Consider the following 230,686-nt stretch of genomic DNA (forward strand, 5'->3'; position numbering starts at 1 on the left):
ACTAAAGGTGTTTATTATGAAACAATTATTAAGTATGACTACTCTGGGATTACCTCATATGCCAACTTCATGATAATCTCTTTATGCTCAGGGTATGTAGCCAAGAGCTCATCTTGTGTAAACATTTCAAAATCTCTGAATTCAAATCCAGGTGAAACCATGCATCCAACGAGGGAGAAGGTATCTTCGTCCATCACAGAGGAACCAAAAATTGAGTTTTTAGGAACGAGAACTTGAGGAACTTCGCCTTGCTCCAAATTAATTCCTAATTTGTGCGCGTTATATTCGCCGTTCTCATCAATGACATGAATCGTAAGCGGACTTCCTGCATGATAGTACCAAAGCTCATCTGACTTTAAACGATGAAAGTGAGAGATGTCATTCGAACCTAAGAGAAAGTAGATACTTGTATAAAGCTTTCTGGTACCTTCGAATTCTACACTCAGTTCCTGATCTGAGGTCTGCTCCTGAGATTCGAAAGTTCTTTTATAATATCCGCCCTCTGGATGTGGTTCGAGACCTAGCTTGGATACATAATATTGCGCGTCTTGTCCTTGCATAGCTGTATACCTCCTATATGATCTGTACTATCTTTCCATTTTACCAAACAAACAGTCCTACAACCATTGCTGTTAAACTGGATACCAGCAGACCGCTCGCTAACAGTAACCAAGTATATTTTGAAATGAAATTCGCTCTTTTATCTCCAAATAGAGCCTGCATACTCCCAAGAATAATACCGATGGTTGTAAAGTTACAGAAAGATACAAGGAACGTAGAGATAACGGCTTCTGTATGTGGAGTTAAGCCTGACATGATCTCACTTAGACTTGTCATGGCAACAAATTCATTCAAAACGATTTTCTCACCCATTAACTGACCGACCGTGAAAATCTGTGAGAAGTCTACACCCATTAAAAAGCTGATTGGTGAGAAGATGACACCAAAGATATTTTGAAGCGTGAGCTGATCATTAAACAATCCTAAAATCGTGTTAATTGCGGTAATCAGAGAGACAAAACCAATCAGCATAACTGCGATAATTAATGCGAGTTTACCACCAGTCATCATACTTTTTGAGATCATATCGAAGAAGTTACCCTTTTCCTCTTTGGACGGAGTGTAAACAATATCCTCTTCTTCCGTAACACGATACGGATTAATGATAGAGGTGATAATAAGTGCTCCAATTGCATTCAAAGGAATGGCTGTCAGTACATATTTAGCGTCTAGGAGCTGTAAATAGGAACTTAGCATCGGTGCACTAACACAGGACATACTTATCATCGAAACGGTTAATAGGCGTTTGTCGCTCATTTTATTGAGCTGAGTACGTGTTACGGCCAAAGCCTCATTATTCCCAAGAAACATAACTTGTATCGAATAGAAACTTTCGAAACGTGGTGTTTTTGCTATTTTGGAGAATGCCCAACCGACCGCATTGATCAGAGCTGGCAAAATACCAAAATGGGTTAGGATATCAAAGAATACAACAACAAAGATAATCGGCATAAGTACATTCATAAAGAACGTATAAGCAGAACCATCAAGAGGAGCAAAATCCCCAAACACAAAATTCACACCTGACATGGAACTATCAATTAACCATAAGAAAAAGTCGGAGATCCAGGTTATCACTTGTCCGCCAATGTCAGTCGATAACATAAACCAGGTTGTGGCTAATTGCAGAATGAACAAGATGACGATGGGTTTTAAAGTGATTTCCCTTTTATTGAATGACAAAAGATAGCTTAGCCCTAATAAGACAATGATTCCAACGAGGTTTATCAAAAAATACATTTTGGTTTTGCTCCTTCTGATTATCTAGGATGAGTAACATTAAAATACTTTTCTCAAAAAATAAAAGGGAAGAATACATACCTGATATTAGCTACATTTGTCTAATAAAACAAAGAAACCCAAAAACTACTATCCTCTTCCGTGAGTAGATAATAGTTCCTGGGTTTCTGCACAAAGTCAGACTCTTAACACATATACGTAAGAGAATGAAACACCAATACATATCACTGCTCATAGTCGAAACCTTTATGGGGCTCGGTAGAAACTTGCAGGCCATATCCCTGCGATTATATGAGAGAAAAATTATTAATTTTTTAATGTTTGGGTTGAATTATAGCAAAATATTAAAAATTAATAAATAAGTTTAATTAATTATAGTGATATTTTGCATTGCATCCCCTTACATTTCTTCATTGCTTTCTCTTAGATTCTCTGTTAAAGTTTAGATAGTTAATATTTAGACATCTAATTATTAAGTGTAAAGATATTTTTTCAGTTATGGGAGGCTTTTAAAATGGGAAAATTAGATAATAAAGTAGCGATTATCACGGGTGGTGCTTCTGGTATTGGAGAGTCCATGGTGGATCTTTTCGTACAAGAAGGTGCAATCGTCATTGCTGCAGATATCAATGAGGCAGCGCTGGAAAAAGCAAGCCAAAAAGAAAATGTATATGGATTGAAATTAAATGTTGCTTCTGATGAAAGTTGGAAAGAACTAGCTAAAGAAGTAAATGAACGCTTTGGCAAAATTGATATCCTTGTTAATAATGCGGGGATCTCTTCTGAGAAACCTTTCTCCGAAATCAACGAAGAAGACTGGCAAAAAATGCTTTCCATTAATGGCTTTGGACCATTCGCAGGTATGAAACATGTAACTCCTTACATGGCTGCTCAAAAGAAAGGTTCAATTATTAACATTTCTTCTTACACGGCACTCATCGGTCAAGGATTTAACCATTATTCCGCATCCAAAGGTTCAGTACGGGCTCTATCTAAAGCAGCAGCTACGACTTTCGGACGTCAAGGAATTCGCGTAAACGCGCTGTTCCCAGGAATCATTGAAACACCAATGACGAAAAACTTGAGTACTTCAAAAGATTTGCTCGATCGTTTGGTACAAGCAACTCCGTTGCAACGTTTAGGACAACCTAGCGACATTGCACAAGCGGCTCTGTTCTTGGCTTCTGATGATTCCTCCTACATTACAGGATCTGAAATCGTTATTGACGGTGGATTCTCTGCTCAATAATATAGTAACCAGTGTGACAGCTCTTAAATTCTTATTTAAGAGCTGTCATGATATATCCGAGGAGGCTTTTATGGAAAGACAACCCTTTTTTGAACTTATTCATAATATGGATAAGGTTACGAATCAACTGATTATCCAATGGAATAAAACATTTAACGAAGACCTCGGTATTTCACAGATTATTGTGCTCGGGCATTTGAAAATGAATGGAAAAAGTCGGCCATCTGATATTGCAAAAACATTAGGACTTACACCTCCTACACTAAGTTATTTATCGGATAAACTAGTAAAGAGAAAGTTCGCCACCAGATTGACACACGAGGGCGATCGTCGAGTGATTTATTTGGATATTACAGACGAAGGTGTAGATGTCTTGAATAGAGCAACACAAGCCGGTGAGAAACTGCGCATGAATCTATTCGAAAAGTTAACAGAACAAGAACGGGATCAATTAATGAGTCTATATCGAAAGCTAAATAGCGAAGAGTAATGCTATAACCTCAATTTTCCCTCAGTAATAAATTGTAACCTCTTGTAATTCCTTGTATTTCACTTTCCCCTGAAAAATATTTCAGAGAACAATAAAATGACAACGCTTCCCTTTAGTATCCTTCTACTAACATATTTATGAGTTTCTTTAATGCATAGGAATGGTAGGCGTCTTTTTTTGTGATTACTCCAAGATTCCAGTAAAGCGTTGGATTTTCTAATCGTACGATCTTGATATTATCGTTACTTTGTTTATCATAAATCGATTTAGGAAGCAGGGTGATGCCTAGCTGAGAAGATACAAGTTCAATAATTAAGTCCCACTGTGAACTTCGGTATGAGACTTTAGGAGTGAATCCTTCCTTTTGACAGGCCTGAATAATGTAATCGTGTAAAGTAAAGTCTTTTTTGAATAAAATGAATTTCTCTTCAGCTAACTCATTCAAAGAAATGGATGTTCTATGAGATAGTTTGTGATCCTTATGGAGAAATACATAGAATTCATCTTGAATAAACGGATAGATATGAAATTTCTCTTCATTCGCCGGCAATACAATAATCCCCACATCAATCTGCGCATCTTCGATAAGTCGCTCTATAAGCTTTGCTCCATGTTCAAATAACTCTAGAGAAACATTTGGGTAACGCTTCGTAAAAATCTTTGCAATTTCCGGAAAAAATAAGGTGCCAATCAGCGGCGGTACCCCGATCTTGATATCACCGACAGCAATATTTCTAAGATCGTCTAGAAGGACATTTAACTCAGATAATGCAGAAAACGCCTTCTGACTTTGCTGGTATACAATTTGTCCTGCATCTGTCAGATATAAGTGTCTAGTCGAACGGTCAAAAAGTCCCACACCGAGTTCTTTTTCAAGTTTTTTGACCGCTTTACTTAAAGAAGGCTGGGTTAAGTATGAGTGCTCGGCGGCACTCGTAAAGCTTTTATATTTAGCAACTTCCATAAATGATTTTAGATCTCTTAATTCCATGTTGTAGTAACTCCTATTTATTCGATATTGGAATACTTTTTATTCAATTTATTCATTTTACAAATGATAGTTCTGGATGTAAACTTACTTTAAGTTACCTGGTTACATTTAATAAGATGGTTACAGTATAGTACATAACACATAAAATCGGGTAACAAATAAAGGTTTATATTCCAATTGAAAAAAAGGTGAATTCAAATGTTAAGTATTGTTGTTGGTTTAATCCTGTTGATGGCTTTAGCCTATCTAGGATGGTCCATTATTTGGGTAGCTCCCATAGCTGCCGGAGTCGTAGCATTAATGAGTGGGTTAGATGTATTAGATGCATATACAGGAACCTATATGGGTGGATTGGTTGGATTCGTACAAAGTTGGTTCCCGATTTTCCTATTGGGGGCAATCTTCGGGAAGTTGATGGAGGAAACAGGGGCTGCTAAAGCGGTTGCTCAAAAAGTAACCCAATTAATTGGGAAAAAGAGAGCCATTCTTGGTGTACTCATCGCTTCCGCTTTATTAACCTATGGTGGAGTTAGCTTGTTCGTCGTTGTTTTTGCAGTCTACCCGATTGCTCTTGAACTGTTCCGTGAAGCGAATGTGACGAGAAGGTTACTTGTTCCGACTTTTGCTCTTGGAGCTTTTACCTTCACAATGACATCCATGCCGGGAACACCACAAATTCAAAACTTGATCCCTATGGATTATTTTCATACGACGCCTACCGCAGGGCCGATCATTGGTATAGTCACTACATTAATCATGGCCGGTGGCGGATATTCCTGGCTGGCATTCCGAGAAAAAAAACTTTCCGCTAAGGGTGAAGGGTTCACTGAACCTAGTGTAGCTGTATCAAACGAGAAGAAAGAAAATGAAAAGACGCCAAATTGGCTGTTATCGTTGGTTCCTCTTTTTGTAGTTGTTATACTACTGAACGTTGTTAAATTGGAGCCTGTATATGCTTTAATACTGGGTGTCCTAAGCATCATGCTTATTAATATAAAGGATTATAAAAAGTTTGTGTTCTCCATTAATGAGGGCGCAAAAGGCTCTGTAATGGCTATTTTAAACACAAGTGCAGCTGTTGGTTTTGGAGCAGTTATTGCAATCGTACCTGCATTTGACAGCATTACGAATTGGCTCCTTAATGTTTCAGACAATCCATTGATTGCTCAATCTCTCGCTGTTCAAATTATGTCTATTATCACAGGTTCTGCTTCTGGCGGGATGGGCATTGCACTAGGTACAATGGGCGATACGTTTTATAATCTTTCGCAAATAACAGGTATTAGCCCGGATGTATTCCATAGAATGGCTGCCGTTGCTTCAGGGGCGTCCATACTACCTAATAACGGGGCTCTACTAACACTTGTTGCGGTTACAGGCTTGTCTCATAAAGAAACATACAAAGACGTATTTATGGTAGCTGTATTAATACCTACTATTGCAGTCATCGTCGGAATTATCCTTGGCGGAATGGGAATTGTTTAACATTTTCCTACCGCTGATCAATATATTGTTGATTGTTAGTCGCTAATTGGATTTATGGAAAATGCTCATTTAAGAAGGACACCAAAAATACTATTAAAATTACATGGAGGTTTTTTATTATGGTTAAGAATAAAGTTGCTATTATTACAGGTTCTGCTCGAGGAATTGGATTTGAAATCGGGAAATACTTTGCTGCAGATGGAGCGAAAGTTGTACTCTCAGACATTAATAACGAGGTGCTGCAAGAATCAGCTGAGTCCTTAAGACAACTAGGCTATGAAGTAATCGGCATCAAAGCAGATGTAACGAATGAAGAAGAACTTCAAAATCTAATCACTGAAACAAAAAACACGTATGGTCGTGTGGATATCGTGATTAACAATGCTGGTCTACAGCATGTAGCACCGATCGAGGAATTCCCAACAGCGAAGTTTGAATTGATGCAAAAAATCATGCTCACCGCTCCATTTATTTTGACGAAAAACGTCTTCCCTATTATGAAAGAACAAGGTTTTGGACGTATTATCAACATCGCTTCGATTAATGGTCTCATTGGATTTGCAGGTAAAGCAGCTTATAACAGTGCCAAGCACGGGGTTATTGGTTTGACAAAAGTGGCAGCATTGGAAGGTGCTGAGCATGGTATTACCGTCAACGCAATTGCACCAGGATATGTCGATACTCCACTTGTTCGTGGACAGATGGCTGATCTAGCTAAAACGCGTAATGTACCTCTTGAGGATGTACTAGCAGAAGTGCTCCTTCCTCTAGTTCCGCAAAAACGTCTACTGGATGTTAGTGAAATTGCAGATTATGCTTTGTTCTTGGCAAGTGATAAGGCGAAGAGTGTTACAGGTCAAGCAGTAGTTATTGATGGTGGTTATACTGTTCAATAATAAAGGGTAAAAATAGAAGATAGACCATAGATTATAAGGGGAACCTTTCTGTCAATTGAAAGCTATTGATAGAAGGTTCCCTTTTGTTTTTTTACCATATTGTTACGGTTTCGGTAGGATGATAAGGGATATATGTCCTTTCGAATTCTTTGGTGAATTGGCAAATAGGAAGAAGTGTATGAAAGCGAGGGGATTGGAACATGGCAGGAACTGAAAATTTTGAAGCTCCCGTACCAGTTCATTGGAGCTTTAAAGCCGGTGGGTAAAGAACAGTAGATTATTTGAGTGGTAAGCAAAGAATGGATGGAAAGGGTATACTACAAAACAAGAAGTGTTCTAAAGGCCAAAAGAGGGAGATGAAAATCATGAATAAAAAAGAAACCTCAGATGCAGGCTGGAATTATGACAACAGTTACTCTCGTCTGCCACAAGTTTTCTATACCCAGCAAGATCCTGAACCAGTACGTTCACCACATGTGGTTGTATTTAATGAGGAATTAGCAAAGTCACTTGGACTAAGTGGACAAGTGCTGAATAGTGACCAAGGTGCAAAAATACTCGCAGGTAATGAAATCCCAGAGGGAGCTTACCCGCTCGCCCAAGCTTATGCAGGTCATCAGTTTGGGTATTTCAATATGCTTGGTGATGGACGAGCTGTGCTCATCGGTGAACAGGTTACGCCATCGGGGGAGAGGTTTGATATCCAGCTGAAGGGCTCAGGCAGAACGCCTTATTCAAGGCAGGGAGACGGGCGCGCATCGCTTGGACCTATGCTGCGTGAGTATATCATTAGCGAAGCGATGCATGGTCTTGGAATCCCAACAACCCGTAGTCTTGCCGTAGTGAAGACAGGCGAGCTGATTATTCGTGAAACCTATCTTCCGGGTGCTATTCTGACCAGAGTAGCAGTAAGCCATCTGCGTGTAGGAACATTTCAGTATGCTGCCCATTGGGGGACAAAAGAAGATGTAAAAGCCTTGGCCGACTACACGTTACAAAGACATTTCCCAGATGCCGCTGATGCAGAGAACCCGTATCTCCGTCTGCTTCAGGAAGTAATTCAACGACAGGCCCTTCTTATAAGTAAATGGCAGTTAGTTGGCTTTATTCATGGAGTGATGAATACCGATAATATGACAATCAGCGGAGAGACCATTGATTATGGCCCTTGTGCATTCTTGGATGATTATGACCCGGCAACGGTATTTAGTTCCATTGATCGAGAAGGACGGTATGCATATGGGAATCAACCAAGTATCGCGGGGTGGAATCTTGCAAGATTAGCAGAAACTTTAATCCCTCTGCTTCATGAGGACACGGAGCAGGCGGTGAGTTTAGCGCAGGATGTAATCGCTGAGTTTCCTAAGTTATATCGTCGTCACTGGCTGGCAGGAATGAGAGCAAAACTAGGGATGTATACGGAAGAGCAGGAGGATGAAACTCTGATCGAAGATCTGCTTACGATGATGTACAAGCAAGATGCCGATTACACCAACACATTCCGTTCCCTAACTTTGCAGCAGCCAGAAGATGTGGCAATGTACGGAAGTGACGAATTTAATTCTTGGTTTGAGCAGTGGCAGGCAAGACTAGGCAGACAGCCCGAAGAGAAGAGTGAAGCGTATGAGCTGATGCGCCGCAGTAACCCTGCCGTGATCCCTCGTAACCACCGGGTTGAAGCTGCTCTAGAGGCAGCAGTAAATCAGGCAGACTATAGCGTGATGGAGCAGCTGCTAGATGTTCTTAAAGAGCCTTATGCATATACAGCTGAACAAGCTGAATTTGCTGCACTTCCGCCAAAATCAGCCGTTCCTTACCGAACCTATTGCGGGACTTAACGATAAACAGGAAGACAGTACGATCATCATATAAAAATTAAGGAAGGACAGGATATGTGACCCGCATGTTATTTGGGAATGTATCCTGTTTTGCTGTAGAATTCGTGAGAGAAGGAAAAAAAGAGTATGATAAAGTAAGAAGAAAGATGCATGACACAAAGCAATAAATTACGGGTAGAGAGCAGGATAAAATGGAAATGATAGAGAACAAAAAACAACGTTACCGCTTTAGCGAAGCACCAATATGGGACTTGTCGCGAGCTTACTATGAAGAAAAGGGAATGAAGGCATGGAATAATGACCAAGTTCCTCAATATATAACGAGTAATCCAATGATCGCTACAGCTTATGCAGAAATGATATTTGGTTTTCTCCAAGATCGGGCCGGTCAAGGGCATAGCACAGAGCCGGTTACGATCGTTGAGCTGGGGGCAGGAGCAGGTCGCCTTGCTTACCATGTACTTCTTGAGTTGTATAAACTCAGGGATTATGCGGGAATATCGCTGCCGCCATTCCGCTATGTGATGACGGATCTTGCGATGAGTAATGTGCTTGCATGGAAGGAGCATCCGGCTCTGCTATCTTTTATTCAGGAGGGTGTACTTGATTTTGCAAAATTTGATGCCGTTCAGGACACGGAATTAGACCTAGTGATGGCAGGCATCACCATCAGTAAAGGAGATGTAAAACAACCGATATTGGTTGTGGCCAACTACTTCTTCTGCGGAATCCCTCAGGAATTACTTTATATTCAAGACGGAAAAATATATGAAGCTGATGTTTTTGTGGAATATCCTGAACATATGGATTCACTGAAACCGTCTGAAGTACTAGATCAAATATCTTTGCGTTATGAACATAGGAGAGCACCTGAGTATGAGCAGGAAGCTTACCCATATCGTGAAGTCATTGCCGTTTATCAAGAGGAATTAGAAGGATCGCATATCTTATTTCCTGCTGCGGGGCTCACTTGTTTAGAACGTTTGAATCAGTTGTCACAGGAAGGATTTGTATTAATTACGGCCGATAAAGGGGAGCATTTACTCGACTACTGGAGGTTCTCAGAACCGCCAGAACTCATTATGCACGGAAGTTTTTCACTAACGGCTAATTATCATGCACTTCAGCAAGTTTTTGAACAAAGAGGAGCCGAGGCATTATTCTCTCCACACCACTATCGTAATATAAATGTGGGCTGTATCCTCCAGCTGGATAATCCAAAGGGATATCCGAGTACAAGACTGGCTTATCGCCGATTTATTGAGCGGTTTGGTCCAGATGAATTTTATAGCATGAAAGAATGGGTCGATCAAAGAATAGACAGCATGGGATTGCAGCAAATTTTAAGTTTCTGGCGTCTCGGCGGATATGATGCAGAATTCTTCATTCAGAGCGCAAAACAGATCAGCAGTCTGCTGCCTGAGGCAAGAGATGAAGAACTGTTAGACATCAATAGAGGTATTGAGATCATGTGGTCATCGTACTATGTGATGGAACAGCGCTATGACTTAGCGCTGGATGCAGGATTAGTATTGTTTGAGATGGAGATGTATGAAGAGTCTAAACATTACTTAGAAATATCGATTCAATTAAGCGAAGATGAGGATGAGATCGTATCCACCGTCTTCTATTGTTTAGCCATTTGCTGCTTTGAGTTAGAAATGATTGAGGAAGCACTTCATTACCTGAGAAAACTGTTAGAACTTGAACCCGATCATGAAGAAGCTTTAGCCTTATTGCAAGGGTTTGAACAATAGATTTTTCAAAAGACAGGTCCTTTTTGGATCTGTCTTTTGCTATTTAAAAGGGTATATTTTACATCCGGCGAAATGTATATAAATAAAGAGGAAAGTTTAGGAGGATATATACATGGAAACGCTAGGCAAACTAGAATTACATCCCTTATCTGAGATCAAAAATTTGAAAATACACGGTAGAACGACAGGACGGCTCTCTCCACTCCCATTATTCTGGACAGGAAGTGCAGTTGAATTCAATGTAAAAGGTTCTGAGCTATGGGTGGAAGTAGAAGCAGATTACGATACATATGAGCCTTGGATCAGCATCTTGATTAACTCGGTTCCTGTAAGCAGGCAAATGATAACGGCGGGAAGAAGCTTTATTTGTGTGTTTAGAGGAATGAATAAAGATGTTATTAAAAATGTGCGCATAGTGAGAGACATGCAAGCAATGAGTGGAGATCCCGGTAATTCATTGCAGATTCACGCCGTGAAGTCGGACGGGGATTTTCTTCCTGTGGAAGAGAAACCGTACAAAATAGAATTTATTGGGGACAGTATTACATCTGGAGAAGGAGCTATTGGTGCGAAAACCGAAGAGGATTGGATCCCTATGTGGTGCAGTGCAATTCACAATTACAGCACGATGACCGCTAGTAGGTTACATGCGGATTACCGAATTCTCTCTCAAAGCGGTTGGGGCGTTCTTACAAGTTGGGATAACAATCCCCGTGCAAATATGCCCGATTATTATGAGAAAGTATGCGGTATTCTCACAGGAAAGAAAAATGAAGCTTTAGGGGCATTTGAGGAAAATGATTTTGAGTCATGGCAGCCGGATGTTGTGGTGGTGAATCTCGGGACGAACGATGGAGGAGCCTTTTACTCTCCAGAATGGAAGGATGAAGGAACAGGGGAAATCTATAAACAACGATTGCATGAGGATGGTTCTTATCACGAGAAAGATCTACAAACCTTTGAGGATGCAGTCGTGCGTTTTCTCATGAAGATTAGAAAACATAACAAACAGGCAAAGATCGTCTGGGCTTACGGGATGTTAGGAATACCCATGATGCCATCCATATACCGAGCGGTTGATGCATACAAGCAGAAAACAGGAGATAAGAGCGTTTCTGTATTCCAACTGCCAAATATGACAGAACAAACAACGGGTGCTCGAAGCCATCCAGGGGCAGCAGCCCATGAAAAAGCGGCTGAAGAGTTATCCGCTTATATTCGAGATCTTTTATAAAAGAGCCAGATTAAAAAGCATCCGCGCAGATGCTTTTTTTGATTGTAATAAATTGGATGTCCAAAATGGTACGCAAATTATAGTCAGCAGGTTCGGCTTTACTTATAATAGTAAATTAGCGTATTGTGCTAATTAAATCCAAAAACCTTACAACTGCTATCTTTTATAGTAAAAGTTAGAAAGAGAGGTACCGTTTGTTTCAGATTTTGCTGCTTAATTTCTTGTTTTTACTCTTTCCAGTCCTCTTATTTTTGATCTTTTTTGAGAATAGGCCTTTTTGTAACAGCCGAAACGTTTTTGTAGTTCTCTCGGCAGTAACCATGTGCCTTTGTATGATCATGCCGATTCGCTTAGAAGCCGGGTTTATTTTTGATTTACGTTATATTCCTTTTATTATTGTTGCTTTGTTTGGAGGGTACAGGAGTGTTTTCCCTTTATATATACTGCTGAATATTCTTCGTTTCTATGTGGGGGGAGAAGGTACAATCCATTCCTTTCTTCTCTCAACGGCGGTGCTGGTTCTGGTTCCGTTGTTCAGTAAGAGGTTTACGAGATTAGAATCAAAGGGCCGCATAATCGCTGCAACGTTCTTCTCTTTCATGACGATGGGATGTTATCTTATCTCTTTAGCTTGGGTTATTAAGGATTTAGATTACAAGTTCTGGATGCTTGTTGTAAATGCATTGGGGACACATATTGTGGTGATGCTAATCCTTATGATTCTTATCGAGAAAATAATAATGAACATTAAGGGGCGCGACCGAATCCTTTACTCGGAAAAATTAAATGTCGCCAGTGAGCTGGCGGCTAGCGTGTCTCATGAGATAAGAAATCCGCTTACGGTAACCAGTGGGTTCTTGCAATTATTAGCGAGATCTAAAACGATGACAGACCAAGAAAAAAGATATGTTAATCTATCTTTGCTGGAACTGAAACGGGCAGAGAAAATTGTAAGTGACCATCTTTCTTTTGCTAAACCTCAATCGGAAAATATGGTTTATTCCAATATGAAAGAAGAGGTAGATTACACTCACGAAATTATTATGCCGTATGCCTTGTTACATAAGGTGGATGTAAAGCTTACATTTAATAACACATTAAAGGCCTATTATGATCGAAATCAGATCACTCAGTGCCTTATTAATCTATATAAAAATGGGATTGAATCCATGACAGAAAAGGGCGGTGGAACACTTTCCATCGACATATCGGAAAAGAAGCAGAATATTATGGTCCGAATTGAGGACACAGGGATTGGAATGACCCAAGAAGAAATTACGGGCCTGTATAAGCCATATTATTCTACGAAAGAAGAAGGAACTGGCCTGGGTATGCTGATGGTTTACAGTACACTCAATAAAGTGAAGGGTAACATCGAGGTATATAGTGAAAAGGGGAAGGGAACTACATTTCTATTAACGATACCCGCATCAACATCTGAAACATTTGATATGGATAAGAAATAGAAAAAGACGAAAGGAACGCATACAGCGACGCGTTTCTCTCGTCTTTTTTATATGGCTAAGGCTCTATTTATTTCCTTTACGGACTTTCAACTGCTTGCCTTTTATGGTTGTATCCTTCATCATCTCAAGCACCAGCGGTCCTTTGCCATTCAGAATTTCCACATCGGTTACATGATCGTGAATGGTAATAATACCAATATCGTCTGCAGTGATTCCATCGAGTTTCGCAATGGTTCCTACAAAGTCTACAGCTCTGAACTTTTTCTTCTTGCCGCCATTGAAGTTGAGCTTCATGATCTGATCATTTAACAGCTCACGTTTATTCTTCTTAAGTTCTGTACGAACACGTAATTTCTGTTCGAATTCTTCTCTGCGAAGGTCAACGGCTTCTTCGGAAGGAGCTTTGATCTTAGGAATCTCAAACCCAATATAGGCTTCAATATCCGCTAATCGTCTTCCGTCTCTAGGAGTAACGAAGGTAATCGCTTTTCCTGTCTTGCCTGCACGCCCCGTACGTCCTGTACGATGCACATAACTTTCTTTTTCCAGGGGGATGTCGTAGTTAATAACATGCGTGATATTCGTGATATCAATCCCTCTAGCTGCTACATCAGTAGCAATCAGGTAACGGAATTGACCTCTTCTGAAAGCATTCATAACTTCAAAACGTTCTTCTTGTTCCATACCGCCGTGAATCCGGTCGCATGGATATTCGAGCTCTGCAAGTTCTCTGAACAAGGAATCGACATGCTCCTGAGTACGGCAGAAAATAATACAGCTGTCCGGATTCTCAACTACAAGTACATTTTCTAGAAGAGCAAGTTTGTCTCCCTCTTGTACCTGAATAAGGGTATGTTCGATCGTTGATGTAGTAATCCCAGTTGCTTTAATTTCAATTTCGGTAGGACTGTTCATATACTTACGAGATAACTTGGCTACATCTTCTGGGAAAGTAGCAGAGAATAACATCGTAACTCGATCCTTCGGCAATGCCTGAATGATGGACTGAACTTGTTCAATAAAGCCCATGTTCAGCATTTCATCGGCTTCATCAATGACGAGATAAGCAATTCGGTCTAGCGCAAGTGTACCTCGTTCAATATGATCGAGTACGCGTCCAGGCGTACCTACCACCATGTGAGTACGTTGCTTTAATTCGGCCTTTTGCATATGAAACGGATGTTTCCCATAAAGCGGGGTAGCTTTGATCCGTTTGAAGCGACCAATATTCGTGATATCTTCCGTTACCTGTAGGGCAAGTTCGCGAGTTGGTGTCAGAATGAGAGCCTGCGGCTTATTTTCGTTCCATTCTACTTGCTCGCAAAGGGGAATGCCGTATGATGCGGTTTTACCGCTGCCTGTTTGTGATTTGGCTACCAAATCTTTATTTTGAAGTACGACAGGAATTACTTCCGATTGAACCTCTGTTGGCGTTTCATAACCTAAGCTATGAAGTGCTCTTATAATCTCTTCACTTAAAGGGTAATCTGTAAATTGCTTCTGACTCATTCTCAACCTCTTCTGCACTATATTTCATTTCGCATACATCTAGAATTTCGTTTCTAATCTAACGTGTATTTATATAGTATACTCTATTGTTTGATTTCTCTCTAATTCATCGCCACATTTCCTCCTATACAAGAAACAGATCTAGAGTCATATAAACTTTTGATAGGTGTAGTCCTTACGAATTAAAGATACGGGGACGAAAAAGAAATTACTTGCCTATTTTCAATCAAATTTAATGTTAATTACCTATATGTAAATCATACGATCCGTTCCGATAATAAAAGAGAACAGCAAACCTATGGAAACATGGGGACGCAAAGCCATAGGGACTACGGTTAGGAAACTACTGTCAGCCAGCTGCCAAAGAGTGTATTTCGCTTTTTGATATAAGATTGTATATGAATACAGAATTAATTTCTTATACTTTTTTGGATGCGTACAAGTTGCTCTTTAAGGGTAGCTTTTTTTGTGCGAATTTTGTGGGTTGGAGAAGTACATATATCACATCAGGAGGAAGAGTATGAAGAAAATAATAGTAATCGCTACATCAGCGGCAATGCTTCTCAGTGTGTTAAGTGAAACCAGTTATGTTATGGCAAGTGAAATGAAAAATTCCAAACTAGCAAAAATTGTAGCACAAAATGAGGTTGGTTTGGTAAGCAAAGCAGCCGTAATTCCTTTTGATTTATATGGACAAGAGGTCTTACCTACGTACAACAGTGTTTATAAAATGGATAATGCAAATATTACATCGATCACAAGTAATGGCGGTAACTACCCTGGTTCTCAAATTAATAAAGCCATTGATGGAGATATGAGTACTCAATGGGAAACCGGAAAGCCGAACAGTACAACGTTTACGAATGAGGTTGTATTTCAGCTAGATGAAATGACTACGTTAAATCGGATCGTGTATGCAGCTAGACAGGATAGCGCGAAAGGTAAAGGATTTGCACAAGAGTTTGAGATTTATGGATCGACTACAAACGAAGGCAGCAATTTCACATTAGTAACTACAGGGGAATACATAGGTTCGACAGGAAATGTTGTAGAAATTAAATTGGCCCCAACTTCGTTTAAGAGAATCAAATTTGTATTCAAAAAAGCAAATCAAAATTGGGCAAGTGCGGCTGAATTTTCTTTTTACAAAGAAGATCAGGTCAGAGATATCATGCATAATATTTTCACCGATGGAACGATGAGTGGGGTTATACCAGAGTATAACCAAATAGACAAACTGATTGCGCTGGAACAAGAAGCAAAAGGGCATCCGTTGTATGCTACTTATAAAGATCAGCTGGACCTGGCTAAAAAGCTGGTTAGCGGTGAAGTGGATTTGCAAGGGACATTGATAAAAGCCGAACAGCGCGGAGATATGAGAAAGCATGCACAGCAAAACCTGCGTATGAATTTCGGAACGAACAATCAGCCTACAGGTTTTGTTGCTAAGCCAGGCAGTACAATTACTGTTTATGTAGACGCGCCAAGCGGTAAAGTTCCTTCTCTAACCTTTACACAACAAGAAGGTTCATGGAATAGATGGTCGAGCAGCATATCGCTTAAACCTGGAAAGAACGTAATTACGGTGCCAACCATTTCACAAGATAGCTATAATCATGGAGTTGTTAAAGGCGGTACTATTTATCTTCAAAACCCATATACACCTGAAGAGCAGGGAGAAGCTCCGGTACTTCGTTTCGAAGGTGTAAAAAAGATTCCGATGATGACTTTGGATACAAAACCGGAACAGTTTAAAGAAGAGTTGATCGCATATAAAAAGAAAATAGATGAGGATGTAGCAGCTCATTCTAATGTGGCTGAACGCGAAGTAGTCGATGTTGTGGAAATGGTCAGCGACCATGTGATTTTTACAGGGACAGCTTCTGAGGCTTATAACCAGTTTATTACTAAAGGCAAAAATCCAATGGATACAGTTACTGGCTATGACGTATGGATGAAACAGATTTTCAAACATTACGGGCTAGATGGAAGCAGTGAGACGAACGATCCAATACGGATGCGTGAAAATATCCGTCTGATGCAGCCGTATGGTGCGATGTACGCAGCAGGGGATCATACGGGAATTCAAAATGGTACCGTTGCAACGATGCTGGCTGATTTTAGTAAGGTTGCTCCAGGATGGGGACTTAACCATGAAATCGGACACCGTCTTGCGATTGGAGAACGGGAGTACGGGGAAGTTACGAACAATATGGTATCCATGTTGATGTCAGTTGAAGCTCACAATATGAACAACAGCAATGCAATTGATAATCGCATTCCGTTTGAAACCATTTACAAATATGTTATTGAAGAAAATAAAGTTGTGATGAATGAACAAGGACTTGCTGCACAGCTCGGCGCTTACTGGCAATTGGAGCTTGCTCATCCAGGATACTGGACCCAACTGTCCAAGATGTACCGGGAACGGAAGGTTTCTCTTATAAACGGAGATATTTCGAAACAACAGTATTATGTAGAATTTTCTTCTGAACTCCTGGGCTATGACTTAAGCAGTTATTTTGCTAGACATGGCTTCACGGTAACAGATGAGACTAGAGAAAAAACAGCGAAATATCCAGAACCTAAGAAACTTTGGTACTTAAATAATTCCGTTCTTTATTATGAAGGTATAGGAATTGAAGATAAAGAGGTATCCGGGTCAGTAGAGGTCAATATTGCTGGTAATGCTACAGCAAAGACGAATACATTACACATGCGCATAGATGAGAGATATCAGAATGATATTTTAGGTTATGAAATTTATAGAGATGATATCCTGGTTGGTTTCACAAGCACAAGTCAATTTGTTGATTCAAGTGTAGATACAAGCGTCAACCATACCTATCAGATTATTGTATATGATAAAAAATTGAACCCATTAAACCCGGTTGAGGTAAAAGCGTTCAAACCTTCACTCTCGGTAGAAGATCAAGTAACCTTGAAATTAAACCAAACTTTTGATCCTATGGATTATGTAATAGCAGCAAACTATCAAGGAAAAGAGATAACAAGTGAAGTCGTTGTTAAATCGAGCGATGTCGATGTTACGAATAAAGGAAGCTATAAAGTTGTGTACGAAGTTCAAAGCGAAGGAACGACTTTGACGAAAACAGCAAATGTCATCGTAACGAGTAACTTCGAGTATGCTTCTGATCTGACTGCTGCTTCGGCAAAAGTGGGCTTTGGTCCGTTTAAGAAGGATACCGCACCTGATGGTAGCCCAATAACTCTTCTTAGACAAGGGCTTGCAGCGACATACACAAAAGGGATTGGGATACATGCTAACTCTGAAGTGATATACGATATTGAAGGCAAAGGGTATGACTTTTTCGAAAGTTACATTGGTATTGATTACGCTACAGATAGAACTAGGGCTTCGGCTTCATTTGAAGTTTATGTAGATGGTGAGAAGAAATATTCTAGTGATGTCATCAAAGTGAACTCGGAACATGAATTCATAAAAGTGCCGGTTACAGGGGCGAAAAAAGTTACATTTGTGACAACCGATGCAGGTGATAACAATACACAGGATCATACCGTATGGGCTGATGCTAAATTCACGACAGCTTCCAGTGCACCTGAACTTTCAATACCTAAATCCGTATCTACCAAAGTAGGCCAAGAAATGGTGATTCGTGCAGATTATTCGGCTGTTGATGCAGAAGATGGCGATATAACTTCCGAGGTCATCGTTACGGGAGAAGATAAAGTTAATTTTAGTAGAGCGGGAGAATACCTCATTACATACACGGTAACAGATCGTGATGGCAATATGACCACGAAGACAAGAACGATAGCAGTTGTGGACATGGAAGATTATACGTATTTAACGGATGATGAATGGAGTTCCACGCAGAATAGTTATACGGCACCGCTGAAAGATATCTCGATTAGTGCGAAGACGTTAAGATTGACGGATGAGAACAATCGCGAAGTTTCCTACGTAAGAGGGATTGGTGCACACTCTAATTCTACTATTGTGTATGATCTAACGGACAAGAATTTCGATTATTTCACCTCTTTTGTCGGGGTGGATCGTCAGATGTACGGTTCTGTAGGTTCTGTCAGCTTCGAGGTGATTGTAGATGGAGAGAAGAAATTTGATAGCGGGCTGATGAATTCAAAAGATCCGCAAAAATTTGCCCAAGTTGATATCAACGGAGCAAAAGAACTTAAGTTAGTTGTTACCGATGGTGGGAATGGAAATGGGTCTGACCACGCTACGTGGGGAGATACGAAACTTTATTTTGCTAATGCTGGTCGTTTGTTTACGGTTGAGCTTGAAGAAGCAATTCAAGAAGCAAAAGCAATGGTTTTAGATGGATACACTTCGGAAAGTCTAGAGATAATCACATCCAGCGTAGCAAGAGCAGAAGAAGTTCTCGCTAATCCGGAGGTTACTCAAAATGAAGTTGAAGCAGCAGTAGCAGCTTTGAAGAGTGCAAAAGAAGGATTAACAAAAATAGATCTTACTCAAGTGATTCTTGTAAAAGACAGCTATTTAAGTGACACGATTAAGCAAACATTGGGTGTTACCGGGGAATTAACACTAGGAGATATGTATAATCTTACTTCATTAATCTGTGAGCCTGGGGGAAGAGACCGAGTTCGTTCTCTTGAAGGGTTAGAGTATGCCGTAAATCTAGAGACCCTTACGATCAGTGGAAATGAAGTCACAGATTTCTCACCACTTGGTGGGTTAACAAAGTTGAATAACTTCATTGCAGATCCTCAATATGTAGAGGTATCACAATTAAAAGGACCTATTGTCGAGGTAGACAACCTTGTTACAGGTACAGATGGCAATAAAGTGATACCTGACACAGCGGCGATTCGGAACAATAGAACGTTTAAAGAGACGGTGCTTGATATCAATGAATGGGCGGGAACCCCTGATAAATTCACCTTTGATCTAACGAATGAAGAGAAGGGTTACTATACGTTGGTAATGGGCTACAACGTTGAAGGCAGCCTGGTACAATTAATTTATATTATTGATCATCGTAATTAGGTGATTTAAAAACAAGAGCATCCTGCCGGATGCTCTTGTTTTTGCCGTATTTACGCAAGTGGTTTGATTTCGGCAGTTTGATCTAGTTCTAATGGCAAGAAGGCATATACTCCTTCTTTGCGAATCATACATTTTCGTACAGGAATAGATCGCTTGAATATAGGGCCGTCTATTACCGTGGTATGAAATTCTCCACCTTCCCCACACGGATCAATACCGCGGGCCTCCAGTTCTTTTATGTAGTCATGGGTTAAGGTTCTTCCTAAATCCTCTTCCCGCATGCCTAAAGATAAATTGACGGTGACTACAATCGTAGTAAAGCCAAGGTCAATAAATTCTTTTACTGCTTCCCGGTGATCCATTTCCCATAGTGGCATTCCAAGCCCTAAACCTGCGTTTTGCGACACCTTTTCATGCCAACAACCATGAGCGGGCACATCTAAATCTCCCGTGACTAGTACTTCTGCTCCTTGATTCTTCGCTTGTGTAAGGAGTCCCATAAATACAGCTTCGTACTCTTCCCAGCTTGCAGCAGCTGTAAATACCGGCAGTCCGATCGAGTCAGCTTGCGCTTGAATAAGCTCGGGAGGCATGCCGTGGGATCGAGATCTTTTTCCTTCCTCTTCTAACATGACAATCAGCCCAACTGCTCTACCTGTCTGCATCCCTTTATATAGAGCTAGAACGCTGTCTTTACCACCGCTAAATGAGGCAATAAAGGGGCGACCTGCTGCGCCGTTTTTCCAATCTTTCATTTGTTCCACCGTTCTTGTCCTCTCTTGGTTTCTATTCTATGTGCTTCATTCTATCACGTTACAGCAAGTGGCCTTGAGAATAACGTAATTGAAGATGAACTTACATAAAGTCATAGAAATATCGAATGAAGTGAAATAAGACCGGTGAGGTATAGGTTAAGCTATCAACCCTGCTTAGATAGCTTTTTCTTAAGCGCTTTATGCGATAGTAGGTGCTCGCCTAAATTTGTTTTTGGAAATACAAATTGACCGAAGTGTTTATCTTGGCGTGTACTAATTACGAAGAAATCAGTGGGATCGCAAACATCATAGGGGGGCTGGATTGACTGGTTACCCATTCTCTCCCATAACGTTTTTTCTCCTTATATTGAAAATATTGTAAATGTATAAATAGAGTGTTAAAATTAAATGAAGCAGTATGATTTAAGTAACCTAATTCAATTTAAAAGAGGCTATATATGAGTAACAACAATATTAAAGTAGGCGTCTCAAACAAAGAGGGACAATTAGGATTTTTATTTACTAAAGGCGGACTTCGTGAAGGCGCAGGTAGAAAAAGTATAGGAGTGACGAAGAAGGTATCGCTGACTTTAACTGAGGAAATGTGGGAGCAGTTTGAAAAACATTGTACAGACAATAAAATGTCTCGATCCGAAGCAATTCGCACAATGATGGAACAATATTTTTTATCAAAAAAATAATTTGGTTAGAGAGGTATAGGTGAAGAGTGTGCTCCTAGAAATAGGAAGAGATGAATTGTACCAGGCACTTCAACATGTCTTAAAAGCTGTATCTCATCATGCCATGCCGATACTCTCAGGTATACACCTTGATGCAACTAAAAAAGGTCTCATTTTTACAGCAAGCAATTTGAGTTTATCGATTGAGTATACTGTTTTTGCTGGAGAAGGGGAGCGTAAATGTTCAATACAACAAATAGGCAGTATTATCGTGCCAGCTAAATATTTCTATGAGATTATACGTAAATTAGATTCAGGAAAAGTTATTTTGCAAGCACGTGAAAAATCTACTCTTTTTATCTCTGCTAATAAAGCACATTTTCGTCTAAGTGGAGTGAACTTGTCAGAAGAATTTCCTTTGCTCCTGAATAATGAAAGTCCTAACAGAACCAGGTTCTTTATTAGTAATAAAACTCTCATATTGGCAATAAGACAGATGATGACTGCTACATCAGATGGTTTAACACGTCCCCTCTTAACGGGTGTATTATTTGAATATAACGACAAGATGCTTACATTTACAGCAACGGATAGCATAATACTCGCAACATCGACTGTAAATGTATTTGTGGAGACAAAGCAGAATGCTAGCCAGCGAGTGGTTATTCCTCACAAAAGTCTTAATGAACTGCTAAAAGTAATAAGAGCTACAGATGATGTAACGGAAATTGAAATTAATTCAAACAACATCAACTTTATAACTAGTCAAATAAGACTTCAATCTGTTTTGCTTCAGGGGGAGTACCCCTATATTCAAAATCTAATCCCCCAAATTTTAGAATCAGAGGTTATTCTCTGTACGGCACACCTTGTACAATCCTCTCAGCGAGCTTCTGTACTCGCAAGTGAGCATATGATTCATATATCAGTAAAGGATAAAAAAGTAGAGATCTATTCTAAAACATCCGAAATTGGAGATATGAAGGATGAATTATCAGTTCTTAAGAAAACAGGTAGTGATTTTCAGATATCTTTAAATAGTAAGCTTGTTAATGAGATTTTACGTAACTTGGAGACAGAGAAGATTAGGCTACAGTACTGTGGATATTTAAAACCAATGATCTTTCGACCTGTTGATTCACTCACAAATACTCTTTATCTCCTTCCCCCTATACGATCTTCCAATGTAAATAGTAACCCAATGGTACTGAATCATTCTATGTGAAATGTCCTGAATTACGTCCTTAACAAAATAAGCAGCCCTGAACCAAATCAGAGGCTGCCTTGTTATTACTAGAGTTGTTACTATAGTGTCTTATGGAAGTATATTTCCGGCTGCGCGATAGATTTCATACCATTCCTCACGAGTGATGCGAATATCGGCTGCTTTACAGCAATCTTTTAAACGATCCAGGTTCATGGTTCCAATGACAGGCTGCATTTGTGCAGGATGACGAAGTAACCAGGCAATTGCCATTGTCGTGTTACTTACGGAATATTTCTCTGCAATCTCGTCAATCGTTTGATTTAGTTCAGGGAATTTATCGCTTCCGAGGAACACTCCTTCGAAGAATCCATATTGAAATGGAGACCACGGCTGAATGGTGATATCGTGCAGTCTGCAATAATCAAGTATACTTCCGTCCCGATTGACTGCAGCTTCATTATTCATATTTACGTTTATGCCGCTTGAAATCATTGTTGTGTTTGTGATACTAAGCTGCAGTTGATTCGCAATTAAAGGCTGCTTCACATATTTCTTCAGCAGTTCAATTTGCATCGGATTTTGGTTGGACACACCAAAGTGACGAACTTTACCTGAGCTCTCTAGAAGATCAAAAGCTTCAGCTACCTCTTCTGGTTCAACCAGAGCATCTGGACGATGAAGCAGCAATGTATCTAAATAATCGGTTTTGAGACGTAACAAAATACGGTCAACTGAATCCAAAATATGCTCTTTGGAGAAATCAAACATGCCATTTCGAATGCCGCATTTGGATTGGAGGATGATCTTTTCTCGGATGTCATCATTCATATGAATGGCGTCTGCAAAGATTTCTTCGCATTCTCCACCCCCGTAAATATCTGCGTGATCAAAGAAGTTTGCTCCCTCTTCAAGAGCGGTTTGAACAAAATGTTCAGCACCTGCTTTATCCAGAGAGTTTATACGCATACAGCCTACTGCTATAACGGGTACTTCAAGTGAACTGCTTCCAAGTTTCATCGTTCTCATTCATGTTCCTCCTTTTTATGTAGACAATCTATGCTCTAGCTTGATTTTGACATACAATTGGTATCGTTTTCAAGACGGAATCTATTTTCATATTTCTTAATATCTGAAAGTTATGATATTATATAACGGACCAAGGACCGAAAGGTCTGTCTACGACAAACAAATATCTAATGAATTGAGGAATGAAGATGTCTGATTTGCCTAACTGTCCTAAATGTAATTCTGAATATACGTATGAAGATGGGACTTCGCTAGTATGTCCGGAGTGTTTTCATGAGTGGAACCCAGCTGATATGGAAAGCAATGAAGATACAAGAGTAATTAAAGACTCAAACGGTAACGTGCTAAACGATGGAGATACGGTAACCGTCATTAAAGATCTGAAAGTAAAAGGAAGCTCGTCTGTTATCAAGATCGGTACGAAAGTGAAAAATATCCGCTTGATCGACGGAGATCACGATATTGATTGTAAGATTGATGGATTTGGAGCGATGAAATTAAAGTCAGAGTTTGTTAAAAAGGTATAACAAGCATCGGAAAATAAATAAGAGTAACAAGAGAAAAGAGTCATTCCTTAAAGGAAGGGCTCTTTTACTATGTAGACACGCAAACCATTGAATAAAAAAAGAAATCCCTTGCCAAAACAAAAGTAAACCCTTATATATAGTTATTATAATAAAGTTATTTACTTACGAAATTAAATATATACTTGGAGGGATTAGGATGGAGATCGGCATTAGTACATTTGCAGAAACTTCTCCGGATGTACATACAGGTGAAGTCATCAGTCACGCGCAGCGTTTACGTGAAGTAGTTGAGGAGATTGTGCTTGCAGATGGGGTGGGTCTTGATGTATACGGAGTAGGAGAGCATCATCGAAAAGATTATGCGGCTTCAAGTCCTGCTATGGTACTCGCTGCAGCCGCGGCTCAAACGAACCGCATTCGCTTAACAAGTGCGGTAACGGTATTATCTTCGGCCGATCCGGTACGCGTATTTCAGGATTTTGCTACATTAGATGGAATTTCAAATGGCCGGGCTGAGATTATGGCCGGACGAGGTTCTTTTATTGAATCCTTTCCCTTGTTTGGATATGATCTGAACGATTATGATACGTTGTTTGATGAGAAACTCGATTTGCTATTAAAGTTACGTGAATCCGAAAAAGTAACCTGGAGCGGCACGCATCGTCCAGCGATTAACAATCTTGGCGTATATCCGCGTCCGGTCCAAGATCCGCTGCCCGTATGGATTGGGAGCGGCGGGAATCAGGAGTCCGTCATTCGTGCAGGACTACTCGGTTTGCCGCTTGTACTGGCGATCATCGGGGGCAGGCCTGCTCAGTTTGCGCCGCTGGTTCAGCTATATAAAAAAGCAGCTGCCCATGCTGGTCATGACGCTTCCAAGCTTCCGGTTGCCTCTCATTCTCATGGGTTTGTAGGGGATGATTTGCAGTCTGCAGTGGATACGTTCTTCCTGCCGACACAGCAGAGTATGAACGTGATCGGTAAGGAACGCGGATGGCCTGCTTATACTCGATCAAGTTATGATGCGGCTCGCAGTCTGGAAGGTGCACTTTATGTGGGCGACCCGCAAACGGTGGCTGAAAAAATCATTTATCTACGTAAAAATGTGGGCATTACCCGGTTTATGCTACATGTTCCCCTTGGTACCATGCCGCATACAGATGTGATGCGGGCGATTGAACTGCTGGGTACCCAGGTTGCCCCTATTGTCCATGAAGAAATTGCAAAATGGGAAGCCGCAGGCGGCATCTAAGCTTTTATAATACGGTTAAACCTCGATTTCTCTATAATGGAGAACTTCGAGGTTTTTGGAATTTGTCGATTTTTGTAATTTACTGCTGTTTTTATGGAAGTTTTTGCTATATAATAAGGCATTAGATTTAATACCCGGGCTGGTGAAGATGAGAGTATGAGTATGACAGAAGAGTTGCTAGTTCCCATTATAATGATTCTATTTGGAGGGACACTTAGTGTCTTTTTATGCATTTATGGAAGGCTAACATTCAAGAGTTCTCCAGGAGGCCGTTATTACATTATTTTATCTCTATTAGCCTCTATTTTTTCTTTTGCGTATATTTTTGAACTGGTGAGTACCTCTATAGATCGGATTATGTTCTGGATTAGAATTGAGTATATTCCTCTGGTACTGATTCCGGTATTTACTTTACTCATGTGCATTGATTATGTAGGAATTCAATTGAAACGACCTGTTTTTTATAGTCTTTTTCTTATCCCTGCCATTACCCTATTATTGCAAGCGACAAATGACTCTCACCATTTATATTACACCTCTATGAAGCTGCGCAGTGACAGTCCTTTTCCTATGGCTGAACTAGAGTACGGGTTATGGTTTGGTGTTCATTCCGCTTTTTTATATGGATGTATGATTGCAGGGGTTACGGTTTTACTTCGAGGGCTTCGCGGGGCGCATCGGCCTCAGTTTCGGATTCAAATCCTGGTCATGGTCTTTGGTCTACTTGTTCCGTTAATAGGTGGTTTCCTTTATTTGATGGAGCTGAGTCCATATGGAATCGACCTCGGACCCGTTTTTACAAGTATCTCGTTTATATTTCATGGCATTGCGCTTTTGCGATACCAAATGTTTGATGTCATCCCCATTGCAAGAGATATCGTATTTAGGAATATGGAAGATGGAATTGTGGTGCTTAACGATAAAGAGAGAGTTATTGATTACAACCAGGCAATGTTAGAAATCGTATCTACACTTCATAAAAAAACAATCGGAATGCAGATTAGTGAGGTATTTAGCGGTTATCCTGAACTGATTCCCATTATCGAAGCAGGAAGAGAGCAAGATCAGCAGTTTTTACATAATGGAGTAACTCGTTATTATCATATTCATTTTGCACCTATTCGGAATAAACAAAAAGAGAGAATCGGAACGATCGTATCCTTTGCAAATATAACGGAGCGAGTACTTATGGAAGTAAAGCTGAAAGAACTGGCTGATACCGACAGTTTGACAGGATTGTTCAATAAAAGGGCACTGATGCGGGAATCGGAAAACTACCTGAATATGCTCACTCAATCAGGAGGGTCCTTCTCCATGATTATGTTTGACGTTGATTATTTTAAACAAGTGAATGATAAGATTGGACACGAAGCAGGCGATATTGTTCTAACCCATGTAGCAGAAGCAATTAGATCCAATTTACAGCCAGTACATATGGCAGGCAGGTATGGAGGCGATGAATTCATATTATGTCTGCCCGAGACTTCACTGAACGAGGCTTATGAGGTGGCCGATTCGATAAGAGCTCATATTGCCGAGAAATTTATGCTTGTGAATGGCAAGGAGGTCCGAGTCACGTCCAGTTTTGGAGTAACTCATGTCTGTATTGAGGAGGGAGAATCCCTTCCTCTGATTACACTTATGAGACAGGCCGATGAGGCTCTCTATATGGCCAAGGAAAAAGGGCGGAATTGTGTCCACCCTTACAGCAAGGCTTCCTAATAAAGTGATTTACTACTCTTCCGGCACAATAACCTCAATATGCGAAGGCAAGATGCTGAGTTCGAGCGGAAGAGGGGGTCCATCCTCGCCATCGACGTTAGTATGAAGCTGCTCTGCGGAAGTTACATGAACCTGTTTAGCAGTAAAATAGACGACATCCTTATGTTCTTTCAGGCTTCCAAATAACAAAGATGTACCTACTGTAATCGTGTTAAATACGTTGATATCTTTAATGATAAAGCAGTGGAGGAGGCCGTCATCAACAGATGCTTCGGGAACCATTTTTTCAAAGCCGCCTACAGAGTTTGTGAGTGCAACTAGAAATAAAGGCGACTCGCCGATCCATGTCTCTCCATCATGCATAATGGTAAGAGGGTGTGCGGATGGTTTTATTAATTCTTTGAATCCTTCTTTTATATAGGCAAAAGCACCAAGCTTCGTCTTTTCCTCTGAAGTTACGGAAGATAATGATTCTGCTAAAGAACCTACCGCAATCACATTAGCAAACAAGCGGTCATTCATTTTCCCAATATCGACGGTTTTGACAATGGATGATGTCAGGGTATGAATGGCTTTTTCCGGATCAAGGGGAATGTTCAGAGCACGGGCAAAATCATTCACTGTACCGAGAGGGACAACGCCTAGTGTAGGTCGGTGATCTTGATCGATGAGCCCATTAATCGTCTCATGAAGGGTACCGTCACCGCCAATAGAGACCACAAGATCAAAATAATCCTTGCAGGCTTTTAGACAGAATTTGGTTGCGTCGAGTGGTTTGGCGGTCTCACTTACACTTACTTCATATCCTTTGTCACGCAAAATATCTTCCACTTGGCGGACATACTCCAGCGCCTCTTCTTTTCCGGAGGAAGGATTGATAATAATCATGGCTTGCTTCATAATCCATGGTCTCCTCTATTTTAAGTTTATTTGCAATTTAGTACCTTCTATCCATTACCCAGCAGATAAGCCCATTGAATAGTCAACTTTTGACTAGAGGTTTCAGCACAGCAGGTCCTGTGCTATGATAACAATATATTTTCAGGAAGAATCCAAGGAGTTTACTACCTATGAATAATGAAGTCCAACAATTTAAAGCTGAATTTTTTAAGGCGCTGGCTCATCCTATGCGTATCCGAATACTGGAGGTGCTCAGCGAAGGAGAAAAGACAGTCAACGAAATTCAAACCATTCTTGGATCGGAAGGCTCTGCCGTTTCTCAGCAACTTGCGGTACTCCGCTCTAAAAATGTGGTATCTAGCGTGAAAGAAGGAACTTCTGTTATTTACTCCCTTCGGGATCCTCTTATTAAAGAGTTGTTGTCTGTAGCCAAACAAATCTTTAATAAACAACTAGTCAGTGCGATTTCCATGCTCGAAGATATACGCAAAAATTAACAAGACGCGAAAACGATGGTGTTGTGATTTTTGACGTTGATTTTTTTAGCAGGGCGTCGTATTATACTTCATATATTCAAATAATCAAATATTTAAAGAAAAGAAGGTTATCGGATATGACAGGATGGGGCCGATTCAAAGGCTATAATATGGCTTCTTTGCGTAAGGATATCGTGTCAGGTACAATCGTTGGAATTATTGCCATTCCTTTAGGGATGGCTTTTGCTATTGCATCCGGTGTGAAACCGGAGTATGGGATTTATACGACGATTATTGCCGGGATTCTGATCTCCTTGTTTGGAGGGTCGAAATTTCAGATTGGCGGTCCTACGGGCGCCTTTATCCCGATTCTTTTTGCGATTGGGATGCAGTATGGGTATGAAAACCTGCTCATTGCAGGGATGATGGCGGGTGTCTTGCTGGTACTGATGGGAGTTTTTAAGCTTGGAGTACTCATTAAGTTTATTCCAAGACCGGTTACCATCGGGTTCACAGCAGGGATTGCTGTTATTATTTTTACAGGTCAGATTGGAAATTTCCTAGGTCTCACTGGGATGGAGCGTCATGAAGCTTTTATCGATAATATGAAAGAGATCGGCGCTCACATCTCTACAATAAATATATATAGTATCATCACAGCCGTCGTTTCGTTGGTGGCTATTTTAGTGCTGAAAAAATATGCTCCCAAAGTGCCTGGTTCCCTAGTGGGTCTGGTGCTAGCTACCGTGGTAGCAAGCCTGTTCTTTAAGGGAGAAGTGGCTACGATTGGTTCAGCCTATGGGGCTATTCCGAGTGAACTTCCTAAGTTCCAGTTTCCTCATATTACTTGGGAACGAGTAACCCAGCTCATACAGCCCGCCTTTGTGATTGCAATGCTCGGAGCCATTGAGTCCTTGCTATCCGCGGTCGTCGCCGATGGAATGACCGGAGATAAGCATGACAGTAATAGGGAGCTGATTGGTCAAGGGATTGCGAATATTGCAGCCCCGATGTTTGGAGGGATTGCCGCAACAGGTGCGATAGCAAGAACAGCTACCAATATTAAAAGCGGTGCCGTATCGCCAATATCAGGGATCATTCACGGGATTGTTGTATTCTTAATCCTATTACTGTTTGCACCCTACGCTTCGAATATACCATTAGCAGCCATGGCGCCTGTTTTGATGGTAGTTGCGTGGAATATGAGTGAGCGAAAAGAGTTTGCTCGTCTGTTCAAGACAAAAACGGGAGATTCCCTCGTGCTCGTCATTACCTTTTTGCTTACCGTGTTTGCTGATTTGACGCTTGCGGTTGAGGTAGGTCTTGTGCTCGCAGCCATTTTGTTTGTGAAACAAATGGGTGACACGCATAACGTTTCCAAGGTGCTGCCTGATCCGAAGACAGTCAAAGTAAAACCTCATATGGTGAGCGAACATCATGATTGTCCGCAAATTGGCATTTATACAATGGAAGGACCGTTATTTTTTGGTGCAGCCTATCGGTTTGATGACACCATTCCGATGTCTGCTGCAGAAGAGAAGAAGGTCATCTTGCTTCGGATGGGCAAAGTTCCTTTTATGGATACAACGGCCGAACTCATGTTAGAAACACTTGTCGAGAAAGTGCACTCTGCTGGAGGCAAGCTGCTTATCTCAGGTATTCAGCCACAGCCGTTATCCTTGTTACAGCGGACAGGTCTATACGAGAAGATCGGGGAATCTCACTTCTATGATCATACAGGAGATGCGATTAATGAAGCGTTAACCAGCATAAAGTATGGTACATGTTATGGCTGTCAGCATACCGCTTTCCGTGAGTGCAGTGTGCTTTGCAATAAGGAAATCAAACAAGAAGAGATGAAAGACTCCCTTTTCGATTTAGGAAAAATAAAGCATAGCCCAGCTGCTCATCTGAGCACATCGGCTGAATAAATAGTAAAGCCTGCTCTGACTCTTGTCAGTGCAGGCTTTTTGTGTTGTTGCTCCACTCTTATAAGGTGGCTATAGCGAAGTCCAATCTTTTGGCTCGTCGGTATATACCGAGATCATGATGAGCGCTGTTTCCTCACCGATATTCTTTACTTTGTGCGGAGTGCAGGCATTCCAGCTAAAAGAATCACCTTCGGTTAGCACTACTCCTTCTTCCCCTTGTTCAGCTAAGATTTTCCCCTTCATAACGAGATGAACTTCCTCGCCTTCATGAGCGTGCGGCTTCTCTCCGGTAGAAGAGCCGGGCGGCATTTCAACAATCACCATTCGGACGTGCTTGGTGGTGGCAAGATGAGATACTTTCAGCTCATCAGGCCCGCTTGAGGTCTGCTTCCGCTCTTCCTTGCGAATGATCTGCATTCGTTCTTCTTTTTTGAGAAGTAAATAGGCTAAAGGAACTTCCAGTGCGCCAGCAATATGTTCAAGTGTAGCGATAGAGGGAGAGGTCTTGTTCGTCTCTACCTGACTCATGAAACCTTGAGATAATCCTGTCATTTCACAAATTTGAGCAATGGTAATATTTTTTCGTTTACGTATAGAACGAATGGTAGAGCCAATATCCAACGGTTATTCATCCTTTCATCCCAACCTTATCATTCTTTATAGTTTATCACTTTGTGGGGAGGATCGCACAGTTTTGGGATCATTAAGCAGTCTAAAATATTAGCAATATAAATATAAAATATATATTAACCATATTTTTGTTGACAATATTATAAGCACCCCTGTATTTTATATATAAATAAAAGTTCTGTATTACTAATATTCAGGACGTATTTAGGGGGAAGCATGTTGAAAATGAATATAGTTACTACCATTATGAGGGTTGTGTTCGGTATTTTATTCCTTGCTCATGGGATGGACAAGTTTAATACGGGACTTGGTAATGTAGCCGGATGGTTTGACAGTATTAATATTCCTGGATTTTTGGCATATATCGTTGGGCCTGTAGAACTTATTGGAGGAATTCTGCTGATTCTCGGCTTGTTTACTCGTTATGTGTCCGCTATTTTGTTCGTTATTCTCCTTGGAGCAGTACTTACTGCTAAGCTCTCTGCGGGGCTGCTGAATGGATACGAACTCGATCTCTCGTTCATGCTCATTGCTCTCTATCTGGTAGTTGCAGAAACGACACGCTGGTCTCTTGATCATTTGATTTTCAAAAAAGCGAAAATAAACTAATTCCGTCACTGGCGGGACGATAAGCAATCACCACTGGTAACACAACCAGAGGGAGGTTGCTTTTTTGTTCTAATGAAAGAACGCGAAGTAATCTTTAACTTCCTAAAACCTTAATGAAATATCCTGAAAACGAACTGGTTATTACAATAATTTTCAGAAACAACTTTACATATGTAAAAAATTTCATTATACTTTAGAAAGTAGTTACCTAGAGTAACTAAATTTCGGAGGTTCAAAATGAACGACCATAGAACTTTTTTTCATAAATATTTTTTGCTTTATCGTCCGTTTGTAAGTGAACTCAATCGTATACTTGCTGACTATAAGCTTCATAACGCCCAGTGGTCTATCATGTATTACCTTGATATGTATCAGTCTAGTTTTTCGCTCGTGGAGCTATCCAAACATTTGTATGTGGAGAAACCTACGATTACAAGAACGGTAATGACTCTTCTAAGTCTTGGATATGTGGAGCAGATTCCGGTCAGTGACAAGCGGGAGAAAAGGATTCAGCTATCGCAGAAAGGCAAGGAAGTAGCGTCCGAAATCCGTCTTCTGCTTGATGAGTATGAGAAGAGCATTATGGAGGGTGTTTCGCCGGAGGAACAGAATCTGGTCATTCAGGTGATGGATCTTGTCCGAAACAAAATTATCGAAAAAAGGTGATTGAATTGGAAACTGCAGATACAAAAGAACGATTATGGACGAAAGACTTCCTGATCGTTTTTGGTGTGAACTTTTTATTGTTTTTATGTTTTTATTTGCTTGTCGTTATTATTCCTTCCTATGCTATCGATGAATTTCATGTAAATGATGGCATCGCAGCGTTAGGATCAAGTATTTTTGTGATCGGTGCTCTTATTGGTCGTATTGCAGCGGGAAGATTAATGGAGAATGTAGGCCGTAGACGTATGTTATTTACAGGACTTATTTTCTTTACAATCCTGAGCTTGTGTTACTTTTTTATCAGCAGCATAGCTACTTTGCTCCTTATCCGTTTCTTTCATGGTTTGGCTTTTGCTTTGGCTTCGACGGCCACTGGTACCATCTCTGCTAGCCTTATTCCACACAGCAGAAGAGGGGAAGGAACGGGCTACTATGGAGTAAGTATTATCGTTGCCTCTGCAATTGGACCCTTCCTCGGTGTACTGATCAGTAACAACAGCTCTGTCACGGGAAACTTTATTTTATGTGCTATACTCGCGGTGTTCTCACTGATTGCAGGCTTATTTTTGAACGTACCTACGTTTACTTTGACTGCAGAACAAAAGAATGAAATGAAAGGCTTTAAGATCTCTAATTTTTTCGAGCCAAAAGCAATACCGATTTCGATTACGATTCTATTCATGGGGCTTGCCTATTCTAGTATTCTTTCTTACCTAAAGCTGTACGCTGGACAGATCCATTTGACCGAAGTCGTCAGTTTCTTCTTCATTGTGTACGCCGTTGTCGTTATCCTGACAAGACCTTTCACGGGTAAATGGTTTGATAAACATGGCGTTAATTTTGTAATGTATCCGGCTATAATCTGTTTTATTATTGCACTCATCCTGTTAAGTCAGGTTCATTCAGGAATTATACTGTTGCTGTCTGCGGTATTTGTAGGCCTTGGATACGGCACAACGCAGGCCAGCGCACAGGCATATGCAGTGAAAAAATCTCCTGTACACCGTATGGGACTTGCTACCTCTACATTTTATATCTTCTTAGACCTCGGAATCGGTGTAGGTCCGTTCTTACTCGGCTTCCTGACTCCACTCATTGGATATAGAGGAATGTACATGGTGATGGCGGGACTTCTTGTCGTTTCTTTCTTTGTGTACTACATAATGGTAGGCAGAAAAGAGAAGGCCGAAGCTCAGGATCACACATTAAAAGTTCTAAATTAGTTTTATAAAAACACAAAAATCCGCAAGCTCTGATCATCATGAGCTTGCGGATTTTTTATGAAGCGTATTGATGCAAAAGAGAAAAGTAGCTTAAATACTTACTACAGTGACTCCTTAATTACTTTTTTATAATACAGTACCGACAGAATACCAAAGATAGAATAAAGAACGGTGTAAACCACCATAACCAGAATCATAGGCGTAAGCAGCTCTGTTCCGAAGAAGAACCATCCTGATTTTACGGCAAAATAGCTGTGACACAGTCCGACCACCAGCGGAATTCCAAAGTTAAATAACTGTTTAAACTGAATGCCGCGAAGCAGATTCCCTTGTGTGAACCCAAGTTTCCGTAAGATCGTATAGTTTGGTCGCTCTTCTTCGCTTTCATCCATCTGTTTAAAGTATAGGATACACCCGGAAGTGATCAGGAAAGTAAGTCCCAGGAACCCGACAATAAACATGATCAGTCCCATATTTTCGATCTGCGAAAGTCTCAAATCCAGCTGTGAGTAACTTGAGAAATCCAAACCTTGAGCATAGAAAATGTCATTTGCAGCGGTAACCTCAGATCGTTCTATGATATCAATCCCATAGTAGGCGGAATTATACTCTGTCTGAGTGTCTGCATCATACTGGTTTCGGAAATCTTCATAGACGGTATCATCTACAACAGCAACAGGCAATCCTCCACTGTAAAAGACTGTGAGAAGAGATTCCTCCTCCATTCCTGTCAGATGCAGCGATAAAGACTTATCCGTTCCAACCAGTGTAACCTCTCCTGTATCTTTCAGCGGCATGAATGAACTGAGCGTCCCAGAGTAACCTTTGAACCTCACTTCTCCTGGCTTAATATCTTCTATTTCTACTTGTTTCTCTGAGAGCACGGGGATAATAAAATTGTCTTTCATATCATCTGCTATAGTGCCTTCACTTTCTAGAATTTGAGAGATATCAAACTTAAGCATAATCGGTTCTCTATATGTTTCTTGATAGGCAATCTGCTCTTTATCCAGTTCTGCAACAAAAGTGTCCTTGACCTCCACACTAGAGAACGAGAAGTCGTTTGGAACATTTCCTTTGGCTACTGAGCCTGCTGAATAATAGGAGATGTAGCTAAGTGACAACAAACCAATGGCAAGTGCAGATACCGTGGTGATAATCGTCAGAAGGAGCGCGTTCGACTTCATCCGGAACATAATTGACGACAGAGAGAGAACTTCACCAATCGACAAGTAGCCTTTACGATTCTTACGAATCATATTGAAAATAAAGCTTACGGATCCTTTGTAAAACAAGTATGTTCCGATAATGACACTAGCCAAAATAAAAAGCATCGCCATCATAAGCGCATTCATCTCATCAGCAAAATTACCTCCGAAGAGCTGAGATGATACATAATAACCACCCAAAATAAGAAGAAGACCAAGCAGTCCCATCATCATTTCCCATATGGACATCTTCTGTACACGCTGCTGCGTAGAAGAGGAAACCCGGAATAGAGTGAGAATACTTTGACGCTTAATAAACAGATAGTTCATGATCATAATGAGCAGATAGATTACCGCAAAAACAATGATCGTTTGGAACAGTGCTTCAGTAGAAAAACGCAGTTTTGCGATTTCCTCTACTTGAAGGATTTTGAATAGAATCATCAGTACCAACCGCGAAACAGCAAAACCGGATGCAATGCCAATTAGCATGGAGCCAAAATATAGAATTAAATTTTCGGCACTGAGTATTTGAAATATCTTTCCTTTGGTAAGTCCGATGAGCTGAAATAATCCGATTTCTTTACTGCGCCGTTTAATAAAGATCGTATTGGCGTAGAGCAAGAATATAGCAACAATAGCAACGAGCAGAACAGACGCAGCACCGATGGCCGCGGCACCTTTTACGGAACCAGAAGCTTCATCAAGTGCCGGATCATACTGAAGCGTAACAAACGAGAAATATAGGGCAACGCTAAAAATAAGAGCAAAGACATATAAATAATAATTTTTAATGTTTTTCTTTAAGTTTCGGAAGATCAAGTAGGTAAGGTTCACTCTTGAACACCGCCCAGCACGCCTTGGGTCTTAATGATGTCATTAAAGAAGGATTGTCTTGATTCTTCCCCTTTATTAAGCTGAGTATAGATCAGACCGTCCTTGATAAAAACAACTCGGCTGCAGTAACTAGCTGCTACCGGATCGTGCGTTACCATAATAATCGTTGCTTGGTGTTTCTCATTCATGTCACTCAGTTTATTGAGCAGATCCGAAGCGGACTTGGAATCGAGAGCGCCCGTTGGTTCATCAGCAAAAATAATGCTCGGATCATGGATGAAGGCTCTTGCTGCAGAGGTACGCTGCTTTTGTCCACCTGAGATTTCACTTGGATATTTATCCTTCAGCTCATAGATTCCAAGCTCGGAAGCAATGTCCTGAAACTTCTCATTCGCTTCTTTTTTGGATACCTTCTTGATCGACAGCGGCAGCAGTACATTTTCACGAACTGTCAGTGTGTCGAGTAAGTTATACTCCTGAAAAATAAATCCGAGATGATGTTTACGGAACTCTGCCAGTTGTTTTTCCTTCATCGCGGTGAATTCTTTCCCCTCGATCTGGATCGTTCCTTGACTTACCCGATCAATAGAGGAAAGAACGTTTAAGAGGGTCGTTTTACCCGAACCCGAAGCCCCCATGATGCTCACGAATTCCCCTTTGTTTACTCGAAGATCAATGCCTTTAAGAACTTCCTGTTTGTTAAATTTATTGCCGTATGTTTTATGAATTTTACTCGCTTCAAGAATTATCAATTCACTCACTCCTTTGTTATGTACCTATCATAATAAAAGCGGAGCTGGCTTTCCTTCGATTCAGCGAACAATATAGAAAAGCATGTGACGATGTTGTCACATGCCCGTAATACGAACAAATTCATTTTTTCGCGGGAAGGTCAAAGTAAAAGTCGTACCTTCTCCAAGTACAGAAGAAACGTTCAACTGAATGTGCAGCGAATCGGCCACTTGTTTTGCCAGATATAAACCCATACCAGTCGAAGCACCGTCCTCGTGATGCGTAGTGGAAGTAAACCCTCGATCATAAATACGAGGCAGATCTTTGGGATCAATGCCTCTGCCTGCATCTTGAATCGTGAGTACAACATGATTATCCAGCCAATTACTCTCAATAAGAATATCGGAGGATGCACTGTATTTTACCGCGTTGGTAATCAGTTGTCTGAGGATAAAACCAAGCCATTTGGCATCAGTCAGCACCCTGGTTTCTGTTAGAGAAACATCAAACCCGATTCCTTTTTGAATACACCAGGATTTCAGGGCGCGAATTTCTTGATAAATTATCGGCTCCAGCTCAGAAACCTCGATATATAGATCATTTTGAATAAAAGGAATCCGTTTCTGGTGAAGCTGCTGGTCGAGTAGGTGATGAATTCGCAGCCACTCATACATCAGTTGTCTTTGCAGTGTCTCATCAGGCAATCGGTCAATCATTAGTTGCATCGCGGTCAGCGGTGTTTTCACTTCATGGATCCAGGAGAGCAGTTCATCTTTTTCTTGCTCAAGAAGCATATAGTTATGGGTTGTTTCCCTTTTGTAACGTTCCGTCTGTAAAGTGACAGCATCCAGAACAATCTGCTCAAAAGGGCTGTCCGCACTGCTTAGTTCAGCAAGATCATAGGTGTGATCCCAGTTCTTCATATGAGAATAGAATTTTGTCTCCTTCGTATACCGTAGTACGACAAAGCAGGTGCACAAGAGAGTAAGAAGAAGGACAATGTACAGCATCGACATAAATGGAATTGAATTATCAATATAGGAAATGAACAGAATGATCAGCTGTATAGATAGTAGAAGAAGAAGCCAGGTTCTGCGTTCCTTAAGAAACACCCAGATCATGCGCTGACCTCTTCCGTAGCCATATATCCTTGTCCCACTTTTGTTTCAATATAGGGATCAAGACCAATATTCTCGAGCTTCTTACGCAGCCGATTAACATTTACCGTCAAGGTATTATCGCTGACAAAGTGTTCATGATCCCATAAGTTTTGAATGAGTTTTTCTCTGCTGACAATCTGGTTTTTATGCTCGGTTAATATTTTTAGAATGAACATTTCATTTTTAGTGAGGTCTACCGATCCATGCTCATTGGAGATTGTATTTTTTACGTATTCGATGGTGGCTCCGCGCCAGGTCCGGAGTTCAATACGTTCGGTATTATAATTGTAAACCCGTCTAAGGGTAGCCTGTATTTTAGCGATCAGCACATCAAAGTGAAAAGGTTTCTGTACAAAGTCATCGGCACCGAGCTGCATAGACATAACCATATCCGTTGGGTGGTCCCTGGATGAGAGGAAAATGATGGGCACATTCGAGTGTGACCGGATAATCCGGCACCAGTGAAAACCATCAAATTTCGGAAGCTGGATATCAATGATGACAAGGTCTGGCTTGATTGCTGTGAACTCTTGAAATACCTGATCAAAATCCTGTACTCCATATACGTTATATGACCACTGAGCAAGTCGTTCCTTGATTTCATTAAAAAGGGTCGCATCATCTTCAATAAGCATAATTGTAAACAAAGAGTGTCACCGCGCTTTCTGACAAGTTAGATCTCCTATGGCAAGTGTAACCGAAAAAGCCTCTTTCTTAAAAGAGAGCAAAGTGATTGTGACGATATGTTAAGAAGAAGAGCAGCTGGGTCGTATGTTTAAGAAAACGAAAAATGAGGTTATATATAAAGAAGACAAGTCACTAGAAATTTATCTTTGAAAAGAGGGATTTCGATGGTAAAGCTAATGAAAAATACAGATCCGAACGAGAATGAAGAAGATAAGGCGATCCGAGATGATGAGCCCGATTCATTTGAAACGGAAGGCAAATAAGTAACTAAATAGAACAATCGCCTGCTCCCACAAGTTGATGGGCAGGCGATTTTTTGTTATTCCACAATAACACTTGCCTCCATACTAGGATGCGTGGCACAGTAATAGGGGAAGGTTCCCTTTTTCTGAAAAGTATACGAGTACTGCTTGCCGGGTTCGATATGACGAGAATCAAAAGTATCATCTATGGAAGTCACGGTATGAAACATGGGATCATTGTTAATCCAAGTGACGGTCGATCCTTGCTTCACTTTGAGTTCTGGAATGGAATAACGCATGTCGCTTATAACAACGGTAATGCCCTCTCTGATTTCTTCAGGAATCGTATCTGTATGCTGATGGTGGCTTGTACCTTGCGGTGTTTTTCCATCCTTAGTAACTTGGACCATCGTATGCATTCCGCCAGGGTAAATACCATTATTCGTATTGTCGAGAATGTTGTGGCTATGGAAAGGATATGAGCCATCTTGATCGAAAGTAATTAGCAGATCGTATCGCTCTCCGGGCCCAACGTTAACGGTGTCTTTGATGAGTGGCGAAGCCAGCGGTCTTCCATCGGAAGCAATGACTTCAAAATGAAATCCATGCAAGTGCATCGCATGAGCTTGATATCCCGTATTAATGAGACGTACGAGCACCTTGTCTCCGAGTTTTCCGTCAATCATGGTCGATGGATCTTTCTCTGTGTCAGGATAGGCTTTTCCATTGATAGTGAAATAGGTGGGGTGGAAGGTGGTTCGATCATATTTTTTACCTTCTTCCACTGCTTTGTGCCACACAGGGTCAATCTCGTTCAGCATAAAGGTATACTCTTTTGTGAAAACGGGTCCGCTTGTCCAAGCTGTGTTCGCCCCATCTTTTGCTTGAACAATGAAGGCACCTGTCATCCCCATTTGTAAGTGTTCTACCGTATCGACATGGCAGTGATAGAAATAAGTCCCCGCATGCTTAGCCTGAAATTGATAGGTGAAGCTTTCACCTACGAGCAGATCTTTTGAAGTATGAGGTACACCATCGTTCGCCTGATCCGTATCTAAACCATGAAAATGAATCGTATGACCTACCCTCTTTATTCCTTTCTTGGCAGTGCCGATATTAGTAAGAGTTACTTCTACTTGGTCGCCTTCGTTAACAGTCAAGGTAGGGGCAGGATAATTCGCCGATCCTTTCTCATTTTTCTCACTATAACCCCATACATACACGGAAGTTCCGTCCGGCAAGGCAAGAGTACCATCCGTTGCATAGAGTTGAAATTGTTTAACAGCAGGTAGATCATCCTTCTGCCCGGGATCTGCAGCAGCAGAAGATGGAATCGCCTCGGCTTGCTTATGTAATAAAGGGCTCACCACAGGAAGAAGCAACAAAGCTAATAGCAGGGAAGCAGAACATATATATAGAAATTTATTGAATATTTTTCTCATAATGTATTCCTTTCATCTAGATATGGGTAAAGGGTATGGGGATGTGTGTGAAACATAGCGGATCTACTTCTCGTCATTATTATTAAATTATGGCTTAAACCTAAGGATATTAGTCTCCTATATAGGAATTTGAATACGTATGTGAGTAGAAAGTACAGCTATAAAGGGGAGGATACGGGTAATGAAGAGGGTAATAACCATAGTGCTTATGTTTTTATTTGCGATGGGCTGGGGGGGACAAGGCTCGTATCTATATGCTGCGGAGCAAGGTCTAGTAAAAGACCCTTACTTGGACAATGGTCTCAAGATGATCCTAAATAAAGCACAAGATGAGGAACTCACGGTAAGTGATTTGGAAAAATTAACGGTGATTGACCTTCCTTCTGCTGGAATTCGAAGTCTTTCCGGACTGGAGCATGCAGCTCACCTTACCCATCTGCGGATTCCATATAACCAGGTAGAAGATTTGTCCCCGCTCCAAGAGATAACAACCCTGCGGGAAGTCGATGTGACGAATAACTATGTCAGTTCTATAGAACCACTTGAGAAAAATACAGAAATGGAACGACTTATTGTAAGCAATAATGCAATTACTTCACTAGGTGTGACCGGTAACTTTCCAAGGTTACATACTCTCTATGCTGGAGGAAATCAGATCACAAGTTTAGATGGTTTGTCAGGAGCAGCATCCTTACGTACGCTGGACATCAATTTTAACAAAATTGAAAGTGTAGAACCTTTAGTAAACATGACATCATTAAAGGAACTGCTGGCTTCCTCTAACCAAATTAAAAATATATCGGTTCTTACCCAACTTCCCAATCTACAAATTCTCGATCTTAATCAAAACCAGATAACAGATGCAACATACATAAATAAGTTACCTAAGTCCATAGTCAGTCTGAAGCTTGCATATAATCCATTGTCCCATATAAACCAGCTGCAAAATATAAGCCATCTTACGAATCTTGAGGTTCTAGACCTGTCAGGTCTAAAGCTCAGCAGTCTTAATCCTCTTCAAGATCTGCAGCAGCTCACGAATCTAAACGTTTCAGATAATCAGATAACAAGCCTAGATCCTCTGAAAGATTTGAAGTCACTAACCAATCTTGATGTTTCCAAGAATCTGATTTTTAATCTTGCGCCTTTGCAGGAATTGAACCATATTCAGAGCTTGGATCTAGCTAGTAATCTGGTGTGGGATCTGAAGCCGATCCAGAATCAACAGTTTACCTATGTTCGGCAAGAATCATCGGGAGAACCTCCTTATTACGGGCTTAATCTAAAAGATAACTATCTCGATCTAACCTATGGCTCGAATACATGGAGTTTGTTCACTGAACTTGGAGGGAACCCGGAAGATGTGACTCCGCAGGGGAAATACCAGCGTCTTCAGGAAGGTTCGAAAATAGCATATGTCGGAGATAAACCCTATTCACTCCGAGTGGCCCCTTTTATTGAAAAAGGACGTACTTATGTCCCCCTTCGTTTTATATCAGAACAGCTTGGAGCCGGTGTTACATGGGATCAAACGAAGAAACAGGTAACGATTCAGAAGAATGATACTTTCATCCAGTGGACTGCTGGTAATAGACAAGTGAAGGTAAATGACAAGATTGTACTCTATGATGCTCCGCTGATGCTAAAGGGTGGAGTAACCTGTATCCCCCTCCGTTTTGTATCCGAACAGCTCGGAATAAAAGTCGGCTATATAAATAGCTCCAAAACAACACTTATCTTTGCAGATAAATAAACTTCCCCCCCCCCCCCGTCTATGTACGGGGGTTCTTCTCTTTCTATACGTAGATTGATAAAAGATAACTAATAATTATTAATTTTTTAGAACAGGAAACAAGGTTTTCCCTCGGTGCATTCTCTTTTTATAGAAACTACAAAAATCATTTATTTTCATATGTATTCGTCATATTTATATATTCAGCCTAGGTTTGCCATTCAATGTTGTCCCAATCTGTCGAATGTCATGACATCGCCTATTCAAAAATAATCAAGGGTTTACATATATTACCTTTATCTGTAAGATAAGATCTGGATGTAAACTTCAATACCAAGATCGAGGAGGAGAATATGATTCGAATTCGTAAGCAGTTAAAATGGTTCGCGGCACCACTAGCTCTTTTGCTTGTTATCCTTACCGGATGTCAGGCCGTCGGTGGGCTGGATGTAAGCTCAGCTCTACTTGGAAGTAAAGATCGTATGTATCAATCCAGTGAGACAAAAGAAACGTTGCAGGTAAAGGTTACACCTTCAGCAAATGCATCGGAAGAAGATCTCGCCATCATTGAACTTATCAATTCGTTTTCTCTATATATTGACAGTGCAAAAGTAGAAGATAAGGAGAAAGCCTCCATCAAGGGAAAGGTCCGTTATCAGAAAGCGGAAATTCCCTTCCTCTTGAGTTTAGATGAAGAAGGAGTGGCACTACAAATAGAAGGTGCTAAGCAGCCGATTTATCTTTCCTATGCGCAAGATCCGTCTCTGCCGGATATGACCGAATACAATGAGCAGATGGAAGATGCCATATGGAATCTAGCCAGCTTTGTCGTCAAGCACCTTCCTAATCCGAATAAAATCTCGGTAGGTCAAGAAGAAGCAACCGTAAATGGAGAGAAATTGAATCTTACAAAACTTCATGCTGAGATTAGCGGAGCAGAAGTATTGAAGATGGTACGTCCTTTCCTCAGCAGTATTGCCCAGGATGAGAACGGCTTGAAGAAGCTGATTGGAGATATTTATGATGCGGCTAACGGGCTGTTCTCCTCTTACCAAGAGATAGAAGGAGCAGAAGGATTAGCAGAGGGAATCTTGCCTGCTACCAAAGAAGAAGCAATAACGGTTTATTATGGAATGATCAAGGGTCTTCTTGATGAGTATGTGAAGACGATCGATACAGAGATTGACAAAATGCTCAATGAAACTCCGGAAATGAAAACCGTCTTTAGTGACAAGAGTAGTCTTATAGTGAATTATTATTTCGATAAGGATCTAAATGCGCGGAAGAGCAATATGGAACTAACGGTAGCACTCCCTGTTGCTAAAGACATTCCCGTATCAGAGGTGAAAGTCATCAGTGATTCCGAATCATGGAACTTTGGCGGAAAAGTAACAGCTGATAAAGTTGACCTTTCGAAAGGATACCTTGATCCACTCTTTGGAGAGGTGACAACAGGTCAAATGCTTCGTAACTTTGAAGGAACGAAGCCGGTACATGATCTGCTTTTGCAATCAGGTATGACAACATCTTATCTTTACCTAGAGTCAAATGATCCAGTCTACGGAGCAGAAAATGTAAAAGGGACTGCATTTGTTCCTCTCCGTTCCTTTGCTGAACATTTTGATGCAGAAGTGAAGTGGTCAAAAGGCTCTAAACAACTTACTATAATTAATGATCTTACTCTTGAGCAATCGACATATACCTTAGGCTCGAAGAAAGCCACAATCAATGGGAAGGCAGTTACGTTGCCGCAAGCACCTTACACAGCTCAAGGAACAATTTATGTACCGCTGCGTTCGATTGCTGATGCACTGGGAGCTAGTGTAACTGTGGAAGAGGATGGTTATTCCGTTCATCGTAACTAGTCTTTAATTACACCGCAGGTATATCTAGGGAAAGGACTCCACTACGATTAGTGGGGTCCTTTTTCGATATTGCCGATATTTTTCCGGAGAATATCCATGTCCCTCCTATAATCAGTGCAATATAATGCGGAAAACAAGGTAAGTTTAATGCGGAAGGGGAGATATAGAGTGAAGAATATTTCAACAAAAAAGGTGACTTTAGCAGGAACTGATGAATGGTCTGTCACTTCAAGCATTAATGGACAGGAATATCGAGTACAAGTTTATCAACCGAGCGGAAAAGTACCCGCCTCCGGATTTCCCATCATCTATACACTTGATGGAAACAGCACCTTTGCGATGACTGCGGAGATGGTCCGTATTCAGTCATTAAGGCCGGAAAAGACCGGTGTAGTACCTGCTATTGTGGTTAGCATTGGGTACAATGCGGAAGCACCTTTTCCACCTAAACGCCACTATGATTTTACGATGCCTGCACTGGAGAAGGATTTACCAAAGGTTCCGTTTGGAAGGCCGCTTCCCGAGCAGGGAGGAGCGCTGGACTTTATGTCATTTGTAGAAGATCAACTAAAGCCGTTGGTGGAGAGCCGGTATCCGGTTGATTCGAGCAGACAGATGATTGTGGGACACTCGCTTAGCGGACTTTTTGTACTGCATATGCTTTTTGTTAGACCCCATTCTTTCCACACGTACATCGCAGGCAGTCCATCGATTCACTGGAATGAGATGTATTTACGTCAGCAGGAACAGAAGTGGCTGGAGGAAGTTAACGAGGGTAAGCATAAACTGAATGCGCGAGTGCTGATTGCAGTAGGGGAACTAGAGGGAAATCTGAAAGTACCGATGGTCAGAAACGCAGAGGAGCAGGCAGAGAGATTAAACCAACTGGAAGAGTTCGGAGTGCATGTAGCTTATCAAGCGTTTGAGGCGGAGAATCATATGTCTATTGTGCCTGTACTCATTAATAGAGCTTTGCGATTTAATGGGTGGGCACTAGTAGAATCGGACTAATCTGAAAAAGTGCGAATTAAATCACTGCTAAACAGAAAAGTATGGTAAACTCTGTTTATGATATTGATAATCATTATCATTAATAAGGCGGTGATTATTTTTCATGCTTGAGATAACGACCTCAAAATTAGGTAACAAACAAGGTCAGCAACTCCTGGATTCCTCTGTTGTTAAGCTGAAAGACGTTCTTAAGGTGAGCACAAGTAAAAAGTGGAATCCTTCTGATATGAATCATCAATCTTCTCATCTGCTGATGGTTGCAAAGGGACAGGGATGTTTAACATGGAGGGATTGTTCTCTTCCCGTTGACGGTACTTGTATCTACTCGTGTATGAATGAGGAGAAGCTGGTGATGGACTGTAAGGGTGGTGACGAAGTGAACCTTACTGTAATTGGCTATGATGTGTATCAACAAGATGATCGAAAGCAGCAGCTCCTTGTATCTGAGGTGCCACCTGTAGGGCACTTATTGGATCTAGCGCATCATGAAATCAACTGGTTTACCGATATATGTAATTCCATCTATGGTCACTGGCATAGCGGGGAAGGACTTGGGAGATATCGCGGTCAGCTTCTTTTTCAGGAGACCCTTTACTGGATAGCGAAAAGCAGCGATCAGGCCCGGGTAGACACGGATTCTGCATTACAGTTGACTAAAGATTACATTGATCGGCACTATAATGAAAGCTTAGCGCTGGATAAACTTTGCCGAATGGCAGGACTAAGTTTGAAATACTATAGCGAGCTGTTCAAAAAACATTATGGAGTTAGTGTAACTGAATACATAGCCACGGTCCGCATGGAGCACGCCAAACGATTCATGATGGACCCAGAACTGAAGCTGAGGGAGATTGCACATCTCGTCGGATATCCGGATGAGTTCTATTTTAGCCGAAAGTTTAAGAAGATGATGGGGGTTTCCCCTTCTGCTTATCGAGCGGGTTCTCATTAATTCAGCACTGACTATTAAGGTGATCGGTAATTATTACAGGTCCATCAGGAAAAAGTCCATGGATAACCCTCCTTTTCTCCAGTATTATTCAATAATGATAATCATTATCAATTATTGTTGGAACGGAAGGGGTTCATAGAAATGAAGAAAATAGCTTTCATGGGGATGCTAGTCCTCCTGCTTGTGATGCTTGCAGCGTGCGGAAATAGCGGCGGAGATAAAGAGGCTACGGGTACAGGCGAGCAGACACCGGCTACATCAACAAAAACGGAAACAAATGAGACAGCTAGCGATACTCGTAGCATTACATACTTGGGACAAGAATATACCATTCCGGTAAATGCAGAAAAAATCATCATCACAGGTGCAATGGAAGCAATGGAAGATGCGCTCGTACTTGATGTGCATCCAGCAGGTGCCATTACTGTAGGTGGTGAATTTCCGGAACGTTTCGCAGCAATTACAGATCAAGCGCAGTCCATTGGAGAAAAGGCGGAGCCTAACTTCGAGACCATTCTCTCTCTGCAGCCAGATGTGATTCTCGGTACGACGAAGTTCAAACCGGAAGTCGTAGAACAACTAAAGAAAATTGCTCCACTCATTCAAGTTTCACATATCGCTTCGGACTGGAAAGATAACTTGAATTTGATGGCGGAGCTCACTGGAAAGCAAGATCAAGCGAAACAAATCATTGATGAACACGAGGCTCAAGTAGGGACTGCAAAATCGCAATTGGGAGATACCTTGAACGATAAAGAAGTTGTCGCAGTTCGTATCCGCGGAGGAGAGATGTATATCTATCCGGCGAACGTATTTGTAAATCCAGTTTTATATGAAGATCTGGGACTTACACCGCCAGCTGAAGTTCTCGCAGCAAAAGCCCAGGAGATGATATCTGTCGAGCAGTTTGCAGAGATGAATCCAGACTATGTATTTATTCAGTTTGAAGAGCAGTCAAACAAAGACAATCCTGCCGCATTAGCGGATGTGCAGAACAATCCGATTATCCAAAAGACGACCGCTTTTAAAGATGACCATGTATTTATTAATGTCATTGATCCTCTCTCCGAGGGTGGACCGGCTTGGAGCAGAACGAATTTCCTAAAGGCTGCTGTAGAGCAACTGACGAAGTAGACCGCGGCGACCATAGAAACTTATGATACCTAAAGGAAAAATAAATCCGGCCCTTATTCTGGTGACGGCTCCTATTCTTGTGGCTCTCACCATTCTATTCTCCATTCATTATGGAGCAAAAAATATCGAACCTGTGGAAGTGTGGAATGCAATATTCCACTTTGACACAGACAGTATCGATCATCAGATCATTATGACCTCACGGCTCCCAAGAGTCGTGGGGGCTCTGCTTATTGGGGCATTTCTTGCAATCTCGGGTGCACTCATGCAGGGAATGACTCGCAATTATTTAGCATCTCCCTCTATTATGGGCGTCTCTGACGGTTCTGTTTTTGTCATTACCTTTTGTATGATCCTGCTGCCGGGTACATCGTCTTTAGGTTACATTGCTTTCTCATTACTTGGATCAGCGATCGGCGCAGGGATTGTTTTTTCACTTGCTTGGCTATTACCGAGAGGAATGACGCCGGTCCGTCTGGCTATTCTGGGGACAATCATCGGTACGTTTCTGAGTGGATTATCGGAAGCGGCAGCGACGTATTTTCAGGTGTCTCAAAATATAAGTTTCTGGTATAACGCAAGATTGCATCAAATGGATCCTGATCTTATAAAACTGATCATTCCTTTTGCTATCGTTGGACTTGCTCTTGCCATGAGCTTATCCAAATCTATAACGATCTTGTCTCTGGGAGATGAGATGGCTACTGGACTTGGGCAACGTACCAAATGGGTAAAAGCATTATCCATTCTCAGTGTTGTTATTTTAACGGGAATTTCAGTGGCACTTGCCGGAAAAATTGCATTTGTCGGGCTTTTGATTCCGCACATTACTCGTTTTTTTGTAGGTGTGGATTACAAATGGGTTATTCCTTGCTCAGGTATTCTTGGCGGGCTTTTTCTCGCTTGGTGTGATGTGCTGAGCCGATTCATTAATGCTCCTTTTGAGACGCCCATCGGTGTGATCACAGCACTGTTCGGGGTTCCTTTCTTCCTGTATCTGATCAAAACCAGAGGAGGAAAGGCAAATGTATAATACGAATCGAAGAAAAAAAGGAACGGTAGTCCTTGTTACGTCAGCTATCATTCTTCTGGCTTCTTATATCAGTATAACGAATGGTACGTTTGATATGACGGTGACCGATGTAGTAAAGACGCTCTTAGGAATGGATACTTCACGGGAACACCATCTCGTTATTTTTGATTTTCGCTTGCCGCGAATCATGATTGCGTTACTCCTCGGATTAGGTCTTGGTATTGCAGGTGCTGTCGTTCAGGGCATCGTACGTAATCCCCTTGCGGATCCTGGCATGCTTGGTATCAATGCGGGAGCAGGTACAGCAATTGTCCTTTTTATGTTTCTCTTTCAGGGAAGCATTACAGGGGCTAATTTTTTCTCCATTATGACAATGCCTTTATTTGGTCTCGTAGGCGGACTCGCTGCTGCTGCGCTTATTCTCATCTTTGCCCTAGAGCGCGGAAAGCTGGACTCCCAAAGGCTTATTCTAGTCGGTATCGCTGTGTCCTCAGGATTTGGGGCTATAACGCTCTTCGTATCCCTAAAGATGAATCCTAAGGATTTTGAGATGGCTACCGTGTGGCTTGCGGGAAGTATCTATAATGCCAACTGGCAATTTATTGTGGCTATGCTGCCTTGGCTTGTCATTTTTATCCCACTCATTTGGCGGAAGTCGCTTATCTTGGATGTGATGCAACTTGAGGAAGGGAGCGTGATGGGAGCAGGCGTATCGGTAAATCGGGAGCGTATTTTACTGCTGCTCTATAGCGTTGGGATTGTGAGCGCCTGTGTAGCGGTAGCGGGAAGTGTAGGTTTTGTGGGGCTTATTGCACCTCACATTGCGCGGAGGCTTGTCGGTCTTCATCATCGTCATATGATTCCCGTATCTGGGCTCGTAGGAATGGCGATGGTTGTTGTGGGTGATCTCATCGGGAAAACAATCTTTGCCCCAGCAGAGCTTCCCGTAGGCATCGTGATTTCTATCATTGGAGTTCCATACTTTGTATACTTGCTCTTTAAAACGAGGGTGTAGATGGGTTTACATTTCCTTATTATTCAAAGAGTTACTTAAAGCAGTTAAGGAGACTTTCGCATAGACGGAAGTCTCCTTTTGCTATTTTGTCCGTGTTATTCGTGATTAGACCTTGTTTAAACCTGAAAAGTTTGGGACAATAATAAACGGATTACGAAAGCAAACCTATTTTGTAAATGAGACAAGAAGGTATAAGTTTTGAATAGATTATATTTTAAAGTTTTGAAAAGAGGGCCGTTTTGTCATGAATAAACCATCCATTTATGGATTAACTCAGGAACATATGGGAGCGTGGCTGGAAGAGCGCGGCCATAAGAAATCTCGGGCATCCCACGTGTGGGAGTGGCTGTACCGGAGACGTGTGAAGGATTTTGCGGAGATGACCGAAGTGAACAAGAGCTGTGTTCAGCTGTTATCCGAGCATTTTGTAATAGAGACATTAACTGAGCATACAAGGCAGGAGTCTTCAGATGGAACGATCAAATTCCTATTTCGTCTGGAAGACGGTAATCTCATTGAGACTGTGCTGATGCGCCATAAGTTTGGACTCTCTGTCTGTGTAACAACGCAGGTAGGTTGTAATATCGGCTGTAGCTTCTGTGCAAGTGGACTGCTCAAGAAGAGCCGTGACCTTTCTGCAGGGGAAATTGTGGAGCAGATCATGAAAGTTCAGTTCCACCTTGATGAGGTTGGTAAAGGTGAGCGGGTGAGTCATATCGTGGTAATGGGTATTGGTGAACCGTTTGATAACTATGACAATGTATCTGACTTTATTCGTGTCGTGAAGGATCACAAGGGACTGGCGATTGGTGCAAGACATATTACGGTATCCACCAGCGGACTAGCGGGTAAAATTAAAGAGTTTGCGGATTCTGATCTGAACGTTAATCTCGCTGTCTCCCTGCATGCACCGAATAATGAACTGCGCACACGGATTATGAAGATCAATAAGGCTATTCCGATAGAGAAGCTTATGGAAGCTATTGAATACTACTGGGATACTACAAATCGGCGGATTACGATTGAATATATTCTCCTCCAAGGGGTGAATGATCAGCCGGAACATGCTCTTGAGCTTGCAGAACTGCTGAAAGATCGCCGGAATTTGGCTATCGTTAACTTGATCCCATACAATCCAGTAGATGAGCATAGCCAGTATCAGCGGAGCGAGAAAGACTCCATTACTGCTTTCTATGATGTACTGAAGAAACAGAACATTAGTGTTAGTGTGAGACTTGAACACGGTGCGGATATCGATGCAGCTTGCGGTCAGCTTCGCAGTAAGCAAATTCGGAAAGATCAAGATGGAAGTCTAGAGAAAGTATCATCCTAATCTTGATAAATAAAAAAACCTCTGATCCAAGATGAAGTAAAGTTCATCGTGGATCCAGAGGTTTTTTACATTCTATATTATTTAATTCCCTTCATGTAGGAAGAAATTTTTGGAGCGATGATAAACAGGATAATACCAAGGACGATCGACGTTCCACCAATCACTCCGAAATAAATCATCTCTGTTTCTTCGGAATACAGAGGTGCAATTAGAGCGTTGATTGCTTGAGCAGCTGCGTTGGTTAGGAACCACAAGCTCATCGTTTGAGCTGAGAACGCTGCAGGTGCAAGTTTTGTAGTTGCAGATAGACCAACCGGCGACAAGCAAAGCTCACCAAGCACGACAATGAAGTAACTCAGTACTAGCCACAGTGGGCTTACCAGGCTGTTTTCTCCTCCGAAGTAAGAAGGCAGAAGAATAACCAAGAAAGATAGACCTGCAAACAGCAGACCAAAGGCAAACTTTTTAGGAACAGACGGCTGGCGGCCGCCAAGTTTCACCCAGAGTCCAGCAAAAACAGGTGCAAGCAAGATAACGAATAACGGATTCAGAGACTGGAAGAAAGCCGGGGAAATACTAAACCCGAAGAATTCCAGTTGAGTTCTCGTATCTGCATAGCTAGCAAGAATCGTTGAACCTTGCTCTTGAATTGCCCAGAACATAACAGCCGCGATGAACAATGGAATGTAAGCAACTAGATTGGAGCGCTCCACATCAGTTGTTTTTGGACTGCGGTACATGACAATAAAGTAACTAACCGGAATCAGTATTCCGAGGAATGCGACAATATTTACAAATACCGGGAATGTAAGTAACCCCGTTTGAATTCCGAGAACCGCGATTAGGGCGATAACAACAATAGCTATAGCAAAAATCGTAAAGATCTTTTTCTTTTCATGTGGTGCAAGCGGGTTATTTACAATCGTACCAGCAAGTCCAAGATTTTTCTTCTTCGTAGCAACGAAAACAATCAAACCGATCAACATACCAATAGCTGCTAAGCTGAAGCCAAGATGGAAATCGTTTGATCCGTTATCCATTGCAACAGATCCTACTACAAGCGGTGCCAAGAATCCGCCAAGATTAATTCCCATGTAGAAAATACTGAAACCAGCATCACGGCGGTTATCTTCAGGGCTGTAAATATCCCCGACTACGCTGGATACGTTCGGTTTGAGTAAGCCTGTCCCAAGGACAATGAGAACCATGGAAGCAAAGAATAAAGAAACACTGCCGGGAATAGCAAGTGCGATGTGTCCGAGCATGATGAGAACGCCGCCGTAGAATACGGCTCTTGATGTTCCGAAGACACGGTCTGCTAACCAACCACCGATAATACCTGACATGTATACAAGGGAACCGTAGATCGACATGATCGATAGAGCCAACGACTTATCTAGACCAAGTCCGCCCTGGGATACTTCATAGTACATATAGTAAACAAGGATTGCCCGCATTCCGTAGTAAGAGAACCGTTCCCAGAACTCTGTAAAGAAGAGGGTGAATAGTCCTTTAGGGTGCCCAAAAAAACCTTTCTGGGGGACACTTTCTGCAATTTCTTTTTTCGTGATGTCTGCCATTACATAACCTCCCTGATTTGATAGATATAATAACCTTATATGTTTTGGACTGTCAAAAGATATGGGACATGTAAATTCAGGAACTCCACATTTCTTTTAACAACCTATATATAACTCACAAATTTACTCCTTTATTTATACCCAGCATGCCTCTCTTTTAACAAAAAATGATAAACGGATAAGGACACCACACTGACACGCTAATCGGGTAAAGTGTGTAGACACACGTAAATATGTGATGGGTAGAAAATAAAAAGGGTTAGATACGGGATAAATTATCATAGGCCTTATTTATAACTCAGTGAAAAATATCACACTCAATCATGATAGATCCGTGACAGATATAAAGGTTATTGAAATGGAATTGTATCATCTCTTGCGCAAGCTGAACAGACAAGATATGGAATCTAATAAATGACGAAAAAAAGCTGCCAAGCACAGGCTTGACAGCTTAATTCTAATAGCGTGAAGTCTATTTACATTTTCGATCTAGACAACAAATAAAGGAAGTACGGAGCCCCGATAATGGCCACCATAATTCCGGCATGAATTTCCGTAGCAGGAAACACTAACCGGCCAAGTGTGTCTGCCATGAGCAACAGCAGTGCACCGCCCAGTGCGGATGCGGGCAGTAACATTCGGTGCCCTGGACCAACAAGACGGCGTGCAAGATGGGGAGCAATCAGACCAACGAATCCAATTCCACCCGTAAAGGCAACGCAGGCAGCAGCTAATCCTACCGCAATCAGCAGTAAATACAGCCGCTCACGATTGAGGTTTACTCCAAGCGAGGAGGCTACATTCTCATTTAGTGATAAAGCGTCGAGCATTCGAGATTTCAAAAAGGCGAAGACGATAAGCAGCAATACCCACGGCAGGAGAGTAAGGACCTGTTTCCAGGTCGATCCCCAAATGCTCCCGGCAAGCCAGCTGGCTACCATGTCGTATTTATTCGGGTTAAGCCTGAGCATAAGCACGATCATTAGCCCATTCACAGCTGCAGTAACGGCGATTCCCGTCAGCACCATCCGATTGGGATTCAGCCCATCTCTCTTGCTATAAGAGAGTATATAAATAATAGCTGCGATCATGAGACCTCCAGCTAGTGCGAGAAAAGGCAATAGCAACGTAGGTGCTTTAGCAGCACTGCTGTAGAAGGACAGGTAGAGCACAACGATGAGCCCGGAGCCTGAAGTAATTCCTAGGATCCCGGGGTCCGCCAGTGCATTTCTCGATACCCCTTGCAGAATGCATCCGGATACAGCAAGTCCCGTACCTACAAGCATCGATATGACAATACGCGGCAGTCGAAACTCGAATAAAATAAGGCTTTGCCGAGAGGTACCTTTGCCAAGAAGTGTGTTTAGTACTTCAGCAGGTGCCAGCTTCGAAAAACCAGTGTTCATACTAATGAATAGGAAGACAACCATGAAGACAGCAAAAGTGATCATGACTGCCCATTGGCGTTTACGACGTTTTTGTGTACTCTCCTGCATTTGTTCAGCAAGTGATTTGTTCATTAGAGACCCCTCCCTGATTTCCGTGAGATATACAGGAAAAAGGGAACACCGACAAGCGCAAAAAGTGCACTAATGGGTGTTTCATAAGGCGGATTAATCATCCTCGCACCAATATCGGCAAGAAGCATCAGAAGGCTTCCGACAACAGCTGAGCAGGGAATAATATAGCGGTAATCTACACCAACGATGTAACGGACAAGGTGAGGAACAACAAGTCCTACAAAACCAATAGGACCAGCAACCGACACAGCTGCACCAGCCAACACGAGCACAATTATTCCGCCAATGATCTTGATAAGACCTGTTTTTTGTCCAAGTCCCGATGCCACTTCATCACCCAGACTAATCAGCGTAATCGATCGTGAAATCAGTATAGCGGCAATCAGCGCTAAGGCGATCCATGGAAGAATAGATAACACCTGAGGCATTTTGATACCTGCTACCCCACCTGCGACCCAAAAAGAAAGATCTTGGCTCAGTCTGAAATGAATCGCAATTCCTTGGCTGAGTGCAGTAAGCAGTGCGGATACAGCAGCACCTGCAAGTACAAGCCGAATCGGAGTGACTCTGACTTTGCCTAGGGAGCTCGTACCATATACAAGCACAGTTGCAATAAAGGCACCAATAAAGGCAAAGATCATCATGCCGTTATAGGACAATTCAGGAAAGAATGCCAGTGCTACTGCAATCATGAAGATCGCCCCTGAATTAATACCAAGCAGACCAGAGTCAGCAAGAGGATTTCTTGTCATTCCTTGCATAACTGCCCCAGCTACTGCAAAAGCCGCACCAATCAGTACGTCAGCGATGGAACGCGGAATTCTGAGCTCATGAATAATCGTATGCTGGGTGATGTCTGGATTAAAGCGGACAAGAGCCTCATAGACAGTAGAAAGCTGAATATCAGCTGCACCCACAGCAATGGATACACCCATGAATAGAACGACAGCAATCAGACCTATAACGAGGGTTACAAAAGCTCTGACAGGTCTAACATGTATTTTTGATTTTAATGAATGATGATCCTTAGAAAATGAACTATTCAATTTTCATGACTCCTATTTCCAGCAGTAATGATGAGAATTATTATCACTCTAGAGTAGAATGAGAGGTATTTATAATGAGTTTTATGGGCCAAAAGGAAGCCCTAGCCTAATCTACTATATCATAACACCCGAACTTTTTATAATCATCGGAGCATATAATATCAGGTGTACAAGGAAGGGGAAAGGGGAATCCGTATGCCAACAATTACAACACGAAATCTTATAAATATACCGATTGAGGGGATTAGGCCATACGTCCAAGTCATTGTCAAAGTCGTTAATAATAATACCTCTCCAGGACTTTGTTACTTGAAGGGACTTGTAAATAATGGTAATCAGCAAACTGCTTTTGCAGAAGATCTCTTTTTTCTGAATGGAGAGGAAGTAATCAGCCGCACATACGAGGTGGGATACGATCATTTTCAGATTAATGCGGTTTACTCGACATCGGGGATTGATGTTGCAATTTATGGAGTAGGTGTAGATGGTCTATATATCCCGTTTGAAACAGAGGAGGTAAATATCAGCAGGATTACTTCTGAGATCAGATCTGTCAATTCTATTACACAAATTGATAATTATGCTGTCATGAGTTTCAGAAAAAACCTATCTTTTACGAATCCGAACGGAGTAGCAGCTTCCGTCTATGTAGAAGGTTTGGATATCCTGACAAGGAACCCTGTTAGATATACTTTGGTCAAGGGTGGGACAATTAACGGGAGTTTTAATCGCTATCCGACGCCGACAACGCAGATTCCTGCAGAAGAAACAGCCCTAGAAGTAAATACAACGTGTACGGTCGTTACGAATGGACGAGTTGTTACCCAAGGAACCATGACGGGTATAGCAGGAGCCTTTACCAATACCTCTGTTCGTCTAATGGGAGAGGGTGTGATGTTGGATCTTGAAGATGGTGATAACCTCACCCTCGTTATAGATTCACTTATGGAAGATATTGATGTTGTAGTATCGGTTCGAATGCGGGAGCAATGGTAAGGGAAAAGCAAATACAATTTCATTTTGTTTGTTTAAAGATAATATAATTTAAACATGATATCTTGATCATGATTTCCAAATTTCTTGCCGAATAGGGTTGCGCCGCCAATGTGTTCGGCATCTTCTTTTACTTCAATCCGGAAGGTCCAGCGTGTGCAGGTTGTATCTAGATCATTTACGGATACCGATGAGATTGGATCCCCGTCAATATAAGTGCCATGGCTTGTAATGCGTATGGTTTTTAACAAACCATACTGGTTAATATTATGCGGCCACCATTTGGGTGTGAATTTTCCTCTTGCATCGCCAAAATCACCAGGACTTGTCCATGTTCCGAGTTCTAATCCATTTAACGAAAAGGTAATGTCAGAAGGCCATACATCATTGGAGAAAGGAAATTCAGAGGCAATCTCTAAGCTGATTTCGAACTGTTGCAACTCTTCCTCTTTTTTTAAGAAATTAGCGATATTGTATTGGACAAACCCTTCAGTAAACCACAATATTTCTGCATCTACTCGCTTTGAATCCATAAAATACTTCGGTTCATCCACTCTTCCTATAAACTCTTTATCCGTAGCAAGACCACAGGTAGGCTTAAGATCGAAATCGTTGTAATGTCCGATCGGAACAGAGGTTTCATAAGAGGCAAAAGAATGAAAGATTTTCTTGGGAAAATTAATCTCAATGTGGTCGACTCTAAGTGTGGAAATTTTCTGAAGGCCGGACTTTCCGGGGACTTTTTCTGTTTTGATAATTCCGGCATCTTCCAGCTTCTTGATATGTTTAATAACAATTGGGCTGCTAATCTGCAACTCTTCTGCTAGGTCTTTGATGTTCATTTTATTCTTAGACAGTAACTGAATAATTCTGATTCTCACTTCACTTGCCAAGGCTTCGTAAACAACGAGCGAGGACTTATCGATTTCCAGCTGCATGTTATCCACTTCTTTCCAAAATAATTAATCTTAACATATATTAGCCAGTACCAAAGTAACACGAAAGATAATCAAAGTAAATATTGGTAGTTTATATGTGCTTTTGATAAACATATTAGTTAACTTTACATAGAAAAAAAGAATTAAATTTACATAAAAGTTATTGACACCGCTTTCAGTATGGATGTATGATGATTGCGAATTGGAACAGTTTCCAATATACAGAAAATCGGGAGGAAAACGTCTTGAAAAAAATGCGGGGTCTTACGTCTTTGCTTCTTGCTGTTGTCTTAATTACTGTTTTGTCAGGTTGTGGTGGAAGTGATAAAAACACAATTGTATTCTGGACACCACTAACGGGTGACGATGGTGCATACATGGATCAACTCGTTAAAGATTACAATGCAACTGATCCTGAAATAAAGGTGAAGCATGTAGTTACGTCAGATATGTATACAAAAAACTCTACCGTACTAAACTCCGGTAAAGGGGTTCCAGATCTGTCCATTATCCATGCCGATCGTGTACCTGGATATGTTAAACAAGGTGCCTTAGAAGATATGACAAATGTGATGGCTGCTGAGCCTGAACTGAAACAAGAAAATTATCTTCCACAAGCTTGGTCAACAGGAACAATTGATGATAAACAGTATTCTGTTCCTTTGGACATTCATAGTGTTGTTATGTATTACAATAAAGACTTGCTGAAAAAATATAATGCAGAATCTTTCCTTGATGATAACGTAGTAACCATTGATGAAATGCTTTCCTTGCAAGGTAAACTCGATGAAAACGACTTCGTAGTAAATGATGCTTTGCTGGGCTGGGTTATTCTCTCTCAAATTCAGAATTTGGGTGGAGACATTCAAGAGGATGGAAAACCTGCGGTTAATACACCGGTTATGAAACAAGCTTTTGAAGAAGTGAAGAAAATTTCCGATGCTGGCTTGATGACACCATATGGTGAAGATGGCTATCTGATGTTCCAATCTGGTAACGTTCTATTCTCCACAGACGGAACTTGGAGTTCCAATGCACACGGTGATGTTGAAGGATTAAACTTTGGCGTAACGAATGTGTACACTCCAACTAAAGATAAGTTCACAAACAGATCCTCTTCTCACTTGTTCGCTATGCTGACTAATGAAGAGAGAACAGACGAGAAAGAAGCTGGGATTGCTAAGTTCCTTGAGTTCGTTCGTGCGAATTCTCTTGAATGGGCAAAAGCAGGACAGAATGTAGCAAGTAAGCAAGTTAACGAAAGTCCTGAGTACCAAGAATATATGCAGTCTTTCTTTACTTCTAATGAGAAAGAGATTGAATCTTTGTACATCTACACGTATGAATATTATGCATATATTGCAGAAGCAGTAGATACTTACGCTCTCGAACTGGTTCGCGGTAATGTAGACCTAGATGAAACACTGAACACCATGCAAAAATTTGTAGAAGATAAAATTGCAGAAGGTACAAGCGGACAATAATAATTTGAACTGAATAGATTGTATAAGGTGATGTGCCATTCTTTGGCACATTGCTTTATTCAGAAGGAGAAATGATTTCCTATGAAAAAGAAGATTAATTGGGCTCCCGCGTTCTTTGTAGGCCCTCATATTATATTATTCGCTATCTTTGTACTGCTTCCAACGATCTATGGTATTTATGCTTCATTTACAAAATGGAACTTGATGAATGAACCAGTGTGGGTAGGACTAGATAACTATAAAACGATTTTGTTTAATCAAGATTCTACGTTTCATACCCAATTTTTTAACGGTATGAAAAACACCTTTATCTTTGTGGGGATCAGTGTCCCGCTTCTCATTATTATTCCTTTGATGATTGCCGTTGCTTTAGAGCATAAACAAGTGAAAATGAAAAACTTGATCCAGTCCATTATCTATATTCCGGGATTGATTTCTATATCAGCAGCAGCTCTGATCTGGCTACTGATCTTTAATAAACAGTTAGGTATTACAGGGAACTTGCTTGGTTCCGATGTTGCGTGGCCAGCTACTCAGCCTTACGCCTGGATCATTATCATTGTTATTACGATCTGGGGCGGTGTTGGCGGTAATATGATTATCTACCGTGCTTCGATCAGTGGAGTATCGCAAGATTTGTATGAATCTGCAGAACTTGATGGAGCAGGACCTATCCGGAGATTTACCAGCATTACCTTGCCTTCCATCCGTTTCCCGTTAATTTATACCTTTGTTATGACTACCGGTGGTGCCTTTAACGTATTTGGACAACCGTTAATGATGACAGATGGCGGACCGCGACAAAGCACGCATGTGCTCATGATGTATATCCGTCAATTGGCCTTTGGTAATGGTGAATCCATTGCGGGTATGGCATCTGCTATGGCCGTACTGCTCGGAATCGTTATCTTAGTCATCTCTGCCCTGCAATATTATGTGATGAACAGAAACACTGCTTAAGTTCATAGAGAATAATATTTTGCTTACAATGGAAATGGAAAGGTAGATGGACCGCTATGTCAAATCCGTTAGTAAATGAGATTGATCAGCCCCTGAACAGAAATACTCGAGGGAAAAAGAAACCTTCTGATAATAGTGTATCTAAATACGCAGCTTATATTTTCTTAGGATTGCTTTGTGTTATTTGGATAGTCCCTGTCATCTTCGGGATTTCCACCTCCTTTAGATCGCAATCTGAAGTCGTATCTTCCGGTTTTAGATTGTTGCCTAAAGATTGGACGATTGATAATTATATTGCGACTTTAACGAATACTTCTACTGCCCCTATTTTGCGGTGGTTGTGGAACTCCCTGTTTATCGCAACGACACATACGCTTCTCGTCGTTGTCGTTATTTCATTAACAGGTTATGGGTATTCCCGTATGAAATTTAAAGGAAGAGACACTTTGTTTTTTACATTACTAGGGATTTCTTTCTTTCCAGGTGTCGTTAATCTAATTCCTTCCTACAAAATTATTGATGCATTCGGTTGGGTAAATACAGCCTGGGCTATGATCATTCCCGGTTTAGCAGGGATGGGTAATATATTCCTTGTTAGACAGTTCATGAATGGACTTCCCAAAGATCTAGACGAATCGGCTCGTGTTGATGGTGCATCTGATTTTAGAATCTATTTATCTATTATCGTTCCGCTAGTTAAACCAATTTTAATTGTATGTGCGCTCTTCTCTTTCACCGGATCATGGAACGACTTCCTCTGGCCGGTAATCGTATATACAGATGTTGAAAAAATGCCGGTTACCGCGGGTCTACTGTTATTACAAGATATTTATGGTAACTACCGTATGATCGGACAATTGATGGGTTCTGCCATTCTTGCCATTATCCCAACGTTGTTGTTGTTCTTATTTGCACAGAAGTATTTTGTTCAATCTATCAACCTCAACTCAGGTATTAAAGGCTAATGATGCCGAAAGAAAACAAGGCATTTCCTCCCGTATAAATAACGAAAAAAACCAGCTATCTCGGCATGTTGAGAGAGGGCTGGTTTTTTTTAGATTTAAAACATATAATCCCTGTAATTACTTATTTATGATTATAGGAGGGAGAACATGAAGCATCATCAAGTGATTGTGGCAGGCTGCGGCGGAATGTCGAATGCATGGTTAGACTATGCGGCAGAGCGGGATGATGTACATATCGCTGCATTAGTTGATATATATGAAGAGAATGCGGTGAAGATGGCAGAGAAGAGAGGACTGAAGGTGCCGATTTTTAACGATCTAAGCACTGCCCTTCAGTCTGTGAATGCAAATCTAGTATTTGATGTGACCATACCCTCAAGTCATAAATTAGTGGTAACCACGGCGCTTGAGGCAGGATGCCATGTATTTGGTGAGAAACCAATGGCAGAATCTCTGGAAGATGCACATGAAATTGTGAAGGTGAGTGAGCGTACAGGTAAGCGGTATGCTGTGATGCAAAATCGTCGTTACCTCAAGCAAATTCGAGCACTTCGTGACCATTTACAATCAGGGGCTATTGGCAAAATAGGATCCGTACACGCTGACTTTTTTCTTGGACCTCGGTTTGGCGGGTTTCGTGATGTCATGGACAGCCCGCTTATTATTGATATGGCGATTCATACATTTGATCAAGCAAGATTTATTACGGGAGCAAATCCCGTGTCGGTATATTGTCATGAATATAATGCAGAAGGGTCATGGTATCAGGGGAATGCTTCTGCGATCTGTATTTTTGAAATGAGTGACGGTTCTGTATTTAGTTATCGGGGATCGTGGTCAGCTATCGGTCAGCCTACTTCGTGGGAAGCAGACTGGCGTGTGCTGGGGAGTCAGGGCTCTGCTCGCTGGGACGGAATCCATATGCCCTTCAGTGAGCAAAAGCAGGAACAGGCTAGTGAGGGATTCTTTCATGAGATCGTCCGAACGGAAGCAGAAGCAAGGTGGAATGGAAGAGAAGGACATAAGGGGTGCTTAGACGAGATGTTTGCCGCGCTTGCGGAAGATAGACCAGCGGAAACAGATGCCCTTGATCATATCCATAGCGCAGCGATGGTTTTTGGCGCGCTAGAGAGTGCAAGGACAGGGAAGAAGGTCTATTTATAATATGCTTTCTTTGCTTTATTCATAATGCGATTTTCTGTTGTCCAAGTAACGAAAGATAAACAAAGGTACAACAAGAGTCAGCGTAATACGAATTACAATCTCAAACCACGGAACATCTGCTGGAGGTGTTCTCACTATAAAAAGTTTATAGAAGGTGATGAAGGCAATAGAGCCCACTCCGGCTAATATGATCTGGTATGGTTTTAATGGTTTCCTGACTTCGCCTTGCTGTTTCCTATGTACCGTACTTGTATATAAGAACACTATGGTTAAGCCTAGAACTATAAATAGAGCTGTGAGCATAGAATCGATCCCTAGAAGAAAATATTGTGCCCCAGTAAAAGCGACTGCGATCGCAGATGTGAAAATCGTAAGCATTTTACTATCATATTCGTACCCTTTTATTAGACTGGTCGCTGTATATATAGCGGCAACAACCAAAGTGAACAAAAAGGAAAACATTATTTTTCACCTCTTTTAGTAATAAACTCAGCATGTAACGAAATATAAGGAAAATACTTCCTAATAACATTACCTTATTTAAATAGGTAATAAAAGGGTTAGAAGTATTAAAAAAGACGATTTCTAATAGAAATCGTCTTTTTTTGTGCAACATCTGGGATAAAGAACACTGATAAATGTACGAAATACACTGTTTTTTTGATGTCAAAAGAAGATATCTAGAGCTACGATGAAAGGGGTTACATTTAGAACGAAAAGGAGGCATCTTGATGAAAGCAGGCAGGAAGCACCATCATGGCAAATCTCGATTTTTTATTATTTTTCTTGTTTTTCTTATGGTGCTGTCAACGATGGCAATGCCAATGGAGTGGGGGGGACAGACGGTAAAAGCAGAGGCAGTACAAGATGAGGTTCAGGATGTGGTAGACGAGGGTGTGCAAGAGGGTGCACAAGATGGGCAAGAAGGAACAGAAGAAGGAACAGAAGAAGGAACAGAAGAAGGAACACAAGAAGACCAGGAAGGAGTAGAGGAAGAAGTGCAAGGGGATGAGACGCAAGCGGATGTGGATAGTGACGCTGTGGCTCCGCAGACGAACGATGCAGAGGATCACCTGAAGATGACTGCGGAAGGTGAATATCGCTTTGATTTTGGGGATGGAGCGGTAGCTGAGGGTTATACCGGAGTTAATGCACAGTCATCTTATTCACAAGAGGCAGGGTATGGTTTTACAGATCTGTCCACAGTTACTGTACTTGACCGTGGCGGGGATGACCTGCTTCGCTCTGATTATGCACATGTGGATAATGGCGTATTTCAGATTGATCTTCCCAATGGCGATTATGACGTAGCTCTTATTGCAGGAGATCAGGAAGAAGGCTCGGAGATTGCGATTAAGACAGAGCGGATGCAAAAAGTACAGCTGACTGCCAAAGGGGCAGGCGAATTTTTGGAGATGAATTTCTCCATTGCACTGGTTGATGGCCAGCTGAATCTGGAATTCACCGGATCTGCAGCTAAATTGAACGCACTGGTCATTACCAAGCTTCCGGACCGGACACCAGGCAGTAATCCGGCAATCTATATTGCTGGAGATTCCACAGTACAGACTTACGATCCCTACTGGAAGCCGGAAGCTGGATGGGGACAAATGCTCCCTCGTTTCTTCGGTGAAGAGATTGTGATTAAGAATCAATCGATAGGCGGACGAAGTACGAAATCTTTCATCGATCAAGGCAGACTCGACGATATTCTGAAAGTCATTCAGCCTGCTGATTATTTCCTGATTCAATTCGGACATAACGATGCGACGATCTCGATTCCGGATCGGTACGCTTCGCCAGCTGACTTTAAAGAATATCTCAGAACTTATATCCACGGTGCAGAGCAACGCGGGGCAACCCCGATTCTTGTTACACCGGTTGGAAGAAGAGATTTCAATGCAGATACAGGTAAATTCAATGTGAGTTTCCCAGAGTATGTAAATGCAATGAAAGAGGTAGCAGCAGAGGAAAATACAAAACTTATCGATCTTAGTACGCTGAGCAGAGCTTACTATGATTCCATTGGTCCTGAAGAGACTAAATCCGTCTTTTTGCATACCGACCCAGGAGTGTACGCAGCATTTCCAAATGGCTCAGCCGATAACACACACTTCCAGGAGTATGGGGCTATTCAGCTTGCTAGAATGGTTGCTCAGTCGATCCAAGAGCTGAACATTCCACTATCGGAATATGTAAAAGAGCAGAACCTGCCGGATGCGAAACCAAGTCCTGTAACAGGTCTTGTGGCAGGTAACATCAGTAACAGTGGTGCGTTATTAAAATGGAATGCGGTAGAGGGTGCTGATATTTACCGGATCTACGTCAAGCTTCAGACAGAGGCAGATTCCGCGTATAAGTTAGCAGGAACAGCTACAGTGCCTAGTTTCTCCTTGGCTGGTCTTTCAGAAGGAAATGCATATACCGCTCATGTTATCGCGGTAAATGGAAAAGGCTCCTCTGATCCTTCGGAGGAAGTAACGATTGGAACAAAATCAGCCACTTATCGTTATGATTTTGGACCTCCGAGTTCCCCTGTAGCGGAAGGATACACGGAGATTAATCGTAATATCCTCTATACCAAGGATCGCGGTTATGGACTTGTCGTTCATGAAGGTGCTTTGGCAGACCGTGATCGAGGCGGGGCTACGGATGCTCTTCGCCGTGATTTTATTATCAATTTCGGTGGCGTTTACGAACTTAAGGTAGATCTTCCTAACGGTACCTATGCCGTGAAATCCTATACTGGAGACTGGATTGGTTCTACAAGAACGAACGTGAACATTGAAGGGAAGGACTATGGAACAATAAGCTCTGGAAAAGAGAATATTGCGGAGAAACTTCATGCACCGATCACCGTACAAGATGGTCAGATCAACATGGTCTTCTCTGGACAAACCGCACATGTGAACGGAATTGAGATTACACCGCTTCTGCTTGCACCAACGGGTTTGGAACTTGTGAAAGTGGACCTTGCGAGTGAAATTCCTTCCGCTGAGATTGCTTGGAAAGGCATAGATAGCGCAGCCTTGTACCGTGTATATCGTCAGGCAGAAGGAGAAGCGAAAGCATCTTTCTTAGCGGAAACTTCCGAATTAACTTGGAAAGATGAAACGGTGGATTTTGGTATGAAATATACCTATACAATAACCGCAGTGGACGCGGCGGGGCTTGAATCGGTTGCTTCTACACCGCTAGAGGTTTCTATGATCGATTCCTCTGTAGAGAAAGCCGGTATTCCTACAGGCTTAAAAGTAAGCTCTATTCATAAAAACGAGGTAACATTTATGTGGGAACCGAACGAAAAGGCTCGTTCCTATAATGTATACCGTTCGGATAAAGAGAACGGAGTTTACAATCTAATCGGTAAGACAAAAGAAGCGCAGTATACAGACCAAACGATTCTTAGTACGATTCCTTATTATTATAAAGTGGCGGCTGTAAATGCTGGAGGAATCTCTGAAATGTCAGAGGTACTCGTTACGGAAGCGGTAACCACACTATATCGTCAAATGGAGAACCTGGATCGGGCACCTGTTGCAGTCAAAGCAGAAGATGGAGTATTCATTAGCTGGAGAATGCTTGGTCTAGACCCAGATTCAATCGCTTTCCAAATTTACCGTGATAACAAGCTCATTACGAGCAAACCGATTACGGATCGTACCAACTATGTTGATGCAGGAGGTACGGATAAATCAAAATACGTGATTGAACCGATTGTAAGTGGAGTAAAACAAAAAGCTACGGAGCCATTCTCCGTATGGCAACAGCAGTATAAATCCATTCCTCTTGATAAACCGGCAGATGGTTATACCAAGGATGGTCAGCCTTATTCTTATTATGCTGGAGATGCGAGTACAGGTGATCTCGACGGGGATGGCCAGTATGAAATCATTATGATGTGGTCGCCAACTAACAGCAAAGATAATTCGCAATCAGGTTATACAGGTGAAGTGTATTTGGATGCTTATAAAATGGACGGAACCAAACTATGGCGTATCAAAATGGGTCCTAACATTCGTGCAGGGGCACATTATACTCAGTTTTTAGTCTACGATTTTGATGGAGATGGAAAAGCGGAAGTTGCGATGAAGACAGCAGACGGTACCAAAGACGGAGCGGGTGTAGTTATTGGAGATGGAACACTCGATCATCGCAATAGCTCGGGATATGTTCTACTTGGGAACGAATTTCTCACTGTATTTGAAGGAACGACGGGTAAGGCACTCAGTACGGTTCCTTATGATCCACCTCGCGGTGATGTAAGTTCGTGGGGAGATGGCTACGGAAACCGAGTTGATCGGTTCCTTGCGACTGTTGCTTATTTGGATGGAGAACATCCAAGCCTTGTTTTCTCAAGAGGTTATTATACAAGAACGGTACTTGCTGCTTATGATTTCAGAGGCGGGGAGCTGACCAAACGCTGGCGTTTTGACACAAATGATGAGGGTCTTAGCAGCTATGCAGGACAGGGAAATCATAATCTATCTGTCGGTGACGTAGATAACGATGGTAAGGATGAAATCCTGTTCGGTGCAATCGCCATTGATGATGACGGGACTCCGCTTCACAATACAAGACTCGGCCACGGTGATGCGATGCATTTTGGGGATCTCGATCCGAAGCGCGAAGGTCTTGAAATATTCAGTGTTCATGAAGACAGAAATGCGAAATACGGAATGGAAGTACGCGATGCAAATACAGGTGACATTCTATGGGGAGTACCTATGGGAATTGACGTAGGCAGAGGAATGTCAGCTGATATTGACCCGAATTATCCGGGAGAAGAAGTATGGTCTGCTACCATCACTAATGCAGAGCATATTCCGCTAAGCGGCTTGTATTCCATTAAAGGAGAGAAGATTTCATCTAAAATCCCTTCATCTACAAACTATGGTATCTGGTGGGATGGCGATCTGCTGAGAGAGCTGCAAGATGATATCAGGATCGATAAATGGGATTATAAAAACCAAAAAACGACCAATCTATTCACAGCCACAGGCGCTGCGTCGAACAACTCTACGAAAGCAAATCCAAGTTTACAAGCGGATCTGCTGGGCGACTGGCGTGAAGAAATAATCTGGCGTTCTGAGGATAGTACGGAACTTCGGATTTATACAACGATAGATGAATCCAATTATCGTATTCGTACGTTAATGCATGATCCAATCTACCGTCTTGGTGTTGCATGGCAGAACGTTAGCTATAATCAACCTCCTCATACGGGCTTCTTTTTAGGAGCGGGAATGGAGATGCCTGCGGCTCCAAACATTCGTTATACGGGTGCTGAAGATAATGGATCAGCGAAAGGAAAGCCAGGACTTCCTGTACTTTCTGATAATAACGGACACAATAATGGTCTTTTGGACGGAGAATACACGCTTTCTATGAACATGTGGTGGGGTGAGAATGGAACAAGATATAAACTGTATGAGAACGGTAAACTGATCTATACAGAGCTTTTATCTGACAATTCACCTCAGGCACAAAGTGTTCATGTTCCACTGGCAGGAAGAGATAATGGTACGTATGTGTACACGGTAGAACTGATAAACGCACATGGAACAACACAAAGTGCACCTCACACCGTAACGGTAAAGGATGCTGCGCCGAATAAGCCTAGTATATCAAGCGATAACTGGGATCAAGACGGAGAATACCGGATTACGATGAATATGTGGTGGGGAACGAATGGTACCCTCTACAAGCTGTATGAGAATGGTGAACTAGTAGATACACAGGAATTAGCAGCAGCGACACCTGATGCGCAAACAGCCTCCACGGAGATCACAGGTAAGGCAGCAGGCGTATACGAATATCAGATTGAACTGTCAAACCTTCATGGGCAGGTAAGAAGTGAAGTCATCCGTGTTGAAGTGAAATAAAAGAGGAATAGAATGAGAGAAGCCGGGCGTAGGATTGCATTCAATCTACGACCGGCTTCTTTATTTATTTTGTGAAAATGATAGGGCCAAATGTGCTGCTCTTACGAGGCAGAAATCAGATTTGATCCAGGGTAGCGTTTAATCTAATGTGCTGAAGGGTACTTACACTAATATGCTAATTGATATTTCTTATTTCGGTAGATTCGATGTTCGTTAATGATAAGAAGATGAATCCAAGAGGAGTGATAAAGAATGAGTGAGAAAGATATGAACTTGAAAAAAGACGCAAAAGATGAGCAACTCGATTCTTTCCGAGTGGATAATGACGGTCAAAAACTAACGACTAACCAAGGTCTTAAGGTGTCTGAGGATGAATTTTCTCTGAAAGCAGGAGAGCGTGGCCCTACGTTAATGGAAGATTTTCATTTCCGTGAAAAAATGACGCATTTTGACCATGAGCGTATTCCGGAACGTGTCGTGCATGCCCGTGGATTCGGTGCCCATGGATACTTTGAGGTTTATGAACCGCTTACTGAACTCACCAAAGCGGGCTTTCTACAAGACCCGAATGTAAAGACTCCTGTCTTTGTACGTTTCTCAACGGTAGCAGGTTCTCGCGGATCGGCAGATACCGTTCGAGATGTGCGCGGATTCTCTACGAAATTTTATACCGAAGAAGGTATCGTTGATATCGTTGGTAACAACATGCCTGTATTTTTTATACAAGATGCGATTAAGTTCCCGGACTTTATCCATGCGGTAAAACCAGAACCTCATAATGAAATTCCGCAGGCTGCTTCTGCTCATGATACGTTTTGGGATTTCATAGCGAACAACCCAGAGTCAGCTCATATGATGATGTGGCATCTGTCCGATCGTGCTTTGCCTCGTAGTTTTCGGATGATGGAGGGTTTTGGTGTACATACTTTTAGATTGATTAATGCAGAAGGAAAAGCCCATTTTGTGAAGTTCCACTGGAAACCAGTGCTGGGTGTTCACTCCCTCGTCTGGGATGAGACTCAGAAGATTGGAGGAAAAGATCCAGACTTCCATCGCCGCGATCTATGGGATGCGATTGAAACGGGCAATTATCCAGAATTTGAGTTCGGACTTCAAATTATTAAAGAAGAGGACGAATTTAGTTTTGATTTTGATATTCTTGATCCTACCAAGTTATGGCCGGAAGAACTCGTTCCTGTTCGTAAAGTAGGTAAAATGACGCTGAATCGGAATACAGATAACTTCTTCAGTGAGACAGAGCAGGTAGCATTCCATCCTGGGCATGTCGTACCAGGCATCGATTTCTCTAATGATCCATTGCTTCAAGGTCGTTTATTCTCGTATACAGATACACAGCTTACGAGACTTGGCGGTCCAAACTTTGCTGAGATTCCAATTAACCGTCCTATTTCTCCCGTACACAATAACCAACGTGACGGTATGCATCGCATGACGATCAACCGCGGTCCGGTCAGTTATCACCGTAATGGAATGGCCGGCAACAGTCCTTCTACCTCTACACCTAGCGAAGGCGGCTATGAGCATTACACAGAGAGAGTAGATGGCCGAAAAGTACAGGCAAGAAGCGAAAGCTTCAAAGACTTCTACAGCCAGGCAAAATTGTTCTGGAACAGCATGTCAGAGGTGGAGAAGAAACATATTACAAGTGCATTCCAATTTGAGCTTGGGAAAGTTCAGCGCAAGGAAGTGCGTCAATCCGTAGTAAATCTATTGATGAATATCGACACAACCCTTGCAGCGAGTGTTGCGCTGAAGATCGGTGTACATGTTCCGGAAGCAGGAGAGGAAACCAAGAACCCTACTCCATCTGATTCTCCGGCACTCAGTATGATGAATACCATTTTCTCTGCGAAGACTCGTAAAATTGCGATTATCGCAGGAGAAGGTTTTGATCAGTCCACAACAGAGGTTATAAATGCGCTGAAGGCAGCAGGTGCGGTGCCAGAGGTGGTTAGTGACCGACTCGGCCCAATCAGTGGACAAGGTGGACAAAGCGTTGAGGCGCTGCATACTTTCCTCACCAGCGATTCCTTACTATTTGACGCCATTTATGTTGCGGGTGGAAAAGAGGGTGTTAACCTGATTGCATCCGAACCTGATGCGAAAGACTTTGTGCGAGAAGCGTACAAACACTTTAAACCAATCGGTGCAGTGAACGAAGGGACAGCTTTCCTTCAGCAGTCGCTGGCGATAGAAGACCTGCGTGTACCAGGAATTGTGACGGCTCGGACTACGGAAGAGCTTTCCGGTTTTGAGAACAAATTTGTGGAAGCTGTAGCTGCACATCGTTTCTGGGATCGCAAAATGTAAGGTGAATGTGACAATATTAATCTATTCTAGACAAGCGGAATTGCTGCTTCTGCAGCAATCCTGCTTGTCTTTTTATTTATATGTAAATATATCTATATAGATGTGATAGGTGATGTCTTTTGTTACAATAGGTCCAGTATTCTCTTTTGACAACGACGAACTAGCAGCAAAGGTGGGAATGTTTTGGACTTTTTTAGTGAGATAAATGAGTTTATCGGTGAAGTTAAATGGATTAGACTTGGGGTCGCTCTGCTCTTTTTATTCGTATTTACATTTTTTAATAAGTGGACTTCGACGAAGTTATTTCATTTATTGAAACGAATATTTAGCCAGAAATGGGATAGTATTTATCAAGTGCTTCATGGACCAGCAAGAGCTTTAATGACGCTGGTTGGGATTTCGGGAGCAGTCCATTTTTATTTTGCAGATGGCGGAGCAAGTTGGCCGTTATTTCAGCATCTTGTCCGTACTGGATTTATTATTATTATTGGTTGGGCCTTCTATAATTTATCGGGCCGCTCTTCCCGCTTTTTTGCAGGGATGACCAGCAAACTTGGGGTCGAGGAATCGGATATGATTATTCCTTTCTTGTCCAAGGTTCTGCGGTTTATGGTCATTGCTCTGACGATTACGATCATCATGGGAGAATGGGGTTACAGTGTAAATGGCTTGGTTGCCGGACTTGGTCTCGGAAGTCTTGCAGTTGCCTTGGCAGCACAAGATACACTAAGCAATCTCATTGCCGGTATTATTATCGTTACGGAAAAACCTTTCTCCAAGGGGGATTGGATCCGTACAGATGCGGTAGAAGGTATGGTTGAAGATATTTCCTTTCGCAGTTCTAAAATAAGAACATTCGCGGATTCCGTTGTCATTATCCCGAATAATATTTTGGCCAAAGCGGCCATTACCAACTGGAGTCGGATGGGAAAAAGACGAGTTACCTTTGATTTAGGTGTCGCAATTGATACAGATCGCGTCCAGTTGGCGAAGGCAGTGAACCGGCTGCGGGAATACATTGAGAACCATGAAGGTATCGATCATGATTTGTACATGGTTCGGCTCAAAGAGATGACCAAAGACCAAATCACGATCTTTTTCTACTTTTTTACGTACACAACCATATGGGTTGAACACATGAAAGTGCTTGAATCCATCAACTTTGAGATCTTACGAATCCTAGAAGAAGAAGGCGTTAAACTTGCGGTACCGGCACAGCGTCTTTTCTTAGAGAATCATGCGATTTTTGAGAAAGAAACGACAAATGCCTGAGAATACACATGCTATAAACTATTTCTAGTGAAGCGAAAAAATAAAAAGGCGATGGACAACCTTGCGCAGGTTATCCATCGTCCTTTTTTTGATGCATTAAATCTGTTTATTCTCCGCGCTGCTCAAACAGCTGAACAATACCAATAATGACCTGAGTAGCCTTCTCCATATGATCTACCGATACATACTCATAGCGTCCATGAAAGTTCTCTCCGCCTGTGAAAATATTCGGTGTAGGCAGCCCCATGTAGGATAACTGAGAACCATCCGTTCCCCCGCGAATCGGTACGATATGAGGCTCAATATCAAGCTGTTTCATGGCTTCTCCAGCAATATCCACAATAAATTTCACCGGCTCAATTTTCTCGCGCATGTTGAAATATTGGTCACGGATTTGGAGATGAATTCGCTCCTCGCCATAGGCAGCCTGAAGGATTCGGGCGATTTGCTCTAGATTGGCTTTCCGTGCTTCAAAATGGTCTCGATCGAAATCACGAATAATATAATTCAGTTCGGTTTCTTCCACATCTCCTTTAACCGAAGACAAGTGGTAGAATCCTTCATAGCCGTCCGTAAACTCCGGTGCTTCTTGAATAGGAAGTCTTGCGTGAAACTCCATTGCGATTTTGGCGGAGTTCACCATTTTATTTTTCGCAGTACCTGGATGGACGTTTTTGCCCTTAAAAATAATTTTTGCAGCTGCGGCATTAAAGCTCTCATACTCCAGTTCCCCGAGCGGCCCTCCATCGACGGTGTAGGCGTATTTTGCACCAAATGCCCCAACATCAAAACGCTCCGGCCCACGGCCGATCTCTTCATCAGGTGTAAAGGCAACCCGGATCTTCCCATGTTTAATCTCAGGGTGAGTGATCAGGTATTCCATGGCCGTCATAATTTCGGCAATCCCTGCTTTGTTATCTGCACCGAGGAGCGTTGTTCCATCGGTTGTAATTAGCGTATGACCTTTATAGCCCGCAAGCTCTGGAAAATCTTTTAGAGACATGATAATCTGTTGTTCTTCGTTCAGCGTAATGTCTTCACCATCGTACTGCTCTATAATTTGCGGGTTTACGTTCTTTCCTGTAAAGTCAGTGGCCGTATCAAGATGGGCAAGAAATCCGATCACAGGAACATCATGGTCCGTGTTGGAAGGAAGTGTGGCCATAACATAACCGTTATCATCCATGCTTATCTCTTGCATGCCAATGGTATGCAATTCTTCTACCAGTTTGCGTCCGAGTTCGAGCTGTCCTGGAGTCGTGGGGCAAGTCTCGCTGTTCTCATCCGACTGGGTGTCTACACGTACATAGCCCGTTAGTCGTTTAATCAATTTCTCTTTCACGTTTCATCAGCTCCTATGTCGTTCTTATATAGATGTAGTTTATCACGAACATTCCCTAATGCATAAATCTGGAAAGCAAGTTACACAATATTAGAAAACCATAGATACTCCATTGACGTGTAATCAAAAGGTGCTATCATTGCCGCATTCTTAACTAGTAAACGATGAAACGAGGTAAGAAACTATTTATAGAAGGAGCAACTTATGACAACATCATTGCCCGAAATAAAAAAAACCATTCTGCTGAATGCACGTATGGAGAAGGTGTGGAAGCAGGTCTCTACTGCAGAGGGTATTGCACAGTGGTTTATGCCAAGTACCTTTGAACCTGTGCTTGGACAGGAATTTATTCTCGAAGCAGGACCTTTTGGGAAGTCAAAATGTAAAGTAACAGAGTTAGATCCACCGAATCTACTGAGCTTTACTTGGGATAAAGATTGGGTACTCACTTTTAGGTTAGAAGAAAAAGAAGGGCAGACCGAGTTCACTTTAATCCATGGCGGCTGGAAAGCTGGGGAGAAAACTTCATTTGGAGAAGAACACAGTCTGGTTCGTGATCGTATGGATCAAGGCTGGAGCGGCATTGTGAACAAGCTTGCTTCCATAGTCCAAGCATAAGAATGTAAGCTGAACTTACTATTTGATAGAGTGCTATTTAGGTGAAAAAGAGCGCAGCAGGTAAATCTCCGCTGCGCTCTTCTTGTATTTACGATAACGTAAGGCTCCGCCATAAATAGAATACAGCATAAGCTTCATACCCTTTCCAAGGTTCGAAAATGGCTCTAATCTCAGCAGGAGTGGGCTTAGCGGACAGGCCGAGTTGTTTCTTCAGAGCCGCATGCAGTCCGGCGTCTCCTATGGGAAATGCGGCAGGATTACGCAAACAGCGCATCATGACATAATGAGCGCTCCAAGGACCGATTCCTCTAATGCGAAGCATTGTCTCTTCCGCTGCCTCATATCCGGAAGCCAGTAGCGTTTCTTTTTGTAATTCTCCTTGTACAATCCGCCCAGCGATATCCACGATATATTCTGCTTTTTTGCTTGTGAACTGCAGTTCTCTTAAACCAGTTATTGTGCTGTGATCAAGCAGTGCCGAGGGAGAGGGGAAGCGGTAATAGGTCCTTCCATTACACTCATAGGTCTCTCCAAAATTCTCAACGAGTCGTTTCTTGAGCGTGTAGGCAAAAGTAAGGTTAATCTGTTGTCCAATGACAGCCCAGCACAGAGCTTCAAACAGATCAGGAACCCCGATAATTCGAAGTCCATATAAAGATTGAACCAGTGGACCGAGCAAAGGATCGTTCTCTGCCAGTTGATAGAAAGGGGCAAGATCCCTCCGAAGATCAAACCATTCCTCTATAAAAAGAAAGATGAGATTCCAATCTTCTGCAGAGACAGGTTCTGCACATAGACAGCGGATGAATAGAGCATGGGATAATGCCTCATAACGAATTTCTACAGGAATAGGTCTACCCTGTATATCAAGTGATTTGTAGATTCGTTCCTCTTCCACTTCATGCAGGCATTCGAGTGTAGAACGGTTTAGGTAATAGAGGACTTCCGAGTAATTGAAAAGTTCAGGCAATGCCAGTTTTCTTTCTGTTTCTATGTGATTTGCTGATGTCTCGTCCACGATATAGCGATTGTTAGAATTCAAAACAGGCATGTCCTTTTCGGGTGTAGTCATGATATCCCTCCAGTGTAAGAAGTGCTTCTTTGAAATGCAGTCCTCCGCGAAAACCCGTGAGGTTCTTGTTCTTGCCGATAACCCGGTGGCAAGGAACCAGCATGGGAATGGGATTCGCTCCATTTGCTGTGCCAACAGCACGTACCGCCTGCGCTCTCCCGACATGACTTGCTATATCAGAATAGCTGCGTGTTTCTCCATACGGAATCTGCTGTAGTGCTTCCCATATTTCCATTTGAAAAGCAGTTCCGCGAAGATCAAGAGGTACAGAGAACTGAAATCTTTCTCCACTTAAATACTCTGTAAGCTGTTTTGTATAAGGTTCAAGCTGCTGTTCATCCTGCATCAGGGAAGCACCTGGGATGTGGCGATAAATCCAGGATTCGAATGACTCCCCGTTTTCTGACGGCCAGGTAATTTTACAGATTCCATGTTCGGTTGCGGCTAGATACAAAAATTTGTTTTGTAACAAAGCATGCTGAACCTTCGTCCAATAGACAAGGGTCACGTTGTATCCCTTCTTTCGCTTGATTTTCGATAATGCTGCGGTGTTTGACCGATTGTTTTCTGAAAGACCGCAATGAAGTGAGAGGTGGTTTTATACCCGATAAGGTCAGCAATATCTCGAATTTCGAGGTCGCTTCTTAGGAGTTCTTCTCTTGCTTTTTCCAGTCGTACTTTCTGCAAATATGCTGCGGGGGTGAGCCCGGTTACTCTTTTACATACTCTTTGTAGATGATAGGGGCTCATTTTGATCTCATCTGCCAGGCGGTTTAAGCTCACCGACTCTGAGTAATGGTGATCGATATAGGATTTGACGCGCTCCGAGATATCCTTATCCGGGTTATGCAGTTCTTTGATGTCCGGCTGACATCGTTTACAGGCACGATACCCATCTCGCTCTGCTGCATCTGTAGCCGAGTATATCGTTACGTTTTCTGGTTTAGGCGTCCTAGAGCGGCAAGAGGGGCGGCAATAGATGCCCGTTGTCCGAATCGCTGTATAGTAAATTCCATCATATCGATCACTGCGCTCTAATACAGCCTGATACACTTTTTCAAAAAGTCCACTTTGTTCCTGCATCTCACTCTCCCCCTCTGCTTTATTGTTATATTATAGGCTTCCTTTGCTAATAGAGCAGTATTTTGAAATAGGAAAGCAAGATTTCGACATTGTTACCAAAATGAGATTCCTTATTATGGAAACTTGTAGTATAGTAATTGCGTTATCCCTTTGTAAGCAGAACTGTACATAACCCTTATTTGTATAAATGTAATGAAAGCCTGAAATTATAGTTCGTATTTGTCGAAAAAAAGAAAAAGAGTACAGAGAGGAGAAGCGCATGAGTGACCAAGAAGAATACCCGCTGACGCGGAGTAAACGATACCAGACCCAAAAAAAGAAAAAACCAAAATCAAAGAAGCCGCTTATCATTACAGCGATCATTCTCTTGCTTATAGGAACAATGGGGTTTGCATTTCGTAAAGAACTAGTTGCTGTTGCATTTCAGCTATTTTTGGAGGATACAGTAAAGGATACTTTTAAAGATTCTTACGAACCAATTAAGGTAACCGGGCCGGCTGGAGATGAAGAAAAACAGGGGGAACTGACAAAACCCTTCAGCATGTTGTTGCTTGGTGTAGATGAGAGAGAAGGGGATGTCGGAAGATCAGATACGATGATCTATGCGGTATTCCGTCCTGAAGAGCACCGAATGTTATTGATGTCGCTGCCTCGCGACTCGTATGTTCCGATTGCAGGGAAAGAAAAGAGGAATAAAATCAACGCAGCTTATGCCTTCGGGGGAACCAAAATGAGTGTAGAGACGGTGGAGCAGCTACTGGAGACGGAAGTCGATTATTACGCAAAGGTGAACTTTCAAGCACTGGTGGAAGTAGTCGATGCCCTTGGCGGAGTGGAACTACCGATTAACGAAGTCATTGAGAATAAATTAAGATATCATGTGAAGCTTAGAATTGAGCCGAATAAACCGATTTATGACGGTGCGGATGCTCTGAACTATGTAAGATATCGTGAGGATTCAGACTATAAGCGAACAGAGCGTCAGCGGATCTTTATCAAGCAAGCGACAGAACGCGCTTTATCGCTAGGTAATATTACAAAGATCCCACAGCTAATGGATATTGCGAGTTCGAATATGAAGACAGATATGACTTCCGATTTTATTATTGATCTGGCAGAGTTGTTGTACGAGAAAGGATCCGTACCTCAGATGAGCAGTTACATGCTGAAGGGTGAGGGGGAGAATAACCAGTATGGTTGGTATTACATGCTAAGTGATCAAGGGTTAACAGAGGCCCAAGAACTCCTCGATAATTGGATGGATGAAAATACAGCAGCGACAGATCTTATTGATCCTGAGCTCAAAGAACAATAAAAGAAAGAGACAGACCTGCCTATTGCAGCTCTGTCTCTTTCTTTGCATTATTTTAAGCTTCCGACTCTTGCTTCTGCTCATCTTCTTCCTGGTCTAGAACTTGTTCCACCCAGACAGAGACACTTCCGCCCTTGACGATAAAGTTGGCACAGCCATCTTCTTCAATCGTAAGCGTCTGCTCTTGATTTCCTGTAATGTCATACCAAGTTTGTCCGGCACGTTCTTTACCCACACACATCCGCTTCTCTCCATTGTCCCCGTTACCGATAATTACGGCACAACCGGAGTGAGGGATTTCATCAACACCGCATCTTACCCAGCCAATCGTATTGGGATGATCGAAGTAATCCACTTGGTCACCGTAGGCATGATGATATCTTGCGGCTAGCAGAGGATCAATCGCAGCTTGCTTCGGAGCCACCGGATTTTCCCCGCCAATGCCATAGTAATCTCCGTAGAATACACAAGGATATCCGCCTTGACGGAGCAAGATTAGTGCGTATGCGCTTTGTTTAAACCAGTCATCAATCCAAGATTCCAGTGCTTCTTCCGGCTGAGAATCATGATTATCAACAAAGGTAACCGCATGGGTAGGGTGGGTTTGAACAAGCGTATCATTGAAAATCGTTGTTAGATCAAATGATTTTCCTGCAAGTGAAGCCTCATGAAGCTTGTAATGGAGTGACACATCAAACAGATCAATTTGATGATCAACCGTATCGAGGAAATTTTGACAGGCAGCAAGATCTGACTTCCAAAACTCACCGACAATATAGAAATCCTGTCCACGTTTTTTAATCATTTCCTTGGCAAACTGTTTGATAAAGTCATGATTAATGTGTTTAATCGCATCCAGACGGAATCCATTACACTGGAGGGTATCAATCATCCATTTTCCCCAGTTAATCATCTCTTCGCGAACTTCTGGTTTTCTATAGTCGATGTTAGCGAACATCAGGTAATCATAATTCCCAAATTCATCATCTACGTTATCATCCCAGCCTTCTTTATTGGAGGCCATTCGGAAAATGCCGGTTTTTCCTTCCGATGCGTCGTAGTCCGTTCCATTAAAGTGGGTATGATTCCATTTGAATGAAGAATAGGTATCTCCACGCCCAGGGAAATCAAATTTTGTCCATCCCTCAATCTCAAACGGCTTCGAGATATCCTTCGTACGATTGTTCGGATCGACTTCAATGACTTGGAACCGTTCGGTCTCGTCTGCACCCGCTTTATGGTTCATAACAAGGTCTACATATACCGCGATTCCATTTTGAGTACAGACGCCCATGGCTGCGAGAAGCTCCTCTTTCGTTCCGTATTTCGTTCTCACCGTGCCTTTCTGATCAAATTCCCCCAAATCATAGAGATCATATACTCCATATCCGGTATCCTCAGGTGAACTGCCTTTAGTAACAGGAGGAATCCATACGGAATCAATTCCTTTTTCTTTTAGCTCAGGAGCTCTTTCAGACAGACGTTTCCAGTGCGCTCCATCTGCATCTACATGCCATTCAAAGAATTGCATCATGGTATGATTGCGTTTTATCATACGGCCGCCCCCTCTCATTAGTTATCATTCTCTTACTACAGCACACCGTAAAGTTAGTGGTCTGTTTGATGTCAGACTGCCGCAATCTATAAGTGCTTTTATTCAGAAATAACCACCCCGGGGGAGAAATGAACCATAACTAGAAAATATATATGGCGGGAAACAAGATAAGAAAGCTATTTCTCTTCTTTCGTGATGGTTTAAAAAAGATGGTAAATTATCGTGCATATATGAAAATTTTATGCTAAGATACGGTTTGTTTCAGAAAAAATTACGCAATTTTATGAAAATACAAACATTTACTACTTAGCTGAAGGTGAATCTATGACAACAGCAGCCGACGGGCGTGTTCTTAAGACAGAAAATCTTAATCTTTTTTCATTAACCTGGCCCATTTTTTTAGAAATTATGTTATTTATGCTGATGGGTACTGTAGATACCTTTATGATTAGTGCCGTGTCCGATGAGGCTGTATCTGCGGTAGGGACTTCCAATCAAATCGTATCCATCGCCATCCTCATTCTTGAGGTGATTGGTAATGGAGCCGCTATTGTGGTAGCTCAGTATATCGGTTCAAGGAAACTTGCCGAAGCATCTCGCGTATCTGCCGTAGCGATTACCCTTAACTTATGTGTGGGGCTCATCATTAGTGTTATTTTTGTATTCAGCGGCCGTCACATTTTACAATTGATGAATCTTCATGGCGAAATCCTGGAACTCGGGAATACATACATAACGATTGTCGGCGGGGGTATTTTCTTACAAGCATTGATTAATATCATGTCCGCGATTATTCGTACCTATGGTTTCACCAAGCAGACCATGCTTGTCTCACTTGTAATGAATCTCATTCACTTAGTCGGTAACTATGCACTCATTTTCGGTCATTTTGGATTCAGTCCGATGGGTGTACAAGGAGCGGCGATCTCGACCGTAGTCAGCAGGCTGGTCTGTGTTGCGATCTTTGTTTGGTTACTTTATAAAGTAATGGCCGTAAGGATTGAATGGAGACATTATTTCATGATCTCCAAAGAGTATGTAAATAAGATACTGAATATCGGTATTCCTTCCGCCTTTGAACAAATTACGTATCAAATGTGTCAGCTCGTTTTTCTGTATTATGTAACTTATCTCGGAACCGAATCACTTGCTACCAGGCAGTATGCAGCTCAGATTTCTAATTATATCTACTTATTTAGTATGGCTGTATCCCTGGGAACATCGATTCTGACGGGTCGATTCGTCGGCGCAGGAAAGCAAGATGAAGCCCGCGAGAGTGAAGAAAAGTGTGAAAATCGGCCTTATTTCCACGATAACGGTTGATATTATTATTATTCTACTTCGGGAACCGCTGATCGGGATCTTTACGGATAATGCAGAAATTATCAGACTAGGATCTCAAGTACTCTTGTTCAGTATCGTCCTGGAAACGGCAAGAACGTGTAACATGATTATGATTAACTCCTTGCGTGCGGGGGATGCCCGTTTTCCCGTGTATATGGGGCTAATCTCTATGGTGGGCGTAAGCCTTCCGCTCGGTTATTGGTTTGTCTTCCATTTGAATATGGGACTGCTGGGTGTATGGGTAGCGAACGCAGTGGATGAATGGATTCGTGCCTTCATTATGCATTACCGCTGGAAAAATGGTGCTTGGCGTCGTTATGCGCTCGTGGAGCGACCAGCTTCCAAAGATTCAGAATCGGTGTCCGCGCGTTATAAAATTCATCATCTGTCGTTAGCTTCCACCAGGAGCGTCCGTATTATGCGCTGCTCAGCGTATGTTTTTGCCGCCGTAAAGGCGGCTTTTTCATGTCAAGATACATAGGAGTTACGGAATGTATAACTCCATTTTTATTCATTTATAGGTTATATTTGGAATAGATGTTATCGTAATTTGTCCAATTCCTTAAATAATTCTGTTATTATTATTAAGTTAAGGGTTTTTTAATGTAAATTGTTTTCAGAAGTTTTACTATAGATAAAGTGATTTTAAGCCGATCGAATGGAACGTCTCTATCGATCAATATACTAAACCCAAGGAGTTAATATAATGAGTCAAACTATGACAGCTGAAAAAAGGGAACGTCTGCCCGAGCTTAATCTTGTCCGGTGCATTGCGATTCTTGGCGTACTTAGCGTACACTCGACTTCGTTTGCTACCGTAGATATGGTGAATTCGGGGATGTACTGGCTGTACAACTTTTTCAATATTTTCATGAAGTTTGGTACACCGACGTTTATTTTCTTAAGTAGTTTTGTGTTGTTTTATAATTACTATACTAGACCGCTGGATAAGAAACTGGTTCTTGGTTTTTATAAGAAGAGATTGCTTTACATTCTCATTCCTTACTTTATGTTCTCATTGTTTTATTTTCTAATTTTACATGTTGTGTACTACCCGGATCGTTCTCTGATCGATACCATCGTAAGTTTTACTACCAAGTTGTTTACAGGTAAAGCGTACACTCACTTATATTTTGTATTTATTAATATGCAGTTTTATATTATGTTCCCGCTGGTACTCGCTTTTTTCAAAAAACTACCTTCTCTCGTTAAATGGGCAGTTCCCATCGGACTTGCCATTCAGTGGGGATTTATTCTAATGAATAAATACGGTGTAATCAGCGTGGCGAATAAAGGCAGCTGGTCTTTATCATACTTTGCCTATTTCATGCTTGGCGCATGTCTGGGTGTGTACTTCCCTAAGATTAAAGAGTGGATTGTAATTAAGAGAAAATACGCTACACCAGGAAAGGTTACAGCATGGGCACTTTTATGGATTATATGGATCTGTGCAGGCCTGGCACATGTGTATATCTGGTACTTGAACCGTAAAGGAATTGCGGTATATGATTCGCTTTGGTATGAATTCCTGTGGAATCTGCATACCTTCTCTGCAGCACTGGTGTTATTCCAGATTGCCTTCCTGCTATATGGCAACGGTAAGAGCGCTCTGGTACGTACGATGTCTAAGATTGGTGGGTTCTCCTTCGGGATCTATTTAATTCACCCCTTCTTCTTGCTTGTCTATCGTGAGTTTCCGCCGCAAACCGGGATTTCGATTCTTCATCACTTATGGTATGTCGGTGGATTCCTTCTTGCGTTAATCGGATCTTATATTGTGGTTGGTTTGGCATCTCACTTCTCTAAATCGTGGATTCTGTTCGGTAACCTGCCTAAACCGCAGCGAGGAGCCGGTGAACCTAAAAAACCAAATCTACCTGCGTAAGTGCAAAAGAAGCATCCCTGTTTAAACCGGGGATGCTTCTTTTTTTATGAATGTTAGATCGTGGACTTTCGCAGCCACATATAACATAGGAGAGCATATAGCAAAGTAAGAGGAGCGAGGAACCAAAGAATATCGGTCTGGTAAGTCATGACCCACCTGCCAAATTCGTCCCAATACTTCCAGTACGTCATTAGAACACTGCCTGTTCCTAGAAGGATGACGGTGAGCAGGAGGAGGCTTGTTAAGACCAGTTTACCGAATCTTCTCACTATACTTGATAGCAGAAAACCGAAGAGAAACAAATGAGATATGACGACAAAGTTCAGCAAGATCAAATGCAAGAAGGAGAGACTGCTAAGGATAGGGACATCAAAGAAGTGCAGCCCTGTACCCCAGCCTGAAGTAAGCTGTTCTATTTCTCTAAGGACGGTAAGTGCAATGGAATCGAAAAGGCTGAAGAGAAGAAACAAACTGATTGTTCCTAAGAAGTAATCTTTACGGCGAATACCGAAACTGAGTGAAAATGAGAAGTTTATGGGGATTACCGCCATTCCAACACTCATCACGAACCCATAAATGGAAATCAACCCGCCGGTCGTAAATGATCCAATCGATATACTGACTAACAAATTAACTATAAAACTGCTCGTGAGCACGATGAGGGGGACGAAAAGCCATAACCAATAATCCACAAGATGGGTACGCATTACAGTTTTGATCGCGGTCATACTTCATTCACCTCTTCCTGGTTCGTTTGTTTGGTCAAGTACACCATGAGCTGTTGTAAGGAGACAGGAGCAAGCTTAATGTTGTTTAATTCCGCTTGTTTGCGGAAGTTCTTTTGGTCAGCTGTGCGAACGACAGCACTACACATGGAGCCCAGTACTTCCTCATGAAGCACTTCTTTTCCGGTAACGAAGCGCTCTACATCGGACTGCTTGCCGCTAACATGAAAAGCAGATCCTCGAAATTGTTCCGCTTCTTCATTTAGCAGAAGCTTACCCTCATGAAGTACAATCACCTGTTCGAGCATGGCACTAATCTCATCAATAAGATGAGTAGATAATATAATCGTGCGCGGATAATCCATATAATCTTGAATCAACTGGTCGTAGAATAATTGTCTGGCTACGGCATCAAGTCCAAGATAGGGTTCATCAAAGATCGTAAGCGGAGCACGGCTTGCAAGACCGATAATGATGCCGACAGAAGAAAGCATGCCTCTTGATAGTTTTTTGACTCTTCGATTTATGGGAAGGTTGAATTGTAAGACTAGGGAATCAGCAAGTAGAGCATTCCAGTTAGGATAAAGAGAAGAGGCTACCGAGAGTACATCACATACTCGAAATGTATCGGGATACTTTTGACTTTCCTTAATAAAACAAATTTGCCGAAGAACTTCCTTATTCTCATAGGGCGCTTCGCCAAATACTTTAAGTTCTCCTGATGTAGGAAAGAGCTGGGCAGTAATGAGATGAAGCAGTGTTGTTTTACCTGCCCCGTTACGTCCAAGCAGTCCGTAAATTTTATTCTCCTGAATGGAGAGGTTGACATCCCGGAGGGCATGAAATGTTTTACCATAGCTTTTGGTCAGGCCATTTAACTCAATTACATCTGCCATGCTACTTCTCCTCCCTGTGTATCATTTCAGACAATTCGGCTTTACTGATCCCTAGCTTCTGCGCTTCTTGCACCATCCGGATAATGAACTGTTCATAGAACTGCTCACGGCGCTTCTCCACAAGGACAGATGGTGCTCCTTCTGCTACAAACATACCAATCCCTCTCTTCTTATACAGAATTCCTTGATCGACCAGGAGATTCACACCTTTGGCCGCTGTTGCTGGATTAATCTGATAAAAGGATGCAAATTGATTCGTGGAAGGGACCTGGGATTCTTCGGGGAGCCTTCCTTCGAGGATGTCATCTTCAATTCGTTCTGCAATCTGTAAAAAGATCGGCCGGTCATCATCCATCTGCATACCCATACATTATCACCACCAAGTTGGTTAGTTACTTATGTAATTAACCATACAACCAAACAAAGGATTAGTCAACAATATATGGTAAAAATGGACGAACGCACGAAACCTTTTTTTATTTGAAGCGTTTATTACTTTAGCAGGCAAAAAGGTGTCATATTTCGGTAATTGACTGAATATAATGGAAATTCGGACCAAGGAGAGGTTCATTTCCGTTTCGTGAGACTGGCAGGAGGTTAATAGGAAGAGGGCAAGGAAAGAAGCCAAATATCGAGTAATACCTCACATCCATGTTGAGCATAACAAGGACATGGACTCAAGTTAGAATTGAACCCATTCTTGGTTAATAATATAAGGTTAAAGGTGATTTGTAATGAAGTGTCAATCTTGTGGTAAAGCAGTAAAAGACGTTCTGGAACATGTGGAGCACATTCTCCATGAATGTGGGAAAATGTCTGTATCCTCTCCAGATCTGTCGTCCGTATCGCCGGATGCGATGCACCAGTCAATGAAGTTTTCAGAGTCGATATCATAGAGTAATCGAAAAGAACCTGCCTCGAAATAACGGATGGCAGGTCTTTTTATTTTCATCTAAATATGAAGCAGAAAAGTCTAATCTGGATCCGGCGGAATGGTAAAGGAATTATGGTGTTTTACGTGACCTTTATCGGTACGAATTTAATTGCCATTATGAAACAGCTCCTAAATTAATTAGGGTTGTCTGCCTTTTTCCAGTGGACAAGCAGCGGACCTTCGGCACCTAGCAGTGGATCTTGATCTGGAAGAGGAACACGAGCAATTTCACGGATTACCTGCGGTCGTTCCCCTTTGTCTCCCGTGTGGGTATTGTAGGACATACCGTCTGGATAGGCCCCTACCACCCGAAAATCAGGACTGGACTCCAGTTTTTTATGACCTGTTCCAGCAGGAAGCACCAGAACATCGCCGGCAGATGCAGTCAGAATAATTCCCTTTTCTCCTCCAATATGGAGTTTGACCGATCCTTTGATGACGCCGAGTACTTCATGGGAGTTGCTATGATAGTGATGGTAAGGGAACACCCCACCTGTCCAGCTGTTTCGCCAGTTATGCTTGTTAAAAATAATTTCGGTATTCTGCTCCTCACCGCGTAATGCACCTGGGTAGAGAATGACAGGCAGCTCGGGGTTATTGGGAATCGTTCCATCATCCTTAAAGTAATAAACACGAGTCTCTAAATGAGTCGTTTTCATAATGAAATCCCTCCTTAGGAAGAAATAAAGCCATGAATTCAGGGCATAGGTGCCTTTTATCATGGCTTATATTTTTATATTCCAAAAATTACTATTTACTGTTATGTACCACACATGAAGAGGTGTTAATCAGAAGGAAATCCGAGCCAAGCCAAGATAAATGTAAGGGATTGGATATTAGCAAACCGATGAGTTACAATAAGAATACTTTTAATATGTGGAGGCTTACCTAATATTATGAAACTTGCCGAAGCACTCATCCTACGTTCCGATCTACAAAAGAAAATTCAAGAACTTCGTTTTCGTTTGCGTAATGTGATTAAGATTCAGGAAGGTGAAGAGGCAGCCGAGAATCCGTCTGATCTTTTTCGTGAACTGAATGGGGTACTTGAGCAGTTTGAGTCCCTTGTTAAGAAAATTAACAAAACCAATTCACAGACAGAATACGAACAAGGAATGACGATTACCGATGCGCTTGCACGCCGGGAGAAGCTCCAATTGAAACGAAGTGTTCTCAGTGATGTCATGGATACGGCGTCTATTCGTTATGACCGGTCCAGCAGGACAGAGATTAAATTTATAACAACCGTTGATATCAGCGCACTGCAGAAACAAGTAGATGAACTTGCTAAAGAACATCGCACACTTGATACGCGTATTCAAGAACTCAACTGGACAATCGAACTTATAGAATCATCATAAAATACGATCAGAACAAATTGCAGCAGAGAAGTCCTAGTGTTGGTAGTCAGAATGAAAAAAAGCGAGCATAAGCCTCCCAGCGGGTCAAGTCTGGATCTCATAAAATGGTGAAGGGAACCGGGCGCCCTATAATTACAATTTAGCCCACGCACCATTTACAACCGTACGAGTTAATGTTATTACTTACTACCATATGCTGATTTTTTCAACTGGCGAGGGCTGGGTGTGGGGACTATAGGACTTCCCACTGCTATTCTGTAAGTTAAAAAAGGAAAGTCATTTCAAAAAAACGGGAATGGTAAAATTATACTTTTATAATAAGTAGATGTAGTTAGCTATGGTATTAACTAGTACTGTATATAGTAGAAAAGGGGAGAATAAGTGCCTTTTTCAAGCCTAAAAGCAAAAATTCATTGTATTGACAAAAATAGAGGTTTTGTTACAATGTTCACAAGGTATTCACAAGTATAATTAGATTTAACTCGTGTTTATGTGTAATAAGTGTAATATTAGGGTATAGGTTCGTAATTGGCCTGTTCGGATAAATTTGTGATTGCGATGGAATAAACAACTATTCATCTTTGCAAAAGATCCATGAAGTACATCACATGTGTAGGGTAAAGCTGCCTGTGCCGCTTGAAAGGCCGCGGCTTTTTCTAATGTGTGAAATTTGTTACATTACAATGTACACTCACGGATCGTTCATTTGATTATCAGGTAGGGTCAAGCAAGCGGGCTTTTTAACCCAAAGTAAAGGAGGACGTTCTCTTATGTCACAACCGACTCAACAAGAGGTACCAGTAAACGGTGCAGCTCCTGCACAAAATCAGGATGTACTTGATCAATTGATGAAGCCGGAGGTTCAAGAGTCTCTTACTGTTCTTGTGGAGAATCTACCTAAACTGGCTGAAATGGTAACTGCTATGACAAAAGCTTATGACTTCGCTCAAGGCTTGGCAACAGATAAAGTCTTCGTTAACGACATGAAAGTCGCTCTTGGAGAATTTACAACGCCTGTTGTAGAAAAAGCAAAAGGGGTAGCATCCGCGGCTATCGAAGCTGGAGACCGTGCTCATGCGGAACAGTCTTCTGTTGGTCTTTTCGGTATGCTCAAAATGTTGAAAGATCCTAACGTACAACAATCTCTTCGTTTTGCTCAAGCATTTCTTAATGTGCTCAACGAACGTCAAGGGCAAAAACAAGACTAAAAAGTTATTGATACGAAAGTAAGAACGGAGGATGGATATGTCGAAGCAAATTTTGATCCTGGGCGGCGGCTACGGCGGCTTGCTTAGCGCGCTATCAGCACGTCAATACTTGTCCGCTGAAGAAGCAACCATTACGGTTGTAAACCGCTTCCCAACTCACCAAATTATTACTGAATTACATCGTCTTGCTGCAGGTTCCATCGAAGAAAAAGCAGTTGCACTTCCACTGGAGAAACTTCTTCGTGGTAAAGACGTAAATCTTAAAATTGACACGGTATCTGAGATTAAACCAGATGAGAACAAAGTTGTTATGAAGAGCGGAACAATCTACAGCTATGACTTCCTTGTCGTTGCTCTAGGTAGTGAAACTGCATTCTTCGGTATCCCAGGACTTCAAGAGTACAGCTTTACTCTGAAATCCGTAAGTGATGCTAACAAAATCCGTGCACACGTGGAAGCTTGCCTGGATAATTACAAAAAAACCGGAAACAAAGCAGACGCAACAATCGTTGTCGGCGGCGGCGGTTTGACAGGTATCGAGCTTGTTGGCGAATATGCTGACATTCTGGATCATGTATGTAAACAAAAAGGAATCAAACGTGAAGAAGTACAACTCTACAATGTAGAAGCAGGTCCTTCTATTCTTGCAGGATTCCCGCCAGAGCTTGTTGAGCGTGCTCAAACAAGTCTTGAAAAACGCGGTGTGAAATTCATCGTTGGTGTGGCAATCACAGAAATGCAGCAACACACAGTAATGTTGAAAGATGGAAGTTCCATCGAAACCAGCACACTGATCTGGACAGGCGGAGTACAAGGTAACGCAGTGGTAGCTAACTGTGGTATCGAAGTAAACCGTGGCCGTGCAACCGTAAAAGAAACACTACACTCTACTTCCCACGAGAATGTATTCATCGCGGGTGATAGTGCAGTCGTGATTCCTAGCGAAGGTGCTCGTCCTTATCCTCCAACAGCTCAGCTTGCTTGGCAAATGGGTGAAACCATTGGACATAACCTTGCTGCTACCATCAAAGGCGGCGATTTTGAAGTCTTTACTCCAGTCTTCTCCGGTACGCTGGGAAGCTTGGGACGTAAAGATGCGATTGCTATGCTGGGCGGAAGCCAGACTCGCCTGAAAGGCTTGCCTGCAACGCTTATGAAAGAAGCAAGTAACATCCGTTATCTAAAACATATCGATGGTTTGTTCGCTCTTGCGTACTAATCTATTTCGATAGAAGAATAGGAAGGCAGACGCCCATCATGGGTTGTCTGCCTTCTTTTTTCATCTTATAAGGAGGGATCATCTTACACTTCATCCTGAGCAAACTTGTTATATATCATGCCTGAAGGGTAAATGAAGGGAGAGAATGGATGTTATGAATTTCACTTTTGAAAGGAGAAATGAAGGATGAATATTTTAGTAATTGGGGCAAACGGACAGATCGGGAAACAGGTTATCTCACAGCTGAAGGATGACAAGGAGCATACGGTAAGAGCAATGGTTCGGAAGCGAGGGCAGGCTGACGCCTTTGATAAGGCAGGTGTAGAGCCTGTACTTGCGGATCTGGAAGGATCCGTGGATGAGCTTGCACACGCGATGAAAGGCAGTGATGCAATCGTGTTTACGGCAGGATCCGGCGGAGACACTGGTTTAGATAAGACGCTGCTTATCGATCTTGATGGAGCTGTTAAAACGATGGAGGCTGCAGAACAGGCAGGAATCTCAAGATATATTATGGTAAGTGCTCTGCATGCAGAAGATCGGACGCGCTGGTCAGATCAAATTAAACCATACTACGTAGCCAAACATTATGCAGATAAGCTATTGGAAGAGTCATCACTGCAATATACGATTTTGCGCCCAGGCGGGCTGTTGAATGAACCGGGTCGTGGTAAAATAACAACAGATACGGAACATGGAGAGAACAGCATTCCGCGTGAAGATGTGGCATCCGTGATTGTAGCTGTATTAAATGCAGAGAATACTTATAGAAAAGCGATTCCTCTAGTGTCTGGAGAGCATTCGATTCAAGAAGTTGTGCAAAATATATAATGTTGCTTTGAATAAAGCGGAGGAGGAGCTATGAAACCATCCATTCTCATAGTGGAAGACGAAGAGAAGATTGCTAGGGTGTTAGAAATTGAACTGGAGTATGAAGATTATGACGTCTCCAAGGCAATGAGCGGTACGGAAGGGCTGGAAGCTTTTCAAAATGGTGATTTTGATCTTGTATTACTTGATATCATGTTACCGGGTCTTAGCGGGATCGAAGTCTTGCGGCGGATACGCAGTCATGACGAACACATCCCTGTCATTCTGCTGACAGCTAAGGGTTCCGTAGAAGATAAGGTCTCCGGCCTTGATCTTGGGGCGACAGATTATGTCACAAAACCTTTTCAGATTGAAGAGTTGCTTGCCCGGATCCGTGCCGCCCTCCGCTTACATAGTAAAGTTCAGAAATCAAGCATGACGGGAACAGAAGAACCAAATCAGAACCAGGAAGTATGGCTATCCGCCGGTGACCTGAAGATTAATGAAAAAACTAGAGAGGTACTGCGAGCTGAAGATGGAATAGAGCTTACTCCCCGTGAGTTTGATCTGCTGGTTTATTTACTTCGTAATCAGCGGCAAGTCCTGAACCGGGAGCAGATTCTCGAGGCAGTATGGGGGTATGATTACATGGGTGACACCAATGTGGTAGATGTTTATATCCGATATCTTCGTAAGAAAATAGATCATGGACGTTCCCCGCTAATCCATACGGTTCGCGGTGTAGGTTACGTTCTCAGGACCGAGACATGAAGCTACGTACAACCATCTATGTATATACTTCGGTACTTTTTATTGTCTTGCTGCTGCTGATTAATGGATTTATCTATTTCATGTTTGACCGAATGTCGACAGATACCCAGATGAAAAGAGCAGAAGCAGAAGCGAACTCGATCTCAACGGGTGTGCGTAATGCAGCTGATATCGTAGCTCCGGATGATTTGCTGCGTTCTTTTGTTCCAGCAGAAGGGATGCTTAGGATGGTGAGAATGACAGGCGATAACCCGCCTGCGGTTACTTCGCTCTCAGAACAGCGCCTGGCTCAGATTACCCCTACTTTTTATCCTAATAAACATACCGAAGTGTTAAAAATAGACAATGTACGTTATGTCTTTGTATCCATGCCCGTCATATGGGCCGATGGAGAAGTGGTGAACCTTCAAGTGACAGAAAGCCTCGCAAGTGTAGATAACAATCTGAAGGTGCTCCAGGTTGTACTGATCTCAGTCAGCCTGGTTGCTCTACTAGCTGTACTTGTTTCAAGCAGGCTGCTTGGAAGTATTATTATACGGCCGATATCGAGTATGACGCAGACGATGAAGATCATTGAGGATGGCGGCGGATTCAAAACCCTTGATCTGCAGAACCAGTCCAAAGACGAGCTATACGAAATGGGTGAGACTTTTAACCGGATGATGGGCAGACTTGAGCGAAATTATGAGAAACAAGAACAATTTGTCTCGAATGCTTCTCATGAACTCAAGACACCGCTGACGGTGATTGAGAGCTATGCCAGCCTACTAAAAAGGAGAGGCATGTCGCGCCCAGACCTCTTTGAAGAATCTGTCGAAGCAATTCATTCCGAAGCTATCCGGATGCGAGAGATGACAGAACAACTGCTGATGATGGCTAGACAAACGGAGTCCGGAAGCATCAACTTAGAGAAGCACGATCTAACCAGCATGGTAAGCGATATGGCCCGCTCTTATGGGACAGCGTATCAGAGGGAAATAAAGGTCGAAACTGCGTCATCTGAACCTTGCATTGCTTCTACCGATATCAACAAGGCGAAGCAATTGCTCGTTATTTTACTGGATAATGCCAGAAAATATAGCGAGGACTCCATCCTTATCCGTGTTCAGCCTGATGCGAGTTACATTACTATAAGTGTAACGGATTATGGGCCAGGGATTCCTGCCGATGAACTTCCCAAAGTATTTGACCGTTTTTATCGGGTAGATCAGGCAAGGTCCCGCAAACAGGGCGGAACGGGTCTTGGTTTGTCACTAGCGAGTGAGATTGCCGCACAGATTAAGGCAGAAATTCGTTTAGAAAGTACCTACGGTAAAGGCACCACTGCTTATATACAATTTCCAACAAGTCATCTTGCCTAAATAGAAGGGTAAGATGATTTGTTTTTCTCAGAGAATTCTCATAGTTAAGCGCTATACTGAAACCAAGTGTGAAGTGTAAACAGGAAGGAGCTTTTTACAATGGATATCAAGAAAAAGCTAGGATATGCGGGGGGCGGAGCTGCCGTTTTAATCGGACTGATTCTCTTATTTGTTCAGCCATGGAATCATGCGGATTCGGTTCTGTCAGCCGAGGCAGTGGAAGAGACGGTGATAAGCCAATATCCAGGTACAGTGGAGAAGAGTTCACTTGAGAATGGGGAATACCACTTACGAATAAGTACGGATACAGGAACGTATGAGTTTACCGTGGATAGCAGCAATGGAAGCATATTATCTATTCAGCAAATTAGTAAATCAGGGGAGAAAGAACGTGCCATTCTTAGCCGGGATACAGTGAAAGAGAAGTTGCTGAGTGAAACCGGAGGCAAACTGCTCTTTTTAGAGCTGATTACGAAGGAAGACCAAGATATCTACAAAGCAAAAGTAAAGACGGATACAGAGCGTACTCTATTTGAGATTGATCCTTATACAGGAGAAGTGCTGTCGAGACAAACGGTTACCATCGATCAAGAGGATGACGAAGAAACTGACGAAGAAGAGAAACAAAAATTTCTAGCGGAAGAAGAAGTAGAGAAGATTGCTATGGCAGAAGTGGCAGGCGAAGTAGATGATACCGAACTTCGAGGCGAAGACACAAGCCATCCCTATTATTTAGTGGAAATTGAGACGGACGATGATAAAGAAGCCGTTATTCAAATTCATGCGATCACTGGAAAAGTTCAATCGGTGACCTGGGACGACTAATTCTTAAGAAACTCTTCTTCTTTTCTCATCGAATTCTAATCTAACTCTTTCTTTACTCTCATTTGGCAGAGGTAAGATGTATTTGTAAGCAGCAAGTGAGACGAAAGAAAAAATAAGAAGAGGAGTCGATGAGATATGAAGAAATATAAACGTATTTTAGCGGGTGGAGTTCTGAGTGCGGCGCTCGTAATTGGTGGAGCAGCAGCGTATACAGGTGGAGAATCAACGGTAGAGGCTAGTCAACTATCCTCTGCACCAACATCCACATCCACTTCAACTACAAGCAAGATGATCACGGTTCAACAGGCAAAAGAGGCAGCGCTTAAAGAGGTACAAGGTACCATTGATGATATTGATTTAGAGAAAGAGAATGGAAAAGTATACTACGAGGTAGAGATCGAGTCAGCTAAGGCCGATGCTACCGTTCTGATTGATGCTTATACAGGAAAAGTGCTTACTGTAAATCAAGATCTTGATTTCGAAGTAACGACTTCGGATGCAGATGTTAAGATTTCACTTGAAAAAGCAACCCAGATTGCCTTAAAAGAACTGGATAACAGCAAGGTGATCAGCACGGAGCTTGATCTTGATGATGGACGTTATGAGTATGAAATTGAACTCGTAAATAATAAGTATGAAGCTGATGTTACCATTGATGCTAATACGGGAGATGTATTATCTGTTGACATCGACCGTGAGGACGACTAATTTAATATAGCTTCCCGCTGAAAAGAATAGGAAGAGCACTTGTCAGTAATGACAGGTGCTCTTTTGCTTTGCCAATGAACTTAGAAGTAACTTTCCGCTGGCTAATATATGAAATTTAATAAAAAGGGGTTTCACGACAACAAAGATGTGGTATTTTGGATGGTATGGTTTATGATTCATAAGAAGACCTATTCATTTCTCGTTCTATAAGATAAAAAGTTCGTTTTGCGGAAAGTTCGGCAGTTAGGAGAGTGTAGCGATGGCTCAAACACTACTTTTTATTTTTGCAATCCAAATTGTTTATGTCTCGGCGTATACCCTACGCATGATTCTGACATTAAAGGGTCAAAAGTACATTGCAGCTTTGATTAGTATGGTCGAAATTGTGATTTATGTACTCGGACTGAATTTGGTGCTCAACTATTTAGACCAGATCTCGGCTCTCGTTGTATATGCACTTGGTTATGGATTAGGTATTCTGATCGGTGCTTGGATTGAAGAAAAGATCGCACTTGGTTATATAACCGTCAAGGTAATATGCGACCAGACCCGTGGTACGATTGTGACGACGCTTCGGGATAAAGGGTATGGCGTAACTTCTTGGCTTGGGAATGGGCGAGATGGAGATCGGCTGGTAATGGAAATACTGGCGAAACGAAAAAACCAGAAAAAACTGTATGAGACGATCTTGGAACTCGATTCAAAAGCTTTTATTATTACCGTAGAACCCAAACAATTCCATGGTGGATTTTGGACGCGTTCTATCAAAAGATAGCGCTAAAAAGCAGGAGCATGCCGGTTGGCATGCTTCTTATGTTTACACATATAATAACAAACTAATTTGAAAATTAGGTTATACATGGCAATTAATCGATAAAATTATATATGGAAATGGTATGAAGCCCCTATTTTTGTGGTAATAATGGGGAAGCGAAGTTATACAATCAAGACGGTTTTTTGCTCATACATTCATGTCAAATTAAACCATTTTTTGCTCCGATCTCTTGCGTTGATTTGGTAAATATGCTATTATTAGTTCTGTCAGTTGTAATTCACATTTTGGAAAGAGCCTCATTCCGAAAATGACACTTTTTCCAATATGTGAATTTTTTTCAAAGAAAATAACCATATTAATATAAGTGTAAAGGAGAATGACCAAATGCAAACAGGTACAGTTAAATGGTTTAACGCAGAAAAAGGCTTCGGTTTTATCGAAGTTGAAGGCGGAAGCGACGTTTTCGTACATTTCAGCGCAATCACAGGCGAAGGTTTCAAAACCCTCGACGAAGGACAACGCGTTGAATTCAACGTGGTACAAGGTAACCGCGGACCACAAGCAGAGAACGTAGTAAAAGTATACTAATCCGACCTGCAAGCTGCCTTTGACTGACAAGTTGAAGGCAGCTCTTGTTTTCATTCCAAAAAAAGCGATACGGAGTATGCGATAGAGATTCGTTTATTCTGTAGATAGGGGGGAAGTATTCATGTACAGACGTCAAGTATCAGAGGAAATCCCCGAGGAGAACACGAAGGTCTGGTCTTGTACCAATGACGACTGCAAGGGTTGGATGCGTGATGATTTCGCGTTTGAGAGCGAGCCGCAATGCAGTTTATGTTCCTCACCGATGGATCGGGAAATGAGAATGTTGCCCGTGTTATCCAACGCAGCAAATGATTTGAAAGCAATGAAAAAAGGGTAACGAGTTAGTACCATAATCGTTTTTGCATAAGTAAGTCTTTGTAAAAATAGCAAAACTCTGTAAGTGTACCGCGATACGGCGAGGATTCTCCTTCCGATATGGCGGTTTTTTTGTGCTTTGGAAAAGGAGGATATGTGATGGATAAAGTAGGACTCGTGATGCGTAAAATTCAGTTTACGGAGGCGCAGGGACCCCGGGTTTTTGCAGACCGGCTGAAAGCCATTGGGGAAGAACTGGGTGTAGAGATTGTATTCATCTCGCCAGAGCGTCATGTGAGCGGTTATGACTGGGTTCCGGGATATGAGCATGAAAAGGGAGACCTAGTCAACTATGATATCGTTCTCGATCAGATCTATTCACAGAATATCGATCATGTCATCTATACGGTTTCCGGATTTACCTATCTGAAAATGTTTCTGAAGAACAGCGTATTATTTCCGCACAGCTTCCCTGATCCTGCTCTGACAGGGTATGAAATGATGAAGCCTTTCTACCAGATCGTGGACAAAGCGATTGTGCAGACTGATTTCCTGAAAAGGGAGATGGCGGCTCAGTATGGAGTTCATGATGTGACGGTGATTCCAATTGGTTTTGATGAAGGACTAGCCCATAAACATTATGATCCTTCTGCTGTCGTCGACAACCGTATTATGTGGATCGGACGGGATGAAGCAAACCGCCGCCCTGATCTGGTTATTGAATATGCGCATCAGAATCCGGATAAAGAAGTCTACATGGTATTTGGCGGCGAGCGCTATAAAGAAAGTATGAAGAAGTACGATATCCCAAATAACGTGAAGCTGAAGTTTGCACTTAGCCAGGACGAAGTGTTCGAGTTGATGAATTCTTCTAAGGTATATTGGAGTTCTTCGCGTTTTGATACGTTTGCGATGCCGCTGACCGAAGCGATGGCGATGGGGAAAATGGTCGTAAAGCCAGAGCATCCTTGTTATGGACATATCAGTTCGACCCATACGTTTGGCGGAAATGAACGCAACTTCTTTGAACTGATCAATATGGCATCCGCCGCACCTCGCAAAGTATCGGAAGATAACAGGGAGTATGCGTTTGGTGCTTTTTCGAGAACCGTGATGAAGGAAGGGTATCGGGCCTTTTTTGAATCATGGCTTCGGTAATAAACCGTTATAGTTATTTTCTTGGCGTATGCCAGGTGTTATTGCGCAGCCACATGTGATATATTAACCATAACTTTTAGAAAAGGAGGTGAGGTAGGTGAATATTGAAATGGTGAACAGCCGCTTGAGCCAGCTGCCGATGGTACTGTCTGGCATTTTCTTCAGAGGTTTCTTATCACGGGAGAAGTCTGTCCATTTTGCACTAGATAAGATTAACCATTTCGAGAAGATGCCTACCTTAACCTCAAGCGGATTGTAATACCAATTTTCCGAATGAAGGGTCGCGGGCTTGTTCCCGCGGCTCTTTTTTGTGTGGTGAGATGCATCTTCCTACTCAGGAGGATACAAATAATGATCATCGTTAACGGACAACAATTAAAAAAATACCACGGGGCAAACCTCGTGCTAGATAATGTAACTTTTGAAGTAAAAGAAGGAGAAAAAGTAGGGCTCATCGGGGTGAACGGGAGCGGAAAGTCTACTTTACTGTCCTTGATCTCCAAGATAGATAAACCGGATGCAGGCATGCTTGCGGTGAAGAAAGATGTAAGAGTGGGATACTTGCCCCAGATTCCCGTGGAATTTGAGCAGAAAACAGTATATGAGGTGCTCGCCCACGGGTTCGAGGATCTATTAGAGCAAAGACAGAAAATGACGCGGTTAGAACAGCAAATGGGGAGTTCGGAAGCGGCTACAGATGATAATTTTCTAGCGAAGTTGCTACATCGTTATGCGGTTCTCCAGGAAGAGTATGAGCGAGAAGGTGGCTATGAGATGGATGCCAGCATCGATATGGTGGCAACCGGTCTGCAGATAGATAAAGCGATGTATGTTAGAAACTTCAACACCCTGTCAGGCGGGGAGAAAACAAGGATTGTCCTTGCTTCACAGCTGATCCGAAAGCCAGAACTGCTGCTATTAGATGAACCAACGAATCACCTGGATCTATCTGGGGTAGAATGGCTGGAGCAGTTTTTACGAAACTATCCCGGTGCGTGTATTCTCGCATCACATGACCGTTATTTTCTGGACCGAGTGGTAAGTCAGATCATTGAGTTAGAAGATGGGGAAGCATTCTCCTATTCAGGATCGTATTCCCGTTATGTCATAGCAAAAGAAGAACGACTCATGCAGCAGTTTGCCGAATACCAAGAGCAGCAGAAGAGAATCAAGAAGATGAAAGAGACCATTCGTCAGCTCGAAGAGTGGGGACGAGTCGGCGGGAATGAAAAGTTCTTCCGGCGTGCCGCCTCCATTCGTAAAGCACTCGCTCGGATAGAGCAGATGAAGAAACCAAAGCTTGTACAGAAACAAGCCGAATTTGCACTTAAACCGGATCAGCGTTCTGGTCAGATCGTGCTCCTATTTGAAGCACTCACCAAGCATTATGGAGATAAGAACATCTTAGATGCAGTAGAAGGAATGATGGCTTATCAGGATAAGATTGCGCTGCTTGGCGCAAATGGATCTGGTAAGACTACCTTTTTCAAGTTGCTGTTAGATCAAGAGGTCGCAGATGCAGGATATATGGAATGGGGCGCAGGAGTTAGCGTAGGCTATCTCGCACAGCAGGAAGAGATCAAGTCGCCGAAACAAACGGTACTCGCTTATTTCCGTGAGCATGCCCCGATGGAAGAAGGAGAGGCGAGATCAGTGCTCGCGAGGTATATGTTCTATGGACCGCAGGTATTCCGGGAGATCGGCAAGTTATCCGGCGGTGAGTGGTCACGGCTTCGTCTAGCAGTTCTTGTGAACAAGAAACCAAATGTACTTCTCCTCGATGAGCCGACCAATCATCTAGACATCACCTCCCGTGAAGCACTGGAGGAAGCGCTGGACGATTACAAAGGCACCATACTTGCGATTTCTCATGATCGGTATTTTATTAATCGGATTGCGGGGAAGGTATGGTCTCTGGATTCAGGGAAGCTGAGTGCTTACCTGGGGAACTATGATGATTATGTGGTGAAGCGAAGTGAGCAGTAGGTAAGAGTTTGAGGATGTAGATTAGAAGAAGAGAGAGTAGAATGCTCCCGCCCGTAATGAAGTGACCCCTAAATGTTAGACACGGTTATTTCATTAGGCAGCTTGGGTAAAACGAGTTCGGTACTGCACCGGACTCGTTTTTAATTTTGCCTTCAATCGTTTTGTGTTGTAGTAGTTCATATATTTCTCTAGTTCTAATTTAAAATGTTCTACACTCTCAAATTCCTTTAAGTAAAGGAGTTCCGACTTTATAATCCCAAAGAAATTCTCCATTACTGAGTTATCATAGCAGTTACCTTTACGCGACATACTTTGTGTGATCCCTTTCTTTCGAAGAGCTTCGCGATATGGTTTCATTTGATAATGCCAGCCTTGATCTGAATGCAATATTAACTTGTGATCTTCGGGTAAACATTCTAATGCTTGTTCTAGCATCTCAGAAACAAGGGAATACGTTGGTCTAGAGCCAATTGTGTAGGAAATGATTTCACCGTTAAACAACAAGTCTAATACAGGTGATAAATAGAGCTTCTCACCGAATAATTTAAATTCTGTAATATCCGTAACCCATTTTTCGCTCGGAGCTTCAGCCGTAAAGTTACGGTTTAGAATATTTAGTGCAATTTTGCCCACCGTTCCTTTGTACGACTTATATTTTTTCATGCGAACTACGCTTTTTAACCCTAATTCTTTCATGATACGCGCACTTTCTTATGATTCACTTTTTGCCCACGATTGGCTAGTTCATCACGAATGCGACGATAGCCATATCGACCTTCATGTTCCTCGTAAATTGCTTTGATTTCAGCCTTCAAATCAGCGTCTGGATCTGGACGATCTAGCTTCTTCACTACATCGTAATACGTGCTTCGTGGAATAGCGCCGAATGCCACAAGCGCCTTCACCGAGTATTTATGCCTTAATTCATAGATGACCTTTACTTTGTCTTCCTTGGTGATTTTTTCTTGTTTTGAACTAAGGCATTTAACTTTTTTAAATACTCATTTTCCATTCGTAAACGTTCCACTTCTGCCTGTAAGGCCTCTACAGACCCTTCTACTAACGGTTGGTTCTTTTGTTTGATCGATTCTTTTTTCACGGATGTACGCCCCTTTTTCTTTGGTCTTAGGGCGTCTATTCCATGTAATTCTAAGCTCTCTTGCCAGCTTAAAATGGTACTATGACTCGCAATATTAAATATTGTTGCCGTTTCTCTAGCAGACGTCCCGAATTCGTTCATATAATTAAGTACGTCTAGTTTATCCTGTAAGAAATACGGTGTATAGCGCTTTTTAAAAACCTCTTTCACCATGGTGCTCATATTGTTTAATCCAATTTAATAAAACAGAATGATGGATCCCTATAGATCTCGCAATTGTTTTTATACCTTCGGATCCATTTTGATAACGCATAACTGCTTGTAATTTTTCATCTGAACTAAACTTAGCCATATAAAACCTGCACCTCCAATGTTAGTTGATGTCTAACATTTGGGGTGCAGTTCATAAAGGGCGGGGTTTTTTATTGAAAACTCGTCCAAAGGTCAAAGAAGAACAAATGAAAAATAATTTTAACAAGAACAAATGTTTGCTGACAATAGGTCGCTTATTTAATGTGAGATAATAATTTCAACAAGTGTCCCAAAAAAACTAAAAAATTACGTAAAAACGAAGGTAGTGGAGGGATAATCCATGATTTTTCTTTAATATTTGATGTAATCTTTCATATTATTGCAAATTTATAAGACACAAAACTAATTTATTCTATATAATGGTAGTAGTTCTTTCGTATTGCATAAAAATATATCGTGAGTTAATAAGCATGTTGAATTATTACACTTTGTAGGAGAAAAGATCTATGTCTGATAAATTTTTTCGCTGGTTTAAGATTATTCATGCTATTCAAGCAAGACCTGGCATAACTGCTCCCGAGCTTGCTGACAAGTGCGAGTCTGATGTAAGGACGATCTACCGAGATTTGAGAGCTCTTGATACCCTTGTCCCTATTGCTAATCAAGGATATGGAAAGGGTTATGCGTTTGAAGGGAACTTTGCAATGTTTCCTTTTAACTGGACGGAAGAAGAACAGTTGGTATTTACTATGCTTCCTTCTTTTATAGATCAGACGAACATGCCGCCTGGATTCGACAGTGCTTATGACAAAGTTATGTCTTCCCACTATAGAAAGAAACGAAAAGATAAAGAGTTGCTTCAACATGTTACGGATATTATCCAGATGGGGTCGCCGGCATATAAGGAAGAGTCTCCGAATAATTTACTGCTGGTGATCCAGGCTATTTTAAAAGAGAGAGTAATACGTGTTCAGTATCATACACAGAGCCGGAACGAATTAACAGAACGAGAAATTGCTCCGTACTATTTGATTCCGCGAGATCAGAGATTCTATTTAATAGGTTATTGTCATCAGGCAGGAGAGATTCGCACTTTTCGTCTTAGCCGTTTCCGGACCATGGATATTACGGATCACCATTTTAACCGCAGAGATTTTAATTTGAAGGATTATATGAAGAACACATGGTCCATTGAGCGGGGAGAACAGCAGATTCACTTCAAGGTGAAGTTCTCGGCTGATGTAGCGAGATACATAAAGGAAGAGGAGCTGTTTGTCAGTCCGAAGATGAGGGACTTAAATGATGGAAGTTTATTATTTGAAGTGACGCTAAATCACGATCGGGAGTTTCTAAACTGGCTTAGTCAGTATGGGCCGGATGCCGAGATCCTAGAGCCGGTGAGTTATCGTGAAGTTATAAGGGAAAGGTTGGAGAGATGGAGCAGGTTGTATGATTGTTAAAGAAAAAGTCTATACCTAACTCTAGTTTTATCAAAATAATTCCTTCTAACTTCTATTTTAGTATTGAAAATAGTTTCTATATTACTGGATACCTATTATATGTCCTAGTGATAGAGATAGAGTGTTTGGGAACTTACGAGAATTATGAATCAAGTTGATATAAGTTATTTTCAAGGAATTGTAGCTGACTAATAAGATAAATCACTTATTAACAGAGTATTTTTTTACATTAAACAAATTCCAGGAGGGTTCTAATGAAATCTTCAACCTCTGTTTTCGAAGTAACTCTTAAAAGAGCACATATTAACTGGGGCACTTTAGGTTCATCTAGGAGTCATAATCAAAGAAGTGTTTACGAGGCATATATTCCTATTCCTCTTTCAGAAGCGCGAAAAAACAATATCTTATCCGGGAGTATATATAGAGGCAGAACAGCAGATGGATTTTTTAACACACTCATTAAAGCTTCTGGATCTGCTGGAGAAAACTTAAGGTATGCTAAGCAATTCCAAGGATATCGTAATTTAAAATTGTTTGGCTGGTGGTTTGAAGAAATATCGGCAAAACCCGGAGACATTATTCAGGTAATAATTAATCTAGATGATGAGATTATTTTTAATAGAATATGAAAATTGAAAAGCTATATCAATAACCTTAGGAGGAAAAAATAATGAATGCCACTGATATTGTAGATATTACAACGCCGGAATATGACATTTGCAGAGAGTGGATAAAAAATTCAAGGGAAAAGAAATTAAACTGGGAAGAGATAAAGTTATGCAGACGAAAAGATGAAAATGGTTTGGAACAGTTTTTACAAAATCAGATTTTTGACAGCTATTGGCCATCGAGTCTAACAACGAGACTATGGTTTGAAATTGTTAAATCAGAGAAGGAAGCTGAAGAAAGGAGTCAGAATGTTTTTGTAATTGAGAAGGGAGCTGCACTAGTAGATGACAGGGCTGATGCTAATGTTAAAATTCCTGCTGACCGCAATTCATCATGGCAGTTGTATAAAAGACATTTGGAACAGTCTAAATTCAGTAAAGAATCTATAAACGAAATAGAACAAGCTACTCTAGCTATATTAAAACGTTTGAATAATGATACAACACAATCTGAGCCTATTAAAGGAATGGTTGTGGGGCACGTACAGTCAGGGAAAACGGCAAATATGGCTGCTCTTATGGCTATGGCCGCGGACTGGGGATGGAATATGTTTATTGTGCTCTCCGGCACGATAGAAAATTTAAGGAGACAAACGCAAGAAAGATTGCTAAGGGATTTAAACCATCCGGGGAACATAAATTGGATAGGTTTAGAGCACCTTTCTAAAAGAAGTGCTCTGGGAAGCAGAATCCAAGATTTAAGATTAGAACAAGGTGCAAATCCAAGGTATTTTAATGTGTGCTTGAAAAATTCAGGTCGTTTAAAGAACTTGATAGAGTGGATGCAACAAGATCCAAACAAGTATAAACAGTTGAAAGTTATTGTGATAGATGATGAAGCTGACCAAGCTAGCGTGAACACTGCTGATATTCATACACAAGAAAGGAAAAAAATTAACGGTTTAATAGTAAATCTAGTTGAAGGAAAAACTCACAAGGGGACAATGTTTGAGCCAAGAGTAAAGTCAATGAATTATATCAGCTATACTGCAACCCCATATGCTAATTTCCTTAATGAATCTTCCCTTGAGTCGCTCTATCCAAGGAACTTTATTAGAATGCTTGAGCCTTCTAATGAGTACTTCGGTGCTAAGCAGATTTTTGGGATTGAAGGCACGGATGATTGTGATGGATTAAATATTGTAAGGGAAATAACGGATATTGATTATGAAGAATTGAGGAGATTACACAAGGGGGATACAGATACAATACCTCAATCATTGAAGGATGCAATATGCTGGTTCTTATGTTCTGCGGCTGCTATGAGATACTTAGGTCATAAAAAACCGATCAGTATGCTCATCCATACCAGCCAGAAGCAAGACCATCATAAACTAGTTTCTGATTCTGTTAGAAAATGGATAAAAAATAATAAAGAACATATTGTAGCTATGTGCAAAGAACTTTGGGATAAAGAAAAAAGAAAATTCACTATAGATTCATTTAAAGCTACTTACCCGAATTATGGGAGAATCAATGAAATAAGAAACTATCCTAATTTTGATGATATCCTAATGAATATACGAACTTTACTTACCGATATAACACATATTTCATTAGATGATGAAAGCGACCTTCAATATCATGAAGGAATACATTTATGTGTGGATAATTGTGCTAATAACGGTGTGAATGAGGAAGGCATGCATGTAAGACTGGCTTATCCTGATCCAGGTAAGGAGCAGCCAAAGCCCGCACCGGCCTTCATAATTGTAGGGGGCAGCACTTTGTCACGCGGGTTAACTATAGAGGGATTAGTAAGTACCTATTTTCTCAGATCTTCTTGTCAGGCCGATACTTTAATGCAGATGGGAAGATGGTTTGGTTATAGGAGAGGTTATGAACTGCTGCCTAGATTATGGATGACTAAGGATACTTTAAATAAGTTTAAACTGATGGCTGTGATTGAGCATGAATTGAGAGCAGATTTACATCGTTTTATGCATGCTGGAGTTGAACCAAAAGATTATGGTCCGAGAATACTAAATAGTCCCGATATGTCTTGGCTGCGAATTACTGCAAATAATAAAATGCAGAGTATGCAAGAGATAGAGATGGATTTTACCGGCACCAATGTTCAAACTTTTATTTTTGAAAATAATAAGGAAATATTAGAACACAATGTACAAATAACAGAACAGTTCTTAAAAAAATTAGAACAACCTAGTAAATTTGTGAAGAATTCTGCAGTAGTGTGGAAGGGAATTAAATTTGATGAGATCAATAACTCTTTATTTAAAGAATTTAGATTCCATGAAAGAACCAGGGTATTAAACTCGGAAACACTGTCTTCGTTTGTGGAATGGGTAGAAAAAGTGAGCGATGAAGAGAATCTTAATGACTGGAATATTATCGCAGCTGGTATTGAACCTTCGGATGATAAATCTGCTATATGGAAGATCGGTGAACATGAGATAGGAAAAGTTAATCGTTCTCGAAAGACCGACATTCAAGATGAAAATATTATCAATATTGGGGTTCTCCGTGCACCAAGAGATTTATTAGCGGATGTCCCCGAGGATGATGTTAATAGCAGTGCAAACACTGCAAATAGTTCTGATATATCTATGATAAGGGCAAATGCAGGTTTAGATAAAACGCCGCAACTATTGATTTATAGAATAGATAAGAACTCAAAAGCACGCGATTCTAAAAGAACTGGCCAAAAAGATTCAAATCGAGCTGATTTAAATGCAGTCGAAGATATTATTGGTATTAATGTGATTATTCCGGGTAGTAAAGGCAGTAAACCGAAGGCAAAAGCCCTTACTATTAAACTTAACAACACATGGGGAGAAGAAGAATGAAAGTAGAAGTTGCCAAACATACAAGAATGTCAGAGAGAGGAAGCTCTCTCTTACGTTTAATTCAAAACAATGATATGCCTCTGCTCGATCTCTTGGTCAGAGAATCAATTCAGAACAGCTTGGATGCATCTGTTTCCCATAATAACAAACCAGTAAATATTTCATTTAGAATAAATGAATTTGAAGCTGCCAAGTTAAATCATGAATTGGAAGGAGCGGAATCTGCTCTTAATCGTAGATTTCCTGAGAAGATGTATTCTTTACTGGAAATACGAGATTCAGGAACCACAGGCCTTACTGGTCCGCTAAATTATAAAGATATTGAGGACGATAACTTTGGAAACTTATTGAAACTAATTTATGAAATTAGTATTCCTCAGCATAAAGAGGGAGCAGGAGGCTCCTGGGGTCTTGGCAAAACGGTTTATTTTAGAATTGGTATCGGGCTTGTGTTTTATTACACAAGAATTTTAAATGATGATGGTTCTTATGCTTCTCGATTAGCTGCTTGTTTAGTAGAGAATGAAAAGAATCATGACTCTATTTTAGGTTCTATAGAGGAAAAGCCAAAAAGAGGTATCGCTTGGTGGGGCGATGAAGCTAGTCCTTCGACTACTATACCGATTACCAATGAAGAAGAGATTAGAAAAATACTATCTATTTTTGATACTGAACCATATTCAGAAGATGAGACAGGAACTTCAATAATCATACCTTATATCAATCAAGAAACATTGCTGAATGGTATATTTCCTTCTGACACTGGAAAAGACGGACTCAACAACAGACCTTGGTGGACAAAGTCTGTTGAAGAATATATACGTGTAGCAGTTCAACGCTGGTATGCTCCGCGTTTGTCAAATGATAAATATGAGTATGGGAAATGGATGAGAGTATTTGTCAACCAAGAAGAAATTAAAAGGGAGAGTATGTTGCCGCTCTTTAAAACAGTTCAATCATTATATAACAGAACTATCTCTACTATAGGAAGTAATGCTAAGTGTGATTTTCTTGCAAATGCAGAAGTAGCAGTAGAAAAGATTTCATTGAGGAATATTTTTAGTGGTGATAGTACGGCAGGTCATGTTGCGTTTGTAAAATTATCTAAGGATAATTTATTGATGCTCCCTCCGAATAACCACTGCAGCCCATATTACCAAGCAAATATATTAGATATTGAAGAAAACGGAGGCAACCCTCCATTAATTATGTATGTCAGAAAACCAGGAATGATTGTAGAGTATGTAACTTCCGGTCCTTGGACTGACGGCATTCCTAAAACTGATGCTAATGAATTTATCATAGGAATATTTGTTGCTAATTCTATGAACACATTCAAGAATGTAAATGAAGTTTTAACTGTAGAAGAGTACCTGCGCAAAAGCGAAAAAGCAGACCATACTTCATGGTCTGATTGGAGTGGAGATTCTTTCAATCCGTTTACAGTTTCTAAGATTCAAAGACATGTTAGAAAGCATATAACCGTTCGCTATACTGAAAATCAAGAAAAAGCAAACAATTATAGACAAAATAACGGCCTTGGAAAAATACTTGCACAGCTCTTGCTTCCACCTGAGAATTTTGGAAGCAAGGCTAGTATTAAGAATAAAAAAAGTACAGAAAACGGAGGAAATGGAAACAGATCTGTAAGAGGAATTAAATTTTCTCCAATAACATTTGAAGATGGACAATTAAAGGTAGATTATGAGTTGAAATGTAAAAAAGCAGATACGTTGTATTTAATTCAAGCTCAAATTCTTATGGAAAATGGAGTCATCGAACCAGATGGGTGGGAGTCTGATTTAGACCGGCCGTTTCCGCTTGAAATAAAGCATTTTTCAGTAAATAAAATTTGGGAAGGAACAAATAAGCCTAAGGAAATAAATCAACTTAGTATCTCTAAAGAAAGACAATCGTCCGAAGGATTGGATAATATAAAAATATCTTTTGTCAGAACAAGTCAGCACGAGGTGCTATCTGGAGTGAGAATTAACCTTGATGATACCTCAATAACTCAACTATCAGGGTCACTAATTTTCACGAGCAGTGACAATAAATTACAAGGCAGATTTGTTCTGAAAGAAAATGAGGGAGCAGGAGCATGAGTACAGCTTTAAGTTTATTTCCGGTAATAACCGAGGAGTTGGAAAATAAAATTGCCGTAGAAGCGAGCAGATATAAATTTTATTATCTAGAAGAAAATGAATATCATATTTTAGAATGTGAAACAGATGCACAGCTACAAAACAATAGTTACCAAATTATAGATCAAAGAGGACAATGGGATCCTGAACGACATGCTTTATATCTTGAAAAAAAATATTTTATAAATAATCCCCATTTTTTATTTGGTGAAAATGGTGTAGCTTCTAAAGATGCTGAGATTGGCTTAGCGGTTATGTGGTCATCCAAGACTTCGAATCAAAGAGGAATAAACCATATCGGATCCTTTCGAAATTCATCCGATGAGGTTGAACTAAGCTTGGAAACAGAATTTAAAGCAGGCTCGCTGAGAGGAAGTATTCATTTAGAAACGATTCTATACCTTAAGGACCCGGGGAAGCTGACTGAGAAGGAGAAGCATTTAGCGGATACTTCGGGAGTGATTTTGGGTCGATTAGACAGCGATATTATTATAATTGATGGAAACGGATCAATCTTCCCAATAGTTGAAGTCGAGCATAAATCTCGACCGCTATGGTGGGTCGAGTGTGATTGGGCAGATCCCATGGCTGATGCTTTTGATGAAGAGAATGTGCGTATCTGCATAAATAAAAAACATAAGAATTATAAGGTATTGAAACTAGCAAATGAAAACATAGGACAATCTCCTTTATTGATAGAGATAATTTCGACTGCAGTACAGATTATCATTCAGAAAGTTAGAGAAAGTGAAAGTTGGACTGAAATTAAGAATGGTGTTAATTTTGATTCCGGCAGTATTGCTCAGGCTGTTCATTATTTCCTCAATACTTTTGAATGGGACGTAAATTCCCCTGAAGATCTTGCCATTTCCATTCGGCAAGATCTTGAAACGAGAATATAGAAGGGGGTAATTTTGTGAATTGGAAAAAATTAAACAAGTCTGCATCTGAAGAGCAGTTAAATTCATATTTAATAAATCGGCGCATTGAATGCGAGGGTCAATATAATCAACTTAGAGATGATTTCTTGGAGGCATTTAATGATACGTTGAGCTTGTTGAATATAGATCGAAATGAAATTCAAAATAAAGTATATTTATTTGATTTACATTTTGGTATAAAAATATACAGTTTATTGACTGACAAATATCAATTTACGGCAAGGCAAGCTTCTGAAGATGGAATATGGAGATTCTTATCTATTAGTGTAGTTCCTGATTTGGTAAACGTCAGATGGGGGGATAATCCTTCAAGGTATTGGAAAGAGCCGCGTAGAATATGGCTCAAAACCCTTTGGTGGTATATCTTTTTATCTTGGCAGGGAAGTATTAAATCTACAATAGAGGTTTTGGAAGGAAACACTACAGATGAAATCGTGCAGTTAGTTGAGCGATCAGGACGATCTGGATACAGAGTCGAGTTATATAGACAAATAATGAGACACTACAGTACGCTTGATGTAGATAAGCGTAAAAGAAGCTCAGATATCTTTCGTAAAATTATGAAATTGAATACTGCTAGAACCAGAGTTGTTGAACCTTCGTTATCCGCAGGGGGGGTAACCGAGTACGTCAAGGAGTTGTTTTTATATTTTGATAGCAAAAAATAAGTTACCGGTAGTTATAGATTTATTTTCTGGTTGTGGAGGGCTTGCATTAGGATTTAAATCAGCAGGGTATGAAATCAAACATGGTGTTGAGATGATTCAAGCAGCAGTTAATACAGCCTCTTATAATCTATATTGGAGGGATGGATTGGAAGGTAAGCATATCTGTGGTGATATTACACAGTTGGAGACCGGATTATTTAAGGATGATATTGGGGATGAAGGGTGTATAGTAATTGGCGGCCCGCCATGCCAAGCATATTCTGCTATTGGCAGAGCAAAATTACGTTCGCTTGGTGAAGATAGGAAACACACAAATGATCGTAGAGGATATCTCTATCAAGATTTTTTGAGATTTGCTATTGAATTAGATGCAAAGGCGATTGTGATGGAAAATGTGTTAGAGGCTGTTGATTACGGGGGACTGAATGTACCTCAACACGTATGCGAAATTTTAGAAGAACGCGGCTATGACGCATGTTGGACCATTTTAAACGCTGCTGATTACGGTGTTCCACAGGTTCGTGAACGAGTATTTGTAATTGCTATAAAGAGTGATATTGAACATGATCTTAAATTGCCTATGCCTACGCATAAACCGATTAACGGAAAATGTACGCAGGGGCAACTGAGATTTAAAAAACTTTCTGAAAATAAACATTTTAGGTTGCCTAATAAATCGGGATTGTCAGCACCCAATTGGGTTACAGTTAGAGAGGCTCTATCTGATCTCCCAAGTTTATTTCCAACTGCGGATAGTAAGTACAACTTAAACAGACTTAATATTAAAATAGATTATAGCAGCTCTGCTCAAAATCAATATCAGCAATTGATGAGAACGTGGTTTAATAAGGAACAAAAATCTACTACAGGACATGCGTATAGAAGAACTGATAGAGATTTCCCTATTTTTGAACGAATGAAGCCTGGAGATGATTACAGAGATGCTTCTTTTATAGCAGAAAGTATGTTGGAACAAGCATGTTATGCTAAAGGAATTGATAAAGAAAAAGATTATTTAAAATATAAGGAACTAAGAAAGCAGATAGTTCCCCCATATGATAGAGATAAGTTTCATTCAAAGTGGAAAAAATTACATCCAGAAAAACCGTCTCATACACTAGTGGCTCACCTAAGTACTGATACTTACAGCCATTTACATCCGTGGGAACCGCGCGGGATTTCAGTGAGAGAGGCTGCACGACTGCAATCTTTTCCTGATGGATTTTTATTTCAATGTACAATGGGAGATGCATTCAAACAGATAGGAAATGCAGTGCCGCCTTTGTTATCACGATCCATCGCGGAAACAATGATACAAAATTTAAGAGTACTAAAACCAGAGGCGGCGGTATTATAATGGAGATTTTATCAGAAATAAAACGTAAGTTTGCTGAAATAGGATATGGTAAGGCCTTAGAATTAGAATCAATGCCGAGTGAATATTCGGCTTGGGTTATTAAATACGATGACTGGTATGGAGTTGGAATTCCCCATACAGATGAAGATTTATGTATTGTTGAGAAATTCTCCAATGTAAAACTATGGTCTAGGGTGCTGAATGTAGGAAATAAAGAGGTGCCTATGCTTTTACTTACATCTACTGTAGAAGAGCTGAGGCGAGAATTTGCGTCTGTCTGCGCTCAATTTGCAGATCCGGGGGAAAAAGGGGAAGAAAGAAAGAGGATATTAAATGATCCCTTAAGTTGGTGGAGTAATTGGAGAAGTCTCCTGGGGAATTCGATACAGGATAAAGAAGTTTATAGTATATTGGAAGAGATGATTGTCTACGAGAAACTTCTGTTTTTGGGCCAAAATCCTAAGTGGTCAGCCCTCCAAAATGCAACCCACGATCTAGAATTAACTGGAAGCAGCTATGAGGTTAAATCTACTATTTCTCGTTATTCATCGGAGGTTACAATTAACAGCCAATATCAATTAATGAATAATAATGCTCACAATTTAAATCTTGTATTTTGCCGATTTGAGCCTTCGGAATCGGGGATATCTATAGATGACATGTATTATCGGCTTGTTTCTAAAGGAGTAGGTTCTGATGAACTAAACAGTGCACTAATTAAACTTGGTTTAGAACACGGCAGCAGTATTAGGCAAAGAAAATATAAACTTTTGGATATGAGAAAATATATTGTTGATGAATCTTTTCCTGCTATTACATCCCGTTCTTTCATAAACTCAAAAATCCCAGATTCAATTGTTCATATTAGTTATACGGTTGATTTAAATGGCTTGCATTTTGAAAGTTGGATGGAATAAACAGGAGGCCTAAAGGAGATATTAACATGGCGAAACAACCTGATATATACTCTCAAATCTTGCAACAACAGTACGAAGCAGGGAGAACTTACGCTACGGTAATAACAGGCTTTGCTTCTGCTCCCTTTATTAATCATTTATTATACAAATATGAGAATTTAAATCTTGATATAATTATTGGAATGGCTTCAAAATATCGTGGTCTCGGAGGTGTGTATAGGAAACAGATATTAGAATGGCTGAAAATACTGGCAGGCTTCGTGTCCGTTACTATAATTCTTTTCCGCCATTACATGCCAATGTGATTTTATGGAGGAACTCTGCAGGGGAATATGATCTAGTGTTTACAGGAACAGCTAATTTGACTTGGAATGGTTTTAAAAACTATCGTGAAATCATGGCCAAAGCGGAATTATCCAGCATATCTCATATTTTTCCAGATGAAGATTCACTAAAGGATTTTAGAGATCATGATATAATGTCACAAATAAAAATGTTATATTACAGACCAGAAAGCAACTCAACAGTTGTTGATATAGGGTCCTTGAGGAATAGGTTAGAGAGTTGTCAAAGGGTTGAACTTTATTTAACGCAGAAAAAAGACGGGCAAGTCCAAGAAAAAAGCGGGTTGAATTGGGGGCAAAGAGAAGGCAGGGAACCTAATCAAGCGTATATACCGATTTCTAGTGATGTGCACAAATCAATGCCTGATTTTTTCCCCGATTTATCTATAGAATTTATGCTGATAACTGATGACGGAGAGCAATTTGTGTGTACTGTAGCTCAGCAAAACCGAAAAGCTATCCATACTAAAGACAACAGCTTGCTAGGAAAATACTTTAGAAAAAGACTCGGCATTCCTCTAGGTGAGAAAGTTGAGAGAAAGCACTTGGATCAGTATGGCACAGATAAGTTGCTTATTTATAAAATAAGTGATGATGCCTTTTATATGGACTTTACTCCCAATCAAGCGCATAAATCGAAAATTTAAAAAAGAAAAATGAAAAATAAGGTTCAGTATATGGACCTTATTTTTCTTCTTTATAGACCCTTTATGGGAGAGCTTAAGGTATAATAGAACTTAAGTTCGTGTATGATCGAGACACACAAACAATCTAATATGGAGTTGTTTTTATGATATTTAATAAAGGAGAACTATTCTGCGGACCTGGCGGATTATCCTTGGGTGCCAAAATGGCAGAGGTAATAGCACCAGACGGTGAAGTTTTTAGAGTACAGCATAAATGGGCTAATGACTATGATCCTGATGCATGCCGTACTTTCAGACATAATATTTGCCCATCCGATCCAGATTCTGTAATAGAAGGAGATGTGCGATTAATAGATATAGAATCCTTACCTAAGATTGACGCTTTTTCATTTGGATTTCCTTGTAATGATTATAGTAATGTCGGAGAGAAAAAAGGGATTAATGGTGATTTTGGACCTCTTTATACTTATGGCGTTAAAGTGTTAAATGCTCATAAACCTCTTTGGTTTGTTGCTGAGAATGTCGGGGGCTTAGAAAGTGCAAATGAAGGAGAAACATTTATTAAAATACTTTCTGATTTAGAACAAACAGGTTATAATCTTACACCTCATCTATATAAATTTCACGAGTATGGAGTTCCTCAAGCAAGACAGAGGATTATTATCGTGGGTATACGTAAAGACTTAGGGCTCGAATTTAAGATTCCTGCACCGACACATGGGGTCGATAGTTATATTACTTCAAAACAAGCTTTAGAGGATCCTCCTATTCCTAAGGATGCGTTGAATAATGAGCTTACCAAACACCAAAATAAAGTGGTTGAGATGCTTTCTTTTATTCCGCCGGGAGAAAATGCATGGTATGAAGGTTTACCAGAACATCTTAGATTAAACGTTAAAAAAACAAAGATCAGTCAAATTTATAAACGTTTAGATCCGAATAAACCTGCTTATACAGTTACTGGAAGTGGCGGGGGGGGGAAACATACTGGTTCTTATACACATCCTCGAGCCCACGAGACAAGAGGCAAACTCGTATGGCGGCTTTTGCTTTGAAAAAAAAAAATATGAATTCCTTGGCGGAAAAGAGGCAGTTAGAAAACAAATAGGCATGGCAGTGCCTCCTATGGGTGCAAAAGTAATAGTTGAAGCTATATTAAAAACCTTTGCAGGTATTGAATATGAGCATGTAGATTCTAAATGGACCTTTGATCAAAGGGAAGATTCCATTATATTTACTAAAAACAAAGTTAAAGAAGAATCAGTTGGTTACTTGATTTAATGGTAGGACAGTCTTTAATAGAAGTGAGGCTTTTAATGAAGCCCTGCTTCTATTTTTTTTGATCAATAAATGAGCATACTTCTTCTATTGTTTGAAAAAACAAGTCTTTCTTTAATTGATGTTCCCATATTCTCAAAATTGCCCATCCCTTTTTAATATAGTAATCTGTCACCATACGGTCTCTTTCCACATTTCTATTTAGTTTCATTATCCAATATTCCTGATTGCTTTTTGGAGTATTTCCATGAACACTGCATCCGTGCCAAAAACAAGAATCAATAAAAATAACAATTTTATATTTTTTAATTGCTATATCTGGATTTCCGTAAAGCGATCTCACATTTCTTCTAAAGCGGTATCCTCTTTTCCATAATTCGTTGCATACCTTATCTTCTAGCTTCGTATGGGTAGACCGTATTGCTTTCATATTTTTTCTTCGTGTTTCAGGGTTAAGATTATCAATTGTGATTACCTCCAATACGTTGTTATAGTTATTACTTTGCCCATTAAATTAAACTTATTAAGTAAAAAGTAAACAATTGGAATGTTATCTTATAGATCTTTATTTGCCCACTCATCACGAATTGGTTACTGTTGTTATAATTTATCAGTGAATCATTTGTTTCCATGGTAAATCCTATTCTCTGAAACTCAATTAGGAAACTGCTTTTATTTCTTTAAAATTGCATTAATCATGTCATCTACACGGAGGTCAATATGCTGCCAGAGCAACTTTCAAATATTTTTCGAGCCAGACAAAAGTCATATAAGATGGTTCTTATTCTATCCATAATTGAAGCTTATAAGGAAACCCAAGTTGCTCACGCCTCACTAGATCAAATAGCTCAGAAGTTTTTGAAATATTACCAACATCAAAGTAACGAAGGAAATATAGTAGATTCACCGCCAGAACAGAAAGCGTCCGGATGGAATGAATTCTCATTAGGTCAGACAAAGACTCTATTAAAAACACCGATCGAAGCCTTATCATCTGTTCTTCATTTCAATCAAGTAGATCAGAGTCTCACTTTCGCGAATGCAGATTGGTTCAACGAAGACACACTTACTGATTTGCAAAACTACGCCCTCCAGGAACTGAACAATTATAATGAAAAACTGAAATTAAATTCCGTCCTTCACAGTAGAGAAGAACTTACTTCAGATAAGGAGCCAAATCCGGTGACACTAACAGTCAAAGAACAACTGGAACAAGTGAAAAGCTATATTCATCATAAAGGGTTCCTTTATCCAGATGGCCTCATGGAAAACTTCTACTTGTCTCTCAAGTCAAAGCCCTTTGTCATTCTTGCGGGTGTATCGGGGACAGGGAAAACGAAGCTGGTAAAACTTTTTGCTGAAGCATTAGGTGCTACGATGGATAACGGACAATTTACTTTGATTCCCGTTAGGCCGGACTGGAGTGATCCTTCTGATCTCTTAGGTTACAAAGACCTTGCAGGTGTCTTCAGACCCGGGAGATTAACAGAAGTGCTGGTAGAAGCATTGAAGCCGGAGAATAAGGACAAGCCTTATTTTATATGCCTGGATGAGATGAACTTGGCACGAGTGGAGTATTATTTTAGTGATATTCTAAGCGTCATGGAAACCCAAGAATGGAACGGTGACCGTATTATTACTTCTCCCCTAATTGGGTCCGAGTCATTAAGAGAGGAAGACCGGCCATTGTACGGCGGTGTATCTCTGCCAGATAACGTGTACGTGATTGGAACCGTTAATATGGATGAAACGACGCATCCGTTCAGCAAAAAGGTGTTGGATCGCGCCAACACGATTGAGTTCAACTACATTAATCTTCAGCAATATCCTGATTATGATGAGGAAGAATTATTTTCATCTCCTAAGGCAAATAATTTGTTTCTGAGAAGTGATTTTTTACAGTTATCCGATATGTACAGCACATATCGAGAACTGGTGCATTCGACAACGGACAAGCTTGTACGAATCAACAATATTCTCGAAGAAATCCATTCCCATGTCGGCTTCCGAATTCGCGACTCCATATGTTTTTATATGGTGTATAATCAGCGCTTTAACCTGTTACCCATAGATATGGCTTTTGACGGACAGCTCCTTCAAAAGATATTACCAAGAATTCAGGGAAGCAGCTTATCTGTAAAAAGAGTGTTGTTGCAGCTGATGCAGGAAGCTCTAGGTAAGTCTATCCCAATTAAGGATCTGCTAGATGATGCTTCTGAATTGTACTTGAAATACGGCAGAAAGCAGCAGGATGTAGACGTGAAATATCCGCAATCCGCACGAAAGATTGCCTTTATGTTACGGAGGTTAGAAGAAGATGGATTCACCTCATACTGGCTTTCTTAATCAAAGTGTAGAGCTCGTTCGAATAGAGACCAATATTTTTAACCTATATATCCAGGGAAAGCCGTATCATCCTACGGTAGAATCTCTACAACTCCATCGTAAGGATACAGGAGCATGGATAGATTCGAACACCCTGCAGATGGAGATCCTATCGGATGAGCTTGTACTAGAGAATATGTATGTTTTTTCACCTGAACAGGGGAAGTTGATTCTTTGGAAGACAGGGGACAAAAGCTACCCTTTATTCTATGAAACGCAGTCCTATGAACTTGTCATTGAAAAAAAGCAAACGTCAGAACTTACTTTTCATCATAACAATGTTTATATTCGTCAGGCTGTAAAGCCACTAGGTCGTTCGATTCTTTCTGGAATTTTGAATTTTCAGAATGAGGTAGGGCTTACAGAGCTGGAACTTCAATACCGAGGACGACCGTTATTCCAGCTGCAACTTGAAATCTATCCTTCTAAGATGGATTACAAAAGAGATTACCAGATGATCTTAAGTGATATTAATCGGCAGATATATAATCTGTCTTTTGATTTTTTAAGGAAAACGTATCATCTAATGGGGTTAAAAGAGACACCTCATCAGAGTCTTACGGAGTTTTTTACAATCTTACAGTATGTTTTTGATCAGCTTAAGCAAGCAGTGGAACGGATTCATATAAATCCTCATTATAGGCTGGAAAGAGAACCAAGAGTAGTCGATGCGTCTAAAGTAAAGAAAGCAGGCAAAGAGAATATAGCCTACATAACAAAACGTCCACATCTTCTTACACCTCATGAACAGCATGGTTTTATTCCGCATCAAGGGCAACGGCTATACCCAACACATGCCCTCGAAACGAAACGTCATGCTGAGTATGATACGATGGAGAATCGTTTTGTTAGATGGGTATTAATGCGAGTATCTAAGAAACTGAAACAGATGAAGATGAAACTTGCCGTATCAGGGAAACTCCAAGACCCTTTGTTGGATAAGAAAATGACATCCATGCAGAATCAGTTACAACGGCTCTTACAACTGGATTTTCTGAAGAATGTGGGGGAAATGAAACAACTCTCCGTCACGCTGGTGCTGCAGATGGCACCAGGATATAGAGAGGTATATCGAAGTTACTTGATGCTCATGAAAGGGCTCACGGTACACAGTGATTTATTCCGATTGTCTATGAAGGACTTAGCGCAACTGTACGAATACTGGTGCTTTCTGAAGATTAATGAGCTGCTAGCCCGCAAATATGAGTTGTTAAAACAAGATATCATTAAGGTTAATCGTACGGGTATGTTTTTCACGCTAGATAAATCGCAAGCAGCCAAAATGGTATACCGTAATCAGAAAACGGGAGAAATTTTTACGCTGTACTATAATGCGCTGCCTCGTGGTGATCGTAGTGCAACCCTTGGCCAAAAACCAGATAATGTGTTGACCCTGAAAAAGAATGAGTCTGCTATGGAGTACAAATATATCTTTGATGCAAAGTACCGGATTAACCCTGCCTATGAAGGGTCTTACTATTATCAGAAGTACAAGCAGCCTGGGCCTGAAGAGGATGATATTAATACAATGCATAGGTATAGAGATGCGATTGTGTATGCTGATGGGGGGCAGGAATTAGAGCGAAGTATGTTTGGAGCTTACGTACTATTTCCATATCATGACGAAAAAACGTATCGTGAACATAAATTTTATAAAAGTATTGAGCTCGTTAACGTCGGTGCGTTTCCCTTTTTGCCGAACTCCACGGAGTTAATGGATGCATTTTTGGATGAGATTATTATGGATAGTCCAGAAAAAGCATATGAGCGATCAACGCGTCCTCGCGGGACGAAAAGTTATTATCAGGATAAGCTATCCGGTAAAAATGTTCTGGTAGGATCATTAAGAGAGGTTGCTCAATTAGAAAGTGCACTACAGTATCATTACTATCATCTACCGCTTGAAAATATCTCCGACCATACGATTCTTACACAGATTGAGTACGTCGCTCTTTATCAGTCGAAAGGAAAATTCGCGGGTACGGGTGAAACGGGAATTCATTGGTATGGCAAGGTAAGGGACTGGAAAGTCGTCCGGAGAGGTGAATTAAAGGAACGTCCTGCTAGAAAGGGAACGGAAGATAAGCTTTATGTGAAGTTATCGGTCGAAAAATGGATCAAACGAGAAGAGCCAATTATCTCGGGTGGTCTAGGTATCTATCGATTGCTTTACACATCCAAATACATTTTCGATCGGGCAAAGGAAATTGCTGAACTCAAGCTAGAGACGGAAGAACAATTGAGTGAATGGCGAGAATTGCGGCGTAAAGGCACAGTGAAAGTAGAATTGGATCACTCTCAGGTCGATTTGGCACATCAAGTCAAAGAAATTCGAAATGATACCGAATGAAGCGGCCGATAGAATAGAGGGGAAGATTATAAATGCACAAGTTACTGGACATTGGAGATGTATTTGAATCCAAAGAACACGGAACGATTATTGTAGGAGTGAATCCTGAACTTAATACATTAAGTCATCCTGAAATCAAAAGGAGCATAGGTGACTATATCGTAGTTCGAACACCAGACAACAAAGAGTTAGAATTAAAAGTGATTTCCGTCCAAGTTTCGAATTCACTCATTGATAGAAAAACGATAGGGATATGTGTCGGGAGCTCCGTGGCTCCAACAGAAATACCGATGGGATCAGAGGTTTACTTGAGAACATAGGTAAGGAAGCAACCGTCTAATCTCCTGAATAAACTATAGAAAATGTACGAACTGTGGTACGATATCACTTTTAATGAAGAGAATACAGTCAATATATATATAGTAGAAGACAATTAAAAATAAATGAATCCTAAAAAGAAAAATAGCGACCTTCCCACAAGGGATCAGTCGCTATTTTTCTTTTATGTCTTCTATGGTGTCGCTGTCTCCGCAGGCATCTGCTGTTCAACCGCGCTATCGATTACATCCTGCGGTACTTTTATGCTTTCCGTCTTATTGTAATCTCTAAGTGAGCTGTCCATTTTCATTATAATCGCGAGGGCCTGACCATCCATGTCCATATCCATATTCATGGAGTAGACGAGGTCTTTTGGATAGTAGGTCTCTTTATCTACACTATAGGAAATGTCCATGGATTTAATGTTCATCTGCTGCATCATGGCCGCCATCTGCGGATCGGTGGCACCGCTTTGAGACAGCATGGTGGTTGCAAGTTCTTTGACTTTATCGCCGGAAAGGTTAGCTTTCAGCCAGTAGACATCTCCTTCTTCTTCAACCGCTAGATCATTTGCGATACTGCTAAGTTGTTCGAACTGAGAACCTGCGTTGGACTGATTCTTCATCTGTTCCAGCAGGGGAGCGGTGGCTTCTTCAGGCAGGGACATCCAAGCATCTCCCATTTGCGTGTATACTCCGTCTTCCGTAATATACTGTTTTATCTCCTGTGTACCCTCTTGACCGGGCATAGAGGTTTTGATCTCTTGATATGCAGCGACAGGGTTCAGCACCAGATCGGTTTTCATATCCATATTTACATCTTGCTTTTGCTCTTGGCCCTCCATGGTAACTGTGAGATTTTGTTCAACTTTGCTGTCCATAGAGTAACTCTTTATTCCTTTACTTGCTTCAGTAATCCGTGTGAGTAGTTCTTCTGCTGTAGGGGTTTGTTGATCTTCATTTTTTATGTTTTCGTTGTTACCTGAAGTCTGTTCGTTTCCTGCTGGGGCTCCTTCTGTTGTACCCCCTGTGCTTGGCTCGGCATCGTTATTGCCGCAAGCTGCAAGTACGAGGACAAGGATGATCCCCATCATAAATACATTCCACTTTTTCAAAAGAAAATACCTCCCACTTAAAGTTATTACTCATTACCCAAATCTCAAGACAATGAATTGGAATTTAGGAAAATAAATAGTTCGGGTAAAAAACAGAAGAACCAGTCCATTACAAACCTCGTAAAAGACTGGCTCAAAGATGACAAATCTATGCTTTTACATAAAGAAAGGAAGTTCACTAACCCCTGCTATACGAGCAAAGGTGAACAGTTGACCCTTATGATGAATTTCATGGTCTAGAGCCATGTTTAGGATAGCAAAGCCGGGTGCTGTTTTTCCGAACAATGCAATTTCTTGTTGCAACTGTTCTTCAGTAATGGAAGCGAGCAGGGAGGATGTAGATTCCGTATAACGATGAACGAGGTTACGCACATCTTCCATCGTGGTCCACTCATTCTTCGTTTGTGGAGGAGTGAATTCACCGCGAATCACGGTATTTGCAAACATCTCCATCGAGCCGGCAATATGAAGAGCGAGTTCTCCATAACTCATGCTGCCATCCCATGGTTTATACTCAGCAAGTCCTTCTTGATTCAAATCAACGAGTTTATGTAGCACTTCACGGTGTGTGTTCCAACGATGGATAAAGCTTTGCATTTCTAACATATAAATAATCCTCCTGTATAATCGTAATGAGTTCTTTAAAATGGTAACGAAAAGGAAGAAGGAATGCAAATAAAGGGGATATTGTAACCGTATTAGAGACCATGCTAATAGGGTGAGAGGCGAGATAAATACTTGCAAGAATGATGAGGGAAATGGTTCAATAATGAAAGAAGTACATGTTTTTTTGGCAAAGAACAAGACAACAGGGAGTGTATACAGATGAAACGAGTAATTATTGATACGGATACGGCAGGAGACGATACGATAGCGATCCTGACAGCGCTTCATTATTTTCAGGTGGAAGGAATCACCATCACCGGGGGAAATGTAGAGTTTAATCAGGAAGTAGAGAACGCATTATATACCGTGCAAGTCGCTGGAAAAGGTGGACAAGTTCCCGTATACAAAGGGATCGAGCGTCCCATGCTTACCCTCGGAACAGCTCAGCACCGTTATGTAGATGATGTACATGGGGATGACGGCATGGGCGGAGCTCATTTTCCAAAAGCAGTTCAGCGTCCGGAAACAAAACATGCGGTAGATTATATCATTGAGACGGTACATGCAAATCCCGGAGAAATTCATATCCTGGCGATTGCACCGCTTACGAACATTGCTATGGCGATTCAGAAAGACCCTACGATTATTCCACTTATCCCTCATATCTATATCATGGGCGGGGCGAATAATGCGCTTGGTAATATCACGCCTGCAGCAGAATATAACTTCTATACCGATCCGGAAGCAGCACGAATTGTACTCCACTCTGGCATCCCAATGACGATGGTCGGCTGGGAGATGTGTACTCGTTATTCCGTGATGGATGATGCAGATCATGAAGAAATTGCGGCACTGGGTACAAAAGGATCTCAATTCTTCATCGATATCAATAAGGTGGTTATGCAGTTTAATAAAGAGGTACATAAGCTTCCGGGCACGACACACCCAGATACACTTCTGATGGCGGTTGCTGCAGATGAATCGATTATGACGAAGTCCGGCACATATTTCGTCGATGTAGAAGCGGCAGGGCAATATACAAGAGGATACAGCGTCGTTGATATCAATGGTCGTCTGGGGCAAACCCCGAATGTACGCGTATGTGAAGATATAGATCGTGAGGCGTTTAAACAGATGCTGATCGATGTATTATCGGCGATCAACTAATGGATCTAGGAGGCACTCTCATTCGTGGGGGGCCTCTTTTGTATGCACGGATCTATAATCTCACTTAGATGTACAAGCTGCGGCTATGGTACATTAGTAAGGTACATGCGGATTACATATTGCGCGGATAAGGAGGAAGTGATGGTATTTTACTTTACGGCATTTCTTGTTATTCTGCTTGATCAGCTCAGTAAATGGTGGGTGCGTGACCATATCGCAATATCTGAAGTGATTCCTGTAAGAGGAATTATCTATGAACTCCAGCATTATGAGAATTCAGGTATGGCGTTCAGCTTATTTCAGGGGTATGCTCGTTTATTTGGTGTAGTTGCTGTCATCTTTATCTGTCTTGTTCTTTATTATCGATCCAAAGGGGATATTCAGGGCCGTATTTCGAATGCAGGAGCGGGATTTCTTGTCGGCGGTGCAACGGGGAATATGATCGATCGGTTCTGGCATGGTACGGTAACGGATTTTATTGTCTTCTCCGAAGGCGGAGGTATTATGAATCTTGCCGATCTGGCTCTAAATGCAGGAATCATTCTCTATATTATAGGGATGATCTTGAATTATTTTTCTTCACAACAAAAGAAAAGAAAATTTCCTTAAATGAATCAATATCGAAATACCTTTCGTTGCTTTCATGAGGATTAACGTTTTTTTGAAAAGTATATAATTTTCCTATGACAAAATTGGCAATTTGGGTGTATAATTTAACATTGTGTGAACATTGTCACAAAGTATTTATACAATGGTCATGAATTTTCGTAGGAGGATTTTATTACATCATGAAAAAATGGGAATTTTTTAAACAACTTACCCGGATATTTTCGATAACGGTTATGATTGTTCCCGTGATTCTCGGAACGGTAGCTGCTTATGCAGTGACGAAAGAGTTTCATTGGTTTTTATTTTTAGTCACACTGGTGGGGGCCGTATCGGCACATATTTTCTCTAATCTCATCAATGATCTCTGGGATTACCGCAACGGGGCGGATACCAAAGCTGTCGAGCTAGAAGGTGACATTGCTACGCATTCCGCGATTCTTACATCAGGTAAAATATCGGAAAAGCGTCTTGCAAGTATTACTTGGGGATTCTTGCTGCTTGCTGCGGTGTGCGGTCTTGTACTTACGATGATCTGCGGTTGGCCTATTCTGGTTTTGGCTATAGTAGGAGCTTTGCTTGCTTATTTCTATGTAGCACCACCGCTTAAGTTAGGTTACCGAGGAAAAGGGTATGGTGAGATGGCGATCTTCATCTCCTTTGGCGTTCTGCCTGTGCTCGGTGCTTACTATGTACAGACGGGCGAATTTGATCTTACACCGCTGTTATTGTCATTCCCGATCGGGATGCTCACTACAATGCTGCTCTATAATCATCATTTCTTGCATAGAAATGCGGATGCTGCAGCGGGTAAGAATACCTTGGTTGTCGTGTGGGGTGAAGAGAAGGGGCTGCGCGCATCAAAAATGATGACAAGTCTTGCTTATGTATTTTTGATTATCGCCGTTGCGTTTGGTGCTCTGCCGGTGTATGGTCTTATTGCTATCATTTCTATCATTCCACTTTATAAAGTGTATAAAACACTAAGTAACAAAGAAAATCCTACGGAAGCTTATTTACCTCTATTTGGAGCTTCCCAGCAGTCTTCTGTATTATGTGGACTGATGATGGTGATCGCGTTATTCATTCAGATTTGGACAACATAGTTTCCGATTATAATGGTACACAAAGGTTATCTCCAAGGATTCATCTCCTTGCTGAGATGACCTTTTTTATTTCTCTCAAGCATTTCCGCATAAAAAATATAAGAAAATGTGTAATTTTGTGTGATTTAGGTTAATAAGGATAAGTGGTTGATTTGGGTGTGATGTGAATCGTTTTCGATGGACGAGCACAGCACATTTTTTTACATAAGGAAATGTAAGCGATTTTATGTACATCATGAGGAGGGGGCTACCATGGGATTTAGTATGCTCAAAGGTTGTAAGCTGCTTTTACTTATCGGAGGAGCCGTGCTGACACTGAGCGCATGCAGTACCAGCGGAGCATCGGACAAGATTCAGCTGGAGTTTTTTCAGAATAAATCGGAGGCGAAGGAATCCTTCGACAAGTTGGTTCAAAAATTCAATAGTGAACAATCCAAGATTGAGGTAACACAAGTGAATCCGCCAGATGCGGAGACGGTACTCAAGACAAGACTTGTCAAAAATGATGTCCCTGACATCATAGCGCTTGGAGCGACGGATACATTCTCAGTCCTCTCCCAAAGCCATATATTTATGGAACAAACGGATCAAGAGATGATCGATCTCATTAACCCGAGTTACCTCCAAATGGTAACGGATACAAGCGGTATGGATGAGCTTACCGGTATCCCTTATGCAACGAATGCAAACGGCATTATGTATAACAAAACGCTTTTCAAAGAAATGGGGCTGGACGTTCCGAAGACTTGGGATGAGCTGCTCGAAACTGCGAAAAAGATTAAGGATGCAGGCAAAATTCCTTTTTACTTAACCTATAAAGATGATTGGCAAGCGAGTCTTTCCTTTAATGCGTTAGCTCTGAATCTAGAAGGGATTGATTTTTATATCGATCGTAGAGAAGACAAAACGACTTTTCAGGAAAGATACAGAGAAATTGCGGAGAAACAGCTGGCCATTCTAGATTACGGACACAGTGATAACTTTGGTAAAACGTATGCGGACGGCAATCGTGCGTTTGCAAATGGCGAAGCCTTTATGTACATACAAGGAACTTGGGCGATTCCAGAAATAAGAAAAGCGAATCCGGATATCGAAATTGGCTTTTTTACTTTTCCAACGAGTAACAACCCGGAAGAAATCAATCTTGTTAATGGAATCGATACGCTCCTGACGGTATCTAATGATACAAAATATAAAGAGGAATCGTTGGAATTTATTAAGTTTTTGCTACGTGAAGACAACATTAAACAGTACATTACGGAACAGAATTTATTTTCTGCTGTAGAGGGTGTGAAGCAGGATGACCCCAGTGTGGCGGGTGTAATTCCTTACATAGAAAAAGGACAAGTTACCGATTTTGCTGACCATTATATTCCTTCGGCAGTACAGCTGAATTCTATCGTACAGGAGTTTTTGCAAAATGGAGATATTGACGCGTATCTAGCCAAACTCGATAAAGAGTGGGATAAGGTAGCGAATCGCAGATAAATCAACAAGAGAATGACGAGAGAACGGGCTTTTGAAAATAAGGAACCAAAAGTCCCTCTCCCCACTAAGGAGGATGGAAGATGAAGAACCGGCTCACTCCGTATTACTGGATGACACTGCCTGCTGTGGTACTTTTCTTTATATTTATGACTTTGCCTGCCTTGCAGGGCCTGTACTACTCGTTCACCAATTGGAACGGTTTCGGAGATACATACGATTTTATTGGATTCAAAAACTACGTTAACCTGTTCCAGGACAGCAATATTGGGAATGCCTACTGGTTTACCATCCGGTTTGCTGTGGTGGCTACGATTTTTATTAATGTCATCAGTTTACTCATTGCCCTTGGTCTTAACGCCAAGATTAAGTTTCGAAACTTTTTTCGTGCAGTCTACTTCTTACCGAATATTCTGAGTATTCTCATTGTCGGCTATATTTTCAATTATCTTTTCTCTAACGTATTTCCATTATGGGGAGAAAGCCTGGGGCTTACGGCGCTGACAACAAATATTCTAGGCAGTCAGGATCTGGCTTGGGTCGGTGTGGTTACCGTTGCCATTTGGCAAGGGATTGCTTTTAACACGATTTTATATCTAGCGGGTCTGCAGACCATCCCAACGGATTTATATGAAGCTTCAAATCTAGACGGAGCAGGCAAATGGCGTGAATTCTGGAGTATTACATTCCCGCTGATCGCTCCTTTCTTTACGATTAATATGGTGCTTGCGATGAAGAACTCGCTTATGGTCTTTGACCTCGTTGTTGCCATGACCGATGGCGGACCTGGGCGGGCAACGCAGTCAATTGCCCATCTGATCTACACAGGCGGATTTGAAGGCGGGGAATTTGCTTATCAATCTGCGAATGCCATTATTTACTTTATTCTAATTGCCTTTATCTCGATCATACAACTACGATTCCTGCAGAGAAGGGAGAGTGACGTATAATGAAGAACCCTCGTAATCGTACCAACTGGATCGTCATGACCCTGATCGTTCTCGGGACCATCGTTGTGTTGTTTCCGCTCTATATGACCGTTACCATCGCACTGAAAAACCCGGAACAGATGCGTCAGTCCATCTTCGCTTTTCCTGCGGATATCCAGTGGAGTAACTTCTCAAAAGCGATTGAGATGACGGGATTCTTCCGAGCACTCGGGAACAGTACCTTGGTTACTACAGCAACCGTCACTCTTACTTTGCTGACAAATTCGCTTGTCGCTTATGCGATTGCAAGAAATATGAATCATAAATTTTTTAAAGGATTATATTTTTATTTTGTCAGTGCCATGTTTATTCCTTTCCAAATCATTATCTTGCCTGTCGTAAAATTAACGTCTGGTCTGCATATGACGAATTTGGTAGGTCTCATTTTTCTGCATACTGTGTATGGACTTGCCTTTAATATCTTTATCTATGTCGCTTATATTCGTTCGATCCCTATGGCACTGGAAGAAGCAGCGAAAGTGGATGGAGCAACGACTTGGGGTACATTCTGGCGCATTATCTTCCCGCTGCTTGCTCCCATGAGTGCTACCGTCGGAATTTTGACGTGCTTATCAACGTATAATGACTTCCTGCTGCCGCTCATTATGATTAGCGATCAACGTCAGTATACACTGCCGCTTGTGCAGTATATTTTCCAAGGACAGTTTAATACAGACTTTAACCTGGCCTTCGCTTCTTATCTCATGGCAATGCTGCCGATGATCATCATCTACATCTTTGCTCAGAAGTGGATTATTAACGGGGTAACCCAAGGGTCGATCAAAGCTTAATACTCTAGCTAAATAAGAACGTCTTGTATTTCCTAACAAGGGAAGTACAGGGCGTTTTTTTATTAAAAAAGAAGGATCAAGAAGAGGGACTTAATCAACTTTTTATACCTTTATATTGACTAAGTAGAGACACTTCGTTAGACTAGGAATATCATTTTGACCATGAATTTACATGTAGCGGCAGAGGGATCTTTTTCATCCTTCTTGTGGCTGCTTCTTGTTGTTTAAGGGTCTGTAATTGAACTGCGAAGTGAACAATAGTAAGGTTTACTTCCTCGTTGTTGTCGTCTAATTCATAGCTTGGAACTATAAATAATGACAGGTGGAAACAGAGAATGAGTCAATCTAATTACCGTGTACTGCTGTACTATAAATTTGTCCACATTGATGATCCAGAGACGTTAACTCAGGAACATTTACAATATTGCAAGGATCTTGGACTGAAAGGCCGGATACTGATTGCGGAAGAAGGAATTAACGGAACGGTATCTGGAACTTACGAGCAAACAGAGCAATATATGCAGGATATGAAAGCGAACCCGCTGTTTAGCGATATGTGGTTTAAGATTGACGAAGTTGAAGGACACGCGTTCAAAAAAATGTTTGTGCGTCACAAAAAAGAACTAGTGACTTTCCGCTATGAAGAAGAGCTGGACCCAAACGTCTTGTTCGGCAAACGCCTCTCTCCAAAAGAATTTTATGAAGAGCTGCAAAGCGATGATGTTGTGGTGATTGACGGCCGTAACGATTATGAATATGAAATTGGACATTTCCGGGGAGCGATCCGCCCTGATGTAGAGTCTTTCCGTGAATTCCCGCAGTGGATTCGTGAGAACTTGGGTGACGTAAAAGACAAGAAAGTCATTACGTATTGTACGGGTGGTATTCGCTGTGAGAAGCTTACAGGTTTCTTGCTAAAAGAAGGATTCCAGGATGTCGCTCAGCTTGAAGGCGGGATCGTTACTTATGGTAAAGATCCTGAGGTTCAGGGCAGACTGTTTGACGGTAAATGTTATGTATTTGACGAACGTATTTCTGTACCGATTAATCGTACAGACGAAGATATCGTGATTGCTTCTTGCTATCACTGTGGAACCATAGAAGACCAATATGTGAACTGCCCGACATGTAATTTACAGTATGTGTCTTGTGATTCTTGTGCGGAAGAGCATGACTTCTTCTGTTCAGATGCTTGCCGGGAAAAAGCAAACGTAGCGGCTGTTTCGATCTCATAAACACGAAAGCAGGTGATTCTTATGAGTGCACCAAGAGATATGTCGACACGTCAGCAAGTGCTGCATATGTTAAAGCTTCAAGGTCCGCTGAGTGCCCGTGAGATCACTGCCGAACTGAATATTACGGAGATGGCGGTACGCAGGCATCTTGCTACACTCGAGAAGGACGGGTATATTGCCCCTCATTTAGTCCGGCAGACTGCTGGTCGTCCTTCTGCCGTGTATGGACTTACGGATACAGGCGAGACACTGTTCCCCAAAACCTATCCAAAGGTTACGCTGGATTTACTTGAGGAACTGCAAGACGAAGCCGGTGAGGAAATGATTGATCTATTGTTTGAGAGGCGCAGAAATAAGCTTCGCGAACGATATAAAAAAGAGATGGAAGATAAAGATCTAGAGAGCCGTGTTCATTCCTTGGCACGGATACAAAATGATGGCGGTTATATGACGGAACTTACAGAAGACGGAGAAGGCTATATTCTTCGCGAATATAACTGTCCCATTTCGGAAGTTGCTGATGTCTATCAACAGGCATGCCGCTGTGAATTAGAATTATTTGAATCTCTGCTGCAAGCTTCGGTAACCCGCACAGAATGCCTTGCCAAAGGCGGACGTTGCTGTACGTATAAGATAAAACCATCTTAATTAGGGAAACGCCATAATGGAACTTCGGTTCTATTGTGGCGTTTTCTTTTTATTTTTCATAAGTTCCAGTAAAAGTAGTAATTGACGAATAGTACAAGCACCCGTAATATTAGGGAAAAGTTGTTTCTGACCATGCGTTAATAAATGCCTGGGCGCCCTATTTTTTAGATTCCTACAAACGGTTTCATCCTGGAGGAATTTTGCTTTTCAGCTCTTTATGCTTTAGTGCAGTAATGCTATTATGTAACACCGCATGTTAGAGGTATTAAATGGAAGTGAAGTAATCGAGAAGAAAAAGAGAGGGGTATTATATATGAAGAGAAAAATGTGGATGTCTTTGATTCTTGGTGCTTCAATTGCTTTGGTAGCAGGTTGTGGAAACGATGCAGGGAGTACAGGTACGAACGGTACATCGGGCGGGGAAGGTGGAGATTCGGCAGGTGAGAAGAAGACGTACACCATCGCGATCTCGCAGTACGTTGAACATCCTTCGCTCGATGCGACAAGAGATGGGTTTATTGCTGCTTTGAAGGACGGCGGTCTAGTAGAAGAAGACAATCTGAAGATAGACCTGAACAATGCCCAAGCCGACGCAGCGAATAACTTATCCATCGCTCAGAAGATTGCTACTGATAAAAGTGATCTTGTGCTCGGTATAGCTACCCCTTCTGCTCAAGCTGTCGTTCAGCAGGTAAAAGATAAGCCTGTACTATTCGCAGCAGTAACCGAACCTCTTGGTGCAAAACTTGTGACTAATCTAGAGAAGCCGGGCGGCAATGTTACAGGAGCATCCGATACGAATCCAGAAGCAATTAAGACACTGGCTTCATTTATTGCAGAGCAAATGCCGGAGATTAAAAAAGTCGGCCTTGTACTTAATGAAGGAGAACCGAATGCGGTAGTTATGGCAGGAAATGCGGAAGCGGCTTTCAAGGAACATAATATCGAACTTATTAAAGCCTCCGTAACGAATACCTCCGAGGTACAGCAGGCAGCAGATTCCCTAGTGGGCAAAGTCGATGCCCTCTATATTACACTCGATAATACCGTGGTAAGTGCAGTAGATACGATCATCAAAATTGCGAACGATAAAGACATCCCATTCTTCTCCAGTGACCGTGATACGGTAGAGAAGGGTGCATTTGCTACCGTAGGTTTTAAATATTTTGATCATGGATATCAAGTAGGCGAAATGGCGGTAGATATTTTGAAAAATGGGGCAAACCCAGCTGATCTTGCGATTACTGTACCTGATAAACTTGATCTTATTCTTAACCTCAGTGCTGCTGCAGAGCAAGGAATTGCAGTAACAGAGGAAATGAAGGCAAGCGTAACAGATCAGGAAACCAATATTATTCAGTAAAATCAGTAATATGCTCGGTAAGATGTATGGCAAGTAGGAATAGGACAGCAATGCGGAACAGGGTGGGACTCCCACCCTGTTCTCTTTAACTAGGAGGAGAAAAGTATGTTTAGTACACTGCTCGAACTGCTTGCATCAACGCCAAAAGCGATTGAGCTGGGGCTATTGTATGGACTCATGGCGCTGGGCGTATATATTACATTTCGGATTCTCGACTTCCCTGATCTGACGGTAGATCAAAGTTTTACGACGGGCGGAGCAATTGCGGCGGTGATGATAACAGCAGGTCACGCTCCTTGGGTTGCGACTCTGGCTGCTTTTGGTGGAGGAGTTGCGGCGGGAGCTTGTACTGGACTGCTGCACACCAAAGGGAAAATTAACGGACTATTATCAGGTATTCTGATGATGATTGCACTCTATTCGATTAATATGCGAATTCTCAAAGCTCCCAATGTGTCGCTGATTAATACGGATACCCTGTTTACAGGAGCATCTCCTCTGTATTTCATGTTGATCATTTCCTTTGCCGTTATCTTGCTTCTTGATGTTTTCTTTAAAACGAATCTAGGACTTGCCCTTCGTGCGACAGGTGACAATGAGCGTATGATTCGCAGCTTTGGTGCCAATACGGATACAACAAAGCTCGTAGGAATCAGCTTGTCCAATGGTCTTGTTGCTTTGTCCGGTGCTTTTATCGCACAGCAGTCCGGATTTGCAGACATTTCGATGGGGATCGGCATGATCGTGATCGGACTGGCTTCTGTCATTATCGGAGAAGCGATTATTGGTAAACGCAGTATTTTCTGGGCGATTGTTTCCGTCATTTTGGGTTCGGTTGTATACCGAATTGTGGTCATGTTAGCTTATCGCATTGAATGGCTGGAGACTTCTGACCTTAAGATTATTACTGCGGTGATCGTCATTCTAGCGCTGCTTATTCCTTCCACTCAGCGGAAAATAAAGCAGAAGAAGATGGCGAAGAAGCGGACGGCTGATCTATTAACCGGACCAGAATATACAGGAAAAAATGTAGGAGGTGGTCTATAATGCTGCACATTGATCATGTCTCCAAATTATTTAATCCAGGTACAGTAGATGAGAAAATCGCATTAATGGATGCGAATTTAATTTTAAACCAAGGTGATTTCGTAACGGTGATCGGCAGTAATGGAGCAGGCAAATCAACCTTGATGAATGTGATATCAGGCGTGCTGAAACCCGATGCCGGAGAAGTGAGAATTAAGGATAAGACGATAAGCGGTTTGCCAGAGTATAAGCGGAGCCAGTGGATCGGCCGAGTATTTCAGGACCCGATGGCAGGAACTGCACCTCAGATGACGATTGAAGAGAATCTGGCGATGGCTTACCGCCGCGGGAAATCAAGAGGGCTATCTTTTGGTATTAGTAAGGGAACGAAGCAGATATTCCGGGAGCAACTGGAGAAGCTGGGGATTGGACTTGAGAATCGGACAAGAGCCAAGGTAGGGCTCTTGTCTGGTGGGGAAAGACAAGCACTCAGCCTGCTCATGGCGACATTTACTCGCCCCGAGATTCTGCTCTTGGATGAGCATACCGCTGCACTTGATCCATCGCGGGCCGAGCTGATTACGAGCATTACAGAATCGCTCGTCCGAGAGATGAACCTGACCACCTTGATGGTAACTCATAATATGGAACAAGCGATTCGGCTGGGGAATAGGCTAATTATGATGGACAAGGGCCGAATTATCCTTGATGTGAATGCAGAGCGTAAAGCGAACCTGACCGTGGCTGAACTGCTGCGGGAGTTTGAACAGATTAGCGGAACCACACTAGCCGATGATCGGGTTGTTCTTGGATAGAAGCGTGTTCTTACAGAATGGAACAGGAAGCTGGCACTCGTAGAGTGCCGGTTCTTTTTGCATCATATGATACATGATTTAATAGATTCCCCATTCGTTCTGCTTAGACCTCCCACCAGACAAGGTTAGCTGTACTGGCAAGAACTCCTGCAACAGACAAAGCGCCGCTTATGGTTAGTGTAAAAGATTGACCTGAAGGAATGATAAAATCACCAAACTCGTTATACTCGAGGGGTCCTGCAGCGAGAGGCATGGAGAGGATCGAAGTTCCTCCCGTAGAAGCAGAGGTGGACGAGCGGACGGTCATTAGGCTTGTGTTACTGCTTGCAAAATTTAAATTAGCAGCTGTCAGCGTAGTCGGTCCTGTTAAAGCACCATTTCTAATGATCGTCATTGATCCGGAAAATGAGGATAACAAGCTAAGTGAAACATTGATACCACCCGAAATGCGAGAAATAAAAGCGGTTCTTCCACTGCCTGCGGGATTGGTCAGCTGTATGGTAATGATAGAAGATCCCCCAAGCAGTCCAAGCGTAGCAGAGTTCGTTGCTCCTGCTGTAAATAGCCTTCCCGCCTGACTTGCACTCGCTTCTGCAGGAGCCGCTGCACTTGGAGATTGATACGTATTCAGTTGTAGCTGCGGCAGAGGTTTGTTCTCATTGCTAAAAATACGATAGTTAGGCATGGACTATTATCCCTCCTTACAAACTTTGATTTTAAAACTCCCACCAGCTTACATTGATGGATCCCGTGAGTGCACCGGTTCCGAGACTGAATGTTACGGATTGACCTGAAGGAACAATAATTGTCCCCGGAAGTCGAATATGATAAGCGCCAGAGGTTAGTGGAATGCTCATGATGCTTACAGGACCACCTGTAATGGAACCTGACACCTGCTGTGCAGTCATTACACTAGTAATCGGGCTTCCAAAAAGATTGTTAATAGGAGTTAATCCAACACCGCCGGTTAACGTACCTCCCCGGTACAAAATAAGCGAAGCAGCAGATGTAGTACCCCCGATCGCTTGTGAGAAGTAAAGAGTACGTCCGCTGCCTGCGGGATTAACCACCTGTAATAAAAGACTGCTACCCGAAGCTACCGCAACGTTTCCCGTTGTTAAGGAGAACAGTCTCCCTGCGGCAGCAGCTCCGGCATCAGGAGTCGCTTCAACACCAGGCGATACGTAAGTATTCATTTGTTGTGTATATAAAGGCCGGTTGGATGAATTAAATACATTATAGTTGGTCATGGATCTTCCTCCTTTCGTAGAATTCAGTTCCTAAGTTTCATCTGGTATGGCTGCTAGAACACAGTGGATGATAAGTATTATCCAAAACTAGTATATGGAAATAGTATGAATTTGGTTTGGGTTGTCCTTACCGTAAAAAAAAAGAGTGAGGCTTGCGCCGTTACTACTCGCAAGGTCCTGGCATAGAATGACGTAGCACTGCTGCGGTGTAGATCATGTTCTATGGAGGAGGCCCTTGATGCCAAACTTTTCAAGTTTTAACTTAAACCCGGACAATTTAAGGACGCTGATATATGGCACGGACAATGATGAAGTATCCCATCCTGTTCGTACGGATCCATCGGGTAACCTGGTGGGTGTTATTTTGGATGGTACGATTAGTAACATGCCTAGTATCACAAGCGTATCTATTACAGCCGGTACGATTTCAAGTGTACTCGGGGCAACAATCACGGCGGGGACAATCACAAGTGTACTCGGAGCAACAATTACAGCGGGAACCTTGACGAGCGTGCTAGGAACAACGATTACCGCGGGAACCATAACGGGAGTGCTGGGAGCCACAGTCACAGCAGGAACGCTGACGAACTTATTGGATGGAACCCTGACCAGCGTGCTCGGGGCAACAATTACGGCGGGAACACTAACGAGTGTGCTAGGAACAACGATCACCGCAGGTACGATAACGGGAGTGCTGGGAGCCACAGTCACAGCAGGAACGCTGACGAACTTATTGGATGGAACCCTGACGAGTGTGCTCGGGGCAACAATCACGGCGGGGACACTAACGAGTGTGCTAGGAGCAACAATTACGGCAGGAACCCTGACGAGTGTGCTGGGGGCAACAATTACGGCGGGAACACTGACGAACTTATTGGATGGAACCCTGACCAGCGTGCTCGGGGCAACAATCACGGCGGGGACACTCACAAGTGTACTCGGAGCAACAATAACAGCAGGAACGCTAACGAGCATACTCGGAACCACGATTACCGCAGGAACAATTACGAGCGTACTGGGAACCACGATCACGGCAGGAACGCTAACGAGTTTGCTGAACGGTACGATCACAAGTGTACTTGGAGCAACCATTACAGCCGGGAGACTAGATAGTATTACATCCATATCACAGAAAAGCTTCCAGGAAATACCTACGCTTGGAATTACAACGGCAGATGCTTACACCCCTCTCTCTCCAGTCACAACAAGTGTGTTTGGAACCTACTCCTTCTTTGTTTATAACTCAGGAGCGACAGGCAGTGCGGATGCAAGAGTGGAGATCAGTGCAAATGGAACGAACTGGTTCACCGATGTGGATACGGTCACAGGAATTGCTGCAGGATCGGTTGATGTGCTTGTTCCGCAGCGTTTCCTCAAATATACACGGCTTGCTTATAGATCCAGCACGCCAGGAACACCTGCCACCATTAGTGTGTATTTCAACGGACAAGGCACATAATAAGCGCTGCACACATATACGTACATGGAGTCTCAATAGAGACCCATGTATTTTTTTTGTAACCGGGGGAGAGTTTCACAATGAGTATTCCTACTTTGGGAGTTCACCTGATTGTATATAACGAAGAAAGATGGCTTGAATCATGTTTGGAACAGATTCATAACATGGCCGATGAGCTGATCATTGTCGATACAGGTTCTACGGATCGTTCTGTTGAAATAGCAGAGAAGTACGGGGCAACCGTAATTCATAGTCCGTGGGAACATAATTTTGCAAAAGCCCGTAATGCCGGGTTAGTCCATGCAAATACAGATTGGATTCTTGTGCTGGATGCAGATGAACAGGTGATAGCTGGGCAAGAAGAGATCAAGGAGTTTCTAAAGCAGGAAGAAGGAAGCCAGTGTCTGATTAAACTTATGAACTGGACGGGATCTGGTCCGGAGGATTGTATTCTTTATTTTGCACCACGCGTGTTTCGTAATAGAGAGGGTTACCGGTACGAAGGGATGATTCATGAACAACTCGTTCAAGCAGGGAAAGGGTCTTTGGGTGAGATCGGGCTGAATATGGAGCATGGAATGAAACGTTCTTTGACAAAGATAAAAACAACCTCTCCACCTTCCATCTGTCCGCTGAAAGTGAATCATTACGGGTATCTTCCCGCAGTCATGAAGAGTAAACAGACGGCTATGCGCAACCTGAAAATAATTCAGCAGGCACTCCTACTCAACCCAGACGATGCGTTTCATCTTTATAATCTGGGAGTGACGTACTGCCAGTTAGAAGATAGGGAGCAGGCTAGAGAAACTTTCATACGGGCACTAAACAGTTGCCCCGTGAATGCTCCGTACCGCGCAACTCTAGTGCGGGACTTAGGGAAGTTGCTCTATGCAAACCACGAGTTAGAACAGGCGAGGAATCTGTTGCTGGCAGAAATTAGACAATACCCAGACTACCCTGATCTTCACACGCTGCTTGGGCTTGTTGAAAAGGAGTACGGGATGGCAGAGCAAGCTTATGTTTATTTCGAAAAAGCAGTTAAGTCCGGTCTTTCTTCAAAGAACCAAGCTGTAGCATATGTTACGGAGGCTGGGGCAGACAGCTATATCCCGCTCACCCATATGGCAGATATAGATAAACGCAAGGGGAGAGCATCCTATGCAGAGGATCACTACAGGTCTGCTATAAAGGTACATCAAGGTTATCTGCCAGCGATTAGCGGGTTAGCTGATTTACTGCAAAGAGAAGGGATAGCTGACTCCTCGGTTAAGCAAATTTTGGTGGAGATCATCGACAGGGAAAACCCTGAACATCTGCATAAAGCAGCGTATGCACTCATGTCATGTGGAGCATATGAAGCGGCTCTATCGATTCTGCCGGTGCAATCCATTGGGATAGAAGATGAAAGCTGGGCCCGTGCCTGTCTGATCCAGACACAAAGAAAGTCACAAGCGATACAGCGATCACAGCTGCTGTTAGAACAGAATAAGGGAATTAGTCAGGATTTAAGTGATCAGCCCGTATCTCCATGCAAGCAAGAGCAAATTGACTTAGCTGTACTAGACTGGGCGATTTGTTCATGGTCCTGCGCAGAGCCATTACCGCAAGAGTTCTACCGATATTGTAATGAAGATAGCTTGTTCTATTCGCAGATAGAACGGCGGTTGTTGAACATAAGACAGCAGACTGAACTAGAAGATCTTCCTCAGCTGGATTCAGGGACTCTTTTGCAAAAAGCAGAAATGCTTGCAAACCGGGCAGCGGCCAGCGGGCAGAAAGATCTGCTCCTTTTCCTGAAAAAGGCGGGATTATTGTTACCCCGCACAGCAGCTGATCTTTTATATGAATATGGTTTTCGATTGGAGGCGGCAGAGCAGTACCTGGAGCAATTAGCGAAGGGGAACCTTCTCTTCGAAGGGATGTTTCAGCTGGCCGAATATATGTATGATCGTGCTAATTACGCAGAGTCTCTTGCTTTGTTTGAGCAGGCAATCACGTTATCAAGAGATGATAACCGCGCTAGAATGGGGGCAGCAGCCAGCTGCTTGCAACTGGCAAAAGAAGCGGCTGTACGGATGCTGAATACACAAACTGCAAAAACATCGGAAAACACATTTTCTACCTTAGCTCAGGATGTTGCCGAGCTCACGGGCAGTCTGCAAAGGTTAGATGACCTGAACTGGAAAACATCATGGGACAGTCAGGCAAGAAGGAGAGGGGTGTGAGAATTGCCGAGTCAAACCATTTCTCTATGCATGATCGTAAAAGATGAGGAACAGATGCTGCCCGCATGCCTTGAAAGTGTGCAGGGAGCGGTTGATGAAATCATCGTTGTAGATACAGGTTCAACAGATAACACGGTTCAGCTGGCAGAACGTTACGGTGCCTCTGTTGTCCACTTCAAGTGGTGTCATGATTTTGCAGCCGCAAGAAATGCGGGGCTTGAGGCAGCTACCGGCGACTGGATTCTGTTTCTTGATGCAGATGAAAGAATAGATGAACAGGGCGTACAAGAACTTCCGATCTGGGCACAGCAAGATGGAGTCGAAGGATACTTTTTACAAATTCATAATTATACAGGAAACGGTTCGGGGGGAGTCACGATTAATCCGGTACTTCGTATGTTTCGGCATCGACCAGAGTACCGCTTTCAAGGAAGAATTCATGAGCAGATCGCCGAATCCATTGTGAGTCAATGTGCGGAAGCTCATTTTCATATGACAGATGTAATCATTCATCATTACGGGTACAGCGAGACGATTGTCTCGGCTAAGAACAAAGTGAATCGGAATATGCAGCTGCTGCAGCAAATTATCGAGGAAGATCCAGCGAATCCGTTTCATGATTATAATCTGGGTGTCGAGTACTTACGAATGGGAGAAGTCCAGCAGGCGTTAGGGTATTTTCAGAAGTCATGGAACGGTTTAGATCCCGCACGTGTCAGTTATGCTCATTTGGTTCTTAAATATGAAGTGCGATGTCTGCAGGCACTTGGACAATGGAAAGAGGCAATGGAGAAAATTACTAAAGGGCGTAGTCTGTATCCCGGATATACGGATTTGCTGCATGCTCAAGCTTTCACCCAGAATACGCTCGGCAGAGCAGAGGAAGCTGAAAAGATCCTTCGAGAAGCGCTTCATATGGGGCCTTCAGCGGAGATGTACCATACGGAAGAAGGAATCGGCACCTTCCAAACATGGTTCATGCTCGGTCAGTATGCGGAACAAAGAGAAGCACTTGAAGAAGCCGTAGATGCATATGTCGAGGCAGTTCGGTATAAGCCAAGTCTGCTTCCACCGTTATACCGGATCTGCCGTATCCTGCAGGTTACCGGGCAGGAGGAACGACTGCCAAAGCTTATCGAGGCACGATTTCGGATCGAGTCACAAGAAGCGATGGGGAAATTAATCCGAATCCTTAACGATAGCAGATGCTACTCGGCTGTCCTATCGATCTTGAAGCAATGGGATCAGCCTTCCATTCCTCGTGAGACGATCCGTGTAAGTAAGATCATGGCGCTATGGAGGTGCGGAGATTGGGAAAATGCAGCTCTTCTTCTGCGCAAAAATGATGACTTTCCTGACCAAGAGAAAGATTGGCTCATGTGGAGTTTAGATATCGCTCCTTCCATAGGACAAAAGCGGGCCATTAAAGATCATGCCATCCTTCTCATCGAGCAGGGGGAAGATGAAGAATTGAAGCCTTTAACAGAGGGGACTTGGACTTCCTTTGCAGAACTTCTGGAAGCAGCTGACCATGCGGGAAAAAGAGAAATGTTTGTAGGTGTAACAGGCGCCTGGCGTAACACATTAGAAAAGAACAGAGAAGTCATGCCTGAGGCGGTTCTAATGGGAACCCAAAAGTATGTGAGCAGTATGACCTCAGCAGCAGACGGGCATTTATCTGTGATTCAAGCGCAAGCACCATACGATGTGAATACTCGTCCAGTCCAGCATATTCGGCTCGGACTTCCATGGCCGAACGGGTTTAGGTAGATAACACCAGACACTAGTAAGAATAAGAGGAGGCATTTACGCGAAATGAATCCAGATTCTCCTGTGTCACTTTGTATGATTGTTAGAGATGAAGAATGGGTTCTTTCCCAGTGCTTGTCTTCCGTAGCTGATATTGTATCGGAAATCATCATTCTCGATACAGGCTCGGTAGACGCAACTTGTTCCATAGCAGAAAAATACGGTGCTCAGGTCATTTCATATCCATGGCAATCTGATTTTGCAGCTGCACGAAATGAATCTTTGAAACTCGCAACCAGGCCTTGGATTCTCGTACTGGATGCAGATGAATGTTTTGCTCATGGACAGAAAGAAAAATTATGGGCACTATGTGCAGATGAAGCGGCTGCAGGATATGAACTGCATATCAAAAGTTTACTTGGGCACCAAGGTGATGAGCAGGTAACCGACTATGTCTGCAGGCTGTTTCGGAATGATCCGGAAATAAAGTTTAGTGGTTCGATCCACGAACAGATTGCTTCCGCAGTTCAAGCAAAAGCCCATCAGCAGTTAAAGCGCTGTGATCTAGAAATTATTCACTATGGCTATCTCACTCATATCATTGAACAGAAAAACAAAACCGAGCGCAATCTCCGGCTTATTAAGGAAGCCCTGGTAGCGGATTCAAAAAACAAAGAACTGCTTTATGCACTGGGCACAGAATATTTTCAGCAAGCCAATTATTCGCAGGCGCTTCCTATCTTTGAACCGCTGCTTGCGAGTCTGCCAATAACGGAAGGATATGCTTCCGATCTGTTCTTAAAAACGATGTATGCACTCCGAGAAACGGGCCGGGCAAAAGATGCGCTACAGCAGATTGAGCAGGGACTGATTGCTTTTCCTAATTTCGCTGATCTACAGGAGATCTATGCCGTACTCTTCATGGATGAGGGACAAGATGAAAAGGCTCTTCATGTGCTAGAAGGTATGTGTATATCGAGGGAATATACTTCAGTTTCGGGAGCGGGGACTTACCGAACAGCGTATTTAAAAGGGGTGCTGCTAGAGCGGCAAGGTCAGTGGCAAAAAGCATGTGAATCTTACCGAGTTTCCCTTGCGTACCGCCCGGATTATGTGCCGGCATGGCAAAGATGGCTTCCGCTGCTTGTCAGTACCAAGCAGATACAGCAGTTGAATGAGTGGGTGAAGAAACAAGGAATTCCGAAAAAAGCGCAGCTGCTGGTCTTTTATCTCATGCTGGATTTACAGCAGCCGGCTTGGATTTTAAAACATAGAGACTACCTGCAGGATGCTTTTTTGGCCCAACCTTGGATAGAAGCACTTTTGCAAGCACAGATAGGTGAATACAGCATAGCCGCTCGTTACCTTCAGCCTTGGGTGCAGTCTCCAGCCCACCGAGAACAGACGGAAATTATCCAAGCGGCCTTAGAATATAGCAAGACAGCATTGAAATCTCAGCATCGCAGTGTGCAGACCCGTTTAGAAAAGCCACAATTACATCGCTTCTCCTCTGCTGCGGAGGCCTGCGAAATGTTCATTCGCATCGGGGCATGGTACGGGTTTTCGTCTATGTTACGCAGTGATTCCTCACCTGGAGCGCTACTGTCTGCACTATCGCCGGCGATGAAGGTTGCACTCGTTCATGCACCGCTTTGGATAGTAGAGCAGCTCTATTCCTTGCTGGAGAAGGAGCTAGAGCGGGAGTGGGACCGAGAACAGCCGGATGAAATCGTGAGAAGTCGCTGCTGTATGCTGTGGATTGCTCTCCATACCCGGATTCAGCAGGACAATGATTCGCCGTTTGATACCAGACTAAGGTCATTTGTACAGGAGCAACAGGGTAAATATATACCCACTTCAGAGGCATATACCGCACGCTGCGGATGGAATGCTCTTACCTATGTAATCAGCATTTCGCTGAAGAGGTCTGGATTACATCCGCTTGTGCTATTGTAGTCTAGATCCAACGTAATGCTTATCTGAGGAAGGGAATCAGCACCTTTTTCCAAGCGGATTTCCACTTTTCCTCATCATAACTAAGCGCTGTTTGCCTTGCCTGCTTACCAAGCTGTAATCGGAGGTCTTCATCGTCAATAAGGCGGCACAGGGCAGCTGTAATATGGGATTCCTCAGGCGAGACTAACAGGCCATTATAACCATCTTGTATCAGATCATTGAGACCGCCGACATTGCTTGCTACAACAGGAATTCCACAACTCATTGCTTCTAGACAGGCATAGGAAGTTCCCTCGGAGAAAATCGTAGGAACGACCACGATATCTGCCATATGATAGGCGGTTATCATCTCATTAAAAAGATAGCTTTTGGAAAGAATGCGCGCTTTATGGGGATGATGTTTCATCCACATTTCAAAAGCTCTGCCCACGGTACTTCCCTGTACCCGCTCTCCTGCAAACTCGATTTCTAACCCAGGGTAGAGACCTAATAAATAATCAGCGGACAGCATCATCGGAATGATTCCTCGTTCTAGACTAATTCTTCTGGGAAAAAGAATTCGTACCCGCCCCGGCTGATCCTCGTCACTAGATTCCAACTCCTCCTCTGACTGATGAAGATGAACCCTTCGATTTTTAGTTTTTTTGCGCAGGGTATGCTCTTCAAGTTCTGTTTCTTCTATACCGGACTCCAGCGGTTTGAAATAATGAGTATCGACAGCATTTGGGATCAACATAATCTTCTGCGGATCATTAAATGTACAGACGGCTCTGCAAAAGGTGAGAAAGTGAGAATCTACAGATACGATGGTCTCCAGATGATCTAACGCGTGCTGTATAGAGAGAGCTACTTCTTGTTTCACTTCAGATGGAATACTCGGGCGATCCCAATTGATCCCGTGACATATTCCCAGACTATTCGGGGAATAGCGCAGTGGGTGCCAAATACAGCTGGCATAGATAAGCGGACCTTTCGCCTGAGAAGCCATCTCCTCAAACGCATCCGGTATGCGCTGCGGATCATAAGAATATCCAAACACTTCAATCTCTTCAATATGGCGGTGAAATGAATCGTAATAGGATAATTGATGGACCTGCGGTGTATGACCCAGTGAGCGAATAACCTGACAGAGCTGGTAGATATACCGTTCCAGTCCGCCTCCAAATAGTCTTTCAAAATCATGGTTATATCCGTCCGCAAAGCTGTGCGTGAGAATGCTGACGTACAATTAATCTTCCTCCTTCCATTCTAGAAGGTTCGGCTGCAAATCCAAAATGGACTCATATTGGGCTGGATTTCCCCAACGCCCTTCCGGGTCCATTTTTTTGTAGCGGATATATTTCTCCACCCGTTCTTCCAGGGGGCCCGACCAGCCCAGATGCTTAATACGTAAGTCCGTGGTAAGCCCAGGGAGTGCGGAGCAGGTAAGCGGGAGACGTGGTACATGATGCTGCATTTGCGGATAGAAGTAGGGGTAGTCTTTGAAAAAACGAACAAGTGTCATGGTTGCTCCTTTATGTGCCTGCCACAATTCGTCTTCCCGGTAATACTCGCGGCTGCCCCAAAGATCATAGAGCCGAAAGCTGACTGAGTCATAACGATTCTGATTAATCAGACCTCGAATATTTCGCTTGGCCCGCTCCTCATATAATTCATCGGCATCAACGGCAAGCAGCCAGTCGGGAGAAGTAGAAGCAGCAGCTTGCCATAGAATAGAACGTAATTTCCATTCTTCTGCAAACAAGGATTGCGGGAGCTGTACAAGCTTGATTACCTTTTCAAATGACTTACAGATCTCGACCGTACGATCTGTACTGGCATCATCAACGATAACGATTTGATCAACATAGGTAGAGAGGTCAGTAAGTACTTCTTCCAGGTAGCGATGTTCTTCATTGTGGACTTGAAGCATGGCGGTCAGCTTATTGCCTTCCTGTTTACGTACATTAGAAATAGAGGGAGAAGTATCTGACATGAGTAAAAATCAGCTCCCTTTCAATAAAATATGAACCTTATCATCCAGTACCTCCAGAGCAGCGATATGAACAAGAGCTTCTTCCTTCTCGGCTGCTGCTTCTAGAAATAGGCGAATGGCTGCATGCCGTTCTCCGCGTATTGCTTCCACATTGCCGCACAACAAGCGAAACAGGTACCGGTCTTCTGCTGCAAGCAGGTCAGAGGACTGAACCTGTGATAGAGCAAGTTCTAATTGTCCCGTTTCTCGGTACATATGAAACAGGAGGTGTCGATTATGATTATCGGCAGGTAGCTGCTGAATGATAGATATGGCTGCACCATAGTCATCATTCAGCCGAAGTAATTCCGCACGCGCAAGGGCCTCCTGATCTTGGGTCAGAAGGAATAGGATGTTCTCGTATTGTCTTGCCTCGGTTTCACCAAAGGCCGTAATACCGTATATACTCGCTGCCGTTTGCAGGTTTCCTAGCTTTGCATGAATCGCGGACAAAAATCGGTAATGATAGATCAGAGATTGCTGTTGTCCGCTTGCCACCGCCTGCAGAAAGGCTTCTTCTCCATAGTGCAGTGCTTCTTGTTCTCCTAATAAATAGTGATATGTAGCTAGAAGAAATGAGAATGTCTCATGAGGTCCGTTTTGTTTTCTCCTATCAAGATAGTGCGCTTTCCGTTTAGTCCACTGAATCTCATGGGCTGAGACAGGAACATCCTCTGTAATTTCATGGATTGCTTGTATAAAAAGAGATAGGTCCAGTTCCTCGTGCTCCTCATCAAGAAATAGAGCAGGGACTCCTCGGAAAGTCGCATCCAAACACTTCATCTCGGAACAGGAACAGACAAGCGATGATATAGCCAAAAGTTGCTCTGTACAAGTGCTTAAGAGACTGCTCGCGTCTTCTTCTGCCTCTTCCAATTGGAGCATGATGAGCTGAGCCTCTGTTTGGGCAGCGACATGCAGCCAGTAGGGATGAGCAACAATAGCTATGGTATCTTCTGTACAGACGGTATGAAGTTCGGAGAGAGTCATAAATAGAATACCGGAAGGCAGCTCTGCTGAAGGAGCATCCTTTTTTATAAGCTCTGCCTCTTGCGGCATAGGTTCGGACAAATAATAGATCGTGTATTCCTCGGACAGCACAGATAGCATCTTCATAAGCAGGGGGACCGGCCGGCGCGGAGGAAATACGACAAGGGAAGAAGAGAGCATCGCACGGCTCCTTTCTTGATGCGGATGTTAGCACGAACTCTACAGTATATGGGCAGTTGCCTCAGAACATGTTCCGTATGATCTGTAAAAGTTATCGCAAGTATCTACCCTCTACTTTTTATCATTTAAACGCAAAAAAAGCAGGACCTGTCGGTCCTGCAGCCTTTCTACTCCTCAAAATCATACGTTTCATCATAAACCTCATTATAACTCTCGTCATAATGCTCATCACCATATTCATCTAGATAATCGGCATGATGGTCGGCGTGATGACCGCCGTGATGGGGATTCTTTTTCTTGCGTCCAAACCACTCAATTTTATGAATATGCTGCTGCAGAATCGTAACGACTTTCCCATCTGCTTTTTTAATATCTACATAGTCCGTACCGACTTGACTTAATACACCGCGAATTTTCTCTACCTTTTCTCCAGACACCACTTCAATTACAACGACATTGCCGATGTGGCGAAATAACTCGAAGTTAAGGCCATGATTTAGTCCTGCTAAACGAAGCTGAATCAACGGTTTCACACCGTCGATGATCTCAAAGCACCGATCACGATGAAATCTATGTTTTGTCACTGGCTTGTGACAAGCACAATCGTCCGCATGTTTAATGACTTCCAAATGACATTTCTTTTTTAAAGGAACATGAGAATTACTTTTGAACTTCGTTTTACGTGGGACGGTAACTTTCTTGTTTAAAATAACAGGGCTCTGTTTCATGATTACCTCCATTGACTGACGATTTACCCCATTTATATGCCCATCTGGGGAAGTGCGTATGGGGCAATAGCCCATATAAAAAAATAAAGCTTATATAGGCATTCAACCAGCCCCTTTCAGGCAAACACCCATATATTGACGATAAACCATAGTAGGAGGCATAAATTCGTGAAAAACATAAAAAAGAGAATTGGCATCAGCTCCCCAACGACATCCTTACCAAGAAATGAATTCATTGAACTGCGTGCATGCATAGAGGAAGCAAATCAAATTCTGCAAACCTTGGGCAATCCACGTACACCTGAAAATCCGAGACAGCTACAATTGAAACTTGGTTCTTTAATTGGAAAACAGGTGAAAGCGGAAATTTCCTTTCAAGGGAAGTTCAAGACGATAACCGGTATCCTGAGGGAAGTAGGAAAGAATTATATTCAGCTCGGGACGAAAAACGTTAAGCGATATGTCATGTTTGATCATCTAATATCTGTAGCCATGGATGCTCAAGATGACCATTATCCTCAGCATCAGAAAAATCCTTATTTCAACGAGAAGCTAAACTGTGAGATCTTGTATAATTTCACGGATGTCGTCTCGGGCAGTGTCAAGCTGCTTAACCGCTTTTATGGTATTCCTCTAAGTGTTGCACTCCTCCAGGATGTAGGAAAGAAAATCAGGATTAAACAAGCCGATTCAGCAACAATCCACACCGGTATATTGGTAAATACGACGGATCAAGCGGTCATTATTCGGATCGCGGGGCAAGAGCAGGGGGAGAAGTTAGAGACCATCCCTTTTGATAAAATCGAGGTTATACGTATACAAAATTAAATATAGGGTAATAATTCCCCTCTTTGGCGGCATAAATATAATTGGATGATTCTTTTTACAAATCCAATGATGCCAAGGAGGGGGAATTTCATTTGAATCCATCTAAAACAACCAAAGATTATATCGATAATTCAGATATTAATTCAGTCTTCGAGGATTTGCTTAGTCAAGATATAATTGTCATTCTCGATGTCGCACAGCTTAACATATTGGGCCAAACGTTCAGACCGATCTTCACAGGAACGCTTGTAGAAGTCAGAGGAGGTTCTATTCGACTAGATCCTGCAATTATTAAAATGCCCAATGCACCCAATTTCTTATTTCCTACACCGTTATGTTTTCCAATTGAAAATATCGCAATTTTTGCTCCATTTGATCTGGATGCTAGGCTTACACTTTCCTAAGGAGGTACGAAAATGGCACTAACTCAACAACATAGTGTAAATAGAAGGAGACAAGAAGCGCTCATTGCTGAATTTCGTGAGTATATCGGTAATCGCATACTTGTCATGACAGAAGCGTATCCCTTTTTTTATGTAGGCAGGATTACAGAAGTGGAATCAGATACGGTATTTATAAAAGTAGAGCTTTCCAATGTCCCTGAACTGGATAACATCGTTCTACGTACACACATCGATAATATACAGGTTTATTTTATCGAAACTCCGCAACATCCGATTCCTGAAATACGATTATAAGAGGTGAAACGTGAAAAGACGATTTCATATTGTAGCGATTTCGGTTCGGATCGTCATCAACGACTTTGGAGATCATGATCCCGAAGGCAAAATGTATGTCTTGAAACAAAATGAAGACAAGGTCCGTAAGCAGATCGCGAAGAATCCTTTTACTACCGTTGATTTAGTGCAGCCACTGATTATTCGGGCTAATGCTGGTGATGAAATTGAAGTATTGTTTGAAAATAAGCTGGATTTCCCAGCTTCGTTACACATTCAAGATGTAGATTATGACGTCATGACCTCAGATGGAGCGGCTGCCGGCTTTAATAAGAATACGACAGTGAAGCCTGGTGACTCTATCGTTTATGGGTGGCATACGTCTCGTGAGGGCATTAGTTACTTCACTGATCTTGGAAATACCCTATCTAGTGAACTTGGAACGCAGGTACATGGGCTATTCGGTGCACTCATTGTAGAACCCAAGGGATCAACATGGACGGATCCGATTACGGGTCAACCGATTGAATCGGGTGTTTATGCGGATGTACATAATCCTTTCCTGCCCTCTTTTAGAGAGTACGCCTGGGTGTTCCATGATGAGATGGAAGTAAAGGACCTGACAGGAGATACCCCTTTCAGTCCACATACACTGCAGCCTGAAGCTACGCATGCTGTTAACTATAGGGCAGAACCGATGAGAAATCGGCAACGGCTTATTATGGAAGGTGTGGTTTCTCCGGAAACGGAAGGGGAAGAGGTTCATCATGATTCATGGATGTTTGGAGATCCAACAACCCCCATTTTACGAGCGTATGTCGGCGATCCTTTAAAGATAAGATTGGTGCATGGCGGAGTGAAAGAAACGCACATATTCCACTACCATGTTCATCAGTGGCTATTTGAAATTACCGATTTAGAATCGGAAATAAAGGATTCTCAGGCCATTTCTCCGCAGACATCTTATACAATTTCTCCTTTATACGGAGCAGGAAGTCTGCAAGGCGCTTTTGGAGACATCATTATTCACTGTCATTTATATCCTCACTTTGATGAAGGAATGTGGGGGATGCAGCGTATTTTTAATACACTGCAAGATGGAAATGAAAAATATCCAAACGGCAAACCGATAGATGCTCTTGTGCCATTGCCGGACAGACCTGTGCCGCCAAAACCAACAAAAGATAAACCAGGATTCCCTAATTTCATTCCGGGCATTATCGGTAAAAAAGCACCTCGGCCACCGCTTGGCATTGTTGGAGGGCGCCCATCTACCCCGCTTGAGATCAATCAATTTGCACCCAATGCTGTCCCAGGAGCTGTATTTGTGAATCCTTGCGACCCAGAGATCAATCCGATGCGCGAGTTCGATATTGTCGGAATTCAGCTTCCGATCCAGTACAACAACAACGGCTGGCATGATCCGCAGGCACGAATATTTGTTTTGGCAGAAGATGAAGATGACATATGCTCAGGTCGTAAAGAACCGGAACCTTTAACAATCAGGGCAAATGCCGGCGATTGTATCAGGTTAAAGTTCACGAACAAATTCCCTGAGGTGATTGGCGGCAATGCATTCCAACTTGTCAATCGGACATATGAGGCCGGACTGCATGTTCACTTTGTTAAGTTCGATCCACTCGTATCGGATGGAGCAAATGTGGGCTGGAATTATGACTCAGGTGTACTGCCGGGTCAGACCATTATCTATCAGTGGTTTGCTGATGTAGAGCTGAAGTCTACCTTCTTCCATGATCATTTATTTGCTAATCAGCATCAGCTTCATGGTGTATTTGGAGGCATTAATATACAGGCAAGAGGCTCGAAATTCCTTTCTTCCAAAACAGGAGAAGAGGTTAATTCAGGCACACAGGCAACCATTGTGAATCCTTTTATTCCCGATTTCAGAGAAATGACGCTGATTGTTCATGATTTTGCACTATTATTTGATAAAGACGGTAATCCTTTAAATCCACCTCCTTTCCCAAGTTCTCACGACGATCCGGGTGTCATGGGCATCAATTATAAGAATGAGCCGCTGCAATTCCGACTGACAAATCCAGATATGGATCCGGCTTATATTTTTAGTTCGTGGGTACATGGAGATCCGGTAACACCCATTCTTCGAACCTACAATGGAGATCCAGTTCGAATCAGGCTCCTTCAAGGAGCACATGAGGAATCCCATTCTTTCAACCTGCATCGCCAGCGCTGGAGAAGAGAACGCGGTGACCTTGATTCGGATCTTACCAATCAGCAGCATATTGGGATATCTGAGTCCTTTACCTTTGAGTTTGATATTGAAGGAGTAGGGGATTTCGATATGCTGTACCACTTTGGTTCGATTGACGATATCTGGGTTGGGAACTGGGGGCTTCTTCGAACATTTGAGGAGCGGGTTCCTGATCTCATTCCGTTACCTGATCGCAGAATCCCAAAGACTAGAACGAAACCTTTGCCTGAATGTAATGGAAGGAAACCTCCAAAACCAAGAGGAGAAGAGCTTATACCAGGTCCACCTGGAGCTCCTATTCGAAGCTATGAAGTCGTCGCTTTGCAAACCCCTGTTATCTACAATAAATTTGGTGATCAGGATCCGTTCAGTGTAATTTTCGCTTTACAGGAAGATGCTGAGGATATCCGAAATGGAATTCTTAACCCAGAACCGCTCATTATTCGGGGGAATGTAGGGGAAGTCGTACAGGTGACGCTCAGAAATGAACTCGATGACCTGAAGTTTCCTCCTGATGATCAGCTCTACCCGGGAGTTCCGGTCAATGTTATTCATAAACCTTCCAAACGAATTTCACTTCACACCCAGTTACTTGAATATGATGTTCGTTTTTCCGATGGAGCAACGGTTGGCTTTAACCCGGATCAAACGATAGCACCGGGAGAAGAGATTACGTATCACTGGTATATTGATCAGCAAGTAGGTGCCGTTGGGCTGGTAGATATGGCCGATATTCGAAATCATAGACATCACGGGGCCTTTGGAATGCTTGTAACCGAGCCTAGAGGTGCTACCTATCATCATCATGTTACAGGGGAACCTGTTACGACAGGCAGTCAGGTTATCATTAACGCCGGCGGGTTTAGGTCAAGAGAATTTTGCATTATTATGCATGATGGAGTGCGGCTTTATAATAAAGAAGGCAGGCTCATTATTGATCCCGAACCGGTAATTAACATTGGTGGAGATGCGGAAGAAGAAACAGAGGACTTTGAAGATCAGGGTTCACGTGGGTTTAATTACAGGGCTGAACGATTCAGGAATCGGCTGATTCAGAATCCTGACATTTCACTTGTGTTTAGTTCAAAGGTACATGGAGATCCAGCAACACCTTTGTTCTTAGCCTACGCGGGTGATCCTGTTACCATTCGTTTTATATTCAGTTCAGATCGAGCTAGGGCGCACACGTTTCTTCTTCACGGCCATCAGTGGCTGAGAAGTGATGATGATGTAAACTCGGAACCGGTATCTTTCCAAGGACACATTACGGTAGGACACACGGATGACTTCCAGCTGTTATACGGTGCGGGTGGATTTTTAGGCAGACCTGGCGATTATTTATATCGCTCGGGGAATATAAGATGGGATATTGAGCTTGGCGTATGGGGTATTTTTAGAGTTCTGAAAGATCAGGTACCCGAATTAGCTCCTCTGGATGATGACATGATCCCATAACGAGCTTCATGATCAAATAAAGACACCTCGTTCATTCGAGGTGTCTTCCAGTTCAGCCGGAATTATGAAAATCTTTGTTTTTCGATACTATGAACATCTTTCCACAGGGCAGATGAAGTTGATCCATTATGAGTCCACTCGATCCCTTGGGAACTGACACTTACGAGTATTCCTTTCTGACGCAGGGAGTTCGTTTCAATCGTTACCCGGTTTTTAAGCAAAAGTTTTACGTGCCCGGCTAAGGTCTGATCAAAGAACTGCTGCTTTAGAAATTCTTTCTGTGCGACGGTTTTGCCAAACCTGAGCAGTAATTTTTGTTTTAACTCACTGTCATATACAACCTGCTGATGCTGCTGGTGCGGTAAATTTACTTGTTCAAAAGGCTGCTCTGCTGATTCAATGGCATGAAAGGGTATCCAGTATTTTGTAAATAGATTGGTTAAGATGACAAAGTCCCTTCCTACAGCATCGGTTTTTGCTAATATTTCTTTCGTTCCTTCGAGTGACTTCCAGACGACTTTTACCGTTTGGTTCTTGTGAGATTTAAAAAACTGTGACAGCATAATTACTTTTCGTCGGTTGGGATTTACATTCCCGATAATCTGAAGGTTCTGTTGGTGAATGTATTCCTGAAGAACTTTCAATTCATGAACCGGCAAAGGGCTGGCAGGCGAAGAAAACTTAGATAAATCTGGAGTAATCATTAACATCCCCTTAAAAACAAAGTTATAGACCATCTTATGTGCTTCACATTATGGATATGCGATGACTAGGAGGGGAACAGATGAATATTGCCTTATTCATTTTGATTAACGCATTGATCGCTTGTGGAATGGTGGGAACCTATCTTTATTTAAGGAAACTAAAAAACTTAATTAGTTACCACATGGGCATGAATATATCGATGACACTGAGTACGGTGAGTGCACTGTCTTTAGGGGCATTATGGGGAGTCCAATTTCCGCAGTATGCAGGTTGGGTGACAATCATAGCAACTATAGTGGCTATGCTGATTGGAATGATCTTTGGTACTCTCGTTGATTATCAGACGATCGTGACTGGTATATCGACGGGAATGATGGCAGGCCTTATGGCTCCTATGATTGTATTGCACAGTCCTGATCCCTATCTTTTATTATCTTTTTGCATTATCTTGTTTTTCTTTTCGCTCATTATGTTATGTACCTCTGTTAAGGTGTAAACAAAAGAGCCGCGTACAACGCGGTTTTTTTATTGAGACTGCTTTTAGTAGCAGAAAAAAGCAGGACCTCATGGTCCTGCATCGGTAAAAAGAAGACTACATTTGAACGAGCATAAGAATGATGGAAGATAGGCATAAGCAGACGCTGACGAGGCATAGAACGGCAACCACCTGTTTATGAGAAAGCCCTGCACGCAGAAGTCTATAGTGTGCTTGGCTGGCATCTGCCTGATAGATGGCTTTGCCATCGAGAAATCTTTTGACCACTACAAACAGATTGTCGAAAATCGGTACACCCAGCGCCAGGATGGGGATGAGAATGGATAATACCGTCGCCTGCTTGAAAGCACCATCCAGGGCGATGACCGCCAGGATAAAACCGAGAAACGTGGCTCCCGCATCTCCCATAAAGACCCTTGCAGGCGGTTTATTAAATTTTAAATATCCGATCGTTACACCCACGAGTACAATGGCCAGCATAGCAGAATTCCCTTGTTCCATGGTCAGTGCCACAATAAACAAAGTCGTTCCCGAAATAGCCGACAGCCCTCCCGCAAGACCATCCATTCCATCCGAGAAGTTAATCACAGTCGTTACGCCGAAGATCCAGAGAATCGTAAGAGTAAACTGCAACCAGACAGGGAGAGAAATATATTCTTCACTGAATGGATTATAAAAGCCGCTGAAGCGAATCCCCGCCAAATAGGCGATGACCGCAGCCGACATTTGAACTACCATTTTCGGTAGGGCAGGGAAATCTTTTCCCTTGGTCTTGAACCAGTCATCCACGGTGCCGATGATGAGAAGCAGTAGTCCGCCTAAAAATAAAGCTCCTGTCTGCCAAGTATATTCTCCTGAAAACAGGAGGTATGTAATGAAAAAACCGATAAAGATTGCGTAACTTGCCGTTAAAGGAATCGGTTTTTTATGTAATTTACGTTCTTCATTTTCCCGGGGCTTGTCTACAAAATCGATTCTTAGGGCCAAACGTCCGAGCGGAGGAATTAGAAAAACAACAATAGCTATGGATAGGATAAAGGCTCCTGCATAAAGCATAATGAGGAATTCACCACTTTCTTCTATAATATACATTTATATTAAATATAGGTTTCTATTTTGTCGATCTTTTTATAACAAAAAACTGCAAATCCCGGGAAAGGAAATGCAGTTATGTACAAGAATGATATCCGTCTTTGTTTTTTACACACGCAAAATTACAGGTCTAGAAGGGCTTCTTCTAGGATCTTATTTAGAGAGTCAGAGGGAGAATCACCTTTCCAGTGCAAGATTAGAGCATTCTTATGTTCATACACAGAAGGAGCATAATCTAAATAGCTGATTTGTTGTTCCAGTTCTGCTAGTGCATCTTGCAAAGCATCTGCGGATGCATAAGTGAAGATGGACAAAGCTTCCGGCTGTCCTGTAGCTTGTTCAGGCTGCACAATATATTGAACTGCAGGGACATGATTTAGAGTAGGTTTATCAGCGTTATCATTTGCCGTAAGCAGATGAATGTCTTTGTTCTCTAAAGCGCTTACGACCTGAGCAGGAGTAATGATGGCATGGTCGTTGGCGATTACGCTGGTTACGCCGCCAGCGGCGAGGACAAGAAATAAAATCAAGGTAGTGAGTACCGATTTTTTCATAAATTTACCTCCGTTCTTATTCCTCATTATAGCGCAGAACAGTGAAGAATGTTGCAGAATTGTGAATTGAAATAACTAAAAAATAACAACAAATGATGTTGATTTATAGTGCTCTTGCTACCAATAGTTCTGACAAATGGATTAAACCGTTTCTTCTTTCCCTGAGCTGAGGACTCATGAAAAAACCAAGTAAAACAGGGGAGTTAGTTTATAAAAGAAAAAATATTCCGCTTTTTATAAAAGTATAGAAAAAACCTTTTTTTATTAGAATTGTTTTGCTATAATCTCCCACAAAGAGAATTAGAAGTAAAAATCTTCCAGGATTCTCGCATCATATTGTTCTCTTCAAAAATGACATTTTCCAAAGCTAAAGGGGGAAAAGGAATGAGAAGAAACAGAAAAGGTGTTAAGCTGACCTGTCTTACCATTTTATTGTTAGCTATGTTTATTAGTGCTTGTTCAGGTGGAGGAGGCACGGCGGAACCAGCTGATCCGAAACCTGCCGATCCGGGAAAAACGGAAGTGAGCAGTGAACCCGTCACACTTAAGTTCTGGACGATTGCGCTGCAGCCAAAGTTTAATGATTACTTCAACAAGCTCATTACTGAGTACGAAGCTGCCCATGAGAATGTCACAATTGAATGGCAGGATTACCCCTATGATGCAATTACACAGAAGCTGCTCACGAGCAGTGCGAGTGACACAAGCCCCGATGTTGTAAACCTCAATACGGAATTTGCCAACCAGATGGGCACCAAAGGAGCTCTGGTTGATCTAAATGAACACCTCACCGCTGAAGAAAAAGCCGAATATTTTGATGGGATTTTTAATTCAACCGTTCTTGGAGATAAAGCATATGCATTGCCGTGGTACACAGGCACCGAAGTTCTTTTTATGAACAAAAAAATAGTGGAAGCTGCCGGCCTTGATCCTGCAAATCCTCCTCAAACCAGAGAAGAGCTCGCAGACTGGGCTCGTACGGTAAAAGAAAAGACAGGCAAAATGGGATATGCCTTAAATCTGGTTACCAAGCTGCTGACCATTGATGGTATTCCGATTCTAAATGAGGATAAATCCGCGGCTGCTTTTAACACGCCGGAGATGGCAGCTACCGTTGAGAACCTCAAGAAACTGATGGATGAAGGACTCATCGTTAAAGAAGACTCGGATCTTGGTAAACAAGTGCAGTTCTATTCTGCAGAGCAGACTGCTTTTGTACTCGCAGGTCCGACATTTATCAATTTTATTAAGACATCGGCTCCTGAAATTTACGAAAACACAGTAGCGGTATCCCTTCCGACTGGAAAAGCAGGACTTCGTTTATCGAATTCCATGGACCTTGTCGTACCTAGTAAATCCAAGCATCCAAAAGAAGCGGCAGAGTTCGCAAAATTTATTACAAATGCAGAGAACCAAACCGCTTTCTCTAAAGAGGCAAATACATTGCCATCGACTAAAAAATCAGTAGAAGATCCATTCTTTACAGAATCCGACGGTTCTCTTGAAGCAGAAGCAAAACTCGCTTCCAGTCAAAGTCTGGATAAAGCTACGGATCATATGGTAGGTGTACCGAATGCCTCAGACATCAACTCTGCTCTAGCCCGCGGATTACAAGACATGCTGTTGAATGGCAAAGAGATTCAAGCAACCCTTACGGCGATGGAAACCGAGGTCAATAATATTTTGAAACAATAAGGAAGAAGCAACCGAAACTAATATGAAATCAGACGATTCAGGTTTATCAGTTAGACCCAAAAGTGAGGCAGGACTTGTTCTTGCCTCCTGCTGTTTATGAGGAGGAATGTAAAGTGAGATGGATTCGCTCCGAGTCTTTTGCAGCCTGGGCTTTCATGACCCCGGGGCTGATCATTATCGCCGTGTTCGTATTTTGGCCGATCCTATACGGAATTCCGTTGTCACTAACGAACTATTCTGTCATCGCAGAGACCAAATATGTCGGGCTGAATAATTTTAAAAATGCTTTTCTAGATAAAAACTTCACGATCTCTCTATGGAACTCACTGCTGTATGTTATCGTAGTGCCGTTCATTCAAATTTTCTCCATCCTGATGGCTATTCTGGTGAATAGTCGTATTCCGGGAATCAAGCTATTCCGTGCAGCATTCTATATTCCTGTCGTTACTTCAATGGTGGCTGTAGCGCTGATCTGGAGCTGGCTGCTGAGTAATAACGGGGTAGTGAACTACCTGCTTATGAAAGTAGGAATCATTAGTGAGCAAATCTCTTGGTTGTCATCAAGTGAAACAGCACTAGCAACACTGATGTTCATCACCATGTGGAAGGCACTGGGGTATTATATGATGCTTTATCTAGCAGGTTTGCAGGGGATCCCGAATGATCTGTACGAGGCAGCAAGGGTAGATGGAGCAAACCGACTTCAGCTGATTTGGAGTATTACGCTTCCGCTGCTGCGTCCTCATATTTTCTTCTGTTCCCTGATTTCTGTTATGGGTGCAGTACGGGTCTTTGACGAAGTATATATTCTGACAAAAGGCGGACCTGGGACGTCAACGCTCGTATCGAGTGTGTATATTTTTGAAAAAGGGATTAACCAATTTAACTTCGGATATGCATCTGCGCTTGGACTAATCGTCAGTGTGCTGATCGGCGGACTGAGCGTCCTCGTATTCAAGTTCAATCAGAAAGGCGGTGTCAATCCTTACTGATGGAAACGACGAGAAGAGCAAAAAACGTGCGCAAGATTACCAATATGGCGGTCACCTATTTCTTTTTGATTCTACTTGCCATCTTTATGATGGGACCTTTTCTGTGGCTGCTGAGCGTGTCGCTGATGCCGGGCAGGAATGTGTTTGCTACACCTCCTGCTATATTCCCGACCTTTATTGATTTTGATAACTATGTGCAAGTATGGGCGTTTCTTAACTTTCCAAGATACATCCTAAATACCGTAATGATTACCGTCCTTGGTGTGGTATTTAATATTGTACTAGCCTGTATGACAGGATATCCGCTTGCGGTGTTCCGATTTAAGGGCAGGAACTTTGTGTTTGTGACGATGATTGCCACGATGATTATTCCTTCATCCACCGCAATGATCGTGCACTATTTGACGATACAAGAATTACGTTTAATGAACACGTATTTGGGTGTGGTGCTGCCCGCAGCTGTTTCTGTATTTAATATCTTTCTAATGCGTCAGACTTTCATTGGGATTCCAATTGATGTGAGAGATTCAGGGAAAATGGACGGCGCATCCGAATTCCGGATTTGGTGGCAGCTCATATTACCCCTGGTAAAACCGGGGATTGCTGTTATTGCACTGCTTGAGGTGATGTCATTCTGGAATAGCTTCCTATGGCCGATCGTTATTCTGGAAGATACGGATAAATACCCGCTGTCTTCTGCACTCACCTACCTAAATGGACAGTTCTCCTATAACTTCGGCTGGATCGCCGCCGGAACGATGATTTCGGTTATTCCTATCATCCTAGTCTTCCTCTTCACACAGCGTTACTACATGGAAGGCATCGCCGGAGCCGTGAAAGGATAAGTTCTCTCTTACCGATGAAAGCGGCAAGAGAAACGCCGAAGGCTACAAAGGTTTTGCGCTACCTCGTCTGCCTTATGTGAAACGGGCAGACAAACGCCGAAGGTTAGAAAGGTTTTGCACTACCTCGTCTGCCTTATGTGAAACGGGCAGACAAACGCCGAAGGTTACAAAGGTTTTGCACTACCTCGTCTGCCTTATGTGAAACAGGCAGACAAACACCGAAGGTTAGAAAGGTTTTTGCTCTACTTTAGCCTGCCGTGAAACGGCTGGACACACGCCAACAGCTAAAAAATTCCCCATCGTCAGCCAGTCAGCCCACTGGATAGCAGGCTGACTTATGCCAAAGCCATCAAACTAACTAACATCGAGGTAAGGGCGGAGTAAAACGACCCGCCACCCAAGTCCCCCTTTGCAGAGCGAGTGTTCTGGATTCTGAGCGACTTTTGGCTTTGAATGCAGAGATTCCTCTACCTTGAAACCCTTCGCATTCAAAACAAGTCGGAGCGAAGAAGTCAGAACAGGAGTGCCCGAAGAAGTCAGAACAGGAGCCTTGAGAATAGGAGTGAGGATATTACCGTGCAAATTACATTTATCCCATTAGACGAAAGACCATGTAACTACGAATTCCCATACATGCTACTCCAAGGAACCGAGCATCAGGTCGACCGGCCTCCGCTGTCCCTGATGGGACAGAAAAAAACACCAGGAGACTGGGAACAGCTGTGGACATGGCTCGAAGAGAAAATAGAAACCGCAGATGGAGCGGTTATTGCGCTCGATACTTTACTATACGGGGGAATTATCCCTTCTCGGCTGCACTATTTTAGTGAAACCGTATTACTCGAACGGCTGAATCGATTGCGAAAAATAAAAAAGAAACGCCCCGAACTGAAACTGCTGGCTTTCCAGCTCATCATGCGTTGTCCGCAGTATTCGATCGCGGATGAGGAACCGGACTATTACGCCGACTGGGGTCGTGAAATTTTTCGGAAGGGCTACATTGAACACCGGAAAGAGCTGAATATGGCAACGGCAGAAGAACTGGAGGAACTCAGCGATATAAATAGCCGCATACCGGATGACGTGCTGAATGATTATCTGGGCCGAAGAAAAATCAATATGGAAGCGAACAAAGCCGTACTGGAACTTGTGAAAGACGGGACAATTGAATTTCTAATTTTTCCGCAGGACGACTCTGCCCCGTATGGGTATACAGCAAAGGATCAACAGGTAGCAAGACAACGAATTGGAGAACTGGATCTGGAACTGAAAGCTTATATGTATCCGGGAGCCGATGAAGTGGGATGCACGTTGATGGCGAGACTGATTAACGAGTGGAAAGGGGTACAGCCGCTTGTATATCCTCGGCTTTCTTCCATTCAAGGGGCCTTTGTGACCCCAGTTTATGAGGATCGTTTTTTCTATGAAACACTGAAATACCAGATTACCGCTGCAGGAGCACTGATTGCTTCGAGTGCCGCCGAGGCTGACCTCATCTTGCTGGCAAGCACACCTGGAGAAACGATGATGGAGGCTGTTTCGCAGGAACATCCTTTTTTCAGTTATGACGTGTACCGAAATTTGATGGAGCTTGTGGAGTACGGGAGTTACCTGCTGAAACAGGGGAAGGCGGTAGCTGTTGCCGATGTAGGATATGCCAACGGGGCAGACCTGAAGCTTGTGAAGATGCTGCGGCAAAAAGGAATGTTGTTTCAGCTGGCAGGATACGCCGCTTGGAACACAAGTTCAAATTCACTCGGGACCGTGATATCCCAGGCCCTCCTATACACCCATTATGGACGTACGCAGGAACATCTCGATTTTCTGTCGCTTCGATATGCTGAGGATGCGGGCTACTGCGCCATCGTACGGAAAGAACTTAATGCAGGTCTCGTAGATCAGATGGGATATAACAAGTTTTTGCTAGATGGATCTCGGGGTGAGGTTGCGGATTATGTAAGAGCGAGATTAACAGAAGTACTGGAAGAGAAGATCAATGGATCAGATGGAAAGGTGACGATTACGGATTGCTATATGCCATGGAATCGTACATTTGAAGTCGGTTTGAAAGTGAAATATACGCAGGAATAGTCAAGACAATACAGATAGATAGCTTTCGTACTTAGGAGAAGGATGAAGGAAAGAAGGTGTATCAAAACGATGGAACTCATTATGAAGCAGATCCACCGGGGGCTCATTGCCTCGTGCCAAGCTTTGCCTGGTGAGCCTCTGTTTGGTTCAGATACGATGGCGAAGATGGCAAAAGCAGCCGAGGAAGGAGGAGCTATTGCCATTCGTGCGAACAGTGCCGAAGATGTGAAGGCGATTAAACAGGTTGTCCAGGTGCCTGTGATTGGAATTGTGAAACGGGATTATTCTGACTCGGAAGTATATATCACTCCTACACTCCGAGAAGTTGATGAACTGATCGAAGCAGGAGCAGATATGATTGCTATAGATGCCACTCGGCGCGAAAGACCTGGCGGGATGACACTTGAGACGTTGGTAGATTATATGCGTTCACTGAATATACCGATCATGGCAGACATATCGACACTGGAGGAGGGCGAGTATGCAGCTTCTCTCGGGGTTACCTGCGTGTCGACGACACTCTCTGGATATACACCGTACTCTCCGAATCTACAAGGACCGGATCTAGAACTTGTAAAAGAAGCTGCCCAAAGACTAACTATACCTGTCATTGCCGAAGGAAGGATTCAAGAACCTTCGCAAGTAGAAGAGGTCCTTCGGCTTGGAGCATATGCCGTGGTCGTCGGCTCGGCCATCTCTAGACCACAGCTGATAACTAAACGGTTTGCTGATGCCGCACGGAAGGCAGTGATCACAGCCGATGGAAATGAATGATCGGATTCATACGTATTTTCCTTCCCTCACCAAGTCAGAGCAAAAAGTAGCAGAAAGTGTCCTGGCGAATACTGATGATCTGATGTATTACTCGGTCACTGAACTTGCTGATTTTGCGAGTGTTGGGGAGACCACCGTTATGCGTTTTTGCAGAAAGATTGGATTTAATGGCTACCAAGATTTTAAATTATCACTTGCCCAGAATGTTGGGGTAAGAAAGACAGATGATCAGGATGAGGATCATGGTGATTTTGTAAAAATGATTTTTGAGACCAATGTGAATATTCTGAAATCGAGTATGAGTCTGCTTACAAAAGAGAATCTGATGCAGGCCATTGAATGGATCGATGAAGCGAGACATGTGCAATTTTTTGGAGTGGGAGCTTCCGGAATTACTGCGCTAGATGCAAAAAACCGCCTCCTTCGTATTGGCCGAAGATCAGAAGCTGTCGTGGATAGTCATATTCAGGCGATGATGGCGGTCAGTATGTCAGAAGGAGATGTAGCCTTTGGGATCAGTGTTTCGGGAAGTACGATAGATACCAATAATATGCTGATGAAAGCAAAAGAAAACGGAGCTAAAGTGATAGCCATCACGAATTATGCCAAATCACCTATTACAGCGATAGCGGATATTGTGCTGCTTACGGCCGGTAAAGAGATGCCGCTCGAAGGCGGTTCAATCGGGGCCAAAATCTCTCAGTTATTCATTATTGATCTTATTTGTGAAGGCTTGGCCCGCCGTAATGTCATGCAGACAAAACAGATGAAAGAAAAAACGGCGAGAGCCGTCATAGATCGCAGCTATTAAGAACTTATCGCTTAGCTTAGTAACTAACTTCATTCGAATGGAGGAAGCACGATGCAGACTACGTTCATGAAAGCAGATATCGTCATCATTGGAGGAAGTCTTGGGGGAGTGGCTGCAGCCAGGGCCGCGGCAAAAGCGGGAAAACGTGTGATCATGACGGAAGAGACGGATTGGATTGGAGGTCAGCTTACTTCACAAGCTGTGCCGCCGGATGAACACAGATGGATTGAATCTTTTGGTTGTACGGCAAGTTATCGGGAATTTCGTGATCGTGTCAGAACGTATTACAAAAATAATTATCCGCTGACCGAAGAGGCAATGGCTAATAGCGTATTAAACCCAGGTAACGGGTGGGTAAGCCGTATCGCACATGAACCCAAAGTTGCACTGCGTGTGCTGGAGGATATGCTGGCTCCTTATGTGAATACAAGACAAATTCAAATTCTATATGATACGGCAGCTATTTCTGCAGAAACCCAAGGTTCAGAGATTCTCTCGGTGCAGGCAAAAAATGAAAAAAGCGGCGAAGAATATCAGCTGACTGGGCAATATTTTTTGGATGGCACTGATAACGGCGATTTATTACCAATAACAGGAACAGAATATTTAATTGGCAGTGAATCGGCCGGGCAGACGGGTGAACCTCATGCGCTGAATGAAGCTGACCCAGAAGATATTCAGTCCATTACACATGTGGCAGCGGTAGAGTATGTAGAAGGCGGTAACTTTACGATTGCTCGCCCAGCGAATTATGAATTCTGGAGAAGCTACACGCCACTATTCGCGAATATTCCTCTCCTCAGCTGGTTTACGGCAGATGTGAAGGACACCGCAAAACTCAAGCAGTATACCATGTTCCCTAATGAGCAGGGGATACCATCACTGTGGACATACCGCCGTATTGTAGATCCATCCCTATGGCGTGAACCGCTTCCGTCCGGGGAAGTTACTTTACTCAACTGGGCACAAAATGATTATTATGTAGCACCTGTCATTGGTGTAACAGCGGAACAGAAGAGGGCGCATGCGGAGCAAGCGAAAGAGTTGACACGTTCACTCGTATACTGGCTGCAGACCGAAGCACCCCGATTAGATGGAGGCAAAGGGTATCCGGGAGTAAGGCTGCGCGGAGATGTGCTCGGAACGGAAGATGGTCTGGCGAAGACCGCTTATATCAGGGAATCGAGGAGACTTAAGGCCCTGTATACGATTAGTGAGCATGATGTGAGTAAGGAGCTGCGCGGCGACCAGGGGATTAAGCGTTATTCAGATAGTGTGGGCGTAGGAAGTTACCACTTGGATCTGCATCCTACGACAAAGTCTCAGCGATCGTTCTACATACCAAACTATCCTTATGAAATTCCACTGGGATCATTCATTCCCATACGGATGTCTAACTATCTTCCGGCTTGTAAAAATATCGGAATGACGCAGATCGCTAATGGATGTTACCGCCTGCATCCGACGGAATGGAATATAGGTGAGGCAGCAGGGTACCTTGCTGCTTATAGCGTGACCCATGATATTCGTCCAAAACAGGTGTACGAATCAGCAGAGCTTCTGGCTTCCTTTCAGCAACAGCTGCAGGAGCAGGGTGTCGAACTGCACTGGCCTGATGAAGTATACGATTCATTATAGTAGATGAATAAAAGCATCCGATTTTCCCACTCAGAACGGGGAGAATTGGATGCTTTTTTATGCGTTATATGTTTTTAGGAAGCCGCTCTTCCATTTTGATCTGAAAAGCAGTAATTGCTGCATACTCTTCTTCAAACTTGCGGGAAATCCGAATAAAGATAGGCAGCAGATCGCGGTAGACGGAAACCGCTTCTGCTTCAGGATCGTGATGATAGGTAGAGCCCATCATTTCCTTGGCTACATCAAGGGAGTCAATTTTCCCTGTTGCATACATCCCAAGAATCACTGCACCGAGGCAAGAACTTTCAATACTATCTGGGAAAATGACTTTTTGATCAAAAATATTAGCCATCATTTGCCGCCATAATTCGGTACGAGCAAAACCGCCGGTCGCGTGAATGGTTTTCGGTGTTCCGATCTGTTCTTCAATGGCGAGCATGACCGTATATAGATTAAACAGGACTCCTTCGAGAGCTGCACGTACCATATGTTCTTTCTTATGCTGTAACGTCAGGCCAAAAAAGGAACCACGGGCCTCGGGGTTCCATAGAGGCGCCCTTTCCCCCATCATATAAGGATGGAACAGAAGCCCATCCGAACCGGCAGGGACCTTTTCAGCAATATCAGCAAGCACTTCATATGGATTTACGCCAAGCCGTTTGGCTGTCTCGACTTCGGAAGAAGCGAGTTCATCACGAATCCAGCGGAAAATCACGCCTCCATTATTCACGGGTCCGCCGATTACCCATTTCTCCTCCGTTAGTGCATAGCAGAAATAACGGCCTTTTGGATCAGCAATGGGACGATCAACTACAGTGCGTATAGCCCCGCTCGTACCGATGGTAATGGCAACAACACCGGGGTCGATGGCCCCAACTCCTAGATTAGATAAAACACCGTCACTCGCACCTACCACAAAAGGAGTCGAAGGGGCGAGCTGCATCCGCTCCGCATAGGAGGGCTGGAGATCTTGGATAACATGCGTTGTAGGAACGAGCTCAGATAAATGATCAGCCGAAATCCCAGCAATACGCAGTGCTTCTTCATCCCAATCGAGGGTATCCATGCGAAGGAGTCCTGTAGCGGAAGCGATGGAGTGGTCAACAATATAAACCCCAAAGAGCTGATAGAATACATATTCTTTAATCGATATGAATTTATGAATCTGAGGCATCAGATCTTGCTGTTCCGAAGTAAACCACATGATCTTGGTGAGTGGAGACATCGGATGAATCGGTGTGCCTGTTCTTGTATACAGTTCATGTCCAGTCTTGTCTTTCTGAAGCTGCTTTGCATACGCTGCGCTGCGATTATCTGCCCAGGTCAAAGCCGGCGTAAGTCTAGTACCGGAATGATCCATGGCAATCACACTATGCATAGCAGAGCTGAAGGAGACAAATTGTATTTTATCAGCGGCTATGTCACTACTCGTCATTGCCTGCTGAATCGAATAAACAACGGCTTCGACGATCAGATCGGGATCTTGCTCCGCTTTTATCGCGCCTTCGGTATGTAAGGGATAGCCTTGGCTCGCCTCTGCAATAATCGTTCCGTCTTCCTGGAACAAGACAGCTTTGGTGCTGGTAGTTCCAATATCGACTCCAATCATATAGGACGCCTCTTGGCTTGCTGCACACATTGAATACACCTTCTTCCTAGAAAAATAGGAAAAGACCGCAGTTACAGCGGCCCTTTCCGCATTCTTTTAAATGAATGTACGCCTGAAGCTATACTCATGCATTAACCTCTATTATTACCCATTAATCTTCCCTTTTTAGATGAAGTGGAAATAATAGATGAAAGCCAGCCTAGTCTTTAATAGCACCCGCTGCAATGTCGGAGATAAACTGCTTGCTCACAAATAAGAACATGATGATAAGAGGAATAATGGCGAGCAGTGTACCGGCAATAATCATTGAATAATCCGTATTATAAAGCCCGTTTAGCTGGGACAAGGCAATCTGAAGTGTGTATTTTTTCTCGTCCGTAAGGACAATGAGCGGCCATAGGTAATCATTCCATACTCCGATAAAAGTGAACGCACCTAGAAAGGCAAAGGCGGGGCGCAAGATGGGCAGGGCTACACTAAAGTAGATTCGAAAGAAACCTGCACCATCCATCCTGCCTGCATCGAGCAGCTCATTTGGAATGGAGCCCTCGGCATATTGCCTGATCCAAAATATACCGAAGGCGTTGACCATTCCAGGGATAATCAGGGCTTTAAACGACCCGACCCATCCGAGCTCCGCCATAATGACAAAGGAGGGAACAAGGGAGAGCTGGGAAGGAACCATCATCGTCGTAAGCAGGACAACGAACAGGATCTTCTTTCCCGGAAATTCATATTTAGCAAAGGCAAAACCAGCCAGTGAATCGAAGAAAAGCACGAGTACGGTAACCGCAGTTGCTACGAATAAGGTGTTTACAAAGGCACCCAAAAAGTCAATCTGCGTCATGACTCGGGAGATGTTATTCCACAGTTCCCCGCCAAACCAAAGTTTCGGAGGGAATTGATAAATATCCGATGTCGTTCGGGTCGACATTACAACGAGCCAATAGAAGGGAAACATAGAGATCATAAGTCCGATGGCTAAGCCAAGATAGAGAATGAACGATGTAAACTTTGACTGCTTCATGGAATCTCACTCCTTCTATTTGGATGATGGACCTTGGACAATTTTCCAGTTAATGAACGAGAACAGCGCAATAATCAGGAACATTCCCCAGCCTACCGTTGCGCCATAACCAAAGTAATTATTGATAAATGATTCACGGTACAGATAGAGGACAATCGTCATCCCTGCTCCGCCGGTTCCTCCGTTATTACCAAGCAAAATCTGCGGCTCAGTAAAGAGCTGCATTCCCCCGATTGTGGAGGTGATGACGGTGAAGAGAATCACGGGACGAAGGAGCGGAATCGTAATACGGAAAAAAGACTGAATTCCGGTAGCACCATCGATTTTGGCAGCTTCATACAAGGTAGTCGGTATGCTCTGTAGTCCAGCAAGATAAATGACGGCATTATATCCAGTCCATCTCCAGATAACCATAGAGGAAAGAGCGGCCTTGATCCCCCAAGGCACATCGAGCCATGCAACAAGAGGAAGATTGAAGAGACCCATTACATAATTCAAAATCCCGTAGTTGTTAGCGAATAAGGCAGCGAATATAATCGACACGGCTACAATTGATGTAACATTGGGAAGAAAGAATCCAATTCGGAAAAAGGTTTTGAACCTGACAAAGGGCGCATGAAGTAAGAAGGCTATAATTAAGGCGAAAAAGAGCATCGGGATTGTAGAGTAAATCCAGATCATGAAGGTATTCCCTACGGCTTGCCAGAACTCGGGATCGGTCAGCATATAGCTAAAATTATTGAATCCGTTATACGTCATCTCGCCTATGCCGTCCCATTTATGAAAGGCAAGATAGAGAGAGAATCCGATAGGAAACAAACCGAAGACAGCGAACAAGAGATAGAAAGGGGAGATGGCAGTATACACGGCCCTGTTCTTCCAGATTTCTTTAGCCAGCTGGCGCTTTGGCGGGACCGGCATATATGTTTGTGTAGGTTTATGCTTTACAGGCTGCTGCATAAAGGTACCTCCTTTTCAATTGGGCTTATCGCTTCAGTTCTCGTTCTACCCGCTGCATCGCTTCATCGAAAGCAGTATCCGGATCAAGACTCGCAATATTATTCAGCCAGCGCGTCATGACACCGTGAACGGCAGGATACCGTTCTCCGAAAAAGGAGATTTGGACATTTCGTGCCGATTCTGCAAAAACTTCACCTGTCGCTTGTCCTCCAAAGAAAGGTTCTCCTTCTCGAATCGTGGCACTGTCATAAGCGCTAGGAGTGGATGGAAAAAGGTTGGTTGTTTTAAGCATGGTCAGCTGGTTCTCAGGGTTTTGGAGCCATTTAATGACTTCGAATGCTTCCTTAGGATGCTCGCTTGATTTCGGAATGGCCATGAACGAACCGCCTACATTCCCGTCTCCTCCAGGAGCTCGTGCTACACGCCATTTTCCTGCCGTATCTGGTGCTGCTTCTTGAAGAGGCTGCTTCATCCACACTGCGCCTACAAAAGAAGCGATCGTTCCCTTGTTCACACCAGCGTTCCATTCGGATGTCCAGTGGTCTGCATTAGCAATCAGTCCGTCTTGATGAAAAGAAAGCGACATGTCCCAAGCCTCGCGAATGGCCTCATTGGAATCCCCTATAAAATCTCCTTCCGGAGTGAAATATTTCTTATCACTTTGTGAAATCATCTCGTTGTATACGTTTTCAATATTGTCGTACATAAAGACCTTTCCGTTGAATGCTTCCTTTAGGGTAAGACCCGCTTTCCTATAATCGTCCCATGTGCTCATCTGCTTATGCACTTCTTCGGGATCGGTTGGCAGCCCGGCTTCTTCAAATAAGTCCTCTCGATAAAATAGAGCTGTTGGTCCGGTATCCATCGGAAAGCCAATCATCTGACCATCCGGTGTAACCCCTTGTTGCCACTTCCAGTCCAGATACTGATCCTCTACTTCTGCGGCTCCAAACTCATAGAGATCGTAAAAACGATCTTGGCTTGGAAACAGCTCCATGATCCAATCATTTAGAGCAACGATATCGGGTTCCCCGGACTTGGCAGCCATTGTCGTCTTTAATTTGGACTTGAAGTCACCGCCAATCTTTTGGGTCACCAGATGAATATTAGGAAACTGTTCTTTGGCTTTTTGAAGCAGCTGATCATCAATACTTCGGTTCCAATACCACAATGTAAGCGTTATCTTTTTGTTGGATGAAGATGGATCTGCAGTAGGTGAAGAGCTGCAGCCGCTGACAACAAGAACCAAAATTAGGATAACAAGTGCCCAGGTTCTTTGTTTCATCTTGAAGATGCCCCCTTTGGTGGTAATAGACTAGATTTAATTCCATTTTATGCTTTAAATGATATGATATGTATCCTCCTGCATGCCTAATTTGTTACTACTCGAAACAGTAAAAAGACGATAACAAAGTAATAAAAATTCATGAAAAAAAGCCTGCCGCATACAGCGACGGGCTTGCTTACTCGATCTCAATATTCCATTTTTTTCTTAATCTCATCTTTTAGTGCTTCCGAAGAAGTACCAAAAATAATCTGAACGGCACCGTGACCGAGGCGCATAACACCCGCAGCACCTGCTCTTTTTAGTTCAACATCGTTAACTATATTCTCATCCCGTACTACGAGACGCAGACGGGTAATACAAGCATCAATACTCTCAATATTATCCATACCGCCAATGGCTCGCAGCACTCTTTCTGCTTTGATCTCCTCTAAAGATGAATTCACGGCAGGAGCTTCAGGTTCTTTTGCTGGTTCTAAGATTAACTCATTCTCATCTTCGCGACCTGGTGTTTTTAGATTGAATTTGATGATAACATAGCGGAACAGGAAGTAATAAACAACGCCAAAAGCCAGACCAATGGGAAGGAGCAGAAAAGGGTTAGTCGATAACTTTATATTCAGCAGGTAGTCAATAAGACCCGCCGAGAAAGCAAACCCCAGCTTCACATCAAGCAAGTACATAACGAGTCCGGACAAGCCGGTAAGCAGCGCATGGATGACATAAAGAACAGGGGCAAGGAACATAAAAGAGAATTCCAGCGGCTCTGTAATGCCGGTAAAGAAAGAGGCCAGCGCTGAACCAATAAAGATGGCACTAACCATTTTACGCTTCTCAGGTTTGGCGGTATGGATCAGCGCAAGTGCAGCCGCGGGCATAGCAAACATCATAATCGGAAAAAATCCGGACATGAACACTCCAGCGGTTTTGTCTCCTGCAAAATAACGCGTTAGGTCCCCGTGAACCACTTCACCCGCTGCATTTGTAAAGTCACCGATCTGGAACCATGCAATGGAATTCAGTACATGATGAAGTCCGACGGGAACAAGCAAGCGGTTTGCTACACCGAAAATAAAGGCACCCGTTCCTCCGAGACCGACGACCCAATTACCAAAGACAGCAATGGCATCTTGGATGGGACTCCAAATCATACCGAGCAGAGCAGCCAGGATAATCGTTGTAATCGAGGTAATGATGGGCACAAAACGCTTCCCGGAGAAAAAGCCGAGCCACTCGGGCAGTTTCATGGTATGGAAACGTTTATAGAGATAGGCGGAAAGAATCCCTGTAATAAACCCGCCAAGCACTCCAGTATCGAGCTTCACGTCATCTGGTATATAGTCAAAAACAAGAGGGACCTGCTCCATAACTTTCACAAGAATCAAGTAGGAAATTACTGCTGACAGGGCAGCGACTGCATCTCCAGCCAAACCAATGGCAACACCCACAGCAAAAATAATCGCAAGATTGCTAAAGATCGTTCCAGCACCCGCACTCAGAAAAGGAGTGATGTACTGGTTGATAAAACCGCCGACAGCTCCGAGCGGAATATCTTTCTGATAGTCAATGAGTGCGAAGCCTTGCAAAATCCCAGCAGCGGGAAGCGTAGCAACCGGCAACATTAACGATTTGCCGAGTCTTTGTAGAGGTTTCAGCATAAATAACAGTCACTCCTTACATGTAATGAAAAGACTAGGTTCTGCAGCTATCTCTTGATGACTCGTGTTGACTTCCACAAAGTTAGCATATAGATTAACTATACATAAAATAAGGTGCTTGCATTAGCTTCTAGCAAGCAGCCTGATAAGAATATATTTTTTGGGTTAGATAAGAATTACCGCATTATAAAAAATACCTGACTATATTGAAGTATTACCAGGTATGATGCCTTCAATCATTTAGATTAATAGAAAAGAGTACGCAGTAAGGAGGTAAGCAATGGAGCAATATATTATGTCTTTGGATCAGGGAACAACAAGTTCAAGAGCTATTCTATTCAATAAAAAAGGGGATATTGTGTATAGTGCTCAGCGTGAATTTACGCAGTATTTTCCGAAACCAGGGTGGGTGGAACATAACGCGAGTGAAATTTGGAGCTCTATTCTGGCTGTCATTGCGAATTGTTTAGCTGAATCAGGAGTAAACACGGCACAGATTGCCGGCATTGGGATTACGAATCAGCGGGAGACTACGGTGGTATGGGAGAAGGATACTGGGCATCCGATTTATAATGCAATTGTTTGGCAGTCCAGACAAACGGCAGATATTTGCTCCAAAATGAAAGAAGATGGATTAGAGGATTTAATCCGTGAAAAGACAGGACTTCTTATCGATCCTTATTTCTCCGCTACAAAAGTGAAATGGATTTTGGACCATGTAGAGGGCGCACGGGAAAGGGCAGAAAAAGGAGAGTTACTCTTTGGAACGATTGACAGTTGGTTAATCTGGAACTTGTCAGGCGGAAAAGCACATGTCACGGATTACTCAAATGCTTCCCGTACGATGATGTACAACATTCATGAACTGAAATGGGATCAAGAGATTTTGGATCTGTTACAAATTCCTGCTGCGATGTTGCCTGAGGTGAAAGGTTCATCAGAAATCTATGCGCATACCGTACCCTATCATTTCTTCGGCGCTGAAATTCCTATCGCAGGAGCAGCAGGCGACCAGCAAGCGGCTTTATTCGGTCAAGCTTGTTACCGAGAGGGAGATATTAAGAATACATACGGTACCGGCTGTTTTATGCTGATGAATACTGGCGAGACAGCGATCCGTTCGAAACACGGTCTGATCACTACCATTGCTTGGGGTGTGGGTGGTAAGGTGGAATATGCACTGGAAGGCAGCATTTTTATCGCTGGATCAGCTGTACAGTGGCTGCGGGATGGACTACGAATGATTCGGGACTCCAAAGACAGTGAGCTGTATGCCTCCCGGGTAGAATCTACGGATGGCGTATACCTTGTTCCTGCATTTGTAGGGCTTGGAAGCCCGTATTGGGACAGTGATGTGCGGGGAGCGATGTTTGGCCTAACCCGGGGAACAACGAAAGAGCATTTTATTCGTGCAACCCTAGAGTCGCTTGCTTATCAGACGAGAGATGTACTAACAGCGATGCAGCAAGATTCAGGCAATGGGTTGGCAAGAATGCGAGTTGATGGCGGTGCGGTAAGAAACAATCTGCTGATGCAATTTCAGAGTGATATTTTGGGCTGTCCGGTCGAAAGACCGATTATTGGTGAGACAACGGCCCTCGGAGCAGCTTACTTAGCGGGTCTTGCTGTTGGTTTTTGGAGCAGCTGTGAAGAAATTAGTGAGCAATGGGCTTCAGAGCGAATTTTCGAACCGGTTATGGAGGAAGAAGAGCGAGAACGATTATATAGCGGATGGCAAAGAGCAGTACATGCTGCCATGGCTTTTAAAATATAAAAATGGAATAATCTGTGTCATTCATCCGACTGCGTGGTAAGATACAGGTAAAAGTAAATAAAGGTCTGGAAGATAAGGAGAGACTGCAAATCCACTAGGGGAACATCCCATGTGCTATTTTGCAGTCTTTTTTACATAGGTTAGAGAAATGATCTGGGCGGAGGTTTTCTCATATGACAACAGGTTTTGCAGGGATATCGAGGCTAGAAATAATCCAAATAATGGAGAAGAATACATATGATCTGCTCATTATCGGCGGAGGAATTACAGGCGCAGGGATCGCTCTGGATGCTTCATCTCGAGGAATGAAGGTCGCTTTAGTCGAAATGCAGGATTATGCCGCTGGGACGTCGAGCCGCTCTACGAAGCTTGTGCATGGCGGTCTTCGGTATCTCAAACAATTCCAGGTTGATGTCGTAGCAGAGGTCGGTAAAGAGCGAGCGATTGTATATGAGAATGGCCCGCACGTTACGACACCCGAGTGGATGTTGCTTCCGTTTTATAAGGGAGGAACGTATGGCAGATTCATGACCGGGGTCGGACTTCGTGTGTACGATTTCTTGGCTGGAGTGAAGAGGCATGAACGCAGAGTGATGCTCAGTAAAGAACAAACGCTGCAAAAAGAACCCCTGCTGAATGATCAGGACCTGTCTGGCGGGGGTTACTATGTGGAGTATCGAACGGATGATGCAAGACTTACCATTGAAGTGATGAAAGAAGCAGTCAAACAGGGAGCCCATGCAGTAAATTACGTAAAGGCAAATCAGTTTCTCTATGAAAATCAGCAAATCAAAGGTGCAATCGTGCGAGATCTGGTATCAGGAAAGGAATTCACGGTTCGAGCAGCGAAAGTGGTGAATGCAACCGGTCCATGGGTAGACGAACTTCGTGAACTGGATCATTCTAAAAAAGGAAAAGTGCTGCAGCACACGAAGGGTGTGCATCTGGTCATTGATCAGAGCCGCTTCCCACTAAAGCAGGCCGTTTATTTTGATACGCCGGATGGCCGCATGCTCTTTGCAATTCCACGAGAGGGCAAAGCGTATGTGGGTACAACCGACACGGTCTATGAGGAAGATCTGGCTCACCCACAGGTAGAACTTGAAGATCTGGATTACATCATGAAGGCGATTCAGCTCATGTTCCCGAGTGCTGAGATTACTTGCGATGATGTGGAATCGAGCTGGGCAGGGATCCGTCCTCTTATTTATGAAGAAGCAAAAAGCGCCTCTGAAATTTCACGGAAAGATGAAATCTGGCAGTCGGAAACGGGACTAATCACGATTGCTGGCGGCAAATTAACCGGTTATCGAAAAATGGCTGAGACGGTAGTTGATTTAGCTGCAAAGTTACTCCACGAGACGAGTGGGCACGTATTTCGTTCTTGTCAGACGAAACATATGCCGATTTCAGGAGGTCATGTCGGTGGAAGCAGCGGATACCCTGCTTTTGTAGAACGAATGACAAATGAGGGACAGCGGTATGGATTCACACGGAAAGAAGCGTCCTCTCTTGTTACGATGTATGGTTCCAATATGGAGCGGCTGTATCAGATAGCGGAGCGGTTAGAGCAAGAGGTGCAGGAATATGATCTGCCCACCCCATTACTCACTCAGCTTCAGTATGCGATGGAAGAAGAGATGGCGGTAACACCGGCAGACTTTTTTGTACGGCGAACGGGCAGCTTGTTTTTTCGAATTCAGCAAGTGGAGCAGTATAAGTCCGCCGTCATTGCCTATATGTCTGAGGCAAATGCCTGGGCGGACACAGAACGAGATTTGTATAGCCAAGAACTTGAACAGCTGATCCAAGAAGCACAGCTGCAGGTCTAAATTAGATATGAAGGAGATGACGGAATGAAGCTACATATCGGAATCATTGGTACGGGTTGGTTTAGTAAAGTGCATGCGGATCTGCTTCATGAGACAGAAGATGTGAAGATACAAGCGATTCTCGGTACAAGTATAGAGAAGGCGCAGACGATGGCTGCAAAATATGAAGCAAATCCTTATGAAGATCTTCATACGATGCTTGAACAGGAGAAGCTGGATGCGGTCTATATCTGTGTTCCGCCGATGGCGCATGGAGAGATAGAGTTTGCATTAATCGAACGGGGCATCCCTTTCTTTGTGGAGAAGCCGCTGGCGGTTGATCTTGAGCTGCCAATGCAAATTGAAGCTGCGATTCGTGAAAAAGGACTGCTGACGGCAGTAGGATATCATTTTCGCTATCAGGAGAATGCAGAGAAGCTCAAACAGGCATTAGCGGGACAAACGATCGGGATGGCCAGCGGATGCTGGAATGGAGGAATGCCAGGCGTAGCTTGGTGGCGTGATCTCGAAGGCTCTGGCGGGCAATTTATTGAACAGACCACACATATTGTAGACTTGCTCCGTTATGTAGCCGGCGAAGTGTCAGAGGTACAAGCGATGTATGCGGGGCGCAGCATGCACAAGCTCCATGAAGGAGTTACCGTTCCCGATGTAGGGACGGTAAACCTAAAGATGAAAGATGGGGCAGTAGCCAACATTATGAATACTTGTATACTTCCAGATGGAGTAGCGGGACGCTCCGGACTTACTTTCTATACAGCGGAGGGGATATGGGATTGGAATCCTGAACAGCTGTCCATTTCTACGGCGGAAGGAAAGCAAACCATAGCGGGTGAGAATAATCCTTATAAGAGTGAAAATGAAGCTTTCCTGCATGCGCTTCGGACAGGAGATCGAAGCTTAATTCGGTCAGATTACCAAGATGCACTCCGCACACAGGCAGTTACCGTAGCTGCATTACAGTCTGCTAGGTATGGAGATCGGCTGTTTATTTCAGAGCCGGTAAATGAATCGGTATAGGTGATTCTCGGTTCTGCGTTAAAGATAAGTACAGCAAACAAGCCCCTCTTCTTGATGAAGAGGGGCTTGTCCACTTTGTGCAACCTTTTGTAATGTAACTGCTACTTTATAATCTGATGTTCCTACATGATACCGTTTACTAAAGAAGTTTCTTGAGCTGAGATACACGCCCTTGGCTGATGCCTAGTTTCTCAGCTATTTGATTCTGAGAGATACCGGGATGAGTATCTAGTATTTCTTTCATCTTGCGCAGCATTTGTGCTGTCTTTGGTCTTACATCACGGGCAAATTCGTCTGAGTTGATGGCGAACGGATGTCTATGTACGTTAGGTTTTACTGACAATTCTGGCTTAATAAAGTAGGTAGCACGTCGTTCATGCTCAGAAAGTGTCTTTTCTTGTCGTTCGCCTGCTGTAATATCGATTAAATTTTCCGCGATTTTTAGCTCTTTGGCACAACTTTTGCAGATAAACTGCTCCTTGAAATACATTTCAGTATCTACATTTCCGCAAAAAATGCATAACGTAGATTTGTATTTACGAAGGATTAACTCCTTACCTTCAATAAAGAACTCAAGCGGGTCGCCGATATCTATCTCCATGGTATCACGCATCTCTTTTGGTAGAACAATGCGGCCAAGGCGGTCGAGCGCTCTTTTCATACCGGTTCTCTTCATGGGTAATCTCCCCCGCTAATCAGCGATGTTATCGTTCTTTCATTTTAAGGTAAGAGTGTCCTGCAATACAATAACTTTTTTGAAAAAAAAGGGATAGAGGGTGTATTAAGAGAACAAAAACATCGATATGACAGGGGATAATGCCAGAGTGATGATAGCGGAGAGCACCATGGATATGCTGGATATCGTCCCGGTAAGCGGACTGAATTCGAATGCTTTGGAAGTCCCGGTACCATGCGCACTTGTACCATAAAGAATTCCACGGGCGATTTCCCCGTCAATTTTCAACAATTTCAGGGTATAAGGTCCAATTAAAAGTCCCATGAGTCCCGTCATAACGACGAAGACAGCGGTGATCTGAGGCACGCCTCCAATCATGGTAGCTACGTTCATCGCAATCGGTGTCGTAATCGAGTGCGGGAGCAGGCTTGATTCAAGGCCTGGATCAAGATGTAGTCCCTTGGCAACAAGAACAGAAGAAGAGATAGCGACTACAGAACCGAGCGATACACCGGTCACAATTTCACGCCAATATTGCTTAAGTTCTTTCAAATATTTATAAAGCGGGATTGCAAATGCAACGGTTGCGGGCTGCAAGAGCAGAGTCAGTATACTCCCGCCTTTGTTGTATGAGGTATAAGATGTATCTGTCGTCAGAAGAGCAACAATAATGACCACAGGCACAATAATGAGGGGAGATAAGTACACTTTAGGCATCTTCTTATACATTTTTTTGGCTAGCAGGTAGATGGCTAGAGTGAATACGAGACAGAGCAATGCGGTCATTTTGTTTTTTCTCCTTTCTTTTTGTCATGATTGAAGCAACAAGCCCCGATACAGCCATAACAAGAAATGTACTGATCAGAATGACGAGCAGAATACTTAAACCATCTTGCTTCATCATTTCGAAATAATTCATAACCCCAACAGCGGAGGGGATAAAAAACAATAGAAGCTCTGCGAGCAGCCAGCTTGCACCGGCATCAATCCAACTGAGTTTAATGATGCGGGTCTGCAGAAGGATAAACAGAACCACCATACCAAGAATCGATCCAGGAATAGGCAGGTGCAGGAGATTCGTCATCCCGTTCATAAGCAGAGCGAACAAGAGCAGGATCAGGACCTGAAATACGATCTTTCCTGTTTGTTTCATGAGATGGGCCTCCTTAAAAAACAAAGAAATATAGATAAGAAATCACTTTGAAATTGGAATGTTTTGTTACTGAAAATTTTACATTAAATTCTTTCATGAGTAAAATGCATATTAAGCATTTCTACTATTCCTTTTTTCTATAGTAGGGAAGGAGTTCACTTATGGACATTAGGCATCTGAATTATTTTTTGGAAGTAGCGAGGCAAAAGAGCTTTACCAAAGCAGCTCAGGCCCTGTATATAACCCAGCCTTCGATTAGCAAGACCGTTAAGAATTTGGAAGAAGAATTAGGTGTGACTCTTCTTGATCGGTACGGGAAGAAAGTCGAGCTTACGGATGCAGGAGAAGTTTTTGCAAGGCAGGCTCAAGAGATTGTGAACTCTTTTCATAACTTGTCCTCGGAGCTGGATGATTTAATGAATCTCAAAAAGGGGCATATCCGTATTGGGCTTCCGCCAATGATCGGTGCGAGCTTTTTCCCTAGGGTCATTGGGGAGTTCTATAAGCAGTATCCCAATATCACCATTCAGCTGTTTGAGGATGGGGGAAAAAAAGTAGAGAAAGACGTGGTATCCGGTGCGCTTGATATTGGTGTTACTGTCTTGCCGGCCGATGACTCTCTACTAGATGGTTATGTATTTGTTACAGAGTCACTTAAGGTAGTGCTTCATCCTACGCATCCGCTTGCTAGTGAGAAAGAGATTCGTTTATCAGAACTTCGAGAAGATGCATTTATTCTTTTCCGAGAAGACTTTACTTTGCATGACCGCATTATTGGTGCTTGTCAAAAAGCAGGCTATCAGCCTCGTATTATCTATGAAAGTGCCCAGTGGGACCTCATTAGCAATATGGTAGCAGCGGGGCTTGGTGTGGCGCTCATGCCGGAGACGATTTGCAGAGAGCTGGATGTGGAAGAAGTATGTATCTTACCGCTTAGCGAACGTATCCCTTGGGAACTTGGTATGGTCTGGCGTAAAGATCGTTATCAATCCTTCGCGGTAAGAGAATGGATCGCGTTCACCGAGCCTATGCTGAAACAAAAAAGCTAACGATGATAACCTTTGCTAGATACACTAGTGGTAAACAAAGGTTATAAATACGAAAAACCCTCTATACAAGTACAGAGGGTTTTTCGTATTTGCTATTTTACTAAGAGGAATAGTAATTTATCGCTTCGGTAACTGGGTTACATAGCTGTCCGAAAGTAGGAGGAGCTCAAGCGCACGATCATATTTATCCTTGCTGACCGTTCCCTTGTTTATGTTGTTGCCTGCTTCCTTCAGCATATCCGACGGTGGATTCAGAGAAGATACAAACGAAGGATCGGCGGTCTCTTCAATTAAGGGAAGCGGATACCGTGTCCCATCTTCATAACCGCTGCCTGGGATAAACATGCCTTCTTCGGTAATCAGCGATCCAGAAGGAAGGTAATATCGCTCTGGAAGAAGATTAGAATGCCCATTCAGCAGATCCTGACCGAAATGAATATAGTCATCCATGGATATACCAAGCAAGCTTGCGACAGTAGGCACAATATCGGATTGACCTCCAAGCTGATCAATACGAGCCCCGTGAGTAGCACCCGGTGCAGTAATAATCAGCGGGATGTTCATCATATCCGCGCGAGTATAATCACGTCCAAAAATTTCTTTCATCAAGGTATGATCATCTTCCTCAAGTGAGTAGAGCGGGAGTCCGAGATGGTCTCCATACAGAACAATGAGGCTGTTGTCCCACACCTCGTTATCTTTCAGCTGCTCAATGAAAATACCAAGTTCATAGTCAGCGTAGTTCTGTGCTCTTATATAATCACCTACGAGCGTATTCTCATAACGCGCTGGAAGCTCCATTTTATATTTACTTTCGGGCAGATGATATGGATGATGTGCGGACATGGAAATAACTTGAGAATAGAATGGTTTGCCTGTGTCCTGAAGCGCGTCCAGCTCTACTGATGTCTTTTTATAGAGCACTTCATCGGAAGCAGCAAATGCAACTGCGTCTTCATTACCGAAAAAGTCCATATCGTAATATTTTCCGAAGCCGAGCGCTGCATACATCTCTTTACGGTTCCAGAACTCTACCTTGTTGGTATGAAAAGTGGTTGTGTTATATCCGTACTTATCTAGTAGTTTGGCTAAACTAGGCACTTCATAATCGGCGTATACCTGGGAAGACGCCCCTCTTGCTGGAATGTAATAGGAAGAGTTCACAACAAACTCTGCATCCGATGTATTTCCCTGACCTACTTGCTGATAGAAATGAGGGAAATACAGGCTTTCTTTTGCAAGTTCATTTAGATGGGGTGTAATTTCTTTACCATCAATATGAAGTCCGACTAGGAAATTTTGAAAAGACTCCATTTGAATAATGATGACATTTCGTCCTTTGGCTGCGTCCCAATAAGTAGAAATCGCAGGCTGATCGGCGGAGAAACCTTTTAGTTCATTAATCTTATCCTGTGTAATTTGATCAGCAGGTACGGGATCACTTGGTTTATCTGCCGCAATCATATAAGCTTCGTAATTAAGTATCCCCATCGATTCCGCTTGATTCAGCTCATTCATACTGGCACGATTCGGCCAAATGTTATAAATGGTCAGCAGCGCAGAAAAAGCAAAGATAACGACAGCCGTCCGCTTACCTATACGAGGCAAGGATAGGGTTGATCTAAAACCCTGTTTCTTATGTCTAATCTTGCGCTGAATATAGTAAACACTAAGCACAATAACATCGACAAAGATAAGCAGGTAATAGGGTGCAAGCAGAGAGAAAACACTGCTGTTGACGGATGTAACTTGATTCACTTGAGCTAGTGCATGATATGTAACAATGACTCCATAATATTTGTAGTACATAATGGCAGCAAAGAAAACGATCGTAATGACCAGGTTCGCAATCATGTAGTAGCCGATTTTACGTTTATGAGAAAAACGCTCGATAAAACAAAAAATAAGCCATACAAAAGGAACCTCCGTGAGTAAAGGCTGCCAGAAAGGAATGTTGTCAAAGATGGCATACCAAGTCAGGTAGCTTTTGATAATCATAATTAAGGTGAAGAATACAAATGGCTTTGTAATAAGTCTGCTCCAGATTTGGCGTTCCAACAGGTTCCCTCCTATACTTCCATGTGACAAGCCATAATGTAAAATAATGGTTTTATTATATCTTATTATAGAACATAAGTTACATCCTTTTCTCTAGAAAATATTATCCTATGCGCGCTGGGGGATGTCAAAAGACAATCTATTCATCATTTCAAAGTAATATGCCCATTAATAATATATTTTGCATAAGTTGGCGAAAAGGGAAACAGTACTAATGAAGAGGATGGGGAGGAGGGAAACGGTGATTTCGAGCTCTCTGCTCCGCTTGTTTTGTCTGGACAGGGTGGATTCGAAAGGTGAGGAGGTCCAGCCAAAGCCAAAGTCGCGCCGATCTCGTAATCACCTTATTCCCTGGAGCTACACTAGCGCAGTTCCAAAACGTTAGGGCAAGATGAATCCTTCCCCTAGTTGGGGAGCGGTAAGGGACATCGTTGCTCCTTGAGATGAGCAACCAGTCCAAGGGAAATGAAATAAGGAATAAGAAAAAAGGAATCCGGCGAAGTGGAATTAGAGCAAATGTGGATAGGTAAAATATGAATACGTAAAAAGGGATCAAACAAAAAAGCACACAAAAAAAGTGTGAAAAAAGAGTACAAAAAAAACCGTCCACTCCTGTTCAGGCTAGAACGGGAAGTGGACGGGCTGCATTATTTTATATTACTCTGCGGTGTACATCGTTACAAAGGATGGGCGGGCGAAGATTGACGGTGCTTGTGCAGCAACACCTTCGCTTGTATCGCGTTTAGCATGTGCTTGGGAGTAGGCCTGAGACTTCTGCCATGCTTCAAAGCTTTCTTTGGATACCCATGCTGTTAGAATTACATATGTGTCACTGTTCAGTGGACGAAGTACGCGGATACCGGAAAAACCAGATTCGCCTTCCACTTTACGTGCGCGGTTCATGAATCGTGCTTCAAACATTTCCCGTCCCTCTTCGGTAACAGGGATGTTATTCATAACGATGAAATTACTGCCTGCGATCGTACCATTCGCATCAATGACTTCATATCCGGGAACAGCTGCTTCTCCCTCAATAGGATTGTCCATTTCGACAAGGTAGCGTGTACCTTCTTCGCCTTGAAGCGTGACGTAGTGATGTTCCTCGCGTGCATCTGTAATCGGTGATGAGAAAATATAAAGATACATAATAACAACCTCCTGTGCACTATGAATGAGATAACATGTATTACCATCAAAATATAGCACATAAACAGGTTGCTTTCTAAACATGGCAGATAGATTAGCTATTTATCGTTATTTCTTTCACTAGATCTTGTCTGTTCACCCCGAAGTTTTTTTCGTATTTGTCTCGATTTATCAATTTCTTCTTTTATTCTGTTCCGTTTCTTAGGTAATTTACTTCTAATATCTAAAAGGATAAGGATCACGATCCCTAACAATATAATTATAAAAAGCATAGAGCATCTCCTTTGTGTTCTTTTGACTTATTATATTACAAATTATGGAACCTGCGAGATTTTTCAAACCTAGTTTCTAACTTGCTGTTCACTGGTTTCTAGCATCCTGTTCTGTTACAGTGAAGAGATGAAAAAGACCAGAAGCGGGTGATTGTATGAGTTATGATATTTCCATATCGGTAAGACCGCTGGTAGAGTACGTCTATCGCAGCGGCAGCATTACGAGCGGATTCAGGACGAATGCTACGATGCATGAAGGAACCCGGATTCATCAAAGCATTCAGAAATCCTATGCGGAAACAGATCAGAAGGAAGTATTTCTTTCCACCGATATTCAGCATGAGGAGCTGTTATTTCACATCGAAGGACGCTGTGATGGGCTTATCCAGCTAAACGGAGAGTGGACGATTGATGAGATCAAATCTACAGCAGCGCCGCTTGCGGACCTGGGAGAAGGACTGCAAGTCCACTGGGCACAGGGGAAAATGTATGCTTATATGCATGCCAAAGCACAGAACTTACCCCGCATGCAGGTACAACTTACCTATGTACGTACAGGCAGCGGAGAACAGCGAAAATTACTTGAAGCTTATACCTTCGAAGAGCTGGAAGCTTACGCACACGAGATCGTAGCAGCGTATGCTCCTTATGCGGACATGCTCCGTATCCATGAGGAAGAGCGGAATGATTCCATTGAGGCTCTGCCATTTCCATTCCCGAATTACCGGGCAGGTCAGCGGAAATTTGCAGGTGCTGTGTTTAAAACGATTCAAGAAGGTGCAGGACTCATGGCGAAGGCACCTACAGGAATCGGGAAGACGATGTCCACCTTGTTTCCGGCAGTGAAAGCGATGGGAGCCAAACATATCAGCAAAATTTTCTACCTTACTGCGCGGACGACGACAAGAGCGACGGCAGAAGAAGCTTTTGCTAGGATGCAGGCACAGGGTCTTCATGTGAGCAGCGTAACGATTACAGCCAAAGATAAGATTTGTTTTAAAGATGAGGAAGCCTGTGATGCAGGAAAGTGCTCGTTATGCGAAGGATACTACGACCGGATTAACGGGGCTGTCCTCGATATTATGAAAAATGAGACGATCATGACGAGACCGGTGATCGAGCAGTATGCACGTAAACATAGAGTATGTCCGTTTGAATATTCTCTTGATATCGCCTATGCGGCAGATGCGGTAGTTTGTGATTACAACTACATTTTTGATCCGAGAGTATCCCTGAAGCGGCTGATGGAAGATCAGAAGAAGAAGACGGCTGTCCTTGTTGATGAGGCTCATAACCTAGTAGACCGAGGCAGAAACATGTTCTCGGCAGAGCTTGTTAAATCTGTTTTCTTAGGAATCAAGAGCGAGTATAAGACGGCAAATGAAGGTGTTTCTCGCGCAGCAGGAGAGGTGAATTCCTTCTTGCTTGCGGTTAAAAATAATTGCAATGCAGACGGCCGAATTATCCAATCCGAACTGCCTGAAGTACTGATTCAAAAGCTGGAGAAGTTTGTAGAGACAGCGGAGATTGAGCTGGTAACGGGGGCTGCTGCATCCAGGGTAAGTGTAGAAGCACAGGAGGAACTGCTCAGTACCTACTTCGCAGCACAAAACTTTATTCGGATGGCCAAGTTCTATGATGAGCGTTATCTAACTTATGCGGAGATCATTCGGAGTGATTTCAAAATCAAAATATTCTGTCTTGATCCTTCGGAACTGCTTCGGCAAGCAGGAAAAGGGTATCGCTCCATTATTCATTTCTCGGCGACCCTGTCTCCGATGAATTATTACCGGGATATGCTGGGTGCGGGTGAAGAGGACTATACGCTGAGTATTCCTTCTCCATTCAACAAGGATCAGCTGGATGTAAGGCTTGTTCCGGTCTCAGTTCGTTATAATGATCGCGAGCGCTCGAAGCAGGTCATAGCAAAGCTGATTCAGCAAGTCGCAGAAGAGCGGCCGCGTACGAATCTGCTTGTCTTTTTCCCTTCGTATACGTACATGCAGGAAGTATATGATACCTTTACTCAGGAGCAAGGTAAGGGGATTGATACGGTGATTCAGCAAACATTCATGAGCGAAGAAGATCGCGATGCGTTCTTGCAAGCTTTTCAGCCACATCCAGAGCGGACTCGGCTTGCTTTTGCAGTGCTCGGAGGTGTGTTCTCAGAAGGTGTGGATTTGCCGGGAGATCGACTAAACGGTGTTATTGTGGTGGGAACGGGACTCCCGCAGATTGGTATGGAGAACAACATGCTGAAAGATTATTTTAATAAAACAGGGCGTAATGGATTTAACTATGCGTATGTTTTTCCAGGTATGAATAAAGTACTTCAGGCAGGCGGGCGGCTCATTCGAACCGAAGAAGATGAAGGGGTGCTCATGCTCATTGATGATCGTTTTACCCAGGAACCTTATCGCTCCTTACTGCCTGAAGAGTGGAGAGAATACCAGCTAATTAACCCTGCTTCCCTTTGATAAAGGCCCCTCCTGAGGAGGGGTGTTTTTGTTGTTCGGATGATGATCCGTCATAGTTCAATCACCTCTAGCGGATGGGCGAGTTTCGCCAGCGATTCTTGGTTGAATCGTGCTCTAACATCCCTATCTGCGTACCCGTCATGGTAATGCATCAGTAGCGTTTTTCGCTGAATGGATTCAGGCAGTGCCTGAATATCACCTAGTGAAGTGTGTGAACCGATGGTCACGTCCTGCATATGGCACTCATAAAAAATGATTTTCACATCTTGATTGATGTCTAGCAGCAGATTCCGGTCCATGATCGCGTCTCCGCTGTAATAAAAATAACCTCTTGCGAGTAGACCGCAGCTTATCATCCCCGGTACATGCTGGGTTTTGGTCATCTCATACGTTATGCCGCCAACAGTGAAGGGAGTCGCTTCTTGTAACGGTACGATATGAAAATAATCCTCGAGTGATTTTTCACCGCCTACGGTGTATTTCATTCCAGGCTCTAGCGTGCGCCATAGCGGGTCAACCAATTGTTCGTGAATATACAAGGTCGGTTTATGGTCGCCAAACACCTGTGCGTAGTAGCCAAGCTGCTGTAAGCCGTTGATGTGATCGTCATGAAGATGGGTAATGAACACATCCCTTACATCGCTGAGGGGAATTCCTAGTTTACGAAGTACTTTGCTATTCGATTCGGGAAAATCAATAATGAGCCTTGCATCTTCATGCTCGATCATGGCACTGTTATGATCCTGTTCGAAGCTGAACATGTCGCCGGTCCCCAGAAATTTAATCTGCATCATAAAACACCTCTCTTTCTTGTTTATTATAACGCCCTTTGCCAGAAAGGACGCTTAAAACGAAAGAGAGGTTATATATAAACATAAAACTTATGTTCTAGGAAAGATGATTCTGTGTGTAATCTATTAAATAATGCAGCGAATTTCATCAAGCGACTGAACGCCTTCTTGTTCCATCCAGGCTGCGACCCCTTCGATTAGATCTGGACCTGTACGGAGATTAATAAAATTAGCCGTGCCCACCTGTACCGCATCAGCGCCGGCCATAATAAATTCAATGACATCCTCAGCTGTGGTAATACCGCCCATTCCGATAATGGGAAGAGTAACTGCGTGCGCAACTTGATGGACCATACGTAGGGCTATCGGTTTGATTGCAGGACCGGATAATCCGGCATAACCATGCTCAAATACACTTTTTCGCTTGCGAATATCTATTTTCATAGCAGAGATGGTATTAATGAGGGAGAGAGCGTCTGCTCCTTCGTGCTCGCACATGATCGCCATTTCTGATAAATTCTCTGCACCAGGCGATAACTTTACAATAAGAGGCAAGCTTGTCTTGTCTCGCACTGCACGTACGACATGCCGTGCTGCAACGGTCTGAATCCCAAATGCCATTCCGCCTTCTTTCACATTCGGGCAGGAGATATTCAGTTCGATCATATCGATCGATGAATGGCCGGTTTCTGTACGGATTTTCTGTTCATGTTCTTCTATGAGTTCTGCGCCGATTACATAATCCTCAAGTGTTCCGCCGCCTAAATTCACAATTCGAACCGTATCTAATGACTGCCAGTAGGGACATTCTTGCGTAAGAAAAGCATGAATTCCAGGATTCTCAAGGCCGATACTATTCATCATTCCTGCTGCCGTTTCCGCCATACGTGTACCATTATTTCCTTCTTTGGGTTGCAAGGTAAGGCCTTTACCCACAAATCCACCTAGTTTATTAATATCATAGAACCCGCTGTACTCCCGTCCAAAACCAAAGGTGCCAGAAGCCATAACGATCGGATTCTTAAATGAAATACCTGCAATATTGCAAGAGAGATTAATCATACGAAGAAAACCTCCTCTGCTCGGAATACAGGACCGTCCGTACATGTTTTTTTGCGTCCTGTTTTATGTTTCGTACTGCAAGCAAGGCAAGCGCCAATACCGCAAGCCATTTTATTCTCGAGAGAAAGATAGACATTCGCTGTAGTTTGCTCTGCTGCTTGTTTCGCTTGAACTGCTTTTAGCATTCCTTCAGGGCCGCATGCAATGACATGGTCATAATCAGAAAACAGTAGAGAGTCCAAAATGGTACCGCCAACATCAACGGTAACGGAGGAAGAGACTTGTTTAAATTCTTCTACAAGATAGGGCTCATCACTGAAACCGAGATAGACATCTGCATTCTCATCGTTTTTTGCTGCGTAATAAAAGGGTGCAATCCCAATACCGCCGCCAATCAGCGCAATTTTCCCGCTGAGTTCAGGAAATCCATTGCCAAAAGGTCCTTCCAGCATTAGGTTGTCACCTGCGTTCAGCTGGTATAAACGGCGAGTTCCCTCGCCAACGACCAGGTATAGAAAACGGATGCTGTGATCCGTACAATCAAAGATACTAATTGGTCTTGGGAGCAGGGGAAAGGTATCCCAGGCTCGAAGCATATAGAACTGTCCTGGTTTTCCGCCGCGGTCACATTCCACCTCAAGCAGACCCACTTTTTCATTCAGGTGCATATTGGAAATCACTTTTGCCATTAGAGTTCGCCCCTTTGGTACATTTCGATAAACTTTGCATGAAAAAATGAACTTCTTCAATGAATTAAATCACTTAGCAATTACCTTACTAAAAATCCTTCTAAGATGGATCATAAAGTCCTATAGAAAAAAGGTTTTGTTAGCGCTATCAATTTATATTGAAATTTTTGGGAAAACAGTGTAGTTTTAGATAGTAAGTAAACCGAAATGAACGAAAAGGAACTTATAGGGAGCGTGAAAGAGTAGATGAAGTCTTTTCTGGATGAGCAGTTTTTGTTGACGAACGACACAGCGATCACGTTGTTTGAGAACTATGCCAAGGATATGCCAATCATCGATTATCACTGTCACTTAAGTCCTAAGGAAATTTACGAGAATAAAACCTTCCGCAATCTGACGGAGGCTTGGCTATATGGAGACCATTATAAATGGCGGCTGCTTCGTGCGAATGGAGTAGAAGAAAAATACATAACCGGTGATGAAAGCGTCAGCGACTATGACCGATTTATGGCCTGGGCTAGAACCGTACCACTGGCGATCGGGAATCCAGTCTATGCATGGTCGCATCTTGAGCTGCAGAGATACTTTGGTGTATATGAACTGATTAATGAAAAGAATGCACCTGTGATTTGGGAAAAAGTAAATGCCAAACTGAATGGTGAAGGTTTCGGTGCACGAGATCTCATTACTAAATCGAATGTTACCGTGATTTGTACAACAGATGATCCGGCCGATACGCTGGAATACCACCGTTTAATTCAAGATATTCCAGGCTTCGATACCGAGGTGTTACCATCCTTCCGCCCTGATAAAGGACTCGAGATCAATCGCGATGGTTTCCGCTCCTGGTTAACTCAGCTCGAACAGGTTGCTGAGCGAAAGATAGAAGACTATGATACCTTCCTGCAAGTAATGGAAGACAGGGTGGATTTTTTTCACTCCGTAGGAGGACGCGTCTCGGATCATGCGCTTGATTATGTTCCTTATGCAGATACAACGAAAGAAGAGGCAACAGCTATCTTTGCGCAAGCTCGGACGGGTGTGAAGGTCAGCTTGAGTGATGAGCAGAAATATAAAACCTATACCCTTGTTTTCCTAGGGAAGTTGTATGCAGCCCGTGGCTGGACCATGCAATTCCATATCAATGCAGCGCGAAATAACAATACAAGAATGTACCGTCTGCTTGGACCGGATACGGGATACGATTCGATTAATGACAGCCTGGTCGCAGGTCCACTTGTAAGGCTCTTGGATTCTCTTGCGAGCGAAGACGCACTGCCAAGAACGATTCTCTATTCACTTAATTCGAGGGATAATGAGGTACTGGCTGCGATAACGGGAAGTTTTCAAGGGGACGGTATTCCCGGCAAGATCCAGCTCGGATCTGCATGGTGGTTTAATGATACCAAAGACGGAATGCTCGCTCAGATGAAAGCACTCGCGAATGCAGGACTCATTAGTCGGTTTGTTGGGATGCTCACGGATTCAAGAAGTTTCCTTTCGTATCCACGGCATGAATATTTCCGCAGGTTAGTGTGTAATCTCCTTGGAGAGTGGGTAGAGCAAGGAGAAGTTCCCCACGATATAGAGCTGCTTGGAAATATCGTACAGGACATTTCATATCGAAATGCGAGGCAGTATTTTGAGTTCAGTTCCCAGGTGTCAACAGCTAGGGAATAGCAGGGATATGAGGAAAGCGATGGCAACAATGCCATCGCTTTTCTTTTTGGATTCCAGGGCTCAGAAGAACTTCATAAAAACAGGCCGTAAGGGGGATTTTATTCTGTAATAGACTCGGGTTGACATTCATGAAAACGGGGAATATAATTTGCTTGCTTGAAGTTAATTAGGATGCCTAACGATTTTGCGGTATGATTAATTTCAGAGGGATAAAAAGGTTACGGGTTGTAAAGGAGGGGTTGGAAAAAATGAATGAAGATACAACGGTACAAAGTTTGCTCTACACGTTTATGAAGTTTAATCGTGGGATATGGAAACAACGAAAAACGGAAGGGCGAAACCCTAGCGAAATTATACTTTTAACAGCGCTGATTAGAGGTAAAGAGACAGATGGCAAGAATCCTGTCTCGGTTGTAAGCAAGATCAGTGAATATATGGAGAAAGGACCCACGACGAAGGAGCAGATGGAGGGTCTAAAAGCATCGGAAATCAGCAAGCTGCTTCGTGTGAAATCTCCTACGATTACACCTGTAATCCGTACATTGGAAGAAGCAGGACTTGTAGAACGGAAAGTGGACCCGGATGATCGGAGAGTCGTCCGCATCAAGATTACAGAGGCGGGACAACAAGTAGTTAGAGAAGTTCACAGAGAAATGATGTCTACCATGCACGGACTCGTGGAGTATCTCGGAGAAGAAGATACAAAGCAGCTTACCATGCTCCTAAATCGGGTTCATGAGTACCATGACATGGTCCGGGAAGAAAGGGAAGAACGAAAGAGAAAAGAAGGAAGTGAAAATTTATGCTGAAGCTTTTAAGGATGCTGAAGGTTTATAAACTTCCAGTGATCCTTGTCATTATCTTTGTATTCTTACAATCCATGTCTGATCTATACTTACCTACATTGATGTCAGATATTGTGAATAATGGGATACCAAATAAGGATGTTCCTTATATCTGGAGTGTAGGAAGAACGATGCTGTTTATTGCTCTGCTCGGAGCACTGTGTTCTATCCTGGTCAGCTTCCTCGCTTCTCAAGTATCTGGGAAGTTCGCACGTGATCTACGCAGCCGAGTGTTTAGACATGTTGAAAATTTCTCACTACAGGAATTTGACCAGATTGGGACAGCTTCCCTCATCACACGTACAACGAATGACATTACTCAAGTACAAAATGTACTGCTCATGATGATGCGGATGATGATTAGTGCACCGCTCATGTTTATCGGCGGACTTGTCATGGCGATCTCACAGGATACTAAGCTTTCGCTTGTTCTTGTGGTATCTCTGCCGATCCTAGCGGGAACAGTAGCACTTATTGCATTTAAAGGACTGCCTTTATTTAAAGCCATTCAGAAAAAATTAGACCGTTTGAACCTGGTGCTGCGTGAACAGCTTACCGGAATTCGGGTTATCCGTTCTTTTAATCGAGGGAATTTTGAGAAAGAACGTTTTAAGGAAGCGAATCAGGATTTAACGCAAACGGCGATTCGTGTGAATAAAATTATGGCCTTTATGATGCCTTCCATGATGCTGATCATGAACTTCACCATTATTGCGATCATCGGATTTGGTGGTCTTCGTATTGATACTGGAGATATACAAGTCGGTAATATGATGGCATTTATCCAATATGCAATGCAGATTATGTTTTCATTGATCATGGTCTCCGTTATTTTCGTTATGCTCCCAAGAGCATCGGCTTCTGCTGTCAGAATTAACGAAGTGCTGGAGATGAAACCTGAACTGAAAAATCCAGATACACCTGCAAAACCGAACAAACTTTATGGAACATTAGAGTTTGATAATGTCTCTTTCAAATATCCAGGAGCCGAAGAGTATGCCCTTCAAGGGATCAGCTTTACCGCGAAACCGGGCGAGACAACGGCAATTATTGGCGGTACCGGTTCAGGTAAAACAACGCTGCTAAGTCTCATTCCTCGCTTCTATGAAGTGACAGAGGGCAGTGTGAAGGTCAATGGAGTAGATGTTAGAGAGATGACACAGGATGATCTACGGTCAAAAATTGGCTATGTACCGCAGAAGGCAATCCTGTTTACGGGAACCATTGCGGATAATCTTCGTTACGGTAAGGAAGATGCGACTCAGGAAGAAATCGAGCATGCCGCTTCTGTAGCACAGGCTTCTGATTTTATCAGCGAAATGGAAAATGGATACGATAGCGTAATTGCCCAAGGCGGTAATAACGTTTCTGGTGGTCAGAAGCAGCGCCTGTCCATCGCAAGAGCCTTGGTACGCAGACCTGAAATATATGTGTTTGATGATAGTTTCTCGGCACTCGATTTTAAAACCGACAGCCGTTTGAGAGCTGCTTTGAAAGATGAAACTTCCAACTCGACCGTTATTCTTGTCGCTCAGCGTGTTAGTACGGTACGAGATGCAGATCGGATTCTTGTTATGGATGAGGGAAAAATTGTGGGCACCGGTACCCACCAAGAATTGTTAGCTAATAACGAAGTTTACCGTGAAATTGTATCCTCACAGTTATCAGAGGAGGAGATCGCATGAGTGAGAAACGTACACCGCCGCCTGCAGGACCGGGACATCCCGGCGGACATCCGGGCCGAGGTCCTGTAGAGAAGGCAAAAGATTTTAAAGGAACAATGAAACGGCTCGTGAGATACCTGAAGCCGGAGAATAAAATGCTCGTACTCGTCTTCATTATGGCGATTCTGAGCACCGTGTTTACGATTGTTGCACCGAAGATCCTGGCAGATGCTACAAACATTTTAGCGGCACCTGGTCAAGCGAAATTGTATGGACAAGAGGTTATACCGATTGACTTTGCGGCTATCTACCGTATCTTGATGCTGCTAGGCGGACTTTATTTATTAAGTTCTTTATTCAGTTATGCTCAGCAGTATTTAATGTCCGGCGTAGCTCAGCGAATCGTATTCAAGCTAAGAGAACAGATTAATGAAAAGTTGTCACGTTTACCGCTCAAATATTTTGACGGACGCACCCATGGAGAAACACTTAGCCGTGCTACCAATGACGTGGATAACATTAGTAACACCTTACAGCAAAGCATAACGCAGTTCATCACCTCGCTGGTGACGGTTATTGGGGTTATCGTAATGATGCTCACAATCAGTCCGTGGATGACGCTCATTACGTTTCTGACATTACCGCTTAGTGTGATTGTCGTAACGTTGATTGCCAAGCGTTCTCAAGGGTATTTTGTCGGACAACAGAAAAAACTTGGTGAACTGAATGGGCATGTGGAAGAGATGTACACCGGTCATAATGTAGTCAAAGCTTTTGGACGCGAAGAAAGATCGATTCATGATTTTGATGAAATTAATGAGAAATTGTATCATACCGGCTGGAAAGCACAGTTTATCTCCGGGCTTATTATGCCGCTGATGCAGTTTATTGGAAATCTAGGATACGTACTGATATGTATCGTAGGCGGGATTTTTGTAACTAGAGAAACGATGAATGTCGGCGGTATTCTTGCTTTTATCCAGTATTCTCGTCAGTTCACTCAACCGATTACACAGCTGGCCAATATTGCTAACGTTATTCAATCTACGGTAGCTTCCGCCGAGCGTGTATTTGAACTGCTTGATGAAGAAGAAGAAGTGAAAGAAACAGGAAGTAACTTGGCACGAGAAGAGGTTCAAGGAGCAGTTACCTTTGACCATGTGAAATTTGGATACGAAGGCGGACAGACACTCATTTCGGATATGAGCCTAGATGTGTTGCCTGGACAAACCGTAGCCATTGTCGGACCTACGGGTGCTGGTAAAACAACACTGATCAATCTTCTGATGCGCTTCTATGAGATTCAGGGCGGAGAAATCCGGATTGACGGGGTTAATATTACCGATATGCCGCGCGGTGCTCTTCGTGAGATGTTCGGTATGGTACTGCAGGATACCTGGCTGTTTAATGGTACAATCCGCGACAATATTGCCTACGGCAGAGAAGGAGCAACCGAAGCTGAGATTCGGCAGGCTGCGATTGCTGCTCGGGCTGATCATTTCATTCGTACGTTGCCGGATGGTTATGACACCGTGCTGAATGAAGAAGCATCGAATATATCACAAGGTCAGAAGCAGCTTCTTACCATTGCTCGCGCCATATTGGCGGATCCATCTATTCTTATCTTGGATGAAGCAACAAGTTCAGTGGATACGAGAACCGAGATTGCGATCCAGCAAGCGATGAACGAACTGATGAAAGACCGGACCAGCTTTGTTATTGCTCACCGGTTATCGACTATTCGTGATGCTGATGTGATTCTAGTTATGAATCATGGAGATGTGATTGAAAAAGGAACACATGTTGAATTGCTTGCGCAAGGCGGATTCTACGCCGATCTGTATAACAGTCAGTTCTCCGAAGCTGGCTAAAAACGAAAAAACACCGATCTCTTATTGGCAGATAACATCTGTCTTTGAAAGAGATTCGGTGTTTTTTTATTTCTTCATGTTGAACTGGGTTATTCCTTAGGTGTCGTATCTGCTGATTCACTCTCAGAATGATCTTTACTGTCGATAGGGACAGATTCCGTTATTCTACTGAGGATTTCAGAATTTTCCGGGAGTAGGGACTCTTTCGCTCGGCGTTCTTCCAAAAGCTTTAATGCAACTTGGTAACAGTCTTCTACATGTTTGTTGCCGACATATCGCATTGCCGAGAAGCTGAGTACCGCAGACAAGGCTTGACCTGCAAAAGGAACAAATCGTGTCACTTGTTTCGCTGCCATTCGTACACCAACTTTTTGGAGCAATTTAATGACCACTTCTCGGGTAACAAGTTTTCCGATTACAGCACTACCCATCGATAAAACGAGTCCATAAAAGGCGGCTTTGGTTTCTGCATCCATCCCATCCACATCTTCTTTAGCTAAACCGAATTTCTCGTTAATAGCGGGAAGCAGCTGCATTAAAATCCCTACGTCGGCAACAACGTCGGTTCCCGGGATCGGAATTAGTGAAGTGCTTCCCGAGGCGAACGCCCGCGTCTTTACCATGGACCGACATGTTGTTCTGATTTCTTCCAGTTCTTTATGTGTTGCAGGAATCATAGAGATTGCCTCCTTGGTTAAAGATGTAGTTTTTTATGTTATTACCCTGAACGATGGTGATAGATAACACTTCCCATTAATAAAATATGGAATAAGTTGGTTTGGAGATGATGTTATACAGTTGTTATCGGCCTGTGTACAACGGGTAAAGAAAGAGTATGCATAAAATAAGAGAAGTAGGAGGGATGAGTCATGAAGATCACAAAAGCACTGCTTATACATAATGATGCAGCAGGATCTGCTGCAGGAAGTTTGGTCAGTTCTGCCGTAGCTGTACTGGCACCTGCCATCAAGGAGCTGAATATTATTCAGACTTCTGGTCCTGGAGACGGGGAGAAGATATGTGTTGAACGCGGAAGTGAGGTAGATGTGGTATTTATTTTAGGTGGGGACGGCACGGTCCATGAATGTATCAACGGTTTAGTACAGCTGGAACATCCTCCGGTCGTGGGAATACTGCCAGGTGGAACGTGTAACGATTTTGTAAGGTCACTCGGGATGCCAGTGGATGTTACGCAGGCTGCTCGTATGATGCTTGAAGGAAGAATAATCGATATTGATCTGGGGCTTGCTAACGGGCGAGTGTTTACTAACTTCTTTGGGGTAGGTCTCATTACGGATACATCTGAAAATATCGATTCAACCTTAAAAAATTCACTTGGGAAGTTAAGTTACTTTATTAGTACGCTGCAAACGATCCGCTCAGCAGTACCTTTTGCTTTTGAGATGGAGGCTGATGGTAAGCTGATTCAGGATGAAGCCGTAATGATTTACATCGCAAACGGCCGATCACTTGGATCGAGTGCACTTCCTTTTGCTCCAGATGCACTGATGGACGGTCAGTTTGATATTTTAATTATTCGCCAGACAGGATTGCCGCTTCTAAAGGAATTATTAGCTCGTAAACCCGAAGGAGAGTGGCAGCCGAAGAATGACAGTATACTATACTATAAAGCCCGGAATATCAAGCTTCGAACCGATGAAGAGAAACAGGCAGATACAGATGGAGAGGTGTATCTTAGTACGCCTGTGCAAATCTCCGTTCTTGATCATAAGCTCAATTTTTTAGTGGGTGGTCCGGATGCCATATAGTATGTCGTGATCTGGTTAATAAAAAAAGCCCTTACGGGCCTTTTTTAATCAATTGATAAAAGGGCAGATTCTCTTAAGAACCTGCACCTTGCCAGAATAATTCAACAAGTTCTTCTGCAAGCTCTTTCGGGCCGGCATATTTACTCGTAATATCCTCACGATTACCCAGCATGAGCAGGGCGGAGAAAGCCTGGGCAAGTAGGAGCGAATTCTTCTGCCTAATCACTCCGGATTGGAATTCACGCTCAAAATGATCCGCCAAGAGCTGGTGAATGGCACGCTCGCCATCTCTAATCTCTTGGATCTGTTCGTGGCTGAGGAAAGTTTCTGCTTCGCGAAGGATCGTTTCCATTTCCGCATGAGGTGTAGCAATTTTGGCTTCCGCAATATAGAGAAGGCCTTCTTTCAAAGTATCTGCTTTCATCAAACACTTGTGTGTTTGTTCGTAACCGCGCCGCAGCATACTAGTGACAGCGATCTTGAACAGTTCGGGCTTACTGGTGAAGTGATAGTATATGGAGGCCTTTGTAACATTACATAGCTTCGCAATCTGCTGCAGAGACACGGGTTCATAACCATTCTCCATAAACAGCCTGGAGGCTGTTCCTAGAATCACATCATAGGTGGACGCTTCATCCGAAGTTTGTTTAGGACGTCCGGGTGAACGAGGTGGTTGTTTAGTCATCATGATTCCTCCTGATGAGCAGTATAAGTGAATCCACCGCCAATTTCAAAATAGTTGTTGATAATTAACCTACCGGTATATATAATTACTTCTAGATTGTATTATGACCTGCGGTTCATTTCAATAAAAACATTAAAAATAAGGATGTGACTGGAACAATGCACGAAAAAGAACCCGGTGGTTATGGAAAATGGGTTGCTGGTAAAAAGACGAAATGGATCACCGTTCTGGTGTGGGTCATCTTGGCCGTTGTTTTAAATCTTGTTTGGCCTGCTGTTGGTGAACAGGAAAATAACAATGCAGCCAATCTGAAAGAGAATGAACCTTCCGTTGTTGCTCAAATGGTAGCTGATCGGGAGTTTCCGAATGATGCGGGTATACCTGCTTTAATTGTTATTCATAAAGAGTCAGGACTCGGTACAGAAGACCTGACGAAGCTGCAAGAGTTGACACTTCAGCTGGAGGAGAACCCTGTTCCTCATCAAACAGCTGTTATTCCTCTACATAAATTACCGCCGCCGGCACTGTCTGCACAATTGTCTGAAGATGGAAGCACACTCGTGCTGCCTGTGTTTTTTGAAGACGAAGCGGATGCTGAAGAACTAGGCCAAGGTCTTGATGGAATCAAGTCCAGTATGACTTCTATATTTGGAACGAATCCATTTGATGCTGAAATAGATAGTGGAGATGAGCTGAGTGCTCGGGTGACAGGTCCTGCCGGTATCTCGGTTGATGCGACTGGATTGTTTGAGAATGCTGACGTATCGCTTCTCATCGGTACCGTGCTGCTTGTACTTATCTTCTTGCTTCTGATTTATCGCTCACCGCTGCTTGCTGTTATTCCTATTGTTGCTGTTGGATTCGCGTACATTGTGACGAGTCCCATCTTAGGATATCTAGCAAAACAAGGCGTCATTACCGTTGATTCACAGTCCATTTCAATTATGACGGTTCTGCTGTTTGGGGCAGGGACTGATTATTGTCTATTTATCATTTCTAAATTCCGTCAGATTTTATGGGATGAAGAAGATAAACGCAAGGCATTATTCCAGGCGATTACAAGCTCTTCGGGCGCAATCGCGATGAGTGGATTTACCGTGGTGATCTCACTTTTCGCCCTGCTGCTTGCTGAATATGGAGCTTATGAGCGCTTTGCTGTTCCATTTAGTTTATCCATTCTTATTATGTTTATTGCGAGCCTTACGTTGGTTCCCGCATTTCTGGCTATCTTCGGCCGTGCATCCTTTTATCCGTTTGTACCAAGAACAGCAGAGATGCAGGCAGAACGCGCTCGTAAAAAAGGGAAACCGGTACCGGCACCGCGTAAGAAAAAAGAAAGCTGGATCGGCAATATTGTGACGAAGCGCCCTTGGACTGTCATTGTATCAACGATTGTGGTGCTCGGAATTTTAGCTTCCTTTTCACCTCAAATCAAATACACGTATGATCTATTGTCTTCTTTCCCAGAAGATGTTCCATCTAGAGAAGGATTTACAGTCATTGGGGAGCAATTCTCCGAAGGAGAGCTTGCCCCAGTGCAGCTTATGCTGGACACGGAAGGTAAAGATACGGATGTGAAATCGCGTCTAGAAGCATTAGATTATGTAAGTGTGGTTTCGGAACCTGAAGAAGGATCTGTAAATAACGATATTCTTGCTTATCAAGTGGAATTTGCCATGAATCCGTACTCCATCGAAGCGATGCACCATATTCCAGATCTTCGTTCTGAAGCAGAGACTGCTCTTAAGAGTGCAGGTGTGGATGCTTCCGGTGATAAAGTGTGGATTAGCGGTCAGACAGCTACACAGTATGATACAGAACTTGCCGGAAAACATGATTCAAGACTCATTATCCCGGTTGTTGTAGGTCTGATCAGCTTGTTGTTGCTGCTTTACCTGCGTTCGTTGGTAGCGATGGTATATTTGGTTGCTACCGTAATCTTGTCGTATTTCTCGGCACTCGGTCTTGGTTGGCTCATTATTCATTACGGACTCGGAGCAGATGCAATCCAAGGAGCAATTCCGCTATACTCCTTTGTGTTCCTAGTAGCCCTAGGTGAAGATTATAATATCTTTATGATCTCGAGTATTTGGCAGAAGAGTAAAACGATGCCGCTAAAACAAGCGATTAAAGAAGGGGTAGGAGAGACGAGTTCTGTGATTACCTCCGCTGGACTCATCCTGGCCGGTACCTTTGCAGTTCTTGCTACTTTACCGATTCAGGTACTTGTTCAGTTTGGTATTATTACAGCGATCGGCGTTTTACTGGATACGTTTATTGTAAGACCTTTCCTCGTACCTGCGATTACCATGGTGCTTGGAGAAGTTGCTTTTTGGCCAGGTAAAAGGAAAGTTGCTGCTAAAGAGGAACAAGTTAAAACCTTTCATTAATATTGAAAAATAACGAATGTAAGGGGTGTGTCAGCAGATATTGAATATGCTGACACACCCCTTTTTTCTATCTTCCCTTGATTTTCAGAGGAAGAATGGTTGCATTTGCACTTTGTAAAGACTTAAGATGAGAACATATGAGCTAAGGTTTCACACATAATAGATAAGACTAGCAGGGGGATTTTTTACACATGACAAAGAGAAAAGTATATTTTAATCATGATGGCGGGGTAGATGATCTCGTATCACTGTTTATGCTTCTGCAAATGGATGACCTGGAAGTGACAGGGGTGTCTATTATTCCGGCAGATGGTTATCTGGAACCAGCCACGGATGCAAGCCGTAAAATTATCGATCGTTTCAGCACGTATCAAGTCGAAGTATCGAAATCGAATTCTCGTGGTAAAAACCCATTTCCAAACGATTGGCGCATCCATTCTTTTTATGTGGATGCACTTCCTATATTGAATGAATCCGGAACGATGGAAGCTCCATTGTCTGAATTACCTGCTCATAAACATCTGATTGAGACCATACGCAACACGGAAGAAAAAACAATTCTCGTATTCACTGGGCCACTTACAGACCTCTCCCGAGCTCTCGAGGAAGCACCAGAGATTGAAGAGAAGATTGAGAAGCTGGTATGGATGGGAGGAACCTTTGAAAAAGGGAATGTCCAGGAACCAGAGCATGATGGAACGGCAGAATGGAATGTATATTGGGACCCAGAAGCAGCTTACCAAGTTTGGCAGACAGGAATTGAGATTGACCTTGTAGCCCTTGAAAGTACGAACAAAGTACCACTCACACCAGCAGTTCGTAATCGTTGGGCGAAAGAACGCTGCTATGAAGGCGTAGACTTCCTTGGTAACTGTTATTCGGGAGTACCACCACTTGTATATAGTGAGACCAATTCAACCTATTATCTGTGGGATGTCCTCACCACAGCAGCGCTAGGACGGGAAGAGCTTGTGAAGCGCAAAGTCGTGCAGTGCAGTGTGATTCCAGATGGACCAAGCCAGGGGCGCACTATTTTAGATCCGGCGGGAAAATCGGTTAACCTTGTCTATGATACTGACCCAGATGCATTTTTCTCCTATCTTACAGAATTAGCAAAAAAAGCAGCACCAAAAAGATATTAAGCTTCATCTATAGAAGCAAGGGATTAAGAGAAAGCCCTTTGCAATATCAACCACTGCCGTTCATTCAAGTTGCTGCTGAGCGCTTAGAAGAAGGGCAGTGGTTTGTTTTTATAGTAAGGCAAGCGAGGAAGAAGGGAATTTACAGATGAATGATAAGCTCGTCCTATGTATTCCAGGACAGTGGAAAGATGAAGACAAACTAATACGAAAACTAACAAAAAAGAGCCGTGGGGAGTATTCTCTTACCAGCGGGCTTTTGCTGGATACGAAGCGTAACCGTGCTTTTGAAATAAGGATTGAAGAGCAAGATCCAAAACTCGCGGAAGCTTTTTATTTATCCTCTAAAGGGGATTTCTCGGACAAGACGATGCAAAAGGTAGAAAAGCATACAAAGGTGGTTTATTTATCTGGCTATATGGGTTCCGCTGAAGCAGTCCAGCGTATGATTGCTCCTGTACACATGCTGCTGGCATCTGGGGGAGTTGCTGTCAAAATTGAGAATTCTGACAAAGCATTTACTCCAGAAGAGTGGAGCATGATTGGTGAAGAAGCTCGGCTTGATCAATTGCTGAATACGATGATCAGTTATATGCAGGATGAACATTATTTTTACTCTTGCGGGATGCAAATGTTTGGTTTACCTGATGTGGCTCTAAGCAAAGAAACAGATCCAGATGCGTCCTTGCAGGTGATGTCCCAGTTCCTGTACCTTATCATGAATGCAAGTGAAGGAACGGAAGATAAGTTGAGTGAGTTCAAATTATACGGGACCACGTATCAATATCATCATCAAGAAGGTTTTTTCCAAGAGGAGAACTCTTATATGAACAATCCACACGGCATTTATGTGTTAACTGAGATGTAGGAAGAGGAGGAAAACTTTTGGCTGAGAACGTACAAAAAGCAGTGTTCTTTGATGTCGATGACACACTCTATGATCATTTATCACCACTTCGCGAAGCCTTGCAGGAGGTTGTGGGTTTACGGGACGATATGCCTTATGAGGATATTTATTACCGTTTCCGTTATTATAGCGATTTGTTATCAGAAGAAAAGAATTTATCTGCCGTACCTGAAGAAGAGGCGTTAGCTGATATGCGGAGACGCCGCTTTATGCTGGCTTTAGCAGAATTCGGGATCTTCCTGAATGAAATCGAAGCGGAAGCTGCCCAGACGGCTTATGTAAATAGACAGTTTCAGATTCAGCCCTTCCCTGGTGCTATAGAACTGATCGAGACACTGACCTATTCAGGATTAAAGGTAGGTCTAATTACGAATGGACCAGCGGAGCACCAACAGAAGAAACTCCAGGCACTGCAAGTGGAACGTTACATTCCGGAGAATATGATTTTTGTATCCGGCGGAGTTGGCTATGCCAAGCCTGATGTCAGACTGTTTGAGCATGTAAATGCCATTACAAAAACTTCTCCTGAGCACAGTTACTATATAGGCGATTCATGGAGAAATGATGTGGTAGGGGCGATAAAAGCAGGCTGGACTGTGCTTTGGTTCAATCACCGGAACGCGGTTGCTGAATCAGACCATCAACCGCATTTTACAGTTCATCATTATCAAGAAATAGCAGACACCTTGCTTGCCCTAATTGGATTGCAAAAGGTGTGAATTTACAGCATGGAAGAGATATCGGATGATTCCCTGATAACTCTTCCATGTTTTTTTATATCCAGATGGGGCATTCTATCCTTGTCAGTGTAACAGAAGCCACTGCTGTGATTGTTCATCAAATCTTCATTTATCAAATGTGAGGAGTAAGCTTCCTTTTTCGAAAAACCATGCTATAATAATATTAGGATTTAGATTAAGTCTAAATTAAAAGTCTATGACAAGTATCACAATATCAACTTTGTTTATCACTTGAATCAATTTCATATCACTTACATTTTAAAATAAAAGGAGAACTAAACTATGACAACTCAAACTAATCAAACAAACCAATCACAAGGTGTACAAAAACTGCATGATGCATTAAATCGACAAATTGCTGGGTGGTCTGTACTGTACACAAAACTTCATAACTTCCACTGGTATGTAAAAGGAACTCACTTCTTTACTCTGCACGAGAAATTCGAAGAATTCTACAATGAAGTAACGGAACATATGGACGTTGTAGCAGAACGCTTGCTTGCTATTGGCGGTTCTCCAGTTGCTACACTGAAAGAACATTTGAGTCTCTCTCCAATTCAAGAAGCGACGGACAGTAAAACAGCAGAACAAATGGTTCAAGCTTTGGTCGAAGACTTCACTACGATGGTTGAAGTACTTGAAGAAGGAAAAGAAGCGGCAGAAGAACTGGGCGATGACAGCACAGCTGATGTAATGATTGGCAACCAAGAAACACTACAAAAACATATTTGGATGCTTAATTCTTTCCTTGGCAAATAATTAACTTTAAAACGATTAGGTGAATATAAAGTGAACATATGACCCAAATGATGGTTTTGTATGTAGTAGAACCGTATAATGGGACTATTCCATTAGTCCTGCTTTGGTTAGGACGAATTCTCTGGTATGACGCGTAGACATGAGGAGATTATCGGTATGACAAATACAAACGATCTTTGGGAAGAAGCAAGCACATTTATATACACTTGTTATGAGGAGCTGGGTCTTCGCCGTGAAGCGGCAGAAGCCCGGCTTCTTGACATTCAGCGGGAAATTGAAGATTTAGGCACGTATAGACATACTCTGCAAGAGTTAGAGTATGGGATCAAGCTGGCATGGCGCAATAGCAATCGCTGTATAGGGCGACTATCGTGGCAATCCATACGGCTTGTAGATGCGAGAGATGCAAGGAGTGCAGAGGAAGTAGCGGATTGTTTATTTCAGCATATCCGAACAGCTACCAATCACGGTAAAGTCATTCCTCTGCTTACTCTTTTTGCCCCAAGGACGCCAGAAGGTGTGGATCCAGTTCGGATCTGGAACCATCAGCTTATTCGTTATGCCGGGTATGAAATGAGTAGCGGTATAGTGGGGGACCCCGCTTCGATTGCCTTCACCAAACAGGTAATGAAGCTTGGCTGGGAAGGGAAGGGCACAGATTATGATGTACTTCCGCTCGTTATAGAAATAGCAGGTCACAAGCCCGTATATGTACCGATTCCGGAAGATCTGGTTATGGAAGTGAACATAGAGCATCCTGATTATCCTGAGATGAAATCGCTTGGGCTGAAATGGTATGCGGTGCCTATGATTTCGGATATGAGACTAGAGATTGGAGGAATTCACTATCCGGCAGCTCCTTTTAATGGGTGGTATATGGGAACAGAGATCGGGGCTAGAAATCTAGCGGACCCTTTTCGGTATAATAAACTTCCTGCTGTGGCAAAGATTATGGGGCTGGATACCACTAGTGAAGCCAGTTTGTGGCGAGACAAGGTACTAGTAGAACTGAATATAGCCGTACTTTATTCTTACCGGAAAACTGGCGTCAGTATGGTGGACCACCATACAGCAGCGAATCAATTGGCAAAGTTTGAAGAGAGGGAAGCGGAGGCCGGAAGAGAAGTAACCGGCCACTGGACCTGGCTTATTCCGCCGATGTCACCGGCAACCACACATATTTTTCACAAGTCCTATTCTAATCAAGTGAAGAAGCCGAATTTTTTTCATCAACCAGCACCTTATACAAACAATGGGGATGAGAAACCTTTGGAGGAAATGCTCGGTCAGAAGGAAGAAAAGAATCCCGTAATCGCTAAATGTCCATTTCATGGATAGAATATTTTATTGTTTTTTGGTAAATTCATAGAATCGTAGGCTAAGTGAATATGAAATGGTACAATATATAGAGCAGGGACCAGAGCATCTCGAAGGTTCAAGAAACCTTAGGAGATGCTTTTTTGCGGGAGTAAAGACAAATGATGAAGTATAGGAACACACCTTTTGCTCCTTTTTTTGGATAGTAGTCTCAATTTTAGTAATCAGCTTGGGATAAAATATCGAAGAAAGAAGTAAACTTCATAGAATGATGAAAAAATGGGTTGCGCAATTAGATGATTTCTATATAATAAGTTGCGACATGTGCCCGAACGGATATGCATTAATATGCTGAAATGAACTAGAAGGCGCAAGGTAATCCCCTGAAAAAGGAGGTTTTTCTATCATATGATAAACCAAGACTCCATTATCCGGTTCGAAAGCGTGACAAAACGATATGATGAGGATGATCCCATCCTTAAATCGGTCAGCTTTGAAATCGAACGCGGTAAATTTTATACGCTGCTGGGTCCATCTGGATGCGGCAAAACCACGATCCTTCGGCTGATTGCAGGTTTTACGGAGCCTTCCGAAGGAAATATTTATTTTAATGGCAAAATTATTAACCGTGTCCCTGCACATGAGCGTCAGGTAAACACCGTGTTTCAGGACTATGCATTATTCCCGCATCTGAATGTATTTGAGAACGTGGCATTTGGTCTGCGAATCAAGAAGATGAAAAATGCAGAGGTCAAGGAAAAAGTGGAAAACGCTCTTCGTTTCGTCAACCTGGCTGGGTATGGGAACCGCGAGATTACGGAAATGTCTGGCGGTCAACGTCAACGGGTAGCGATTGCTAGAGCGATCGTTAATGAACCAGAAATCATTTTGCTGGACGAGCCTTTGTCTGCGCTTGACCTCAAATTGCGTACAGAAATGCAGTATGAGCTGCGTGAACTTCAGCAACGTCTGGGTATTACCTTTATTTTTGTGACTCATGACCAGGAAGAAGCACTTGCGATGTCAGATGAAATCTTCGTTCTTAATGAAGGTGTCATTCAGCAAAGCGGAACACCGCTTGATATCTACGATGAACCGATTAACCGATTTGTAGCTGATTTTATCGGAGAATCCAACATTGTTGCAGGCAAGATGAAACAAGATTTCTTAGTTGAGTTTGCAGGGAAGACATATGAGTGTGTTGACCAAGGGCTTAGACCTGACGAACCGATTGAGATTGTAATTCGCCCTGAAGATTTGGAGATCACAACACCTGAGCGAGGTAAACTGCAGGTGCGAGTAGACTCTCAGCTATTCCGCGGCGTGCACTATGAAATCTCAAGTTATGATGATATGGGTAACGAATGGCTTGTACATTCCACAAAGCGCGCTACAGTTGGTGAAAGAATCGGTCTTTATTTTGATCCAGAAGCCATTCATGTTATGCGCTTTGGTGAGACGGAAGAAGAATTTGATAAACGACTGGAATCTTATGAATCGAATCTTGAGGATGCGGAAAAGTCTTCGGAGGGTAAGGTTCAAGGAGTAAATCATGAATCGTAGTATAAAAAATCGCAACTTCTACCTGATCCCCTACATGTTTTGGATCATTTTCTTCGTCGTTGCTCCGATTCTGTTAATTGTGTATTACTCCTTCTTCAATGTAGAAGGTCAATTTACGTTTGAAAATTACGTGAAATTCTTTACACCTGTATATCTGAAGATGACACTTAGCTCCTTCTGGTATGCACTGTTGATTACTGTGTTTGCTTTGCTCATTTCGTATCCAACGGCTTATTTACTTACGAAAACGAAGCATAAGCAGTTATGGTTGTTACTCGTTATTTTGCCGAGCTGGATCAATCTCTTGCTCAAGGCATATGCATTTATTGGGCTGTTTGGTACGTACGGGTTTGCTAACGCGATACTCGAAACGATTGGAATCGGGACGCAGCAGATTTTATTTACGGATTTTAGTTTTGTTTTCGTATCCGTATATATCTTCATTCCGTTTATGATTCTACCGATCTTTAATGCGCTTGAAGAGCTGAATCCTTCCCTTATCTATGCAGCTCGAGATTTGGGGGCTTCTTCATGGACAACATTCCGGCGCGTTATTTTTCCACTGACACTAAGCGGAGTACGTTCGGGAATTCAGGCTGTATTTATTCCGGCTTTATCACTGTTTATGATTACAAGACTTATTGCCGGTAACCGAGTAATTACCCTCGGTACCGCGATTGAACAGCATTTCTTAGTAACACAAGATTGGGGAATGGGAGCAACGATCGCCGTCTTCCTCATCATTATTATGATTGCCATTATGTTTATTAGTGGGCGTGGAAAGCGGGGTGTACCTCATGGGAAGAAATAGTAAGCTGTCCAATGTATATCTGTTTATTGTTTTTGCCATTTTGTACATGCCGATTCTATATTTGATCTACTATTCATTCAATAGTGGCGGAACAATGCAGAACTTTGAAGGCTTTACCCTGGAATGGTACAAGGAAGTATTCGCGGATACGCGGCTGCTGATTATTGTACTGAATACCTTTGTAATTGCCCTTCTGTCTGCGGTGGCTTCCACGATTTTGGGCGTGGCAGGTGCTCTAGCGATTCATCAGGTTCGCCGTAAACGTACCAAGAATACCTTATTGTCTTTAAACAATGTACTCATTGTAAGTCCTGATGTGATTATCGGAGCTTCCTTCCTCATCTTCTTCACGATGCTGGGGATTCAGCTAGGATTTAGCTCGGTACTCTTATCACATATTGCGTTTAGCGTACCGATTGTCGTGATCATGGTACTGCCTAAGCTGCAAGAGATGAGTTCTACACTTATTGATGCTGCACGTGACCTGGGGGCATCAAGTTGGCAGGTGCTGACAAAAGTGATTTTACCTTTTGTGAAGCCAGGTATTTTTGCTGGTTTCTTTATGGCCCTGACCTATTCACTAGATGACTTTGCGGTTACATTCTTTGTCACAGGGAATGGATTCTCAACACTATCCGTCGAGATCTATTCGAGAGCAAGACAAGGCGTATCGTTATCCATTAATGCATTATCAACGCTGTTGTTCTTGCTGACCATCATCTTGGTAGTAGGATACTACTTTATTAATACACGTAACAATAAGCTTCAAGGAAAGGGGCTGAGACCATGAAGCAGCTAGTACAGACATTTAGTCTTGTGCTGATCGTGGCTTTTGGCCTCATGTATTTTGCCTCGGTGCTGAACTCAAGTGCAGGATATTCCGGCGGTAATACACTGACCATCTATAACTGGGGCGATTATATTGATCCCGAACTGATCGCTGAGTTTGAAGAAGAGAGTGGAATGAAGGTCGTTTATCAGACATTTGACTCTAATGAAGCCATGATGACTAAAGTCGAACAAGGAGGAACGACATATGATGTCGTTATCCCTTCGGAATATGCCATCAGCAAAATGAAAGAGGAGGATCTGCTGATCCCTCTCGATCATTCCAAGCTTCCAAACCTTAAATATATTGATGACCGATTCCTTGATCTTTCTTTTGATGAAGGAAATCAGTACTCCATTCCTTATTTTTGGGGCACGGTAGGGGTTGTCTATAATCCAGAATTGACCGATCTTACCTTTAAGAGTTGGGATGATCTCTGGGATCCAAGTCTAAAGAATCAGATTCTGCTATTGGACGGAGCACGTGAAGTCATTGGCATGGGGCTGAACAGTCTGAATTACTCCCTAAACGATACCAATGAAGAACATCTGCAAGAAGCACTTGCCAAATTATCGAAGCTGACGCCGAACGTAAAAGCGATCGTCGGAGATGAGATTAAGATGTTGCTTGCTGGTGAAGAGGGTGCGGTTGGTCTTGTCTGGTCAGGTGATGCTGCGGAGATTATGGATGAGAATGAGAAACTGGATTATGCGGTGCCGGAAGAAGGCTCAAATCTGTGGTTTGATAACATGGTCATTCCTAAGACAGCGAGCAATATAGACGGAGCACATCAGTTTATCAATTTCATGTTAGATCCAGAACATGCTGCGCGCAATGCAGAGTATGTGGGTTACTCAACACCTAATGCTGCGGCACTGGAGCTTTTGCCTGAAGAGATTTCAAGTGATGAGCGCTTCTATCCGAATGAGGAGCTGACGCAGAAGCTCGAGGTGTACGATAATCTCGGAAGACGTATGTTGTCTCATTACAATGATCTGTTCCTTATCTTCAAAATGCACCCGAAGTGAATAATGGGGATAACCTGTGTATATATAGATAGTCAAAGAACCTTACCCACATGTGGATAAGGTTCTTTGTTTTTGGAGTAAAAAAGGATGAATCGTAGTTTCTTTTAGAACTAGGGATTCATCCTTTTTTATTTGTTACCGGTGTGCTGCTGTATTCATAGCGAGTTCTGCAAGTGGATGATCATTTTTTTTGACATAAATCTCGTAGACGGTATTGGATTCTGAACGGGACTTCTGTTTGCCTGCACCCACGATATTGGTTTTGTAATCGATATAGTGGGCATTGAGATTTAAGAGCTTCTTATGAAAATCCTCTTCATTAGGAGAGGCATAAAGCTGGATTTTGTAGCGTGAGAATAACTTTCTGTAGGCAAGGGTGAAAAGATTATCGGCGGTACTGATCCGCTGGGACATAGATAACACTCCTTTTACATTTGTTGTTGGGGTGAGGATGGGAGTCATTATAAACATCTCATAAACAAAAAATGTAAATATTTACTATTATACATTATATTTTATTACTTCACTATCGCTTTATGACACAAAAAAAACAGCGCGATGCACTGCACCGCACTGTTTTCAATAGGAATACGAATGAAGAAGAGAAACATTAGGAGAAGATACGACCCATCTCCGTAATTTCTGCCTGAGATAGTTTCACATCAAGGGCCTTCAGATTGTTAACTACTTGTTCTGGGCGTTTCGCACCTGGAATAAGAGCATCCACAGACGGCTGAGTGAGATACCAGGCGAGAACCAGATGTGCAACTTCTACACCTTTAGCATCTGCAATAGTACGAAGTTGCTCGACTTTGTCTAAGTTTTTCAGAAACTGTTCGCCTTGGAACTGAGGATTGTTTTTTCTGAGATCATCAAATGTAGTGTCTTTATTATATTTACCTGCCAAAAGTCCAGATACCAGTGGGAAATAAGGAATAAAGGTAATTTGGTTTGCTGCCGTATAAGGGAGAATTTCTTTCTCTACTTCCCGATTTAAAAGATTATATTCAGATTGAAGTACATCCACATAACCGTCCTTATTCGCTTCTTTAAGCTGGTCGATCGAGAAGTTAGATACCCCAATGGCCCGAATTTTTCCTTCTTCTTTCAGACGTTGTAACATACCTACGGCTTCATCTTTGGGTGTATGTTCATCTGGAAAATGAATATAGTAGAGGTCTATGTAATCTGTCTGTAATCGTTTAAGGCTGTCTTCCACTTGTTTTTTTAGGAATTCCGGTTTGTTGTTTGGTTTATAATCATTATTTTCATCATGAGCACCTTTTGTGGCAATTACGACCTGATTACGAGCTTTGAGCTCCTTTATAACCTGACCAGTCAGCTCTTCAGAGCGTCCAGGGCCATAAATAAATGCGGTATCCAGGAGGTTAACTCCATTCTGAATCGCTGTGCGAACGACGTCCTTTCCCTGTTCCTCGTTAAGGTTGGGGTATAAGTTATGCCCTCCCACTGCGTTTGCTCCAAGACCGATTGGGTTTACTAAAAGATCTGATTTACCGAGTTTTGTGTGATTAGTCAATTTTTACGCCTCCCTATAGTTATATATAAGACAAATTATACAAAATAAATCTGTGGAAATCAGAAGAACCTCTGACCAAATAGCCAGAGGGAGGTAAAAGCCTAAGTAAATCAAGGTAAATTTACATGGGGTCTATCTTGAAGATAGATTCCAAGATCAGGATTCGAACCTTTGACAATGACATCACACAAAATACGGGACAGCACGGCATTGTACACTGTTCCATTATCTCCATAACCCATAATGATATAACAGTGAGGATACTCCTTGTATTGTCCTATAATCGGGAGTCCGTCATGAGTTCCGCCATAAAAGGCGCCCAGATAAAATTCAGGTTCAGCTTGAAGATCAGGGAAAAGCTTGAAAAGTTCCTTCATCAGCTTATCGCGAGTATGAAGAATCTTCGAGTCTCGAGTCGAAGCATAGGCAGTATCCTTATCCATTCCACCAATAATAACCCGATCATCTGGTGTGGTTCGCAGATATATATACGGGCGGGCGGTCTCCCATATGAGCGTCCGATTATACCAACTAGATAAATCCGGTATAGGCGTTGTAATAACAGCATAGGAGCTGTGTATAACTGCATTTTTTTCTACTTTAAATTCTAGATTCTCATATCCAGCAGCAATAATCACATGCTTTGCTCTAATCTGATGCCGATTCTTCGTATAAAAGATAGCTGAATCTTCTTCAAAACGTTGTCCGGTAACCTGAGTCTCGGCCCATACTTTACCGCCCATAGATTCTACTGCTTCGAGAAGCCCATATATGAATTTTAGAGGATTCATCTCTGCATCATCATGGTAGTAAAGTGCTGCTTGTTTACGAAAAGGGAAGTGGGCCCTTATTTTCTCTTCATCCCAGCGATCCACATGAAATCCGTATTTGCTGAGAAGTTTATGCTCCTGTTCTAGAGCTGGAATATCTGCCTCGTAACTTGCATAATACAGACCGCCCCTGCGAACGAAATCAGCATCTACGGGAAGTTGACTGCACGTCATTTCAATATCATGAATAGCCTGCTCGCATAGCTTTAAGTGCCTGGCTGCTATTTCTTCGCCGAACGTATTGGCAAGGGAAACAAAACTTTTATCTCCTGCATATTGGATCAGTGCTGTGTTCGTACTGGAACTTCCTTCGCCAATTCGTCGCTGGTCTACCACAACAACTTTCAAACCTTCTTTGGCAAGAAGATAGGCAGCTTGTGCTCCCGAACTTCCCCCGCCAATAACGAGCACATCACATACGATATCCTCGGTCAGTGGAGGGTAAGACTTAGGATTCGTCAGTGTGGTCGGCCAGTACAGTTTGCCGCTTAGTAAATCCATTAGGAAATAAAGCCTCCTTCTTCAAATCAGATTGGCTTTAGTATGGATGAATAAGGGCTCATGCATACAAAGATGATAGATAGAGTAGGGGATATTAGGGCTGTGTAATGTTGATATTGCCTGAAGTGGTCCGTATTTTTATAAGTTCGGTTCCTGTTCGCAATGAGTCTGGGGTACGTACATTACCAGATACGGCCTTGGCATCAAAAAATCCAGCAAAGTCACTAGCAGCGACGACATTAATATTCCCTGAGATCGTTTCAATGTCTAAGTCTGTTGCTTCGTTCTGGACAAGGTGAATATCCCCTGATTTCACACGAATAGTTCCCTCGCCAGATAGACCGTTAACCTTAAAATTGCCCGAAGTAAGGCTTGCCTTCACATCAGCATGGATATCTTCGATCTTAACATCGCCTGACTGCAGTTTCATTGTAATCTCTTTCGCCTCTATGGAGCTGAGTTTTACGTTTCCAGAAGTGAGTTCTAAGCTGGCAGCTTCAGTAACCTTCACCTGATCTGCTTTTACCTCGCCGGAAGTGAGTTTTGCGGAAAACTCATTCGCTTGGATATGGTTCAAATTCAGATTACCTGATGTAGATGTAAGCACAATACGCTCTGCATTAAGACCCGTGATATCCTGATCACTGGATACAATTTCAAGAGTAAATTCCGTAAGTCTCTTTTCCTTTGGAACGGAAATTTCCATTATATTTCTACTGAAATCAGTGGAGAAGCTAAAAAAGGAGAAAGAATCTTTCGAGCGGGTGTTAATCGTTAGAAGTTCGTTTTCTGGCTGCAGTTGTTGTAGCCGCTCTATGGTATCTGGATTCCATTTGCCTTTAAAATGAACGGAGACATGATCATCGTCTGTTGAAGTAAATACAATGTTAGTGCTATCTTCGGTTTGGACTAGCAAGGAATTAACGTTTGCATCCTGGAAACTCAATTCCTGGTCATAATCTTCACGCTTATCACCGAATTCATATCCAAAGATGGTAACTCCGACGAGTCCGACCACAATGCAAAGAATGGCAAGCCGTATGGCATTTTTCATATCAATTTTCCTTTCCTCTCAGTACTATTCTGTTCCATTCGAAATAACCTGCAGTCCATCTTCCCAGTCTTTTCATAAGCCATAGAGCGAAGATCCCAACCAAAATTCCTATTCCCAAAAAAACAAGGCTCACAAAAAGTTCGGGGAGCACTACTTGCTTATGAACAATCATAAAATCAAGGATGGCAAGGCCGGGAGCGAGGATACCGGATACCGATATTCCAGCAAGGGAGATCCATAGAGCCCAAATTGTTGCCATGATTGGCAAGGCAAGGAGAAGATTCAGGAATACTAATCCGGTTACTCTAAAGAAACGAGGAGTCGCTTTTTGTCTGGATGTTACGATTAGAGGAGCAGGAGATCCTTGTGGTGACTTATTGTATGAGGTTAGCTCTTCATCGTGTACTCGATCCTGTGACAGAATTTTATTATCTTGAAAATAACGGTCACCCAGTGCCTCTTTGATTAAATCCTCTGGATTCCCTAGTTCAGAGGCGATCTCTGTTTCACTCTTTCCTTCTAACAGACCCATTTCAAAATGTTGCTCATAGTCACTGAGTAGTTCTGCTCGTTCCTGAGCCCCAAGGGGATAGAATCCCTCTTTCATTCTGTTCATAAACTGAAGCCTATTCATGTGCTTCTCCTTCCTTCAGCAGGGAGCTGACACTGTCTACAAATTCATTCCACTCAGACTGCAGTACACGCATATAGTGTACGCCCGTCTCTGTAAGCCTGTAATACTTTCTTGGAGGTCCTTCGGTAGATTCTTGAAGATAAGTTGTACAGTATCCATCGGAGACAAGCCGTCGAAGCAGGGGATATAACGCTCCTTCTGCAATTTCAATATGTTTGGATACAGCTTGAGCCAGTTCATATCCATAACGGTCTCTACGGTGGATTAGGACGAGAACACACAGCTCGAGTACGCCCTTTTTAAACTGAGTATTCACATTCATCCTAGTGGTTCCTTTCATGTTATAAAATAACGGTAAACTAATGTTCTATACTATGTACTGTTTATTATACACTACTGCATAATATTTACTACCTCTTCCTATAAAATATAGAAAATTTATCCTGCGACCATGAATTACCAAGTATGAAAACATCGTGAAAATCGTTTGATCTTGTGCCATTCGGGTAAATTTGCAGAAGGAGGGATGAAAGGTGAAAGGTAAAATTGATACTGATATTCATAAAGAGAAAACTTCAAACAACCCTTCAGGGAAGAAAAAAAGGTTTCGTATAAATTTACATCGAAAGAAACATTCACTTGTTAAAAAAAGAATTGAAACTAGGAACCGATATGAAACGGTCCATGTGGCTAGTGAGATTGTAACGGCTATTTTGTATCTGGTGGGTAGTTTTTTTCTCTTCTATCCAGATTTGAAAGTGATAGGATCTATTATGTTTATATTAGGGAGTATTCAAATGCTCGTGCGAGCTTTAATACGTATGTCCTATATGGTAAAGCTAAGAAAATGGGATTATAGAGATCGGCAATCTTCGGTGGAGGAAAAAGCACAGACAGATGAAGAAGCTTATCTTAATTCAGAACTCAAGTAAACTCTAAATGATCCAGCAGAAAAAAGGTCATAACCTAAGTCCGGTATTCTTTCGAACTTAAGTTACGACCTTTTTATATAAGGTTCTTAAAGGTGAATGGTGATTCAGCCCAGCTTATGAAGACGTTAAGCATCCAGCTTTTTAAGCGGTTCGGAAGCAGGACCTTCCATCACTGTACCATCATAAAAATAACGGGACCCATGGCATGGACAATCCCAAGAACGTTCCCCTGAATTCCATTCGACTTCACATCCCATATGAGTACATGTACGGTCTACAAGATGTACTTTGCCTTCTGGATCTTTATAAGCACCTGCCCGCTTACCTTCATGCCACACCACAGAGCCTTCGTCTGTCCCTAGATCGGCTGATTTAGGGTGAGAAAGATCTACTTTTCCTGTAATTAATTCTTTGACTACATTCAAGTTTTCTTTGATCGCATTTTTGATCGATGGATCAGCTTTGAACCGGCCAGGATCATATAGCTCTGCGTAAGGATTACTTCTCTTCATGATGAGATCGGTTAGAAGTCTTCCTGCAACGGTCCCTGTTGTCATTCCCCATTTGGCATATCCAGTCCCAACGAATACTCGGTTATAAGATCCTCCGATAGGACCGATGAAAGGTACCTTATCTATCGTAATCAGGTCTTGTGCTGACCAGCGGAAATATACTTTTTTGACACCAAAATGCTCCCCGGCAAATTTGAGAAGTTCCTCATAATGCTCATGTGTACTGATGCCTTGTCCTGTTTTGTGATTCTCGCCGCCAACAATAAGCAGGTTTTTATCACCATACTGCACGGAGCGGAGGGATCGTTCAGGTGAATCAATGGTGACGTACATATCTCCTTCATAAGAAGTTTCTGGTTCAATCGCAATAGCATAAGAACGTTCCGCATGCAAACGGGCAAAATATAGTCTCGGATCATGGAAAGGGAAATGGCTTGCAGAGACTACATAGTTACTCGTGATATGATGATCTCCATTTTCTAAAAAGACTTTTACATGATCATCATTTTCTTCCAAGTTCGCTACCGTCGTTTTTTCATAGATTTGAACGCCAAGACGGACAAGCTCCTCCGTTAATCGTTTAAGATACTGTAGTGGATGGAAGCGTGCCTGATTTGGCAGACTGATGCCGCATACCGCTGGGACAGGAATCGTTAGGCGGTCATGCCATACACCCGGAATACTGAGCTGTTTGTAAGCCTCATATTCATCTTCCATTTTCTTTTGTTCTTTTTCATCTTCTGTTTGAAGATAAATATACGCATTTTCTTCACTTAACTGGCAGTCAATCTCCATCTCAGTGACGACACTGCGGATAAAACGCAGGGCTTCTTCATTCGCTTCATAATACAGCCGGGCTTTCTCATGGCCAAAGTGTTGCAAGAGTTCGTTATAGATCAGACCATGCTGGGAAGTGATCTTGGCAGTGGTGTGTCCTGTTGTTCCATTAAGGATCATGCCTGCCTCAATCAAGGTCACTTTGTATCCTTCTTTGGCAAGAAGATAAGCAGTAGTTATACCGGTGATACCCGCTCCGACAATGGTAACATCAGTTACTAGATTTTCCTCTAGCTTAGGAAAGGTAGGCAGAGGTGTGGTGTCGCGCCACAAGGACTCTGGAGTTTTGGGCAGCTCGGTAGCGGACCAAGGTTCAATATGGTTATTCACAGCAAAAAACCTCCTTTTTATAGTCGTTCAGGGTACATACGAGTCTATTTTTCAATTATTACCACGAGCATATAAATAGAAACTCTTTGTATGAATATATTTTAGTAATAATCCAGTAGTGTGCTTTTTTTCCTATTATTTTCACGGAAAAGACCTTATAATAGAGACAATCTAAAACGTTTTAGTTATTTTCATTTAATAGTATTGTAAGCGATTCATTTTTGTTAATATTGGTAGGTAGACTAATGACCAATTTGATGATCAAAGGAGAATAGAACATGACAAAAGCAGTGCAATTTCCTTTTCAAGATACAGAACTTGATTTAGATCTGCGTGTAAAAGACCTAATTTCAAGATTTACTCTTGATGAAAAAATAGAATCGATGCTGCAATACCAACCTGCTATTGAGCGGCTTGGTGTAGGCGCTTACAAGCATGGAACCGAAGCGGCTCATGGTCTCGCTTGGCTGGGTGAAGCGACTAGCTTTCCGCAGCCGGTGGGTCTTGCTCATACGTGGGATACGGAACTGATGGAAGAGATCGGTTCTGTTATTGGCGATGAAGCAAGGGTGTTTTACAAACGGAATCCAGAAGTGAACGGGCTGACCCTTTGGGCGCCAACCGTAGATATGGAGCGGGACCCAAGATGGGGACGTAATGAAGAAGCATACGGAGAAGACCCAGAACTTACGGCTGAACTTACAACAAGTCTTGTCAAAGGTATGCAAGGGGATCATCCTAAATACTATAAATCGATAGCGACATTGAAGCATTTCCTGGCTAACAATAATGAAGTAGATCGCGGCAGCGGGTCTTCAAGTATTGATCCTAGAAATATGCGTGAATATTATCTGAAAGCTTTTGAGAAGCCTTTCCTAAAAGGCGGAGCCCAGTCTATGATGACAGCCTACAATTCCATTAATGGAACGCCGGCACTATTACACCCCTTTGTCAAAGAAGTAGTAAAAGGTGAATGGGGGATGGATGGCTTTATCGTCAGCGATGCAGGTGATGTGATGGGCATTCACAATGACCACAAGTATTATGATTCTCATACACCGGGTGTCGTAGAATCCGTCCATGCCGGCATTGATAGTATTACAGATGATGCAGAATTATCTAAAAAGGCAATCAGAGAAGGACTCCTCTTGGAGGCACTGACCGAATCAGATCTTGATCAAGCCCTGTTTAATACATTCCGTGTACGATTCCGCCTAGGTGAATTTGATCCAGCCGAGATGAATCCGTATGCCTCCATTGGCGAGGAAGCACTGATGACGGAAGAAGCAAAAGAATTATCATTGAAGGCAGCGAAGAAACAAATGGTACTTTTGAAAAATGAAAAGAACATGTTGCCTCTGAACAAGGAGAAGCTGCAGAGTGTAGCCGTTATCGGTGAACTTGGCGGTGTGGTTCTTCGGGATTGGTATGCGGGTACCCTTCCATATAAAGTGACTCCCCTTGAGGCCATTCAGAAGAAGCTTGCAGGTAAACCAGTACAATACTGCGATGCGAATGATCGGATAACCCTTACTTCTGTTGCGAGTGGCAAAGCACTGGGTGTATTAGCTGAGGAGAAAGCTTCTGTAGTAGCAAATGGTGCAGCAGAGACGTTTACTTTATCGGATTGGGGATTTGGGAGTGTAACTTTGCGTGCAGAATCGAGCGGCAAATTACTTACATCTGACGAAGAGCAGTTAACTGCATCCGCAGATGAAGCGTACGGCTGGTTCGTAAAAGAAATCCTTCATCTGTTGCCGCAAGAAGATGGGACGGTAGGAATTAGTACTTGGAACGACAAAAAAGTCACAGCTCCGAGTGGCGACCATGAGCCTCTCGGTGTGAACGAAACCATTAGTGAAATAGGAACAGACGAGAAATTTAAACTTGAATTGATATCTGATGGTATTGCTGAGGCAGTTGAAGCAGCTAAAACGGCCGATACAGCCATCGTTTTTGTAGGAAATAATCCGTTGATTAACGGAAAAGAAGAGATTGACCGTCCGAGTCTAGAACTTCCCGAGTCTCAGCAGCGTCTAGTGGAAGCCGTTTATGCGGTAAATCCAAATACAGTTGTTGTTGTCGTTGGAGCCTATCCATTTACGATGAACTGGGCGGAGGAAAACATTCCTGCGATCGTATATACATCTCATGCAGGACAGGAATTAGGCAATGCCATTGCTGATGTCTTATTCGGTGATTATGCTCCGGCAGGCAGACTGAATATGACTTGGTACAAATCGGAGGATCAACTGACGCATATCAAAGATTATGACATTATCAAATCGGAAAGAACGTATCAGTATTTCAAAGGTGATGTGCTGTATCCATTTGGACATGGTCTAACCTATGCTTCTTTCAAGTACGATAATCTTAAACTAAGTGCCAGCGAGTTCAGTGAAGAAGATCTTATAGCAGTAAGTGTAGATATTACGAATGAAAGTCAGATTTCAAGTGATGAAGTCGTTCAATTCTACATCCGTGCGAATGAGTCTCGTGTGAAGCGTCCGCTCAAAACACTAAAGGGATTCCGCCGCATCCACTTGGCAGCAGGGGAGACCCAGACCGTTACCTTCGAATTGCCGGTAGCTGAGCTTGCATTTTGGGATGTAACGCGTAGTAAATACTGTGTAGAGACAGGCAACTATCATATTCTTATTGGTAAATCATCTGCAGATATTCAGGTTTCTGCTGACATTCAGGTGGAGGGTGAAGTCATTCCTGCCCGGAATTTAGCACTGGAAACACGTGCGGAGAATTACGATGACTACAGCGGGGTAGATCTGGATGAGTGTAAAGAAAGCGGAAGCTGTGTACGTTCCTTGGAAGAAACCAGCTGGGTCCTTTACCAAGGGGCTGATTTTGGGGAAGGAAGTGTTGGCTTTACCGGTCGTTTATCCAGCGAATTTACAGATGCGGAAGTTGAGATTCGTCTTGGAGGGCCCAATGGGACTCTTGCGGGTAAGGTACAAGTAGCAGCCAAAGGAGTTCAGAGCTGGCAAACCGTATTTACTACACTTACTGAAGTAGCAGGAATACAAGACATTTATATTATTCTTCCAAAAGGTGTTCGAATGAGTCGCTTTACGATTGCCTAGGAGGAATCCGTTTTTGTTCGTTGATGAAAGAAGCTGAGCATTGTTTTGCCTGGTATGTATGCCAGGCAAACATGCTCTTTTTTCACATAAGCGAACACTCTTGTATAAATTGGTTATCAGACGGGATGAAAGCTTACATTTTAGGTTCACAAGGTCGATATATTATCCATGTACGTCATTTTTGGTGGCGCTATGCCACTTGTGGAAGAGGTTGTCCATGGAAATAGAACATATACACAATTCTTATGATCACATTTTTGTATTTTTCTCTTTTGTTATTGCTGTATTCGCTTCATATAATGTTCTGAATCTAGCCAAAACCATTAGTAGGTCCAGAGGAAAGAGTTACGGACTGTGGCTGTTATACGGCGCTATTGTTATGGGAATGGGCATATGGTCGATGCACTTTGTCGGTATGCTTTCAAACAACTTTACGGTTCCCGTTTCCTACAATCTGGAGATTATTATCGCATCGGTTCTCGTTGCCATTGTTGCTTCATTTATTGCTCTCTATATTGTTGTCCATAGAAATTTATCCAAGAGAAGATTGCTGGCGGGGGCTTCACTGTTTGCGGTAGGTATCTCAGCCATGCACTACATTGGGATGGAGGCGGTCGAACTTAAGATAACGTATGATCCTCTATTTTTCATCTTATCCCTTATGATTGCCTTCGCTGCGTCGATTACTGCTTTAGGACTCACCTTTTATTTCCTTGGTGATCAAAAGTATCGAGAACGAGGGAAGAAATTTGGAAGTGCTCTGTTAATGGGTGCAGGTATTGCTGGGATGCACTATACAGGGATGGCAGGAGCCCACTATGAAGAAAGTTTTGAGCATGAGTCCGCAGTAATGATGATTCAGCAGGAATGGCTTGCCTATTTTATTACTATAGGATCCGTACTAACACTTGGGCTCTCACTCTTGGGGCTGTACATATCAAGACGTTTTATACGCCAGGAGATGGCGAAACAGGAAAGTGAGAAATGGTATAAGTCCTTATATGAAAGTAATCAGGACGGCATTATTTCTATTAATTCCGAACATATGATCATCGGATTTAACCCCGCAGCAGAAAAAATTATGGGAATTAAAGAAGAAAGTTACCGAAGTAAACCCATAAGCTCGATTCTTCCTATCTTTGTGTTCGATCAGCATGAATATTTGAAAGACATGTATCGCCGCTCAGTCAAAGGAGAAATTCTTCGCTATGAATCAGCAATCTACCATGAAAGTGGAGATCAAATCGACCTGAGTATGGTGAACGCCCCTGTTCTTGTAGATGGGAACGTGATGGGGAACTACATTATTGCAAGAGACGTGACAGAGGAAAAAAGAACGAAGGAAAGAAACCATTTTCTTGCCTTTCACGATGAACTCACCGGACTCCCAAATCGGCGGATGTTCAATCAAGACTTATCAGAAATCATTATAGAGCATCAAGGCAGCGGCCACTCCTTTGTCGTAATGGCCATGGATATGGACCGTTTTAAAGTCATTAATGACTCTCTTGGACACGCGTATGGTGATTTGTTCCTACAGCAGATGAGTAAGCGTATTAAGCAAAGCTTAACGGGTGAGAATGCCGTCATCTCGCGTATGGGTGGAGATGAGTTTGCTATTTTGCTGAAAGAGGATATGAACGAAGGAGAAGCAGCTCTTTGGGCTGAACGGATCATTAAGGAGATGGGTTTGCCTTATCAGCTTAAGGATAACGAATATTATGTCACGGCCAGCATCGGGATTGCGATATATCCGCACCATGGGATCGATGCTGTACAGCTGCTGCGAAATGCTGACCTGGCGATGTATGAAGTAAAGAAACAAGGAAAAAACAATTTTCATTTTTTCTCTAATGAGCTTAATGCTCAAATTACGGAACGAGTCGAACTTGAGGGGGAGCTCCGGAAGTCAATTGAAAGAGAAGAGTTTGAGCTTTATTATCAGCCTCAGTTCCATGCAGGGGATGCAAAGCTGATCGGAGTAGAAGCACTGGTGAGATGGAATCATCCAGAGAAGGGAATACTTTCGCCTGCTCTATTTATCCCTGTTGCAGAAGAGATTGGTCTCATTACCAACCTTGGAACTTGGGTGCTTCGTGAAGCTTGCCGTCAGATGCATAAATGGCATGAAGAAGGAGCACCTTTAATTCCTGTGTCTGTGAATCTATCATCCCAACAATTCTATCAGCCGCACCTTGCGAGAGATATTAAGAAGATATTAGAAGAGACGGGACTTCAGCCAGCTTATCTGGAACTCGAGATTACGGAAAGTATGATGATGGATGCAGAAACATCGAGTGAAATTCTTAAAGAATTATCAAGTCTTGGAATACGTATTAGTCTCGATGATTTTGGGACAGGATACAGCTCTCTTAGCTATTTAAAAATGTTCCCCATTAACAAACTAAAAATTGATCGTTCTTTTATTCAAGACATTGCTGTAAGTGACAATGATAAAGCCATTGTTGCATCTATTATTTCCATGGCTCAGCATTTAAAGATGGACGTCATTGCCGAAGGAATTGAAACAAAGGATCAACTTGATATCTTAGTTGCGAGTAATTGCAGTGAAATTCAAGGTTATTATTACAGCCGTCCGCTGCCTGCGGGAGAACTGGCTTCTAACTTTTTAGCCCTGCTTCATAAGTGATTGAGATTTCCTGGAAAGATCAAAATCTAATTTTTTTCTTTTGTTCTGGAACTTATTCGTTTCTCGTACGTTAAACTTTAGTGAACCGAGTGGAAACATTTTCTTATTATATGGTTTATGAAAGCATCAAGTACGGGGAAGGGGTTTGTAAAAAGTATGCATGTGCCACTTCAGTATGAAGAATGGTTGGAGTCAGAGAAGCGAGTGGTAAGAACATTAACTCAAGATCAAGTGCCGCAAGAAGAGTTATTTGTAAGGAAACTCGTAAATGCCACGGTGATCAGAGGACAATTATACGAACATACAGCAAATGAATCAGAAGATGGCTATCGTCACCTTATCTATGTACAGCCATTTGATACGGATCAATATACGTATGGGAAAGCATTACATGACGCTACTTTTGATGCTTGTAGGGTGTCCCGTTATCTGGAGTGTGAATATGTGCTATGGAATGGAAAAGCTTTTAAGGAGGCTGAATTTTCGCTGTCCGTGTCATCTCCCATAGAAATTGCAAGGTTACTCTTGGATCATCTCATTGTAATTCAGGATGATACCTTCGAAATGGTCTATTCGGCGCTCGATTCAGACCGAGGAAAAGTCATGATCTATCTAAAGCGAGGTGATTTTTAGTATGGATCAGCAGCATAATGAACAGCTGCGGGCTGAACAACAAGAACGGAAGAAGAGGAATGCACAGAAATGGGTGACCTTCTCATTAATGCTGACCTTACCGGTTGCACTCGCGGGGTGCGGCAGTTCAAATGATTGCGTGGATAACAATAACGATGGCTACTGTGATAATTCCAGTGGGGGATCAGGCGGTGGTTACTACGGGGGCGGCAAAAGCACATCATCCAAAAACTCCTCTTCTTATAAGTCCAATTCCAGTTCCAAAGGGTTTGGAAGCGGCGGCTTTTTCAGTTCCGGAGGTTGATGTAAATGGATCGAATTGTGCAACTGCAGAAAGAACGTCATGACATTTTTACAGAAGAGATTGAAAAAGTCGTCCCGTACCATCGGATGTATGGCAAAGAATATTGCTTACCGTCAGTTACTCTTTATTCCGAAGAAGAAGCTTTACGGTTGAAATATGCATCCGAGTTGTTAGATTCGGTGTACACCACAACATTGCGGTTTACCCAGCGTTATTTACCAGACGCCTTTTTACAAGAGCAGCTTGGTATCCCTGCTGCATTGATCCCTGCCGCACGAATGGAAGTGCCCGGTCACGGAGTTTCCAGGCAAGATTATATTATTCAGCCAGACGGCTCCATGAAGTGCATAGAGAATAATACGGATACGCCAACAGGTATTCCAGAAACCTCCTATCTAGCTCCGAAACTTATCGCTGCACATACAGATGGATACAGGGCTACGTCTTCAGAGATGCGTTCACTTATTAAGCAGGCGTTTAGCAATCTACTTACCCATTATGAACAGGCTGGACTTTCCGGCAACGTCGCTTTTACCTGTTATGAGTGGCATCTTGAGGACAAATGTAATACGTCGTATCTCATGGAGATCGTTCGGGAGTTAGGATATAAGGTGTTGTATGCTCCTTTATCCGAACTTGAGATCACCAGGAATGAAGGACTGTACTACCAAGGAGAGCGTATTTCTGTGCTATACAGGCTCTATCCGCTTGAATATCTGGTTCATGATGAAGCTGAAGATACTGGAGCACAAGTAGGAGAGTGGCTGCTTGATCTCGTTACACAAGGTAAGCTTGGACTCATCAATCCTGCCCAAAGTATAATTACTCAGAGCAAAGGATTCATGGCTTTAATCTGGTCTTTGTATGAGCGTCATGAGGAAGCCAGCGAACTGCTGGGGGAGCCTTTGTTTGCCGATGATGAACGGCAGGCCATCGCTGATTTCATGCTTCCCACCTATTACGACTCCGCCCTGTTTCATCAAAATGAGGTGCCTTATGTAGCCAAAAGTTATTGGGGCCGTGAAGGAAAAGGAACCTCACTCTATCATTCGGATGGAACACTTCAGGAGAGGGAGTGGGGGCAAAGTGAGGATGGGAACTTAGAGGAAGTACAATCCTACTACGGGCAGCAACCTGTGATTTATCAGCAGCGATGTATGATGGAGGAAGTGAAGGTACATAGAGAAGAGGGTCTGTATACGGGATATTTACTGACAGGGGTTTATGTTATCGGTGGTCGTTATAGCGGACTGCTTCCCCGTGTGGGCGGCCGGATTACGGGTGACATGGCTTATTATTGCCCAGCTGCGGTTTCCGTAACTGGTAGAGGTAAAAAGGAGGATGATCGTTAATGAATACCCTGGGAATTGATCTACTAAATGTGTTAATCGGAATCGTACTTATACTCGCTATTTTACTGGCAGGTTATTTTCTTTTCAGCAAGGTAACCCGTTTTGACGATGGGAAGGAAATCAGGGGCGGCAATGAAGCTGCGGGCCTTTATATGGGGAGCAAACTACTTGGCCTCTGTATTATTGTGGGGATGGTGTCACTAAGCTCTCATTCCTGGATCGATATGATCATTTGGTCTGTTGTAGGCATCGCTGTTCTTATTGTGGTTTATCTCATTTTTGATTTCGTTACGCCCAATATTAAAGTATGTGAAGAGATTGAAAAGGGAAATATGGCGGTAGCCCAATTACTGCGCTCCATCATTATCGGGGTATCCTTCGTGATAGGAACGTTCCTAATGTAATGAGGACGAAATAAGCCCCAGAGCTCCTGATCAGGAGCCCATGGGCTTATTTTTTTACCCTCATATTTAGTTTAACGAGTTCTCCTATTACTCAGCGAGTATCCGTTTTTGTCCGGTCAGTTCCTGAATCGGTTTAATATTTTGAGTGAATTCAAGCGTACCTAAATAGGTCCCTTCTTCATCTCTTACGGCAAAATAGCGGATATAGACAAACTTATCTTTAAAAGGAATCCAGAAATCTTCTGAGTCTTTGACACCTGCTTTGAAATCAGCAAGCAACTGATTTACGATATGAACACTTTGCGGAGGATGGCAGTTCTGAACACTTCTGCCGATTACCGCCTTGGTCCGAACGAAGATTCTTTCTGTACCCTGTGAAAAATACCGTACGATGTCATTCTCATCAATAAAAGTGAGGTCGACCGGTAAATGATTGAGAATCGTTTCGAGCTGTTTAACTGACAAAATACCTGTGCTCATTCGGACAAATCCTTCTTGCAGCGGAGAAGACTCGAGTCCTGTATCTGTGCCAGGTTCTGCTGCTCTTTCGGGAATCCACACTTGATCCGGTGCAGTTAGACAATACCCGACTTCTTCGCTTTGCGCCGCAATTTGAAGCCATTCATCTTCCGTCAATTTGGTGAGAGCCATAGGTAATAAGATATGTTCCTCTTTATAGATCATTTCAGTGACTTCGGTTAGAACACGTTTTGCCAGGCCGACTAATGCTTCGGCATTACCATCAAAAGTAGTGAGTTTCTGTTTCAATTCTTTTATTCCCATTCGAATACCGTCATCTACTGCCCACATCACTTTCGTTGGTCCATAGATTCCGTATTTTTCGAGGAATGGAAACAGTAGATTTTCTTTCCGGCTGTAGTGTTTGTCTACATCATACAGGAGACTGAAATCCTCCAGTAGTTGAAGACGATTTGTTTCCCCTTGGTCCTTAAGAAAACGATCCAGATGCAGGGCAATTTTGAAATTGGCAAGTTGATCAATTTCCTTGTTCTCCATTTTAAAGGTATGCACAGGATGTCCGGGCTGCTCATCAGGTTTGTTAGGTCTGTGAATATCTTGGATGGACCCTTTGAATACCGCCGCATGCACACTGCAGAGTCTTTGTACTTCCGTTACTGGTATTCCTTCTTCCTGCATGAGAACTTGCTCGAGCTCCGAGATTTCATCAACAGATATTTCTCCAACCGCATGATTGAATCTTTCTTTGACTTCTTCCACGCTTTTCCCATGGTGCAGCTCTTTAATAATATCCTTGAGTATATTTATACGAGTAGTTCGATCAGCAGCAGAAACTCCATTTTCACGGTTATTAATTAACTCACTCATGTTTTCACCCCTACGATTTTTTATCTATATATAAAAGGTTTACTTCTTCTCATTTACATCTTTAAGTTACCATCCCCCTACTGCCCAGCTTGTGATTACAAACACAGATAAATTGGAATTTCATTGAACAAAGAAAAGTAACTGCCTTTCTGATAAAAATCTTGCCAAGTTCTAAGTTCTACTTCTATACCTTCACGTAACGTGAACGTTTATACTGATTTTATGAAGGGGTGAGGATATGGATCTGTTGCTGATTAAGGATATTTCAGAACGGCTTCAAATATCGGCAAGAACGATTCGTTATTATGAGGAAAAAGGTCTAATCACACCTGTAAAGCAGGAGAACAGCGGATATCGGATGTTTACAGAACAGGATGCAGCAAGACTTCAAACGATTGTTTCCTTGAGAGAGGTAGGAATGTCTTTAGAAGAGATCGGCCGTGTACTTGCTGAGATGGAGGCAGGGGACAGTGAGGATGTTCTTCATCATCTGGAACTGCAAAGAGCTGTACTGTTTTCTCAGATGGTAGAGATCAGGCACTCCATTGAAACGACCGACCGAATCATTGCAAAAGGGAAGGAGCAGGCGAAGCTGGAGTGGGATGATATCTATGAATGGACGGCCAGCCTGCGGTATGCGAAAAAGCTGCGGACGAACTGGCGGGACCACTGGAACTATGACTCCCATGCCGTACATCATGACGAACGGGTAGAGAGCACTCAGCAGAAATATGGGGCCTATCCAAGTTACCGTACTGCCTTACGAAGGGTGCTTGAAGCAGTTAATCCAATGAAAGGGGAAAAAGGGGTCGATCTCGGAACAGGAACAGGAAATTTAACTGCACTATTTATGGAGAACGGAACAGAGATGAAAGGGATGGATCAATCGATTGCCATGCTGAGAGAGGCAGAGCGCAAACATCCGGGGTATGAGGTGAGGCTCGGTAATTTTTTGGCGATTCCTTATGATGATTATCAATTTGATTTTGCGGTAATGAGCTATGCTCTTCATCATCTTACAGAAGATCAGAAACTGCTTGCGTTCCTTGAGATCAAGCGAATTCTGAAGCCCCACGGACGCATTGGTATCGTCGATTTTATGTTTGAGAACCGTCAGGCGAGAGAAGAGTATCTGCATATGCTCAGAGGAGAAGGGAGAGACGATGTCATCATAGACATTGAAAAATCCTATTATGCCGATCGTTCTCGGTTAACTGGCTTCTTAGAAGAACAGGGATACGTGACCAAGACGGAAGAAATCCAGAAAAGACTTCATTTTATCTACGCGGTCCCGGTAAGAGGATATTTATAAGTTTAGGTGTTGACCTTCACGCCGCGTGATCCTTTACGCTTCTTTGTATTACAAAGGAGGTCACGATGATGAGACTAAAGATCGAGAATGCTTGGCTTGTTACGATGGAAGGAGAAGACTCTCCTTATAAGGGAGATCTGCTTATTGAGCAAGATCGGATTATAAAACGGGGAGACTGCTCTGCAAATGAGGCAGATGAAGTGATTGATGGGACTGGATTTGCGGTGCTGCCGGGACTCATTAACACTCATCAGCATAGTCCAATGAGCTTACTGCGAGCTTATTCTGATGATCTGAAACTGATGGACTGGCTTGATCAGAAGATACTGCCCGCCGAAGCGAATATGACAGAAGAAGATATTCGGGCAGGTTCACGGCTGGCTATGGCAGAGATGATTAAATCGGGAACAACGACTTTTGCAGATATGTACATTCATATGAATGCGATTGCAGAAACAGTAGAGGAAGTGGGAATAAGGGCTTCCTTGACGAGAGGACTCGTATTTCATGAACCGGATGGTGGAGTAAGAATGGCAGAAGCGCTGGATCTGATCGATCGGTGGCATGGAAAAGCAGAAGGACGAATAACGACGATGTTCGGCCCGCATGCGCCTTACACCTGTCCGCCAGACGCTTTACGCCAGGTAATTAGACTTGCTGAGGAACGGGATATCCCCATTCATATTCATTTAGCGGAAACGGTGGAGGAAGTATCAACCATACGTCAGAAATATGGACAGACTCCTACGGAATATTTGCATGCCCTTGGGCTTTTTGATCAGTGTCATGTTCTGCTGGCTCATGGTGTGCATCTCAGCGAATCAGATATCCAGCTGCTCAAAGGGATGCAAGGCGGGGTGTCCCATAATCCGGTTAGTAATCTGAAGCTAGGCTGCGGGATCGCTCCTGTTCATAAACTGCAACAAGAAGGTGTTAATGTGGGACTCGGTACGGATGGAGCGGGCAGTGCAACAACACTTGATATGTTCGAAGAGATGAAGGCAGCCACATGGATGCAGAAATTGCAATATGGCGACCCCACGATTTTGCCTGCAAAAGAGGTGCTTAAGATGGCAACGATTCATGGTGCAAAGCTATTGCGGCTTGATCATGAGATTGGCACCTTATCTCCAGGTAAGAAAGCTGATCTTATCCTGATCAACCTGAATAAACCGCATCTGACACCGCTGCATCAGCTTGAGTCACTGCTGGCTTATGGCTTGAGCGGTGCAGACGTGGACACGACCATTGTGAATGGTAAGATACTGATGCGAAATCGGAAGTTACTAACGATAGATGAGAAGGTTCTTCTTCGGGATGTGCAGATCCGAGCTGAACGCATCGTCCAGAGCGTATAGCGGAGAATACTCTTTCTGTAATGTATATAAAAAACCGGTAAAGAAGAGGCCACCAAGGCCAAACTTTTCTTTACCGGTTCGTTTTATGTAACGATGATAACTTGCTGTTACCGCTGTGCTTTTTTTGAGGTGAGGTTGCTTCATTCCTGTTCTGTTTTCTCCAGTTGCGAATGTAATTCGTAAGACCATCCAAAATAAGTCCGATCGTAATCCAGGTAAATAGGTGAACTGCATAATGGATGTAGATATCCACTGGATCACCATAATTAAAATGAAGTTTCATATTTATAGGTCCCGTCAAAAAGAGACCGAGATGTTTGGTATCCCATTGTACATAGTCATCAACAATAATAAGAAGTGATAGAAAGGTGAGCCAGCATGTCCAGCGGGACAGAAGGGAGCGCAAGGTATTCATAAACTAATGCTTTTCTTGGGGTCATGACTTACACGGCGATCCCAGTCTACAGAATTAGCTAGATCGGTAAGTCTTGCGTGCGCCTCATCCTGATCAAATGTGCTGTACCAGCGAATATGAGCAGTATCGAGAATCCGGTAGTGCATACTGATCATATTTTGCTGCAGAATATAATCGCCCTCTCTTTCAATATCATTCCACCAGAGTTTGCCCCCAAGCGTCCTGCCCTTCGGTCTTTCCAGAATACTGTGTGCTGCCATTTCGATAATTTCCATCGGTTCTTCACCTAAAATAGATTGAATTGTTAGACTGTCAGGGTGCAAAGCTACGAGAGCAACAACAGCAGTCCAACTTGCTTTGGAACGACCTTTTTCAATTTGGACGAGTGTTTTTTTAGAGATGCCCAAGACTTCAGCCATTTGCTCTTGGGTATATCCCATTTCCGTACGTACCATTTTGATTTTACCGGATAAGAGCTGAATGAGCTGCTCTTTTGTCATTATGATTAAGCTCCTTCCCGCCTGTACCACTTCAGATGAGAGGTAACATTTGGTTTATTCTAATTAGTGTAATTTTACACTTTTAAAAATAAACGGTCAATGATTCGTTAAGACTCCTCCTTTTCATCCTTATCCTGGAAGGGTAATATATAATGGAAATCATTACATATTTATAATGGGAGGTTATCCAAAAGATGAAATACCGAAGATTAGGCGGAAGCGGCTTGCAAGTGAGTGAAATTAGCCTTGGGAGTTGGCTGACCTATGGTGGGTATGTCGAGCAGGAGAACGCAGTACGTTCCATTGAGACGGCTTACGATGCAGGTGTTAACTTCTTTGATACAGCTAATGTGTATGAACGTGGAGCAGCAGAGGAGCTTCTAGGCAAAACACTTCAGAATTATAAACGTGAGTCTTTCGTGCTGGCTACAAAAGTATTCGGTAAGATGGGCGATGGTCCGAATGACCAAGGTTTATCCCGTAAACATATAATGGAACAGTGCGATGCTTCTCTGAAGCGACTGGGCACAGATTATGTAGATATTTATTATTGCCATCGTTTTCATACGGGTACTCCTCTTCTGGAGACACTTCGTGCACTGGACGACCTCGTGCGTCAAGGGAAAGTGCTCTATGTTGGTGTAAGCCAGTGGACCGCAGCTCAGATGGAAGAAGCACTAGGAATTGCAGATCGTTACCTACTGGACCGAATCGTGGTTAACCAACCTATATATAATATGTTCGAACGTTATATTGAAGACGAGATTATTCCGCTTGGGGAGCAAAAAGGGATCGGACAAGTCGTATATTCTCCGCTTGCACAAGGCCTGCTGACAGGTAAATATAATGATGTCTCTCGCATACCAGAAGATAGTCGTGCGGCAAAGCTTGGATGGGATGATAAGAAAATAAGTCAGGAAAAACTTGAAAAGGTGCGTAAGCTTACCGGCATTGCGAGTGAACTGGATGTGAAGGTGGGACAACTTGCACTGGCTTGGATCTTAAGACAAAAGAATGTTTCCAGTGCTCTTGTGGGTGCAAGCAGGCCCGAACAGATACAAGAAAATATAGGAGCTTCAGGTATAGAGCTCAGCGAAGAAACACTAGATAAGATGGAGTCCATACTTTCGGAATAAGCATTAGCAAGAGAGCCAAGTGAAATCCAGTTGACGACTGGATTTACTTGGCTCCTTTTTATTTCCATACATAAAGAAACAAGTGAATGGTTAGAATCAACATAATACGTATTTTGGAAATGGAGGAAAAAAGGGTGAAGCGCCATCACAAAAGTCAGTTCATAAAGAACCTGACTCAAAAGCCTGCTAAATCAGCAGATACTCCTCAAGCGGAGCAATCTGCCCTTCCCCTGTTTCAGATGTCTGATTCGATCCAGCAGATGATTGACGGAATACGTATTCAGAACGGAAATAGCAGCGATATTGTAGTAAGGGATCTTATGATTGGCGGAAATCCAGGAGTAAGGGTCGCCGTCATTTATATAGAATCTCTTGTTCAAGCAGATTTAGTTAATAACTTCATTATTCGTTCGTTACTGGATATTGAATGTAAGATCGATGACATGGTGGAAGAGGAGAATGGCTCTTCCCTGACTAGCGATAGATTCATTCAAAAAGTGTTTAGTTTGGGTTCTGTGAAATATTGTGAAGACTGGGATGACATGATAGACAAACTTCTGCTCGGAAGCACGCTCATTATGGTCGAAGGCAGCTCTAAGGTCATTCAGATTGTGACGACGGGCGGAGAGTTCAGGTCGATAACCGAATCACAGACAGAGTCCGTTGTGCGGGGGCCAAAAGAGGGTTTTGTAGAGTCTATGAATGTTAACGTGTCGCTTTTGCGCAGACGAATTCATAGTTCTGATTTGCGTGTGGATACAAGAACCGTGGGAAGTAAATCCCGAACGAATCTCGCTGTAATCTATATGAGCGGTATCGCAGAAAAAGAAATAGTAGAAGAGGTTCACAGGCGCCTTGATCAGATTAAAATAGATGCTGTTTTTGATTCCACTTCTATTGAAGAACTGATTCAAGATGAAACATTCACGATCTTTCCAACCGTATATGCCACAGAGCGTCCCGATACCTCAGCGGTAAGATTGATGGAAGGAAGGGTCATTATCATTGTGGACGGCAGTCCTTTTGTGCTCATTGTTCCTACCATGTTTGCCCACTTTTTTCACAGTGCCGCTGATTATTCAGACCGGTTTGATATCGCGATTTTTCTACGTTTGCTTCGCTACGTCAGTTTCTTGGTGCTGCTTCTTGGACCTTCTCTATACATAGCGATGACAACCTATCATTATCAGTTGATCCCGAGTGCGCTGCTGTATAACCTCGTTTCTCAGCGGGAGAGTGTCCCATTTCCCGCTGTTGTGGAAGCCATCATTCTGGAACTGATCTTTGAACTTTTACGGGAAGCAGGGGTCCGAATGCCGCGAGTGGTTGGACAAGCTGCCAATATTGTCGGTGGACTTGTACTTGGACAGGCCGCTGTCCAAGCTGGGATCGTAAGTCCTTTGCTCACGATTGTCATTGCCATTTCAGGTACAGCAAGTTTTGCCATTCCTACCTACTCGATGGCGATTGCGGGGCGGTTAATTCGCTTTGGATTTATTTTGCTCGCTGCTGCCTTTGGTCTATATGGAATCGTACTCGGTCTTATCGCTCTTTTGGCTCATATGAACAGCTTGCGTTCCTTTGGTATTCCTTATATGACACCGTTCAGCCCTTTTGTGCTGGATCAACACAGAGATACCATTCTACGTTTCCCTTTTTCATTAATGAAACATCACCCTAGGGCGGTTAGCAATGAGTATAATACGGTGTCCCACGTAGATGAGGAGAATAAACAAGAGGTCCAGAATGAGCAGAATAAGAAAGGGTCATAAAGAGATGAAACATAAAATTAGTAAAGTACTCCTTCTTGTATTTCTGACGTCTATGCTTTCTGGCTGCTGGGATGCAATAGAACTCAATGAACGTCTCATCATTACGGGTCTGGCTTTTGACCAAGGAGAAGAGCCTGGCATTTACCAAATCTCTTTTCAGGGGGCGGTTTCATCGGAGATTTCAGGAGGGGGAGGGCAAGGGGCTACACCGGTGTTCGTTTTTTCAGGAGAGGGTAGAACTTTACAGGAAGTACTAAGTAAAATGTCCCAAGGTATACCCAAAGTTATATCGCTTTCCCATGTATCCGCACTCGTGATTAGCGATACTTTGGCTGAGCAAGTAGGGATTGGAGAGTTCATCGATTTTGTGGAGCGAGATGCGAAAACTCGTATAACGATGCAAGTGCTGATCGCCAAAGATACTTTAGCGAAAGACATTTTAAGTGTAACAAGTCCTATTTCTTCACTTACAGCTAATAACTTGGTACAGAAAGTGAATTTTACGAATCGTGATTATTCACATAATTACCCTAACCGAATTGATGATGTGATCCGGGGCATGGTTGTTCCAGGAGGAGGTCCAACCATTAGCGGAGCTGTTATTAGAGCGAATAAAGCGGCGGAGAATGAGATGGAAAATGGGAATACGTCGGAAAGCGAAAGTTCGAAGGAAAACGTGAGTACGGTCATCGTTCCCACCTTTGTTTCCATCGATGGCATGGCCTTATTTAAAGGAGATAAGCTTGTAGGATGGACGGAAGGAGATGAAGGTCTTGGACTTTCCATGATCCGTAACAAAGCGAAGGGTTCGGCTATCAATATAACTTGTCCTGAAGATGCAAAAGGGTCTATAGCCATAAACCTGAACTTCTCCAAAAGCGAGGTAAAAGGGAAGATTGAAGATGGCAGGCCCACCTTTTCTATTGATGTAAAGCAGAAAGGAGCAATTAGTGAGGCAAACTGCCCGGTGATACTGAATTCGGGAGATGTCATTCAAACCTACGAGAAGAAATGGAACGAGAAGACGAAGGAGATTATACTTTCTACGATTGAGAAGGCTCAAAAGTCAGGTACGGATGTACTTGAGTTTGGTCGTGTCCTAGAGAAAGACCGTTCTGCGCAGTATAAGGAATGGAAAGAAGCGGGAGATTGGGGTGAATTCTTCTCACGAAGTAAAGTTGAAGTGAACGTTCAATCCATCATTATTCATACCCAGACGAGAACGAACCCTTACAGTACGGGAGGAGAAGATTAGAGTGAATAAAAATCAGATTAGTTCCGGTCAGATGTTATCACTCATGGTAATGTTTCAGATTGGAACGGCCATTGTGATTAACCTGGGGTATACATCGGGTAAGGATACATGGATAACGGTCTTAGTATGTATGGTACTCGGGGCCGGACTATTCTGGATTTACTCCTGCCTTTCGAAACAATTTCCTGAGATGCCGCTTACAGCGTATAGTCGTATACTACTCGGTAAGGTTATTGGAAATATCGTAGGTATGTTGTACATTACGTATTTTATTTATATTGGATGTCGGAATCTGCGTGATGGGGCAAACTTAATTAACATTAGTACATTGAATACAACGCCTTTGGTCATCACAACGACATTGATGCTGTTATGCATCTCCTATGTTGTCTATTTAGGCTTTGAGGTGCTGGCAAGAACAGCTGTCCTTCTGCTTATTTTTTTGTTGTTTGTAGGATTGCTGAGTAATATTTTGCTCATATCTTCAAATGCAGTACAATTGGATCTCATTTTGCCACTTTTTGAAGACGGGATTAAACCGGTGCTGAATGGAATTTTTACTGAAAATTTAATTGTCCCTTTTGGGGAAATGGTTTGTTTTTTGATGCTGATTCCTTATATGCGGCGTCCCGAAAAAGGAGGGTATATAGGAGTTATCTCCATTATTATTGGGGGACTCATCCTGAGCCAAACAATGCTTCTGAATGTTGCTAGCCTGGGCCTTAACATCGCCAAAAGGTCTGCATTCCCTCTCTTGTCGACCATCAGTTTGGTCGAGATCTCGGAGTTTGTACAGCGGGTAGATATTCTCGTGGTTATGAGTCTAATTATTGGAGATTTTTTTCGAATCTCCTTATATTTTAGCGCTGCGCTGATCGGTGCATCTGATATTTTTAATGTCTCTTATCGGAAGTTGATTTTACCCATCGCCTTCATCATGTTGGTATGGACGACGGGAATGGCTAGAAATTTTATTTATCACTTAGAATACGGTGGACTGGCACTACATTATGTCCATCCTTTATTTGTGTTTTTCTTTCCCTTTCTCCTTCTGGGGGCCGCTTGGATTTATAAGCGAAGAAAAAGGAGGGCCCGGGTTTAGCGGTTTTTTAAGTAACATAAAAAGGTTCAATAACGCTTTCCCTATTGGTTTGTGAAAAAAGTAGAGCAATACGATGCACCCAAAAAGCTTGAGGATGTACTTTTCGGAAGTTCGAAGAACATAGTTGTTAATATTGAATCCAGAATCAGCAAAGCCTCTGCCGAATAAAATATCGGTAGTCCAGTCAAATATAATGACAGTGATTCCGATCATAATAAAGGCAAAAATAGCTCTTATCAATGTAATCACGCTCCTATCCTCGTATCTTCTGTGATCGGTACACCGTTTATACAGGGATTGACTGGTTATGAATTAAGATTTATACTTAATCTAAAAATAAATACTAATGATGCGGAATCATTTTATAAATAGAAGGAGATCTGATGATCTTATGCCTAGAACATTAAATTTAACAACGCAGCGTCAAGCGGTTTATGATGTAGTCAAAAATGCTCACAACCATCCAACAGCAGCAGAAGTGATGACGATGCTTGCTCAACAAGGATATAATTTAGCTTATGGTACGGTGTATAATTCATTACGTTATCTAGTAGAGAAAGAATTGATCGTTGAACTTAAACTCGGTGAGACAGCAAGCAGATATGACGCGAGAACCGATGATCATCAACACATCATTTGTGAAGTCTGCGGTAAGGTAGATGAGGTAATGACCGAAGTGCCGGGACCATGGACGGAATCCGTTGCAAAAGAAACACAATATGAGATTGGCCATGTACATGTAGTTTTTGGGGGTGTATGTCCGGAATGCCAAAGCAAGCGGAAGAATTAGTGAATAAAAATCAATATCCTTATGCGTCTGTTCGTATTTCACAGGATAAGTCTTCACAATTGCTAAATAAACCAGAAGAAGATGCGGTTCCTTTTTGTGCGGTAACAAAACGAGTTCTATTAATCAGTCCTGCTCTGAATCAAGTTCATGATCTGGTTAAGGTTCTAACGGATCGCTGCTTTGATGTCATGATGTTTCATAGGCTTGAGCCTGAATTGTATAACAACATTCCGCATGATCTACTGATTTATGATGTGACTTCTTATGATGATCAAGATGCGCTTGAACTTCAGATGAAGCTAAAGGAATCGACTTCTTCACAGAACCTGTTCCTTGTAAGTGAGAAATTTATTCGCGGTGCAGCACCGGAGATGCTTCAGGAAGAGTTGCTGGTTTGGCCGGGAAGACCTCATGAAGCTTTGTATCATGTGCAGCGTATTATCAGCCGTGCCGTACCAAGACAAGAACAAACAGTTCAAACAACCAGCAATGATTCCCTAATCTTTAAGGATTTAAAAGTGGATTTGGAGCGTATGTTGGTCCTTAAACAGGATGAACAAGTTCATCTTACCAAGACGGAATATGATCTTCTTCTTATTCTCATGAATGCGAAAGGCTCAGTTATATCACGTGAAGAGATGCTCAGCCGAGTATGGGAAACAGATTTTACCGGAGGCAGCAATGTGGTAGATGTTCATATCAAAAGCCTCCGTAAAAAGCTGGGAGATCAGGCTTCTGACCCTAAATATATAATTACAGTCCGCGGTGTAGGTTATCGTTTGGCTGACTAAAATAAAGCCCCTAAATGTGCAAACATTTAGGGGCTTTCGTTTTGTTCATAAAGAGTTTCATTTCTTCATAATATGTAAGAGTGATTTCATTTTCTAATCACAAATCATTCATAGTATATTCATGAAAAAAAGGGGAGGCCCATGCTACAATTAATACATGAATTTAGATTAAATCTAACTACACATATAAATATAAATGAATGGAAAGGGTGACCCCTATATGACAGAACGTTTAACTACCAATCAAGGCACACCTGTAGGTGATAATCAAAACTCGAGAACTGCAGGAAGAAGAGGTCCAACCTTACTCGAAGATTATCATTTGATTGAAAAGATCGCTCACTTTGACCGTGAACGGATTCCAGAGCGCGTTGTTCATGCACGTGGATCAGGAGCACATGGTGTTTTTAAAGTAGAAAAATCAATGTCTAAGTATACAAAAGCTGCTTTTCTACAGAAAGAAGGAACAGAGACACCCGTATTCGTACGTTTCTCTACCGTAATTCATGGACAGGGATCTCCAGAAACAGCTCGTGATCCTCGCGGCTTTGCGGTTAAATTCTATACAGAAGAAGGAAACTATGATCTGGTCGGCAATCACTTGCCTGTATTCTTTATTCGTGATGCGATTAAATTCCCAGACATGGTCCACTCCTTAAAGCCATCACCTAAAACCAATATTCAAGATCCAGCTAGATATTGGGATTTCATGACACTAACACCCGAGTCTACTCACATGATGACCTGGTTGTTATCCGATTACGGTACGCCAGCTAACTACCGCCAGATGGATGGATTCAGTGTTCATGCTTATAAATGGATCAATGATCAAGATGAAGTGGTATACATTAAATATAAATGGGAAACACAACAAGGCGTTCGTAATTTCAGTTCAGAAGAGTCATCAGAGACGCAAGGAAAAGACTTTAACCATGCTACTCGTGATCTCTATGATGCAATTGAACGCGGTGATTATCCGGAGTGGGTTCTTAAAGTACAAATTATGAATCCGGAAGATATTGATGCACTTACGTTTGATCCGCTTGATCCAACTAAGATTTGGCCAGAAGATAAGTATCCGTTCGAGACGGTTGGACGTATGACACTTAACCGTAACCCAGAGAATTTCTTCGCGGAAACGGAACAGGTTGCTTTCTCACCAAGTGTGCTTGTACCGGGAATTGAAGCTTCCGAAGATAAGTTGCTCCAAGGTCGTTTGTTCTCTTATCCGGATACGCAGCGTCACCGTCTGGGAGCGAACTACACACAGATTCCGATTAACTGCCCTTATGCAAAAGTGAACAACTATCAGCGCGATGGTCTTATGCAGATGAACCAGAATCCTTCGGAATATAATTATGAGCCAAATAGCTCTTCTAACAGCCCGAAGGAAGATCCGAAATATCGTGATTCTAAAGTAGCAATCAGCGGGCATATTACCCGTGAACCAATTGAAAAAACAGAAGATGATTTCAAACAAGCAGGAGATACGTACCGAAACTTCACAGAACAGGAAAAAGTAAACTTCCACAGAAATCTTATCGAAGATTTGAAACAGACACCGGAGCAAACGCAGCTTCGCGCGATCTGCAACTTCATTCGAGCAGATCATAGATTAGGTATGATTCTAGCAGAAGGTCTTGGAGTAGATATTCGTGAGTTTATGCCACCTACCAACTAATTAATTTCTGAATTTCATAAAAAACCGAGCTGGCAGAATTCTTCTGTATGCTCGGTTTTTCTCTTATGAAAATATGGATGCGGATGGAATCATATGTTGACAAAGGAAAGAGAGACAATACAATGGGTAGTGTGGAGGGGTGCTGATGAGGATTAGTCACTTTAAGGTGGGAGAGCAAGGTCTTAACCGTTTTTTTGGTCCTCTGGAGGCAAAAATTATGGACGTCCTCTGGAATGAGGAAGAGGTAAGCATTAAAGAAGTTCAGATGAAACTAGAAGAAGATAAAGCCTTGAGTTTCAATACGGTTATGACCGTGATGAACAGGCTTGTTGACAAAGGGATACTCGTGAAAACACTTCAAGGCAGGACCTCAAAGTATCGCCCGGTACAATCAAGGGAGGTGTTTATGGATACGCAGTCTAAAGAGCTGACTCATGAGCTGATGGACCAGTTTGGTTCCATTGCGGTTACCCATATGCTCGATGCGGTGGAAGTTGCTGATCCCGAGTTAATTAAACAACTTGAGCTCCGAATTAAGCAGTGGAAGAAGGATTTACCATGAAGTGGGCGCTGCGTTCCAGGATGTTATTTGGCTGCGGAATCCTGATCTGCGGGGCTGTTTATATGCAAATGGGATTGTATTTAGTTCATATGATCTGGGGCTTTCAAACGACATTCAATCTATTTACATGGTGTACTCACTGGATGAGAGAGTTTGGGTTGTTGTCTGTTATTTACTTACTAAACGTATTCGTTGCAGGAACATTTCTACTGATTTTTTACTATATATGTACCCAGCTGATTGGCGGGGCTCGTGCTTTACAATACATATACAAATTAACGGATGTTAACCTTACAACTCATTATGTGAAACGTTATCCAAATCTCACACTTCATAAGTATCTGGTGGTCATCCGTACCCATGAACCGATCGCCCTTGCTTGCGGATTGTTCCGCCGGCGAATTGTCCTCTCATCAGGACTGATTCAGCTGTTAGATGAGCAAGAAATAGAAGCAGTGCTCTATCATGAACACTATCATCTGCGGCAGTATGACCCGCTTAAGACGTTTCTACTTTCACTCGGTGTGTCTACCATTGGTTATATACCTATATTAAAATCGATACTATTCAATTACAAAATGATTCGTGAGATGATGGCAGATCAAGATGCTATCACCAAAGCAGGGACACCTGTCGGCTTAGGCGGAGCCCTTCTTAAGCTTGTGGGTATATCGGTCAATTCTGGCTTTCAAGGCGGTATGGTTTCTTCTTTTGCTGCCGAGAGTACAGTAAATGACCGAATTGCTTCGATTTTGGAACCGGATAAGGAGCTGCCTTTACGAATATCTGGT

At 42.6% G+C, this 230,686-nt stretch carries 194 protein-coding genes, 5 pseudogenes and 2 riboswitches (1 of these 201 cut by a window edge); of the genes and pseudogenes, 132 read left to right on the top strand and 67 right to left on the bottom strand.

All coding sequences use genetic code 11. The annotated features are described in order from the left end of the window. Nucleotides 1–38: 38 nt before the first annotated feature. Both ACWPWY_RS19560 and ACWPWY_RS19565 read right to left on the bottom strand, forming a co-directional pair. Nucleotides 39–560, bottom strand: coding sequence for a cupin domain-containing protein (locus ACWPWY_RS19560; RefSeq protein ID WP_454193291.1), 522 nt, complete (start codon nucleotides 558–560; stop codon nucleotides 39–41). Nucleotides 561–600: 40 nt separating this feature from the next. Further along, a complete protein-coding gene (locus tag ACWPWY_RS19565; protein ID WP_454193292.1) occupies nucleotides 601–1,800 on the bottom strand; it encodes a NupC/NupG family nucleoside CNT transporter in 1,200 nt (399 codons plus the stop codon). Nucleotides 1,801–2,014: 214 nt separating this feature from the next. After that, a riboswitch (purine riboswitch) is annotated at nucleotides 2,015–2,115 on the bottom strand. Nucleotides 2,116–2,314: 199 nt separating this feature from the next. Here ACWPWY_RS19565 and ACWPWY_RS19570 point away from each other — a divergent pair. Further along, nucleotides 2,315–3,049 carry an SDR family NAD(P)-dependent oxidoreductase gene (locus tag ACWPWY_RS19570; RefSeq protein ID WP_454193293.1) on the top strand — a complete coding sequence of 245 codons (735 nt, stop codon included), beginning with the start codon at nucleotides 2,315–2,317 and terminating at the stop codon, nucleotides 3,047–3,049. A 70-nt stretch (nucleotides 3,050–3,119) separates the two neighbouring features. After that, entirely contained in the window at nucleotides 3,120–3,539 is a 420-nt protein-coding gene (locus tag ACWPWY_RS19575; protein WP_454193294.1) for a MarR family winged helix-turn-helix transcriptional regulator, read from the top strand. 112 nt (nucleotides 3,540–3,651) lie between these two features. Here ACWPWY_RS19575 and ACWPWY_RS19580 read toward each other — a convergent pair whose 3' ends face one another. Further along, nucleotides 3,652–4,530, bottom strand: coding sequence for a LysR family transcriptional regulator (locus ACWPWY_RS19580; RefSeq protein ID WP_454193295.1), 879 nt, complete (start codon nucleotides 4,528–4,530; stop codon nucleotides 3,652–3,654). A 198-nt stretch (nucleotides 4,531–4,728) separates the two neighbouring features. Here ACWPWY_RS19580 and ACWPWY_RS19585 point away from each other — a divergent pair, with 198 nt between their 5' ends. The 6 genes from ACWPWY_RS19585 (at nucleotide 4,729) to ACWPWY_RS19610 (ending at nucleotide 13,206) form a co-directional block, all read left to right on the top strand. Continuing rightward, nucleotides 4,729–6,015, top strand: a complete 1,287-nt coding sequence (locus tag ACWPWY_RS19585) for a GntP family permease (protein WP_454193296.1) — start codon at nucleotides 4,729–4,731, stop codon at nucleotides 6,013–6,015. 119 nt (nucleotides 6,016–6,134) lie between these two features. Beyond that, nucleotides 6,135–6,911, top strand: coding sequence for a 3-hydroxybutyrate dehydrogenase (locus tag ACWPWY_RS19590; RefSeq protein ID WP_454193297.1), 777 nt, complete (start codon nucleotides 6,135–6,137; stop codon nucleotides 6,909–6,911). A gap of 365 nt (nucleotides 6,912–7,276) precedes the next feature. Further along, nucleotides 7,277–8,749, top strand: coding sequence for a protein adenylyltransferase SelO (locus ACWPWY_RS19595; protein ID WP_454193298.1), 1,473 nt, complete (start codon nucleotides 7,277–7,279; stop codon nucleotides 8,747–8,749). A gap of 197 nt (nucleotides 8,750–8,946) precedes the next feature. Beyond that, complete coding sequence (locus ACWPWY_RS19600; protein WP_454193299.1) at nucleotides 8,947–10,506, top strand: tetratricopeptide repeat protein; 1,560 nt, start codon at nucleotides 8,947–8,949, stop codon at nucleotides 10,504–10,506. Between the two features lie 112 nt (nucleotides 10,507–10,618). After that, the gene (locus ACWPWY_RS19605) at nucleotides 10,619–11,740 is read left to right on the top strand and encodes a GDSL-type esterase/lipase family protein (RefSeq protein WP_454193300.1); all 1,122 of its coding nucleotides are present in this window, start codon (nucleotides 10,619–10,621) and stop codon (nucleotides 11,738–11,740) included. Nucleotides 11,741–11,991: 251 nt separating this feature from the next. Continuing rightward, entirely contained in the window at nucleotides 11,992–13,206 is a 1,215-nt protein-coding gene (locus ACWPWY_RS19610; protein WP_454193901.1) for an ATP-binding protein, read from the top strand. Nucleotides 13,207–13,269: 63 nt separating this feature from the next. Here ACWPWY_RS19610 and ACWPWY_RS19615 read toward each other — a convergent pair whose 3' ends face one another. Further along, nucleotides 13,270–14,715 (bottom strand): DEAD/DEAH box helicase, encoded by a 1,446-nt coding sequence (locus ACWPWY_RS19615; protein ID WP_454193301.1) that lies wholly within the window; start codon nucleotides 14,713–14,715, stop codon nucleotides 13,270–13,272. Between the two features lie 279 nt (nucleotides 14,716–14,994). After that, nucleotides 14,995–15,080, top strand: a riboswitch (cyclic di-GMP riboswitch). A gap of 155 nt (nucleotides 15,081–15,235) precedes the next feature. Between ACWPWY_RS19615 and ACWPWY_RS19620 the strand changes: the two genes are divergently transcribed. Next, on the top strand, nucleotides 15,236–19,729 hold the full coding sequence (locus ACWPWY_RS19620) for an NPCBM/NEW2 domain-containing protein (RefSeq protein WP_454193302.1): 4,494 nt from the start codon (nucleotides 15,236–15,238) through the stop codon (nucleotides 19,727–19,729). A gap of 50 nt (nucleotides 19,730–19,779) precedes the next feature. Here the strand turns inward: ACWPWY_RS19620 and ACWPWY_RS19625 are convergent, their stop codons facing one another. From ACWPWY_RS19625 to ACWPWY_RS19635, 3 genes and pseudogenes are all read right to left on the bottom strand, one after another. Further along, a complete protein-coding gene (locus tag ACWPWY_RS19625; RefSeq protein ID WP_454193902.1) occupies nucleotides 19,780–20,484 on the bottom strand; it encodes a Dph6-related ATP pyrophosphatase in 705 nt (234 codons plus the stop codon). Between the two features lie 100 nt (nucleotides 20,485–20,584). Beyond that, nucleotides 20,585–20,677 (bottom strand): annotated as a pseudogene (locus ACWPWY_RS19630) (phosphatidate cytidylyltransferase); the annotation flags it as partial. Next, the gene (locus ACWPWY_RS19635) at nucleotides 20,649–20,822 is read right to left on the bottom strand and encodes a MepB family protein (RefSeq protein WP_454193303.1); all 174 of its coding nucleotides are present in this window, start codon (nucleotides 20,820–20,822) and stop codon (nucleotides 20,649–20,651) included. The pseudogene ACWPWY_RS19630 and the gene ACWPWY_RS19635, both read right to left, overlap by 29 nt. A 120-nt stretch (nucleotides 20,823–20,942) precedes the next feature. Here ACWPWY_RS19635 and ACWPWY_RS19640 point away from each other — a divergent pair, with 120 nt between their 5' ends. After that, complete coding sequence (locus tag ACWPWY_RS19640; RefSeq protein ID WP_454193304.1) at nucleotides 20,943–21,185, top strand: ribbon-helix-helix domain-containing protein; 243 nt, start codon at nucleotides 20,943–20,945, stop codon at nucleotides 21,183–21,185. Between the two features lie 19 nt (nucleotides 21,186–21,204). Then, nucleotides 21,205–22,389, top strand: coding sequence for a DNA polymerase III subunit beta (gene dnaN, locus ACWPWY_RS19645; protein WP_454193305.1), 1,185 nt, complete (start codon nucleotides 21,205–21,207; stop codon nucleotides 22,387–22,389). A 90-nt stretch (nucleotides 22,390–22,479) separates the two neighbouring features. Here the strand turns inward: dnaN and ACWPWY_RS19650 are convergent, their stop codons facing one another. Then, the gene (locus ACWPWY_RS19650; protein WP_454193306.1) at nucleotides 22,480–23,397 is read right to left on the bottom strand and encodes an aldo/keto reductase; all 918 of its coding nucleotides are present in this window, start codon (nucleotides 23,395–23,397) and stop codon (nucleotides 22,480–22,482) included. A 188-nt stretch (nucleotides 23,398–23,585) separates the two neighbouring features. Between ACWPWY_RS19650 and ACWPWY_RS19655 the strand changes: the two genes are divergently transcribed. From ACWPWY_RS19655 to ACWPWY_RS19665, 3 genes are all read left to right on the top strand, one after another. Continuing rightward, nucleotides 23,586–23,924 carry a zinc ribbon domain-containing protein YjdM gene (locus ACWPWY_RS19655; protein WP_160032524.1) on the top strand — a complete coding sequence of 113 codons (339 nt, stop codon included), beginning with the start codon at nucleotides 23,586–23,588 and terminating at the stop codon, nucleotides 23,922–23,924. Nucleotides 23,925–24,120: 196 nt separating this feature from the next. Next, nucleotides 24,121–25,176 carry an LLM class flavin-dependent oxidoreductase gene (locus ACWPWY_RS19660; protein ID WP_454193307.1) on the top strand — a complete coding sequence of 352 codons (1,056 nt, stop codon included), beginning with the start codon at nucleotides 24,121–24,123 and terminating at the stop codon, nucleotides 25,174–25,176. A gap of 156 nt (nucleotides 25,177–25,332) precedes the next feature. After that, on the top strand, nucleotides 25,333–26,898 hold the full coding sequence (locus ACWPWY_RS19665; protein ID WP_454193308.1) for a histidine kinase N-terminal 7TM domain-containing diguanylate cyclase: 1,566 nt from the start codon (nucleotides 25,333–25,335) through the stop codon (nucleotides 26,896–26,898). 12 nt (nucleotides 26,899–26,910) lie between these two features. Here the strand turns inward: ACWPWY_RS19665 and ACWPWY_RS19670 are convergent, their stop codons facing one another. Then, nucleotides 26,911–27,798, bottom strand: a complete 888-nt coding sequence (locus ACWPWY_RS19670) for a diacylglycerol/lipid kinase family protein (protein ID WP_454193309.1) — start codon at nucleotides 27,796–27,798, stop codon at nucleotides 26,911–26,913. Between the two features lie 170 nt (nucleotides 27,799–27,968). Here ACWPWY_RS19670 and ACWPWY_RS19675 point away from each other — a divergent pair, with 170 nt between their 5' ends. Next, a complete protein-coding gene (locus ACWPWY_RS19675) occupies nucleotides 27,969–28,295 on the top strand; it encodes an ArsR/SmtB family transcription factor (protein WP_454193310.1) in 327 nt (108 codons plus the stop codon). 116 nt (nucleotides 28,296–28,411) lie between these two features. Then, nucleotides 28,412–30,205: a SulP family inorganic anion transporter gene (locus ACWPWY_RS19680; protein ID WP_454193311.1), complete on the top strand. Its 1,794-nt coding sequence runs from the start codon at nucleotides 28,412–28,414 to the stop codon at nucleotides 30,203–30,205. Nucleotides 30,206–30,274: 69 nt separating this feature from the next. Here the strand turns inward: ACWPWY_RS19680 and ACWPWY_RS19685 are convergent, their stop codons facing one another. Next, nucleotides 30,275–30,826: a helix-turn-helix domain-containing protein gene (locus ACWPWY_RS19685; RefSeq protein ID WP_454193312.1), complete on the bottom strand. Its 552-nt coding sequence runs from the start codon at nucleotides 30,824–30,826 to the stop codon at nucleotides 30,275–30,277. Between the two features lie 225 nt (nucleotides 30,827–31,051). On the opposite strand from ACWPWY_RS19685, the gene ACWPWY_RS19690 reads away from it, so the two are divergent. From ACWPWY_RS19690 to ACWPWY_RS19700, 3 genes are all read left to right on the top strand, one after another. Next, on the top strand, nucleotides 31,052–31,444 hold the full coding sequence (locus ACWPWY_RS19690) for a DoxX family protein (protein ID WP_454193313.1): 393 nt from the start codon (nucleotides 31,052–31,054) through the stop codon (nucleotides 31,442–31,444). Nucleotides 31,445–31,681: 237 nt separating this feature from the next. Then, nucleotides 31,682–32,110 (top strand): MarR family winged helix-turn-helix transcriptional regulator, encoded by a 429-nt coding sequence (locus ACWPWY_RS19695; protein ID WP_454193314.1) that lies wholly within the window; start codon nucleotides 31,682–31,684, stop codon nucleotides 32,108–32,110. Next, nucleotides 32,107–33,333, top strand: coding sequence for an MFS transporter (locus tag ACWPWY_RS19700; RefSeq protein WP_454193315.1), 1,227 nt, complete (start codon nucleotides 32,107–32,109; stop codon nucleotides 33,331–33,333). Before ACWPWY_RS19695 ends, ACWPWY_RS19700 begins: the two co-directional genes overlap by 4 nt. Nucleotides 33,334–33,434: 101 nt before the next feature. Here the strand turns inward: ACWPWY_RS19700 and ACWPWY_RS19705 are convergent, their stop codons facing one another. From ACWPWY_RS19705 to ACWPWY_RS19725, 5 genes are all read right to left on the bottom strand, one after another. Continuing rightward, nucleotides 33,435–35,378 (bottom strand): FtsX-like permease family protein, encoded by a 1,944-nt coding sequence (locus tag ACWPWY_RS19705; protein WP_454193316.1) that lies wholly within the window; start codon nucleotides 35,376–35,378, stop codon nucleotides 33,435–33,437. Next, on the bottom strand, nucleotides 35,375–36,130 hold the full coding sequence (locus ACWPWY_RS19710; protein WP_454193317.1) for an ABC transporter ATP-binding protein: 756 nt from the start codon (nucleotides 36,128–36,130) through the stop codon (nucleotides 35,375–35,377). Before ACWPWY_RS19710 ends, ACWPWY_RS19705 begins: the two co-directional genes overlap by 4 nt. 96 nt (nucleotides 36,131–36,226) lie before the next feature. Further along, nucleotides 36,227–37,231 carry an ATP-binding protein gene (locus ACWPWY_RS19715; protein WP_454193318.1) on the bottom strand — a complete coding sequence of 335 codons (1,005 nt, stop codon included), beginning with the start codon at nucleotides 37,229–37,231 and terminating at the stop codon, nucleotides 36,227–36,229. Further along, nucleotides 37,228–37,917: a response regulator gene (locus ACWPWY_RS19720; RefSeq protein WP_454193319.1), complete on the bottom strand. Its 690-nt coding sequence runs from the start codon at nucleotides 37,915–37,917 to the stop codon at nucleotides 37,228–37,230. Before ACWPWY_RS19720 ends, ACWPWY_RS19715 begins: the two co-directional genes overlap by 4 nt. A 359-nt stretch (nucleotides 37,918–38,276) precedes the next feature. After that, on the bottom strand, nucleotides 38,277–39,641 hold the full coding sequence (locus tag ACWPWY_RS19725; RefSeq protein ID WP_454193320.1) for a multicopper oxidase family protein: 1,365 nt from the start codon (nucleotides 39,639–39,641) through the stop codon (nucleotides 38,277–38,279). 181 nt (nucleotides 39,642–39,822) lie between these two features. On the opposite strand from ACWPWY_RS19725, the gene ACWPWY_RS19730 reads away from it, so the two are divergent. The 8 genes from ACWPWY_RS19730 (at nucleotide 39,823) to rlmN (ending at nucleotide 49,716) form a co-directional block, all read left to right on the top strand. After that, the gene (locus tag ACWPWY_RS19730; RefSeq protein ID WP_454193321.1) at nucleotides 39,823–41,394 is read left to right on the top strand and encodes a leucine-rich repeat domain-containing protein; all 1,572 of its coding nucleotides are present in this window, start codon (nucleotides 39,823–39,825) and stop codon (nucleotides 41,392–41,394) included. A 332-nt stretch (nucleotides 41,395–41,726) separates the two neighbouring features. Further along, nucleotides 41,727–43,238: a copper amine oxidase N-terminal domain-containing protein gene (locus tag ACWPWY_RS19735; RefSeq protein ID WP_454193322.1), complete on the top strand. Its 1,512-nt coding sequence runs from the start codon at nucleotides 41,727–41,729 to the stop codon at nucleotides 43,236–43,238. A 168-nt stretch (nucleotides 43,239–43,406) separates the two neighbouring features. Further along, complete coding sequence (locus ACWPWY_RS19740; protein ID WP_454193323.1) at nucleotides 43,407–44,249, top strand: alpha/beta hydrolase; 843 nt, start codon at nucleotides 43,407–43,409, stop codon at nucleotides 44,247–44,249. Nucleotides 44,250–44,352: 103 nt separating this feature from the next. Then, nucleotides 44,353–45,201, top strand: a complete 849-nt coding sequence (locus tag ACWPWY_RS19745; RefSeq protein WP_454193324.1) for a helix-turn-helix domain-containing protein — start codon at nucleotides 44,353–44,355, stop codon at nucleotides 45,199–45,201. 141 nt (nucleotides 45,202–45,342) lie between these two features. Continuing rightward, nucleotides 45,343–46,335 (top strand): ABC transporter substrate-binding protein, encoded by a 993-nt coding sequence (locus ACWPWY_RS19750; protein WP_454193325.1) that lies wholly within the window; start codon nucleotides 45,343–45,345, stop codon nucleotides 46,333–46,335. A 22-nt stretch (nucleotides 46,336–46,357) separates the two neighbouring features. Continuing rightward, nucleotides 46,358–47,368, top strand: a complete 1,011-nt coding sequence (locus ACWPWY_RS19755) for a FecCD family ABC transporter permease (RefSeq protein WP_454193326.1) — start codon at nucleotides 46,358–46,360, stop codon at nucleotides 47,366–47,368. After that, complete coding sequence (locus tag ACWPWY_RS19760) at nucleotides 47,361–48,383, top strand: FecCD family ABC transporter permease (protein WP_454193327.1); 1,023 nt, start codon at nucleotides 47,361–47,363, stop codon at nucleotides 48,381–48,383. Before ACWPWY_RS19755 ends, ACWPWY_RS19760 begins: the two co-directional genes overlap by 8 nt. Nucleotides 48,384–48,627: 244 nt before the next feature. Continuing rightward, nucleotides 48,628–49,716: a 23S rRNA (adenine(2503)-C(2))-methyltransferase RlmN gene (gene rlmN / locus ACWPWY_RS19765; protein ID WP_454193328.1), complete on the top strand. Its 1,089-nt coding sequence runs from the start codon at nucleotides 48,628–48,630 to the stop codon at nucleotides 49,714–49,716. A 77-nt stretch (nucleotides 49,717–49,793) separates the two neighbouring features. On the opposite strand, the gene ACWPWY_RS19770 is transcribed toward rlmN, so the two are convergent. The 3 genes from ACWPWY_RS19770 to ACWPWY_RS19780 form a co-directional block, all read right to left on the bottom strand. Beyond that, entirely contained in the window at nucleotides 49,794–51,296 is a 1,503-nt protein-coding gene (locus tag ACWPWY_RS19770; protein ID WP_454193329.1) for a peptide MFS transporter, read from the bottom strand. Between the two features lie 476 nt (nucleotides 51,297–51,772). Continuing rightward, nucleotides 51,773–52,816 (bottom strand): FecCD family ABC transporter permease, encoded by a 1,044-nt coding sequence (locus ACWPWY_RS19775; protein ID WP_454193330.1) that lies wholly within the window; start codon nucleotides 52,814–52,816, stop codon nucleotides 51,773–51,775. Then, nucleotides 52,816–53,862, bottom strand: coding sequence for a FecCD family ABC transporter permease (locus ACWPWY_RS19780; protein WP_454193331.1), 1,047 nt, complete (start codon nucleotides 53,860–53,862; stop codon nucleotides 52,816–52,818). The genes ACWPWY_RS19775 and ACWPWY_RS19780 overlap by 1 nt, the downstream gene beginning before the upstream one ends. Nucleotides 53,863–54,057: 195 nt before the next feature. Here ACWPWY_RS19780 and ACWPWY_RS19785 point away from each other — a divergent pair, with 195 nt between their 5' ends. After that, nucleotides 54,058–54,858, top strand: coding sequence for a hypothetical protein (locus ACWPWY_RS19785; RefSeq protein ID WP_454193332.1), 801 nt, complete (start codon nucleotides 54,058–54,060; stop codon nucleotides 54,856–54,858). Between the two features lie 32 nt (nucleotides 54,859–54,890). Here ACWPWY_RS19785 and ACWPWY_RS19790 read toward each other — a convergent pair whose 3' ends face one another. Next, complete coding sequence (locus tag ACWPWY_RS19790) at nucleotides 54,891–55,793, bottom strand: ArsR/SmtB family transcription factor (protein ID WP_454193333.1); 903 nt, start codon at nucleotides 55,791–55,793, stop codon at nucleotides 54,891–54,893. Between the two features lie 254 nt (nucleotides 55,794–56,047). On the opposite strand from ACWPWY_RS19790, the gene ACWPWY_RS19795 reads away from it, so the two are divergent. The 4 genes from ACWPWY_RS19795 (at nucleotide 56,048) to ACWPWY_RS19810 (ending at nucleotide 60,366) form a co-directional block, all read left to right on the top strand. Next, nucleotides 56,048–57,277 carry an extracellular solute-binding protein gene (locus ACWPWY_RS19795; protein ID WP_454193903.1) on the top strand — a complete coding sequence of 410 codons (1,230 nt, stop codon included), beginning with the start codon at nucleotides 56,048–56,050 and terminating at the stop codon, nucleotides 57,275–57,277. Between the two features lie 81 nt (nucleotides 57,278–57,358). After that, nucleotides 57,359–58,237, top strand: a complete 879-nt coding sequence (locus ACWPWY_RS19800; protein WP_454193334.1) for a carbohydrate ABC transporter permease — start codon at nucleotides 57,359–57,361, stop codon at nucleotides 58,235–58,237. A 56-nt stretch (nucleotides 58,238–58,293) separates the two neighbouring features. Continuing rightward, complete coding sequence (locus ACWPWY_RS19805; protein WP_454193335.1) at nucleotides 58,294–59,202, top strand: carbohydrate ABC transporter permease; 909 nt, start codon at nucleotides 58,294–58,296, stop codon at nucleotides 59,200–59,202. Between the two features lie 147 nt (nucleotides 59,203–59,349). Continuing rightward, nucleotides 59,350–60,366, top strand: coding sequence for a Gfo/Idh/MocA family protein (locus ACWPWY_RS19810; RefSeq protein WP_454193336.1), 1,017 nt, complete (start codon nucleotides 59,350–59,352; stop codon nucleotides 60,364–60,366). A gap of 15 nt (nucleotides 60,367–60,381) precedes the next feature. On the opposite strand, the gene ACWPWY_RS19815 is transcribed toward ACWPWY_RS19810, so the two are convergent. Continuing rightward, on the bottom strand, nucleotides 60,382–60,828 hold the full coding sequence (locus tag ACWPWY_RS19815; protein WP_454193337.1) for a hypothetical protein: 447 nt from the start codon (nucleotides 60,826–60,828) through the stop codon (nucleotides 60,382–60,384). Between the two features lie 269 nt (nucleotides 60,829–61,097). On the opposite strand from ACWPWY_RS19815, the gene ACWPWY_RS19820 reads away from it, so the two are divergent. From ACWPWY_RS19820 to ACWPWY_RS19830, 3 genes are all read left to right on the top strand, one after another. Continuing rightward, nucleotides 61,098–66,251: a rhamnogalacturonan lyase family protein gene (locus ACWPWY_RS19820; protein WP_454193338.1), complete on the top strand. Its 5,154-nt coding sequence runs from the start codon at nucleotides 61,098–61,100 to the stop codon at nucleotides 66,249–66,251. A 252-nt stretch (nucleotides 66,252–66,503) separates the two neighbouring features. Next, a complete protein-coding gene (locus tag ACWPWY_RS19825) occupies nucleotides 66,504–68,582 on the top strand; it encodes a catalase (RefSeq protein ID WP_454193339.1) in 2,079 nt (692 codons plus the stop codon). A gap of 183 nt (nucleotides 68,583–68,765) precedes the next feature. Then, on the top strand, nucleotides 68,766–69,854 hold the full coding sequence (locus ACWPWY_RS19830) for a mechanosensitive ion channel family protein (RefSeq protein WP_454193340.1): 1,089 nt from the start codon (nucleotides 68,766–68,768) through the stop codon (nucleotides 69,852–69,854). A 106-nt stretch (nucleotides 69,855–69,960) separates the two neighbouring features. On the opposite strand, the gene pepT is transcribed toward ACWPWY_RS19830, so the two are convergent. Next, on the bottom strand, nucleotides 69,961–71,196 hold the full coding sequence (gene pepT, locus ACWPWY_RS19835; RefSeq protein ID WP_454193341.1) for a peptidase T: 1,236 nt from the start codon (nucleotides 71,194–71,196) through the stop codon (nucleotides 69,961–69,963). Nucleotides 71,197–71,400: 204 nt separating this feature from the next. Here pepT and ACWPWY_RS19840 point away from each other — a divergent pair, with 204 nt between their 5' ends. Continuing rightward, nucleotides 71,401–71,814 (top strand): SRPBCC family protein, encoded by a 414-nt coding sequence (locus ACWPWY_RS19840; RefSeq protein WP_454193342.1) that lies wholly within the window; start codon nucleotides 71,401–71,403, stop codon nucleotides 71,812–71,814. Between the two features lie 88 nt (nucleotides 71,815–71,902). On the opposite strand, the gene ACWPWY_RS19845 is transcribed toward ACWPWY_RS19840, so the two are convergent. From ACWPWY_RS19845 to ACWPWY_RS19855, 3 genes are read right to left on the bottom strand one after another with little or no spacing between them, the layout of a single operon-like run. Continuing rightward, complete coding sequence (locus ACWPWY_RS19845; protein WP_454193343.1) at nucleotides 71,903–72,886, bottom strand: DNA-3-methyladenine glycosylase 2; 984 nt, start codon at nucleotides 72,884–72,886, stop codon at nucleotides 71,903–71,905. Then, a complete protein-coding gene (locus tag ACWPWY_RS19850) occupies nucleotides 72,846–73,394 on the bottom strand; it encodes a methylated-DNA--[protein]-cysteine S-methyltransferase (RefSeq protein WP_454193344.1) in 549 nt (182 codons plus the stop codon). Before ACWPWY_RS19850 ends, ACWPWY_RS19845 begins: the two co-directional genes overlap by 41 nt. Further along, nucleotides 73,391–73,969, bottom strand: coding sequence for a bifunctional transcriptional activator/DNA repair enzyme AdaA (locus ACWPWY_RS19855; protein WP_454193345.1), 579 nt, complete (start codon nucleotides 73,967–73,969; stop codon nucleotides 73,391–73,393). The genes ACWPWY_RS19850 and ACWPWY_RS19855 overlap by 4 nt, the downstream gene beginning before the upstream one ends. A gap of 259 nt (nucleotides 73,970–74,228) precedes the next feature. Here ACWPWY_RS19855 and ACWPWY_RS19860 point away from each other — a divergent pair, with 259 nt between their 5' ends. Continuing rightward, the gene (locus ACWPWY_RS19860) at nucleotides 74,229–75,284 is read left to right on the top strand and encodes an LCP family protein (RefSeq protein WP_454193346.1); all 1,056 of its coding nucleotides are present in this window, start codon (nucleotides 74,229–74,231) and stop codon (nucleotides 75,282–75,284) included. 52 nt (nucleotides 75,285–75,336) lie between these two features. On the opposite strand, the gene ACWPWY_RS19865 is transcribed toward ACWPWY_RS19860, so the two are convergent. Continuing rightward, nucleotides 75,337–76,833 carry an alpha-amylase gene (locus tag ACWPWY_RS19865; RefSeq protein WP_454193904.1) on the bottom strand — a complete coding sequence of 499 codons (1,497 nt, stop codon included), beginning with the start codon at nucleotides 76,831–76,833 and terminating at the stop codon, nucleotides 75,337–75,339. Nucleotides 76,834–77,160: 327 nt separating this feature from the next. Between ACWPWY_RS19865 and ACWPWY_RS19870 the strand changes: the two are divergent. Next, nucleotides 77,161–78,532, top strand: a pseudogene (locus ACWPWY_RS19870) (MATE family efflux transporter); the annotation flags it as partial. A 354-nt stretch (nucleotides 78,533–78,886) separates the two neighbouring features. Further along, on the top strand, nucleotides 78,887–80,065 hold the full coding sequence (locus tag ACWPWY_RS19875) for an acyltransferase (protein ID WP_454193347.1): 1,179 nt from the start codon (nucleotides 78,887–78,889) through the stop codon (nucleotides 80,063–80,065). Between the two features lie 53 nt (nucleotides 80,066–80,118). On the opposite strand, the gene ACWPWY_RS19880 is transcribed toward ACWPWY_RS19875, so the two are convergent. Genes ACWPWY_RS19880 through ACWPWY_RS19890 form a run of 3 tightly spaced genes read right to left on the bottom strand, consistent with a single transcriptional unit; the run spans nucleotide 80,119 to nucleotide 82,053 of the window. Continuing rightward, the gene (locus tag ACWPWY_RS19880; RefSeq protein ID WP_454193348.1) at nucleotides 80,119–80,793 is read right to left on the bottom strand and encodes a hypothetical protein; all 675 of its coding nucleotides are present in this window, start codon (nucleotides 80,791–80,793) and stop codon (nucleotides 80,119–80,121) included. Then, complete coding sequence (locus tag ACWPWY_RS19885; RefSeq protein ID WP_454193349.1) at nucleotides 80,790–81,686, bottom strand: ABC transporter ATP-binding protein; 897 nt, start codon at nucleotides 81,684–81,686, stop codon at nucleotides 80,790–80,792. The genes ACWPWY_RS19880 and ACWPWY_RS19885 overlap by 4 nt, the downstream gene beginning before the upstream one ends. Before the next feature lies 1 nt (nucleotide 81,687). After that, nucleotides 81,688–82,053: a GntR family transcriptional regulator gene (locus ACWPWY_RS19890; protein WP_454193350.1), complete on the bottom strand. Its 366-nt coding sequence runs from the start codon at nucleotides 82,051–82,053 to the stop codon at nucleotides 81,688–81,690. 367 nt (nucleotides 82,054–82,420) lie between these two features. Between ACWPWY_RS19890 and ACWPWY_RS19895 the strand changes: the two genes are divergently transcribed. Beyond that, nucleotides 82,421–82,582, top strand: a complete 162-nt coding sequence (locus ACWPWY_RS19895; RefSeq protein WP_454193351.1) for a hypothetical protein — start codon at nucleotides 82,421–82,423, stop codon at nucleotides 82,580–82,582. Between the two features lie 172 nt (nucleotides 82,583–82,754). On the opposite strand, the gene ACWPWY_RS19900 is transcribed toward ACWPWY_RS19895, so the two are convergent. Further along, a complete protein-coding gene (locus ACWPWY_RS19900) occupies nucleotides 82,755–83,279 on the bottom strand; it encodes a cupin domain-containing protein (protein WP_454193352.1) in 525 nt (174 codons plus the stop codon). Between the two features lie 237 nt (nucleotides 83,280–83,516). On the opposite strand from ACWPWY_RS19900, the gene ACWPWY_RS19905 reads away from it, so the two are divergent. From ACWPWY_RS19905 to abc-f, 14 genes are all read left to right on the top strand, one after another. Next, entirely contained in the window at nucleotides 83,517–83,981 is a 465-nt protein-coding gene (locus ACWPWY_RS19905; RefSeq protein ID WP_454193353.1) for a DIP1984 family protein, read from the top strand. A 770-nt stretch (nucleotides 83,982–84,751) separates the two neighbouring features. Next, a complete protein-coding gene (locus ACWPWY_RS19910; RefSeq protein ID WP_191802611.1) occupies nucleotides 84,752–85,189 on the top strand; it encodes a DUF1641 domain-containing protein in 438 nt (145 codons plus the stop codon). Nucleotides 85,190–85,226: 37 nt separating this feature from the next. Continuing rightward, nucleotides 85,227–86,408, top strand: a complete 1,182-nt coding sequence (locus tag ACWPWY_RS19915; protein ID WP_191802613.1) for an NAD(P)/FAD-dependent oxidoreductase — start codon at nucleotides 85,227–85,229, stop codon at nucleotides 86,406–86,408. Nucleotides 86,409–86,594: 186 nt separating this feature from the next. Next, on the top strand, nucleotides 86,595–87,239 hold the full coding sequence (locus ACWPWY_RS19920; RefSeq protein WP_454193354.1) for an SDR family oxidoreductase: 645 nt from the start codon (nucleotides 86,595–86,597) through the stop codon (nucleotides 87,237–87,239). A 30-nt stretch (nucleotides 87,240–87,269) separates the two neighbouring features. Further along, nucleotides 87,270–87,989, top strand: coding sequence for a response regulator transcription factor (locus tag ACWPWY_RS19925; protein ID WP_454193355.1), 720 nt, complete (start codon nucleotides 87,270–87,272; stop codon nucleotides 87,987–87,989). Next, nucleotides 87,986–89,350, top strand: a complete 1,365-nt coding sequence (locus ACWPWY_RS19930; protein WP_454193356.1) for a sensor histidine kinase — start codon at nucleotides 87,986–87,988, stop codon at nucleotides 89,348–89,350. Before ACWPWY_RS19925 ends, ACWPWY_RS19930 begins: the two co-directional genes overlap by 4 nt. 99 nt (nucleotides 89,351–89,449) lie before the next feature. Continuing rightward, entirely contained in the window at nucleotides 89,450–90,175 is a 726-nt protein-coding gene (locus ACWPWY_RS19935) for a PepSY domain-containing protein (protein ID WP_454193357.1), read from the top strand. Nucleotides 90,176–90,310: 135 nt separating this feature from the next. Continuing rightward, nucleotides 90,311–90,883, top strand: a complete 573-nt coding sequence (locus ACWPWY_RS19940) for a PepSY domain-containing protein (protein WP_454193358.1) — start codon at nucleotides 90,311–90,313, stop codon at nucleotides 90,881–90,883. A gap of 259 nt (nucleotides 90,884–91,142) precedes the next feature. After that, entirely contained in the window at nucleotides 91,143–91,658 is a 516-nt protein-coding gene (locus ACWPWY_RS19945; protein WP_454193359.1) for a DUF2179 domain-containing protein, read from the top strand. Between the two features lie 384 nt (nucleotides 91,659–92,042). Next, complete coding sequence (locus ACWPWY_RS19950) at nucleotides 92,043–92,246, top strand: cold-shock protein (protein ID WP_191802627.1); 204 nt, start codon at nucleotides 92,043–92,045, stop codon at nucleotides 92,244–92,246. 121 nt (nucleotides 92,247–92,367) lie between these two features. Continuing rightward, nucleotides 92,368–92,583, top strand: a complete 216-nt coding sequence (locus ACWPWY_RS19955; protein ID WP_160032569.1) for a cold-shock protein — start codon at nucleotides 92,368–92,370, stop codon at nucleotides 92,581–92,583. Between the two features lie 137 nt (nucleotides 92,584–92,720). Further along, nucleotides 92,721–93,719, top strand: a complete 999-nt coding sequence (locus ACWPWY_RS19960) for a glycosyltransferase (RefSeq protein ID WP_454193360.1) — start codon at nucleotides 92,721–92,723, stop codon at nucleotides 93,717–93,719. 97 nt (nucleotides 93,720–93,816) lie between these two features. Next, a complete protein-coding gene (locus ACWPWY_RS19965; protein WP_191802631.1) occupies nucleotides 93,817–93,978 on the top strand; it encodes a hypothetical protein in 162 nt (53 codons plus the stop codon). A gap of 92 nt (nucleotides 93,979–94,070) precedes the next feature. Next, nucleotides 94,071–95,705 carry a ribosomal protection-like ABC-F family protein gene (gene abc-f, locus ACWPWY_RS19970; protein ID WP_454193361.1) on the top strand — a complete coding sequence of 545 codons (1,635 nt, stop codon included), beginning with the start codon at nucleotides 94,071–94,073 and terminating at the stop codon, nucleotides 95,703–95,705. A 93-nt stretch (nucleotides 95,706–95,798) separates the two neighbouring features. On the opposite strand, the pseudogene ACWPWY_RS19975 reads toward abc-f, so the two are convergent. After that, a pseudogene (locus ACWPWY_RS19975) lies at nucleotides 95,799–97,156 on the bottom strand (IS3 family transposase). 406 nt (nucleotides 97,157–97,562) lie between these two features. On the opposite strand from ACWPWY_RS19975, the gene ACWPWY_RS19980 reads away from it, so the two are divergent. The 10 genes and pseudogenes from ACWPWY_RS19980 (at nucleotide 97,563) to ACWPWY_RS20025 (ending at nucleotide 110,290) form a co-directional block, all read left to right on the top strand. Next, nucleotides 97,563–98,516 (top strand): helix-turn-helix transcriptional regulator, encoded by a 954-nt coding sequence (locus ACWPWY_RS19980; RefSeq protein ID WP_213530709.1) that lies wholly within the window; start codon nucleotides 97,563–97,565, stop codon nucleotides 98,514–98,516. Nucleotides 98,517–98,770: 254 nt separating this feature from the next. Further along, entirely contained in the window at nucleotides 98,771–99,145 is a 375-nt protein-coding gene (locus ACWPWY_RS19985) for a hypothetical protein (RefSeq protein WP_213530707.1), read from the top strand. Nucleotides 99,146–99,186: 41 nt separating this feature from the next. Next, nucleotides 99,187–101,991: a Z1 domain-containing protein gene (locus tag ACWPWY_RS19990; RefSeq protein WP_213530705.1), complete on the top strand. Its 2,805-nt coding sequence runs from the start codon at nucleotides 99,187–99,189 to the stop codon at nucleotides 101,989–101,991. Next, nucleotides 101,988–104,096, top strand: coding sequence for a hypothetical protein (locus tag ACWPWY_RS19995; protein ID WP_213530703.1), 2,109 nt, complete (start codon nucleotides 101,988–101,990; stop codon nucleotides 104,094–104,096). The genes ACWPWY_RS19990 and ACWPWY_RS19995 overlap by 4 nt, the downstream gene beginning before the upstream one ends. Further along, nucleotides 104,093–105,037, top strand: a complete 945-nt coding sequence (locus ACWPWY_RS20000; RefSeq protein ID WP_213530701.1) for a hypothetical protein — start codon at nucleotides 104,093–104,095, stop codon at nucleotides 105,035–105,037. The genes ACWPWY_RS19995 and ACWPWY_RS20000 overlap by 4 nt, the downstream gene beginning before the upstream one ends. A 14-nt stretch (nucleotides 105,038–105,051) precedes the next feature. After that, entirely contained in the window at nucleotides 105,052–105,744 is a 693-nt protein-coding gene (locus tag ACWPWY_RS20005) for a hypothetical protein (RefSeq protein WP_213530699.1), read from the top strand. Then, nucleotides 105,728–107,101, top strand: coding sequence for a DNA cytosine methyltransferase (locus ACWPWY_RS20010; protein WP_249716882.1), 1,374 nt, complete (start codon nucleotides 105,728–105,730; stop codon nucleotides 107,099–107,101). Before ACWPWY_RS20005 ends, ACWPWY_RS20010 begins: the two co-directional genes overlap by 17 nt. Next, nucleotides 107,101–108,018, top strand: coding sequence for a PD-(D/E)XK motif protein (locus tag ACWPWY_RS20015; protein ID WP_454193362.1), 918 nt, complete (start codon nucleotides 107,101–107,103; stop codon nucleotides 108,016–108,018). Before ACWPWY_RS20010 ends, ACWPWY_RS20015 begins: the two co-directional genes overlap by 1 nt. A gap of 235 nt (nucleotides 108,019–108,253) precedes the next feature. Further along, entirely contained in the window at nucleotides 108,254–109,009 is a 756-nt protein-coding gene (locus ACWPWY_RS20020; RefSeq protein WP_454193363.1) for a restriction endonuclease PLD domain-containing protein, read from the top strand. Between the two features lie 143 nt (nucleotides 109,010–109,152). Next, nucleotides 109,153–110,290, top strand: a pseudogene (locus tag ACWPWY_RS20025) (DNA cytosine methyltransferase). 49 nt (nucleotides 110,291–110,339) lie between these two features. Here the strand turns inward: ACWPWY_RS20025 and ACWPWY_RS20030 are convergent. Next, nucleotides 110,340–110,753: a very short patch repair endonuclease gene (locus tag ACWPWY_RS20030; protein ID WP_213531055.1), complete on the bottom strand. Its 414-nt coding sequence runs from the start codon at nucleotides 110,751–110,753 to the stop codon at nucleotides 110,340–110,342. A 254-nt stretch (nucleotides 110,754–111,007) separates the two neighbouring features. On the opposite strand from ACWPWY_RS20030, the gene ACWPWY_RS20035 reads away from it, so the two are divergent. From ACWPWY_RS20035 to ACWPWY_RS20045, 3 genes are read left to right on the top strand one after another with little or no spacing between them, the layout of a single operon-like run. Then, nucleotides 111,008–112,633 (top strand): McrB family protein, encoded by a 1,626-nt coding sequence (locus ACWPWY_RS20035; RefSeq protein WP_454193364.1) that lies wholly within the window; start codon nucleotides 111,008–111,010, stop codon nucleotides 112,631–112,633. After that, the gene (locus ACWPWY_RS20040; protein ID WP_454193365.1) at nucleotides 112,605–115,022 is read left to right on the top strand and encodes a DUF2357 domain-containing protein; all 2,418 of its coding nucleotides are present in this window, start codon (nucleotides 112,605–112,607) and stop codon (nucleotides 115,020–115,022) included. Before ACWPWY_RS20035 ends, ACWPWY_RS20040 begins: the two co-directional genes overlap by 29 nt. A gap of 32 nt (nucleotides 115,023–115,054) precedes the next feature. Further along, entirely contained in the window at nucleotides 115,055–115,342 is a 288-nt protein-coding gene (locus ACWPWY_RS20045) for a hypothetical protein (protein WP_332084500.1), read from the top strand. 191 nt (nucleotides 115,343–115,533) lie between these two features. On the opposite strand, the gene ACWPWY_RS20050 is transcribed toward ACWPWY_RS20045, so the two are convergent. Next, entirely contained in the window at nucleotides 115,534–116,454 is a 921-nt protein-coding gene (locus tag ACWPWY_RS20050) for a DUF6612 family protein (RefSeq protein WP_454193366.1), read from the bottom strand. Between the two features lie 156 nt (nucleotides 116,455–116,610). Further along, nucleotides 116,611–117,060, bottom strand: a complete 450-nt coding sequence (locus tag ACWPWY_RS20055; RefSeq protein ID WP_454193367.1) for a DinB family protein — start codon at nucleotides 117,058–117,060, stop codon at nucleotides 116,611–116,613. A gap of 219 nt (nucleotides 117,061–117,279) precedes the next feature. Here ACWPWY_RS20055 and ACWPWY_RS20060 point away from each other — a divergent pair, with 219 nt between their 5' ends. The 11 genes from ACWPWY_RS20060 (at nucleotide 117,280) to ACWPWY_RS20110 (ending at nucleotide 128,291) form a co-directional block, all read left to right on the top strand. Further along, nucleotides 117,280–118,227: a nucleoside hydrolase gene (locus tag ACWPWY_RS20060; protein WP_454193368.1), complete on the top strand. Its 948-nt coding sequence runs from the start codon at nucleotides 117,280–117,282 to the stop codon at nucleotides 118,225–118,227. Between the two features lie 141 nt (nucleotides 118,228–118,368). Beyond that, the gene (gene lspA / locus ACWPWY_RS20065; protein WP_454193369.1) at nucleotides 118,369–118,836 is read left to right on the top strand and encodes a signal peptidase II; all 468 of its coding nucleotides are present in this window, start codon (nucleotides 118,369–118,371) and stop codon (nucleotides 118,834–118,836) included. A 179-nt stretch (nucleotides 118,837–119,015) separates the two neighbouring features. Continuing rightward, on the top strand, nucleotides 119,016–119,939 hold the full coding sequence (locus tag ACWPWY_RS20070; RefSeq protein WP_454193370.1) for a UbiA family prenyltransferase: 924 nt from the start codon (nucleotides 119,016–119,018) through the stop codon (nucleotides 119,937–119,939). 252 nt (nucleotides 119,940–120,191) lie between these two features. Next, nucleotides 120,192–121,427, top strand: a complete 1,236-nt coding sequence (locus ACWPWY_RS20075; RefSeq protein WP_454193371.1) for an ABC transporter substrate-binding protein — start codon at nucleotides 120,192–120,194, stop codon at nucleotides 121,425–121,427. An 80-nt stretch (nucleotides 121,428–121,507) separates the two neighbouring features. Beyond that, nucleotides 121,508–122,374: a carbohydrate ABC transporter permease gene (locus ACWPWY_RS20080; RefSeq protein ID WP_332084494.1), complete on the top strand. Its 867-nt coding sequence runs from the start codon at nucleotides 121,508–121,510 to the stop codon at nucleotides 122,372–122,374. After that, on the top strand, nucleotides 122,374–123,204 hold the full coding sequence (locus ACWPWY_RS20085) for a carbohydrate ABC transporter permease (protein WP_454193372.1): 831 nt from the start codon (nucleotides 122,374–122,376) through the stop codon (nucleotides 123,202–123,204). Before ACWPWY_RS20080 ends, ACWPWY_RS20085 begins: the two co-directional genes overlap by 1 nt. Before the next feature lie 335 nt (nucleotides 123,205–123,539). Further along, nucleotides 123,540–124,439 (top strand): oxygen-dependent tRNA uridine(34) hydroxylase TrhO, encoded by a 900-nt coding sequence (gene trhO, locus ACWPWY_RS20090; protein WP_454193373.1) that lies wholly within the window; start codon nucleotides 123,540–123,542, stop codon nucleotides 124,437–124,439. A 21-nt stretch (nucleotides 124,440–124,460) separates the two neighbouring features. Continuing rightward, the gene (locus ACWPWY_RS20095) at nucleotides 124,461–125,087 is read left to right on the top strand and encodes a helix-turn-helix transcriptional regulator (protein ID WP_191802662.1); all 627 of its coding nucleotides are present in this window, start codon (nucleotides 124,461–124,463) and stop codon (nucleotides 125,085–125,087) included. Nucleotides 125,088–125,400: 313 nt separating this feature from the next. Further along, a complete protein-coding gene (locus ACWPWY_RS20100) occupies nucleotides 125,401–126,450 on the top strand; it encodes an ABC transporter substrate-binding protein (RefSeq protein ID WP_454193374.1) in 1,050 nt (349 codons plus the stop codon). Between the two features lie 105 nt (nucleotides 126,451–126,555). Beyond that, nucleotides 126,556–127,497 carry an ABC transporter permease gene (locus tag ACWPWY_RS20105; protein WP_191802667.1) on the top strand — a complete coding sequence of 314 codons (942 nt, stop codon included), beginning with the start codon at nucleotides 126,556–126,558 and terminating at the stop codon, nucleotides 127,495–127,497. Beyond that, nucleotides 127,497–128,291, top strand: a complete 795-nt coding sequence (locus ACWPWY_RS20110; RefSeq protein WP_454193375.1) for an ABC transporter ATP-binding protein — start codon at nucleotides 127,497–127,499, stop codon at nucleotides 128,289–128,291. The genes ACWPWY_RS20105 and ACWPWY_RS20110 overlap by 1 nt, the downstream gene beginning before the upstream one ends. Nucleotides 128,292–128,394: 103 nt before the next feature. On the opposite strand, the gene ACWPWY_RS20115 is transcribed toward ACWPWY_RS20110, so the two are convergent. Continuing rightward, a complete protein-coding gene (locus tag ACWPWY_RS20115; RefSeq protein WP_454193376.1) occupies nucleotides 128,395–128,976 on the bottom strand; it encodes a hypothetical protein in 582 nt (193 codons plus the stop codon). Nucleotides 128,977–129,007: 31 nt separating this feature from the next. Continuing rightward, entirely contained in the window at nucleotides 129,008–129,541 is a 534-nt protein-coding gene (locus tag ACWPWY_RS20120; protein ID WP_191802675.1) for a hypothetical protein, read from the bottom strand. Between the two features lie 238 nt (nucleotides 129,542–129,779). Here ACWPWY_RS20120 and ACWPWY_RS20125 point away from each other — a divergent pair, with 238 nt between their 5' ends. The 4 genes from ACWPWY_RS20125 (at nucleotide 129,780) to ACWPWY_RS20140 (ending at nucleotide 136,930) form a co-directional block, all read left to right on the top strand. Beyond that, a complete protein-coding gene (locus ACWPWY_RS20125) occupies nucleotides 129,780–131,000 on the top strand; it encodes a DUF6385 domain-containing protein (RefSeq protein ID WP_454193377.1) in 1,221 nt (406 codons plus the stop codon). A gap of 80 nt (nucleotides 131,001–131,080) precedes the next feature. Further along, entirely contained in the window at nucleotides 131,081–133,225 is a 2,145-nt protein-coding gene (locus ACWPWY_RS20130; RefSeq protein WP_454193378.1) for a glycosyltransferase, read from the top strand. Nucleotides 133,226–133,228: 3 nt separating this feature from the next. Further along, a complete protein-coding gene (locus ACWPWY_RS20135; protein WP_454193379.1) occupies nucleotides 133,229–134,995 on the top strand; it encodes a tetratricopeptide repeat-containing glycosyltransferase family 2 protein in 1,767 nt (588 codons plus the stop codon). Between the two features lie 45 nt (nucleotides 134,996–135,040). Continuing rightward, nucleotides 135,041–136,930, top strand: coding sequence for a tetratricopeptide repeat-containing glycosyltransferase family 2 protein (locus ACWPWY_RS20140; RefSeq protein ID WP_454193380.1), 1,890 nt, complete (start codon nucleotides 135,041–135,043; stop codon nucleotides 136,928–136,930). 19 nt (nucleotides 136,931–136,949) lie between these two features. Here the strand turns inward: ACWPWY_RS20140 and ACWPWY_RS20145 are convergent, their stop codons facing one another. The 4 genes from ACWPWY_RS20145 to ACWPWY_RS20160 all read right to left on the bottom strand — a co-directional run bounded on the left by ACWPWY_RS20145 (nucleotide 136,950) and on the right by ACWPWY_RS20160 (nucleotide 140,842). Continuing rightward, entirely contained in the window at nucleotides 136,950–138,158 is a 1,209-nt protein-coding gene (locus ACWPWY_RS20145) for a glycosyltransferase family 4 protein (protein ID WP_454193381.1), read from the bottom strand. Beyond that, complete coding sequence (locus tag ACWPWY_RS20150; RefSeq protein ID WP_454193382.1) at nucleotides 138,159–138,905, bottom strand: glycosyltransferase; 747 nt, start codon at nucleotides 138,903–138,905, stop codon at nucleotides 138,159–138,161. A gap of 9 nt (nucleotides 138,906–138,914) precedes the next feature. Next, nucleotides 138,915–140,114 (bottom strand): hypothetical protein, encoded by a 1,200-nt coding sequence (locus ACWPWY_RS20155; protein ID WP_454193383.1) that lies wholly within the window; start codon nucleotides 140,112–140,114, stop codon nucleotides 138,915–138,917. 167 nt (nucleotides 140,115–140,281) lie between these two features. Then, complete coding sequence (locus ACWPWY_RS20160; protein WP_454193384.1) at nucleotides 140,282–140,842, bottom strand: hypothetical protein; 561 nt, start codon at nucleotides 140,840–140,842, stop codon at nucleotides 140,282–140,284. Between the two features lie 168 nt (nucleotides 140,843–141,010). Here ACWPWY_RS20160 and ACWPWY_RS20165 point away from each other — a divergent pair, with 168 nt between their 5' ends. The 4 genes from ACWPWY_RS20165 (at nucleotide 141,011) to ACWPWY_RS20180 (ending at nucleotide 146,035) form a co-directional block, all read left to right on the top strand. After that, nucleotides 141,011–141,670, top strand: coding sequence for a hypothetical protein (locus ACWPWY_RS20165; protein WP_454193385.1), 660 nt, complete (start codon nucleotides 141,011–141,013; stop codon nucleotides 141,668–141,670). Between the two features lie 92 nt (nucleotides 141,671–141,762). Next, complete coding sequence (locus ACWPWY_RS20170) at nucleotides 141,763–142,074, top strand: hypothetical protein (RefSeq protein ID WP_454193386.1); 312 nt, start codon at nucleotides 141,763–141,765, stop codon at nucleotides 142,072–142,074. A 12-nt stretch (nucleotides 142,075–142,086) separates the two neighbouring features. Next, a complete protein-coding gene (locus ACWPWY_RS20175; protein ID WP_191800801.1) occupies nucleotides 142,087–142,368 on the top strand; it encodes a hypothetical protein in 282 nt (93 codons plus the stop codon). 10 nt (nucleotides 142,369–142,378) lie between these two features. Further along, entirely contained in the window at nucleotides 142,379–146,035 is a 3,657-nt protein-coding gene (locus ACWPWY_RS20180) for a multicopper oxidase domain-containing protein (RefSeq protein WP_454193387.1), read from the top strand. A 62-nt stretch (nucleotides 146,036–146,097) separates the two neighbouring features. Here the strand turns inward: ACWPWY_RS20180 and ACWPWY_RS20185 are convergent, their stop codons facing one another. Further along, complete coding sequence (locus ACWPWY_RS20185) at nucleotides 146,098–146,739, bottom strand: hypothetical protein (RefSeq protein WP_454193388.1); 642 nt, start codon at nucleotides 146,737–146,739, stop codon at nucleotides 146,098–146,100. Between the two features lie 80 nt (nucleotides 146,740–146,819). Between ACWPWY_RS20185 and ACWPWY_RS20190 the strand changes: the two genes are divergently transcribed. Next, entirely contained in the window at nucleotides 146,820–147,236 is a 417-nt protein-coding gene (locus ACWPWY_RS20190) for a hypothetical protein (RefSeq protein ID WP_454193389.1), read from the top strand. A gap of 96 nt (nucleotides 147,237–147,332) precedes the next feature. Here ACWPWY_RS20190 and ACWPWY_RS20195 read toward each other — a convergent pair whose 3' ends face one another. Continuing rightward, on the bottom strand, nucleotides 147,333–148,292 hold the full coding sequence (locus ACWPWY_RS20195) for an MraY family glycosyltransferase (protein WP_454193390.1): 960 nt from the start codon (nucleotides 148,290–148,292) through the stop codon (nucleotides 147,333–147,335). Between the two features lie 158 nt (nucleotides 148,293–148,450). Continuing rightward, nucleotides 148,451–148,882 carry a hypothetical protein gene (locus tag ACWPWY_RS20200; RefSeq protein ID WP_454193391.1) on the bottom strand — a complete coding sequence of 144 codons (432 nt, stop codon included), beginning with the start codon at nucleotides 148,880–148,882 and terminating at the stop codon, nucleotides 148,451–148,453. A gap of 384 nt (nucleotides 148,883–149,266) precedes the next feature. On the opposite strand from ACWPWY_RS20200, the gene ACWPWY_RS20205 reads away from it, so the two are divergent. The 7 genes from ACWPWY_RS20205 to ACWPWY_RS20235 all read left to right on the top strand — a co-directional run bounded on the left by ACWPWY_RS20205 (nucleotide 149,267) and on the right by ACWPWY_RS20235 (nucleotide 157,728). Next, complete coding sequence (locus tag ACWPWY_RS20205; protein WP_454193392.1) at nucleotides 149,267–150,577, top strand: ABC transporter substrate-binding protein; 1,311 nt, start codon at nucleotides 149,267–149,269, stop codon at nucleotides 150,575–150,577. Between the two features lie 113 nt (nucleotides 150,578–150,690). Then, nucleotides 150,691–151,569 (top strand): carbohydrate ABC transporter permease, encoded by an 879-nt coding sequence (locus ACWPWY_RS20210; RefSeq protein ID WP_318245306.1) that lies wholly within the window; start codon nucleotides 150,691–150,693, stop codon nucleotides 151,567–151,569. Continuing rightward, complete coding sequence (locus tag ACWPWY_RS20215; protein ID WP_454193393.1) at nucleotides 151,569–152,414, top strand: carbohydrate ABC transporter permease; 846 nt, start codon at nucleotides 151,569–151,571, stop codon at nucleotides 152,412–152,414. The genes ACWPWY_RS20210 and ACWPWY_RS20215 overlap by 1 nt, the downstream gene beginning before the upstream one ends. 576 nt (nucleotides 152,415–152,990) lie before the next feature. Further along, entirely contained in the window at nucleotides 152,991–154,505 is a 1,515-nt protein-coding gene (locus tag ACWPWY_RS20220) for a DUF4127 family protein (protein WP_454193394.1), read from the top strand. Between the two features lie 69 nt (nucleotides 154,506–154,574). Continuing rightward, entirely contained in the window at nucleotides 154,575–155,279 is a 705-nt protein-coding gene (locus ACWPWY_RS20225) for an N-acetylmannosamine-6-phosphate 2-epimerase (protein WP_454193395.1), read from the top strand. Further along, nucleotides 155,266–156,090, top strand: a complete 825-nt coding sequence (locus tag ACWPWY_RS20230) for a MurR/RpiR family transcriptional regulator (protein ID WP_454193396.1) — start codon at nucleotides 155,266–155,268, stop codon at nucleotides 156,088–156,090. Before ACWPWY_RS20225 ends, ACWPWY_RS20230 begins: the two co-directional genes overlap by 14 nt. Before the next feature lie 51 nt (nucleotides 156,091–156,141). Further along, nucleotides 156,142–157,728 carry an FAD-dependent oxidoreductase gene (locus tag ACWPWY_RS20235; RefSeq protein WP_454193397.1) on the top strand — a complete coding sequence of 529 codons (1,587 nt, stop codon included), beginning with the start codon at nucleotides 156,142–156,144 and terminating at the stop codon, nucleotides 157,726–157,728. 64 nt (nucleotides 157,729–157,792) lie between these two features. On the opposite strand, the gene gntK is transcribed toward ACWPWY_RS20235, so the two are convergent. The 5 genes from gntK to nagE form a co-directional block, all read right to left on the bottom strand. Further along, a complete protein-coding gene (gntK, locus tag ACWPWY_RS20240; protein ID WP_454193398.1) occupies nucleotides 157,793–159,367 on the bottom strand; it encodes a gluconokinase in 1,575 nt (524 codons plus the stop codon). Nucleotides 159,368–159,536: 169 nt separating this feature from the next. Next, the gene (locus ACWPWY_RS20245; RefSeq protein WP_454193399.1) at nucleotides 159,537–160,364 is read right to left on the bottom strand and encodes a carbohydrate ABC transporter permease; all 828 of its coding nucleotides are present in this window, start codon (nucleotides 160,362–160,364) and stop codon (nucleotides 159,537–159,539) included. A gap of 15 nt (nucleotides 160,365–160,379) precedes the next feature. Then, complete coding sequence (locus tag ACWPWY_RS20250; RefSeq protein ID WP_454193905.1) at nucleotides 160,380–161,261, bottom strand: carbohydrate ABC transporter permease; 882 nt, start codon at nucleotides 161,259–161,261, stop codon at nucleotides 160,380–160,382. Nucleotides 161,262–161,349: 88 nt separating this feature from the next. Further along, nucleotides 161,350–162,609, bottom strand: a complete 1,260-nt coding sequence (locus ACWPWY_RS20255; RefSeq protein ID WP_454193400.1) for an ABC transporter substrate-binding protein — start codon at nucleotides 162,607–162,609, stop codon at nucleotides 161,350–161,352. A 188-nt stretch (nucleotides 162,610–162,797) separates the two neighbouring features. After that, complete coding sequence (gene nagE / locus ACWPWY_RS20260) at nucleotides 162,798–164,267, bottom strand: N-acetylglucosamine-specific PTS transporter subunit IIBC (RefSeq protein WP_454193401.1); 1,470 nt, start codon at nucleotides 164,265–164,267, stop codon at nucleotides 162,798–162,800. Nucleotides 164,268–164,547: 280 nt separating this feature from the next. Between nagE and glpK the strand changes: the two genes are divergently transcribed. The 3 genes from glpK to ACWPWY_RS20275 all read left to right on the top strand — a co-directional run bounded on the left by glpK (nucleotide 164,548) and on the right by ACWPWY_RS20275 (nucleotide 168,893). Next, nucleotides 164,548–166,041: a glycerol kinase GlpK gene (gene glpK, locus ACWPWY_RS20265; protein ID WP_454193402.1), complete on the top strand. Its 1,494-nt coding sequence runs from the start codon at nucleotides 164,548–164,550 to the stop codon at nucleotides 166,039–166,041. 173 nt (nucleotides 166,042–166,214) lie between these two features. Continuing rightward, complete coding sequence (locus ACWPWY_RS20270; RefSeq protein ID WP_454193403.1) at nucleotides 166,215–167,873, top strand: glycerol-3-phosphate dehydrogenase/oxidase; 1,659 nt, start codon at nucleotides 166,215–166,217, stop codon at nucleotides 167,871–167,873. Between the two features lie 24 nt (nucleotides 167,874–167,897). Further along, entirely contained in the window at nucleotides 167,898–168,893 is a 996-nt protein-coding gene (locus ACWPWY_RS20275; RefSeq protein ID WP_454193404.1) for a Gfo/Idh/MocA family protein, read from the top strand. A gap of 139 nt (nucleotides 168,894–169,032) precedes the next feature. On the opposite strand, the gene ACWPWY_RS20280 is transcribed toward ACWPWY_RS20275, so the two are convergent. The 3 genes and pseudogenes from ACWPWY_RS20280 to ACWPWY_RS20290 form a co-directional block, all read right to left on the bottom strand. Continuing rightward, entirely contained in the window at nucleotides 169,033–169,569 is a 537-nt protein-coding gene (locus ACWPWY_RS20280; protein ID WP_454193405.1) for an AbrB/MazE/SpoVT family DNA-binding domain-containing protein, read from the bottom strand. 105 nt (nucleotides 169,570–169,674) lie between these two features. After that, the gene (locus tag ACWPWY_RS20285; RefSeq protein ID WP_191800760.1) at nucleotides 169,675–170,355 is read right to left on the bottom strand and encodes a CidB/LrgB family autolysis modulator; all 681 of its coding nucleotides are present in this window, start codon (nucleotides 170,353–170,355) and stop codon (nucleotides 169,675–169,677) included. Further along, nucleotides 170,354–170,722: pseudogene (locus tag ACWPWY_RS20290) on the bottom strand (CidA/LrgA family protein); the annotation flags it as partial. The gene ACWPWY_RS20285 and the pseudogene ACWPWY_RS20290, both read right to left, overlap by 2 nt. Nucleotides 170,723–170,883: 161 nt before the next feature. Here ACWPWY_RS20290 and cidR point away from each other — a divergent pair. Then, complete coding sequence (gene cidR / locus ACWPWY_RS20295; protein ID WP_454193406.1) at nucleotides 170,884–171,771, top strand: cidABC operon transcriptional activator CidR; 888 nt, start codon at nucleotides 170,884–170,886, stop codon at nucleotides 171,769–171,771. Nucleotides 171,772–171,888: 117 nt separating this feature from the next. Here the strand turns inward: cidR and ACWPWY_RS20300 are convergent, their stop codons facing one another. Next, nucleotides 171,889–173,769: an LTA synthase family protein gene (locus tag ACWPWY_RS20300; protein WP_454193906.1), complete on the bottom strand. Its 1,881-nt coding sequence runs from the start codon at nucleotides 173,767–173,769 to the stop codon at nucleotides 171,889–171,891. Nucleotides 173,770–174,486: 717 nt separating this feature from the next. Continuing rightward, nucleotides 174,487–174,975, bottom strand: coding sequence for an antibiotic biosynthesis monooxygenase family protein (locus ACWPWY_RS20305; protein WP_454193407.1), 489 nt, complete (start codon nucleotides 174,973–174,975; stop codon nucleotides 174,487–174,489). A 427-nt stretch (nucleotides 174,976–175,402) separates the two neighbouring features. Between ACWPWY_RS20305 and ACWPWY_RS20310 the strand changes: the two genes are divergently transcribed. After that, nucleotides 175,403–177,724 carry an ATP-dependent DNA helicase gene (locus tag ACWPWY_RS20310; RefSeq protein ID WP_454193408.1) on the top strand — a complete coding sequence of 774 codons (2,322 nt, stop codon included), beginning with the start codon at nucleotides 175,403–175,405 and terminating at the stop codon, nucleotides 177,722–177,724. 50 nt (nucleotides 177,725–177,774) lie between these two features. On the opposite strand, the gene ACWPWY_RS20315 is transcribed toward ACWPWY_RS20310, so the two are convergent. The 3 genes from ACWPWY_RS20315 to ACWPWY_RS20325 form a co-directional block, all read right to left on the bottom strand. Further along, a complete protein-coding gene (locus ACWPWY_RS20315) occupies nucleotides 177,775–178,518 on the bottom strand; it encodes an MBL fold metallo-hydrolase (protein ID WP_454193409.1) in 744 nt (247 codons plus the stop codon). Nucleotides 178,519–178,641: 123 nt separating this feature from the next. Beyond that, nucleotides 178,642–179,577: a dihydroorotate dehydrogenase gene (locus ACWPWY_RS20320; RefSeq protein WP_454193410.1), complete on the bottom strand. Its 936-nt coding sequence runs from the start codon at nucleotides 179,575–179,577 to the stop codon at nucleotides 178,642–178,644. Beyond that, nucleotides 179,574–180,266 (bottom strand): dihydroorotate dehydrogenase electron transfer subunit, encoded by a 693-nt coding sequence (locus ACWPWY_RS20325; RefSeq protein ID WP_454193411.1) that lies wholly within the window; start codon nucleotides 180,264–180,266, stop codon nucleotides 179,574–179,576. Before ACWPWY_RS20325 ends, ACWPWY_RS20320 begins: the two co-directional genes overlap by 4 nt. Nucleotides 180,267–180,512: 246 nt before the next feature. Between ACWPWY_RS20325 and uxaC the strand changes: the two genes are divergently transcribed. From uxaC to ACWPWY_RS20345, 4 genes are all read left to right on the top strand, one after another. After that, a complete protein-coding gene (gene uxaC, locus ACWPWY_RS20330; protein ID WP_454193412.1) occupies nucleotides 180,513–181,946 on the top strand; it encodes a glucuronate isomerase in 1,434 nt (477 codons plus the stop codon). Between the two features lie 248 nt (nucleotides 181,947–182,194). Continuing rightward, entirely contained in the window at nucleotides 182,195–182,755 is a 561-nt protein-coding gene (locus tag ACWPWY_RS20335) for a MarR family winged helix-turn-helix transcriptional regulator (RefSeq protein WP_454193413.1), read from the top strand. Next, a complete protein-coding gene (locus ACWPWY_RS20340) occupies nucleotides 182,749–184,476 on the top strand; it encodes an ABC transporter ATP-binding protein (RefSeq protein WP_454193414.1) in 1,728 nt (575 codons plus the stop codon). Before ACWPWY_RS20335 ends, ACWPWY_RS20340 begins: the two co-directional genes overlap by 7 nt. After that, nucleotides 184,473–186,326 carry an ABC transporter ATP-binding protein gene (locus ACWPWY_RS20345; RefSeq protein ID WP_454193415.1) on the top strand — a complete coding sequence of 618 codons (1,854 nt, stop codon included), beginning with the start codon at nucleotides 184,473–184,475 and terminating at the stop codon, nucleotides 186,324–186,326. The genes ACWPWY_RS20340 and ACWPWY_RS20345 overlap by 4 nt, the downstream gene beginning before the upstream one ends. 89 nt (nucleotides 186,327–186,415) lie before the next feature. Here the strand turns inward: ACWPWY_RS20345 and ACWPWY_RS20350 are convergent, their stop codons facing one another. After that, complete coding sequence (locus ACWPWY_RS20350) at nucleotides 186,416–187,003, bottom strand: hypothetical protein (protein WP_454193416.1); 588 nt, start codon at nucleotides 187,001–187,003, stop codon at nucleotides 186,416–186,418. A 192-nt stretch (nucleotides 187,004–187,195) separates the two neighbouring features. Between ACWPWY_RS20350 and ACWPWY_RS20355 the strand changes: the two genes are divergently transcribed. Further along, nucleotides 187,196–188,095 carry a diacylglycerol/lipid kinase family protein gene (locus ACWPWY_RS20355; protein WP_454193417.1) on the top strand — a complete coding sequence of 300 codons (900 nt, stop codon included), beginning with the start codon at nucleotides 187,196–187,198 and terminating at the stop codon, nucleotides 188,093–188,095. A 73-nt stretch (nucleotides 188,096–188,168) separates the two neighbouring features. On the opposite strand, the gene ACWPWY_RS20360 is transcribed toward ACWPWY_RS20355, so the two are convergent. Then, nucleotides 188,169–188,783, bottom strand: coding sequence for a TetR/AcrR family transcriptional regulator (locus ACWPWY_RS20360; RefSeq protein WP_454193418.1), 615 nt, complete (start codon nucleotides 188,781–188,783; stop codon nucleotides 188,169–188,171). Nucleotides 188,784–188,938: 155 nt separating this feature from the next. Between ACWPWY_RS20360 and ACWPWY_RS20365 the strand changes: the two genes are divergently transcribed. The 10 genes from ACWPWY_RS20365 to ACWPWY_RS20410 all read left to right on the top strand — a co-directional run bounded on the left by ACWPWY_RS20365 (nucleotide 188,939) and on the right by ACWPWY_RS20410 (nucleotide 200,263). Continuing rightward, the gene (locus ACWPWY_RS20365; RefSeq protein WP_454193419.1) at nucleotides 188,939–191,170 is read left to right on the top strand and encodes an MMPL family transporter; all 2,232 of its coding nucleotides are present in this window, start codon (nucleotides 188,939–188,941) and stop codon (nucleotides 191,168–191,170) included. Between the two features lie 191 nt (nucleotides 191,171–191,361). Then, on the top strand, nucleotides 191,362–192,312 hold the full coding sequence (locus tag ACWPWY_RS20370) for a nucleoside hydrolase (protein ID WP_454193420.1): 951 nt from the start codon (nucleotides 191,362–191,364) through the stop codon (nucleotides 192,310–192,312). Between the two features lie 145 nt (nucleotides 192,313–192,457). Further along, a complete protein-coding gene (locus tag ACWPWY_RS20375; RefSeq protein WP_454193421.1) occupies nucleotides 192,458–193,177 on the top strand; it encodes a hypothetical protein in 720 nt (239 codons plus the stop codon). Between the two features lie 17 nt (nucleotides 193,178–193,194). After that, nucleotides 193,195–193,935 (top strand): HAD family hydrolase, encoded by a 741-nt coding sequence (locus ACWPWY_RS20380; RefSeq protein ID WP_454193422.1) that lies wholly within the window; start codon nucleotides 193,195–193,197, stop codon nucleotides 193,933–193,935. Between the two features lie 303 nt (nucleotides 193,936–194,238). Continuing rightward, nucleotides 194,239–194,715, top strand: coding sequence for a Dps family protein (locus ACWPWY_RS20385; protein ID WP_213530567.1), 477 nt, complete (start codon nucleotides 194,239–194,241; stop codon nucleotides 194,713–194,715). 156 nt (nucleotides 194,716–194,871) lie between these two features. Continuing rightward, nucleotides 194,872–196,053 (top strand): nitric oxide synthase oxygenase, encoded by a 1,182-nt coding sequence (locus ACWPWY_RS20390; RefSeq protein ID WP_454193423.1) that lies wholly within the window; start codon nucleotides 194,872–194,874, stop codon nucleotides 196,051–196,053. Nucleotides 196,054–196,440: 387 nt separating this feature from the next. Continuing rightward, a complete protein-coding gene (locus tag ACWPWY_RS20395; RefSeq protein ID WP_454193424.1) occupies nucleotides 196,441–197,595 on the top strand; it encodes an ABC transporter ATP-binding protein in 1,155 nt (384 codons plus the stop codon). Beyond that, nucleotides 197,585–198,406, top strand: a complete 822-nt coding sequence (locus ACWPWY_RS20400) for an ABC transporter permease (protein WP_454193425.1) — start codon at nucleotides 197,585–197,587, stop codon at nucleotides 198,404–198,406. The genes ACWPWY_RS20395 and ACWPWY_RS20400 overlap by 11 nt, the downstream gene beginning before the upstream one ends. Next, nucleotides 198,393–199,196 carry an ABC transporter permease gene (locus ACWPWY_RS20405; RefSeq protein ID WP_454193426.1) on the top strand — a complete coding sequence of 268 codons (804 nt, stop codon included), beginning with the start codon at nucleotides 198,393–198,395 and terminating at the stop codon, nucleotides 199,194–199,196. The genes ACWPWY_RS20400 and ACWPWY_RS20405 overlap by 14 nt, the downstream gene beginning before the upstream one ends. After that, nucleotides 199,193–200,263 (top strand): ABC transporter substrate-binding protein, encoded by a 1,071-nt coding sequence (locus ACWPWY_RS20410; RefSeq protein ID WP_454193427.1) that lies wholly within the window; start codon nucleotides 199,193–199,195, stop codon nucleotides 200,261–200,263. The genes ACWPWY_RS20405 and ACWPWY_RS20410 overlap by 4 nt, the downstream gene beginning before the upstream one ends. Before the next feature lie 135 nt (nucleotides 200,264–200,398). Here the strand turns inward: ACWPWY_RS20410 and ACWPWY_RS20415 are convergent, their stop codons facing one another. The 6 genes from ACWPWY_RS20415 to ACWPWY_RS20440 form a co-directional block, all read right to left on the bottom strand. Next, a complete protein-coding gene (locus tag ACWPWY_RS20415) occupies nucleotides 200,399–200,677 on the bottom strand; it encodes a hypothetical protein (RefSeq protein WP_454193428.1) in 279 nt (92 codons plus the stop codon). Between the two features lie 196 nt (nucleotides 200,678–200,873). Beyond that, complete coding sequence (locus tag ACWPWY_RS20420) at nucleotides 200,874–201,803, bottom strand: aldo/keto reductase (RefSeq protein WP_454193429.1); 930 nt, start codon at nucleotides 201,801–201,803, stop codon at nucleotides 200,874–200,876. A gap of 110 nt (nucleotides 201,804–201,913) precedes the next feature. Beyond that, nucleotides 201,914–203,134, bottom strand: a complete 1,221-nt coding sequence (locus ACWPWY_RS20425; protein WP_454193430.1) for an NAD(P)/FAD-dependent oxidoreductase — start codon at nucleotides 203,132–203,134, stop codon at nucleotides 201,914–201,916. A gap of 94 nt (nucleotides 203,135–203,228) precedes the next feature. Beyond that, a complete protein-coding gene (locus ACWPWY_RS20430; RefSeq protein WP_454193431.1) occupies nucleotides 203,229–204,188 on the bottom strand; it encodes a DUF4097 family beta strand repeat-containing protein in 960 nt (319 codons plus the stop codon). 1 nt (nucleotide 204,189) lies between these two features. Then, the gene (locus ACWPWY_RS20435; protein ID WP_454193432.1) at nucleotides 204,190–204,822 is read right to left on the bottom strand and encodes a DUF1700 domain-containing protein; all 633 of its coding nucleotides are present in this window, start codon (nucleotides 204,820–204,822) and stop codon (nucleotides 204,190–204,192) included. Next, entirely contained in the window at nucleotides 204,815–205,144 is a 330-nt protein-coding gene (locus tag ACWPWY_RS20440) for a PadR family transcriptional regulator (protein WP_454193433.1), read from the bottom strand. Before ACWPWY_RS20440 ends, ACWPWY_RS20435 begins: the two co-directional genes overlap by 8 nt. A gap of 211 nt (nucleotides 205,145–205,355) precedes the next feature. Here ACWPWY_RS20440 and ACWPWY_RS20445 point away from each other — a divergent pair, with 211 nt between their 5' ends. Continuing rightward, nucleotides 205,356–205,754 carry a YrhK family protein gene (locus ACWPWY_RS20445; RefSeq protein ID WP_454193434.1) on the top strand — a complete coding sequence of 133 codons (399 nt, stop codon included), beginning with the start codon at nucleotides 205,356–205,358 and terminating at the stop codon, nucleotides 205,752–205,754. A gap of 125 nt (nucleotides 205,755–205,879) precedes the next feature. Here the strand turns inward: ACWPWY_RS20445 and ACWPWY_RS20450 are convergent, their stop codons facing one another. Then, nucleotides 205,880–207,433, bottom strand: coding sequence for an FAD-dependent oxidoreductase (locus ACWPWY_RS20450; protein ID WP_454193435.1), 1,554 nt, complete (start codon nucleotides 207,431–207,433; stop codon nucleotides 205,880–205,882). 278 nt (nucleotides 207,434–207,711) lie between these two features. On the opposite strand from ACWPWY_RS20450, the gene ACWPWY_RS20455 reads away from it, so the two are divergent. From ACWPWY_RS20455 to ACWPWY_RS20480, 6 genes are all read left to right on the top strand, one after another. After that, a complete protein-coding gene (locus ACWPWY_RS20455) occupies nucleotides 207,712–210,531 on the top strand; it encodes a glycoside hydrolase family 3 C-terminal domain-containing protein (RefSeq protein ID WP_454193436.1) in 2,820 nt (939 codons plus the stop codon). A 217-nt stretch (nucleotides 210,532–210,748) separates the two neighbouring features. Continuing rightward, complete coding sequence (locus ACWPWY_RS20460; RefSeq protein ID WP_454193437.1) at nucleotides 210,749–213,181, top strand: EAL domain-containing protein; 2,433 nt, start codon at nucleotides 210,749–210,751, stop codon at nucleotides 213,179–213,181. Nucleotides 213,182–213,337: 156 nt separating this feature from the next. After that, on the top strand, nucleotides 213,338–213,814 hold the full coding sequence (locus ACWPWY_RS20465; RefSeq protein WP_454193438.1) for a hypothetical protein: 477 nt from the start codon (nucleotides 213,338–213,340) through the stop codon (nucleotides 213,812–213,814). A gap of 1 nt (nucleotide 213,815) precedes the next feature. Next, on the top strand, nucleotides 213,816–214,118 hold the full coding sequence (locus ACWPWY_RS20470; protein WP_454193439.1) for a hypothetical protein: 303 nt from the start codon (nucleotides 213,816–213,818) through the stop codon (nucleotides 214,116–214,118). A gap of 5 nt (nucleotides 214,119–214,123) precedes the next feature. Further along, nucleotides 214,124–215,470: a glutathionylspermidine synthase family protein gene (locus ACWPWY_RS20475; protein WP_454193440.1), complete on the top strand. Its 1,347-nt coding sequence runs from the start codon at nucleotides 214,124–214,126 to the stop codon at nucleotides 215,468–215,470. Beyond that, nucleotides 215,470–215,874: a DUF350 domain-containing protein gene (locus tag ACWPWY_RS20480; protein ID WP_213530537.1), complete on the top strand. Its 405-nt coding sequence runs from the start codon at nucleotides 215,470–215,472 to the stop codon at nucleotides 215,872–215,874. The genes ACWPWY_RS20475 and ACWPWY_RS20480 overlap by 1 nt, the downstream gene beginning before the upstream one ends. A gap of 87 nt (nucleotides 215,875–215,961) precedes the next feature. Here the strand turns inward: ACWPWY_RS20480 and ACWPWY_RS20485 are convergent, their stop codons facing one another. Next, nucleotides 215,962–217,221, bottom strand: a complete 1,260-nt coding sequence (locus ACWPWY_RS20485; RefSeq protein ID WP_454193441.1) for a DUF438 domain-containing protein — start codon at nucleotides 217,219–217,221, stop codon at nucleotides 215,962–215,964. Nucleotides 217,222–217,459: 238 nt separating this feature from the next. On the opposite strand from ACWPWY_RS20485, the gene ACWPWY_RS20490 reads away from it, so the two are divergent. Together ACWPWY_RS20490 and ACWPWY_RS20495 are read left to right on the top strand one after the other, a co-directional pair. Further along, the gene (locus ACWPWY_RS20490) at nucleotides 217,460–218,533 is read left to right on the top strand and encodes a MerR family transcriptional regulator (protein WP_454193442.1); all 1,074 of its coding nucleotides are present in this window, start codon (nucleotides 217,460–217,462) and stop codon (nucleotides 218,531–218,533) included. Between the two features lie 65 nt (nucleotides 218,534–218,598). Next, a complete protein-coding gene (locus ACWPWY_RS20495) occupies nucleotides 218,599–219,891 on the top strand; it encodes an amidohydrolase (protein ID WP_454193443.1) in 1,293 nt (430 codons plus the stop codon). Nucleotides 219,892–219,961: 70 nt separating this feature from the next. Here the strand turns inward: ACWPWY_RS20495 and ACWPWY_RS20500 are convergent, their stop codons facing one another. Together ACWPWY_RS20500 and ACWPWY_RS20505 are read right to left on the bottom strand one after the other, a co-directional pair. Further along, the gene (locus ACWPWY_RS20500; protein ID WP_454193444.1) at nucleotides 219,962–220,306 is read right to left on the bottom strand and encodes a hypothetical protein; all 345 of its coding nucleotides are present in this window, start codon (nucleotides 220,304–220,306) and stop codon (nucleotides 219,962–219,964) included. Beyond that, nucleotides 220,303–220,806 (bottom strand): helix-turn-helix transcriptional regulator, encoded by a 504-nt coding sequence (locus ACWPWY_RS20505; RefSeq protein ID WP_454193445.1) that lies wholly within the window; start codon nucleotides 220,804–220,806, stop codon nucleotides 220,303–220,305. The genes ACWPWY_RS20500 and ACWPWY_RS20505 overlap by 4 nt, the downstream gene beginning before the upstream one ends. A gap of 194 nt (nucleotides 220,807–221,000) precedes the next feature. Between ACWPWY_RS20505 and ACWPWY_RS20510 the strand changes: the two genes are divergently transcribed. The 9 genes from ACWPWY_RS20510 to ACWPWY_RS20550 form a co-directional block, all read left to right on the top strand. Continuing rightward, on the top strand, nucleotides 221,001–221,942 hold the full coding sequence (locus ACWPWY_RS20510) for an aldo/keto reductase family protein (RefSeq protein WP_454193446.1): 942 nt from the start codon (nucleotides 221,001–221,003) through the stop codon (nucleotides 221,940–221,942). A gap of 134 nt (nucleotides 221,943–222,076) precedes the next feature. Further along, a complete protein-coding gene (locus tag ACWPWY_RS20515) occupies nucleotides 222,077–223,714 on the top strand; it encodes a spore germination protein (protein WP_454193447.1) in 1,638 nt (545 codons plus the stop codon). Further along, nucleotides 223,689–224,969: a Ger(x)C family spore germination protein gene (locus tag ACWPWY_RS20520; protein ID WP_454193448.1), complete on the top strand. Its 1,281-nt coding sequence runs from the start codon at nucleotides 223,689–223,691 to the stop codon at nucleotides 224,967–224,969. The genes ACWPWY_RS20515 and ACWPWY_RS20520 overlap by 26 nt, the downstream gene beginning before the upstream one ends. A gap of 1 nt (nucleotide 224,970) precedes the next feature. Continuing rightward, nucleotides 224,971–226,071 carry a GerAB/ArcD/ProY family transporter gene (locus tag ACWPWY_RS20525; RefSeq protein WP_454193449.1) on the top strand — a complete coding sequence of 367 codons (1,101 nt, stop codon included), beginning with the start codon at nucleotides 224,971–224,973 and terminating at the stop codon, nucleotides 226,069–226,071. 391 nt (nucleotides 226,072–226,462) lie between these two features. Next, on the top strand, nucleotides 226,463–226,861 hold the full coding sequence (locus ACWPWY_RS20530; protein ID WP_160032656.1) for a Fur family transcriptional regulator: 399 nt from the start codon (nucleotides 226,463–226,465) through the stop codon (nucleotides 226,859–226,861). Next, entirely contained in the window at nucleotides 226,837–227,652 is an 816-nt protein-coding gene (locus tag ACWPWY_RS20535; protein WP_454193450.1) for a winged helix-turn-helix domain-containing protein, read from the top strand. The genes ACWPWY_RS20530 and ACWPWY_RS20535 overlap by 25 nt, the downstream gene beginning before the upstream one ends. Before the next feature lie 220 nt (nucleotides 227,653–227,872). Beyond that, complete coding sequence (locus tag ACWPWY_RS20540; RefSeq protein WP_454193451.1) at nucleotides 227,873–229,333, top strand: catalase; 1,461 nt, start codon at nucleotides 227,873–227,875, stop codon at nucleotides 229,331–229,333. 145 nt (nucleotides 229,334–229,478) lie between these two features. Beyond that, entirely contained in the window at nucleotides 229,479–229,895 is a 417-nt protein-coding gene (locus ACWPWY_RS20545) for a BlaI/MecI/CopY family transcriptional regulator (protein ID WP_454193452.1), read from the top strand. Further along, nucleotides 229,892–230,686, top strand: partial view of a M56 family metallopeptidase gene (locus ACWPWY_RS20550; protein ID WP_454193453.1) — the 5' portion only. It continues 69 nt past the right edge of the window; the window shows 795 of its 864 coding nt (coding positions 1–795); it begins with the start codon at nucleotides 229,892–229,894; its stop codon lies beyond the right edge, outside the window. Before ACWPWY_RS20545 ends, ACWPWY_RS20550 begins: the two co-directional genes overlap by 4 nt.

Source organism: Paenibacillus sp. Marseille-Q7038, from assembly GCF_965111595.1.

Excerpts from the sequence above, each read along its gene's own strand:
- ACWPWY_RS19935 (WP_454193357.1), top strand. The coding sequence starts at position 89,450 with ATGGATATCAAGAAAAAGCTAGGATATGCGGGGGGCGGAGCTGCCGTT.
- ACWPWY_RS20060 (WP_454193368.1), top strand. The coding sequence starts at position 117,280 with ATGAAACGAGTAATTATTGATACGGATACGGCAGGAGACGATACGATA.
- ACWPWY_RS19925 (WP_454193355.1), top strand. The coding sequence starts at position 87,270 with ATGAAACCATCCATTCTCATAGTGGAAGACGAAGAGAAGATTGCTAGG.
- ACWPWY_RS19800 (WP_454193334.1), top strand. The coding sequence starts at position 57,359 with ATGAAAAAGAAGATTAATTGGGCTCCCGCGTTCTTTGTAGGCCCTCAT.
- ACWPWY_RS19585 (WP_454193296.1), top strand. The coding sequence starts at position 4,729 with ATGTTAAGTATTGTTGTTGGTTTAATCCTGTTGATGGCTTTAGCCTAT.
- ACWPWY_RS20435 (WP_454193432.1), bottom strand. The coding sequence starts at position 204,822 with ATGAATAGGCTTCAGTTTATGAACAGAATGAAAGAGGGATTCTATCCC.
- ACWPWY_RS20405 (WP_454193426.1), top strand. The coding sequence starts at position 198,393 with ATGGGAAGAAATAGTAAGCTGTCCAATGTATATCTGTTTATTGTTTTT.
- ACWPWY_RS19990 (WP_213530705.1), top strand. The coding sequence starts at position 99,187 with ATGAATGCCACTGATATTGTAGATATTACAACGCCGGAATATGACATT.
- ACWPWY_RS20430 (WP_454193431.1), bottom strand. The coding sequence starts at position 204,188 with ATGAAAAATGCCATACGGCTTGCCATTCTTTGCATTGTGGTCGGACTC.
- ACWPWY_RS20175 (WP_191800801.1), top strand. The coding sequence starts at position 142,087 with ATGGCACTAACTCAACAACATAGTGTAAATAGAAGGAGACAAGAAGCG.
- ACWPWY_RS19825 (WP_454193339.1), top strand. The coding sequence starts at position 66,504 with ATGAGTGAGAAAGATATGAACTTGAAAAAAGACGCAAAAGATGAGCAA.
- ACWPWY_RS20070 (WP_454193370.1), top strand. The coding sequence starts at position 119,016 with ATGAAAAAATGGGAATTTTTTAAACAACTTACCCGGATATTTTCGATA.
- ACWPWY_RS19880 (WP_454193348.1), bottom strand. The coding sequence starts at position 80,793 with ATGACCGCGATCAAAACTGTAATGCGTACCCATCTTGTGGATTATTGG.
- ACWPWY_RS19840 (WP_454193342.1), top strand. The coding sequence starts at position 71,401 with ATGACAACATCATTGCCCGAAATAAAAAAAACCATTCTGCTGAATGCA.
- rlmN (WP_454193328.1), top strand. The coding sequence starts at position 48,628 with ATGAATAAACCATCCATTTATGGATTAACTCAGGAACATATGGGAGCG.
- ACWPWY_RS20270 (WP_454193403.1), top strand. The coding sequence starts at position 166,215 with ATGACAACAGGTTTTGCAGGGATATCGAGGCTAGAAATAATCCAAATA.
- ACWPWY_RS19960 (WP_454193360.1), top strand. The coding sequence starts at position 92,721 with ATGGATAAAGTAGGACTCGTGATGCGTAAAATTCAGTTTACGGAGGCG.
- ACWPWY_RS19885 (WP_454193349.1), bottom strand. The coding sequence starts at position 81,686 with ATGGCAGATGTAATTGAGTTAAATGGCCTGACCAAAAGCTATGGTAAA.
- ACWPWY_RS19895 (WP_454193351.1), top strand. The coding sequence starts at position 82,421 with ATGAAGTGTCAATCTTGTGGTAAAGCAGTAAAAGACGTTCTGGAACAT.
- ACWPWY_RS20055 (WP_454193367.1), bottom strand. The coding sequence starts at position 117,060 with ATGTTAGAAATGCAAAGCTTTATCCATCGTTGGAACACACACCGTGAA.
- ACWPWY_RS19945 (WP_454193359.1), top strand. The coding sequence starts at position 91,143 with ATGGCTCAAACACTACTTTTTATTTTTGCAATCCAAATTGTTTATGTC.
- ACWPWY_RS20385 (WP_213530567.1), top strand. The coding sequence starts at position 194,239 with ATGACAACTCAAACTAATCAAACAAACCAATCACAAGGTGTACAAAAA.
- lspA (WP_454193369.1), top strand. The coding sequence starts at position 118,369 with ATGGTATTTTACTTTACGGCATTTCTTGTTATTCTGCTTGATCAGCTC.
- ACWPWY_RS19660 (WP_454193307.1), top strand. The coding sequence starts at position 24,121 with ATGGAGATCGGCATTAGTACATTTGCAGAAACTTCTCCGGATGTACAT.
- ACWPWY_RS20230 (WP_454193396.1), top strand. The coding sequence starts at position 155,266 with ATGGAAATGAATGATCGGATTCATACGTATTTTCCTTCCCTCACCAAG.
- ACWPWY_RS20425 (WP_454193430.1), bottom strand. The coding sequence starts at position 203,134 with ATGGATTTACTAAGCGGCAAACTGTACTGGCCGACCACACTGACGAAT.
- ACWPWY_RS19725 (WP_454193320.1), bottom strand. The coding sequence starts at position 39,641 with ATGAGAAAAATATTCAATAAATTTCTATATATATGTTCTGCTTCCCTG.
- ACWPWY_RS20235 (WP_454193397.1), top strand. The coding sequence starts at position 156,142 with ATGCAGACTACGTTCATGAAAGCAGATATCGTCATCATTGGAGGAAGT.
- cidR (WP_454193406.1), top strand. The coding sequence starts at position 170,884 with ATGGACATTAGGCATCTGAATTATTTTTTGGAAGTAGCGAGGCAAAAG.
- ACWPWY_RS20530 (WP_160032656.1), top strand. The coding sequence starts at position 226,463 with ATGCCTAGAACATTAAATTTAACAACGCAGCGTCAAGCGGTTTATGAT.
- ACWPWY_RS19640 (WP_454193304.1), top strand. The coding sequence starts at position 20,943 with ATGAGTAACAACAATATTAAAGTAGGCGTCTCAAACAAAGAGGGACAA.
- ACWPWY_RS20040 (WP_454193365.1), top strand. The coding sequence starts at position 112,605 with ATGGATTCACCTCATACTGGCTTTCTTAATCAAAGTGTAGAGCTCGTT.
- ACWPWY_RS20140 (WP_454193380.1), top strand. The coding sequence starts at position 135,041 with ATGAATCCAGATTCTCCTGTGTCACTTTGTATGATTGTTAGAGATGAA.
- ACWPWY_RS19625 (WP_454193902.1), bottom strand. The coding sequence starts at position 20,484 with ATGAAAGATTGGAAAAACGGCGCAGCAGGTCGCCCCTTTATTGCCTCA.
- ACWPWY_RS19595 (WP_454193298.1), top strand. The coding sequence starts at position 7,277 with ATGAATAAAAAAGAAACCTCAGATGCAGGCTGGAATTATGACAACAGT.
- ACWPWY_RS19650 (WP_454193306.1), bottom strand. The coding sequence starts at position 23,397 with ATGAGAACGATGAAACTTGGAAGCAGTTCACTTGAAGTACCCGTTATA.
- ACWPWY_RS19575 (WP_454193294.1), top strand. The coding sequence starts at position 3,120 with ATGGAAAGACAACCCTTTTTTGAACTTATTCATAATATGGATAAGGTT.
- ACWPWY_RS20355 (WP_454193417.1), top strand. The coding sequence starts at position 187,196 with ATGAAGATCACAAAAGCACTGCTTATACATAATGATGCAGCAGGATCT.
- ACWPWY_RS20255 (WP_454193400.1), bottom strand. The coding sequence starts at position 162,609 with ATGAAACAAAGAACCTGGGCACTTGTTATCCTAATTTTGGTTCTTGTT.
- ACWPWY_RS20400 (WP_454193425.1), top strand. The coding sequence starts at position 197,585 with ATGAATCGTAGTATAAAAAATCGCAACTTCTACCTGATCCCCTACATG.
- ACWPWY_RS20085 (WP_454193372.1), top strand. The coding sequence starts at position 122,374 with ATGAAGAACCCTCGTAATCGTACCAACTGGATCGTCATGACCCTGATC.
- ACWPWY_RS19815 (WP_454193337.1), bottom strand. The coding sequence starts at position 60,828 with ATGTTTTCCTTTTTGTTCACTTTGGTTGTTGCCGCTATATATACAGCG.
- ACWPWY_RS19920 (WP_454193354.1), top strand. The coding sequence starts at position 86,595 with ATGAATATTTTAGTAATTGGGGCAAACGGACAGATCGGGAAACAGGTT.
- ACWPWY_RS20520 (WP_454193448.1), top strand. The coding sequence starts at position 223,689 with ATGAGCAGAATAAGAAAGGGTCATAAAGAGATGAAACATAAAATTAGT.
- ACWPWY_RS20475 (WP_454193440.1), top strand. The coding sequence starts at position 214,124 with ATGGATCGAATTGTGCAACTGCAGAAAGAACGTCATGACATTTTTACA.
- ACWPWY_RS20300 (WP_454193906.1), bottom strand. The coding sequence starts at position 173,769 with ATGATTATCAAAAGCTACCTGACTTGGTATGCCATCTTTGACAACATT.
- ACWPWY_RS20440 (WP_454193433.1), bottom strand. The coding sequence starts at position 205,144 with ATGAATGTGAATACTCAGTTTAAAAAGGGCGTACTCGAGCTGTGTGTT.
- ACWPWY_RS20540 (WP_454193451.1), top strand. The coding sequence starts at position 227,873 with ATGACAGAACGTTTAACTACCAATCAAGGCACACCTGTAGGTGATAAT.
- ACWPWY_RS20545 (WP_454193452.1), top strand. The coding sequence starts at position 229,479 with ATGAGGATTAGTCACTTTAAGGTGGGAGAGCAAGGTCTTAACCGTTTT.
- ACWPWY_RS20160 (WP_454193384.1), bottom strand. The coding sequence starts at position 140,842 with ATGAAACAGAGCCCTGTTATTTTAAACAAGAAAGTTACCGTCCCACGT.
- ACWPWY_RS20375 (WP_454193421.1), top strand. The coding sequence starts at position 192,458 with ATGAATGATAAGCTCGTCCTATGTATTCCAGGACAGTGGAAAGATGAA.
- ACWPWY_RS20130 (WP_454193378.1), top strand. The coding sequence starts at position 131,081 with ATGAGTATTCCTACTTTGGGAGTTCACCTGATTGTATATAACGAAGAA.
- ACWPWY_RS19795 (WP_454193903.1), top strand. The coding sequence starts at position 56,048 with ATGCGGGGTCTTACGTCTTTGCTTCTTGCTGTTGTCTTAATTACTGTT.
- abc-f (WP_454193361.1), top strand. The coding sequence starts at position 94,071 with ATGATCATCGTTAACGGACAACAATTAAAAAAATACCACGGGGCAAAC.
- ACWPWY_RS20185 (WP_454193388.1), bottom strand. The coding sequence starts at position 146,739 with ATGATTACTCCAGATTTATCTAAGTTTTCTTCGCCTGCCAGCCCTTTG.
- ACWPWY_RS19940 (WP_454193358.1), top strand. The coding sequence starts at position 90,311 with ATGAAGAAATATAAACGTATTTTAGCGGGTGGAGTTCTGAGTGCGGCG.
- ACWPWY_RS20310 (WP_454193408.1), top strand. The coding sequence starts at position 175,403 with ATGAGTTATGATATTTCCATATCGGTAAGACCGCTGGTAGAGTACGTC.
- ACWPWY_RS20465 (WP_454193438.1), top strand. The coding sequence starts at position 213,338 with ATGCATGTGCCACTTCAGTATGAAGAATGGTTGGAGTCAGAGAAGCGA.
- ACWPWY_RS20200 (WP_454193391.1), bottom strand. The coding sequence starts at position 148,882 with ATGAAAAAATCGGTACTCACTACCTTGATTTTATTTCTTGTCCTCGCC.
- ACWPWY_RS19930 (WP_454193356.1), top strand. The coding sequence starts at position 87,986 with ATGAAGCTACGTACAACCATCTATGTATATACTTCGGTACTTTTTATT.
- ACWPWY_RS19790 (WP_454193333.1), bottom strand. The coding sequence starts at position 55,793 with ATGCAGCTGGAAATCGATAAGTCCTCGCTCGTTGTTTACGAAGCCTTG.
- ACWPWY_RS19980 (WP_213530709.1), top strand. The coding sequence starts at position 97,563 with ATGTCTGATAAATTTTTTCGCTGGTTTAAGATTATTCATGCTATTCAA.
- ACWPWY_RS20460 (WP_454193437.1), top strand. The coding sequence starts at position 210,749 with ATGGAAATAGAACATATACACAATTCTTATGATCACATTTTTGTATTT.
- ACWPWY_RS19580 (WP_454193295.1), bottom strand. The coding sequence starts at position 4,530 with ATGGAATTAAGAGATCTAAAATCATTTATGGAAGTTGCTAAATATAAA.
- ACWPWY_RS19875 (WP_454193347.1), top strand. The coding sequence starts at position 78,887 with ATGAGTCAAACTATGACAGCTGAAAAAAGGGAACGTCTGCCCGAGCTT.
- nagE (WP_454193401.1), bottom strand. The coding sequence starts at position 164,267 with ATGCTGAAACCTCTACAAAGACTCGGCAAATCGTTAATGTTGCCGGTT.
- ACWPWY_RS20345 (WP_454193415.1), top strand. The coding sequence starts at position 184,473 with ATGAGTGAGAAACGTACACCGCCGCCTGCAGGACCGGGACATCCCGGC.
- ACWPWY_RS19620 (WP_454193302.1), top strand. The coding sequence starts at position 15,236 with ATGAAGAAAATAATAGTAATCGCTACATCAGCGGCAATGCTTCTCAGT.
- ACWPWY_RS20195 (WP_454193390.1), bottom strand. The coding sequence starts at position 148,292 with ATGCTTTATGCAGGAGCCTTTATCCTATCCATAGCTATTGTTGTTTTT.
- ACWPWY_RS20080 (WP_332084494.1), top strand. The coding sequence starts at position 121,508 with ATGAAGAACCGGCTCACTCCGTATTACTGGATGACACTGCCTGCTGTG.
- ACWPWY_RS20470 (WP_454193439.1), top strand. The coding sequence starts at position 213,816 with ATGGATCAGCAGCATAATGAACAGCTGCGGGCTGAACAACAAGAACGG.
- ACWPWY_RS20350 (WP_454193416.1), bottom strand. The coding sequence starts at position 187,003 with ATGATTCCTGCAACACATAAAGAACTGGAAGAAATCAGAACAACATGT.
- ACWPWY_RS20510 (WP_454193446.1), top strand. The coding sequence starts at position 221,001 with ATGAAATACCGAAGATTAGGCGGAAGCGGCTTGCAAGTGAGTGAAATT.
- ACWPWY_RS19680 (WP_454193311.1), top strand. The coding sequence starts at position 28,412 with ATGACAGGATGGGGCCGATTCAAAGGCTATAATATGGCTTCTTTGCGT.
- ACWPWY_RS19985 (WP_213530707.1), top strand. The coding sequence starts at position 98,771 with ATGAAATCTTCAACCTCTGTTTTCGAAGTAACTCTTAAAAGAGCACAT.
- ACWPWY_RS19750 (WP_454193325.1), top strand. The coding sequence starts at position 45,343 with ATGAAGAAAATAGCTTTCATGGGGATGCTAGTCCTCCTGCTTGTGATG.
- ACWPWY_RS20110 (WP_454193375.1), top strand. The coding sequence starts at position 127,497 with ATGCTGCACATTGATCATGTCTCCAAATTATTTAATCCAGGTACAGTA.
- ACWPWY_RS19715 (WP_454193318.1), bottom strand. The coding sequence starts at position 37,231 with ATGATCTGGGTGTTTCTTAAGGAACGCAGAACCTGGCTTCTTCTTCTA.
- ACWPWY_RS20275 (WP_454193404.1), top strand. The coding sequence starts at position 167,898 with ATGAAGCTACATATCGGAATCATTGGTACGGGTTGGTTTAGTAAAGTG.
- ACWPWY_RS19775 (WP_454193330.1), bottom strand. The coding sequence starts at position 52,816 with ATGAACAAATCACTTGCTGAACAAATGCAGGAGAGTACACAAAAACGT.
- ACWPWY_RS19755 (WP_454193326.1), top strand. The coding sequence starts at position 46,358 with ATGATACCTAAAGGAAAAATAAATCCGGCCCTTATTCTGGTGACGGCT.
- ACWPWY_RS19600 (WP_454193299.1), top strand. The coding sequence starts at position 8,947 with ATGATAGAGAACAAAAAACAACGTTACCGCTTTAGCGAAGCACCAATA.
- ACWPWY_RS19785 (WP_454193332.1), top strand. The coding sequence starts at position 54,058 with ATGCCAACAATTACAACACGAAATCTTATAAATATACCGATTGAGGGG.
- ACWPWY_RS19900 (WP_454193352.1), bottom strand. The coding sequence starts at position 83,279 with ATGAAAACGACTCATTTAGAGACTCGTGTTTATTACTTTAAGGATGAT.
- ACWPWY_RS20320 (WP_454193410.1), bottom strand. The coding sequence starts at position 179,577 with ATGATTAATCTCTCTTGCAATATTGCAGGTATTTCATTTAAGAATCCG.
- ACWPWY_RS20035 (WP_454193364.1), top strand. The coding sequence starts at position 111,008 with ATGCTGCCAGAGCAACTTTCAAATATTTTTCGAGCCAGACAAAAGTCA.
- ACWPWY_RS19675 (WP_454193310.1), top strand. The coding sequence starts at position 27,969 with ATGAATAATGAAGTCCAACAATTTAAAGCTGAATTTTTTAAGGCGCTG.
- glpK (WP_454193402.1), top strand. The coding sequence starts at position 164,548 with ATGGAGCAATATATTATGTCTTTGGATCAGGGAACAACAAGTTCAAGA.
- ACWPWY_RS19770 (WP_454193329.1), bottom strand. The coding sequence starts at position 51,296 with ATGGCAGACATCACGAAAAAAGAAATTGCAGAAAGTGTCCCCCAGAAA.
- ACWPWY_RS20535 (WP_454193450.1), top strand. The coding sequence starts at position 226,837 with ATGCCAAAGCAAGCGGAAGAATTAGTGAATAAAAATCAATATCCTTAT.
- ACWPWY_RS20105 (WP_191802667.1), top strand. The coding sequence starts at position 126,556 with ATGTTTAGTACACTGCTCGAACTGCTTGCATCAACGCCAAAAGCGATT.
- ACWPWY_RS19695 (WP_454193314.1), top strand. The coding sequence starts at position 31,682 with ATGAACGACCATAGAACTTTTTTTCATAAATATTTTTTGCTTTATCGT.
- ACWPWY_RS20495 (WP_454193443.1), top strand. The coding sequence starts at position 218,599 with ATGATGAGACTAAAGATCGAGAATGCTTGGCTTGTTACGATGGAAGGA.
- ACWPWY_RS20155 (WP_454193383.1), bottom strand. The coding sequence starts at position 140,114 with ATGCTCTCTTCTTCCCTTGTCGTATTTCCTCCGCGCCGGCCGGTCCCC.
- ACWPWY_RS20125 (WP_454193377.1), top strand. The coding sequence starts at position 129,780 with ATGCCAAACTTTTCAAGTTTTAACTTAAACCCGGACAATTTAAGGACG.
- ACWPWY_RS20500 (WP_454193444.1), bottom strand. The coding sequence starts at position 220,306 with ATGAATACCTTGCGCTCCCTTCTGTCCCGCTGGACATGCTGGCTCACC.
- ACWPWY_RS19845 (WP_454193343.1), bottom strand. The coding sequence starts at position 72,886 with ATGACTACACCCGAAAAGGACATGCCTGTTTTGAATTCTAACAATCGC.
- ACWPWY_RS20340 (WP_454193414.1), top strand. The coding sequence starts at position 182,749 with ATGCTGAAGCTTTTAAGGATGCTGAAGGTTTATAAACTTCCAGTGATC.
- ACWPWY_RS19655 (WP_160032524.1), top strand. The coding sequence starts at position 23,586 with ATGTCTGATTTGCCTAACTGTCCTAAATGTAATTCTGAATATACGTAT.
- ACWPWY_RS20015 (WP_454193362.1), top strand. The coding sequence starts at position 107,101 with ATGGAGATTTTATCAGAAATAAAACGTAAGTTTGCTGAAATAGGATAT.
- ACWPWY_RS19950 (WP_191802627.1), top strand. The coding sequence starts at position 92,043 with ATGCAAACAGGTACAGTTAAATGGTTTAACGCAGAAAAAGGCTTCGGT.
- ACWPWY_RS20120 (WP_191802675.1), bottom strand. The coding sequence starts at position 129,541 with ATGACCAACTATAATGTATTTAATTCATCCAACCGGCCTTTATATACA.
- ACWPWY_RS19730 (WP_454193321.1), top strand. The coding sequence starts at position 39,823 with ATGAAGAGGGTAATAACCATAGTGCTTATGTTTTTATTTGCGATGGGC.
- ACWPWY_RS19665 (WP_454193308.1), top strand. The coding sequence starts at position 25,333 with ATGAGTATGACAGAAGAGTTGCTAGTTCCCATTATAATGATTCTATTT.
- ACWPWY_RS20225 (WP_454193395.1), top strand. The coding sequence starts at position 154,575 with ATGGAACTCATTATGAAGCAGATCCACCGGGGGCTCATTGCCTCGTGC.
- ACWPWY_RS19560 (WP_454193291.1), bottom strand. The coding sequence starts at position 560 with ATGCAAGGACAAGACGCGCAATATTATGTATCCAAGCTAGGTCTCGAA.
- ACWPWY_RS20280 (WP_454193405.1), bottom strand. The coding sequence starts at position 169,569 with ATGAAGAGAACCGGTATGAAAAGAGCGCTCGACCGCCTTGGCCGCATT.
- gntK (WP_454193398.1), bottom strand. The coding sequence starts at position 159,367 with ATGTGTGCAGCAAGCCAAGAGGCGTCCTATATGATTGGAGTCGATATT.
- ACWPWY_RS20305 (WP_454193407.1), bottom strand. The coding sequence starts at position 174,975 with ATGTATCTTTATATTTTCTCATCACCGATTACAGATGCACGCGAGGAA.
- ACWPWY_RS20410 (WP_454193427.1), top strand. The coding sequence starts at position 199,193 with ATGAAGCAGCTAGTACAGACATTTAGTCTTGTGCTGATCGTGGCTTTT.
- ACWPWY_RS19910 (WP_191802611.1), top strand. The coding sequence starts at position 84,752 with ATGTCACAACCGACTCAACAAGAGGTACCAGTAAACGGTGCAGCTCCT.
- ACWPWY_RS20045 (WP_332084500.1), top strand. The coding sequence starts at position 115,055 with ATGCACAAGTTACTGGACATTGGAGATGTATTTGAATCCAAAGAACAC.
- ACWPWY_RS20020 (WP_454193363.1), top strand. The coding sequence starts at position 108,254 with ATGGCTGAAAATACTGGCAGGCTTCGTGTCCGTTACTATAATTCTTTT.
- ACWPWY_RS19995 (WP_213530703.1), top strand. The coding sequence starts at position 101,988 with ATGAAAGTAGAAGTTGCCAAACATACAAGAATGTCAGAGAGAGGAAGC.
- ACWPWY_RS19820 (WP_454193338.1), top strand. The coding sequence starts at position 61,098 with ATGAAAGCAGGCAGGAAGCACCATCATGGCAAATCTCGATTTTTTATT.
- ACWPWY_RS19605 (WP_454193300.1), top strand. The coding sequence starts at position 10,619 with ATGGAAACGCTAGGCAAACTAGAATTACATCCCTTATCTGAGATCAAA.
- ACWPWY_RS20480 (WP_213530537.1), top strand. The coding sequence starts at position 215,470 with ATGAATACCCTGGGAATTGATCTACTAAATGTGTTAATCGGAATCGTA.
- ACWPWY_RS20075 (WP_454193371.1), top strand. The coding sequence starts at position 120,192 with ATGGGATTTAGTATGCTCAAAGGTTGTAAGCTGCTTTTACTTATCGGA.
- ACWPWY_RS20370 (WP_454193420.1), top strand. The coding sequence starts at position 191,362 with ATGACAAAGAGAAAAGTATATTTTAATCATGATGGCGGGGTAGATGAT.
- ACWPWY_RS19570 (WP_454193293.1), top strand. The coding sequence starts at position 2,315 with ATGGGAAAATTAGATAATAAAGTAGCGATTATCACGGGTGGTGCTTCT.
- trhO (WP_454193373.1), top strand. The coding sequence starts at position 123,540 with ATGAGTCAATCTAATTACCGTGTACTGCTGTACTATAAATTTGTCCAC.
- ACWPWY_RS19760 (WP_454193327.1), top strand. The coding sequence starts at position 47,361 with ATGTATAATACGAATCGAAGAAAAAAAGGAACGGTAGTCCTTGTTACG.
- ACWPWY_RS19855 (WP_454193345.1), bottom strand. The coding sequence starts at position 73,969 with ATGCAGGAACAAAGTGGACTTTTTGAAAAAGTGTATCAGGCTGTATTA.
- ACWPWY_RS20415 (WP_454193428.1), bottom strand. The coding sequence starts at position 200,677 with ATGTCCCAGCGGATCAGTACCGCCGATAATCTTTTCACCCTTGCCTAC.
- ACWPWY_RS20490 (WP_454193442.1), top strand. The coding sequence starts at position 217,460 with ATGGATCTGTTGCTGATTAAGGATATTTCAGAACGGCTTCAAATATCG.
- ACWPWY_RS20390 (WP_454193423.1), top strand. The coding sequence starts at position 194,872 with ATGACAAATACAAACGATCTTTGGGAAGAAGCAAGCACATTTATATAC.
- ACWPWY_RS20190 (WP_454193389.1), top strand. The coding sequence starts at position 146,820 with ATGAATATTGCCTTATTCATTTTGATTAACGCATTGATCGCTTGTGGA.
- ACWPWY_RS20485 (WP_454193441.1), bottom strand. The coding sequence starts at position 217,221 with ATGAGTGAGTTAATTAATAACCGTGAAAATGGAGTTTCTGCTGCTGAT.
- ACWPWY_RS20215 (WP_454193393.1), top strand. The coding sequence starts at position 151,569 with ATGGAAACGACGAGAAGAGCAAAAAACGTGCGCAAGATTACCAATATG.
- uxaC (WP_454193412.1), top strand. The coding sequence starts at position 180,513 with ATGAAGTCTTTTCTGGATGAGCAGTTTTTGTTGACGAACGACACAGCG.
- ACWPWY_RS20100 (WP_454193374.1), top strand. The coding sequence starts at position 125,401 with ATGAAGAGAAAAATGTGGATGTCTTTGATTCTTGGTGCTTCAATTGCT.
- ACWPWY_RS19690 (WP_454193313.1), top strand. The coding sequence starts at position 31,052 with ATGTTGAAAATGAATATAGTTACTACCATTATGAGGGTTGTGTTCGGT.
- ACWPWY_RS20095 (WP_191802662.1), top strand. The coding sequence starts at position 124,461 with ATGAGTGCACCAAGAGATATGTCGACACGTCAGCAAGTGCTGCATATG.
- ACWPWY_RS19615 (WP_454193301.1), bottom strand. The coding sequence starts at position 14,715 with ATGAGTCAGAAGCAATTTACAGATTACCCTTTAAGTGAAGAGATTATA.
- ACWPWY_RS20205 (WP_454193392.1), top strand. The coding sequence starts at position 149,267 with ATGAGAAGAAACAGAAAAGGTGTTAAGCTGACCTGTCTTACCATTTTA.
- ACWPWY_RS20325 (WP_454193411.1), bottom strand. The coding sequence starts at position 180,266 with ATGGCAAAAGTGATTTCCAATATGCACCTGAATGAAAAAGTGGGTCTG.
- ACWPWY_RS19810 (WP_454193336.1), top strand. The coding sequence starts at position 59,350 with ATGAAGCATCATCAAGTGATTGTGGCAGGCTGCGGCGGAATGTCGAAT.
- ACWPWY_RS20360 (WP_454193418.1), bottom strand. The coding sequence starts at position 188,783 with ATGATGACTAAACAACCACCTCGTTCACCCGGACGTCCTAAACAAACT.
- ACWPWY_RS19670 (WP_454193309.1), bottom strand. The coding sequence starts at position 27,798 with ATGAAGCAAGCCATGATTATTATCAATCCTTCCTCCGGAAAAGAAGAG.
- ACWPWY_RS19905 (WP_454193353.1), top strand. The coding sequence starts at position 83,517 with ATGAAACTTGCCGAAGCACTCATCCTACGTTCCGATCTACAAAAGAAA.
- ACWPWY_RS19805 (WP_454193335.1), top strand. The coding sequence starts at position 58,294 with ATGTCAAATCCGTTAGTAAATGAGATTGATCAGCCCCTGAACAGAAAT.
- ACWPWY_RS19860 (WP_454193346.1), top strand. The coding sequence starts at position 74,229 with ATGAGTGACCAAGAAGAATACCCGCTGACGCGGAGTAAACGATACCAG.
- ACWPWY_RS20315 (WP_454193409.1), bottom strand. The coding sequence starts at position 178,518 with ATGATGCAGATTAAATTTCTGGGGACCGGCGACATGTTCAGCTTCGAA.
- ACWPWY_RS20335 (WP_454193413.1), top strand. The coding sequence starts at position 182,195 with ATGAATGAAGATACAACGGTACAAAGTTTGCTCTACACGTTTATGAAG.
- ACWPWY_RS20455 (WP_454193436.1), top strand. The coding sequence starts at position 207,712 with ATGACAAAAGCAGTGCAATTTCCTTTTCAAGATACAGAACTTGATTTA.
- ACWPWY_RS19735 (WP_454193322.1), top strand. The coding sequence starts at position 41,727 with ATGATTCGAATTCGTAAGCAGTTAAAATGGTTCGCGGCACCACTAGCT.
- ACWPWY_RS20365 (WP_454193419.1), top strand. The coding sequence starts at position 188,939 with ATGCACGAAAAAGAACCCGGTGGTTATGGAAAATGGGTTGCTGGTAAA.
- ACWPWY_RS19955 (WP_160032569.1), top strand. The coding sequence starts at position 92,368 with ATGTACAGACGTCAAGTATCAGAGGAAATCCCCGAGGAGAACACGAAG.
- ACWPWY_RS20505 (WP_454193445.1), bottom strand. The coding sequence starts at position 220,806 with ATGACAAAAGAGCAGCTCATTCAGCTCTTATCCGGTAAAATCAAAATG.
- ACWPWY_RS19565 (WP_454193292.1), bottom strand. The coding sequence starts at position 1,800 with ATGTATTTTTTGATAAACCTCGTTGGAATCATTGTCTTATTAGGGCTA.
- ACWPWY_RS20150 (WP_454193382.1), bottom strand. The coding sequence starts at position 138,905 with ATGTCAGATACTTCTCCCTCTATTTCTAATGTACGTAAACAGGAAGGC.
- ACWPWY_RS20245 (WP_454193399.1), bottom strand. The coding sequence starts at position 160,364 with ATGAAGCAGTCAAAGTTTACATCGTTCATTCTCTATCTTGGCTTAGCC.
- ACWPWY_RS20395 (WP_454193424.1), top strand. The coding sequence starts at position 196,441 with ATGATAAACCAAGACTCCATTATCCGGTTCGAAAGCGTGACAAAACGA.
- ACWPWY_RS19890 (WP_454193350.1), bottom strand. The coding sequence starts at position 82,053 with ATGGGTATGCAGATGGATGATGACCGGCCGATCTTTTTACAGATTGCA.
- ACWPWY_RS19590 (WP_454193297.1), top strand. The coding sequence starts at position 6,135 with ATGGTTAAGAATAAAGTTGCTATTATTACAGGTTCTGCTCGAGGAATT.
- ACWPWY_RS20115 (WP_454193376.1), bottom strand. The coding sequence starts at position 128,976 with ATGCCTAACTATCGTATTTTTAGCAATGAGAACAAACCTCTGCCGCAG.
- ACWPWY_RS20285 (WP_191800760.1), bottom strand. The coding sequence starts at position 170,355 with ATGACCGCATTGCTCTGTCTCGTATTCACTCTAGCCATCTACCTGCTA.
- ACWPWY_RS19915 (WP_191802613.1), top strand. The coding sequence starts at position 85,227 with ATGTCGAAGCAAATTTTGATCCTGGGCGGCGGCTACGGCGGCTTGCTT.
- ACWPWY_RS20000 (WP_213530701.1), top strand. The coding sequence starts at position 104,093 with ATGAGTACAGCTTTAAGTTTATTTCCGGTAATAACCGAGGAGTTGGAA.
- ACWPWY_RS19745 (WP_454193324.1), top strand. The coding sequence starts at position 44,353 with ATGCTTGAGATAACGACCTCAAAATTAGGTAACAAACAAGGTCAGCAA.
- ACWPWY_RS19635 (WP_454193303.1), bottom strand. The coding sequence starts at position 20,822 with ATGGGTAACCAGTCAATCCAGCCCCCCTATGATGTTTGCGATCCCACT.